A 188,403-nucleotide genomic window follows, 5' to 3' on the forward strand; every position below is an offset into this window, starting at 1 on the left:
CCAAGGTAGATGTCGCGAGTTCGAATCTCGTCTCCCGCTCCACCCCCCCACCCCACCTCGGATGAGGTGGGGTCTTCTGCTGTCAGGGTGCTGTGTGCTGTGGCTGCTCCTCCACGCAGATACGGCACAATGCCCTGATGTTTGAATTTCAAGTCCAACACAGAGATGGGCGGGCCCGCGTCGGTCGGTTTCACACCCCGCGCGGCACCGTGTCCACGCCGATGTTCATGCCGGTCGGCACGCAGGGCACCGTGAAGGGGATCAGCCCTCAGGAACTGCAGGACATTCAGTCGCAGATGATCCTGGCCAACACGTACCATCTGATGCTGCGCCCGGGCGAGGCGCTGGTAGAAGCACACGGGGGCCTGCCCGGCTTCACGGCATATCCAGGGCCATTCCTGACGGATTCTGGCGGCTTCCAGGTCATGAGTCTGGGTCACATGCGGAAGATCACGGAGGCTGGTGTGACCTTCAAGAGCCATGTGGATGGCCGTCTGGTCGACCTGTCCCCCGAGCGGAGCATCGAGGTGCAGCAGGCTCTGGGGGCCGACGTGATCATGGCCTTCGACGAATGCCCCCCGTTCCCGGCGGAGCGTGACTACATTGAGCGCAGCCTGGAGCGCACGGTGCGCTGGCTGGAGCGCTGCCTGGTCGTGAAGTCACGTTCCGAGCAGGCCCTCTTCGCGATCGTGCAGGGGGGCATTCACCTGGACTTGCGTCAGCGGAGTCTGGAGCTGACCCTGCCCTTCGAGACGCCAGGATTTGCTATTGGCGGGCTGGCCGTGGGGGAAAGCAAGGCGGAGATGTACCCCGCGGTGGCCTTCACTGCGGAGCATCTGCCGGAGGAACGTCCCAGGTACCTGATGGGCGTGGGTCATCCAGAGGATCTGGTCGCGGGCATTGCCCTGGGTGTGGATATGTTCGACTGTGTGTATCCCACCCGCACGGGCCGCTTTGGCTATGCCCTGACCGATGACGGCCGTCTGAACATGAATTCCAGCGCTCCCCGTACCGAGCTTGGCCCCCTAGATCCGGAATGCGACTGCTATGCCTGTGCGCACTACAGCCGCGCTTACCTGTCGCATCTCGTCCGGGCCGAGGAGATGCTCGCGCCACGCATGCTGTCCTTGCACAACCTCCGCTACCTGCACCGGCTTGTGGAACGGGCGCGACGAGCGATTAAGGCAGGAACGCTGCATGAATGGGCGACGTCCTGGGGTCGGCGGTACTTTAAAGGAAACATTCCAGACTGGTTCGCGCAGGCGCTGGACACCGGAACTCGTGCGCCTGAGGAAAGCGGCTCCTGAGACGGATTTGGTTCCTCGACCGTGTCTGTACCGCGTCGCAGCGCTGAAGGATTCCTTCATCGATTCGTCAGGTAAAGACCATGTGGCGAAAAAGAGCGAATTTATGGGCATCTCAGGGTTGACCATCCTATGCTCATATGAGTATCATCCGTCTGATCTGACTTTTTCGAGACCACCAGGGATCGAGGGTCAGGTTGCGCGAGCGGAGCACCACGTGACACAGGTCGTGACCGGGAGAGGAAACCCGGCAACTCGCCCCACCGTCATGCTCAGGGTCACCGAACTGTTCCCCGCGCGCGACACTTTTTGGGGGTTCCATATGAAGAAAAGCCTGCTCATTCTCACCGCTGCACTGTCGTTCGGCATGGCGTCCGCCCAGACGGAAGCGCCTGCCAGCGCGCCCCAAGTGCCCAACCTGACCGACGTTCCCGCCGGTCACTGGGCCAAGGACGCGATCGACAAGCTCGTCAGCCGCGGCATCATCCTGGGCTACCCCGACGGTACGTACCGCGGCACCCAGAACCTGACGCGCTACGAAGCGGCCGTCATCATCGCCCGCCTGTTGGATCAGATCCGCACGGGCGAAACCCCGGCCAGCAGCATCGACGCCGACACCCTGGCCGCGCTGCAGAACGCCATCCAGGAACTCGCCGCCGACCTCGCCGCCCTGGGCGTGCGTGTCAGCGACCTGGAAGACAACGCCGTCAGCAAGGACGACTTCACCCGCCTGGAAAACCGCGTCGAGGAAGTCGCCGCGAGCCAGGGCGACGCCGAAGCCCTCGCCAACCTGCAGTCCCAGATCGACGAGCTGACCTCCCGCGCCGACGACTACGACACCCTGCGTGCCGACGTCGACGACAACGCCAGCTCCATCGCCGCCCTGAACGACCTCACCGTGCTGCTGAACCAGGACATCCTGAACCTGCAGGATCGCGTGAGCGCCGTTGAAGCCGCCCAGGCCGACCTAGTGCAGCGCGCCGACTTCGACGCCCTGTCCGGCCGCGTGGGCACCGTGGAAACCAAGGTCACGAGCCTTGACAACCGCGTCACGCAGCTCGAGAAGTACGCCTTCTCCATCAAGCCCAGCCTGAGTGCCACGTACTATGTGGCCCGCAGCAGCCGCGACATGGACTTCGACCGTCTGCTCCCCGGCACCGTGTTCAGCACGGGTGACGACGGCGACGCCGACACCAGCGACGCGCCCCGCGACTACGCCGACATGACCGGCAGCGCCGTGGCCGTGGGCGACACCACCGCCAACCACGCGCCCGCCGCGAGCAACTTCTACGGCTTCAGTACTGAAGCGATCGTCGACACCAACGGTGACGGCGTGCCCGACACCATCACCGGCCCCGCCGTGAACGTCGAAGGCTCCACCAGCATCGACTTCAGCATCGACTTCACCAACAGCGGGAAGCTCAACAGCACCAAGAGCGGCGTGACCGGGGCCTACGTGCCCAGCGCCGGTGCCCTGAACGTGAACGCGGTGGACATCAGCTTCGGCATCAAGGCCGGTCTGCCCAGCAACGATTACATCAGCGCGGCCGACTACGCCAACTACCCGGATGTCTACGACTCCAACAGCGGCATCACCTACCGCCCCCTGTTCTTCTACTTCAACAACGCGACCGCCTACTTCACTATCGGCAACGCGCCCGTCACGGTCCGCTTTGGCCAGGCCCTGAAGTTCCACTTCTCCGATTACATCGGTGACAACGACACTACCGGTCGCGGCGACGGCTTCATCGTCGACGTCGACGGCAGCACCGTGCCCGTGATCGGCGCCTTCAAGCCCACGCTGGAGTTCGTGTACGGCAGCAAGGGCGGGGCGAACGGCGATTACCAGTACTACCGCGGTGTGCGTGCCACCATCACCCCCTTCGGTAACCTGAAGGCTGGCATCAATGTGCTCAACGAGGGCCTCGACTACTCTGGCTTCGCCCTGGGTGCTGCTGGCCCCACCGACATCACAGACTTCGGCGCTGACCTGCACGGCACGCTCGGCGGCTTCCAGCTCGACAGCGAATACGCCCAGAGCCGCATCACCGACGCGGGTGTGACCAGCAATGAGCGCGCCTTCTATGCTAAGACCTCAGGCAGCCTCGGCCCGATCAAGATCTACGGCCTGAACTACCGCACCATCAGCGCGGGCTACGACAAGACCGCCGGCATCATGGAAGCGGATCCCACCGATACCGACAACGGCAGCACTGCGCCCTACGCGGCGGATCAGGCTGGCTTCGGCATCAAGGTTGGTGCGACCCTGGGCCCCGTGTCGGTCGGCGTCTACAACGACAACCAGACTGCCTACGGCGTCAGCCCCTTCGCGACCGCCAATGGTGAACCCACGGCCATCGTGGAACGTGGTGCGGGTGCTAAGGTCAGCCTGTTCAACCTGGTGACTGTGCGCGCCGCCTACGGCGAGTACCTGGCGGGCAGCAATGCTGGCCTGGGCGCTCCTTACGACGGTGAACAGGGCGCACGTTACTCCGTCCGTGCGGACGTCACGCCTGGCCTGGGGATCGGCATCGGCGTGTACTACCGCAACTTGACCATCAATGGTGCCAAGGCTCAGGACGATGCTGGCCTGTTCTCCAACGGCAAGTACAACAGCTACTTCCCCCTGACCAGCAACGACTTCACGGATCAGAGCGGCTGTGGCGACCAGCACCCCGGTATCAAGAGCACCGATACCGACGGCGTAGGACGCGCCCTGACCTTCACGCAGAATAGCTTCGCGGACTCGTACTGCTACAGCGAGTACGGTGTGGATCTGACCCACAACGGCAAGGACGCCAATGCCCTGGTCAAGGATCTGTCCTTCCGCGTCGGTTACGCGGGCCGTTACCGTAATTACACTGGTACCTACTCCAACAGCTTCATCTTTGGTGACGTGCTGTACGGCAAGAAGCTCGGTGCCTTCCAGGTCGACGTTAAGGGTGCCTTCGGTGTAAGCCGCTACACCGACGATGAACGAAACGGTACTGGTGCTGCCGGGATTGATGTCACTGCAGCCAACGGCGCAGCGAACAGCACATCTTTCGCTGCCGGCCTGAAGGTCGCGTCCGATCCGCTGGACATCATCTTTAAGCCCAGCTTCGAAGGTCAGCTCGGCTACTACAGCCGGAGCTATGACTACGGCGCTGCTGCTGATGCCGCGCATACCGACTACACGGCGACCGGCCTGAAGTACGTGGTGGGCGTCAAGCTCAACGACTTCCTGATGCCCAACACCAAGCTGGCCGTGTACTACGCCGGCTACCGTGGCCAGAACCGCGTGTACCAGCCCTACGCCTACACGACCAACGTCGTCAACGGGGGCAGTGACCTCGCGGGCCGTTTCGCCGATGCCAACACCGGCGCGATTGTCAGCCAGTCGCTGCTGTACGTGGAAGGCAACTACTACGACCTGTCCGTCGGCTACGGTGCGGGCAAGCTGTCGCTGCGCGACGCCGCTGGCACGCCCATCGTTCCGGACGCTGCGGGCTCCGTCTTCAAGATCAACTACAAGGTCACCTTCTAACCGAAGTCCTGACCGTGTACAGAGCCCCCGCTTCGGCGGGGGTTTTTGCTGTCTATGCGTGCCTGTGGCTATGTATGGGCAGGGACGGGCGGTACCCAGCGGCTACACTTGAAGCATGTTGCCTGTCTTCGGCCACCTGAATCCCGATACGGACGCGATCACGTCCGCGCTCGTCTACGCCCGCTTGCTGACCCGCCAGGGGACGGAGGCCCGCGCGTACCGACTGGGCGACCTGAACTTCGAGACGCCCTTCGTGTTGCGGGAAGCGGGTATAGATGCCCCCGAACTGCTCACGCTACTGCCTGCCGGCGCGGCGGTGGCGCTGGTCGATCACAACGAGTCCTCACAGTCCCTGCCGAATCTGGCTGAGCTGATGGTCACGCACGTCGTCGATCACCACAAGCTGGGCAACCTCAGCACGTCCCAGCCGCCCTACCTGCGATTCGAGCCGGTCGGCTGCACGGCCACCCTCCTGCTGAAGCTGCACCGAGAGGCGAACCTCACGGTGGAACCGCTCGACGCGAAGCTGATGCTGAGTGCGATCCTGAGCGACACCCTGCACTTCCGCAGTCCCACGACCACCCAGGACGACCGGGAGGCCGTGGCGTTCCTCGCGCCCATCGCGGGTGTGAACGACGTGGAGGCGTATGCGCTGGCGATGTTCGCCGCCAAGAGCGACCTGGGCGACACGCCCGCCGAGCAGCTCCTGAAGATGGATTACAAGGTCTTCCCGTTCGGCGAGCCCGCACAGCACTGGGGGCTGGGCGTGATCGAGACGACCAATCCCGCCTATGTGTTCGGGCGACAGGCCGAACTGCTGGCCGCCATGACCGCCGCCAAGGCGCAGGACGGTCTGGACGGAGTCCTGCTGAGCGTGGTGGACATCCTGAACGAGACCAACCGCATGCTGGTGCCCGACGATGCCGAGGCCGCCGTGGTGCGCGCGGCCTTTGGGGCACAGACGCAGGATCATGTGGCGGATCTGGGCAGCCGGATCAGCCGCAAGAAGCAGATCGTGCCCGCGCTGGAGAAGCACTTCGCGTCGTAAGCGAGCGGAGCAGGCCGGGGCCGGAATGCGGGTGTTCCGGCCCCGGCCTCTATCCTGGCGGGCATGACCCTTGGCGATGACCTGTCCTGGCTGTTCGCGCAGCAACGCTTTGGTGTGCGGCCCGGCCTGGAGCGTGTACGTGCCCTGCTGGCCCGGCTGGGTGAGCCGCAGGACGCGTACCGCGTCATTCTTGTGGGTGGAACGAACGGCAAGGGCAGCACCGCCGCGACCCTGGCCGCCATGCTGCGGGCCAGCGGCCTGTACGTGGGCCTGTTCACCAGTCCGCACCTGACGCGCTTCACCGAGCGCTTCCTGGTCGACGGCGCGGAGCTTCCGGAAGCGGTCGTGCAGGAGGCCCTGGCCCGGCTGCGTCCGGTGGCTGTGGAGCTGGAGGCGACCTTCTTCGAGATCGTGACGGCCCTGGGGGTGCTGCTGTTCGCGGAGGCTGGGGTGCAGGTGGCCGTCATGGAGGTCGGCCTGGGCGGTCGCCTGGACGCCACGAACGCCCTGAATCCTGAACTGAGCGTGGTCACAAACGTCGCCCTCGACCATACCGAGATCCTGGGGAAGACCCGCGAGGCCATCGCGACCGAGAAGGCCGGCATCCTGCGTGCCGGGCGGCCCGCCGTGACGGGAGTAGACATGACCCTGCTGCCGACCCTGCTGCAACGCGGCGCGGACGTCTGGGCGTTCGGCTGGCACTTCGGCGCGCAGGTGCAGCCTCTGGGCTGGGCGGGCTCCGACGTGACCGTCAGCACGCCCCGACAGACGCTGGTGTTCCGCACGCCGCTGCTGGGCGAGCATGGAGCGCGGAATGCGGCGCTGGCCGCTGTGGCGGCCTTTCGCCTGGGTGTGAGTCCGGACGCGATCCGCCAGGGCGCGGCGGCGACGGTCTGGCCGGGCCGCCTGGAGGTCGTGTCCTGGCGTGGTGGGCGCGTGCTGCTCGACGGCGCGCACAACCCGGCCGGCGCCGAGGCCCTGGCCGCTGCCCTGCGGGCGCTGGGCGTGGATCGACTGCCCATCGTCTTCGGTGCAGCGGGCGACAAGGACGTGAGCGGCGTGGCGGCGGCCCTGCATCCTCTGGCCGCGCAGGTCATCCTGACGCGCGCGGTGCTCAGCCCACGCGCGGCCGATCCGGCGACGCTGGCGCCGCTGTTCCCCGGCGTGTCAGTCACGCTGACCGACTCGCCGCAGCAGGCTCTGGCTGTCCTGGCCGAGCTGCACGCCCCCCTGGCCCTGGTGTGCGGCAGCCTGTATCTGATCGGCGAGGTGCGGCCCCTGCTCCTCAATGAGGCGGGCGAGGCGCGGGAGCGCTGGCAGTAGCGGACGGGTCGGTAAGCCGAATGGCGGAGCGCGGAAGGCCGGGCGGTAGCCTCTGGGGCATGACCGACACGTCCATGCAGGGCCTGCGCCGCCGCCTGGCCCAGATCAGCGACCTCCACTCGGCCGCCAGCCTGCTGTCCTGGGAACAGGAAACGATGATGCCTCCCGAAGCGGCCCGCGTGCGGGGGCTGCAACTCTCCACGCTGGCGGGCCTCGCGCACGAACAGTTCACCGACGCGCAGACCGGCGAGCTGCTGACGGCGGCGCAGCCGTCCGGTGAGGTCGAGGAGGCCATCGTCCGGGTGGCCCGCCGCGACCACGCCAAGGCCACACGGTTGCCGACCGCGTTCATCGAGGAAAAGACCCGCGCCCAGAACGAGGCGCACCATGCCTGGCTGGAGGCGCGGCAGCACAGCGACTTCAAGACCTTCGCCCCGCACCTGCGCACCATGATCGACCTTGCCCGCCGCGAGGCAGACCTGCTGGGCTTCGAGGAACACCCGTACGACGCGCTGCTGGATGCCTACGAGCCCGGCATGCGGGCTGCGCAGGTTCGCGCCGTGTTCGACGACCTGCGCGACCGGACGCTGCCCCTGGTGCGGCGCATCACGGCGGCCGGGGACGCGGCGGATTACACGGTGCTCACGCGGCCCTTCCCGCACGAGGCGCAGAAAGCCTTCGCATGGGACATCGCCGGCCGTGCCTTTGGCCTGAGCAGCAAGTTCGCCCGGCAGGACGAGAGCGCGCACCCGTTCCAGTCGAACTTCAGCCGCAGCGACCTGCGCATCACGACCCGCGTGCAGGACTACTGGCCCACCTGCTGTTTCGGCACGTGGCATGAAACCGGGCACGCCATGTACGAGCGCGGTGTGTCCGAGCGCTGGGAGCGCACGCCCGTGTCGCGCGGCGCGAGCCTGGGCGTCCACGAGAGCCAGTCGCGGATGTTCGAGAACCTGCTGGGTCGCAGCCTGCCCTTCTGGGAACGCTACTTTCCTGACCTGGAAAAAGCTGCGCCGCAGGTCACCGCCGGTCTGGACGCCCGGAGCCTGTACCGCGCGGTGAACCGCGTGCAGCCCAGCCTGATCCGTGTGGAGGCCGACGAGGTCACGTACAACTTCCACACGCTGCTGCGCTTCGAGCTGGAACTCGCGCTGCTGGAAGGCACGCTGGCCGTGAACGACCTGCCCGGAGCGTGGAACGCGAAGATGCAGGAGTACCTGGGCCTGACGCCGCCGGACGACGCGCAGGGTGTCTTACAGGACATCCACTGGTCGGCGGGTCTGATCGGGTACTTCCCCACCTACACGCTGGGCAACCTCCTGAGCGTGCAACTGCTGGAGGCCGCGCAAGGTGACCCGGCGGTCGCGGCGGGCGTCGCACAGGCCGAATACGGCCCCCTGCTGGCGTGGCTCACCGAGCATGTCCACCAGTACGGCCGCAGCCTGACTCCCGGCGAACTGACCGAGCGGGCCACCGGCCGTCCCCTCAGCGCCGATCCCTACGTGGCGTACCTGCATGCGAAATACGAGGACATCTACGGCCTGACGTCGGCGAAGGAGTAAGGACAGCGTCACAGGGCCGAGGCACTTCAAGCCCTCGGCCATGTGACGCTCGATGTAGCGCTGCGCTCACGGCAGCCGGATCACTGGTTCCCGCACAGGCGGGCGGCACTGGCCGGGGCCGGTGGGGCGTGGCGGGGGCGTGGTCTGTGGCGTCGAGGGGCATGCCGGTGGGATGGGGGTGGCGTGGTTCATCGGGCCCTCCGTCAGGGGCAGAGACGGGCGCAGGACGTCCGTGGGCGGGACGTCCTGCGGGCGTGACGACGGGGAGTTGGGCTTAGACCGCCTGTTTGCGTTCGGCCTGCGTGATCAGGTAGGCGCGGGTGGAGTTCAGCCACTGCTGCGCGATCCCGATATTGGGGTGCTGGCGGTCACGCAGCGCCGCGCTGCCCAGCGACAGGTGGCGTTCGATGCGGCGCACGGCCCCCAGGCCGCCGTCGTTCTCGACCTCAATCAGGGTGTTGATGATCTTGGTGGGGTGGGCGTAACCGAGCCGGATGCTTTCAGCGATGGTATCCAGGGCGCGCATGGTGGGACTCCTTCCAGCCGGGGCGGGCTGCGAGGTGAATGAAATCGGATCGGGAGTAAATTCCTCTGCTGATTACGATCATAGCAGAGCGGTGGGGGACATGCAAGAATTCACACCCCCTTATTCTGTCTTGACCGTACTGAAAAGCAGTGTTACACTCCGACCAAGGCTGCCCGATTCTGCCCACAGGCAAACGCCACCAGAACAGGGAAGCCCAGGCGGCACGCCACCCCAAACCCGCGCCCAGCGCGGATAAGCGGGCGGTGAGGCCACGCCGCAGCCAAGGAGGTGACACATGAAATTGCACGAACGACTCCGCGAACTCCGTAGCGAACGCGGGCTGCGGCTCAAAGACGTCGCCGAGACCGCCGGGATCAGCGTCCCGTACCTCAGCGACCTCGAACGTGGCCGCACCAACCCCAGCCTGGAAACCCTCCAGACCCTCGCCGGGGCCTACGTCATCACGGTGCACGACCTGCTCGAAGGCGTCGAGTTCTACGGCGCGAGCACCGAGGGCGCCCTGCCCAAGGGACTGGCCGACCTGGTGGCCGACGCCACGCTCGGGCCGCAGATCACGCCCGACTGGGTTCGCACCCTGTCGCGCATTGAACTGCGCGGCAAGCGCCCTCGCGACAAGCAGGACTGGTACGAGATCTACCTGCATCTGAAACGCATCCTGAACTGAGCTGATCCTTCCTGTCCCCCTGCCGCGCTGGTGGGGGGATTTGACGTGTTCAGGCACCCCTCTGCCGGGCGCGGAGCTGACCCCCGCCCAGCGCACGTCGCGGCGAGGACGTGCGCGGATGGCCAAAACACTCTATGATGCTGGGCGGCATGTCGCGCGCCCGCTCCCTGGATGGAGGGGCTGCGCCCGACACGGCACAGTGAAGAAACAAGCGCGGCCCTCCGACCCAGCCCACCTGCGGTGGAACATGGGCGGACACCGGGGCGCAGACGGGAGAAGAACGTGGCAGAGCTGATGAGCAGGGATGGCAATAAGGTGGAATTCAAGGTTTCGGTGCCGGCCGCCGAAGTGAACCGGGCCTACGATCAGGTGTGGGCGGGCCTCTCGCGTGACGTGCGCGTGCCCGGCTTCCGCCCCGGCAAGGCTCCCCGCAAGGTCATCGAGGGCCGCGTCGGGAAGGGCTACGTCGAGCAGGAAGTCCGTGACCGCCTGCTGCAGACCCACTACACCCAGGCGGCACGCGAGCTGAAGCTCAGCCTGGTGGACGCCACCATCGACCCGCAGCCCCTCGCGAGCGGTCAGGCCTTCGAGTTCAAGGTCAGTGGCGAAACCTACCCCGAGGTCAAACTCAGTGACTGGAGCGCGGCCGAGCTGACCTCGACCTCGCCCGAGATCACCGACGAGGTGCTGGAACGCACCCTCAGCGACCTTCAGGAACGCAACGCCACCTTCGACAGCGTCGACCGGCCCATCGAGGCCACCGACCAGGTCACCATCGAGGAACAGGGCGAGGATGGCGGCACGTACCCCGTGTACCTCGACGTCGCGGAACCCCATGTCCGTGAGGCTCTGCTGGGCAAGGCCAAGGGCGACACCGTGGAGATCACCGTGCCCGCGCACCAGCACGGCGACCACGAGCACCCCGAGCACACCGTGACCGTGAAGATCATGGATGTCAAGACCAAGCAGCTTCAGGAACTCGGCGACGACTTTGCCAAGAGCCTGAACTTCGAGTCCATGGATCGCCTGCGCACCGACCTGCGGGACGAACTGCAGCGCCGCGCCGCGCAGGAAGGCGACAGCGCCCGCCGCGAGGAATTCATCAACCACCTCGTCGACGGCATGCAGGTCACCATTCCGCAGGCGCTGCTCGACCGCCGCCGCGAGGCCATGCTGGAGGAAATCCAGGACGACCTGGGTCGCCAGGGCGTGAAGTGGGGCGAGTACGAGGCCTTCATGAAGGAGCAGAACAAGCTCGACGACTTCATGGCGGATCTCGCCAAGAACGCCGAATCCCGCGTGAAGCGCGATCTGGCCCTGGAACAGCTGGCCGAGGATCTGAAAGTGCAGGTCAGTGACAGTGAGTTCAACCAGACCATGACCCTGCTGGCCCAGTCGAACAACCTGACGCCGCAGGCCCTGCAAAAGCAGCTCGGGCCGAACGGCATCAACTCTTACTACACCAGCCTGGTGCGCGAGAAGGGCCTCCAGCAGGCGCTGGGGCAGCTCGGCAAGGGCGCCCGGGACGCGGCGGCGCCCGCCGCCGATGAAGCCAAGCCAGCCGAAGCTGAGGAAACCCCGGCCGAAGACACCAAGACCGAAGAGTAAGCGCGAGAGCGCAGTGTGGGGGCGCGTCCTGCGGGACAGCGCCCCCGCTCGTTTGCGGAAATCCTGTCCGGAATGGAGCCGAACCGCTGTCGCTCGACAGGGACAGCCCTATGGCCGGGCGACCCGGCCTCGGTCGAGCGCCCGGGCGTTCCGTGGTCTCCTGTGCTGGGCCATCATGTGGGCGAGGCCGGTGGAAGCGGCGCTGTCGATCCCTCTTCCCACAGGCCCTGACCAGCCGCCTTTCGTTCACCCGCACCCGTCGAGTCGAGGAGACACCATGGCCCGTGACATCGTCTTCACCACCAGAGCGGCGCTGCCGCCGCCGACCTACAGCCAGGCGGTCAGGGCGGCCGGCCTGGTGTTCGTTTCCGGCACCGCGCCCACGGATCCTGGAACCGGTGCTCTTAAGGGCACCACCATCCAGGAGCAGACCCGGCAGTGTCTGACCAACATCCAGGCCATCCTGAAGGAGGCCGGCAGTTCCCTGGACAAGGTCGTCAGTGTGACGGTCGTCCTTGCGGACGAGGACGATTTTGCCGGCATGAACGAGGAGTGGCTGCGGTGGTTCCCCGTGGATCCGCCGGCCCGGCAGGGGGCCAAGTTGCCAGTGCGTGTTCCTGGCCTGAAGGTCTCCATTGCGGCCATTGCTGAAGCTTGATCCGGCCTGTGGGCGACGCTCATGTGCGTGGATGAGGGTGCAGAAGTCATCCGCCACCGCGTGAACTGAATTCATTGAACGGCCGTTCAATGAATGTTAGGGTGCAGGACATGACCGCCGCCCCGACTCCCAGCCCCAGTCCTCTGCGCTCCGGCATCGGCATCACGGCGCTGGGCGCGTACGTGCCCGAACGCATGGTGCCGAACACCTACTTTGAGGCGCACCTGGACACCACCGCCGAGTGGATCGAGTCGCGCAGCGGCATCCGGGAACGTCGCTTCGCCGCGCCGGACCAGACGACCAGCACCCTGGGCCTCCTGGCCGTGCGGGACCTGCTCGCCCACCGACCCGGCGCCCTGAAGGACGTGGACAGCGTGATCTGCGCGACCAGCAGCCCAGACGCAATGTTCCCCAGCACCGCTGCCCTGATCGCCCGCGAGGTCGGTCTGGGGGGCGCGGCGGCCATGGACCTGAGTGTGGCCTGCTCGGGCTTCGTGTACGCCCTGAGCGTCGCGTACGGTCTGGTCGCGGGCGGCGTGGCGCGGAACGTGCTGGTGGTCGGCGCAGAGGTCATGAGCCGCGTGGTCGATCCGGACGACCGCTCGACCGCGATCCTGTTCGGCGATGGAGCGGGCGCGGTCGTGGTCGGCCCCGTCCCCGACGGCTACGGCTTCCAGGCCTTCGAGCTCGGGGCGGACGCGGCGGGCGGCCCGAGCCTGTTCCTGCGGGGCGTGGCGCCGCAGCTGCCGGGCGGGACGCCCATGGGCGCTTACCTCACACAGAATGGCCGCGAGGTCTTCAAGTTCGCGGTGCGCATGCTGGGCGACTGTGCCGACGCCGCCATGCGCCGCGCGGGCCTGCCGGACAGCGCCATCGACTGGCTGATTCCGCACCAGGCGAACGTGCGGATCATCGAGGCGGCCGTGCAGAGGCTCGGCCTGCCGCTCTCACGCACGGTCGTGAATCTCGACCGGTACGGGAACACCAGTTCCGCCAGCGTGCCCCTGGCCCTGGCCGAGGGCGTGCGCGACGGTCGCGTGCAGGACGGACAGCAGCTCGTGCTGGCGGGCTTCGGCGGTGGCCTGAGCTGGGGCGCGGCGGCCATGAAGTGGTGGGGTGGCGCGTCAGAATAAGGTGACGCTGGCCTCGCTGGCATTCTTCAGTGCCCGGCAAGTGCGGGCCACCAGTCGCACGTCGGGCGCCCGAACGGTGACGTCTTTTCCTCGCCTGTGTGGGCGGCACCGATGCGGCCGTCCAGTGTGGTCATGGTGGGCCTCAATTCCTGGTACGGATCGCGCGCATCCACGGGTTCCCCTTGCATACGGCCATTCGTTGAACGCCTGTTCAGGCAATGTTACGGTGGGGGTATGGACGCACCCACCGAACGCGCGGCGACCCGGCCCAGTCTGGGCATCACCGCGCTGGGCAGCTACGCGCCGCCCCGTATCGTCACGAACGCCGATTTCGAGGCGCGCATGGACACCACCGCCGAGTGGATCGAGTCGCGTACCGGTATCCGCGAGCGCCGCCACTCCGCGCCTGACGAGTTCACGTCGCACATGGGCGTGGGCGCCGTGCGCGATCTGCTGGCCCGCGATCCGGACGCCCTGCAAGACGTGGACGTGGTCATCTGCGCGACCGCCAGTCCCGACGCGCTGTTTCCCAGCACCGCCGCGTTGATCGCCGGGCAGGTGGGCCTCGCGGGTACCGGAGCCTTCGACCTCTCCACCGCGTGCTCGGGGTTCGTGTATGGGCTGAGCATGGCGCAGGGCCTGATCCTGGCCGGCACCGCCCGCCGCGTGCTCGTCATCGGCGGCGAGGTGCTCAGCAAGATCGTGGATCAGGACGACCGCGCGACCGCGATCCTGTTCGGGGACGGGGCAGGCGCGGCCGTGGTCGGCCCTGTGCCCGACGGCTACGGCTTCCAGGAGTTCATTCTGGGGGCCGACAGCGCGGGCGGCCCGGCCCTGTTCAAGGGCTGTATCGCAGATCGCCTGCCCGACGGCACCCGCATGGGCCCGAAGGCCGACATGAACGGCCGCGAGGTCTTCAAGTTCGCGGTGCGCGTCCTGGGCAACAGCGGTACCGAGGTGCTGAAAAAGACTGGCCTCACCAGCCGCGATGTGGACTGGGTGATTCCGCACCAGGCGAATATCCGGATCATTGAGGCGGCCATGGAACGCTTCGGGATTCCCATGGAGAAAACGGTGGTGAACCTCGACCGCTATGGCAACACGTCCAGCGCCACCATTCCCCTGGTGCTGCGTGAGGCGGTGGACGATGGCCGCGTGCGGGACGGCCAGCAACTCCTGCTCGTGGCCTTCGGTGGAGGGCTCTCGTGGGCGGCGGGCACCATGAAATGGTGGGGCGGCGCGCCGTCGCTCAGCGCCGTCGCCCAGGCGGAGGCCGTCGCATGACCGGTCAGCCGCGCATCGCCGCGTTGTTCCCTGGTCAGGGCTCGCACGCCATCGGGATGGGTGTGGACATCGCTGCCGCGTTCCCGGCCGCAGGGGAGACGTACGCCACGGCCGACGCCACCCTGCCCGGCCTGCGCGCCCTGATCGAGTCCGGCCCGATGGAGGATCTGACCCTGACGGCCAACCAGCAGCCCGCCCTGGTCGCCGCCAGCGTGGCCGCGTACCGTGCGTGGGCCGCGCAGACGGGCCTGCGCCCCGCCTTCGCGGCCGGGCACTCGCTAGGCGAGTATTCCGCGCTGGTCGCCAGCGGCGCGCTTGATCTGGCGGCCGCGCTCAAGCTCACACGCAGGCGTGGAGAACTCATGCAGGCGGCGGTGCCAGTGGGCGTGGGGGCCATGAGCGCCATCATGGGCGACCCCGCCGTGGTGCAGGACGTCTGCGCGGCCCAGAGTGGCGTCGTCCAGCCCGCGAACTTCAACGCGCCCACCCAGACCGTGATCTCCGGCGAGAAGGCCGCCGTGGAAGCCGCCGGGGCCGAACTGAAAACGCGCGGCCTGAAGGCCATTCCCCTGAAGGTCAGCGCCCCCTTCCACTGCGCCCTGATGCAACCCGCGCAGGACGGCCTGACGCCGGAGCTGAACGCCACCACCTTTCACGAACCCGCGTATCCCGTCTTCGCGAACGTGACGGCTCAGCCGAACATGGACGCCGCCGCCCTGCCCGGCCTGCTCGCGCGGCAGATCACGGGCGCGGTGCGCTGGGTGGAGATCATCCAGGCGTTGCACGCCGCTGGGGCTGACGTGTTCGTCGAATTCGGCCCCGGTACGGTGCTCAGCGGCCTCGTGAAGCGCATCCTGCCAGACGCCCGCACCATCAACGTCGGCACGGCTGTGCAGGTACAGGACTTCACACTGTGAACCGCGCGCCTGCCGCCACCTGACCGCTGAACCGCCGGGCTTCTCCGCATCACGACCTTTGACCTCTCACCGGCACGACCAGCGATGGCCCGAGTGGCCAGCCTCAAGGAACTCCATGACCGATACTCCCCAACGTAAAGTCGCCCTGGTGACCGGCAGCAGCCGGGGCCTGGGGCGCGCCATGGCCCTCGCACTCGCCCACGCCGGCTTCGATATTGCCGTTCACTACGGCCGCAATGCCGACGAGGCCGCGAAGGTGGCCGACGAGATCCGCGCTCACGGCGTGAATGCCGAGGTGTTCGGGGCTGACCTGACCACGCCCGCGAATGCCGGCACGCTGGTCGAGGACGTCATCAAGGGCATGGGCCGCCTGGACGTGCTCGTGAACAACGCCGGTATCACCCGCGACGGCCTGGCGATCCGCATGAAGGACGAGGACTGGGACGCCGTGATCCAGACCAACCTGTCGAGCGCCTTCATGGCCTGCCGCGCCGCCCTGAAGCACATGATGCGGGCGCGTTCCGGGCGGATCGTCAACATCGCGTCCGTGGTGGGCCTGAGCGGCAATCCCGGTCAGGCGAACTACGTGGCCAGCAAGGCCGGGCTGATTGGCCTGACCAGGGCTCTGGCCAAGGAGTACGGCGGGCGGGGTATCACCGTGAACGCCATCGCGCCCGGATTTATTCAGAGCGACATGACGGCCGAACTCTCGGAGGACGTGCGGAGCGGGTACCTGAAGGACATCCCGCTGGGCCGCTTCGGGCAGCCGGACGAGGTGGCCGCCGTGGTCGCCTTCCTCGCGTCGGATGCCGCCGGGTACGTCACTGGGCAGACCATCGGCGTGGACGGCGGACTGCACCCCAGCTGAGCGCCCGGGCGCCTTTGCACCCCGTTCAGAAGCGGTGACTGTGGCGCGGAACACGTGTAGACTGGCGCAGACTTCAAGGACAGGAGGTACGAAACAATGGCGACTTTTGATGATGTGAAGGACGTGATCGTCGAGAAACTCGGCGTGGACGCGGATAAGGTGGTGCCCGAGGCCCGCTTCGTGGAGGATCTGGGTGCCGACAGCCTGGAGACCGTCGAGCTGATCATGGGTCTGGAAGACAAGTTCGGCGTGACCATCAGCGACGAGGATGCCGAGAGCATCCGCACCGTGCAGGCCGCTGTCGATTACATCGAGAACAAGCAGTAAACGCGCGTCCCGCCGCTTTGTACGGGTGGGAATGACAGTCGGGGCGGGGCGCGGTGCAAGCCGTGTCCTGCCCTGATGCGCTGCGCCTGATTGACAGGGGAGGCATGCCTTGAGCGTGACGGGATTGAAACGGGTGGTCATCACGGGGCTGGGCCCGGTGACCCCCATCGGGATCGGAGCCCAGGCGTTCGCGCAGGCACAACGGGCCGGGAAGAGCGGAGTGGTGGCCATCACGCGCTTCGACGCGAGCGACACGGCCAGCAAGATCGCCGGTGAGGTGCAGGGTAGCCTGGACGAGTGGATCGATCCGCGCGAGGCCCGCAAACTCGACCGCTACGTGCAGCTGGCCCTGGTCGGCGCGGAACTGGCCGTGAAGGACAGCGGCCTGACCGAGGAGGAGCTGCGCGGCGAGCGCACCGGCACGGTGATCGGCAGCGGGATCGGCGGCATGAAGACCTTCGAGGATCAGGCGCGCGTGAACGTGGAACGCGGTCCGGGGCGCATCAGCCCCATGTTCATTCCGATGCAGATCGCGAACATGGGCGCCGGGCACGTCGCCATGCGCTTCGGCGCGACCGGCCCGAGCAGCACGGTCGTGACCGCCTGCGCGACCGGTACCGGGGCCATCGGCGACGCCGCCCGCTGGATCCAGCTGGGGCTGGCGGACGTCATGCTGGCCGGCGGGGCGGAGGCGAGCATCACGCAGATGGCGGTGGGCGGCTTCTCGAACATGAAGGCGCTCTCGACCCGCAACGACGACCCGCAGCATGCCAGCCGACCCTTTTCCGCCACCCGTGACGGCTTCGTGCTGGGCGAGGGCGCGGGCGTCGTGGTGCTCGAGGAATACGAGCACGCGGTCAAGCGGGGTGCGAGGATCTACGCGGAGGTGGTCGGGTACGGCACCAGCGCGGACGCTCACCACATCACCATGCCCGCTCCCGAGGGACGCGGCGCGCAGGTGGCCATGCGCATGGCCCTGGCGACCGGGGGCGTGAACCCCGAGCAGGTCGGGTATATCAACGCGCACGGCACGAGCACGTACTACAACGACCTGCACGAAACGCAGGGCATCAAGCACGTGTTCGGCGACCACGCCGCGAAGCTGGCGATCAGCTCCACCAAGTCCATGACCGGGCACCTGCTCGGCGCGGCCGGGGCCATCGAGGCCATCGCGTCCGCGCAGGCCCTCGCGGACGGCGTCCTGCCGCCGACCATCAACCTCACGGATCCCGATCCGGAACTCGGCCTGGATTACATCCCGGAAGGGGCGCGCGAGCAGCAGGTGGAGTACGCGCTCTCGAACTCCTTCGCGTTCGGCGGCCAGAACGCCGCGCTGCTGTTCAAGCGCGTCTGATGCGCGGCGGGCGGCGGGGTCGGGATGCGCACGGGGCATCCGGCCCCGCTGCCCCGTTTCAGCCCTGGTTTAATAGGACATCGAAGGCTGAAGCGGTGGCCCCGCCACCCCTCAACCACTGACCTCGCCCTGACCACCCGCTGCTCTTCTTCCAAGGAGTCATGACTGTGCCCCGCCAGACCACCGCTGCCCCCACCTCCACCACCGACCTGCCCCGCTCGGAGCCCCGCAAAGGGAAGGGACGCCGGCCTGGCAATGGCGTGCGGGACGCGGCAGACACGGCGGGCAGCACACACAGCACGGTCGCGAACGCGGACAGCCGCTACCTGAACCGTGAACTGTCGTGGCTGGCCTTCAACGAGCGGGTGCTGGCCGAGGCGCGCGATTCCCGGAACCCGCCGCTGGAACGCCTGAAGTACGCCGCGATCTGCGGCAGCAACCTGGACGAGTTCTTCATGGTGCGCGTGGCGGGCGTGCACCGTCAGATCGCGGCGGGCGTCAGTACGCCCGGGCCGGACGGCCTGAGCCCCCTGGAGACGCTGAACCTGGTGCGGCGGCGCACGCACGAGATGTTGCGCGAGATCGAGAAGGCCGCCCGCAAGACCCTGAAGGAACTGGCCGTGGACGGCGTGAAGCTCATGCGCGTGCAGGATCTGGGCAAGCGCGCCCGCGCGGCCCTGCGCGAGCAGTACCTGTCGCAGATCCAGCCGGTACTCACGCCACTGATCGTGGATCCCAGCCACCCGTTTCCGTACCTCAGCAACCTCAGCCTGAACCTCGCGGTGCTGCTGGAGGCCGGGGATGAGGAACCGGATTTCGCGCGCGTGAAGATCCCGGTGGGCGTGCTGCCGCGCATCGTGATGGTGGGCGACACGCTGCTGCTGCTCGAGGACGTGATCGCCACGCACATCGGGGAGCTGTTCAAGGGCCGCCAGGTGCTGGCCGCACACGTGTTCCGCGTGACCCGCAACACCGACTACGAGTTCGAGGAGGAGGAGGCCGAGGACCTGCTCGCCACCATCGAGGACGGCCTGCGCCGCCGCCGTTTTGGCGCGGCCGTGCGGCTGGAGGTCGTGCAGGGCACGCCGCCCAGCATCGTGACCTTCCTCAAGGACCGGTTGCACCTCGCTGCCGACGACATCTTCCTGCTGGACGGCCCGCTCGGCACCGCCGACCTGATGGGCCTGCCCGTGACCCGCCCCGAACTGGCCTACCCGCCCTACGTGCCTGCGGTGCCCGACCTCGACCAGGATGAGGAGGGCGGCATGTTCACGACCCTCCGGCGCGGGGACGTGCTGCTGCACCATCCGTACGACGGGTTCACGAACGTCCTGAACTTTCTGGAGGAGGCTGCCCGCGATCCGCAGGTGCTGGCCATCAAGCAGACGCTGTACCGCACCGGCGACGATCCCCGGTTGCTGGGCGCGCTGCGCGAGGCGGCCGAGAACGGCAAGCAGGTCGTGGCCATGATCGAACTTAAGGCGAGGTTCGACGAGCAGCGCAACATCTCCTGGGCGCGCAAGCTGGAGCACGCGGGCGCGCACGTCGTGTACGGCATGGCGGGCCTCAAGACGCACGCCAAGGTGGCGCTGGTCGTCCGGCGTGAGGAGGGCGGCCTGCGGCGGTACATGCACATCGGCAGCGGGAACTACAACCCGAAGACTGCCCGCCTGTACACGGACTTCAGCCTGCTCTCGGCCGACCCGGAACTCGGCGCGGACATCGCGGAACTGTTCAACCACCTGACCGGGTACGCGGAGGCCGAGTACCTGCACCTGCTGGTCGCGCCGGACACCGCCCGCGCGGGCTTCGAGGCCCTGTTGGAACGCGAATCCCGTCACGCCGACGACGGCCACGACGCCTGGGTGCGCGTGAAGGTGAACCAGCTGACCGATCCGGCCATGATCGAGGCGCTGTACCGCGCGTCGGCGGCGGGCGTGCGCGTGGAACTGATCATCCGGGGCGTGTGCTGCCTGCGCCCCGGCCTGGAGGGCCTGTCGGCGAACATCCGCGTGCGCTCGCTGCTGGGCCGCTACCTGGAGCACGCCCGCCTGTATGCCTTCGGGAACGCCGGGCAGCCAGAGGTGTACTTCGGCAGCGCCGACTGGATGAGCCGCAACCTCGACCGCCGCGTCGAGGTGATCGCGCCGGTGCTGGACGACACCCACCGCGACCACCTGCTGCGGATCATGGACACCGAATGGTCGGATCAGCGCGGCTCGTGGGAACTGTGTACGGGCGGCGAGTACGAGAAACTGGGCGGCGAGTTCAGCGCCCAGCAGACCTTCGCCCGCGCCCGCCACCCGGAACTGCCCGAAAGCTGAGCGGCCGATGACCGATGCCATCACCATCCGGCGCGTAATGGAACCCGGCGATCCGGCGATTGCCGCCTTCGGGGTGTTGCAGAACCGCACGTACTTCGAGCCTGACATGCTGATCCCCGCCGGGTTCATCGAGCGGCTGCTCAGGTGGCAAACGCCGCAGCGTCAGAACCTGCTGCTGGTGGCGGAGCGCTCCGGCCAAGTGGTGGGCGGCACGCTGTTCCACGCCTTCCGTGGGCCGGGCACGGGCTTCTCCAGCTACATGGCCACCGCCCAGGAGGTACGCGGCCAGGGCGTGGCCCGGCGGCTGCACGACGCGCGCATGGCGGCGCTGGACGGAGCCGTCGGCGGGCGCGTGGCCGGCGTGTTCATCGATGTGGTCGCTCCGGATCGTCTGACTCCCCAGGAACTGGAGGAGGAACGCGCCGTGGACTCCGATCCGGTTCGGCGGCGCGCGGTCTTCGGGCACCTGGGCTTCCGGCAGGTGGACGTGGCCTACCAGCAGCCCACCGGTGGCGAGCAGGGCGGCCCCGTCACGAACATGGATCTGCTGTACTGCCCGCACGACCCCGCCACCACCGTTCCGGTTCACCTGGTGCTGGACACCATGCGCGCCTACTGGCAGGACTGGTTGGGCGAGCACCGGACACAGAGGGCGCTGAATGCCCTGGCCGCACAGGCCCAGCCGGACGGCACCTTCCGGCTGACCGATCCGACAGGGGCCTGAGCTCAGCTCAGGGTGCTGGGCCGGGTGACGTAGGGGGCTTCCAGGGTGTTCGCCTCTTCAGCCGTCAGGGGCAGGTTCACGGCAGCGACCGCCTGCTCCAAGTGGTGCGGCTTCGTCGCGCCGATGATGGGCGCGGTCACGCCCGGCTGGTGCAGCACCCACGCGAGTGCCACCTGCGAGGCGGTCACGTCCTTCTCGCGGGCCAGCGCGTCCACCCGCCGCACGATCTCCAGATCGGTGTCGCTGCCGAAGAGGTTGCGGCTCATCACGTCGCTGTCGCCGCGCGTTGTCTGTCCCTCGCTCCCCTTGCGGTTCCCGGCCAGGAACCCGCGCGCCAGCGGACTCCACGGCAGGAAGCCGATGCCCTCCTCGCGGGACAGGGGCAGCATTTCGCGCTCCTCCTCGCGGTACAGCAGGCTGTACTGATCCTGGACGCTCACGAACCGCGACCACCCCTTCAGGTCGGCGAGGTACTGCGCGCGGGCCACCTGGTACGCGAAGTGGTTCGACACGCCGATATACCGCACCATGCCCAGCCGCACGAGGTCGTGCAGCGCTCCCAGCGTTTCTTCCATGGGCGTGTCCGCGTCCCGCCCGTGGATCTGGTAGAGGTCGATGTAGTCGGTGCCCAGCCGTTTCAGGCTGGCGTGCGCGCCGTCCATGATGTGCTTGCGTGACAGCCCGCGCTGGTTCACGCCGTCGCCCATCGGGGCGTGAACCTTGGTGGCCAGGACGATCTCGTCCCGCCGTGCCAGCTCGCGCAGGGCCTTCCCGGTGATCTCCTCGCTGCGTCCGATGGAGTACATGTCGGCGGTGTCGAAGAAGTTGATCCCCAGGTCCAGCGCCTTCTCGAAGAAGGGCCGCGCTTGGGCCTCCGGCAGCACCCAGTCCCGCCACGCAGGATCGCCGTACGACATACACCCCAGCGCGATGCGCGAGACCTTCACGCCGCTGCGGCCCAAGTTGACGTACTGCATCAGTTCTTCCTCCAAGAGTGGCTCGGGGTGAAGCCCAGCATCGTCCTCGCCTTGCTGGTGTCGTAGAAGGACTGCGTGCCCGGCACATCCCGCGTGTAGGGCACGCCGGGGAAGGCCTCGTCCAGCAGCTCGCGGCTGGGGCGGCGCATGACGCTGTCCTCGTTCGCGATGATGAACGCCTCCATGCCGGTCAGCTTGGACTCCACGCCCAGCCGCACGGCCTGCGCCGCGTCCCGCACGTCGATGTACGTCCACAGGTTCCATTGCCGTACCTGTGGGTCGTCCTGCCAGGCCTCCAGCCCGTCGTAATCCCCGGCGTCCGGGTCGAGGACGTTCGAGAAGCGCAGGCAGATCAGCTTCATGGCCGGATGCTCGCGCGCATACTGCTCGGCCAGCACCTCGCCCAGCAGTTTCGAGTGCGCGTACGACACGCGGCTCTCGCGCACCGCCTCGGTGATCGGCACGCTCGCGGGCGGCCCGTCGAAGGGGTAGCCGAGCAGCGTCTCGCTGGATGCCCACACCACGTTCGTGATGCCCAGGCGCACGCACGCCTCAAACACGTTGTACGTGCTGACGATGTTCTCCGCGAAGGTGACGTGATCCGGCCGCTGCGTCGGGCCCGGAATGGCCGCCAGGTGGATCACGGCGTCGATGGTGCCCTGCCGGTACTGCTGGTCGATGCCGGAGAGGGCGCCCATGACCTCGCCGAAGTCGGTCAGGTCAACGCGGGTGTACGGCCCCTGCGCGCTTCTGGGTGGCGCGGCGTCCAGGTTCAGCACCCAGTGCCCGTGCGCCTGCAGGTCGCGGATGGTGGCCCGGCCGAGTTTGCCGCTGCCGCCGGTGACGATGATGTTCATGGCATTCCTCCTGGAAAGCGTTCTGGATGGACTGGATCGATTCAGACCTCCAGACTCTACCGCCCCTGGCCCCCGTGGCAGTCCACCATCAAGAAACTCCCCGGACGCACGTGGCGTCCGGGGAGTTTCAGAAGAATCCGGGCTCAGGCCTGGGTGTCTTCGGTCTTGGTCTCGGTGGGGGTGCTGTCTGCACTGGTGTCCGCAGCGGTGTCGGCCGTGTCGGCCTTCTTGTCGCCGCCCAGGCCGAACTGCGCGAACAGATCCGCGTACACGTCGCCCAGCTTGGTGCTGATCTTGCCGCCCTGCTGCGCGTCCTTGGCGTTGTAGGCGTAGTCGGCGTCGCGACCACGGCCACCACGGCCGCCACCACCGGGGCGTGAGCCGCCACCGGCGCTGTAACGGTCGCTGCGGGCACCGCCGCCCTGCGACACGTAGTCACGGCTGCCACCGCCGGCACCACCCTGCGTGGGGGCCGGGCCACCGCCCAGGAAGCGGCGACGGCTGAGGCTGGCGCGCTGCTCAACGGGGTCGATGTTCAGGATCATGGCTTCGATCTCGTCGCCCTTCTTGAACAGGTCGGCCGGGTTGTTCACGCGGTTCAGGTCGAGTTCGCTGATGTGGATCAGGCCCTCGATGCCTTCCTCGATTTCCATGAACACGCCGAAATCGGTCATACCGGTGATCTTGCCCTTGACGGGCGTGCCGGGCGGGTACCGGTCGGGCAGCGCACTCCAGGGATCGTCGGTGGTCTGACGGATCCCGAGCGAGATGCGGCGCTCCTTGGGATCGATCCGCAGGATGACGGCCTCGACCTCGTCGCCTTCCTTCATCACTTCGTTGGGGTGACGAACGCGCTTGGTCCAGCTCATCTCGCTGACGTGCACCAGCCCTTCCAGGCCGGATTCCAGTTCCACGAACGCACCGAAGTTAGTAAGGTTCGTGACCTTGCCCTTGACCTTCTGGCCGATGTGGTACCGCTCGGTGGCGCCTTCCCAGGGATCCTGGGTGAGGGCCTTCATGCTCAGGTTGATGCGCTCGCGGCCTTCATCGACGTCGATGACCTGAACCTGAACCTTGTCGCCCACCTTGACCACGTCGCGCGGGTGGTTGAAGCGGCCGTAGGTCAGCTCGCTGCGGTGAACGAGGCCGTCGATGCCGCCCAGGTTCACAAACACGCCGAAGTCGGTGATCTCCACGACTTCACCCTCGAACTGCGCGCCGGGGGTCAGCTGGTGTACGGTCGCTTCGCGGGCCTTGGCCTTCTCGGCTTCCATGATGGCGCGGTGCGAGATGATCACGCGGTTGCGCTTGCGGTTCAGCTCGATCAGCTTGACCATCAGGGGCTTGTCGACGTAGGGGTCGAGGTCGTTCACGCGGCGGGTGTCCACCTGGCTGGCGGGCAGGAACGCGCGGATCCCTTCGACCTGGGCCACCAGACCGCCACGCACCTTCTCCAGCACCTCGACTTCAAAGGCTTCGTCGGCTTCCTGCATCTTTTCAAGCACGCGCCAGCCCTTGTCCTGATCGGCCCGCTTCTTGCTCAGCACGATCTGGCTGTTGGGCAGGTCGACGCGCACCACGTACGCCTCGATCTTCTCGCCCTGCTTGTACATCTCCTGCGCCTGCTCGAGCGTGACGGGTTCATCGCCGAGCTGGTTGAGGGGAATGATGCCTTCGACCTTCGCGCCGATGTCGACGGCGATGCCTTCCTGGCCGATGAACACGATGGTGCCGTCCACGATGTCGCCGCGCGTGACGCTCTGGGGTTCCTGCGCCTCACTGGCGAGGATGTCCTCCATGGTCATGGCGGGGTACTCGCGCTCCTCCGGGGCCACGGGGGCCGGGGTGGGGGCGGGAGCAGCGGTGGGTGCGGTGCCCGTCGCGGGCTGAGTCCCGCCGTTCTCGGCGGGGGTCTGGGTGTTGTCTTCCATGAACTCTTGTCCTCCTGGGCGCCCGGCCATCTGGCCGCGTGCCCTGCCTGATACCTGCCCGCGCGAGCCTTGGGACTCGACAACGGCGCGGCAACACCTCAGTGTAACAGACTGCAAGTCCCCTCACAAGCGCGATCTATACGCAGTGCAGCGATTTCTGACGGCTTTCTTTCGCGGCCCGCAGCGCAGGACACCCCCATCACGTGCCTTGACGCCCCGTGGGACACCCGATATACTCCCTGTCGCTCCGGTCATAGGCGTGAGCACGGCTGATGGGGCATCGTCCAATGGCAGGACACCAGTCTCTGACACTGTCGATCTAGGTTCGAGTCCTAGTGCCCCAGCCAGACTGAACAGGAGGCCACTTCGGTGGCCTCCTGTTCGTTGTGCCCTCCGGTGCTCAGCTGCGCGCCAGTTCCCGCTGCACCTGTTCCAGCGCGTCCGGGTTGTCCAGGGAGGTCAGGTCGCCCGTGACCTGACCCTGGGTGATCAGGTCGCGCAGCAGTCGGCGCATGATCTTGCCCGACCGCGTGCGTGGCAGCGTGGGCGTGATCACGACCCGCTGCGGCCGGGCGTAGCTGCCGACACTGGTGGCGATCTGCGCGGCCAGTTCGCCCTCCAGTGCAGGGCTGGCGGTATGCCCGGCCCGCAGGATCACGAACGCGAGCGGCACCGCCCCCTTCACAGCATCCGGCACGCCGATCACGGCCGCCTCCGAGACGGCCGGGTGGGTGATCAGGGCCGATTCGAGTTCCATGGTGCCGATGCGGTGCCCGGCGACGTTGATCACGTCGTCGACCCGGCTGGTCACCCACACCTGCCCGTCGGGGTCGATGGCGGCGGCGTCCGCCGTGAAGTAGCGGCCGGGAAAGCGGCGCAAGTACGTCTCCAGGTAGCGGTCGTGGTCGCCCCAGATGGTGCGGGCCAGGCACGGGAACGGCTGCGTGAGCGTCAGGTACCCGAGCGTTCCGGCCGTCACCGGCGTGCCCTCCTCGTCCACGACCTCCGGCGCGTAGCCGGGCAGGGCGTGGCCGCACGAGCCGGCCTTGGTGGGCGTCAGGCCGACCATGCTGGACGCCCACGCGCTCCCGGTCTCGGTCTGGCCGTAGGTATTGTTCACGAACACGTGGCCGCCGCCCAGCACGTCCCGCGTCCAGTGGAAGGTGTCCGGGTCGAGCGGCTCGCCCACCAGCGAGACGAGCTCCAGGCGGTCTGTGTTCCGGACGGCCCCGTCGCCCGCGCGGCGCAGCATCCGCAGCAGGGTGGGCGCCGTGAAGAGCTTGTTCACGCCGTAGCGGCCCAGCACCTCGTAGAAGTGATCCGGCGTGGGGAAGTCCGGCGCGCCCTCGTACACCACCAGGGTCGCCGCCTGCGCCAGCCCACCCACCGCGCCGAAGATCGGCATGACCAGCCAGCCGATGTCGGCGGTGCACCAGTACACGTCGTCCGGGCGGATGTTCAGCGCCCATTTCGTGTTCGCATACGCGCCCACCAGGAAGCCGATCCCCGAATGCACCAGTCCCTTGGGTTTGGACGTGGTGCCCGACGTGTAGATGATGAAGCCCGGCGCGTTCGCCTCCAGCGGGGTCGGCGGGAACTCGTCCGGCATCCCGGCGGTGAAGTCCGCGTAGAGCACGTCCCGGCCCGGCGTCATGGGCACGTCCAGGCCCAGGCGCGGAATGACCACCACGCGCTCGACCGAGTCCACGCCCTCCAGCGCCTCGTCCAGCGTGGCCTTCAGCGGCACCACCTTGCCGCGCCGCAGACTGCCGTCCGTCACGAACACCACGCGCGGCCGGCTGTCCAGCAGGCGATCCCGCACCGCGCCCGCCGAGAATCCCGCGAAGCTCACCGAGTACACCAGCCCCAGCCGGTAGCACGCCTGCACGGCCGCGAAGGCCTCCGGGACGTTCGACAGGTACAGCGTCACCCGGTCGCCCGGCACCAGGCCCAGGCCGTGCAGCGCGGCGGCCACGCGGTTCATCTGCGTGGACAGCTGCCGGTACGTCCACGTGTCCCGCGCGCCGTCCTCGCGTTCGTAGTGCAGGGCGGCGCGGTCGCCGTGATCGGCGAGGTGACGGTCCACGCAGTTCACGGACACGTTGCCCATGCCGCCCGGAAAGTACCGGAAGTCCCCGAACTCGCCCTCCAGCACTCCCTGCCAGCGCGTGAACCACGTCAGTTCCTCGGCCACGCCCTCCCAGTACGCGTGCGGATCGGTGGCGCGGAGCGTCGCGGCCCCCTCCGGCGTGACCGGGGCCGTGCGGCTCAGGGCGTCGGTCGGCTCGACCAGGGGCTGTCCGTCGAAGATCGCCAGTCCTTCCATGAATGACTCCTCCAGGGGGTGATGTTCCCGGAGGATACGCCCGAGCGTCAGTCCCGCAGGGCGGTCAGCACGTCCGGTGCCTGCACCGTGCCCGGCACGATCAGCAGCCGGTTCCCGGACGGATCATTCACCTGCACGCCCCGGCCCAGTGGGGTGACCGCGTGCCCGGCCGCCCGCAGACGCTCCGAGACGCTGGCCAGTTCCGGTTCATCCGGGACCTGCAACGTCCAGTGGTGAAGGCCGCGCGAACCGGGTTCCGGCGTGGTGCCGCCCGCACTGCGCCAGCTGTTGTTCCCGACGTGGTGGTGGTAGTCGCCGGCGGCCGCGAACACCATGTCCGGACTGGAGGCCGTGACGTTCAGGCCCAGCCCGCGGGCCATGAAGTCGTGCGTGGCCTGGGCATCGGCCATTTTCAGGTGCACATGGCCCATGCGCGTGCCTGCGGGGGCGCCGGTCCACGCCTGCGCGGTGTCCTGGGTGTTCAGCAGTTCCCGGATGCGGATGTCCTCGCGCCGCGCGGCCCCCTCCGTCATACGGCGGGTTTCGCGGTCGAAGGGCCACTGTGCCTGCGGCCAGTCCTGGTAGACCTCGATGCCGTTGCCTTCCGGATCGTGCAGGTAGAAGGCCTCATGCGTGTAGTGATCTGACTGTCCCAGGCGGATGCCCACCGTGAAGACGTGCGCGAACCAGCGGGCCAGGTCCTGCCGGGTGGGCAGCACGACCGCCAGGTGGTATAGGCCCGTGGCGCCCTGCGGGGGCAGCGGCGCGTCCGGGCGGCCCAGCAGCGCCAGCAGCGGCGTGCCCTCCGGCGTGCCGAGCACCACGGCGTCGCCCTCGCGCGCGAGTTCGTTCAGGCCCAGCACCCTGCGGTAGAAGGCGGTCATGCCCTCCAGGTCGTGCACAGTCAGGGCAACGGGGCCGGGCGTGGAATCCGGGTGAAGTTCAGGGACAGTGGTCATGGGTCTCCTCGCAAGGGGTGGCAGGGTCAGGCTGGCATGGGGGGCTCGGGCACCGCCAGGACGTCCTGCCCGATTCGCACGACCTCGCGGGCCAGCACGTCGAAATCGTCCTGGATGCTGCGGTGGTTGGCAATGGCGATCCGCAGGCAGTAGCGGCCGTGCAGGGTCGTGTACGACGGTACGGCGATGCCCTCCTCGTGCAGACGCATCAGGATCTCCTTGTTCAGCGTGTCCAGCGCGCCGTCTGCGAGCCTGCCCGGATTGAAGCGGAAGCACACGATGTCCAGGCCGATGGGAGCCATGAGTTCCAGCTGCGGATCGGCCCGAACCAGCTCGCCGAAGTAGTGCGCCTGCGCGACGTTCCGGTCGATCATCCGCCCGAAGCGCTTCAGGCCGTGTTCCTTGATCGACATCCAGACCTTCAACGCCCGGAACTGCCGGGAGAGCTGCAGGCCGTAATCGCTGAACCACACCCCGCCAGCCGCCACGCCCCGCGTCTCGTGCGTCAGGTACTCCGGCGTCAGCGAGAAGGTGCCCCGGTGGGCGGGTTCGGAGCGCACGATCACGCACCCGGCCTCGAAGGGAATGTGCAGCCACTTGTGCAGGTCGAGCGCCACCGAGTCGGCGAGCTCGATGCCGCGCAGCAGCGGGCGCACCGTGTCCGACAGCACCGCCACCGCGCCGATTGCGCCGTCCACGTGGAACCACAGGCCCTCACGGGCGCACAGGTCGGCCAGGGCCGTGAGGTCGTCGATGGCCCCCGTGTTGATGGTGCCCGCATTGCCGATCACACAGATGGGACGCTGGCCCGCCGCGCGATCCGCCCGGATCATGGCGTCCAGCGCCGCAAGGTCGATGGTGTAGTCGGCGTTCACCCGCACCTTCCGCAGGCCCACGCTGCCCAGCCCCAGCGCCTCCAGGGCCTTCTGCGCGCAGCTGTGCACCTCGCCGGACGCGTAGACCGTTAGCGGCTGCGGCGCGGCCTGCATGCCCAGGGCGCGCACGTCGAAGCCCGCGTTCACGTTGCGGGCAATCGCCAGCGCCACAAAGTTCGCCATCGACCCGCCGCTGACCAGCAGCCCGCTCGCCGTGTCCGGGAACCCGACCATCTCCTTGACCCAGGAGATCACCTGTTCCTCGACCAGCGGGGCCACGTGGTTCCCGCCGCCCACGTTCGGGTTCATGGTCGCCGCCAGGAAGTCCGCCAGCGCGCCCAGCACCGTGCCGTTCCCCATGTACCAGCCCCAGAAGCGCGGGTGGAGGTTGCCCATCGGGTACGGCTGCACCGACGTCACGAACTCCTCGTACGCTGCCTCGGCCCCCTGCGGCTCCCAGGGGGCGGGCACCTTGAACCGCACCGCGACCTCCGCCGGAATGGGCTGCCACACGGGCCGCTCCCGCAGCGTTTCCAGGCTGCCCAGGGCGTCGTCCACCATGCGGTGCGCCAGGGCACGCATGGCCTCCCAGTCCTGCGGGTCGAGGGTCTCGAAGGGTGCCGCCTGCGGATCGTCGGTCATGTCTGTTCCCCACCGTGAATGGGCCGCCCCGTCCGGGCCGCCTGCGGGGAACGCCGCGTGGCTCCCCCGAGCCCGCGTTCCCTCCATCGCCAGGCTCCAGCCTACGTCTTGAACTCGGTCAGGATCAGGTGGATGTCCTGCGTGCCCACGTTCCGCAGCGCGTGCGGCGGGATCGGCGCGGCCGCGATCGCCGTGCCCGGCGCAGGTGAGACCCCGTCCCGGACGGAATCCATCATGACCGTGCCGTGCTCGTCCGTGCGGATGCACGCGCTCCAGCCGATCACATACAGCACTCCGCTCCACACGTGCGTGTGTACGGCCGTCTCCTCGCCCGGCCGGATCAGCGTTTCCAGCACCCGCACCCGATCATCCTCGAAGAGGACGATGTGGTGATCGGGCGCGGCCGCCACGGCATCGAGTTCATCCAGCATCCGTCACATCCCGGCGGGCGGCGATCCAGTCCTCGCGCGGCGGGGCGAAGACGTCGAAGACCCGCGCGGCCTCCAGCACCGTGATCTGATGGGGCACCCCTCCTGGGATGACCACCGTGTCGCCCCCGGAAGACTCCACGACCTCCGGCGCGTCCGGCGACCCGAACTCGAAGCGCGTCCGGCCCGACAGAATCACGCTGATCTGCTCGTTCGGGTGCTCATGCCACGGCACGACCGCCCCGGCGGCCAGTTCGAACTGCGCGACCATCGCCTGCTCGCCATGCACGAACTGCCGGCTCACGCCCGGCACGGGTACCTCGGCCTGCACGTCCCTCCATGCCCGCTTGATTGCCCTCATGCTGCCCTCCTGTCGCCCACCCATGATGCGTCCGCTTGCCGGCAGACGGTCCGGGCGCTCAGAAGAAGCCCACGATGGTCTGAAGTTTCCCCGCCGCGTTCACCTGCGCGTAGTCCATGCCGCGAATCTCCACCCCGGGCCGCAGGGTCAGCCGCCAGAAGAACCGCAGGTGCCCGTGGTGGTGGTCGAAGTCGCCGTCCCGCGTGAAGCTCGCTCCGGGACTGCCCGTGTGGAACGCGCCGATGATGGCGTCCAGGCCCGCGAGATCCGTGGCATGCGAGCCCGGATCGGTGTAGTGGCCGTCCGGAGCCCAGACCCGCTCCAGCAGCGCCCGGCGAGTCCCGGCGTCCGGCTCGTTCCACGCGGCGAGGTACCCGGCCAGCACGACGCCCAGCTCGTTGCGCCGCATGAGGCCGGTGGCCGCCTTCCGGTCGATCTGGTACGGTTGCCCATCCGGGCCGAAGGCGTGCTTGAAGTCGAAGGCCTGAGCGCTCGGCCCGGCATGACACAGTCGGTCGAAGCGCGCGTGCGCGTCCGGCCAGGTGGGCACATGGTCATCCGGCACCCACCACGCGGCGTAGCCCGGCCGTTCGCTGTGCTCGAACCACTCCTGGCGCCTGCCCAGCGCCTCGGCGTGTACCCCGGCATACGCGAACGCGAACACGGATTCCAGATCCCGCCACACCGACAGCGTGTTCGCCGTCCGGCCCGCCTGATCCCCGCTGCGGTAGATGAGGGGCGTGCTGTCGCCCGGCGGCCAGGGAAGACCCAGGAACCCCTGGCAGGACTCCGCCCCCCCAAACACTCCGGCGACCCGCTGCTCGAATTCCCGCACCCGTGGGTGGCCCCAGGGTTCGTGCAGCAGTCCGGTGGTCATGAACACGACTTTGGCCATGTGCGTCTCCTTCGGGGAGTGGAACCGGGAATGACGTGAGCCCTGGCCGGCTCCACCGGAACAGCACCGACCATCATCTTCTACCAGGGCGGCGGTATGTGCGGCCCGGTGGTGGTCGGCGCCACAAGGGCAGCGCTCAACTCTCGGTCTGTTCGAGGTCCTCGGTGAGCCAGAACTCTGGTGGGCCGCTCACGCCGGCGCGGCCCATGGCGGCCCTTAATTCCTCAGAGTCCTCGAAGTCGCGGGCCTGCGCCAGGGTGCCGAACGTCAGCGTGACGACAATCATGTTCGGGTTGCTGCTGTCGCGGTGAACGCTGGCCCCAACGGTTCCCGACCGCCGGCGCAGGTCGAGGGTGGAATCGTAGACGGGTTTCCACGCGGCGTAGTCGCTGACGGGGTGCCGGATGAACAGGGTGGCGGACATATGGGCTCCTCTGGAGCGCTGCGGGCGCTCCGCGCCGGGATGGGGAGTGGTGGACGAACGGCCAGGAGATCGGAGCAGGGCGTGGTGCGGCGCGCCCCTCGACACACGGCTCACCCGCCGGCGACCCTGGGATCACTCACGCGAGGAAAGCGAGCGGGCGAACGCGCAGGAGAGGGTGAAAACCAGGTCATCATAATGTGAAGAACTCCACAGAAGTCAAGCGGAATTGAGGGCCCTCGCGTGCCGACCGAGCATCACAGCCCGGAGGACCGCTCCTAGCCGTGGATGGACGTTTCCACGCGGCTGGGCACGTTTTAAGCTCCTGATCTCTCCAACTGCGCGACCATGTCCACCCGGTCGAGCCCTGGCCCGTAACCGTCCGGAACGCGCCCCATTTCCAGGAAGCCGAAGCGGGCGTAGTACGGCGCGGTGTGCTGGGTGGTGTCCAGGTGAACCTCGGCCACGCCCAGCTCGCGCAGGCGCTCCAGGCGGGCCAGGACGAGCCGGGTGCCGTACCCGCGCCGCTGGAGGTCGCGCGCCACCATGCCCCACGCAAAGCCCGCTGGGCGCTGTGGATCGCCGCCCCACCAGATGCCCCCACACGCGACGGCCTGCCCGGCGTCCTCGACCACGCTGTATTCACACGCCTCGGAGGAGCTGCCGTCCAGGCCGTCCAGCCACTCGATGAATTCCGCGCGTTCATGTGGCAGGAACGACGAGGGCATGTTGGAGTCGAACAGGGCCAGACACGCGGCCCGGTCGGCGGGGCGGTAGGGGCGCAAGGTGGGATCGGGCACGGTTCCAGGGTGCCACGGGACAGTGGTTCCAACGGCCGCTCCGCTACACTTCCCCCATGACCCAGGTTTCCACGCCGGAGTGGTACAAGAGCGCCGTCTTCTACGAACTGTCGGTGCGGACGTTTGCCGACGGAAATGGCGACGGCAAGGGCGACTTCCCTGGCCTGACCGGGAAACTCGATTACCTCAAGACGCTGGGCGTGGACATCATCTGGATTCTGCCGTGCTACCCCAGCCCGCTGCGCGACGACGGCTACGACGTGGCCGACTACACCGACATCCACCCGGATCTGGGAACCCTGGACGACTTCAAGGTGTTCCTGCGCGAGGCGCACTCGCGCGGCCTGAAGGTGGTCACGGACTTCGTGACGAACCACACCAGCAGCGAGCACGCGTGGTTCCAGGCAGCCCGGCGCGGCCCGGTGCTGCCCGACGGCACGCCGAACGAGTACCACGACTACTACGTGTGGAGCGACACCGGCACCGAGTACCCGGGCGCGCGGATCATCTTCACGGACACCGAGGTCAGCAACTGGACGAAGGATGAGCAGTGCGGCAAGTTCTACTGGCACCGCTTCTTCGGGCACCAGCCTGACCTGAACTACGACAACCCGAAGGTGCTGGAGGAAATCCTGAATGCCGCGCGCTTCTGGCTGGACCTGGGCGTGGACGGCTACCGGGTGGATGCCGTGCCGTATCTGATCGAGCGCGAGGGCACCAACTGCGAGAACCTGCCGGAAACGCACGACATCCTCAAGGCTATCCGGCAGATGGTGGATCAGGAGTACCCGGGCAAGCTGCTGCTGGCCGAGGCGAACCAGTGGCCGGAAGAGGTGGTGGAGTATTTCGGCACCGACGCCGACCCGGAATTCCACATGTGCTTCAACTTCCCGGTCATGCCCCGGCTGTACATGAGCCTGAAGAAAGAGGACACGTCCTCGATCCGCGAGATCATGGATCGCCTGCCGGCCATTCCCGCGTTCGGGCAGTGGGTGACGTTCCTGCGCAACCACGACGAACTGACGCTGGAGATGGTCACCGACGAGGAGCGGGCCTTCATGTACGCGGCCTACGCGCCGGACACGCGCATGAAGATCAACGTGGGCATCCGCCGCCGGCTGGCCCCACTGCTCGACAACGACCGCCGCCGCATCGAGCTGCTCAATACCGTGCTGCTGGCCCTGCCGGGCAGCCCGATCCTGTACTACGGCGACGAGATCGGCATGGGCGACGACCTGAGCCTCGCCGACCGCAACGGCGTGCGCACGCCCATGCAGTGGAACGCCGGCATGAGCGGCGGGTTTTCCACCGCCACGCCGGATCAGTGTTTCTTCCCGCCCATCGGCGACACGGTGTACGGCTACTCGCGCGTGAACGTGCAGAGCCAGGAGCAGGATCCGAGCAGCCTGCTGAAATGGACGGCGCGGCAGCTGGAACTGCGCAAACGCCACCCGGCCTTCGCGGTGGGGGAGCTGGCCTTCGTCGACACGGACAACCCCGCCATCCTGGCCTTCACCCGCACCACGCCGGACGAGACCCTGCTGATCGTGAGCAACTTCGCCGGGAACGCCCAGGCCGCGCACCTGAACCTGGGTGGCTACGAGGGCCGCGTGCCCGTCACGCTGTCCGGCGCCAGTCCCTTCCCGGCGGTGGGCACGGAGCCGTACCCGATGATCCTCGGGAAGTACGACTACTACTGGCTGCGGCTGAACTGAGATGGGGGCGGGTTCCCTGATCGTCGTGGCCACGGCGGGAGAGGCCGCGCGCCTGGACGGCCTGGGCGCGCGGCTGGTCGTGAGTGGCGTCGGGCCGGTCGCAGCTGCGTTGGCCACGCAACGCGCGCTGCTGGACAGGACAGCCGGTCTGGTCATCAGCGCTGGGATCGGCGGAGCGTACCCTGGCAGCGGTCTGGAGCCCGGCGACCTCGCCCTCTCCAGCGTGATTATTCAGGCGGATCTGGGAGCGTGGGACGGGGACGCGTGGCTGGAACTGGACGCGCTGCGCCTCTCGGTACGGCCCGATGCCGTTCAGGGCGCGCAATTCCCCGTGTGGGACGGAGCAGAGCAAGCGGCACGGCGGGCCGGTGCGGCGTTCGGCCCCCTGCTCACCGTGAGTGGCGTGACCGGCTCGGTCGCCACCGCCCGTGCCCTCGCGCAGCGGTATCCCGGCGCCCTGTCCGAGGGCATGGAGGGGGCCGGCATCGCCCATGCCGCGCTGCTGGCAGGCGTTCCGGTCGTGGAGGTGCGCGGCGTCAGCAACGAGGTCGGCCCGCGCGACCGCGCCGCGTGGCGGATCGCGGAGGCGCTGGCCGCCACGCGGCGCGGCGTGGCCGCGGTGCTCGAATTCGCTGGCTGAACTTTCACGTCCCTACAGGGGGCGTGGTGCCGTATTCGGTCAGGGATTGAGCAGGGTGCGCGCCTGGTTCACGGGGCCGGGGAAGTCCACCTTCACGTGCACGGTCGTGCCGGGCGGCGTCTGTGGATCCACGTTGATCCAGTGGCTGGCCAGCACCGGCGGGTTCGGTTCCGGATCGATGGCGCGCACCATCACCCGGCCCTGCGCGGGCACGAACACGCACCAGCCCTCGGGCACGGTCGGGATGGCTCGAACCGGCAGCAGGCTCTGGAGGGTCATGTCGTCCGGCGTGGCCCAGTATTCGACCAGCAGGCTCGCCTGGGCGCGTTTCAGATCGGTGGGCCCCACGTCGAGCTGGATTTCAATGGTGTCGGGCTTGCCGGGCACCAGGTTCGTCCAGCCGGGAATCACGTACCGGTTACTTCCGGCACTCCTGAACTGTTCGGGCTGTGGGGTGGGGGCAGTCATTCGTACAGCCTACCCCGCTGCTCCGCAGCTCTGCGAGTCCGGCCTGGCGATCCGCACACAGTCCTTCAGCGGGACTGCACAGTGCGGATCAGGGCGCGCACGGCCAGGAAGCCCACGATGAAGAACAGGAAGGGAATGAGGTTCACGCTGATCTCGGCGTCCTTCTCGGGCTCCAGGGCATTCTGACGGCGGTATTTGATCATGCGCCCAGCGTACCCCCACCGGGGAGCGCCGGGACAGGCCGGGGCTTATGAGAGCGTTCGGGTTCAGTTCCGGCCGGGCCCGCGTCCGGCCCTGCGGAGCGCCCCCATTGCGGCCTGTCCACGCGAAGTGTAGAACGCGCGATGTGACTGCCGCCGACCCGTCCGCTGCCGACTCGTCCCCCACCATGCGCGCCCTGAGCAAACTGTGGCCGCAGGAGGGCATCTGGATGGTCGAGACGGCCGTGCCGACGCCCGGCCCGAACGACCTGCTGATCCGCGTCCGGAAAAGCTCGATCTGCGGCACCGACGTGCACATCTACAAGTGGGACGCGTGGGCGCAGAAGACCATTCCCGTGCCCATGGTGGTGGGCCACGAGTACGTGGGCGTGGTGGCGGGCATGGGCAGCGAGGTGCGCGGCTTCGAGATCGGTGACCGTGTGAGCGGCGAGGGGCACGTCACCTGCGGGCACTGCCGCAACTGCCGCGCGGGCCGCCGGCATCTGTGCCGCAACACCCTGGGCGTGGGCGTGAACCGCCCCGGCTCCTTCGCGGAGTACCTGGTGTTGCCGGCCTTCAATGCCTTCAAACTGCCGGACGACATCCCGGACGACATCGCCGCCATCTTCGATCCCTTCGGGAATGCCGTGCACACCGCCCTGAGCTTCGATCTGGTCGGCGAGGATGTCCTGATCACCGGGGCCGGCCCGATCGGGGTGATGGCGGCCGCCGTGGCCAAACACGTCGGGGCGCGGAACGTGGTGATTACCGATGTGAACGACTACCGCCTGGACCTCGCCCGCAGGGTGGGCGTCACGCGGGCCGTGAACGTGGCCCGCGAGAACCTGTGGGACGTCGCCACCCAGGAACTCGGCATGCACGAGGGGTTCGACGTCGGTATGGAGATGAGCGGCAACGGCGCGGCCTTCGCGCAGATGGTGGATGTCATGAACAACGGTGGTAAGGTCGCGCTGCTCGGCATTCCTGCCGGGCAGGTGGACATCGACTGGAACGCCGTGATCTTCAAGATGCTGACCATCAAGGGCATCTATGGCCGCGAGATGTTCGAGACGTGGTACAAGATGGCCGCGCTGATCCAGTCCGGCCTCGACCTGACCCCCATCATCACGCATCACTACGGCATTGCCGACTTTCAGCGGGGCTTCGACGACATGCTCGGCGGGCACAGCGGCAAGGTCATCCTGAACTGGGAGGCGTAGGCCGCCATCCAGCCTCGACTACGGCGGGGCGGGGTGACCGCTGGCAGGGGGGCTCGACCGGATCACGCGGTTGCGTCCTGCCTGTTTGGCCTCGTACATGGCGTCGTCGGCGTGCAGGAAGGCGTGGTGCAGGGTGTCACGGGTGCGCCACGCGGCCACGCCGCTACTGATGGTCATCCTCACGCGGCCCAGGGTGGCGTCCTGCACGGCGGCGCGCAGGTCGTCCGCGAAGGCGTGGGCGGCGTCCACGTCCTGCCCGTGGAGGTACAGCACGAACTCCTCTCCACCCCAGCGGGCGGCGAGGCCGTCCGGGGGGACGAGGTTCTTCATGAGCTGTCCCAGACCCACCAGGATGCGGTCGCCTTCGGTGTGGCCGTGCGTATCGTTCACGGGTTTGAAGTGGTCGATGTCCAGCACGATCAGGCTGCCGTCCGTGCCGTCCAGCCGCAGGGCGGCGGCCTGTTGTTCGAAGCCCCGGCGGTTCAGCAGGCCGGTCAGGGTGTCGCGCGCCGAGAGTTCTTCCAGCAGGTGCAGGCGTTCCGTCAGGCCGGCGAGGGTCTGGCGCATGGTCACGCCCACCATCAGCAGCGCGAACATGCCGGTGTTCACCCACTGGGACAGCAGCAATTTCTCGCGGTCGACGCCGCTGAGCATGTTCACCTCGAAGCGGTACGCGATGAGCAGTGCCACGGACAGCGGCAGCGACAACTGTGGGGGCAGGATCAGTAGCAGGCCCGCGACGATGAAGAGCAGCACGCTGCCGATCAGGTCGTAGCCCAGCACGGCTTCCGGGTGCTGGCCGTACAGCACCAGAAAGCCCACGGCGCTCAGCGTGAGCAGGGCCGCGAAGATCCGCTCGGCCATGCCGAGCCGTTCCGGGTGCCGCCATGTCCAGGGCAGCAGCAGCGCCGCCCCCACCATGACGGCCCCGTGCGTCACGGCATACGGCCACGCATGATGAATGAGCAGTTCGCGCAGCAGCAGCAGCAGCCCAGGTATGGCCACCAGCATGGCGAACACGTACCCGGACATCTTCACGCGGCTGACCTCGGGCGCGTCGGGGAGGGGCCGGGCCACGTCCTGCCACCACGCGCGCAGCCACAGCGGCATCCGGCCCACCGGACGGACGGGCGGGGCGTGCCGGGTACGGACAGCAGGGAACGGGGAGCGGGACAACGCGGGCAGGTCTCCTTCGGGGGAAGTCAGTCCGACTCCCGGTGCTCCTCATTGTGAAGAGCCGGTCTGACGTGACCCTTTACGACGCGGCATGTAAAGCCCACCCGCCAGGGGTGAAGCCGGGGAAGCGCCGATCCCGACCTCCGCAGATCGCGCCTACTTTTCCTGAGTGTGGTCGTGTTAACCTGTGCGGCGGAGGCCCGGCTCCCGCGCACCAGGGGAGAGAGGCGACGAACACGACATGGACTATTACGAACTGCTGGGCGTGGCGAACAGCGCGAGCGCCGACGAGATCAAGAGTGCCTACCGCAAACTCGCCCTGAAGTACCACCCGGATCGCAACAAGGAACCTGGCGCGGCCGAGAAGTTCACGCAGATCAACGAGGCCTACGCTGTCCTCTCCGATCCGGAGAAACGCGCGCATTTCGACCGGTACGGCAGCGCCCCCAGCGCGGGCATGCCCGGCGGCGACCCGTTCGGTGGCATGGGCGGCGCGGGCTTCGACCCCATGGACATCTTCGAGCAGCTGTTCGGCGGCGCCATGGGTGGCCGGGGACGGCGCGGCCCGGCGCGCGGCGACGACTTGGAAACCGAAACCTTCGTGACCCTGCTCCAGGCCCGTGCGGGTGAGGAAATCGAGGTGCAGGTCGACCGCCTGACGACCTGCGAGCACTGCCACGGCAGCCGCACCGAACCCGGCGGGCAGCCGCCCAAGACCTGCACGACCTGCGGCGGGGCGGGCGCGGTGCGGGCACAGGCCCGCACGATCTTCGGCGTGGTCGAGACGCAGCAGCCCTGTCCCACCTGCCGGGGTGAGGGCCAGATCATCCAGGATCCCTGCACGGTCTGTAAGGGCCGGGGACGCACCCTGAAAGCCGAGCCGGTGAAGGTCAAGCTGCCGCGTGGCATCGACGAGGGCTACCGCATCCGCGTGGCCGGGAAGGGCAACGAGGGACCGGGCGGCAACGGGGACCTGTACGTGCACATCGAAATGGAAAAGCACCCCCAGCTGCGCCGCGAGGCCGAGCACCTGATCCACACGGCCAAGATCGGCTTCGCGAAGGCCGCGCTGGGCGGGAAGATCGAGGTGCCCACGCTGGACGGCCCGGTGAACGTGGAGGTCAAGGCTGGCACGCAGCACGGCGAACTGCACCGCCTGCACGAGAAGGGCATGCCGCGCCTCCAGGGCCGGGGCAACGGTGACCTGATCGTCGAGTACGACGTGGTGGTGCCCAAGCCCGCGCAGCTGACCCCCGAGGCCCGCGAGGCCCTGCTCGCCTACGCCCGTGCGGTCGGCGACGAGGTGAACGAGAAGCAGGAAGGCTTTCTCGGGAAGGTCGGGAAGATCTTCCGGGGCGACTGAGCAGCAGACCCACTGCAGACGGGACAATCGCCTCCCTGTGCGGCTGTGCTCTGCTCCTGGCGAACCGGGCCACCTCCCGCGAGCGTGGAGGGTGCGGTAGGCCTGAATCGGCCAGTCTGGTGGCGCCGTCTCCCATCAGGGGACGACGCCCGTCCATGACATGCCCGGCGTGGGCAGGTATGCTGCTCACGATCCCGGTTCCGCTCCCCGACCCCACCCCGCCTTGGAGGCTCTGCCTGTGTCCGTCCCTCACCGCGCCCCGACCGCCGTCCTCGAGAGCCGCCGCTCCCCGCTGCTGGTGTTCGCCGGGCAGAGCAACCGCCCGCTGGCCCAGGCCATCTGCGACAACCTGGGTATTCCGCTGGGCCGAAGCAAGACCGAGAAGTTCACGAACGACAACCTGATCGTGCATTACGAGGAATCCCTGCGCGAGGGCGACATCTTCATCGTGCAGACCTTCAGCAATCCCGTCAGCGACTCGATTATGGAACTCCTGCTGATGATCGACGCCGCCAAGAGTGCGAGCGCCGGGCGCGTCACGGCCGTCATCCCGTACTACTCGTACGCCCGCAGCGACAAGAAGGATTCCCCGCGCATCTCCATTGCCGGGCGGCTGGTCGCGGACCTCCTGCAGGAGGCCGGGGCCGACCGGTTCCTGACCATGACGCTGCACTCGCCGCAGGTGCACGGGTTCTTCAAGATTCCCGGCGACCACCTCTCGGCGGATCTGGTGCTCAGCCAGCACTTCAAGTCGATCGTGCCCGACGCGCACAACGGCGTGGTGCTCGCCCCGGACGCCGGGAGCATCAAGCGCGCCAGCCAGATCGCCCGACGCCTGGACTCGGGCCTCGCCATGATCGACAAGGAACGCCTCTCAGACACAGAGGTGCGCCCGCGCGCCCTGATCGGGGACGTCGAGGGCCGCACGGTGTTCATCGTGGACGACGAGATCAGCACCGCCGGATCACTGGTCGAGACGGTGAACATCGCCCGCAGCCTGGGGGCCAAGGACGTGTACGTGGCCGTCACGCACGGCGTGTACTCCGGCCCGGCCATCCAGCGCATCGCGGGCCTGGACGTGACGCAGGTCGCGAGCTGCAACACGGTGCTCGTCTCGCCGGAGAAGATCGCGGCGGCGAACGGCAAACTGGCAGTGCTGGATGTGGCGCCCCTCTTCGCGAACGCCATCTCGAACATCCATACGGGCGCGAGCGTCAGTACGCTGTTCACCTGACGGAGGAGAACCGGCCTCACAGCGGTGTGCCGTCGCGCGCAAGGGGAAAATCACTCTGCGCGCGACGTTCATTCCAGACCTGTTTCGTGCGCGTTCCCATCGCTGGCCGTGCCTACGCTGCGGCGTGCCCGGTTCTGCCGACCTCTTTACCCAGTCGACTTCTGAAGTCTGCCCAGGGGGGAGGTTGGGCGGGCATGAGCGACCTGTCCGGGGCGGAACAGCATCAGCGTCAGCGCAGCGAGCCCGGTCAGCAGCAGCCCGGCGTGACCGCCGCTCAAGAACACCAGCGGCACCACGCTTCCCAGCGCCAGCGGGGCCAGGAACGGGCGGCCCAGCGTGGACAGGGCCAGGCCGAGTCCGGCCAGCGCGCCCAGTCCCTGCGCGGCGGTCACGGGCAGGTACGCGGTGAGCACGCCGCCCAGCGTGAAGCCTAGCGCCAGGCCGAGCGCGGCCGTGGCCAGCGGCACCGGCGTGATCGTCAGGCGGCGCGTCCTGGCCCAGCCGAGGCACAGCGCCGTGGCCAGCAGCAGCGCGGGCCACTGCAGCAGCCCGATCTTTCCGAGGGTTTCCCTCAGACTGCCCTGCGCGAACACCAGCGCGATGTCCTGCGCGGTGATCACGTCCTGCAAGATCCATTCGAGGTGGGTGGCGCTGCCCAGCGCCGTGCGGGACTGCCGGGTGGGGAACAGCGTGTACCGCTGGAATTTGGCCGGCCGATCCGTGTTGACGCTCAGGCTGAAGGCCCGGATCGCCTCGCGCCGCTGGGCCAGTTCGTAGTGCCACGACCGCGCTCCCTGGTTGCGGTAGGTCGCGCTGACCCGAACCACGCCGCCGGCGGGCACCTGTCCCTGCCACACGGAGCCGTCCGTGAGATCCGTCGCGTGAAGCACCTGTCCGTTCACGGTCAGGCGGAAGTTGCTGAGGGTGCCGCTCCCGCTGGGCAGCGGAAAGGCGAAGCGCATGGTGGCCGGGGCCGCGTTCGGGTTGGTGAAGGTGTAATCGCCGGTGAAGGTCGCGTTGTAGTACAGGCCGCGCCCGCCGGCCGGTTCGGTGAACTTCAGGTCCGTCACGACCTTCGAGGAGTCCAGGTTCACGGGCTGTTCCGTTTGCAGGGTCATCACGCGCGTGTATTCCAGGCGGGTGCCACGTTGCCGGAAGCCCTCGCGCAGCGCGCCGACGTTCGTGCCGTCCGGCTGCCCCAGGTAGGGCAGCAGGGCCTCCCAGTTCCCCTGTTTCTGGAGGCGCCTGTAGATGTCCTGGGGCAGCAGCAGCGTGCGGGTGTAGGTGTGAGTGCCGATCACGCTGGCGCGCGGGGCGCTCTGCACGGTCTGTCCGCCGGCTGGGTCGGCAGCGTTGGCGTACCGGGCGGACTGCTGCGCGCTCAGGCGGGCATCCATGGCGTGACGGGTGATCTGCACGAGGACGCTGCCCGCCCCTATGGCCAGCAGGACGAGCGCCCACTGGCCGGTGATCCGGCTGCGGCGCGAGAGCCAGCGCAGGGCGGCGCGTGACCGCGAGCGGTCGAACAGGCCCAGCAGCAGCAGGGCCAGCACGCCGACGAGCAGCAGGGGCACGGCGGAGCGGGCCAGCGACAGGAGGCCGGCGAGGGAATGCTGAAGCGAGGCGAGGGCCACCTGAACCATACGGAACCTCCAGGACGCGGGTCTTGAGTGCTGTACTCAGGTGAGTACACTCTCTGAACCCTGCCGTGGCGTCCGTCTTTCGGTGCAGCCCGGTCGGACGGCCGCAGCGATCTGCCAGCATGGAGCGTGCCCGACGCCCTGCCTGCTGCCCTGCGACCCCAGATCGAGATGCTGCTGGGTGGCGCGGTCATGCGCGCCGCCCGGCTTGCTGGCGGAGACACCAGCGACGTGTGGCGGCTGAGCACCGCGCGCGGTACCTGCATCCTGAAGGCGTCCCGGCGCGGCCGCCCACACCAGTACGCGGCCGAGGCCGCCGGGCTGGAACAGTTGCGCGCGGCCGGGCCGCTGACCGTGCCCGGCGTGGTCGCGCACGGCGACGCGCCGGGAGGGTGGGCCTTTCTGCTGCTGGACGACCTCCCGCCCGTCCCAGAGACGCCCGCCGCCCAGGAGGCGCTGGGGCGCGGGCTGGCGCTTCTTCACCGCGCGCCCGCTCCGGGCTTCGGGGGCACGGCACCGAACGCGTTCGGGCGACTGGAGCAGGTGAACGGAGTGGGGGAGAGCGCCGCCGACTTCTTCTGGCACCAGCGCCTGGCCCCACAACTGCGGCTGGCGGCTCCTCATCTGAGTCGGGCCGATCACGCCGACTTCGAGGCCCTGCAGGCCCGGCTGGCGGCCCTCATTCCGCTGGAGCCGCCCGCGCTGGTGCACGGGGATCTGTGGCACGGGAATGTGCTGTACACGGCCCGCGGCCCGGCCCTGATCGACCCGGCCACGGCGTTCAGCCACCGGGAAGTGGATATTGCCCTGCTGCACCTGTTCGGCACGGTGCCGGAGCGGGTCATGGCGGCCTACCAGGAGGGCTATGCGCTGGCGCCCGGCTGGCAGGAGCGGCGGGCGCTGTGGAACCTGTACCCGCTGCTGGCCCACCTGAACATGTTCGGCCACGGGTATCTGGCCCGCGTGCGGACGGTGCTGACCGCCGTGCTGATCATGACCTGATTTTCAAACCGGTTGACTTTTTAAAGTATAGGGTGCACACTGGGGGTATGACGACCCTTTCCGTGCTGCCCGCCACCACCCACGTCGGCCCGGTCACGCTGCTCACCCGCGACCTGCCCGGTCTCAGCGCCTTTTACACGCGGTTGCTGAGCCTCACACCCACCACGCAGACCGCGCAGGAGGTCACGCTGGCAGCCCAGGGCACGCCACTGCTGCACCTGAAAGCCGCGCCGAACCTGCCCGCCGCGTCCGTCAGCCGCCCCGGCCTGTATCACACCGCCTTCCTGCTCCCCACCCGCGCGGATCTGGGCCGCTGGCTCGCGCACGCCGCTCAGTCCGGCCTACGGATCGGCAGTGGCGACCACCTCGTCAGCGAGGCCTTCTACCTGGACGATCCCGAAGGCAACGGCATCGAGATCTACGCGGATCGCCCGCGCAGCACCTGGACGTGGGAGAACGGGCAGATCAAGATGGCCACCCTGGCCGTGAACGCCGCCGCCGTGCTCCAGGCCGCCGGAATCGACATCCAGCACCTCGACCAGGCCCCTCCCTACGCGGGCGCGCCCGCCGGAACCAGCGTCGGCCACATCCACCTGAAAGTCGGCAGCGCCGCGCAGGCCGCCCGCTGGTACACCCAGGCGCTCGGCCTGGACGTGGTCGCCGATATGGGCAGCGCCGCCTTCCTCTCGTGGGGCGGATATCACCATCACATCGGCCTGAACGAATGGCACTCGGCCGGACAGGGCCGGCCCGCCGCGCCGGCGGCCGGTCTGGGCGGCGTGGACTTCGTCACGGACGACCTGAGCGGCCTGCGCGCCCATCTGCGCGACCGGAAGGACGTGCAGGACACCCCGGACGGCCTGATCCTGACCGATCCCTGGGGCAACCGCCTGACCGTGCGTCAGCAGGCCTGACGCGCCGGATACGCTGGGGCATGACGTTCCACGCCCCCGCCGTCCTGCGTTCCGCGCTGGCGTGCCTGAGCCTCGTCGCCACTCCCCCGGTGGTCGCCCAGGCTGCCGGGCCGCTGAATCCCGTGCTGGTGCGCGCTCCGGGCGGGCAGTCGCCGTACCTGCTGGGCGCGTGGCAGGGAGGCCGCTGGGTGCCGGCCAGCGCCGGCCTCGCCCATGAGGTGAGGAGCGGGGCCTACCGGCGGCATATGCTCGGGGGCCGGCCCGCCACCGCGCAGGGCGGCCCCGCCGAGTCCATGGGCGATCCGTGCGCGGACGCGTACCAGGTCCCCCTGACACCGGAGTCCCCGGCCAGCGCCTTCGAGGTGTTCACGACCTCCGCGCAGGTGCTCCAGCCCCGCCCGGTCACCCTGCTCCCCACCTCGAACACGACCTACCGCGAGATCGTGCGGCAGGAACTCGTGCGGCGCGGCGTCCGGTCACCGGTCGTGACCATCACCACCCTCCTGCGTACCGACCTCGACGGGAATGGCACGCAGGAGGTCGTCATCGAGGCCAGCCGCTTTCAGGAACGCAGCGGGAACTTTCCCCCACCGACCGGGCAGCCCGGCGATTACAGCCTGCTGCTGCTGCGCCATGTGGCCGGCGGGAAGGCCGTGACCACCGTGCTCGGCGAGTACGTCGCCCCGCCCACTCCGTATGACCCGGCCAGCACAGCGCCCATGCCGCTGGCCACCACCTACCGCCTAGCGGGTCTGGCCGACCTGAACGGCGACGGCCGCGTGGAACTGATCACCTACGGAGCCTATTACGAGGGCGACAGCTTCGCCGCTCAGGAATGGACGCCCGCAAGCGGCCTGAAGGTACGCCTGGAAACCGGCTGCGGCGTGTAATAAGGCCACCACCGTCGGCACGCTTGCGCCGGGCAGGGGAATCGCCCGCTGGGAGGTGGATGGCCTGGAACCAGGTGGCTGAATGGTCGCTGTTCCCGCTTCACTCAAGGGTCGCAACGCACGGAGGCCGCTCTGACCTGTTCACGCGTGGCCCGTGCTCTACACTCCTGGGCGATGAGCGAGCAGGTCGAGATCGAGCGCACCCCCGTGGGACGGGTGGAGGACATGCCCGAAGGCTGGCAGGGCACCGTGGACGTGGCCGGCGTGACCGTCCTGGTCGTGAACTACGAGGGCCGGTTTTACGCCCTGCGGAACAACTGCACGCACAACGACTACCCGCTGCTGGGCGGCGACATCGCCATGGGCCGGATCACCTGCGAGAAACACGGCGCGAAATTCGAACTCGCGACGGGCAAGGCCAAGACCCTGCCCGCCGTGAAGCCTGTGAAGATCTACGCCACTGAGGTTGAGGGCGGCATGGTGTATATCCGGCCCCTGTGACCGGCCCCTCGCTTCAGCGCTGGTTCGAGCCGGTTCCGTTCACCTCGTTCTGAAGTTCCGACGGTTCACCTTCCGGTAGGTCGCCGGGCCGCTGGCTGACGTGCGGGGGGGCCTTGTCGCTCGGCGGGGTGTAATTGGGGTTCGGGTCGATGTCCTCAGCGCGCTCCCGTACAGCCGCGCCGACCGCCGCCGGAATGCCCAGACCGGCCGAGGGTGCGACCTCGTCGAGCAGGTCGCCGCCCAGTCCATCGACCGTGTCCGAGCCTGCGAACTCCGGTTCCTGGGCAGCGTGAACCATCGCCTCGACATCCCGCGTGGCGAGATGATCGAAGGCTCCGGTCACGGCCTTCGCGCTGGGCAGTTCCACCGGCGTGTACTTTTCCGTGTCGGAAGCGCCCACGTGATCGTCGCTCGGCGTGGTGGTGTAGGCGTCCTGGTGGGCGTCCTTGGGATCATGCGCCTCGAAGCCGGTCTTCGCGCCGTCGGCGCCGGTCACGGGCGGGTTGGTGCGGTCATCGTCGCTGCGGGTCATGCTCCAGTGTCGGTCATGATGGCGCGGCGCGCATTTCCGTTCCCTTGAGACCCGCCCCAGCAAGCTCATCCGGGCGTCATGTCAGCAGGGCCATGACCTCCGTGTGGCCCTCCTCGCGCGCCAGACTCCCGGCCGTGCGGCCATCCGAGGTGACGGCGCCCGCAGCGGCCCCGGCGGCGAGCAGGAAGACCACCAGCGCCGCGTTTCCGTTCTGCGCCGCGGCCATCAGGGGTGTGAAGTCGTCCTGCTGCACGGCGTTCACCTCCGCCCCCGCCGCGACCAGGAGCCGGGCCAGGGCCTCGTGGTTGCCCGCCACCGCCGAGTGGAGGGGCTGCACGCGCATGGGGTTCCGGCTGACCGCATTCACGTCCGCGCCGCGCTCCAGCAGGTGCTGCGCCACCTCCGCCCGCCCGAAGAAGGCCGCGAGGCCCAGCGGCGTGAAGCCGTCAGCGCTGACGGCGCTCACGAGTCCGGCCTCCCTAGCGGTCAGGGCCTGCACGCGCGCCGCGTCGCCCACAGCCGCCGCCTCGAAGATGTCCAGCGTGGCCCCCTCGTCGATCAACACGTGCGCCATGTCGTGTTTGCGGTAGTACGTGGCGAACAGCACCGGCGACACGCCCATGGGGCTCACCGCCCGCAGCAGCGCCGGATCGCCCCGCACCAGGGCGCGCACCTGCACGCCGTCGTTCGCCTGGATGGCCAGGAACAGTTCCCTCTCCGCGTCGGTGGTCATGAACATATGCTACGGAACCGCGCGCCGCCCGCACTGAATGGCCTGCGCAGGTGGCGGGATAGCATTGGGCCATTCACAGGAGGCGCTATGGCGTGGTGGCACAACAGCGTGGTGTACCAGATCTACCCCCGCAGCTTCATGGACAGCGACGGTGACGGCGTGGGCGACCTGCGCGGCATCACCGGGAAGCTCGATTACCTGCACGCGCTCGGCGTGGACGTGGTCTGGCTGTGCCCCATCTACCCAAACGGCGGTGTGGACGGCGGCTACGACATCACCGACTACCGCGGGATCGCCACGGAGTTCGGCACGCTGCCCGACTGGCAAGAGCTGCTGGCCGGAATGCACGCGCGTGGGATGCGCCTGGTGATGGATCTGGTCGTGAACCACACCTCGGATCAGCACCCGTGGTTCCTGGAGTCGCGCCGCTCGAAGGACAATCCGTACCGCGACTACTACCTGTGGCAGCCCGGCAGGGACGGGGGGCCGCCCAGCAACTGGGGCTCGCACTTCGGCGGCAGTGCGTGGCAGCTCGACCCTGCCACGGACGAGTACTACCTGCATCTCTTCGCCACCGAGCAGCCCGATCTGAACTGGGAGAATCCCCGCGTGCGGCGCGAGGTGTACGACCTGATGACCTTCTGGCTGGAGTTGGGCATCGACGGCTTCCGGATGGACACCATCAACATGCTCAGCAAGGTGCCGGGCTTCCCGGACACCGCGCCCGGCGCGGATTACGCGTACCCGCTGGCCGAGGAGCACTTCCTGAACGGCCCTCAACTCCTGGCCTACCTGCGCGAGATGAAGGCCGAGGTGCTGTCGAAGTACGATGTGATGACCGTGGGCGAGACGCCGGGCGTCGATCCTGACGGCGCGGCCGTGCTGACCGATCCGCAGACCGGGCCGCTGAGCATGATCTTCCAGTTCGACCACATGGCGCTGGACAAGGACACGGCCAGCGCCCGCCCCCGCTGGACGACCGTGCCTTACAGCGTGCCCGAGCTGAAGAAGGTGCTGGGCCGCTGGCAGACCCAGCTGCACGGACGCGGCTGGAACAGCCTGTACCTCTCGAACCATGACGTGCCCCGCATCGTCTCCCGATATGGCGACGAAGGCATTCATCGCGTGGCGTCCGCGAAACTGCTCGCCACGCTGCTGTTCACCCTGCAGGGCACTCCGTACGTGTACCAGGGCGACGAACTCGGCATGCCCAACGCGAAGTTCACGAGCATCGACGACTACCGCGACGTGGATACCCTGAACCTCTACCGCGAGGACGTGACCGAGGGCGGCCGCGACCCGGAGGGCGTGCTGGCCATGATCTACAACAAGGGCCGCGACAACGCCCGCACCCCCATGCCCTGGACCGCCGGCGTGAACGCGGGCTTCACGACCGGCACCCCCTGGATTCCGCTGAACCCCACGTACCCGCAGATCAACGTGGAGGCTGTCCTGGCCGATCCGGAGTCGGTGTACTGGTACTACCGCGACCTGATCCGCCTGCGCCGCGAGCACCCGGCCATCGTGGAGGGCCGCTACGACGACCTGCGCCCCGAGCACGAGACGCTCTACGCCTACCTGCGCACGCACGCGCAGGAGCAACTGCTAATCCTGCTGAATTTCGGCGGTCAGGCGCTGGATCTGGATGGCGTGTTCGAGCTGCCCGCGAACGCGGAACTGCTGATCGGCAACGCCGCTTCGTCCGGTGAGGTGCCGCCCGCCACCCTCCAGCCGTGGGAAGCGCGCGTGTACCTCACGCGAAGTGTGGCCGAGACGGGCACGCCCGGCTGACGCTCAGCTTCGGGCCCGCACGACCATGGCGATGCCCATGCCGCCGCCGATGCACAGGCTGGCCACGCCGGTCTCCTTCCCCGTCCGGCGCAGCGCGTGAATCAACGTGACGAGCACGCGCGCGCCCGACGCCCCGATGGGGTGGCCCAGGGCGACCGCGCCTCCGGTGACGTTCACGCGCGCGGGATCGGCCTTCAGGTCGCGAATCACGGCCAGCGACTGGGCGGCAAAGGCCTCGTTCAGCTCGAACAGATCGACGTCCGCCACGCCCATTCCGGCGCGTTCCAGGGCGATGGGCACGGCCCTGGCAGGCCCGATGCCCATGATCGCCGGATCGACCCCGATGGCCGCGTAACTGGCGATCTCGGCCAGCACCGGCAGGCCGTGCGCCCGCGCGTACTCGGGCGTGGCGACCAGCAGCATGGCCGCGCCGTCGTTCAGGCCGCTGGCGTTCCCGGCGGTCACCGTGCCGCCCGGCTTGAACGCGGGCTTCAGCTTGGCCAGGGCCTCCAGGGACGTCGCGCGTGGATACTCGTCGGTGTCGACCACCGTCGGCCCCTTGCGGCCCGGCACGTCCACGCTCACGAGTTCATCCGCGAAGAATCCCCCTGCGAGCGCGGCCGCCGCCCGCTGCTGGCTCTCCAGCGCGAAGGCGTCCTGCTCCTCGCGCGTGATGCCCCACTGCGCCGCGATGTTCTCCGCCGTGAGGCCCATGTGGTACCCGCCGAACACGTCCGTCAGCCCCTCGGACAGGATCGAGTCGAGCGCCTCCGCGTGTCCCAGGCGGTAGCCCTCGCGGGCGCGCGGCAGCAGGTACGGAGCGCGGCTCATGCTCTCCGTGCCGCCCGCGAGATACAGCTGTCCATCCCCGGCCCGGATGGCCTGCACGGCGCTGATCACGGCCTGGAGTCCGCTGCCGCACACGCGGTTCACCGTCAGGCCCGGCACCTCCTGCGGCAGGCCCGCGCCGATGCCGACCTGACGGCCCACGTTCATGCCCTGCCCCGCCTGGAGGACGTTCCCCACGACCACGTCGGCCACGTCGACGCCATTCACGCCGTCCAGCACGGCCCTTGCGGCGCTCACGCCGAGCTGTACTGCCGACACGTCCTTCAGACCGCCCATGAAGCTCCCGATCGGCGTGCGCTTCGCCGCCACGATCACCAGATTGTCCATGCGTGAAGTGTAACGGCGGAGCGTGACGGGACGGAGACCCGCTGCGCAGCAGGATCGCCGGAGCTGGGCAGGCGTTCACGCGGCCGTAATGCCGCCGTAATGGTACGGGGAGACAGTCAGGGCACAGACGGAGTTCCACCAGGAGGAACGCACATGACGACCAGCACCGACCGAGTCCGCACCGATCACCTCGTTCACACCGTGCACGAACCGCAGCTGTCCCGCACCCTGTTTGCCGACACGCGCCTGTCGCCCCTGTGGGCCCTGCTGCGCGTGTACGTCGGCTACGAGTGGCTGTCGGCGGGCATCGAGAAGGCCGGGAGTCCGGTCTGGGTGGGCGCGCAGGCCGGCACTGCCGTGGGCGGGTTCCTGAAGGGCGCCCTGGCGAAAACCGGAGGGGATCACCCGAGCGTACAGGGCTGGTACGCGTGGTTCATCGAGCACGTCGCGCTGCCCAACGCCGCGCTGTTCTCGTACCTGGTGACCTTCGGGGAGATCGCCGTGGGGATCGCCCTGATCCTGGGCCTGTTCACCGGGATCGCCGCGTTCTTCGGCGGTCTGATGAACGCCAATTACCTGCTGGCCGGCACCGTGAGCACCAATCCGCTGCTGTTCATCCTGGCGACGTGGTTGGTGCTGGGCTGGCGCGTGGCAGGGTGGTTGGGAGTGGATCGCTGGCTGCTTCCCAGACTCGGGGTGACGAGTTCCAGCACGGTCGTGAAGTCAGGCTGACCACTTGAACCGAACGGACGCCGCTCCAGCAGTGTGGAGCGGCGTCCGTTCCGTCCTGGGTGGGGGGCCTTTGGCGTTCAGTCGCCGGTCACGGCCACCAGCTCGGGTTCCGGTCGGGAGGCGGGCGCGGGCAGACCCAGCATGGCGTACACGCTGGCGCCGAAGCTGGCGTCGTCGAGCACCCTGTGGTGGTGCGCCCACTGCCAGCGGCGGTAGGCGTCGGCCGCCAGCTGCATGTGGTGGTCGTCCAGCGTGGCGTCGGCCAGCGGGTTGGGGGGCGGCGCGGTCAGGTGGTGGCGGGTCAGGGCGCCCTCCAGTTCCGCGAGGGTCTTGGGGCCGAACGCGAAGGCCACGCGGCCCTGTGTCAGCCAGCGGCGCAGGTCGTCCTCGCCGGGCAGGGCGTACAGGATCAGTTCCCCGCCTGGGTGGGGGTCGCCGGGGGCGGCCAGGGTCAGGCCGGGCACGTTGTCCTGCAGGTACGCGGCGACCGGGCCCAGCGCGTAGGCGCTCGCGCCGGCGGTCAGGTGGTGCATGGCCTCTCTGGGGTTCAGGCGGGGCACGTCGGGGCCGTCCGTGGGGCCGTCCAGGCGGATCGTGGCCGGGGGCCGCAGCGCCTGGGCATGCAATTCCAGGCGGGTCTGCCCGCGCCACTCGCTGCTCACGAGGTGGGTGGCGAGGTCGCGTTCGCCGGGCGTGGCGGCCGTCTCGCTGTACTTCATGCCACGCAGCGGGCCGACCTTGAACTGAAGGGTGTCGCCGCGTTTGCCGACCAGCCGCGTGTCGGTCAGCCCGTCACGGATGTGCCACAGCGGGGGCGCGTGCCCCTCCCCGAAGGGTTCGAAGGCGGCGGTCTCGGTCACGAGATCGAGGGTGGCGCCCAGCACCGGCAGGGCCGCGTCCAGCCGTACCCGTGGGGCCGGGGTGGGGAACTGCCGGGCGTAGGTGTGAATCCGGTCGCGGAAGGCGTCCAGGTTCTCGTCGGCAATGGCGAAACCGGCCGCGCCGGGGTGCCCACCGTAGCGTTTCAGGAGGTCGCGGCTGTACTCCAGGCCGCCGTGCGCGCTGATGCCGGGGGTGCTGCGGACGCTGCCCTTGCCCTGCGCGATGATGAACACCGGCTTGTGGTACGTCTCCAGCAGCTTGCTCGCCACGATCCCCATCACGCCCGCGTGCCAGTCGGGGTGCGTGACGACCAGGGCAGGTTCGCTGGGATCGGCCAGGCCGAGCGCCTGCTGGAACATGTCGTCCTGGAGTTTCCGGCGTTCCAGGTTGCGGGTCTCCAGATACGCCGCGAGCCGCCCGGCCTCGTGCGCGCTGGGCGTGGTCAGCAGCGTCAGGGCGATGTCGGCCTCGCCCAGCCGCCCGGCGGCATTGATGCGTGGCGCGAGGATGAAGGCCACGTCCCGCGCGTTCGGGCGCTTCACGCGCCCGCCGTCCATCAGGGCCCGCAGGCCCGGCAGCTCCGTGGTCGTCAGGGCGTCCAGCCCGGCGCGCACCAGGGCGCGGTTCTCGCCGATCAGCGGGGCCACGTCGGCCACGGTGCCCAGGGTCGCCAGGGCACTCAGGGCGCGCGGTTCGGGCAGGCCGAGTTCCTCGTGCACGGCCCACAGCAGGTGGTACGCCACGCCCGCCCCGGTCAGGTTGTGCAGGTCGGGATCGAAGCTGTCGGTCAGGTGCGGGTGCACGACCAGGGCCGCCGGGAAGTCTGGGCCGGGCGCGTGGTGATCCGTGACGATCACTTCCACACCGCGCGCGACCAGGGCGGCGACCTCCTCCACGTTCGTGACGCCACAGTCCACGGTCACGAACAGGTCGCTGGCGGCGGCATGTTCCTCGACTCTGTCCGGATGGACGCCGTAGCCCTCGTTCAGACGGTGTGGAATGAAGCCGTGCACGTTGGCGTTCAGGGCGCGCAGGCCCAGCACCAGCACGGCGGTGGCGCTCACGCCGTCGGCGTCGTAGTCCCCGTGGATCCGGAGGCGTTTGCCGGCCCGGATGGCCGTCACCAGCCGCCGGGCCGCCTCGCGCAGCGCCGGGTTGGGCGTGAGCGTCAGAGGCGGGTCGAGTAGCGCCGGGGTCAGGTGCCGGCCCGACAGCACCTGCGCCACGGGCGGCGAGACCCGCCACGCGCGCATGGTGTCCAGCAGCGCCTCCCGGCTGGCCGGGGGTGCGAGCAGCCAGGTGGTGTCCGGGCGGATGGTCACGGGGTCTCCGCCGGGGCCACGGACGGGAGCGCTTCGTTGGTCACGGTCGGCGGGCTGGCGGGGGGCAGCGCTCCCAGCCGGGCCTGCAGGGTGGCGGTCAGGCGCTGCTCGACCCGCTCGCGTTCACGGCCCTCGCGGCGGCGGCGCAGGCGTTCGCGCCACACGGGCGGCAGCAGCAGCAGCGAGGCGTACGCGGCCCCCATCAGCAGGAACAGCGTGACGGCCATTCCGACCGAGAGGGTCAGTTCCCCCCCGCCCAGCGGCAGGGGCAGGCGCACGGTCGCCGGATTCTCCAGCGTGACCAGCAGCAGGTACGCCGCGAGGCCCAGCAGCAGCAGCACCTGCACGAACGAAACGAGCCGCATGGAGGCAGTCTAGCGCCGCGTGGTGGGCCGGAACAGCAAAAGGCCGCTCCCCGTATGCGGGGAGCGGCCTTCAGGCGTGCTGGTTTAGAAGTAGAACTTCAGGCCGGCCTTGACGGCCACGCCGAAGCCCTTGGCGCCCGTGTTGTTCACGGCACCGCTGCTGTCGTACGTACTGCCCAGGCCCGAGCCGAGGCCCTTGTTGCTCAGGTAGTAGCGTCCGTCGCCTTCCACGTACGCGGCGATGGAGGAGGTGATGTGGTAGTCCACGCCCACCAGCGCGCTGGCGTACAGGTCTGTGGCGTTGCCGGTGGCGGCGCGCGCAGTGCTGCTCGTCAGTCCCAGACCCACGCCCGCGTAGGGGCTCAAGGTGCCGCCCGCGTTCAGGTGGTACATGGCGTTCACGTCGGCGCTCACGGCGTTCCCGCCGGGCTGGTACTCGGCGGCCACGCGGGCACCGACCGGGCCGATCACGCTGGTGCTGCCGATCATGGCGCCGGCCGTCACACAGTAGCTGGCGAAGGTACCGCGCACCTGGCACTGATCCTGGCTGCCACGCGCGCCGACGCTCACGCCGGCGTACAGGCTACTGGTGTTCATGGCGGGTTCTGTCATGGTATCACCGATCACGACGGTGGTGCTGGGTGTCGTGGTGGTGTCGGGGGCGGGCGTGGTGACGGTCGCTGCGGTGCCGGCGGGGCCAGCGGGGCCTGCAGGGCCGGCCGGGCCCGCAGGACCGGTGGGGCCCGCAGGGCCAGCCGGGCCAGCGGGGATGTTCTTGATGGCCGCTTCCAGGGCGTCCACGCGGGCCTGCAGGGCCGTCACGTCGGCACCGGCCGTGTTGTCGCCCATCGCGTTGATCTTGTCTTCCAGGGCCGTGATCCGGGCCTGCTGGTCGGCGGTCAGCTTCTCGAGATCCGTCACGCGGTTGGCCACGGCGGCCAGCTCGGTGCTGACTTCCTGCATGCCGTTGGTGATGGTGGTCATGTCGCTGGCGCTGAAGCCACAGTTGGCCAACTGGCCGGACTGGAGCAGGCGATAGAAAATCAGCGCCGCCTGGTACCGGGTCAGGTTGTCATTGCCACGGAAGGTGCCGTCCGGGAAACCCTGGATCAGCCCGCAGGAGACGATCTTGTCGACGGCGTCCTTGGCCCAGTGCCCGGCCGGAATATCGCTCAGGGTCACCGTGGTGGCGGGGGTGGCCGTGGTGGTGGCGGGGGTCGTGGTGTCCTGGGCGCTGGCGACGCCGAGGCTGAGGGCCAGGGTGGACATAAGGATCAGTGATTTGCGCATGGGATCTCCTTGGGGGCGGCTGACGACAGACCCTGGGGCGCTGCGTCGTCCTGCGCTCACCGTAGGCATGCGCAGTGAGCCCTGCGTGAACGCGGCTGGGCGGAACTTCACGTTCATTTAGAGCTGAACGTTTCAGAGGTCACAATGAGTGGATCGTGATGATCACGCCATATTCAATGAGTACACTTCGCTCCTACCACAGGGCGTTGCGGCGGAATTGATGAGAAAGCTGACGCAGGACACGGAACTCGTTCCTCATGAGAGACCGGCACTGCGTCGGCCCACGGTGTTCCGCTGAGGGTCGCGCCACCCTGTCAGGGGGCCACGTACGGAACGGTCTGGTTGGGCCGAAGGGAGTCACGGCCCCTTGACGTCCCTGCCTATACTCCCGGCATGACCCAGATCCACGTGCAGGCCCAGCCGGGCGACGTCGCGCCGTACGTCCTGCTGCCCGGCGACCCCAACCGCGCCCAGCACATCGCGCAGACGTACCTCGACGGGGCGCGCGAGTACACCCGGCACCGACAGCTGTTGGGCTTCACGGGCACGTACCGGGGCGTGCCCGTATCCGTGCAGACGACCGGCATGGGCTGCCCCAGCGCCGCCATCGTGACCGAGGAACTCGCCCGCCTGGGCGCGACCACCCTGATCCGAGTGGGCACCCTGGGCGGCGCCACGCCCCGCGTCGCGCCCGCCGATCTGGTGATCGCCACCGCCGCCGTGCCCAACGACGGCACCACGAGACAGCTGCTCGGCGGCGCTCCCTATGCGCCCGCTGCCAGCTTCGAGGTCGTCCAGGCGGCCGTGAACGCGGCCCGGCGGCTGGAGGTGCCGCACCATGTGGGGCTGGTCATGACCGAGGATGCCTTCTACGCCAGCACGCCGGAGCACGCGCGCCTGTGGGCGTCGCGCGGCGTGCTGGGCTTCGAGATGGAGGCCAGCGCGATCTTCCTGGTGGCGGCCCTGCACGGTCTCCGCGCCGCGTGCCTCACCGCGTGCAGCAACGACATCGGCGACCCGCAGCTTGTGCCCGCCGAGGTGCTGGCCGGTGGGGTCGACCGCATGGTGCGCGTCGCGCTGGAGGCCATTGTCGCGCTCCACGCCACGGACAGCGCCGCCGGGCGCGTGTCAGGATGAAGCCATGACGCACCTCGACGAGCTGGACTTCAACACAGTGCAGATCGACCAGCACGGCCCCATCGCCGTGCTGACCATCAGCCGCCCGCAGGCGCTGAATGCCCTGAACGCCGAGACGCTCGGCGAGATCGCGCAGGCCGTGGACCTGATCATCGAGGACGCCGAGGTGGGCGTGCTGATCATCACGGGCGCGGGCGACCGGGCCTTCGTGGCGGGCGCGGACATCAGCGAGTTCAAGCAGGTGCAGTCGGTGTACGACGGCCGCGAACTCGCTCTGTCCGGCCAGGACGTCATGTCCCGGATTGCCACGCTGCCCATTCCGGTGATCGCCGCTGTGAACGGCTACGCGCTGGGCGGTGGGCTGGAACTCGCGCTCGCGTGTGACCTCCGCGTGGCCGCGACCGGCGCGCGGCTGGGGCTGCCGGAAGTCACGCTGGGCCTGATTCCCGGCTTCGGCGGCACGCAGCGCCTGTCGCGCCTGATCGGGGCGGGCCGCGCCCTGGACTTGATGCTCACCGCGCGGCAGATCCAGGCCGACGAGGCGCTCGGCATGGGCCTCGTGAACTACGTCGCCGACGACGCCCTCCAGAAAGCCCGCGAGGTCGCCGAATTGATCCTGAAGAACGCCCCGATCGCGTTGTCGCTGGTCAAGGAAGCGGTGCGGCGCGGCCTGGACACCGGCCTCGACGCCAGCCTGGAGATCGAGGCGGACATGTTCGGCCTCGCCACCGCCACCAAGGACTTCCAGGAGGGTGTGGACGCCTTCCTGACCAAGCGCCGCCCCGCGTTCCAGGGCGAGTAGCGCCAGAGGAACTGCCCATGGACGACTCCACCCCACCCGCCGGCGAGATCCCGCAGCGCCGCGCCACGGATCAGAAATTCAAGTTGAGCGTGCAGGGCGGCACCGTGCAGGACGTCGAAGGCCGCCACTCCGACGCGCCGGACGCGCCCAGCAACGGCCGCCGGGTGGTGGAATTCACCACGCCCCGCGCCAAGCTGATCGAGGAGGCGAACCTGGCCATCCGCGCGGACCTTGCCGCGTACCCCCGCGCCCTGGCCGCGTACGACGCGCTGCGCGGCGACCCGGAGGCCCTGGCCTGCTGGGACATGGCGAATTACGTGACCATGCGCAAGCTCGGGTACAACGACCACGGGCGCGTCCACGCCTTCATCACGGGGGCGGCCAGTATGGCCATCACGGAACTGCTGCTCGACGCCGGCGTGAGACCGGACCTGATGGACTCCGGCGTGGGCGACGCCGACGACGTGTACCTGACCGTGATCCTGGGCACCATGCTGCACGACATCGGCAACCAGATCCACCGCGTGGGGCACGAGGCGCACGGCGTCATGCTGGCCCTCCCGATCCTCGACCGCATCATGGGGCCGCTGTACGAGGATCCGTTCAAGCGCACCAAGGTCCGGTCGTTCATCCTGGGAGCCATCAACTGCCACGACCTGAATCCGCCCCCCCTGACGCTGGAGGCCGGCATCACCGCCGTGGCGGACGGCACCGACATCACCAAGGGCCGCGGGCGCAAGGCCTTCTCGCTGGGCAGCGTGGACATCCATTCCATCAGCGCCCTGGCCGTCGATGAGGTCGTGATCGAGAAGGGCAGCCAGATGCCGGTGCTGATCAACGTTACCATGAACAACTCCGGCGGCATCTTCCAGGTCGAGGAGATCCTGGCCCCCAAGGTGATCCGCACGCCCATGCGCCGCTTCGTGGAACTGCGCGCCTCCACCCGGCCGCAGGGCGACGAGCAGATCCTGTCGCGCGTGCGCCTGGACGGCGACCACTTCGTGATGGATCTGGAGGGTGGCGGCCGGGTCGAGGTCGAGGTGAAGGACACGCAGAAGCGCGCCCAGGAGGCCATCGTGGCGCAACTGGGCGTGCCCTCCGACAGCCGCTGAGCGGCGACGGCCTTACTTCTTCGGCGTCGAGCCGGGCAGTGGCGTGGTGCGCGCCGGGCCGCCGTCTACGCCGCCTGCCCGCGTGACGCCCGCCCCACCGTGCGCCGAGCCGCCCAGGTCGCTGTCGCCGTCGTTGTTCGGTTCCCCCTGCCGGTCCTCGCCGTCGCTGCCGCCGAGCGTGCCATCACCGAAGCCCGGCTGGTCGTTGGGGTTGCGTTCGTCCACGTCGGCCGCGTCGCGCAGGATTCCCTCGGCCGTCATCTTGTCCTGCACCAGTTCCTGGGTCGTGCCCTCGTCCACCACTGCGCCGTCCCGTTCGTCAGCTCCTGTCATGCGCGCAGCGTAGGCGTCCGCTTCCGGCAGCGGCTTAGGCGGCCTTCACGAAACCTGATCCGGCGCCGCCTGCACCTCCCGGTTCTCACGCCGCCAGCGTGCGGCTCCGTGGCCTATACTTGACTGTCTATGAGCAACAAGAGCATTCCCATGACCCAGCGCGGGTATGACAAACTGGCCGACACCCTGCACCACCTGAAGACCACCCGCCGCGAGCAGATCAGCGAGAACATGGGCCGGGCCATTGCCGACGGCGACCTGCGCGAGAGCGCCGCCTACGACGAGGCGCGCATGGAGCAGAGCGAGAACGAGGCGCGCATCTCCGAACTGGAGGAGCAGCTGCACCGTGCCGTGGTCGTGCCCGAGGACGCCAGCGGCGGGGCCGGACTGGGCGCGAAGATCACCGTGAAAGACGAGAAGGGCCAGCAGCGCCAGTTCGAACTGGTCGGCACCTACGAGGTCGATGTCCTGAAGGGCAAGGTGAGCGACGCCAGCCCCATCGGCAAGGCCCTGAGTGGCAAACGCGCCGGAGACACCGTGGAAGTGCCGCTGCCCAAGGGCACCGCGAAATTCGAGGTGCTGGCCGTCGAATACAGCTGAGGCCCGGACGGGTGTGCTGGCGGTCACGCGGTGTGGCCGCCGGTTCTGTTTCCTCCCGCCCCGATTCATCTGAACGTGAGCCCGCTGGACTCAAGTGAAGGCGGAGGTTCCACCCATGCGCACCATCACCCTGATGGCCCTGACCACCCTGACCCTGCTCGGCGCCGCGTTCGCCGCGAGCGGCACCACGACCCCCGCCACCCCGGCGTCCACGCCCGCCACAACGGTGGCTGGCCCCATGCTCACGGCCGGGCAGACCGTCAACGTGAACACCGCCCCCCTGGCCGACCTGGAGAAGGTGCCGGGCCTGGGCGTGAAACTCGCCACCGCCATCCTGCAGGCTCGCCCCTACAAGAACCAGGCGGATCTGGTCAAGAAGGTCAAGGGCATCGGGAAGATGAACATCAAGAAATTCGGCCCCTTCCTCACGTACTGAGCGGCAGCCTTATCTCCAGGTCGCCCTGATGGTGGCCTGGCTCTTCACTTCAGCACGAGGTCGAGGGTCGCCACGCGCAGCGACCCCTCGCCCGTGTGGTGGATGCCGCGTGGGCCAGGCACCAGATCGAGCGGGTGGGTGAAGTCCGGGCCGTCCACCAGAACCGTGTGGTACTCGCCGTTCTCCCCGCAGGCGTCCGCGCCGTGCGCCTCGATCTCGCCCACCAGCGCGGCGTCCAGCTCTCGCCCGAGGAACGCCGTGGGCAGCGCGTCCTCCCGCACCGCGACAATCCGCGCGCGGAAGCCCAGGCCGAGCAGCTCATCCACCAGCGTGCGGCGCGGCTCCAGCCACAGGGGCAACGCTGCCGTGATGCCCGCCGCCGCGCAGACCTGTTCCTCCCAGTCGCGGTGCGCCTGCAGGTCGATGTCGCCGAACACCGCGCGGGTGGCGCCCGCTCCGGCCGCCCGCGCGAGCAGCGCCGTGAACTTCGGCTCGTACGCGGCCCAGCTGGCGTTCGCCGTCCACAGGGGTACGCCCAGCGCAGCCGCTTGGGCCTGCACGACCTCGGGCCGCAGGCCGTGCGAGCGGGTGCGCTCGCCCGTCTCGTCGAGCACGTTCAGGATCGCCGTGGGCCGCCCACCTGCGCGCCGGATCCGGTGAAAGGCCAGGGCGCTGTCCTTCCCGCCACTCCACGACGTGATGAACGGCGTGTCCAGCCCGGTCATTTCAGGCCCGGAATCCGCAGGCCGCCCCGCCCATCCCAGCCCTTGAAGGCGTAGAAGCGGCCCGGCTCGCCGGTGGTCAGGTAGTCGCTCAGCGGCTCGCGCATGGGCGGGGATTCCAGCTTCACGAGCGCTTCCTCGGGGGTGCAGAAGCGCGCCTCCACGATGAACCCGTCCGGATCCGCCGGGTTCAGCAGGCCGTCCCACGTCGCCTCGAAGGCCACCGCGATCGCCCGCTCGCCCCGGCGCTCGTCCTCGATGTGCACCGTGTACGCCATGTGCTTGATCCCGGTCAGTTTCAGGCCGGTCTCCTCGAAGATCTCGCGGTACAGCGCCTCGGGCAGCGTCTCGCCCGGCTCGACCACGCCGCCCGGCAGGGTGTGGCGTACCCGCCCGTGCCCCTGCCAGTCGTTCCCGACCAGCAGCACCCGCCCGAAGCGGTCGCGCAGGATCCCGGCCGCGACCAGCAGGTCACGCCGCGCCATGCTCGCCCTCCTGGTTCACGGCCAGCAGCTGCCGCTCGCGCTCCGCACGGCTCAGCGCCGCCACGATGGGGGAGAGGGCCCCGCCCATCACCACGTCCAGCGGGTGGTTCTTGTCGTCACCCTCCAGCCGGTGATCGGTCACGCGGTTCTGCGGATAGTTGTAGGTGCGGATCTTCTCGCTGCGGTCGCCGCTGCCCACCTGGGCCGCGCGCTCGTTCCGTTCCAGAGCGTCCCGCGCCGCCCGCTCCCGCTCTGCGAGCCGCGACGCCAGCACCTGCAGGGCCTTCTCACGGTTCTTGATCTGCGAGCGGCCGTCCTGGCAGATCACCACGATCTCGTCGGGCGTCCCGGCACGGTATACGGCGCGCACCGCGCTGTCCGTGGTGTTCACGCCCTGGCCGCCCGCTCCCTGCGAGCGGTACACGTCGATCCGCACCTCCGAGAGGTTCAGGTGAACCTCGTCCGGCTCGGCCTCGGGCAGCACCGCCACGGTCGCCGTGCTGGTGTGGATGCGGCCCTGGGATTCGGTGGCGGGAATGCGCTGCACGCGGTGGACGCCACGCTCCCACTTGAACGCCCGGAAGGCCCCGTCGCCCGCGACCTCGGCCACCACCTTGCTCGCGCCGCCCAGATCGGACTCGTTCGCGTCCAGCACACTCAGCTTCAGGCCCGTGCCCTCGGCGTAGCGGGTGTACAAACGCAGCAGATCCGTCACAAACAGCCCGGCCTCCGCGCCGCCCGCCCCGGCCCGCAACTCCAGCACCACGTCCTTCGCATCGTCCGGATCGGTCGGGAGCAGCAGCACCTCCAGCTCCGAGTCGATCTGCGCGAGCCGCGCCGTGAGACCCGCCACCTCGCCTGCCGCCAGCTCCCGCATGTCCGGATCGGCCAGCAGCTCGCGCGCGCCCGCCAGATCCACGCGCAGAGCGCCTTGCTCACGCAGCAGCGTCGCCAGGGGCAGCAGCTCCCGGTGCCGGCGCGTCAGGCGCGCGTACTCCCGCCCATCGGCCAGCGCCGCCGGATCACCCAGCCGCCGCTCGACCAGCCCGAATTCGGCAGCGAGCTCGTCCAGGCGGGAGCTCATACACGCACCGGCCGGCCGGGGTGCTCAGCCGTCCACCCAGAACGGTGCCGCCCGCCGTGCAAGCACAGGTACAGGCACAGGACACCGGGATGGACTCCCGGAGTGGACGCGCGCGGCGTCACGTGACATACGCCGTCCGCCCGGGCCACCGCCGCGGCGAACTCACAGCCGACCCCCACGCGCGGGCCAGCAGACAGACACTTGACACTGGAAACATGGAGGCAGTCTACCGCCCACACCTAACCCGCCCTACCGGCCGTTCCCTCACCTCGCGTTACAGTCCACTGCATGAGAACCGTCACCGTCGGCGTCCTCGGCAGCGGCACCGTGGGCCAGGACGTCCTGAACCTGATTGCCCGGCGCAAAAGCGTCTTCGATGACATCGGCGTGACCATCGACATCGCCGGCGTCCTCGTGCGCGACATGAACAAAGCCAGAAACGTTCCGGAAGGCACACGCGTCACCGACACCTGCGACTTCCTCCAGGAATGCAACGTCGTCATCGAATGCATGGGCGGCATCGACCGGCCCCTGGGGCTCCTGCGCACCTACCTCAGAAGCGGACGGCCCCTCATCACGGCGAACAAGGCCCTGCTCGCCGAACGCTGGGACGAACTGCGCCCCTACGCCCAGGACGGCCACCTGTACTACGAGGCCAGCGTCATGGCCGGCACGCCCGTCATCGGTCCCATGAGCACCGTCCTGCGCGCCAGCACCTTCGTGCAACTCCACGCCATCCTGAACGGCACCTGCAACTACATCCTGGGCCAGATGGAAGCCGGCAAGGACTACGCCCAGGCCCTGGCCGAAGCGCAGGCCATGGGGTACGCTGAAGATCCCCCCACCCTCGACGTCGGCGGTTTCGACACCGCCCACAAGCTCGCCGTCATGGCCCGCTTCTGCGCCGACGGGAACTTCGATTACGCCGATGTCCAGATCCAGGGCATCGAACACGTCACCCCGCAGGACATCGCCGAGGCCCGCGCCGCCGGGGAACGGATCAAGCTCGTCGCCTCGCTGGAACGGGACGGCGACGGCTGGGCGGCCCGCGTCGCCCCGCAGCGCCTTCCCAACGACCACCCGCTGTGCACCGCTGGTGAGAGCCGCAACGCCCTGGTGTACGAGGCCGAGGAAAGCGGCACGTTGATCTTTGCGGGCGGCGGGGCCGGGGGCATGGTCACGGCGTCCGCGATGGTCGGAGACTTGTTGGATTACCTGCTGGGGTTTCCGGGGCACGTGCCGTTGCACTGAGCGGAGATGTGCAGGGATTTCCCACATCCAGCCCCTCCGGGGTAGGGGAGCCGGCATTGCGCTGGGCATGTGGTCGCTGCTGCGTCCTGGCCGGCGTTGATGCGTTTTGCGGTGGCGAGGGGCGGCCTATCTGTCCTGGGCGATCACGCCGTCAGCGCCCGCGCGCTTCACGCACGGTGGCATTCGGTGAGGGGCAGGGTGGGACGCTTTGGCCAAATATTCTTCCTCACGGGCACTCGGGAAACTGGGGAGCGGAGGACTGGGAGGAGGGCGGCCAGCCGTCCGTGTCTCATTTCGTTTGCCGTTCCAGTTCCGTCTGTACGGCGGCGGTCTGTTCCAGAAAGGTCAGATTCTGGAGCGCGGGAATGGTTTCAACCAGATAGGTTTCAACTTTCCTGTCCACGCCGTAGACCATGCCGATGGCGAACAGCACGAGGATCACGCCGAATGCTCGCTGGACGGCGCCCAGGCGGGGCATCAGCGCGGGCCGGTGCAGCAGCCTGCGGCCTCCCCACATGACCCCCAGCATGGGCATGGCCACGCCGAGGGAGTAGGCCAGGGTCACTAGGGCGGCGAAGGCGGTGACCTGTCCACTCAGGGCGAGGGTGGTGACGCTGGCGAGGATCGGGCCGACGCAAGGTGTCCAGACGACGCCCAGGGTCGCGCCGACGACCAGGCCGCCCAGAAAGCCGTCGCCGTCCGGTCGGCGCTGCGGCAGGACGCGGCTTACGGCGACCTCGAAGCGGGTCTGAAGGCTGGGGATGGCGAGGGTCAGGCCGAAGAGCAGCAGCAGGGCCACGGCGACCCAGCGGACAGAATCCGGGCTGAGATCGAGCGCGCTGACCACGCTCGCGAAGAACAGGGTGAGCAGCACGAACGCGCCGATGAAACCCGCGATGATCCCCAGGGGCCGGCCGCGCCCGCCGACGGTGCCCGAGAGCAGCACCGGGAGCACCGGCAGCACGCACGGCGACAGAACCGTGAGCACGCCGCCCAGGAAGGCCACGACGATCAGCAGCACGCTCTGCCCCGGCTCACATCTTTCTGGCGCTGGCGGCGGTGGCGAGGATCTGTTTCAGGCCGCCGCCTCTCAGGCCGCTGCCCGCCCATTTCTTGATGGCTGTGCCCCCGGCATCGACCAGGACGAAGGTGTCCTGCACGGGAATGCCGTACTGCCGCTTCAGGGCGGTTTCCTTGTCGAAATCGGCCTTGAAGATGACCAGATCCCTGGGAATCTGCGCGAGGTTCTTCAGGATGTCGGCCTCGTCGGCGCGGCAGTTGGGGCACCATGTGGCGTGGAAGAACAGGATGCGCCGCCCGGTCTTCGCGGCGTCGAAAGCGGCCTTGGTGTAGGGCTGATAGCCCTGGCCCAGGGGCTTGTCCGGGGTAGACGTGGAAGGCGTGGTCATGCTGGCGGCGGCCGTGGCGATCAGGGCGGCGACCGCCAGGGTAGGAAGGGTCAGGCGGTGCATGGGGGAACCTCCAGGGGGTGAAAGGGGACGGGCAGGTCAGTGCTTCGGTTCCCCATGCTCGATGGTACTGGTGGTCTGCAACTGACCGTCCAGCAGGCGCAGGCCGCGCCCACCCTCGGCGACGGCGAAGGTGCCGTCCGGCAGGCTGATCACATCCATGGGGTGCGTGACCTTCAGCTGCTGAACCTGCCCACTGCTGAGGCTCACGCGGGTCACCATGCCGCCCCGGTCGCTGAGTAGCGCCGCGTTTCCGTTCACCGTGAGTTTGTCCGGGTGCCCGGCCACCGCCCAGCTCTGCACGACCCGGCCACTCGGGTCGAGTTTCAGCAATCGGCCCGTGACATCCAGGGCCAGCAGGCCGCCGGGCAGCGCCGAGAGGGCCACCGGCCGGCCGCCCAGCTGCACACGGGAGCGCATGGCCAGCGTGTCCGGGTCGAGCAGCCACAGCTCGCCGCTCAGGTGATGGGTCACGTACAGCGTGCCGCCCTGGAGCAGGACGCCGTCCATGACGTCCGCGAGGGGCAGGCCGGGCGCCGTGGCGATGGTGACCTGCATACCGCCCAGCGTGCCGACCTGCCCGCGCACACTCTTGAAGTACACGCGGCCGCCCGCCATGCCGGAGCTGGCCATCAGGCCCGCCACGCCGTCCGGCACGGAGTAGCTGCGGAGGATCTTCAGCGGTTCCGTCTGCACGTCCAGCACGCGGTCGTTCGCGGCGTCCGCCAGGAACACATGGTCGCCCAGGCGCACACCCTCGGTGAACCACGCGGTCTGTGCGCCGTCCGTGTGCAGGCTGGCGCTCACCCGACCGTCCCGGATCACGCTGATGGTGCCCGCATGGTCGTTGCTGGCGACCACCAGTGTCCGGCCTGCACTCACCACGACCGCCGGATCCGGCAGGGCCGAGGCCACGCTCTGCGAGGGCGTGAGCAGGGTGCCCAGGGCCAGCAGGCCGCTGATCGTGGCGGCCACCCCGAGGGCGGCGGGCCACCAGCGCCGGGCTGGAGCGGGTCGAGGTGAGGGGGCGCGGTGCGCGGCCGCGAGCACCTTGGCCCGCAATGCCGGGGGTGGGGCAACCTGCGGCGCGTCCTCCAGCAGCGCGAGTTCCAGGTCGCCCAGCAGGGCCCGGTGGGCCTGGCAGGCAGGGCACGTCGCCAGGTGGGCGCGCGCTGCCGGACTCAGGGCCGCGCCGGTCATGGCTTGGAGTTCCAGCTGTTCCTGCACGTCCGGGCAGCGGATGTCCGAGGATGCGCCCTGCCCATTCAGTCCAGCCATGCGCCCACCTCCTCTCCCAGCACGCGTTTCAGGTGCTTCAGGGCATAACTGATGCGGCTTTTCACGGTGCCCACCGGCGTGCCCATGCTCCCGGCGATCTCCTCGCGCGTCTGGCCACGCAGGAACGCACGTTCTACCGTTTCCCGATGTGCGGGCGACAGTTCCTGCAGGGCGGCGCGGATGCGTTCGCGGCGCTGGGTGGTCTCCGCGCCGTCTGACGGGCCGGGCCGGAAGTCGGGCAGCGGCAGTTCCGCTCCGTCCTCGCTGTACAGCGGCGTGCTCTGGCGCACGGCCCGCAGGCGGTCGAGCCCGCGCGAGCGGGCCATGACCAGCAGGTAGGTCCGCAGGCCCGCGCGGGCCGGATCGAAGGCCCTGGGGTGCTCCCACAGGTTCAGGAACACGTCCTGCGTGACCTCCTGCGCCGTGCCCTGATCCAGCATGCGCGTCAGCACCCCGTACACCGCGCCGACATGGGCGTCGTAGACCTCGGCCAGCGCGGCCTCATCACGGCGGTGCAGGCGGGCGACCAGGGCCACGTCGTCCGCATGGGTCGCCCGGCCCTCCCTGGGGGCAGCGCTGAACATCCGGGCGTCAGCCATGAGCATCCACGTCACACCCAGAGTACGGGCTGTGGTGCGCCGTTGGTTCAATGCCCTTCGCACCCACGCAAAACCCCCGCGCGGGGCGGGGGCTTCCAGGGGAGGAGAGAGTCCGGCTCAGGCGGTGGTCTGTGGCATCGGGGTGGGCGTGCCGCCCACGCGGGCCACGGCCTCGCGCACCACGTCGCCCGTAATCAGCTCCTGCGAGAGCAGGGCCTCGGCCACTTCCTGCATGGCCACGCGGTACTCGCCGACGATATCGCGGGCACGCTCGAAAGCGCGGTTCAGGATGCGCTTGATGTCCTCGTCGACCAGCTGCGAGGTGTGCTCGCTGAAGGCCTTGGGCTTGGTCATGTCCTCGCCCAGGAACACCGGGCCGCTGTCGGTGACCAGCGCCATGTTCTTGAAGTTCTCGCCCATGCCCCATTCCAGCACCATCTTCCGGGCGATGTTGGTGGCCTTGCGGAAGTCGTCGGCCGCCCCGCTGGTCACGCTGCCCATGAAGACCTCCTCGGCGGCGCGGCCGCCCAGCGCCACGACCAGCTGGTTCTCTAGGCGTTCCTTGCTCATCAGCACCTGCTCTTCGGGCAGGTAGAACGCGGCGCCCAGCGCCCGGCCACGCGGGATGATCGACACCTTCTGGAGCTTGTCGCTGCCGGGGATCACGGCGGCGGTCACGGCGTGTCCGGCCTCGTGGTACGCGATGGCCTTCTTCTCGGCGTCGCTGATGGTCAGCGAGCCGTTCTCCAGGCCCAGGGTGATCTTGTCCAGGGCGCGGTAGAAGTCGCTCATGTCGATCACGGTCTTGCTCAGGCGCGCGGCTTCCAGCGCGGCCTCGTTGGTCACGTTCTTGAGGTCGGCGCCCGAGAAGTACGGGGTGCTCTTGGCGATCTCGTTGACGTCCACGCCGCCGCCGATGGGCTTGTTGCGCAGGTGCACCTTGAGGATCGCCTCGCGCTCCTTGAGGTTCGGCAGGTCGATGGTCACCTGACGGTCGAAGCGGCCGGGGCGCAGCAGGGCCGGGTCGAGCACGTCCGGGCGGTTGGTGGCGCCCAGCACGATCACGCTGCTGGTCTTGTCGAAGCCGTCCATCTCCGAGAGGATCTGGTTGAGGGTCTGCTCGCGCTCGTCGTGGCCGCCGCCGATCCCGGCTCCACGCTTACGGCCGATCGAGTCGATCTCGTCGATGAACATGATCGCCGGGGCGCTCTTGCGGGCGTCCTCGAAGAGGGTGCGCACGCGGCTGGCGCCGACGCCCACGAACATCTCCATGAACTCGCTGGCGCTCACGCTGAAGAAGGGCACGTCGGCCTCGCCAGCAATGGCGCGGGCCAGCAGCGTTTTCCCGGTGCCGGGAGGGCCGACCAGCAGCACGCCCTTGGGAATCTCGGCCCCGATCTGGTGGTACTTGCCCGGGTTCTTCAGGAAGTCCACGACCTCCACGAGTTCCCGCTTGGCTTCCTCGTGGCCGGCCACGTCGGTGAACTTGGTCGGCACGCGGTTTTCCTTGCCGTACTTCTTGGCGCGCGACTGCCCGAACTGCATGACGCCGTTCTGGCCGCCCTGGGCGCGCATGAAGAAGAAGTACATCATGCCGAACAGCAGGATGATCGGCAGGAAGTTCAGCAGGATGCCCAGCCACTGACTGGGCTGCTCGAAGCGCAGATCCACGTTCTTCGCCTGGAGCTGCTGGATCAGGCTGGAGTCGGGCGTGGCCTGCGAACTGGGAAGCCGCACGGTGAAGGACGTCAGGTCTGCGGTGGAGGTGCCCCGTGAGGTGTTCACCGTGACCGGCGTCTTGTCCTTCAGGGTGACGGACGCGTCGCTCTCGCGCACGATGACGCGGTCAATCTTGCCCTGGTCGAGCAGGGACTTGAATTCGTTGTAATTCACACTGACGCGCGTCAGGTTCGACGACTGCGAGAACATCAGGAACAGTGCCAGTACGAACAGCACGATCAGCCAGGGATTAAGCCGCCTCAAGAACAGTCCTCCGGGAAGGTGAAAGGGTGAAGGGAGCGTCATTCGCCCCGTGAAGTTGAGTGTACCAGACTCAAGGCTGGGCGGATTGTCCGCTTTGCCACCCCCACTTCACCAACCGGCAATCTTCGGCCCGTTCCACCCCGCGCCGCGCCCACGCAGCCGCTTTTCACGCCCGGTTAACCGCGCCCCCTACACTGAGATCCGTGAGACTGCTGCTCGTCGAGGACGATCCCCGTATCGCCGAACCCACCATCCTCGCGCTGCGCGAGGCCGGGTACGCCGTCACCTGGGAACAGACCGGCACCGGCGGCCTGGAGGCCGGGATGCTCGGCGACTACCCGCTGGTGGTGCTGGACGTCATGCTCCCCGGTCTGGACGGCTTCGAGATCGCCCGCCAGCTGCGGGAGGGGGGCGTGGAATCCGCCATCCTGTTCCTCACCGCGCGCGGCGACCTGGGCGACCGCGTGCAGGGCCTGGACCTCGGCGGCGACGCTTACCTCGTCAAACCCTTCGCGGTGCCCGAACTGCTCGCCACGCTGCGGGCCCTCTCGCGCCGCGAGCGCGGACAGAGCGCCCCGAACGCCACTTTTGCCGAGGGGCGCGGCACCCTCGACACGGTCGCCCGGACGGTCACCTGGGACGGCCAGGAGGTCGCCGTGACCGGCCGCGAGTACGGTCTGGTCGAGGCCCTGGCCCTCTCGCCGGAACGCTGGTTCACCCGCGAGGACCTGCTCGACCGTGTGTGGGGCCCGGAATTCGAGGGCGAACCGCGCATCGTGGACGTGTACATCCGTTACCTGCGCCGCAAACTGGCCCCGGAGGCCGTGACCAGCGAACGCGGGCGCGGGTATCGCGTGGAGAAGTGAGGGCGTGACCCTGACCCTGCGCGCCCGGCTGGCCCTGTGGGCGGCGCTGGCCACCGCCCTGGCCGTCGCGCTGGTCGCGGGCGGGCTGTACTACGCCGTGAACGGCCTGCTGGAACGCAGCCAGCTCGACCGCACCCTGAGTGCCGCCAGCGCCGCGCAGGAACGCGTCGAGAGCCTGCTGGGCATCCACCGGGACGATCCTTTCGACCTGGGAAGCCTGGGCAGCGTGGACAGCGCGCTCAGCTTCACCCTGCCCACCCAGGCCGACCTGGAACGCATCGCGGACGCCGACGGGCAGCGCACCGGTGTGGAACTGCGCCTGGTGGGTCTGGTCGGCGGCAGTCTCAGCAGCGTCGCCACGCCGCGCTTCCCACAGCAGGGCGTGCCGGTGAACCTGCGTCCCGGTCAGTACCGCCTGGTGGAACAGCTGATCGTCGTGCGCCCCCTGCGCGGCTCCCAGGCCCTCCTGACGGTCGCCTCGGACGCCCGCGCGCTGGGAGCCGCCCGGCAGGCTTTCACGCAGGTGCTGGTGTGGCTGCTGCCGTTGACGCTGCTCCTGACCCTGGCCATCGGCTGGACCGTGGCGGGCCGGCTGCTGCGCCCGGTGCGCGCCCTGGAACACGCCGCGCAGGAGATCGGCAGCGGCGGCGACCTGCGCCGCCCGCTGCCCGGCGCGGGCGACCGCGACGAACTCGCCCGGCTGGCCGGCACCCTCCAGGCCAGTTTCCATCGCCTCGCCGATGCCCGCGACCGCGAGCAGGCGTTCCTGCGGGCCGCCGCGCACGACCTGCGCAGCCCTCTGGCCGCCCTGACGGTTCGCGTGGACGGCGCGCTGGCCCGCGACCGCGACGCGGAACGCTACCGCGCGGACCTGCGCGAGATCGGCACGGACATCACGCGGCTCTCGCAGCTCGCCAACCACCTGCTGCTGCTGGCCCGCGATCCCGCCGCACTGGGCCGCGCGCCCGTCCCGCTGCGCGACCTGGCCGCCGACGCAGTGGACCGCGCCCGGGAACTCGCGCCCGAAGCCGATGTCGACCTGGATGCTCCGCACGCCGTGACCGTGCCCGGCGACCGGGTGCTGCTGGGTCAGGCCATCTGGAACCTCACCATGAACGCCGTGCGGCATGCGCCGGGCGCGACCGTGACCGTCACCGTGGACGGCCATCCGGGCGGCGCGCGCATCACCGTGCACGACGACGGCCCCGGCGTGAGCGCGGACGTCCTGGCGCGGCTGGGCGAGGCCTTCTACCGCCCCAGCGAGAGCCGCAGCGGCGACGGCCACGGCCTGGGTCTCGCCCTGGCCCGCCGCGCCGCCGAGCTGCACGGCGGCACCCTGACGCTGGCCAGCGCCCCCGGACAGGGGTTCACGGCCACGCTGGACGTGCCCGTCACGGCGCCATCACCCACCGTGACCGCACCGCTGCGCGCCTGATAGCCACGCCAGGGAACGCTCTGCTACGCTGATCGGCAATGCCTGAAACGGACACCCGCTGGAGCGCCGTCGTGCTGGGCGGCGGCGACCCCGGCGACCCCTTCGCCGCCGCGCACGGCGTGAAGGTCAAACCCCTGATTCCCGTCGCGGGGCAGCCCATGGCCGTGCATGTCCTGCGCGCCCTGCGCGGCAGCGGGCGGGTGGAGCGCATTGCCTATGTGGGGCCAACCACACCCGAGATCGACGCCATGATCGACGTGCGCGTCACCGATGTGGGGACGCTGCTCGGCAACCTGGAGGCGGGCGTGGAGGCGCTCTCGCAGGATGGTCTGAAGCCCGCAGAGCGTGTGCTGATTGCCACGGCGGACATTCCCATGCTCACGGCCGCGCAGGTGCGCGACGTGCTGGACGGCGCGCCGCCCGACGCCGGCCTGGTGTACCCGGTGGTGCGCCGCGAGGTGTGCGAGGCCACGTACCCCGGCGTGAAACGCACCTACGCCCGCCTGAAGGACGGCAGCTTCACCGGCGGGAACCTGTTCCTGCTCGATCCTGGCCTGCTCGGTCAGTTCCTGCCCCGCCTGCGCGAGGTGCTCGCCGCGCGCAAGGCCCCGATCCGGCTGGCCGCCCTGATCGGCCCCGGGATCCTGCTGCGGCTCGTCACGGGCCGCCTGACCATCGTGGCGCTGGAAGCGAAGGTCTCGGCCTTGCTGGGCGTGTCGGCCCGCGCCCTGATCACGCCCCACGCCGCCGTGGGCACGGACGTGGACAAGGACGAGGATCTCGTCCTGGCCGCCGCGCACCTCGGCGCCGCCCCCTGAGCGGCCCGGCCCTGTCCACCCAATCGGGCCGCCACAGCACGCGAAAACCTGTCTGCCTTCGCCCTTGCGCCCCTCCGGCGGGGTGTGCATACTGTCCCCCATGCCGCACATCATCACCAGCCCCTGCATTGGCACCAAGGATCAGGCCTGCACCGAAGTGTGCCCTGTGGAGTGCATCTACGACGCGGGCGACATGTTCCTGATCCACCCGGACGAATGCATCGACTGCGGCGCGTGCGTGCCCGCCTGCCCCGTCAGCGCCATTTTCCCCGAGGAAGATACGCCCGCCGGCGAGGAAAGCTACATCGAGAAGAACCGCGCCTTCTTCGGTCTGTAAGACCCTGCTGCCCGCCTGACGCGCGCTTTCCAGCCCCCGGTGTTCCCGCCGGGGGCCTTTCTCGGCCTGCCCAGGGGGCCGCTTGCCTGCGCCCGCGCCTTCCCGCTAGCATGACCGCGCCCATGCGGGCCTCGCCCGCCACCTGCCGCCCCGCCCCGGACGCGCGTCCGGCCCTCCTCCGGAAAGTGAGGTGACGACCGTGAACCCTGAACCCGAACCGCCCAGTTTGCCCTCCGGCCACCGGATCACGCCACCTTGCCCCCGGAGGACGCGCCATGTCCCACACTGATCCACGCCAGCCGGACTGCCGATGCTGACGTACTACCGCTCCATCGGCGGAAAACTCACCACCCTCGACGCCTACACCGACGGCTGCTGGGTGAACGCTGCCGACCCCAGCCCCGAGGAACTCGCCCGCGTGTCCCGCGAGACCGGCCTGGAACTCGATTACCTGTCGTACCCCCTCGACCCGGATGAACGTTCCCGCTTCGAGCGAGAGGACGGACAACTCCTGATCATCATGCAGACCAGCTACCGCCTGCCCGAGGAGAGCGACATTCCCTACGACACGGTGCCGCTCGGGATTCTGCACACGGATCACTGCGTGGTGACGGTGTGCAGCCTGCCGGAGAACCCGGTCATCAAGGACGTCCTGAGCGGCTTGGTGCGGCGCGTGAGCACCGTCAAGAAGAACCGCCTGACTCTGCAACTGTTCCTGCGCAACGCCCAGCGCTTCCTGATCGACGTCCGCCAGATCAACAAGCGTGTGGACGCCATCGAGGACAAGCTGGAGAACAGCCAGCAGAACCGCGAGCTGCTGAACCTGCTGAAGCTGGAAAAGAGCCTGGTGTACTTCATGACCGGCCTGAAGGCCAACGAGGCCATGATGGAACGCGTCAAACGCGACCGGATCTTCGAGATGTACGAGGAAGACAGCGACCTGCTCGACGACGTCCTGATCGAGAACCTCCAGGCCATCGAAATGGCGAGTATCGCCAGCAACATCCTGACCTCGATGGCCGGGGCCTTTGCCAGCGTGATCAGCAACAACGTCAACCAGGTCGTGAAGGTGCTCACCGTGACCACCATCCTGGTGGCCATTCCCACGCTGGTCAGCGGGTTCTTCGGCATGAACGTGCCCGGCCTGCCCTTCCACAACAGTCCCTACGGCTTCTGGCTGGTCATGATCGTCGCCATGGGCATCGCCACCCTGATCGCCGTGCTGTTCTACCGCCTGCGCGTGCTCTAGGGCAGGTCAACTGGGCGCGTCGGCACCCGTCCGGATCATCCCCGCGGGTCGATGAACACCACGTCGGTCTGCCCGGCGTCTGCGGCTGCCAGGGCCAGCAGGCGGTCGGCCTCGGCGGTCAGGGCCGACCGGGCCGCGTCGGAAAGCTCCCCGAAGGGCTCGATGGTCAGCTGGGCGGCCTCGCGCCGCTGATCCAGCGTCCAGGTGCCGGCCACGAAGCCGTCAAGCAGGAAGGTATGCGGGAAGATGCCGTTCTTGACGGAAAAGAGCCGCTGGTGGGCGGGCGCAGTCATGAACCGACGGCGATCCGCGTGGGACAGCAGCAGGTTGTCGAAGGCGGCCAGCAACCGGGCTGGCGCGGGCGTGGTCTCGGGCGGGCGTGGAGCCTCCGGCAGATCGAACAGCTCGGTACCCGCCTCGTCCCGGAAGGTCAAGAGGTGTGGACGGAGCCGTTCCAGCACCCCACGCAGGTGGGTCAAGCCGCACCACACCTGAAGATCCTTCACGCTGGCCGGGCCGAAGGCCCCGAGGTACCGGCGGACGAGCGTCTCCAGGGTGGAGGTCGGGTTCCCTTCTGCAGGGTTCAGGGTCGGGCCCAGCCAGCCGGTGGCAGTCATCAGGGTGGGCTGTCCACCCTGGCCCCGGACGCCCCTGGGCGGCACCTGCACCAGAGGCAGCAGGTTCCGCAGCGCCTGCACCAGCGCCTGCGGATCACGATCCGGATACAGTCCGGCCAGCAGGGGGCGCAGCTCGGTCGAGGTCAATGCCCGCGTGCCCAACAGCTCCTGGCCCCTTTCCGCCAGGTCGGTCAGGTCGAGTCCGGCGAGGGCCGCCGCGTACGACGCGTTGTTCCGCAGGGCCCGGTCGAAGACGGGCTGCAGCAGCGTCCGCAGCGGCAGGGCGTCGCGGGCACTCACCAGATGCACGGTGTTGCGCAGCAGCGCCATCCGGACGGCCCGCCGTTCCAGCAGCGCCGCCGAGAGTTCTCCCGCCGCAAAACGTTCTAGCCGGCACCACAACCCGAAATAGGGCGGAATCGGGGCCTGGGCCTGCAGGCCGACCAGGTGCTCGATCGCTTGGAGCGCCGTCCCGTCGTGGCGGTACAGCAACCTCTGGCGGGCCAGGGTCGCCCGGTTCAGGGCGCGCGTGGAGAGGATCGGAGGCACGGAGCCAGCCTAGCCCTGCGGTTCCCGCCGGCTCACGGTGCCTGTGAACAGCGCGATCAGCTCGCCATCCTCCCCATTGCGTACTTCCACGCGGTAGGTGGCCAGCGTCCGGCCCACGCGTTCCGGGTTGGCGGTGGCCACCAGCCGGTCACCTTGGCGGGTGGCGCGGAAGAAGCTCAGGTGCGTCTCGATGGCCACCGCCTGGGCGTGCTGGTTGCTGATGATCGCGAAGGCCTCGTCGGCCACGCTGAAGATCACGCCGCCGTGGGTGGTGCCGTGCATGTTCAGGCCCGCGTCGTCCACCGTCAGGGCGACGCGGGTACGTTCAGGGGTGGCCTCCAGCACGGTCATGCCCAGGGCCTCGGCGTAGGTCATGCTCCAGGGTAGGTCAGGAACGCCCGCGCTGGATCAGGATTCGGAAGGGCGTGGGGTGTACGGCCACGCGACCTCGCCGGCCGGATCGTCCGGGCCGGCCCCGTCCCAGTCGTAGGGGTAGACCTCGCGGCAGATCAGGGGGCCACGCGTGCCGTGGGCGTCGGCGTAGGCGGCCGTGGTGTCGAAGGCTTCGAGGATGGTGGGGAACTCGAACTGCTGTTTTGTGACGGTCACGTAGGCTTCGTGGTGCGCGCCTTCTTCCCGCAGGGTGATGTCCCCGGTGGGCGTCATGGCACCGGTGTATGGCACGCAGACCTCGACCGGGCCGTCGCTGTCGGCGGTCACGGCCCCGTGATAGATCACGAAGGGCGGCCCGGCAATGACGGCGCCCTGGGAGGGGATCTCCTGGATCAGCCGGGTGATACTGGGGGGCAGGAAGCCGCTCAGTTCCGGCTGGTACACGCGTTTCTGGATGGTGGCGATCTGGCGGGTGGGGAGGTCGCGGGTCTGCACCGTAAAGGTCTGGGTCATGGTGGAGGCTCCTTCGAGGGTGTTCAGGATGTACCGGGCCAGGGCGCGGCTCTGGTCATGCTGCCGCTCGGCACCTTCCCAGTAGCCCCGGATCAGGCCACTGCGGGCGCCACGGGGCGCGTCGAGCACGGTGCGGATGGTGGTGAGCGGCATGTCCAGTTGCCGCAGCAGGCCGATCAAACGGGCGGTGTCGAGCTGCTCAGGCGCGTAGTGGCGGTAGCCGGTCTGGGCGTCCACGCGATCCGGGGGCAGCAGGCCCAGGTCGTCGTAGAGCCGCAGGGCCTTGAGACTCAGGCGGGTCGCCTGCGCGAAGGCCCCGATGGTCATGTGGGCGCTGGTCGGCGGGTGCGGGCTGGGGGACTGCGGGCTGGGGGACTGCGGGCTGGGCGGCTGGGTCATGGGCGGGCCTCCGGAGGTGCCTTCAGCTTGAGGGCTGCCCCTTGGGCAGAGTCAAGGGAGTGGGGAAGAGGAGCCGAGTCAACTGGAGGAGGACGACAGCGTCACCCTGGCCCGCTACTCTGCAGCCATGAGTCCGATGCTGCTCGGCCACCGTGGCACCCCCCGCCTGCACCGCGAGAACACCCTGGCCGGGTTCCAGGCGGCCCTGGACGCTGGCCTGGACGGCGTGGAGCTGGACGTTCGCCGGCTGGCCGACGGCACGCTGGCCATCCACCACGACGAGGCGCTGCAGGATGGAAGACTGCTGCCGTTCCTGACCCTGGACGAACTGCCTACCGAAGTGCCCACCCTGGACGCCGTGCTGGCCTGGGCCGCCGATACGGGCGCGTACGTGAACGTGGAACTCAAGTACGAGCGGGCCCGCCCGGATGACCGGGTACCCCGTGCCCTGAACGCCATCCGCGCGCACGGGCTGGGATCGCGTGTGATCGTCAGTTCCTTCAACCCGCTGCTGCTGTTCGCGGCCCGTCAGAATGCCCCGGAGATCGAGCGCGGCCTGTTGATCCACAAATTGTACCGGGCCGGGCCGCTGGACAGCGTGCCGCTCGCGATGCGCTGGACGGGCAGCGTGGCCCTGCACCCGCACCACACCCTGATCGACCAAGGGCTCATGGCGCAGGCCCGGCAGTCCGGCTGGCGCGTGAACACCTGGACGGTGAACGAGGCGGCGGACGTGCAACGCCTGACGCAGCTGGGCGTGGACGCCCTGATCGGCGACCTGCCTGACGTGCTGCTGACATCGCGCTGACGGTGGCGTGGCAAGCCCACAAAAGCCCCTGGATGCCCTCCCAGACGCTTGACAAGCCCATGATGATGGGTGCTTACTGTGATTCCCATGAAAAGAATACTGCTGACGCTGACCATGCTGGGCACCGCTTCCGCGCAGACCACCGTGGAGTTCTGGCACTCGTTCGGCGACGCCAAGCGCTCCGGCTGGATTCAGGCGCGGGCTGACGAGTACAACAAGGCCCATCCCGACGTGAAGATCGCCCCCACCTACAAAGGCAGTTACAACGACTCGCTGCAGGCGACCATCCTGGCCGCGCGGCAGGGCAAGGCCCCGGCGCTGGTGCAGATCTTCGAGGTGGGCAGCCAGCTCGCGCTGGACAGCGGCGCGTTCCAGCCGGTCAGTTCGGTCAAGAACGTGGACTTCAGCGACTACATCAAGCCGGTCATCAACTACTACACCATCGGCGGGAAGGTGAACTCGCTGCCGTTCAACTCGTCCAGCCCGGTGCTGTACTTCAACCAGGACCTGATGACGAAGGCGGGCCTGAATCCCAAGACGCCGCCCACCACCTTCGGCGGCCTGCTGAAGGCCTGCGCGAAGATCAAGGCGGCGGGCCTGGAGGCCAAGTGCGCGGCGGTGCCGGTGTACGGCTGGCTGTTCGAGCAGTGGATGGCCGAGCAGGGTGCGCCGCTGGTCAACAACGGCAACGGCCGCGACAGCCGCGCCACGGCCAGCAACCTCGACAGCGCCGCCGCCAAGAAGATCTTCCAGTTCTTCAAGGACATGCAGGACGGCGGCTATGAGACCTACTCCGGCAAGCTGGCCGACACCGACGGCACGAACGCCATCTTCTCGAACCAGAAGGCCGTGTTCACCATCAACTCGACCGCCGACCTGGGCAACCAGATGGACTCGGCCAAGAAGGCTGGCTTCAAGCTGGGCGTGGGCGTGCTGCCCATCGCGGACGGCACCAAGCGGAACGGCGTGGTGATCGGCGGCGCGAGCCTGTGGATCTCCAAGAGCGTCAGCAAGCCCCAGGCGGAAGCCGCGCTGGACTTCGCGCTGTTCATGACGAGCACCAAGAACATGGCCGACTGGCACAAGCTGACCGGCTACTACCCCGTGCGCCAGAGCAGCATCAATTCGCTGCGCTCGCAGGGCTGGTTCACGCAGACCCCGCTGCAGCTCGTGGCCTTCAACCAGCTGCTCAAGACCGTGCCGAGCAGCGCCACGGCCGGCGGCCTGAACGGCGCAGCCATTCAGACCCGCACCATCATCGAGGAGGGCCTGCAGAAGGTGCTGGGCGGCCAGAGCGTGGACGCTGCGCAGGCCGAGGCCAAGACCCGCGTGGACGCCGCCCTGAGCGAGTACAGCGCGAACTTCAAGTAAGCCACCCGTCGTCGCGGCTCGCCCTTCCCGTCCGGGGGGCGGGCCGCACCTGAATTCCCCGCCCGCCCTGGAGAACCCATGAGGATGTCCGCATGTTGAAACCCGCCGCCGCCCGCGCCGCGCCGTCCGAGGAGCGCGCCGTCTTTCGGGGCCGGTGGCTGCCGTGGGTGTTCCTGCTGCCCACGCTGCTGATCCTGGCGGTGTTCATCTACCTGCCGGCGCTGCGCACCCTGCGCCTGGCGGCCTTCCGCGCCAACGTGATCCTGGGCACCGAGAAGTTCGTGGGCCTGGGCAACTTCGCCGACCTGCTCTCCAGCCCCGCGTACCAGCAGGTGGCCCTCCAGACCCTGGTGTTCACGGTGCTGACCGTCTCGGGCGGACTGCTGTGCTCGCTGGGCCTGGCGTGGCTGGCCAGCCGGCCCATCCGGGGCGCGAAGACCTACCGTCTGCTGCTGATCTACCCGTACGCCCTGAGCCCCGCGATTGCCGGAACGCTGTGGCTGTTCCTGTTCAACCCAGAGATCGGCGTGGTGAACCAGGTGCTGCGGGCGTCCTTCCACGTGGCACCGCGCTGGCTGGACACGCCCATCCTGGCGTTCGGGCTGGTCACGCTGGCGTCCATCTGGAAGGGCCTGGCGTACAACATCGTGTTCTACCTGGCGAGCATCCAGAACCTGCCGGGCGACGTGATGGAGGCCGCGCAGATCGACGGGGCCACGCCACGGCAGGTGTTCTGGCGGGTGGCCTTCCCGCTGCTCAGCCCGATCACGTTCTTCCTGGTGTTCACGAATATCATCGCGGCGCTGTTCGATTCCTTCGCGCTGACGGACATCCTCACGCGCGGCGGGCCGTATGTCGGGCACGCGGGGATCACGACCTTCCTGGTGTACCAGCTGTACCAGGACGGCTTCGTGAACTTCAAGACCGGGGCCGCCGCCGCGCAGGCCGCGCTGATGCTCGCGCTGGTGGCGTTCATCACGGTCATGCAGTTCCGGGTGGGCGAACGGCGGGTGCACTATGGCGCTTAAGACGGTGGCGTCCCGCACCGCTGCTCCGGCCCACGCCCCGGCGCACCGCCGCACGTGGCCCACGCACCTCGCGCTGACCCTCGCGGTGCTGATTATCAGCGCGCCGCTGATCTTCGCGCTGATCAAGGCCACGCAGGAGTCGAGCGCGGTTCTCAGCCCCAGCCTGATTCCGGGCGGCGCGTTCTTTCACAACCTGGGATCGGTGTGGAGCGGCGCGCACCTGGGCCGCTACATGATGAACTCGCTGATCGTGGCCCTGAGCGTCACGGTCGGTAAGACCATCTTGGCGCTGCTGGCCGCGCTGGCCTTCGTGTACTTCCGCTTTCCCCTCAAGGGCCTGGCCTTTGGGCTGGTGCTGCTGTCGCTCATGCTCCCGACCGAGGTGCTGATCATCGCCCTGTTCGATCTGGTCAGCCGCGACCTGAAATGGGCGAACACCTACGCGGCGATCATCGTGCCCTTCCTGGCGAGCGCCACCGGCACCTTCCTGTTCCGGCAGCACTTCATGAACATCCCCACGTCGCTGGCCGACGCCGCGCGCATCGACGGCTGCGGCCCGCTGACCTTCCTGACGCGCATCCTGGTGCCCATGAGCTGGAACACGGTGGGCGCGCTGGCCGTGATCCAGTTCGTGTACGGCTGGGATCAGTACATCTGGCCGCTGGTGATCATGCAGCAGGACGACAAGCAGGTCGTGCAGGTGGGGCTGCGCAAGCTGATCGAGGTGGGCGGCCAGACCGACTGGGGCGCGGTGATGGCCGGCGCGATCATCACGGCCGTGCCGCCCCTGCTGGTCTTCACGGCGCTTCAGGAGCAGTTCAGCCGGGGCTTTGCGCTGACCGAGGACAAGTAGCAAGTAGTCAGAGTCCCGTCACGCTGGGCTGACATGCTCGGGCTCTCCTCACAGGCGAGCACTCAGGATGCAGGGCTCGTTCCCACCCTTCAGAGGCCGCGCTGCCCGGTGTTCCCCCGGATGGCGCGGCTTCTCTTTGAAGGGCGCTCAGGCGGGTACGGCTTGACCAACGGCCGGGGGCTGGACGGCCGGTGCCGTGACGGGCGGCCGGAAGCGGCGCAGCCGCAGGGCGTTGCCCAGCACGAACACGCTGCTCAGGCCCATGGCCGCCGCCGCCAATACCGGGTTCAGGGTCACGCCCACGGGCGAGAGCACGCCCGCCGCGACCGGGATCAGGATGATGTTGTACGCGAAGGCCCAGAACAGGTTCAGGCGGATGTTCCGCAGCGTGGCGCGGCTCAAGGCGATGGCGTTCGGAACGCCGCGCAGGTCGCCTGCCATCAGGATTACGTCCGCCGTCTCGACCGCCACATCGGTGCCCGTGCCGATGGCGACGCCCACGTCCGCGCTCGCCAGGGCCGGCGCGTCATTGATGCCGTCCCCGACGAAGGCGACCCGCTGCCCGCCCGATTGCAGGGTCGTGACCACGTCGCTCTTGCCGCTGGGCAGCACGCCTGCGTGCACAGTGTCGATCCCCAGCGTCCGCGCGACGGCGTGTGCGGTGCGTTCGTGGTCGCCCGTGACCATGGCGACCGTCAGGCCCAGCGCGTGCAGGGCTTTCACGGCGTCTGCGCTGTCGGGCTTCACGGGGTCGGCCACAGCGATCACGGCGGCCAGCCGGCCGTCGATGGCCGCGTACAGCGGGCTCTTGCCCTCGTCGGCCAGCCGGCCGGCCTGCTGCGTGAAGGGCGTGATGTCCAGGCCCAGCTCGGTCATGTAGCGGTCGGCGCCGATCTGCACGCGGTGGCCGTCCACGGTCGCCTCCAGGCCCAGGCCGGGCCGCGCGCGGAAGTCTGTGGCGTCCGGCAGCCTCAGGCCTTCGCGCGCGGCCGCCCCGACGATGGCGCGGGCGATGGGGTGCTCGGAGGCCTGCTCGGCCCCGGCGATCACGCGCAGCACCTCGGAGCGTTCGAAGCCCGGCTGACTGTTCTGATTCAAGACGTGAAGATCGGTCAGCTCCGGGTGGCCCACGGTCAGGGTGCCGGTCTTGTCCAGCGCCACCACGTCCACCCGGCCCAGGGCCTCCAGCGCCGTGCCGCTGCGGAACAGCACGCCCAGCCCCGCCGCCCGGCCGCTGCCCACCATGACGCTGGTGGGCGTGGCGAGGCCCATGGCGCACGGGCACGCGATGATCAGCACGGCGACTGTGTGGATCAGCGCCTGCCCCAGCGCGCCGGGGCCGCCGATCAGCAGCCACGTCAGGAAGGTCAGCGCGGCGATCACCAGCACGGCCGGCACGAACACGGCGACTACGCGATCCGCGAGGCCCTGGATGGGCGGTTTGCTGCCCTGCGCGGTCTCGACCAGCCGGATGATCTGCGCTAGGGCGGTGTCGTTGCCCACGCGGGTGGCGCGGATCGTCAGGGTGCCGGTACCGTTCAGCGTGCCGCCGGTGACCGCTGCCCCGGCACGCTTGGCGACCGGGACGCTCTCGCCGGTGAGCATGCTCTCGTCCACCCACGACTCGCCGGTCATGACCTCGCCGTCCACCGGCAGCTTCCCGCCGGGCCGCACGCGGATCAGGTCACCGGACAGCACGTCGTCCACGGGCACCTCGACCTCCGCGCCGTTCCGGATCACGGTGGCGGTGGCTGGCTGGAGGGCCAGCAGGGTCTTCATGGCCTCGCTGGTGCGGCCCTTGGCCACCGCCTCGAAATACTTGCCGAGCAGGATCAACGTGATCACCACGGCGGACGCCTCGAAGTACACGTGGGCGCTGCCCGGCGGGAACAGATCCGGCAGGACGGTCACGGCGAGGCTGTAGACGAAGGCGGCCAGCGTGCCGATCATGACCAGCGAGTTCATGTCCGGACTGCGGTGGCGCAGCGCCGCCCAGCCCGAGCGCAGGAAGCGTCGGCCGGGGCCGAATTGCACCGGTACGGCGAGCAGCAGCATGATCACATTCAGTGTGCGCATCCCGACCGTGTCCATCAGCCACATCTCGAGCGCGGGCCACAGCATGGGCAGCATCGCCAGCAGCAGCAGCGGCACGGAAAAGGCAGCGCTGACGGTCACGGCGCGGCGCAGGGCACGCACGTCCCGCTCGCGCGCCTCCCGTTCCACATCTACGCGGGACGGCCCGGCTCCGGTGTCCAGCACGTCGTATCCGGCCTCGCGGATCGCGGCTTTCAGCTGGCCCGGACTCACGCTGCTCAGGGCGTCCACGCTGGCCCGCTCGGTGGCCAGATTCACCGACGCGTCCAGCACGCCGTCGATCTTTTGTAGCGCACGCTCCACGCGGCCCACGCACGCGGCGCAGGTCATGCCGGTCACGCTCAGCTCGGTGTGGGTGGTGCGAGCTTCGTAGCCGGTGTCCTGCACGGTCTGGATCAGGACGGGCGCGGCGACCTGCGCGGGGTCGTAGGTCACGGTCGCCCGCTCGGTGGCGAGGTTCACGCTGGCGTCCTGCACCCCCTCCACCTTCTTCAGGCCGCGTTCCACCCGCCCCACGCAGGCCGCGCAGGTCATGCCCTGGATATCAAGTTCGATGGTCGTGCTCATGGCCCTCCTGATCCCCCTGGGGGGGATACGAGTTCAGCGTAGCGCTATATGGCTGTCTAGAGCAAGTTGAAGACTCATTATTCGTCCATAACTGTTGACAACCCCCGGGGGAGGGTCTAGCCTTTGGGCATGACGACCCAGATTCCCACCACTGAACTGACCATTACCGGCATGAGCTGCGGCCACTGCGTCAAGGCTGTCGAGGGTGCCCTGAGGGCCGTACCCGGCGTACAGGCCGTGACCGTTGATCTCGCAGGCGGCCGGGCTACCGTGCAGGGCGATGCCGACACCCAGACCATGCTGGCCGCAGTAAGCGAGGAAGGCTACACGGCGCAGGTCGCCGGGGCGTGATCCGCACCGTGACGCTGGTTCTGCTGCTAAACGGCGCGGCCCTCGCCGGCGGGGGCGGCGCGTCCATGCCGGGCATGCAGCACGCCGCGCACGGAATGCCGGAAGGATCGATGCCGGCGGAGATGGCTGCCATGGGCGAGCGCATGACGGCCGAACTCCGGCCCCTGAGAGGCCGCGCCTTCGATATCCGGTTCGCGCAGCTCATGGCCGACCATCACCAGATGGCCATCGACATGGCCCGTGTGGAGGTTCTGCGCGGCACCGACGTCCGCGTGAAGGCTGCCGCTGCGAAGGTCATCGCCGCGCAGCAGCAAGAAATCGCCGTGATGCAGGGCTGGCTGCAGGCCTGGATCAGGCAGGACTACGCTCCCAGGGGCATGGGCAAGCCGATGGAGCTCACGGGCAGCGCTGACCGCTGGTTCCTGACTGGCATGGTTCCGCACCACCGGGGCGCGGTCGAGATGGCGGCGCTCGTGCCCACCCACTCGCAGGACGCGCGTGTGCGGACGCTGGCGGCCGACATCATCCGCGCCCAGACGGCCGAGATCGCCCAGTACACGGCGTGGCTGGGGAGCATGAAGTGACCACACCCGCCGCGCCGCACTGCCACGTCGAGGGCAAGCTGTGCATGCCGGAGGACGCCCGCAAGCGCGCCAGCCGCCGCCTGAGCATCGCGCGCGGTCATCTGGAGAGCATCGTCCGTATGCTGGACGACGAGGGCGTGTACTGCGTGGATGTGCTGCGGCAGATCAAGGCGGTGCAGGGGGCCCTGAGCGGGGCGACCGAGGTGGTCCTGCGCGGGCACCTCGAAGCGCATGTCGCCACAGCGCACGAACGTGGGGATACCGTCGAGATCGTCGAGGAACTCATGGAGGCGCTGAAGTACGCGTGATGGTGCTGGGGCGCGCGCGTTGCCCGATCTCGGTCAGGCAGGCCACCGCGCAGAGCAGCAGGAGCACCGCGATCTGAATCCTGGAGGGACGTATGAGTGACATCCTGACCTGCGCCCAGTGTGGCGCGAAGAACCGCGTGCAGGCGGTGCCAGGCGGTCAGGTGCCGGTGTGCGCCCGCTGCGGCGCGAACCTGCCGTGGCTGCACAGCGGCACGGACGCCTCGTTCGCGGCCGACATCCGGGCGGGCGTGCCGGTCATCGTGGACTTCTGGGCGCCGTGGTGCGGGCCGTGCCGCGTGATCGGCCCTGTGCTGGAGGACATCGCTCGTGAGCAGGCGGGCCGCGTTCGCGTGGTGAAGGTGAACGTGGACGAGAACCCCCGCACGCCCGGCTCGTTCCAGGTGCAGGGCATTCCGACCATGATCGTGTTCAAGGACGGTGAACCCGTCGACCGCATCGTGGGCGCCGTGCCGAAGGGCGAGATCCTGCGGAAACTGGCGGCCGTGCAGGCCAGCTGATCCGTCAGCGAGGACGCCGAGAGGAGTGCTTCCCTCTCGGCGTCCTCGCTGCTGTGCCGCCCTACCCGCGCAGGAGTTTCACAGCCCGAACCACGTCCTGCGGCGTGACCGTCTCGCCGGGGTGGGCGCGGCAGCCGGACGCGTACTGTTCGAGGATCTGCTCCCCGGCGGCGTCCAGGGCACTGCGCACGCCGGACAGCTGGGTCAGGATGTCGTGGCAGTCGCGGCCTTCCTCGATCATGCGGTGCAGGCCTCGCACCTGGCCCTCGATGCGGCGCAGGCGCTTCAGGACTTTCTCGTCCGTTTCGCTCAGGGGTGGTGGGGTGGGTGGCGTGGTCATGGTGTTCCTTTTGGCGGTGTCCGGTGGGGCACCCGACGCTTCAGTATCGCTCACACCGGCGGCGGTGACAGTGGGTGCGATTGAGTGGCTGGCCGTCACGTCCGGCGGATGCGGCCGATCCAGAGCAGCCTGGGGCGTTCGATCATCGTGTTGACAGTATACCCCCTGGGGGTTTAGGGTCAAGTCGACCATGCCCGGCATGTCCCGCTGGCCTGGTTCTCCCAGGAGGGCGCCCATGTACTTCGAACGCTTCTACGACCCGGATCTGGCCCAGGCGTCCTACCTGCTCGGCTGCCAGAAGACCGGCGAGAGCCTTGTCATCGACCCCGTCCGGGACATCGGCCCTTACCTGAACGCCGCAGCCGCACAGGGCCTGAACATCACCCATGTCACCGAAACGCACGTCCACGCCGACTACCTCAGCGGCAGCCGCGAACTTGCCGCCGCCACCGGCGCGACCCTGCTGCTCTCCGGTGAGGGCGGCCCCGCCTGGGCCTACGCGTTTGCCCACACCGGTCTGCACCACGGCGACACCTTTATGGTCGGCAACCTGCGCATCGACGTGCTGCACACGCCCGGCCACACGCCCGAGAGCGTGTCGTTCCTGCTCACCGATACCCCCCGTGGAGACCAGCCCGTCATGCTGTTCACGGGCGACTTCGTGTTCGTCGGCGATCTGGGCCGTCCAGACCTGCTCGACGAGGCGGCCGGCGGCGTCGAGACCCGCTTTGTCGGGGCGCACCAGATGTACGCCTCGCTGCGGGACGTCTTCCTGACCCTGCCGGACTTCGTGCAGGTCTGGCCCGGCCACGGCGCGGGCAGCGCCTGCGGCAAGGCCCTCGGGGCCGTGCCCGCCACCACCGTCGGCTACGAACGCGCCCTGAGCTGGTGGGCACCACTGGTACAGGCCGGGCACGAGCAGGCGTTCACCGACGAACTGCTGTCCGGGCAGCCGGACGCGCCGCTCTACTACGGCCGTATGAAACACCAGAACAGGGACGGCCCGGCCCTCCTGGGCACCGTAAGTGCGCTGCCTGAGCTCGACCCGGCTACGGTGCTGGCGCGCGTGCAGGCCGGCGCGCGCCTGATCGACACCCGCCCCCGCGCCGAGTACCAGCAGGCTGCGCCCACCGGCAGCGTGAACCTCCCCGACGGACTGACCCTGGAGACCTGGGCCGGATGGCTGCTCGACCCGGCCCGTGAGTACGTACTGCTCGCCCGCGACGGGCAGGCCGAGGCGCTGCGCCGCCGGCTGTGGATGGTCGGCATCGACTCCGTGGTGGGCTGGATCGAAAGCCCGGCTGGACTGGGAACGCGCGCCGTCCCGCCCCTTCCCGTCACCGCCCTGCCGGAGCATCCGGGGGCCCTGCTGCTCGACGTTCGCCGGCAAACGGAGTACCAGGCGGGGCATCTGCCGGACGCGCGCCACCTGCACGCGGGGCGTCTACCCTGGGCGCTGGACAGCCTGCCCCATGAGCGCGAGATCATCGTGTACTGCCAGGGCGGGGCCCGCAGCGCTGCCGCCGCCAGCCTTCTGCGCGCCGAGGGGTTCCAGGTCAGCGAGCTTGCAGGCGGGTATGACGCCTGGGCAGTCGCCCGCTGACCTTTTAGGCTCCATTGGCGAGAAGCCAAAGGCGGCCTGAGAGGCGGCCAGCACATCGAATATGCTCCCTGTTCCTGGCGGTGATAGGAGCGTTCGGCGTGCTTCCCGTGGCCGGGCGTCCTTCCCTCAGGACGGGCTGCCGATACACAGCCATCGGCGGCCCCTGCCCGATGCCTTACCCGGCTTCCTTCGGCCCCTTCAGGCCCGTCCTGCCCTCACGGCCCTGCAACACGGCGGCCACGTCGCCGGGCGACACGCCCACCTCGGCCAGGGCGAACAGCAGGTGGAACATCAGATCCGCAGCTTCGGTCGCCAGTTCCTCGCGGTCGGCATTCTTCGCGGCCAGGAGCACTTCACCGGCCTCCTCGCTAATCTTCTTGAGCACGCGGTCAATGCCGCCGGCATGCAGGCGGGCCACGTAACTGTTCTCCGGCAGCGTGGCGAGGCGCTCGGCAATCGTGCCGTAGACGCGCTCCAGCGTGCCGTCCAGCCCGGCGGCGGGTGGGTCGGTGTCCAGCAGGGGCCGGTGGAAGCAGGAATACTCGCCGGTATGACACGCCGAGCCAGTCTGCTCCACGCGGTACAGCACCGAGTCGCCGTCGCAGTCGAGCTGCACGTCGACCACGTGTTGCGTATGCCCGCTGGTTGCGCCCTTCACCCACTGCTCGGCGCGGGAGCGCGACCAGTACGTGGCCTCGCGGGTGCTCAGGGTGCGTTCGATGGCCGCGCGATCCGCGTAGGCCTGCATCAGCACGGCCCCGGTCCGGGCGTCCTGCGTGACGACCGGGATCAGTCCGTCCGCGCCGAAGTTCAGGTCATCCACGCCGGTCATGCGTCCCTCCATTCGGGCCGCACGGGGATGCCCTGGGTGTGCAGGTAGGTCTTGACCTGCGGCACGGTCAGTTCCCCAAAGTGGAACACGCTGGCGGCCAGGGCAGCGTCTGCGTGCCCGCCGGCGTCGCCTCCCCTCAGCACGTCCCGGAAGTCCTCCAGTTTTCCGGCCCCGCCTGAGGCAATCACGGGAAGATCCACCGCCTGCGAGACGGCGCGGGTGGCCTGAAGGTCGAAGCCGGCGCGCGTGCCGTCGGCGTCCATGACGTTCAGGCAGATCTCGCCCGCGCCCAGCGTCTGCCCCAGAACCGCCCATTCGATCAGGTCGAGCCCCGTGTCGACCCGGCCGCCCGCTCGGTGGACGTTCCAGCCCGATCCGTCCGGGCGGCGTTTGGCATCGATGGACAGCATGACGCACTGGGCGCCGTGATGATCCGAGGCCTCGCGGATCAGTTCCGGCCGGGACAGGGCTCCGGAGTTCACGCTGATCTTGTCGGCGCCGCTCATCAGAAGCTGCCGGAAGTCCGAGAGGGAATTGATCCCGCCGCCGATGGTCAGGGGCATCATGACCTGTTCGGCGACCTGCGCGGCCACGTCCAGCATGAGCTTGCGGCCCTCATGCGTGGCCGTGATGTCGTAGAACACCAGTTCGTCGGCCTGCTGCGCCTCGTACGCCTGGGCGAGGGCCAGGGGGTCGCCGGCGTCCCGGTGGTTCTCGAAGAACCGGACGTTCTTCACCACCCGGCCGCTCTGCACGTCCAGACAGGGAATGATGCGCTTCGTGAGCATGCCGGGCAGTCTACGCGCGTGGTGGACGCCCGCCGTGATCCTGCCCAGCTCACTGCACTGCGTCCAGTGTGCTCCCAACTGTGCCAAATCTTTAATAAATCTTCACACACTTTGGTAGACTGACGGCAGTCGGGTAAGCCCGGCCGCCGGCGGCCCCCATTCCTCTGACCTTCATCGGCCGCCTGCCTTTTCCTCTCGGGGAGTCACGTGAAAACTCGTAGGATCCTGCTCGTAGACGACAACCCCAACGACCTGGAGCTGGCCCTGAACGCCTTTGGCGAAATCGGCAGCGACGGCGTCGAGTTTGAGGTGAGTGTCGCCGGGAGCGGAGAGGAAGCCATCGCCATGATCCGCGCCGCGCTCCGGCAGGGCCAGGAGCACCTGCCGGATCTGGTGCTGCTCGACCTGAAAATGCCGCAGATGGACGGCCTGGCCGTCCTGGACGCCATCCGTGCCCAGCCCGACTTGCGCGATATCCCGGTCGTGATGCTCACCACCAGCGGCGAGGATCGCGACATCCGCGACTCGTACGCGCACGGTGCCAGCGCCTACGTGATCAAACCCATGGACTTCGCGCAGTTCCGTGAGGCGATGCACACCATCCGTTCGTTCTGGACGACCCTGAACCGGCACCCCCGCCTGAACTGAACCGTCCGGGCTGAGCAGGCCCTTGCGCGGCCCTTCATGCCTCCGGGCACGGGGGGCCGCCTCCCGTAAGCTGTGGGCATGCGCGTGTACATCGGCTGCGGTGGCTACAGCAACGAGGACTGGGCCGCGCCCAGCCTGATCTACGAGGGCGTGAAGTCTGGCGAGTACCTCGACACCTACGCCCGGCACTTCGACGCCGTGGAACTCAACAGCTCCTTCTACGCCATCCCCGGTCTGAAGGCCTTCGAGGGCATGGCCCGCAAGAGCGCGGGGCGCACCCGCTTTGCGGTGAAGCTGAACAAGGCCTTCACGCACGATCGCGCCCCCACCGACGCGGATTTCGACCGCATGCTCCAGAGCCCCGAGCCCCTGCGCGAGGCCGGTCTGATGGGCCCCTACCTGGCGCAGTTCCCGTATTCGTTCCACCGGACCGCCGAGAACCGCAAGTACCTGCTGACCCTCGCTGAACGCTTCGCCGGGCATGAACTGGCGGTGGAACTGCGGCACGCCGGCTGGGACAAGCCCGAAGTCCGGGACGGCATGGGCGAGTACGGCCTGATCTGGGTCAGCCCCGATTACCCGCCCGTGGGCGGCATGCCCGAACCGCAGGTGCATGTGACCGGCGACGTGGGGTACTTGAGACTCCACGGCCGCAACGCCGGCAGCTGGTGGGAGGGCACGAGCGCCGCCGAACGCCACGACTACCGCTACACCCGCGCCGAGATGGACGAGTGGGCCGAGAAGATCGCAGTCGTGAACGACGACCTGAGCGAGCTGTACGTGTTCTTCGAGAACACCACCAAGGGCCACGCGCTGAAGAACATCCCCATGCTCCGCGACGCCCTGAACGCGCGTGGCGTGCCGGTACAGACCCCCGATCCCGGCGACGACGGGCGCCTGCTGTAGCGGGGCGGGAGCCTATGTGCTCCGGAGGCCGGTGCGCTCAGGCAGGCGGCAGGAAACACCGGCCGCGCCTGGGGGTTCAGGCGGCGCGGCCGGTTGTGGCGTCACGGGGAGGAGCGGTGCATCCCGGCAGCCGCTCCGATCCCGATCAGGATGGACTCAGCCGGTCTTGCGCAGCGTTCGCTCGGCAATGATGCCCGGCGCGTGCTCGGCGGCCGTGCGCACCAGGATGCCCATCTTGTGCGGATTGGCCTCCAGGTCGATGCGCAGGCCCAGGTCGGCGGCGGCCTCCGAACAGGCCGGGCCGATGCTCACCAGCACCAGGCGGTTCAGGGCGGCGCGCGTCTCGTCGAGGAGGTTCATCTTCTCGGCGTACTTCAGGAAGTGCAGGATCTGGGTGCCGCTGGAGAGCAGTAGGACGTCGGGGCCGCCCAGCACCACGTCGCGCACGGCCTGGGCCAGGGGCGCGGTGTCCAGCGGGAAGGCGCAGCGGTACACGGGCACCGAGGTCACGCGGATGCCCACGTAGCCGAGTTCCCGCAGCATGGCGACCGGGGTGGCCTCCCCGTACTCCAGGATCACGGCATGCTGCCCGCGCTCGAGGCGTGCGCTCAGGGCCTCCATGACCTCCTGCCAGGTGTGCGGGCGGGGCACATTCAGGCCGGTCAGCCCGAATTCCTTGAGCGCCGTCAGGGGTTTGCTGCCGCGCGCAACCAGCGGCACGTCCTTCAGGAGTTCCAGCAGGGCGGGATCGCGGGCGGCGAGTTCCCGCAGGAACAGCCGCGTGCCCACGCCGGTCATGCATGCCAGCGCGTGGATCAGGCCGCCGCGCAGGTCACGCTCGAACGCGGCCAGGGCCTGCGTCAGATCGAGCTTCTGCTCGCGCATGCTGGGCGCGACGACCGCGCGGCCGCCGTACTTCTCGATCAGGGTGGCCATCTCCTCGGAGCGGCGGGATTCCAGACTCAGGACTTTCAGACCGCCGAACCAATCCATACCTCACCTCCTTCCACCCGCACGGGGTAGGTGGGGAGCGACGTGCCCGCGTCGTCCAGGGACTCGCCGGTTTCGAGGTCGAAGGCGTTTTTCAGCAGGGGGGAGGCGACCTTCAGCCGCGTCTGGCCCCCTCGGCTGTAACTGCCGGTCAGGCCGCGCGAGATCACGTTCGCGCCGGTGAAGGGATCGCGGTTGCCAACGGCGTACACCTGGCCGGCCACGTGGAATAGGGCCACCTGCTGGCCGTCGATCAGGGCGCAGACGCCTAGGCCGGGCAGGATGTCGCGCAGGGCGCACACCTGCACCCAGTGCAGGGGCGTGGCGGTGGGGGGAGGAGTCAGGGACAGGGTCATGCGGAGCTCCTTGAGGCAGGAATGGGCGGAAAGAGCGGGCCGGGATCGCGGCAGGGACGTTGTCGCTCGGCCAGCCGGCCGTGGGTGCAGGCCCTCACGGCGTTCAGTCGTCGCCGCCCGCCATGGGCAGCGGCACGAGTTCGTGCAGGAAAGCGGGACGGATCTGGCCACGTTCGTCCACCCACTGGATGCCGTCGTCGCGGGCATCGGAGTTCACGAAGGTTCGGAAGCGCGCGCGGATGCTGGGGTCATTGACGGCGGCCGCCCACTCGTCCTGGTAGCTGCCGATGTGACGTGCCATCTCGGCCTCCAGTTCTGCACACAGGCCCAGGCGGTCGTCGATGATCACGGACTTCAGGTACTCCAGGCCGCCGTCCAGGTTCTCCAGCCAGGTGCTGGTGCGCTGGAGGCGGTCAGCGGTGCGGACATAGAACATCAGGTACCGGTCGAGCAGCGTGATGACGTCGTCCTCGCTCACGCCCTCGGCCAGCAGCACGGCGTGCTTGGGGGTCACGCCGCCATTCCCGCCGACGTACACGTTCCAGCCCTTCTCGGTGGCGATGATGCCGAAGTCCTTGCTGCGCGCCTCGGCGCACTCGCGGGTGCAGCCCGAGACGCCGCTCTTGAGCTTGTGCGGGCTGCGCAGGCCCCGGTACCGCAGTTCCAGCCGCACGGCCAGGCTGGTGCTGTCCTGCACGCCGTAGCGGCACCACGTACTGCCCACACAGCTCTTGACCGTGCGCAGGCTCTTGCCGTAGGCATGTCCGCTCTCGAAGCCCGCCGCGATCAGGTCTTCCCAGATGGCGGGCAGGTCGTCGCGGTGCGCGCCGAGCAGGTCGATGCGCTGCCCGCCGGTGATCTTGCAGTACAGCCCGAACTTCCGGGCGACTTCCCCGATGGCGATCAGGCCGTCGGCCGTGATCTCGCCGCCGGGCACGCGCGGCATGACCGAGTACGTGCCGTTCTTCTGGATGTTCGCCAGGAACGCGTCGTTGGTGTCCTGCAGGGGCGCGTGCGTGGGCTTCACGATCAGTTCGTTGTGCAGGCTTGCCAGGATCGAGGCCACGGCGGGCTTACAGATCTCGCAGCCCAGACCGGCGCCGTGTGCCGACAGCACGTCGTCCCAGGTCGTGTGCCCCTTCACGCGGATCAGGTCGAACAGCTCCTGGCGGGAGTATGCGTAGTGCTCGCACAGATGGTTGGTGACCACCTCGCCCAGGCGGCGCAGTTCGGTCTGGAGCAGGCCATGCAGGCTGGGCACGCAGCCGCCGCAGCCGGTACCGGCCCCGGTGCATTTCTTGAGGCTCGCCACGTCCCGCGATCCGTCCTCGATGGCCGCGCAGATCGCGCTGGAGCGGACGTTCTCACACGAGCAGATCAGCGAGTCGGCGCTGGCACCCAGGGCCGCGCCGCCCGGCACCGGGGGCACGATCAGCGTCTCGGGGGGCACGGTCAGGGTCGTGCCGGACAGCGTCAGGTCGAGCAGGTCGCCGTAGCGGGCGGCGGTGTCGCCCACCAGCAGGCCGCCCAGCACCGTCGTGCCATCGGCCGAGAGCACCAGTTTGCTGTAAGTGCCGCGCACGTTGTCGCTGAGGCTGACGGTGCGGGAGTCCGGCGTCACGCCCTTCGCGTCGCCGAAGGAACCGACCTCCACGCCCAGGAGCTTGAGCTTGGTGCTCAGGTCGGCGCCCCTGAAATGCAGAGGCTCGCCTGCCAGCACGCCCAGATCCCGCAGGACGTTCACGGCCGTGACCTTGGCCATCTGGTAGCCGGGGGCCACGAGTCCATAGATGCGGCCCCCATGCAGCGCGCATTCGCCCACCGCGTACACGTGCGGGTCGCTGGTGCGGCCGGTGTCGTCAATGGCGATCCCGCCGCGCTCACCCACCGTCAGGCCGCTCGCGCGGGCCAGATCGTCGCGCGGGCGGATCCCCGCCGAAAAGACCAGCAAGTCTGTTTCCAAACGCGTGCCATCCGCAAAATTCAGGCCGGAGAGGCGTCCGGCCGCGTCCGCCGTCAGTTCCGTGGTGGACTTGCCGAGGTGCACGCTGATCCCCATGCCCTCGATGGTGCGTTTCAGGGTCGCGCCGCCCTCCGGGTCGAGCTGCGCGGGCATCAGGTGCGGGGCAAATTCCACGACGTGCGTGCTCAGGCCGAGCTTCTGGAGGGCTCCGGCGGCTTCCAGGCCGAGCAGGCCCCCGCCGATGACCACGCCGGTCTGTGACTGCGTGGCGGCCGCCCGGATGGCGTCCAGGTCGTCCAGGGTGCGGTACACGAACACGCCGCGTGCATCCCGGCCGGGCACGGGCGGCACGAAGGGAAAGGAGCCGGTGGCGAACACCAGCGCGTCGTAGTCCAGGGTGCGCGTTCCGACGGTCACGGTCCGGCCGGTCAGGTCGACGCGTTCGGCCCGGCCGTACACGACCGTCACGCCCTGCTCGGCGTAGCTGTCCTCGGTGGCGAGGGACAGATCGGGGCGGGGATCATCGAAGTGGCTGCTGAGGTGCACGCGGTCGTAGGCGAGACGGGATTCCTCGCTGATCACGGTGATCTGAAGCTCGGGGGCGTCGGCCTGGGCACGCAACTGGTCGACCAGCCGGTGGCCGACCATGCCGTTGCCGATGATGACCACGTGGGGGGCCGTAGGAATGCGGGGGTAAGTCATGCCGTTCTCCTGGTGCCGCTGGAGTGGGTGTGCAGGTGTGGCCTGCCCCTGCCGCCCATTGAGAACGATTTCGTGCAATTTGTCAAGGAAAAATGAACATGTGGGGGGAAAAATGCTCTCAAAATTGCCTAGCCTAGACCTGTGACGCAGGTCGTGAACTAAAATCATGACAATCCGCAGATTTGACCTTGACTTTGTCGGCGGCCCCCGGCAAGGTGGCCCCATGACTGCGCCCACTTCTCCCGACGCGCGCATCGTCCGCACCACCTGCCCCTACTGCGCCGTCCAGTGCACCTTCGACCTGCACGTCGAACGCGGCCTGCCCGTCAAGCTCATGCCCACCAAGGACTGTCCCGTCGCCCACGGCACCGTCTGCAAGAAGGGACTGGCCGCGCTCAGCGACGTGCGCCACCCGGATCGCCTGACCCAGCCGCTGCTGCGCAAGAACGGCGACCTGGTGCCCGTGGGCTGGCCAGAAGCCCTGGCCTACGTCCGTGACGCCCTGACCCCGCTGCTCGCCACGCGCCCGGACGCAGTGGGCGTCTTCGGCAGCGGCAGCCTCACCAACGAGAAGACCTACCTGCTGGGCAAGTTCGCCCGCGTGGCCCTGAAGACCGCGAACATCGACTACAACGGCCGGTACTGCATGGCCAGCGCCTCGGCGGCACTGAACCGCACAGTGGGCTACGACCGGGGCCTGGGCTTTCCGCTGGCGGACATGGGCAGCAGTGACCTGATCCTGCTGGTCGGCGCGAACATCGCCGAGACGCTGCCGCCGATCATGCAGTATCTCAAGGCCGCCAAGGATCGCGGCGGGATCATCTACGCCATCGACCCGCGCGCCACCACCACGGCCAAGGTGGCCGGTCAGCACCTCGCGCCGCGCGTGGGCACCGACGGCGTGCTCGCCCTGGGCCTGCTCCACCTGATGAAACTGTGGGGCAAGGTTCGCCCCACCGCGCCCGCCCACGGCCTGCCCGAAGTGCTCGCCCAGGCCGACGACTACCCGCCTGCCCGCGTGGCCCACGAGTGCGGCCTTCCAGAGGCCGACCTGCTCACCCTGGCCCGCCGTTACGCCGACGCGACCAAACCCCTGATCCTGACCGGCCGCGGCGCGGAGCAGCACGCACACGGCACCGACACCGTGCAGGCATGGTTGAACCTCGCCTACCTGACCGGGCACTTCGGAAAACCCGGCGGTGGCTACGGCACCCTGACTGGCCAGGGCAACGGCCAGGGTGGCCGCGAACACGGTCAGAAGAACGACCAGCTGCCCGGTGCGCGTAGCCTGCGTGACCCCCGCCACCGCGCCGAGATGGCGGCCCTGTGGGATGTCGAGGAGGCCGACCTGCCGCAGCCCGGACACTCCGCTCAGAACCTGCTGAACGCCTGCGGGCGGGAGATCGAGGCGCTGATCGTCCTGGGCAGCAACCCCGTGGTGAGCGCCGCCGGGGCCGGACAGGTCACGGAGAACCTGCGGGCGCTGAAGCACCTGATCGTGATCGACTTCCTGCCCAGCGAGACCGCTCGACTTGCCACGCTGGTGCTGCCCGGCAGCATGTGGTGCGAGGAAGAGGGCACCACCACCAACCTGGAAGGCCGGGTGCAGCGCCGCCGCAAGGCGATCGTCGCGCCTGGCGCGGCCCGCGAGGACTGGCGCATCCTGTGCGACCTGGCCGCCGCCGTGGGGCGCCCCCAGGGGTTCACGTACGCCACCTTCCGCGACCTTCAGGATGAATTCTTCCGCGCCACGAAGGGGGGCAAGGCCGACTACAGCGGTCTGAGCGCCGAACGCCTCGACCGCGCGACCGCCCAGTGGCCGGTTCGCAGCGCGACGGGCCCCGACACGCCGCACGCCTACGCGCCGACACACCCCACGGCCGATGGCCTGGCCACCCTGCACGTGCCCGTGTTCCCGCTCCCCGCTCCGCCCAGACAGCTCACGCTGACCACCGGACGGCTCGGCAACCAGTACCAGAGCGGCACCCAGACCCGCCGGAACCCTGCTCTGAAGGCCGAGAACACGGCGCAGATCCACCCGGACACGGCCCGCGACCACGGCCTGCGCCCCGGCGACCACGTGACCCTGCGCACCCTGCACGGCGCGGCCACGCTCCCCGTCACGATCAGTCCTGCCATCCGTCCGGACACCGTGTTCCTGCCCTTCCACTGGCCGTTGGCGGCGAACCTGCTGACCGACCCGTACACACTCGACCCACACTCGCACATGCCCGCGTTCAAGGGCACGGCCGTGACGCTGCTGCCCGCCCACTCGGTCGCGGGTGTTCCGCTCCACACCGTCCGGCCCGGTGAGGTGGCCGCCACATGACTCCTCGCGCGCTCCGACCTGTCTCGCCCTGCCCCACCGCTGAATGCAGAACCTCATGCCGCCCCAAGTCCGCTCCCATCAGGAGGAATCCATGACCACTGCCCCCTCGTCCTTCGCGCCCGCCACGCCCCTGAGCCCCGACGCCCGCCGGGTCGTGACCCTCGCCACGCTGGGCTTCACGCTGATGTTCGCCGTGTGGGTCATGTTCGCCATCGTGGGCCTGCCCATCCGCAAGGAACTCGGCCTGAACGACGCGCAGTTCACGCTCCTGACCGCCATTCCCGTGTTGACCGGGTCGCTGCTGCGCCTCCCGGCCGGGATCTGGGCCGACCGTTACGGCGGCAGGAAGGTCTTCATCGTCAACCTCCTGCTCACGGCCGCCTTCGCCCTGGCCCTGTCGTTCGCCAGCGGGTACACCATGCTGCTCGCCCTGGCCCTCGGCGTCGGCCTCGCGGGCGTGAGCTTCGCCATCGGGAACGCCTGGATCGCGCAGTGGGTGCCCACCGCCCGCCTGGGCCTCGCCCTGGGCACCTTCGGGGCGGGGAATGCGGGCGCGAGCATCACCAAACTGCTGGCCCCGCTGCTGATCACACTGGTACCCGTCGGCCTGCTCATTCCCGGTGGCTGGCACTTCGTGCCCTTCGTGTTCACCGTGCTCCTGCTGCTGTGCGCCGCCGCCGTCGCCCGCTTCACGCCCGCCGACCAGGCCCAGCCGAGTGGCCGCACCCTGGCCGACTGGCTGCGCCCGCTGGGCGGAGCGCAGGTGTGGCGCTTCGGGCTGTACTACGTGGTGTTCTTCGGCGCGTACGTCGCCTACAGCCTCTTCCTGCCCAAGTACTACGTCGACCACTACGACATCACCCTGGCCCGCGCCGGCCTCATGACGGCGCTGTTCATCTTCCCCGCCAGCCTGCTGCGTCCCCTGGGCGGCTACCTCAGTGACCGCTTCGGGCCGCGCTCGGTGACCATCGCCGCCTTCGCGGTCATGCTGGTGGGTCTGCTCCCGCTGATGCGCGACCTGCCCCTCACGACCTTCATGCTGCTCACCACCGTCGTCGGCGTGGGAATGGGCGTCGGCAAGGCCAGCACCTACACCCTGGTCGCCCGCTGGAACCCTGGCCAGATGGGCGTCGTCGGCGGCCTCGTCGGTCTGCTCGGCGGCCTGGGCGGCTTCTTCCTCCCGCTGATCTTCGCAGCCCTGAAGCCCACCCTGGGCGCGCAGTCGGCGTTCATCACCCTGTTCATCCTGACCCTGGGCACCGGCGTGATCTTCGTCGCCAACATGCTGCGGCTGAAGGTGCTCGGACGGCAGCCGACCTTCGCCACACCCGCCTGATCCAGCGTCATCCGGCCACCGGGGAGAGCGCGTGACAGCTCTTCCCGGCTCGTGCTGGGTTGAGCGGCGCTGTTTCCCAATGCCTGCTAGAACGGAGCGAGATGAAGCGTCTCCTCGCCCTGACCGCGCTGATCCTCGGCATTGCCTCCGCCCAGACCACGGCCACGTCCACCTGGGCCGACCTGCTCCAGCCCACCCTGGACGCCAAGCAGCAGGCCTGCGACGCCGCCACCGCATACGAGAAAGCGCACCCCACCCCCGCCGGGCAGAAGTATGTCGGTGGCGATCAGAGCGATGCCGCCCGCCTGGGCCGCCGCCTGATCGACGACCGCAACAGCCCGCCAGAGGTGAAGGTGCCCGCCGGAGTGGTCAGCCGCATCATCATTCAGTTGCCGCTCGCATCGGTGGCCAACATGTGCGGGAATGCCGCCCACGACGGCACGACGGTCAAGGTCGGCCGGTATCTGGCCGTGACGCTGGTGTACATCCAGGGCGAACTCGTGGCCCTGAAAGACGCCCTGACACGGACGGCTGCGCTGCGCCTGCTCGACCGGGACGGCAAGGAATTGACCCGCATCGAGAGCCTGCGTGACGCTGCCGCGAAGGTGGATCAGGCGCTGTGGACACGCGAGTGCCAGGACAATGTGTGCCGCTGGCGGGGCTTCAGCGTGTTCCGCTTCAATGAGCCTCTGAAACCGGAGACCTACGCGGCCACCCAGACCGTACAGCTCGTGTATGACCGGGGCTATGGCCCGGAGGTGCGCGACTACACCGCCGCCGACTTCACGAAACTGACGCTGGGCGGCAAGTAGATTCCCGTCACACGCTGACGGCAATGCGCCGTACCCTCGACCCATGCAGACCGACGCGTTCTACGCCTATCTGACCCGGGCCCGCCGCTTGCTGTGGACGACCCTGAGAGAGCTGCCCGACGAGGCCCTGTCGAAACCTGTCGTGCCGACCGAAGGGGCGCGCTGCATCAAGGATCTCGTTGCGCACATCGCGGTGGTCGAGGACGGCTGGTTCCGGGGTGACATGCTCGGCCAGCCGTTCATCATGCCAGGGTTCCTGACCGACCCCAGGTCGGCCGATGAGTACTGGCACCGCGAAAACGAGACCCTAGAACATCTCCTGGCCTACTGGGAGGCGGTGGAGGCCGACACGCTGCGGCGTTGGCCCGACCTGATGGCCGTGGTGGCCGAGAACCGCCGGATTCCGGCGCTGGACGACCGCCCGGAGACCGTCTCGGCGGATGAGGTGATGTGGCACGTCATGCAGCACGAGGTGCGGCACACCGCCCAGATCGTGCAGATGATCCGCATGCTGGGCTACGAGCCGCCCTCATTGGATCTGGTGTTCCTGACCATGCGCTGAGGCGGCAGGTTCAGGCTCGATAGTGGCGGAACCGTCCAGGCCCTATCTTCCACGTATGAACGTGAACGGCACCGACATCCACGTGGAGGAGCACGGTCAGGGGCGACCCCTGCTCATGCTGCACGGCCTGAGCGCAAACATCGAGTCCATGCGGCCCGAGATCGAGCGCCTGAGCACCCTCCGGCGCGTGATCGCCGTGGACAGCCGGGGCCATGGCCGCTCCGCCCGACCCCCGGCGTACACGCTGGCCGACCATGTCTCGGACGTGCTGGGCGTGTTGGACGCGCTGGGCCTGGACACGGCCGATCTGATGGGCACGTCCATGGGCAGCTACATCGCCCAGGGGGTGGCGACCCGCGCGCCGCAGCGCATCTTGAAGCTGGTGCTGGTCGTCCCGAAGGCCAGTGGCACGACGTCCTCGGTCGCCCGCCTGATCGGGCAGCACGCCGCCGAGCTGGAAGGCAAGTCGAACGACGAGGTGCTGGCGTTCATCGGTGACCGGATGTTCGCGCCGACCACGCCGCCCGACATCCGCGCCCTGCGTGAACAGGGGGCCCAGCGCGATCTCGCCCTGGGCCTGACCCTCACGCCCGAGCAGTTCCAAGCGGCGAACCGAGCCCTGGAGGGCTTCGACTTCCGGCCGGCCCTACCGAACGTCACGGCCGACACGCTGGTCATCAGCGGCAGGCACGATCCCCTGAATGCGCCGGAGGAAGGCGATGTGATCGCCCGCCTGGTTCCGCACGCGCGGATGGTGGTGCTGGAACGCAGCGGCCACCTGCCCGGCCTGGAGGAACCCGAGCGGCTGTTTGAGGTGATCCGCGACTTTCTGCAACAGGAACCGGCCCCCACCGCCTAAGGGCAAGGGCCGGAGCCGGGGAGAGGGTCAGTCCCGCCGGTACGCGACCTTCCCGTCCACGACCGTCAGCACCGGCCAGCCCGTCAGGGTCTCCCCGGCCCAGGGGGTGAACTTCGCCTTGCTTTTGAACTCGGCGGGCCTGACCTCGCGCTCCGTCTTCAGATCGAACACGACGAGGTCGGCGGGGGCACCGGCCTCCAGCGTCGGCTCGGGCCAGCCCATCACGCGGGCGGGCGCAGCGGTCAGCAGCTCCACGATCTTCTCCAGCCCCAGCGTGCCGCCGAAGCGCGTGTACATCAGCGGAAACGCCAGTTCGATGTAGGCGATGCCGCTCGGCGCGTCCAGCAGGTCGCGTTCCTTCTCCGCGCGGGTGTGCGGCGCGTGATCCGTGGCGAGGCAGTCCACGGAGCCGTCCCGCAGCCCTTCCAGCAGAAAGTCCGCGTCGGCCTGCGTGCGCAGGGGCGGCGCGACCTTGTAGATCGCGTCGAAGCCGCGCAGCGCCTCGTCGGTCAGGGTCAGGTGGTGCGGGCAGACCTCGCAGCTTACCCCCAGGCCACGCTTCTTCGCGTCGCGCACCAGATCGAGCGCGCGGGCCGTGCTGAGGTGCTGTACGTGCAGACGCACCGGGCGACCCTGCGCGGCGAGGCCCGCCACGATCTCGATGTCCCGCGCCACGCGCGCCGCCTCGGCCGCCGCCGGGTTGCCGGGCACGCCGAGCGCCTCGGACACTGCGCCCTCGTTCATCACGCCGTCTGCGCGCAGCGAGGCGTCCTCCGCGTGCACCGACACGACCATTCCCAGGCTCGCGGCCGTCTCCAGGCCCAATCGCAGCACGCGGGCGTTCTCATTGGTGCGGCCGTCGTCCGTGAACATGACCGCGCCCGCCTGCTTCAGATACGTCAGTTCGGCCAGCGCCTCGCCCTGCTGCCCGCGCGTCAGGGCCGCCGCCGGTTTCAACCTCGCGAAGCCCAGCGTGCCCGCCTTCTCCAGCAGGCTGCGCACGATGGCCGGATCGTCGATCACCGGGGACGTGTTCGGCATGCACACGACCGTGCCGTACCCGCCCGCCGCCGCCGCCGCGAGGCCCGACGCGAGATCCTCCTTCTGCGTCTGCCCCGGCTCGCGCAGGTGCGCGTGGAGTTCGATCAGGGCAGGCGCGACCGTGCCGCCCTGGCCGTCGATGACCTCGCCTTCTTCCGCGAGGTTCCAGCCCTTGATCAGTCCGTTCTCGACGGTCACGGAGGTCAACTCCTCCGAGCCGATGCGCTTCATGTTCGTGATGGTGATGGTCATGGAAGTCCTTTAGTCTCGGCCCACCAGCAGGTGGTACAGGACGCTCATGCGGATGGCCTGGCCGTTCTCGACCTGCTTCAGGATGCGGCTGCGCGGGCCGTCGGCAGCGTCCGCGCTGATCTCCACGTCGCGGTTCATGGGGCCGGGGTGCAGGACGATCGCGCCGCTCTCGGCGTGCTGCATCAGCGCCTCGTTCACCTGATAGGTGTCGGCGTACTCCTGCAGACTGCCCAGGTAGCCGCCGCTCATGCGTTCCTGCTGGAGCCGCAGCGCCATGACGGCGTGGGCGCCCCGCACCGCCTGCACGGGGTCCGTGGTCAGCGTGACGCCCGGCAATCCCGCCAGATCGGCGGGCAGCAGGGTGGCGGGGCCGCACAGGACGACCTTCGCGCCCAGTTTGGGCAGCAGTTCGGCGTTGCTGCGCGCGACCCGGCTGTGCCGGATGTCCCCGATGATGGCGACGGTCTTGCCGTCCAGCGAGTCGAATTCCTGCCGGACGGTGTACGCGTCGAGCAGGGCCTGGGTGGGGTGGGCGCGGCGGCCGTCGCCGGCGTTGATGACGGGCTTGCCGCTGTACTGGTGCACCAGATGCGCGGCGCCCGAAGCGTGGTGCCGGACGATGTAGGCATCCACCCGGTACTGCGTCAGCACCTCGATGGTGTCGCGCAGGCTCTCGCCCTTGCTGACACTGCTGGCCCCGGCGGCGAAGGTCATCACGTCGGCGCTCATGCGGCGCGCGGCCAGTTCGAAGCTGGTGCGCGTGCGTGTGCTGTTCTCGAAGAACGCGGTGCAGATGGTCAGGCCCTGGAGCGCCGGCACCTTCTTCACGGGCCGGTCGAGCACCTGGAGCATGGTGTCGGCATTGTCGAGAATGGCGGTCAGGCGCTCCGGGCTCCAGTCCTGGAAGTCGAGCAGGTGGCGGGGCCGAACCTGTTTCGTCGCGGTGGCCGTCACTTCACGTCCTCCAGATCCCAGAGTTCCACGATGTCCACGCCGTCGGTTTCCTGCAACTTGACCTTCACCAGTTCACTTTTCGCGGTCGGCAGATTCTTGCCCACGTAGTCCGCGCGGATGGGCAGTTCGCGGTGGCCCCGGTCGATCAGCACGGCCAGTTGAATGCCCAGGGGCCGCCCGAGGTCGATCAGGGCGTCGAGCGCGGCACGCACGGTGCGGCCGGTGTACAGCACGTCGTCCACCAGCACCACGCGCCGCCGGGCGATGTCGAAGGGCACGTGGGTCTCGCGGATGATCGGCTGGTGGGCCACCTCCGAGAGGTCGTCTCGGTACAGGGTGATGTCGAGCATCCCGGTGGGAATCTCGACGCCTTCCAGTTCGCTCAGCTTGGAGGCGAGCCGCGCGGCGAGAGGAATGCCGCGTGTGTGCACGCCGATGATGGCCAGGTCCTCTGCGCCCCTGTTGCGCTCGACGATCTCGTGCGCGATGCGCGTCAGGCCGCGCCGGATCTCGTCGGCGCTGAGAATGGTGGCCTTAGCGGGCACCGCGGCCTCCGGCAACAGAAAAAACGCCGCTCAGCGCAGGCTGACGGCACATGGGTAGATTCCACATTCTTGACTCCTTCTCCGGCCTCACGGGGCGGGTGCGACCTCACGGGATCGCTGGGAAAAAGGCAGGGCAAGCTTGCCCCAGACCTCCGGGAGTGTAGCAGAGGCCGGGCTGGGCCAGGACGCGTGGTTAAAGGCGCACTAAACTTGACACGATGGCACTCAGGTTTTAGGATGTCGGACGTTGAGCGCGGGGCACTCAGATCCCCACTCTGAATGACCTGCGCTCCTTCACCCCACCCGCCAGGAGGTACTTCAATGATGCGTTTTGATCCCTTCCGTGAAATCGAGGAACTCACCCAGCGCATGGATCGCGCCATTGGCCAGGGCAGCGGCAGCGTCCGTCTCGCCCCACCCGTCGACGTGCACGAGGACGAGTCCGGCCTGGAATTGACCCTCGACCTGCCCGGTGTCCAGCCGGACGCCATCCAGATCGAGGCCGAGAACAACACCCTGACCGTGCAGGCGGAACGCAAGTACGCCCGCACCGAGGGCCGCACCGCGCACCGTGTGGAGCGCGCCTACGGCACCCTGGCCCGCACCTTCAGCGTGCCCGCCAAGTACGACCTGACCAAGGTGGAGGCCGATTTCGACCACGGAACCCTGACCATCAAGGTGCCCCGCAGCGAGGCCTCGCAGAAGCGCGCCGTCACAGTCCGCAGCGGCGGTCAGCTCACCGCGCCCAAGACCGTGGACGCCAGCGCGAACACGACCTCCGGTTCATCCCAGCAGGCGTAAACAATCTTCAGGACGGCCGGGGTATACGTGCCCCGGCCGTTTTTGTGGTCTGGGTGTAGGCATCCGTGAGAAAGACCAGGGTTCCGCCCCATCGTGTCAGCTGCCGTCGCGTACCGCATCCAGCAGCTCCCCGGCCAGTTCCAGCGCGGCCGGGCCGAGGGGCGCGCGGCTCACGCCCAGAAGCGTGCCCAGCTTCTCGCGCCGGGCGCTGGTCAGGTGCGTCCAGGCGTGCAAGTCCGCCCGGTGTGTCCGGGCCGTCTCGTCGCGCAGGTACCGCACCGCGCCGTCGTAATACCCGGCCTGGAAGGCGGTGCGGGCCCGGCGTTCCTGCTCCAGCAGCCCCAGGCCGCGAGTGGCCAGCAGCACGCGGCGGGCTTCGGTCTCGCCGCCGAACGCGTACAGCGCTTCCAGGCGGTACACGGCCTTCGGGAACGTCAGGCCCGCCGAGGCGCGCCACGCGTGCGGCAGGCGGATCTCGAACTCCGGCCATAGGTGCAGCCGCGTGAGCAGCGCCGGGTACAGCAGCGTCAGCGCGATCTCGCGCGCGTCGGCCAACGCCAGGAGCTGCTCCTGCACACCGTGACCGGGACCGGTGTACGCCCGCCGGGCGGCGTCCAGGCGCGAGCCCGCCGTGCTCAGCAGTTCCTCCCGGTGCGCGGCCAGTTGCGATCCACTCAGCGTCCACAGCATCCGCTGGATCCGGCCATAGTGTCCGGTCGGATCGTAGGCCACGCGACTGGTCGCCAGCGTGGCCAGGGGTGCCTCGGCTCTCGCGGCGTCCCAGTCGCGCCACTCCTCCAGCTTCGGGTACGGGTAGCGTTCTACGGTGATACCGGCCCGCGTCTCGCTGCGGGGGGACAGGATGTCGCGCTCGAAGACCACGAAGGTCGGTTGCGACCCCACCCACGCGAAGTCTGTGCCGTAACTGCCGGCCTGCGCCACCGCCCGTACCTTCCGGTCGGCGCTCAGGCGTTCAAGGCTGCGCTCGGGCGTGTGTTCCCGGTGCGGGTGGGGTTCGGTCACGGCAGGGCTCCTCGGGTAGGCACCATAGCGCGCCGCCCGGAACGGAAGTGTCGTGCCGGACGGGTTGGGTGGGCCGGAGGTGCGCCGGGTGTCAGGGTCGGGAGTCGGGGCGCGCGATCACGGTCTGCATGCCCGTCACGTGATCCCCGACGGCGGCCAGTGGCGTCAGGGACGCCGGCAGGTGCACCACCACCAGCCCGCCATGAGGCAGGAACGCCAGCTTGTACCCGGCGCGGGCCCGGTCACCTTCCTTCACGTACGGCATGGCGTCCAGCGCCCGGCCAGCCGCGATCACGGTTACCGTCACGGGGCCCGCCTCTGCCTGCATGCTGATGCTCAGGCGCTCGTTCGTCAGGATGCCCGGATGGGCCAGCAGGTCGGCCGGGCGACTGGCCAGCAGACCTGCCCTCGCCAGCGGATTCAGGAGCCGGACATTCCTGTCCGAGCCCTGGTGGGTCACGGCCATGATCGTGCCCGACACCGGCTGGTACGTGTAATGCACGTCCAGCGGGCCGAGGGCGATGCCCAGGAGCCAGCCGTCCGCGCTGTCCATGCCGAGGAGCGCGTCCACCTGCATCGACCGGCCGTCCGGGCCAGCCTCGACGGCCCCACCGGTCACGCGCCGCACGAAGCACACGACGCCGTCGGCCGGGCTGACCACGTCATGCGCCGGAGCGCTCAGAACCCGCACGGGGTCGCGGAAGCGGTGCACCTTGCGGAGGTACACGGCGGCCAGTCCGGCCGCGGCCACGGGAAGAAGACGGCGCAAGCGCATGGGCGCAGTCTAGGGCGCGCTCATGTCCCTCATCCGCCAGAACGCCACACGCCCGCACCGGAACGCGGGTTCATGGACGAACCATTAAGCGCCGCCCCGCCGGTGATCAGGGGGAAACGAGGATCTGCACGGCCCTGAGCATGTCCGGGACTGCGCCCGGAATGGGTGTCTCGCCCGCCGTGCCATTCCTTGCCGTGCGCGTCAGCTTCGCCAGAATGTCCTGCCCGTCCACGACCCGCCCGAACACCGTGTACTTCCCGCTCAGGAAGTCGGCAGGGGCCAGCGTGATGAAGAACTGGCTGCCCTGCGAGTACAGGCTCTGCGAGCGGGCCATGGCCAGCATTCCGGCGGCACTGAAAGTCAGCCCCTGGTCAAACTCCACGTAGAAGCCGTATCCGGGGCCGCCCGTGCCCCAGCGGGACTTCAGGGCGGGATCGGCGCTCAGGGGATCGCCGCCCTGCGCCATGAAGCCGTCGATCACGCGGTGGAAGCGCGTGCCGTCGTAGAAATGGTTCAGCGCCAGGAACACGAAATTGTTCACGGCCTTCGGTGCCGCCCTGGCCGCCAGTTCGACCGTCACGTCGCCCTCGCCGGTAATGAGCACTGCGCGGTAGGTCTTCGCCGGGTCGATCACCCAGGCGGGTTCCTTGAAGCTCCGCACGGGCGTGGGCGACATGGCGGGCACTGGCGTGAAGGCCGGGGCTGGAGCGGGAGTGGCAGGAGTGGTCTGTGCGGTGGCGGAGCTGCTGAGCACGGCCATCAGGAGCAGGGAGCGCTTCATCGGCCGCAGTATTGCCCGACCAGATGAGGGCCGGGCGGACTACTCCAGCGGCAGGCTGGTCGTGTACTTCTCCTGCTTGACCACGATGGTGCTCGCCGTGTTGCGCACGCCGGGAATGGCCGCCAGGGTGTTCACCAGGAAATGCTGGTAGGCGTCCAGATCCGGCACGCAGACCTTGAGCAGGTAGTCGATGTCGCCCAGGCACAGGAAACATTCCAGTACCTCGGGCCGGGCCTGCATCTGACCGGCGAAGTCCTCGAAGCCTGCCTTGGTCTGCTTGTCCAGCGTCACGCGCACCAGCACCATCAGTTCTCGGCCCACCTTCTTCGGGTCGAGCAGCGCCACGTAGCGCTGGATGATGCCCTCCTCCTCCAGCCGCCGCACGCGCCGCAGCGTGGGGGCGGGCGTCAGGCCAATCTCGTCGGCGAGTTCGGTGTTGGGCTTGCGGGCGTCCTGCTGGAGGATGCCCAGGATCTGGCGGTCAATGGCATCGAGGGCTTCCTGAGACATGATTGCAACCATGATGGCATAAGGACGCAACGGCATTGCCCGGATGCCCTCGTGGTGGGCACCTCACGGCAATCGCAGGCGATCCTGATCCTGCTAGCATTGCGCCACATTCAGCACCATCGGCCGCCCCGGACGGGTCACGGCCCCGCGAGGTCAGAGTATGCAGATCGGACTCCCGAAGGAAATCAAGGTCAAGGAAAACCGCGTCGCCCTCACGCCCGGCGGCGTCGGGACGCTCGTCCGACGCGGGCACAGCGTCACCGTGGAGCAGGGGGCGGGTGTGGGCAGCGGCATCGCCGACAGCGAGTACGTGCAGGCCGGCGCCACGCTCGGCAGCGCCGCCGACGCCTGGGCCGCCGACATGGTGGTGAAGGTCAAGGAACCCATCGCGAGCGAGTACCCCTACCTGCGGGACGACCTCCTGCTGTTCACGTACCTGCACCTGGCCGCCGACCGCTCGCTGACCGACGCGCTGCTGGCTTCCGGCACGACCGGGGTCGCCTACGAGACCGTGCAGGTCGAGGACGGCAGCCTCCCGCTGCTGACTCCCATGAGCGAGGTCGCGGGCCGCCTGAGCGTGCAGGCCGGTGCGTACCACCTGCAGAAGCCCGTCGGCGGGCGCGGCGTGCTGCTCGGCGGGGTTCCCGGCGTGCAGCCCGGGCACATCACCATCATCGGGGGCGGCGTGGTGGGCACGAACGCCGCGAAGATCGCCATGGGCCTGGGCGCCAAGGTCACCATCCTCGACGTGTCGCAGCGCCGCCTGGCGTACCTGGACGACGTGTTCTTCGGCCGGCTGACGACCATGATGAGCAGCGAGGCGAACATCCGTGCCCTGCTGCCGGACACCGACCTGCTGATCGGCGCGGTGCTGATCCCCGGTGCGAAGGCCCCCCATCTCGTCACGCGCGACATGCTGCCCCTGATGCCCGAGGGCAGCGTGATCGTGGACGTTGCCGTGGATCAGGGCGGCTGCGTGGAAACCATCCACCCCACCACCCACGACGATCCCACGTACCTCGTGGACGGCGTCATCCACTACGGCGTGGCGAACATGCCCGGCGCCGTGCCGCGCACCAGCACCTTCGCGCTGACCAACCAGACCCTACCGTATGCCCTGCTGCTCGCCGACCACGGCCGCAAGGCGCTCGGGAAGAACGCCGCGCTCAAGCTGGGGCTCAACACCCACCACGGCAAGCTCACCTACCAGGGCGTCGCCGACGCCTTCGGCCTGGACTACGTGGAGCCGTTGGCCGCGCTGGCGTAAGGCCACCCCCGGTCGACAGTCCGGACCCCTGCCCGGTTCCGCGCGGCGTACCCTCGGAGCATGTTCTCCCGTCCACGTCCCCTCGGCGGTTCCTCCAGGCAGGGCGGGGCGCCCGTGAAGCGCGATCCGCGGCAACTGGCGCGGCTCCTGGCCTACGCGCGCCCGTACCGCCTGCTGTTCGTGCTGGGCGTGGCCGCCACGCTGCTGTCGAGCGGCCTGAACCTGATCTTCCCGAAACTGTTCGGCACGCTCATTGACGCGTCGTTCCTGAAAGTCGGCGGCGGGGACACCGGGCCGCTCGACCGCACAGTGCTGCTGCTGCTGGGCGTGTTCGCGCTGTCCTCCCTGTTCGGGGCCGCCCAGTCGTACCTGCTCGCGCGGGTCGGGGCGGGCGTGGTCGCGGACCTGCGCCGGGCGGTGTTCTCGCATCTGCTCACGCTCTCGCCGCGCTTCTTCGGGGAGCACAAGACCGGTGACCTGACCAGCCGCCTGACCGCCGACGTGGGCACCGTGCAGGGCGTGACGAGCAACGCCCTGGCCCAGCTCGCGGCGCAGAGCGTGACGCTGGTGGGAGCGCTGATCCTGCTGGTCACGACCAGTCCGCGCCTGAGCCTGCTCACGCTGGTCATCATTCCGCTGGTGATCGGCACGGCCGTGACCGTCGGGCGGCGCATCCGAACCGTCAGCCGCACCGTGCAGGACGCCGTGGCCCAGGCGAACGCCAGCGCCGAGGAGGCCATCAGCGGCGTGCGCGTCGTGCAGAGCTTCACCGCCGAGAACGTCGAACGCGGCCGCTATGGCGAGGGGGTTCGGGCCAGCTTCCTCGCGGCCCTGAAACGCGCCCGGCTCCAGGCGTTCATGTCCGGCATCATGAGCTTCCTGACCTTCTCGTCGCTGGCCCTGGTGCTGTGGTACGGCGGGCGGCAGGTCATGGCGGGCCTGCTCTCGCCGGGCAACCTCGTCACGTTCCTGTTCTACGCCCTGCAGGTGGGCGGCACGGTCGCGCAGCTGACCGGCATCTTCAACCAGTTCCAGGAGGCGCTGGGCGCGTCCAGCCGCATTTTCGAACTGCTCGACGAACGCAGTGACCTGCCCGAAGTCGCCGTTCCTGTCCCGCTGTCCCGCGCCGAGGGCCACGTGACCTTCCAGGCCGTGACCTTCGAGTACGGCACGGCCGCCGTGCTGCGCGGCATCGACCTGGAGGTGCCCGCCGGACAGGTCGTGGCGCTGGTCGGCCCCAGCGGGGCAGGGAAGACCACGCTGGTCAACCTGATCCCACGCTTCTGGGACGTGACCGGGGGCACGCTGCTGATCGACGGCCAGGACGTGCGCACTTACGCCCTGCACGACCTGCGCGCCCAGGTGGGGCTGGTACCGCAGGAAACGCTGCTGTTCTCCGGCACGGTGCGCGAGAACATCCTGTACGGCCGCCCCGAAGCCACTCCCGCCGAGGTCGAGGCGGCCGCCCGCGCCGCGAACGTCCACGAGTTCGTGACCGCGCTCCAGGCCGGCTACGACACGGTGGTCGGCGAGCGCGGCGTGAAGTTGTCGGGGGGGCAGCGCCAGCGGGTCGCCATCGCCCGCGCGATCCTGAAAGACCCCCGCATCCTGATCCTCGACGAGGCGACCAGCGCCCTGGACAATGAATCCGAGGCGCTGGTGCAGACCGCGCTGGATCGCCTGATGCAGGGCCGCACGACCTTCGTCATCGCGCACCGGCTCAGCACCATCCGGAACGCCGACCGGATCATCGTGCTCGATGCTGGGAAGATCGTCGAGGACGGCCCGCACGCGCAGCTGATCGCCGCCGGTGGCCTGTACCGCGACCTGTACGAGTTGCAGTTCCGCGCGCAGCAGGAAGGCCGCACGGAACTGGTCTGAGTCCTTCCCCCGGCCGGAGACAGCGCCGGATGTCGAGAGAGAACGCGGACTGGCCTTGCCCAGACTTGCCGGAAAGCCGATGAATCCGGCCTGACGCCATGCGGCACAATGCCAGCATGGAGCAACGCGAGTTTGGAAGCACGGGACTGAAGGTCAGCATTCTCGGGCTGGGTGCCGGGCAGATCGGGGACGCCCGGCACAGCGAGGACCTGGCCGGCACCCTGATGAACCGGGCGCTGGACTCCGGCGTGACCCTGGTCGATACGGCGCGCGGCTACGGTCTCAGCGAGGAGCGGATCGGCCGGCACCTCTCGTGGCGGCGCGACGATTTCATCCTCAGCAGCAAGGGCGGGTACGGAGCCGACGGAGCCACCGACTGGACGCCCGCCGCCATCCGCCTGGGCATCGAACAGGCCCTGAAGCGCCTGCGCGTGGACTGGATCGACATCTTCCACCTGCACTCCTGCCCGCTGGAGGTGCTGCACCAGGGCGAGTTGCTGGCCGCGCTGGACGATGCCCGCGAGGGCGGCCTGATCCGCGTGGCCGCCTACAGCGGCGAGAACGAGGCGCTGAAGTACGCCGTCACGTCCGGCCGGTTCGGCAGTGTCGAGACCAGCGTGAACCTGGCCGATCAGTGGAGCGCGCAGTACATCCTGCCGCTGGCCCGCGAAGCCGGTCTGGGGGTGATCGCCAAGCGGCCCATCGCCAACGCGGCGTGGCAGTACGCCCAGCGCCCCACCGGTCAGTACGCCGAGACCTACTGGGAACGCCTGGGTCGCCTCGATCTGGATGCCGTCCGCCAGGGTGCCGGCCTCGACTGGGACGAGTTCGCGCTGCGGTTCAGCGCCTACACGCCCGGCGTGCACAGCGCCATCGTCGGCACGGCCAGCGTGGACAACCTCGAACGCAACATCGAACTCGTGCAACGCGGCCCGCTGCCGCTCGATGTCCTCACGCACATCCAGGCCGCGTGGGACGAGCACGGCAAGGGCTGGGCCGGGGAAGTGTAGGCAGGCCGCACAGCAGGCGCCCGCCTCCAGTCCGGGGCGGGCGCTCAGCAAGCTGTCTGTTCAGTCCATCGCGAGTGCTAACTCGGGCTGCTGGACATCCACGCCAAGGCCGCGCAGGCGCTCACTGAGGCGCTCGTAGCCCCGGTTCAGGTACTGCACACCGTCGATGACGGTCTCGCCGTCGGCGGTCAGCGCGCCGATGATCAGGGCGGCACCGGCGCGCAGGTCTGCGGCCTTCACGGGCGCGGAGTGCAGTTTTGCGCCCTGGATCACCTGCGTGTAGCCGCTCACGGTGATGTTCGCGCCCATGCGGTGCAGTTCGGCCACGTGCGTCAGACGATCCGGGTACACGGGATCCTGCACCACGCTGGTGCCGGGCACCGTGGTGAGCAGGGCGCTCATCTGGGGTTGCAGGTCCGTGGGAAAGCCGGGAAAGCTCTGCGTGGTGATGTTCACCGGATGCAGGTCGCGGTCGCGGGCATCGACGACGATGCTGGAGTCGTGCTCCTGCACGTCCACGCCCATCTCCTGCAGTTTGGCGCTCACGGCGCGCAGGTGATCCGGGCGGATGTTCGTGAGGGTCACGCGGCTGCGGGTAGCGGCGGCCATGATCATGAACGTGCCGGCCTCGATGCGATCCGGGATGACCCTGTACGACCCGCCGCGCAGGGCGCTGACACCCCGGATGACCAGGGTGTTCGTCCCGGCGCCCTGGATGTCGGCGCCCAGGCTGTTCAGGAACTCGATCATGTCCACGACGTCCGTGTCGATGCTGGCGTTCTCCAGCGTGACCACGCCGTCGCCCAGCACGCTCGCCAGGATGGCATTGTGGGTACCGCCCACGGTGAGCAGCTCGAAGGCGAAGGTGCCGCTCAGGGCGGCGCTGCGGCGCGCGTCGAAGTTGCCGCCGTCCTCGGTGATCTCGGCGCCCAGGGCGCGCAGGGCCTTGACGTGCTGATCCACGGGACGGGGACCCCACGCGCAGCCGCCGGGCATGGACACGGTGGCCTGCCCGGCGCGGGCCAGGATGGCCCCCAGCACGATGAAGGAGGCCCGCATCTTGCTGACCAGCGCGTAGGGCGCGTCGGTGTTCAGGATCTCGGGGGTGTACAGTTCCAGGCTGTTGTCGCCCACCCAGACGTGCTGCGTGCCCAGATGCTGCATCAGATCCAGGATGGTGTAGACGTCCGACAGACGGGGGATGCCGTGAAGAACGACCTTCTCACTGCTCAGGAGGCTGGCGACGATGACCGGCAGGGCCGCGTTCTTGCTGTGTTGCGCGGCGACCGTTCCCGTGAGCGGGCGGCCTCCCTTGATGTGCAGTGGGGTCAGTTGCATGGATGTCCTTTGGTCAGCGGCCAGCGGGCCGCAGGGAAGCTGGGGGAAGACACGCACCAGAGTGCAGGTGCATGTTACACATGATGCTCACTGTACGTCTAGGCGGGCCGCTTTGCCAGCCGGTCTGGGCAGGAGCTGTCCAGACTTCGGGGCGCCTCACCTGAGTGCTGTACTGATGGTCGCCAACCCAGGAGATGCAACGTGGAGGACGATGTTGAGGACACTCAGGTGACGTGCTACGCTACCCCCGAGTCCCCGGGAACCCGCCGGTGGCCCGCTCAGGAGAGGTATGCCCAAGAAGGAACGCAAACGCCTGCAGGTGGTTATCAGCGATGAGCAGGACGCCCTCCTGACCCGCACGGCCTACGAACTGTCCAGCCCCGAGCGCCTGATCAGCAAGAGCGAGGTCGTGCGTCTGGCCATCGAGAAGATCGCCCGCGAACTGGGCGAGGGCGCGCACCTCGAGGAATACCGCGCGATCCTCGAGGCCGACGACATCAGCGACGAATCCTGAACCTCGACGTCTCATTGTGCGCCCAGCTCCGGCCCGGGCGCGCTTTTCTATGGCGGTAGAGGTTCAGCACAGCCCGGCGCGCTGCCGTGTTCAGGGGCGCATGGCCAGCGGTACCGGCAACACCCGCCGAGCGCCCATGTACCGGGCCGCCCAGTAGCGGTCGCCCAGCAGGTGATCCACGACCACCTTTCCCTGGTAGGTGTTCGCGTCCACGAAGGCGTCATCTCCCAGGTAGATGCCCACGTGCGACACGTGACCCTGGCCGTCCGTGTCGAAGAACACCAGGTCGCCCGGCTGCCACTGACCGCTCTCGACCGGATCGCCCACCAGGGCCTGCGCGGCGCTGGTGCGCGGCAGGTTCATTCCGAGCGGTGTGAAGACCTGCACGACCAGGCCGCTGCAATCCGTGCCGCTGCGGCTGGCCCCGCCGTACACGTACGGGGTGCCCAGCAGCGAGAGCGCCGCCGAGAGCCAGTCCGTGGGCTGGCCGCTAGCGACCGGAAGGGTGCTGGCCGTGGCGTCCGGCACCAGCGGTGGTAGTAGGGCGGCCGGCAACGTGGGCAGCTTGCTGGGTGGACTCAGGTTCGGCCGATCCGGCGCGGGCAGGGCCGGCAGGAAGGGTGACCCGAGCACTCCACCTGATGTGGCCGAGCTGGAGGTGGGGGAAGTGGGCGGGCTGGCCGGAGCCGAAGGTGGAGCGGGGACGCTGGCCGTGGTCGCGCCCGGACGCGCGGGAATCCGCAGGGCCTGACCGGCCTTCAGGGTCGCTCCGGGGGGCAGGGCATTCTCGTACAGCAGGGCCTCCACGCTCACGCCATAGCGGCGTGACAGGGCGTACAGGGTCTCGCCGGGCTGCACGGTGTAGACCAGCACCTCTCGCACGCGCAGCGTCTGCCCGACTTTCAGGGTAGGGGCGCTCAGGCCGTTCAGGCCCAGCAGGGTGTCCACGCTGATGCCGGCCCGGCGGGCAATCGAGTACGCGGTATCGCCGGGCTGCACCGTGACTGTCGACGCCGGGTCGGGCAGTACCGGCCCCGGCGCGGTGGCCGCAGCGGCTCCCAGGCTCAGGGCCAGGAGCAGCAGGGAACGGATCACGACAGGGTGTGGTCTGGGCATCCGGGGCAGGCTCGCAGGGACGACGTGAGGAAACGCTCTGAACTTGGTGAATGGTGCTGACCTTGGCACCGTAACATGCCTTTCCCCAGAACGCAACGTCCAGCACGGGCTTTCCAGCCGACTCGACCAATAGCATGCGTCTGGCAGGCAGTCTGGCGACATCCTGTGGCCAAGGGCAGTGCCACACACCCCTGCCGGTCGACCCCACGTTCAGTTCTTCAGGCTCGCTCAAGGCGGCCGACCGTTCCCCCTGGGCGTATGGTAGGGGGCGTGCTAGCGCGTGCCGACGCGTGGCGAGTCCGGACGTTCAGCGCCCTGCGCCACCCCAACTACCGCCGTTTCTGGATGTCCCAGCTGCTGTCGCTGGTGGGCACGTGGATGCAGGCGACCGCCCAGCAGTACTTGGTGCTGGAACTGTCCGGGGGCAGCAGCGCGGCGCTGGGCTGGGTGACGGTCGCGCAGTTCACGCCCAGCCTGCTGCTCTCACTGTTCGCGGGGGCCGTGATCGACCGCCTGCCCCGGCGCCGCGTGCTGCTGACCACCCAAGGCGTGCTGCTGCTCACGGCCGTGGCGCTGGCGGTGACCACGCACCTGGGGGTCGTGACCTTGCCGCTGGTCATGCTGATCGCGTTCGTGTCGGGCTGCGCGAACGCCTTCGACATGCCCGCCCGGCAGAGCATGGTCGTGGATTTCGTGCCGCGCAGCGACGTCAGCAATGCCGTCGCGCTGAACAGCCTGTCGTTCAACGTGAGCCGCACGCTGGGGCAGGCGCTGTTCGGAGTAGTCGCCGCGCTGGGCGTGTCCCTCTTGGCGGGCGGGGACGGCAGCCGGCTCGCGCACCTCGCGCTGCCGTTCTACCTGAATGTCGCGTCGTTCTTCGTGGTGCTCTACGTCCTGGCGACCCTGCCCTTCCCACCCCGCGAGGCTGCGCCCCACGGCAGCATGCTCGACGACGTCCGCGAGGGCCTGCGCTACGTGCGCCGCACGCCGGGAGTCCGCAACGTCATGTTGCTGGTCGGCCTGATGAGCCTGACGATCATCAATTTCAACGTGATCATTCCCTACTACGCCCGCGTGGTGTTCGGCGCCCGCGAGGCGACCTTCGGGCTCCTCTCGGCGGCCTTCGGGGCCGGGGCCATGGCGGGCGCGCTGTGGCAGGCCAGCCGTCCGAACCCGCTGCGGAACCTGCGGATCGGGGCGCTGATCCTGATCGGGTCAGCCACGGCGCTGGCCCTCACGCCCGGCGCGACGCTCGCGGTGCCGGTGCTGGCCGTGTGCGGCTTCGGCATGCTGAGCCTGCTGGTCAGTGCGAACAGCAGCGTGCAGCTGACCATTCCCGACCACCTGCGCGGCCGGGTCATGAGCCTGTATTCCTTCGTGCTGGTCGGCATGGGCCCGCCCGGCGCGCTGATCTCCAGTTACCTGATCGGCAAGACCGGACCGCTCGGGCCGCGCGTGGGCCTGATCGCCCTGGCTGCCCTGGGCGCCCTGGCCCTGCTGTTCCTATGGACACGCCTGCCCCGCCAGCTGGTGACGCCCGAGGCTCAAGCTGCCCCGGCCGACTGAGGGGACGACGGAGAGGCACCGCCGGGCAGCCGGACGGCAACCGTGGACAGGCCGTGGGCATGTCGGCTGGAAGCCGAGGTGCGCGGTAGGCCCGTGACCCCTATAATGCGCGGGTTATGCGTACGGTGACGGTAGGAACGCGCGGCTCCACGCTTGCGCTCGCGCAGACCCGCTGGGTGGTCGCCCGGCTGAAAGAGGAGTGGCCCGACACGGACTTCCGCATTCAGACGATCAGCACCAAAGGCGACCAGCAGCGGGGCAGCCTCGTGGCAATGGCCCAGCGGGGCGACAAGGGCTTCTGGGTCAAGGAGATCGAGGACGCCCTGCTGCAGAACCGCATCGATATCGCGGTGCACAGCCTCAAGGATCTGCCCACCGAACAGCCGGCGGAACTGGAAGTGTCGAGCATTCCCAAGCGCGTCGATGCGCGGGACATCCTGGTCGGCAAGGAAGGTATGAAGCAGCTCGCCAGCCTGCCGCAGGGCGCCCGCGTGGGCACCAGTTCCGTGCGCCGCAAGGCCTTCCTGAAGGCGTACCGGCCGGATCTGCAGGTCATCGAGTTGCGCGGCAACATCGACACGCGCCTCGCCGCGCTGGCGGGCGACGAGTACGACGCGATCATCCTGGCGGCCGCCGGTCTGATCCGCACCGAGATGCGCCACCGCATCGACGAGTTCATCGAGCCGGACATCCTGCTGCCTGCGCCGGGGCAGGGCGCGCTGGCGCTCGAGACCCGCGCGGACGACGACCTGAACATCGAGGTGGCCTACGCCATCCACGACCACACCACCGACGACCGCATCACGGCCGAACGCGAGTTCCTGGCGGGCCTGGGTGCCGGGTGTATGGCCCCGGTCGGCGCGCACGCGACCATCAAGGGAGGCCTGCTCACGCTGGAGGGCTGGGTCGGCGCGCTGGACGGCCGCGAGGTGATCCGGGGCACCACCCAGGGCGACGCGGCCGAATGCGCGGATCTGGGCGCAGAACTCGCGCAGGACATGCTGGGACAGGGCGCGCGCGACCTCGTGGACGCCGCGCACGTCTGACCTTCCATTGACAGGCCTGCAGCGGCTGGCGGTCATTCATACCGGCGGAACCATCTCCAGCCGGCCCGCTCCGGACGGGCGCGGCGTCACCCCGCAGCAGGCCCCCAGCGTGCCGGGCCTGGAGGGCGTGGTGGTCACGGATTACCAGCCGTTCACGCTGCCCAGCCCGCACGTCACGCCGCAGCACATGCTGGTGCTGGCGCGGCTGGTCGAGCAGGTTGCGCCGCAGCACGACGGTGTGGTCATCACGCACGGCACGGACACGCTGGAAGAAACGGCCTTTGCGCTGCACCTGCTGCTGCCGCCCAGCATTCCGGTGGTGCTCACCGGCAGCATGCGGCACATGGAGGAAGCCTCCTGGGACGGGCCCGGCAACCTGCTGGACGCCGCGCAGGTCGCCCTGCACCCCCGCACGCGCGGGCGCGGCGCGCTGGTCGTGTTCGGCGGCGACATCTTCGACGCGCGCACCGTCACGAAGATCCACACGACGGCCGTGGACGCGTTCGGCGGGTATCCCGGTCCGATCGGGCGGATCGATCGGGTCGGTCATGTGGCGCATGTCGAGTACTTCGCCACCCCGGATGCCCGTACGCCTCTGGCCCCACCCCACCTGGACGCCCACGTGGAGGTGCTGTACGCCTACGCCGGCTGGCAGGGCGAGGGCTACGCTGAGGCGGCCCGGCGTGCCGATGGGCTGGTCATCGCCGCGCTTGGTACCGGGAACCTGCCCGCCGAACTGCTGCCGCTAATCCGCGACACGCCGAAACCCGTGGTGATTGCCACGCGCACGCACGCCGGGCCGGTGCTGCCCGTGTACGGCTACCCCGGTGGCGGGGCCACGCTGGTAGAGGCGGGCGCGATTCCCGCGAGTTTCCTCAATGCCCACAAGGCGCGGCTGCTGCTGCTGACGCTGCTGAGTTGTGGTCTGGACACGCCGGGCATCCGCCACGTGTTCGCGGACGACGCGTACTGATTCACGGTCCGCTGGGGTTCACTGGGAGGAGCGCAGAAGAAGCGCCAGACTAAACGGAAGCGTCCGGCTGCGCCCTCGGCATGAATTCCGTGGCCGACCATCGAAACGCCCGCCATGTCGACTGGCGGGCGTTTCAGTGCGGGCGGATTACTGCAGGTCGAGGCGGATCAGGAAGCGTCCGCAGGACGGGCATTTGACAGGTGGCAATTTGCCCTGTGCGGCTTTCTGCTGGATGCTGACGGGCAGCACCACATTGCACCCCGAGCAGCGCCCACCCTTGATCTCCACGACGCCGAGGCCCTTTTTCGCCTTGCGGATCATGTCGTACTCGCGCATGGTGCGCCCGTCGAGGTTCTCGGCCAGGGCCGCGCGCTCCTGCCGGTCGGCCTCGCCCTGCTGACGCAGATCCTGGACGCGCTGGTCGTCACGGTCTTCCAGGGCAGACAGAGCCGGGCGCAGTTCGCGCATTTGCGCGCGCAGGCCGCTGGCCTTCTCGTTCAGTTCCCGCTGGCGCTCGCGCAGGGGCACCAGATCCTCTTCCATCTCGTCGGCCCGCTCACCGAGCTGCTGGATGCGGCTGCCGTACTGCGACTGCGCGCGGGCGTCGTAGGCGTTCTTGTCCTGCTCCTCTTTGGCCCGCTCGATCTGCTCGCGGGTTCCGGCCAGATCCTGCTCCTGGCCGCGTACGCGCCGGTCGACGTCTTCCAGGGTGATCTCGGTGTCTTCGAGGTCATTGTTCAGGCTTTCCTGCTGGCTGCGGGCAGCCCGCAGGTCATCGGGGATATTCAGTTCCTCATCGCGCAGGCGGTCGAGGTTCAGGTCGAGTTCCTGAACGCGTTGCAGGCGGTGAAGGGGGGTCGTGTCACTCATTCTTTGCAGTCTACCCCCATGTTCCCCGAAGCGGCCGGAGCGTACATGACACATGAACGACCGCCGGGGCGGCGGCGCGTCCGGTCAGCTGTGGGCGGTCACGCCCACCTGCGGGCAGAAACCCTGCATGGCGCAGCCACCGCAGTCCGGCGTGCGGGCGTGGCACACCCGGCGGCCGTGCAGGATCAGGGCGTGGTGCAGGAATACCCAGCGCTCCCGCGGGAACAGTTTTTGCAGGTCGGCCTCCACCTTGTCCGGGTTGGCGTGCGTGCTCAGGCCGAGCCGCCGGGCGAGGCGGCCCACGTGCGTATCCACGGCGATGGCCGGGTAGCCGTAGGCGTTGCTAAGCACCACGTTCGCCGTCTTGCGCCCCGCGCCGGGCAGGGCCACGACGGCGTCAAAGTCATTCGGAACCTCGCCGCCGTGGCGCTGAACCAGGAGTCGGGCCAGCGCGGCCAGATTCCTGGCCTTGCCCCGGTACAGGCCGATCGAGCGGATCAGCGGTTCGAGATCCTCGGGCAGGGCGGTACCCATGGCGTGGGCGTCGGGGTAGCGGGCGAAGAGGGCGGGTGTGGCCGCATTTACGCTGACGTCCGTGGCCTGCGCGCTGAGCACGGTGGCGACCAGCAGCTCAAAGGGCGTGCTGAAGTTCAGTTCGGTGCGGGCGTCGGGGTAGGTGCCTTCCAGGGTGGCCAGCACCTGCGGCGCTCGCTGCCGGGCACCGGCAGGCAGACGGGTGGGCGCGGCAGGGCGGCTGGAACGGGTCACGTGGTCAGGCTACAGCGGCTGGGAGGTACGCGTGGATGTGGAACAGGACGGGCCAGTCGGCCTCCCACGGCCTATGAAACAAGTTGCAATCGTTTGCAATCAGTCTAGACAACCGAATTGTAAGGAATTGCGCTAAGTTAAGGAAAGTGTAAAACTCCACGCATGCTCCAGGGATTCCGGAATTTCGTCCTTCGCGGGAACGTGGTCGATCTGGCCGTCGGTGTGGTCATCGGTGCCGCGTTCGGCGCCGTGGTCACCGCCTTCACCAAATTCCTGCTCGACCCTCTGGTGAAACTCGTGACCGGCGGGGCCAAGGTCGGCGGGGCCTTCACGGTCTCCGGTGTGGTCTTCGACTACGGCACGTTTATCACGGCGCTGATTCAGTTCGTGCTCACCGCCCTGGTGATCTACCTGTTTGTGGTCGTCCCCATGAACCACATCAACGAACGCCTCAAGCGCGAGGAGAAACCCCCGGTCGCCGAGCCCAGCAACGAGGAAAAGCTGCTGGCCGAAATCCGCGACGCCCTGCGCGCCCGCCCCTGAACCCAGGTTCACCGGAACGCGGCTTCCGTTCGTCGGGGCCGCGTCTTTTCTGTCGCCATCCGGACAGCCCCGCCACCCCCAGTCGCCTGGGCGGGTAGCTTGAGCGCATGACGGATCACGCCGACCCCACCGCTGCCCCCTGGACGTACGAGACGGCCGCCGTCCAGACCGCCATTCCCCGCGGCCTGGGGGAGACCATCGGCTTTCCCATCCACGCGGCGGCCGCCTTCCAGTTCGACACGCTGGAGCAGGCGCAGGAGGAATTCCAGGTCAACGACGGCCTGAGCTACGCCCGGCTGCAGAATCCGACCGTCCGCGCCCTGGAAGCCCGACTGACGGCGCTCGAAGGGGGCGCGGCCACCGTCGCCGTCTCGACCGGGCAGGCGGCCACCCTCACCAGCATCCTCAGCGTGTGCCGCGCCGGGGATCACGTCGTGTCCGCCGCGAGCCTGTTCGGCGGCTCGACCGGCATGCTCACCAACATCCTCCCGCTGATGGGCATCACCGCCACGCTGGTGGACGGTACCCCCGAGGCCATCCAGGCCGCCATGCAGCCGAACACCCGCGTGATCTGGGCGGAGATGATCAGCAATCCCTCCGGGGACGTGCCGGACATCGCCGCGCTGGCCGACATCGCGCACGCGCAGGGTGCCGTGCTGGCCATCGACAACACCTGCGGCAGCGTGGGTTACCTGTGTCGACCGCTGGAGCACGGAGCGGACATCGTCTCGCAGTCGCTGACCAAGTGGGCGGGCGGGCACGGCAGCGTCATGGGCGGCAGCGTCACCGTCGGTACCCGGCATGACGTCAGCCGCAACCCGATCTTCGCGGATGGGGGTGCCAGCAGCATCCTGAACGTGCGCGGGGAGGCGGCCCTGGCGTGGCGGCAGCGCTGGCTGGGCGCGCACCAGATCGGTATGACCCTCGCCCCGCACTCCGCGTTCCTGATCGCCCAGGGTCTCGAAACCCTCGGCCTGCGCGTCCAGCGGGAAAGTGTGACCGCCCTGGCCCTCGCGCAGTGGCTCCAGGCACACCCGAAGGTCGGGAAGGTCAGCTACGTCGGCCTGCCGGATCACCGCTTCCACGCGAACGCCATGAAACAACTCCCGCGCGGGCAGGGGGCCGTCCTGACCTTCGAGGTGCCCGATCCTTCGGCCTTCCTTTCCCGTATCCGCGTCCTGCGGATCGCTCCGAACCTCGGTGACGTCCGGACGCTGGTCGTGCACCCCTGGACCACCACCCACGGCCGCGTGCCCGAAGCGGCCCGGTACGCGGCCGGCGTCACCCCCACCACCATCCGCATGAGCGTGGGCGTGGAAGACCTGGGCGACCTCCAGGCCGACATCGAACAGGCGTTGTAAGCAGAACAGGGGAGAGCAGCGGGCCGGCTGGCCCGCTGCTCTCCTCGCTGCAGGCCTAGAGCCAGGCCTTCTTGCCGATCACGTAGTCGCGCTCAAAGTCCGGATCGGACTTGGTCAGGTAGATGATGCCCTCCACCAGCCCCAGCAGGCCGATCGCGCCGCTCACCAGGCTCGCCAGCGGAATGGTCACGATCAGGCCCACGCCCAGCGTGACCAGTCCGAGCAGCAGGGCCAGGATCCACACGCCCACATTCACGCCCAGCATGATCAGGCCCGGCGTCGTCATGCCCAGATAGAACTTGTGCACGCCCAGGCTGCCCAGGATGATGCCCAGCAGGCCCGCGATCACCTTCTTCTGCCCCACGTCGCTCGACGAGATCGCTGAACTGACCTGCTGCATCGCCTGCCGCGCACTGTCACCCAGCGAATCCAGCTCGCTGCGGGCCGATGCTGGAGCCGCGTACGGCCCCTGCGGCATGACCGGATCCTTCGCCTGGGCGCCCGTGGCCCGCGAGACCCAGTCGCCGTCCGCGGTCACCGTGGGTGCAGCTGGCGCGGCGCGCGGGGCAGGCTCGGGAATCCGCAGATCCTCCGGCCACGTGGGGGCCGCCGACACCGCCGGAGCAGCGGGCGGCGCCGGCTGGCTCGGGAAAGCGGCCGGGGCGGCCTGTGGGCCGGTCACCACGTCATCCACCCACGAGGGGGCAGGGGCGGCCGGCGCCGCGGGTGGGGCCGCCGGTCTGGGCGCGGCGGCGGGCGCGTTCAGCACCTCGTCCACCCAGGACGGCGCGTTTCCCTGGGGAGTCCGGTCGGTGCCCGCTTTATCGTCAGGGTTCGTCATGCCCCACAGTACGCCGCCAACCTGCCCGGAGTTTCATCCGCCGAAAGTCAGTGCTGGCGGACGCCGCGCGCCACGATCACCGGCAGCGGTACCGTGACCCGCCCGTCCGCGAAGAGGGGCGCGAGGTCCGCCCTGTGCTCCGCCTCGATCTGCGACCGCACCTCCGGCGTGAAGCCCGCCAGCGGCCCTCCCTCCAAGCCCGCCACGATGTCCGTCCAGCGCGTGTCCACGTCGGGCAGGACGTAGGGCACGTCGGTCTGTTCCACGGTCACCTCTGCAAGCCCCGCCGCCACGAACAGGTCGCAGGCGGCATCCTGGTTGGGAATGCGCCCCAGCGGCGGAAAGCCCGGCGTGACCCCGTGCGCGCCCAGCCGCGCCCGCCAGCGGCCCGGCAGGTCGCCCATCAGGCCCTGTCCGTACGACGACACCACCACCGTGCCCCCAGGCCGCACCACGCGCCGCCACTCCCGCAGCGCGGCGACCATGTCCGGCACGAAGAACAACCCCGAGGCACACACGACCACGTCGAAGGACGCGTCACCGAACGGCAGGGCGGTCGCGTCCGCCTGCACGAAGGAGACGTTCTGAAGGCCGCCCGCCCGCGAGCGCGCCACGCTCAGCATGCCGTCCGACAGGTCCGCCCCCACCACCCGGCCCCCCGGTTCGGTCTTTGCCGCGAGCGCTAGGGCCACGCTGCCCGTGCCCGTCATCACGTCCAGCACCTCCTGCCCGACGCGGACATCCAATTGATCGGCGACGAACTGCGCGGTCAGCGTCAGGAACCCCATCCGGTCGTAAGACGCCGCGAGGTTGTCGAACTGCCGCTGGTTGCGTTCCTCCCACCCCTCTGAAGTTGTCATGAATCACTGTACGCTGGGCCGCCCCGCCCGGTGGCCGGACTTCACCGGGAGGCTGGGCTTACAGTCCGGGAATCGGGGCGGCCACGTCCCTGATTGGATGCCCCCCGGCTGCCGAATCGCTGCCGATCTGTGTGGTCGCGTCGGTGAGCGACTGGATGTCGCTGTCGTTGAGCTGCCCGGCCTTGGCCCTGTTGCCGATGGCCGTGAACGACGCCTTGAGCTTGACCAGTTCCCCATCGAGCTTCTGCAACACCGGGTCGTGACTGGTATGCGCGACCTTCTCGGCCACGTTCACTTCGTGCGCCGCGAACAGCAGGGCCAGTCCGCCCTTCGCGAAGGCCGCGGTTCGCCCGGCCGCGCCACTGGCAAACCGTCCGGCCCGGTACGGCGCGAGCACCCAGTGATGGAACGCGTAGTACGCCACACCCAGGTGCGCGACAAAACGCGTCTTGTCCAGGATGGCGTGCGACGTGCTCAGCGGCCCGGCCACGACAGCAATGGAGGCGAGCACGGTCAGGCGGCGAACGGCAGAGGTGGTCATGCAGGAAGCGTGACCCTGGCCGCTCATCGACACATGAAACGGACGGTCAGGTCTCCAGCACGGCCCGCACCTGCGCCACCCGCTCCGCGACACTGCCGCGCAGCAGCGTGAACGGCACCCCGCGCGACGTCAGATCCTGCCGGATAAAGGCCTGCTGCACGCCGCGCACCTCGGTATTCGCCCGCCAGCCGTCCTGCTCGTGCGGCAGGTCGGTGCCACACAGGAAGGCGTGGGCGTACCGGAACCGGCACTCTGCGGCCAGGGCGTGCAGTTCCGGGCGGGCCGTGCCCGTCAGCAGGTACGACCACATCAGCGTCGTGGCGGCGTCGGTATCGCTGAACACCCAGCGGTGGACGCCGGGCGACGTGGCCGCCTCGTCCTCCAGCGCCCGGTGGCCCCGCGCGATTTCGAGGAAATGCTCCGGCGAGAGCGCCCCGTTCTCGCGCTCGTACACGTCCCGGCCGTACTCGCGCACCCAGGCGGTGCCAACGGCCTCCCCCAGCGCCCGCGTCAGGGTGCTCTTGCCGGTGCTCTCGGCGCCCAGGATCACCACCCGCCGCACGAAGTGGGCGTACACCAGGGGATCGAGGAAGTGCCGCAGGGTGTGAACGTCCGCCCGGAGGGCCGTGCCGCTGACCGGCACCGTTGCCCGAGCCTGATCTACACACACGTGCGCTGCACCCAGCGACGCCGCGAAGGCCTCGCCATAACTCTCGGACGTGTACACCACGTCCGGCTGCACACCCCAGCCGTCCAGCACCCCCCGCACGTACTCGCGGTGAACGTTGTCCGGCTCGTCATTGAGCGGCGGATTCGGCGCGTCCGGCAGCAGCTCCAGCCCCGGAACCAGCCGCGCCGGGTACAGCCTGCGAATCCACGTGCGCCGCAGCGGAGACGGCATGTCCGGGAAGTCGGGCCGCGAGTACACCCACACGCTGACCCGGTCGCATTCGGCCAGCGCCCGGTCGAGCACCCTCATGTGGCCCACGTGCAGCGGCGCGAACTTCCCGACGATCAGGCCATGCCGGTACCGCTGAACCACTATGGGTTCGCCTTGAAGACTTCGCGGATCAGGGTGTTGATCGCGTCGGTCAGGGCGGCCGTGGCCCGGTCGGCGGTGTTCTTCTCGTCGTTTCCGACATTCGTGGCCACCAGCACCGCCGCATTGCGGCCCGGCACGACCCACATGTAGGCGTAGTTGAAGGTGTTCGACCCCGTGTGCCACAGCAGCGGCCCCTTCGCCCACGGCACCGCCGGATTGATCGACCAGCCCTGCGCGTACACCGGCCTGTCCGGGCTGAAACTGTCGGTGTGCAGGCGCTTCCACGTCTCCGCTTTCAGGAACGCCGAGCCGCCCGCCTCGCCGGTCAGGTGCGCGATCAGGAACGGCGCCATGCCCATGACCGGACAGCGCACCCGATCCGACCCCTCGACCACCGCCGAGTTTCCGCTGTCCATGGGGAAGACCTGCACGCCCGTCGCCGTGAACCGGTGGGGCAGGGGATCGCCCGCCTCGCCCGGCCCGAAGGTGCAGCCGGTCATGCCCAGCGGCCCGAACAGTTCCTCACGCATCAGCGTCTGCCAGTCCTTGCCCGTGACCTTCTCGGCCATCATGGTGGCGGTCACGTAGCCCACGTTCGAGTACGAGTACCCGGCTGGCAGATGCGGCTGCGCGTACCCCTGCTCAATGAACGCCTTGCGGGCCGCCCACCGGTCACCCGCCATGGCGGGCGGCGGCAGGTGTGGCGTGCCCGCGCGGTGGGCCAGCAGCGTGCGCAGGGTCACGTCCCGGTACTCGTCGCGCATCTTCACGTCGGGCAGCACGTCCACCACCTTGCTGTCCCAGCTCAGCAGGCCCTTCTCGACCAGCCGCGCGATCATGGTGGCCGTCATGGTCTTGCTGGTCGAGCCCAGCTGGAACACGCTGCTGGCGGTCACCGCCGCCCCGCCCGGCGTGACGTTCCCCGACACGCCCGCCCCGAACATGCCGGAGCCGGTCACGGCCACCCCCATCAGGGCCGGCAGGCCGTACTTGGCGCGCAGCCCGTCCAGCAGGCCTGAGAAGTCCTGGATCGGGGCTGTCTGGGCCAGGGAAGTGCTGCCCAGCAGGGCCGCCGCCAGAATGACGTTACGCATGCTCAAGTGTACCCGCGGTCAGCCGGGCTTCATCCCGCCTCCAGGTGCGCCAGCCGTACACGCTCATGCCCGCCAGGATGAACTGCAGGGTGAACAGCATCCAGTAGCTCGCATGCCAGAAGTACACGGCCTGCACCGCATTCACCACGATCCACACCGGCCACGACCACGCCCAGCGGCGCGTGGTGCCGAAGTTCGCCACCAGCGACAACGTGACCGCCACGAACTGCACCCAGTTCCACGCGGCAGTGAAATCCGTGACCGCCACCGTGTACGCGAAGATCGCCAGGCTCGCCACCCACGTCACGCCGTACCACACCGGCTCGTTGAAGTGGATCTCGCCCCGTGCCCGGCGGGCTTCCAGGTGCCACAGGTATAGCCCGTGAATGCCGAAGAGCAGGTACGTGACCTGCAAGCCCGCCAGCATCCACTGCCCGCCCGCCAGGAAGAGCAGGAAGTACGGCAGCAGCGACAGGTTGCTCCAGTGCCAGTACGCGCTGGATTTGCCGAACAGGAAGTACAGGCTGACCAGCACGCACAGCCCGCCCGACAGGTCGAGGGCCAGCGGGGGAATGTTCACGCCAAACACGTTCATGACGCCACCGCCAGCAGCCGGGCAAAGGCGGTCTCCCAGGGCCGCGTGGGCACGACCGGCCACGCGCGTTCCCGCGACCGCGCGGCCAGCCACTGTCCGAAAGCCACGCTGACGGCGGCCCGGAGGTGCTGCGGCCCGGCCTCCGGCTCACGGCTCAGGAAGTTGGCGAGGAGCTGGACTTGCTCCGGCTCGTCGATCAGGGCGCCGCGCACCCGCCCGGCTTCGATGAACGGCGCGAGGGCCGGTTCGTCCCACAGTTCCGGCGTCAGGTCATCGCCCTCCAGCACGGCGGGCCGCTCGGCCTCCAGACGATCCACGACGACCGCCGCGAACGCGGGCCGCAGCACCCGCGTGACCTCGGCGGTGCGCGCCGCGATCTCACCCGCGCCCAGCGAGAAGGGATCGGGGTGCGTGCTCCACCAGTGCAGCGTGGGCTGTCCTTCAGGGGTGGTCAGGTGCTCCCAGAGCACGTTGAAATCGTCCGCCTCGGCCAGGGCCACGCCGAAATGCTGCGCCAGCGCCCCAGCGACCGACGACTTTCCCACGCCGGACGCCCCGCCGATCACGAACACGTCCCAGGAGCGCGGTGCGGTCATGCCCCGCCCCGCAACTGTCCGCGCAGTTCCATCAACAGTTCGCCCAGGCGGTTGCGGCCCGAACCGTCGCCGCCATCGGCCCAGTAGGCATCGTTGCGTGTGTGCTCGACCAGCACCGCCTCCCCCGTACCCAGCAGCAGCGCCCGTAAGTCCGCGTGCTGCGTGAACTTCGCGTGCAGCGCCACGCGCATCACGTCGTCCTTCGCTGCCTCCCAGTCGGTGCGGAACGGCAGGTCGCGCCGCCGGCCCAGCTGCGCCGCCAGCATCGGCGTCGGCTGGGCGCGCACCTCCTCGACATGGGGTGTGCCCACGAATTTCTGTGCCTGGAAGTAATGCTCGGACGTGGGCCAGACCAAACCATCCAGCTCGATGGGATGCCGGCTAAAGTTGCTGAACTCCCCGTACGGCTTATCAGTCGCGTAAAACAGAATCGGTTCCATCTTCAGACCTCCACATCTGTCCTGCCGCCCGCCAACCCGCAGGAGTACAGTTTTCCCAGGAACCCGCCCACAGGCTGGAAGCCCTCACTCAGGTCGCGTCGTACGTGAGCACTTCAACCGCCGTTTCCCGGCACTGGAGGAACGATGACCGCCCACCACCGAAGGCCCCGCCCGCCCGGCTTGGCGTTCCTGACGCTCGCCATCACCGCCTGCGGCGGCGGCCTGCCCACGCCCAGCTCGCTCGTCCCCACCGCCACGATCTTCTCCGGCCAGGTCGAGAACGGTACCAACGCCAATCCCCTCCCTACCACCGTCACCATCGTCGGCACCAACCTGCAAGGCGCCACCCTCGACTTCGGCGGCGAAGGCCCCGGCACGGCTCTGAACATCAATGCTGCGGGCACCGTCTTGACTGTCGTCGCCCCACCCAACCTGCCCGGACGTCGCCCCGTGATCGTCCGCACCCCATACGGCAAGGTGAACGCCGGCGTGTACACCTTCCGGCAACCCACGCCCAGACCCATCGTGTACCTGCTGACCGCCTACCCCACCAGCGGCCCCGCCACCGGCGGCACCACCGTCACCCTGGCCTTCGACGGCAACCTCACGTACAACCCCGCCGACCCACCCGGCTTCACCCTGCCCGACGTGTACTTCGGTGCCGTCCAGGCTACCGGCGTCACCGCGCCCGTCCAGATGCCCGGCGGCCTGGAACGTTACACCATCACCGCCGTCGCTCCGCCCGGCACCGGCTTCGTCGATATCACCCTGAAATGCCCGGTGGCGAGCTGCTACACCTTCAGTACCACCGATTCCGTGCCCTACCAATACGTGCCTTGAGCGGTGCGACCATGCTGGTCTGACACGCGGGCCATTGCCTTGCCGGGCCGTACGAACGAGATCGAGACCACTCACCATTCATCTCCTCAAATCCGTGTGAGCACAGCCACCTGCCTGGCCAGGGCCGTTAGATTCCAGACTTCGCCTTCCCGCACCAGAAACCCCTGTTGCGCCAGCCCCAGCAGCGCCGCCGCGAACTCCTGCCGGGACAGGCCCGCCACCGTCGCCGTGCCGTTCACGGGCACGCTGTCCCCAAACGGGTCAATCGGGTCGAGCAGGTCGAACATTCCTACAAACACCCGCAGTTCCCGATCCGACATTCCCTCTATGATCCGCATGGTCTGGAACTTGTCCGGCGCGGGCGGCGGGAAGCTCAGCACGCACCCGGCCAGCGCCCGGGCAATGAAGCGCAGCTTGTCTTCCGATTCAGCCATTTCGGCGGCGCGGACGGCCTGGACGACGTTAGCCTGGAAGGCATCGGAACGAAGGTAGGTGTGATCTACCGCCCCTGCAAAAGCAACCAGCAGAGCGTGGAATTCGGTCTGAACGTGCGTGGCGAGACGCGCCGCCTGCCGCTGGTTAGCGTAAGCGAACCACTCCGAGAGGGAAGAAGCGGGGAGACCAAGCGGCTCCAGCGACTGGAGAGCGGGGAAGAGGGGGAGGAGAGCGTTCATAAATGCTTCAACTCGCGCGTTAAACCCCCTAATGCTGCGGCGATTCCGTTTTTGGGGAACGGAATGTATACAACCCCTTGAATATTTGTTGGTATGTTTACTTCATTCTCGTGGAGCAGACACACCCTATCCGCGCCGTACTTACCCTGAAAATAGCCGATTTCATGAATGACATTCTCTCTAGCTCTAACTTGCTCGTCTAAAGTAAAGTCGTCGCCCGTCATAACAATTACCGCATATCCGCAGTTATCCGATTCATCGATTAGCTTTTGGAAGATGGTTCTACCCCTATTGGCCTCTTGAGCTAGTTCAAGAGTGGGAATTTCCAAAGTGCGTTCGACAAATTCTTGAATCTCTCGCCAAGCAGCATCCCGTCCATGCGATAGAAAAACTCTTCTAGGCCTCGGTGACAACCTTGAGCCCCGAGAATTTTTGCTGCTCCATACCGATAAGAGGATACCAATTTCGTCCGAAATCGCGTGTAGATCATCTGAATGGTAGTATTCTTCACTAGAACCTGAGCCAGACTGGTAGATCTCTGGAGGTCTAGAGGAAGTCAACAACCCTTCTGGCGGAGAAATTTCAGAGATGAATTCATTCTTTATACGAAAATATGACTCTACTAGCTGCTTTATTCGCTTTGCCGGCGTTCCGTAAGAAGGAGCTATACCCGTGTCAATAGCATTTTTTATAGCAGCAGCAGAATCGACGATCGAACTCACGCCCGGCCCCTTACCTCGTCCAGCGTGTCCCTCACCAGCAACTCCCCGTCCCGGTACACGGTTCGCATGAGGCTGCCGGGAAAGTCTGTATCGAAGGTCTTGTACGCCTTCGTGACCATGCGGCCGTTTTCCTGCACCAGATCGAGGACGCCGTCCTTGCTGCGTTTGCCCGGATCGGTCACGGGGTCTTTGTAGATGCCCCGGTACTCGCCGTCGATTAGGCCCGCGCTGGCCTTGTAAGCGAAACGCTGGGTGTCCCGGTCGACTTTCTGCAACAGCGCTCCGCCCATGCCGAAGGCGACGTTCTCGGCGCTGTAGCCGTCCACGTCGAGGTTCCCCAGGATCTGCCGGATGGTCTGTTCGTCGATGCCGTCGCCCTGGATCACGCGGACGTGGTTCAGGACTTTGTAGCCCTTGCTGTTGGTGGTGGTGCCGTAGCGGGCAGCGAGGGCGTTCACGGCGAGGCGCACCATGGCGGGCGGTTCGCCGCTGTCGGGCCTCACGACCAGCGTGCCGCCCGCGTCGATCACCTGTTGTTTGAGTGTGTCGCCCCACAGGTTGTTGATGGCGTTCTTGAGGTCGTAGCTGTCGCTGACGACGGCGTAGACGCTGCCGGGTTTGCTGAAGCGGGCGATCATGTTGCGGTACGCGTCGACTTCGTGTTCCTTGCCCCAGCTGGTGATAGTGCTGTGTTCGGCGGCGGGAATGCTGAACGCGGCGATATCGGCGTCGTAGTGGTTGCGGCCCACGCGCAGGGCTTCGAGCGTGTCGCTGCCCTGGAAGTTGATGAGGTGCGCCAGGCCGCCGATGCCTGCGCTCTCGCGGCTGGAGACGCCCCGGCTGCCGAAGTCGTGGAGTTTGAAGGGCAGTTCCTCGGCGGCGCGGTCGCTGCTGTGTTCCAGGGCGGCGCGGATGATCTCGCGGATGGCGTAGGACTGCGTGGCGACAGTGGTGGGGTACCACACGCGCATCAGCATGGTTTCGAACCAGCCGGGCAGCCACGGCAGTTCGGGGTCGGTGTTCGTGACGCTCATCAGGATGTTGTGGATGGGCACGACCGTGCCTTCCGGAACGGCGCGGATTTCCAGGGGAAGCTTGCCGCCGTGGACGGTGACGATTCGCATCCAGCCTTCAAAGGGGAAGGGTTCGCCGTGCGCCTCGATCAGGGTGCGGGCTTCCTCGACCATCTCGGCGGTGATGCGCCGGGTGAGGTATTTGTCCAGGAGGTACTGGAGGCCGAAGAAGCGCGTGGCGGGGTACTTGCCGCCCCGGCTTTCCAGGTAGCTGAACAGGCGGGTGGTGCCCGCTGGGTACTGGAGGAAGTGGCTGCTCTTGTAGCTGTCGGTGTCGAGGATCAGGTTGTCGTCGGACAGGTGGGTGCGGTTCAGTGTGGTGGTCATGGTGTGCCTCCCAGGATGGGGTCTGCTGCTGACTCATAATCCGATTTACTATTATGACAAATATGAGAACTAGTTTCGGAAAGGGTGCTGCATGGCAGACTCGTGCCACGCTGACGGGGGTATCCGTCGGGGGAGCGCTGCGAAGTCCTTCACGCCACCCGACCGGGCGTTCATTTACGATTTCTTCATGCGTGTGCCCCGCCTGACCGTTGCCCTGGCTCTCTGCACCCTGCTGCTCAGTTGCGGAGGGACGAGTGCAGAGACGGGCGCCCAGACGGGCTCCACGCCACCCAGCACCACACCTCCTGGCACCCCTCCCACCGCGAACCTGCCCAGCGCCGCGTGGAGCGATCCCGCCACCTGGGGCGGCACCCTGCCAGCCGCCGGCGCGAACGTGACCCTGCCCGCCGGGAAACGCGTGATCCTCGACGTGTCGCCACCTGCCCTGGCGGGCCTTACGGTTCCCGCCGGCAGCGCCCTGGAATTCGCGGAGAAGGATCTGACCCTGCAATCCGAGTGGCTCATGGTTCACGGCGAACTGCGGATCGGCAGCGAGGCCGCACCCTTCACGCACGACGCGGACATCATCCTGACGAACACCACGCCCGACGAGAACGTCATGAATATGGGCGACCGCGTACTGGGGATCATGGACGGCACGCTGGAACTGCACGGCCAGACCCGGCTCCCGTGGACGCGCCTGAATGCCACGGCAAATGCGGGCAGCAGCACCCTGACGCTGGAACGCGCGCCCGACTGGACACCGGGCAGCACCCTCACCCTGGCCAGCACGGATTTCGACCCAGGACAGACCGAGCAGGTGGTCGTGCAGCGCGTCTCGGGCACCCAGGTCACGCTGGCCACGCCGCTCCGGTTCACGCACTGGGCGCAGACCACCACCCTGGGCGGCCACACGCTGGTGGAACGCGCCGAGGTCGGTCTGCTCACCCGCAACATCCGCGTGGCGGCCAGCGAGGACGCCATGCAGTCGCAGCTCGGCGCGCACGTCATGATCATGGGCGCGGCCACCGCCCACATCGAGGGCACCGAGTTCACGCGCGTCGGGCAGGTGAACACCCTGCGGCGCTACCCGGTGCATTTCCACCGCCTGGGCAGCGCCGCGGGGTCGTACTTCCGCGACAACTCCATTCACCAGTCCTTCAACCGCTGCCTCGTCGTGCACGGCACCAGCGACCTGCGCGTGCAGGACAACGTCACGTACGACAACGTCGGCCATTGCATCTTCCTGGAGGACGGCGACGAGACCGGCACCCAGATCACCGGGAACCTCGTGACCCTGGTGCGCCGCCCCGACAAGGAGAAGGGCCAGACACCGTTGCTGGACAGCGACAACGACCCGGCCGGGTACTGGGTCAGCCACCCGGCGAACACTGTGAAAAACAACGTTGCGGCGGGCGTGGAGGGCAGCGGCTTCTGGCTGGCCTTCCCCGAACACCCGACCGGCCTGGGCGCGGCGGGCGGCGCGGCCATCTGGAACCGCCGCACGCCGCTCGGGGCCTTCGACGGCAACGTGGCGCACAGCGGCGACCGGGGCCTGAACGTGGACAACGGCCCTCAGGCCGACGGCACCCACACCGAGACCACGTATTACATGCCGCGGGTGAACCCCGCCGACGAGAAGTCCGCGCCCGCCCCGGCCGCCTTCACGAACTTCACCGCGTACAAGCAGCGGGATCAGGGCGCGTGGCTGCGCGGCGAGCACCTCACCCTGAATGGCGCGGCCCTCGCCGACAATGCCGTGGGCGCCACCTTCGCCGCCGACCAGACCGCCCTGACCGGCTCTCTGCTGGTTGGCGAGACCGCCAATGTCGGCACCCCCCAGCCCTGGGAGAAGACCGGGGCGAGGGGCCGCAGCCTGCCCCGCCCGTGGGACGCGACCTTCCCCATTCGCGGCTACCAGTTCTACGACGGTCACGTCAGCATCCGCGACACCGCGCTGGCCGCCTTCCACCCGGACAGCGTGCGGCAGGCGAGCGGTCTGGGTTACCTGACGCAGAACGCCTTCTCCATCGACCCGGCGAACGCGGCGCAGGGTGTGACGTGGCTCGACGACAGCCTGCCGGTCTACCTGCCCCCCGCCGAGCCCGACAAGGACGGCGACAAGGCCGCGACCTTCCTGGATGCCGATGGCAGCGTGACTGGAACCGCGGGCAAGACCGTGACGGCCAGTGCCCTGCTGCGGGACGCACCCGACTGCGTCGCGCGACCCGCGTGGGGGGCCAGCGTGTGCGGCGGCACCTACGCCCGGCTGTGGCTGAACGACGTGACCGGCAGCAAGCTCGCGCCGCTGCACGCCTCGAACGCCCGGGGCAGCGGCATTGACCTGACCGGGACGCCGGACGACTTCACCTCCTTCTCGACCAGCGTGCGCCTGGGCGAGGCGTACGCCCTGGTCCCGAGCGCGGCCTCTACGCACCTGCGCCTGGGCTTCGACGGCCGCGCCCCCGGCGACACGCTGCGCCTGACCCTGCCCGTGACAGGCACGCCGATCCTCTACCGCGACTGGTGGATTGACGAGCGCAACCGCCTCAAGCAGGTGCCCCTGGCCAGCCTGGATGCCACGACCGGCGACAGTTATGCCTTGAACGGCGGCACCCTGTACCTGAAACTCGTCGTGCGACCGGGGACTGACTTCGCCGTGCTGGACGTCTGCAAGGCCGCCCTGTGCCAGTGATGGGCCGCGCCCTGGCCCGGTCATGACCTGATCATGCCCACCTGCCTACCCTGAACTGACCGGAGGAGACCGGCCAGCACGGGGGGAGGACAGGACATGACGAGCACGCCGAGCGTCATCTGGAACGAGGCGGCACTGGACGCCATCCGCCGGACGCGCCCCTGGGCGCCGGTGGCCGCGCGGGCGCTCTTCCTGCTGCATGCCGCCATGTTCGACGCCTGGGCCGCCTACGACCGCACGGCCACCGGCCTGCACTGGCACCTCCAGGCGCGCCGTCCAGAGCACGAACGCACCGAGGCTCACCAGCGCACGGCCATGGCCTACGCCGCCATCCGCGTGCTGAGCGACGTGTTCCCTACCGAGACCGCTCTGTTCGGTGCCGTGCTGAGTGGCCTGGGGCTCGATGCGGGCGACACCGGCACGAATCCCGCCACGCCCTGCGGTGTCGGGAACCTCGCGGCGGCCGAACTGCTCGCCGCTCGGCACGACGACGGCAGCAACCAGGCGCACGGGTACGCCGACACCAGCGGCTACGTGCCCGTAAACACCGCAGACGTCGTGACGGACGGCGGGCGCTGGCAACCGCTGCGCGTCAGCGACGGCCACGGCACCGCCGTCCAGCACTTCATCACGCCCCACTGGGGCGGCGTGACCCCCTTCGCGCTGGGCCGCCCGGATCAGTTCCAGCCCCCGCCACCCGCCAGATGGGGCACCCCGGACTTCCTGGAGCAGGTGCGCGAGGTGCTCTCGTACTCCGCCACCCTCACGCCTCTTCAGAAGGCCGTAGCAGAGTACTGGGCCGACGGCCCCGGCAACGAACGGCCCCCCGGCCACTGGACGCTGTTCGCGACCTTCATCTCGCAGCGCGACGGCCACGACACGGGCCAGGACGCCCGCATGTTCCTCGCCCTGACCGGCGCGGTCATGGACGCCAGCGTGTCGTGCTGGGACGCCAAGCGCCACTACGATGCCGTGCGGCCCGCCAGCGCCGTGCGCTTCCTGCTGCGCGGCAAGACCGTACACGCCTGGGGCGGCCCCGGCCACGACGACGCGGTTCTGCCCGCCAACACCTGGACACCCTACCAGCCGGTCACGGTCGTCACGCCGCCCTGCGCGGAGTACACCAGCGGGCACAGCACCGTCAGCGCCGCCGCCGCCACCGTCCTGCGCCTGATCACGGGCAGTGACGTCTTCGGCGCGGGCGTCACCCTCCCGGCGGGCAGTTCCCGCGTGGAGCCGGGCGAGCCCACCATCCCGGTTCGGCTCACCTGGGCGACCTTCACCGACGCGGCCGACGAGGCCGGAATGTCGGGCCGCTACGGCGGCGTGCACTTCCGGGACGCGGACCTGGCCGGACGTGCTGCGGGCCGCCAGGTCGGTCACCTCGCCTTCCTGCGTGCCCAGCACCACTTCAATCCCAGGCTGAATCCGAAATCCTGATCCCGGACGGCGACGGGAGAATGGCAGGTCGATAGGTGTCCAACACGACCTGAAGGTCAAGCAGGCTGGGCTGGCTTCCACCGAGATCAGATAGCCCCACGCGGCCAGCCCACCGAAGGCGTCGGGAAGCGCGTCCGGCGAGTTCCAGCGCAGGCCGAGTGTCCATCCCTGAGATGCCTGGGCCGGCGCCTCGGGCCGATGACTCCGCTGCCCGCCCGATCCGTCCGTGAGGGCCAGCAGGGCCGTGTGCGTCGGCGTATTGCTCCACCCTACGCACACTGGCGAGGCTCAGTCCTTTTTCGGCAGGGCGAAGCCCATCTGCTGGTACATCTGGTATTGGGGAGCGCCGCCGAGCATGTTCTGGCCGCCGTCCACGGGAAGGATCACGCCGGTCACGTAGCTGGCGGCGTCCGAGACGAGGAACAGTGCGGCGTTGGCGATGTCCTGCGGAATGCCGAAGCGGCCCAGGGGCACGGTGCCCATGAAGCGCTGGCGGGTCTGTTCGTCGGGGGCGAGGCGGGCCATGCCCTCGGTGCCGTCGATGGGGCCGGGAATGATCGCGTTCACGCGGATGCCGCGCAGGCCCCACTCGACGGCCAGGGTGCGGGTGAGCATGTCCACGCCAGCCTTCGCGGCCACGACGTGCGCCTGCATGGGCACCGGTATGCCGTAGGCGCTGATGCTCAGGACGTTACCGCCGGGGGTTTTCAGGTGGGGGCTGGCCGCCTTGATGGTGTGGTACGTGCCGATCAGGTCGATCTCCACGACCGTCTTGAAACCGTTGGGACTGATGCCGTCCACCGGAGCGGGGAAGTTCCCGGCCGCGCCCGCCAGGACGATGTCGAAGGTTCCGAGCGCCTCGACCGCCTGCGCCACGGCGGCCTGCATGGCGGGGAAGTCGCGCACGTCGGCACTCACGCCCAGCGCCCGGCCCCCGGCCTCCACGATGCCCTGGGCAGCGGCCTGGGCTTTCTCCAGGTTGCGGCCCAGGATGGTCACGGCGCAGCCGTGCGCGGCGAAGCTCTGCGCGATGCCCAGGTTGATGCCGCTGCCGCCCCCGGTGATCAGGGCGTGTTTCCCGGCGAGCAGGTCTGGGCGGAAGGTGCTGTCAGGCGTGCCGGGAAGAAGGGTGCCGGGCTGGGTCATGGGGTCTCCTTGGGGGTGGTGCTGGACTGGGGCGAACTGGGGTTCAGGGGCGGAGGGCGGCGCTCAGGCCCTCGGCGGTCATGTGCTGGGCGTTCCACTGCACGGCGTCTGCGAGGCTCTGGTGGTGTGGCAGGTCAGTGTTCAGGATGCGTTTGGTGCCCTCCAGCGCTTTCTGGGGAAGTCCGGCCAGGTGGCCGGCGAGGGCGTCGGCGCGGGCGAACAGGGCCTCCGGGGTGTCGAGCACCTCGGTCACGAGGCCCCAGCGTTCAGCTGTGGCCGCGTCGATCGGATCGGCGGTGAGGGCCAGGTGGGCGGCGCGCCCGTGGCCGATCAGGCGGGGCAGGCGTTGCAGGCCGCCCAGGTCGGCCGTGATGCCCAGCAGGACTTCCGGTAGCCGGAAGCGGGCGCCTTGGCTGCACACCCGCAGGTCGCACGCGGCGATCAGCTCCAGGCCAGCACCGATGCACCACCCGTGCACCGCCGCGATCACCGGGATGGGCAGCGCGGCGAGGCCCTCGATGGCGGCGTGCATCTCGTCCACCACGGCCTTGAACGCGGCCGGATTTCCCAGCGCCGGGCCGATGCTCGCCGCGCTGGCCTTCACGTCCAGCCCGGCGCTGAACAGCTCCTCGCCGCGCACGATCAGCACACGGGCGCCGTCCAGGGCGGCCAGGGCACGCGGCACCTCCTGCCAGAAGGCGGGCCCCATGCTGCCCATTTTCGACGTGATGGTCAGGGTGGCGACCTCACCCGCGTAGGTGAGCTTCACGCTCTGGAATGTCATGAGGGAATTGTACCCGGTTCAATCCATGCTCCGGCGCTAGGGCCTCCGGCCCCTGCCGATGCGAGGAATCCGGCGGCCAGCCCTACAGAAACATCATTACAATGACCGGGATGTTCCCACCCTCGCCGTCCTCGCCCGAACCGTCGTCCTGGCCAGTTCCAGGGTCGACGTCCGGAACGCGGCAAGAACGTATGGGGACACCGCTCCACGTGCTGCTACTGCGTCCCCTGCTGCTGCCGTGTGTGCTCATGCTGGGCGTCGGGCTGGCGGTGTTGGTGGGCGTGAACCGCGCGGCGCAGGCGAGGGCGCTCGTCACGGACTCGCAGACCCGCCTGATCCTGATCAGTTCCCTGAGCGGCGACATCTCCGCCATGGAGAATGGCGAACGGGGGTACGTGATCACCGGTAAACCGGACTTCCTGGATCCGTATACCGAGGGCCGCCAGAGGTTCGCGGCCCACAGCTACGCCCTGCACGACCTGAGCCCCGCCCCTCAGCAGGGCCGGCTTGTCCGGGTGCAGTCCCTGGTGACCCGCTGGTTCCAGCAAGCGGCTGAGCCCGAGATCCGCGCGCGTCAAACCTCCCTGGGCGGGGCGATTGCCCTTGTGGGCACCGGGGGCGGCAAGGGCATCCTGGACGAGGCCCGCAAAGAGCTCGACGTCATGCAGATGGAGGAGAACACCAACCTGAGCGGCGCGACCGCCTCCAGTCTGGCCACCCTGAACCGGGTGCGGCTGGTCACGGTGGGCGGCCTGCTGCTGGGGGTGCTGCTGATTCTCGTGACCGCGTGGCAGGTGGCCCGCTCCGTGGCCGCCCTGCTGAACCACCTGACGGACAATACGCGGCAGATCGCCGCCGGGCAGTACCACCTGCGGCTGCCGGACAGCGAGGTGCGGGAACTGGCCGGACTGGGCCGCCAGGTGGATCTCATGGCGGCGGCAGTGCAGCAGCGCGAGCAGGCGCTGCGCGTCTCGAACGAGAAACTGGAGCGCAGCAACCGTGAACTCGAACAGTTCGCCTACGTGGCCAGCCACGACTTGCAAGAGCCGCTGCGCACCATCACGAGTTACACGGAACTGCTGGCCCGGCGTTACGCGGGCCGCCTCGACGAGCGGGCTGACCAGTACATCGCGTTCACGACCGCCGCGACAACACGCCTGAAGACCCTCATCCAGGATCTGCTGGCGTACTCCCGCGTGCGGCAGGGCGGGCGGCCCATGACGGAAGTTGACACGCACGGCCTCGTCGCGGGCGTCGTGGATGACCTGGCGGCGCAGCTGGATACCTCGGGCGGGCGTGTGGTGCTCGGCGAGCTGCCCACCGTACAGGGCAACGCCGAACTGCTGCGGCACGTGTTCCTGAACCTGATCGGGAATGCCCTGAAATTCCGCGCCAGCGACCGCCCACCTACCGTTCAGGTCAGCGCGGCACGTGATCAGGACGCGTGGGTGTTCGCCGTGCAGGACAACGGCATCGGCATCGAGGCGCAGTACCACGAGCGGATCTTCGGTGTCTTCCAGCGCCTGCACGGCATGGACGAGTACGACGGCAGCGGCATCGGCCTGGCCGTCACCCGCAGCGCCGTGGAACAGCTCGGGGGCCGCCTGTGGCTCGACAGCCAGCCCGGGCAGGGCAGCACGTTCCGGTTCAGCCTGCCGGATCCGCCCGCCAATGCAGTGTCTCCGGCCTCCGATTTCCCCGCCTTTTCTGTTTCCGGCGCGCCCAGTGGGGTCGCGGCCGCGGCCAAGGAGCCTGCATGAGTGGTATCGATATCCTGCTTGTCGAGGACAACCCCGCGGACGTCATGCTGACCCGTGAGGCCTTCGAGGAAGCGGACTTTCCCCACCAGCTGCACCATGCGCGCGACGGCGTGGACGCCCTGGCGTTCCTGCGGCGTGAGGGGAAATACGCGCAGGCGGTGCGGCCCGACGTGATCCTGATGGATCTGAACATGCCGCGCATGAGCGGCCTGGAGGTGCTGGATGTCCTGAAGGTCGACGCGGCGCTGCGGAGCATTCCGGTGATCGTCCTGACCACCTCGCGTTCCGAGACGGACATCTGGCGCAGTTACGACCTGCATGCCAACGCCTATATCCCCAAACCGGTCAGCATCGCCGAGTTCGTGGACGTGGTGCGCACCCTGGGAAACTTCTGGTTCCAGAAGGCCGCGCTGCCCCCCAGACGCCCCTGACGGGCAACCCCGCCGGAATCGGGAATTGCTCACCGGCTGCGCTGGGCACGCATGCTACGCTGCCCCCGTGAGCCTGAGCACCCTGCCGGAACCCACCCTGTCCGCCCCCGCCGTGCGGGCGAACCGGCCGGTGCTGAGCGCGCAGGGGCTGGGCAAGCAGTACGGGCGACGTACCGTCGTGCGGAACGTGAACTTCACCGTGCAGCCCGGCGAGATCGTCGCGCTGTTCGGGCCGAATGGCGCCGGCAAGACCACGACGTTCTACATGGTGGTGGGGTTCGTCCGGCCCGGCGCGGGGCGTATCACGCTCGGCGACCGGGATCTGACCCACCTGCCCATGCACGAACGCGCCCGGCTGGGCCTGGGCTACCTCCCGCAGGAGGCCAGCGCGTTTCGCAAGCTCACGGCGCGCGACAACCTGCTGGCCATCCTGGAGTACCAGAAGCTGTCGCGCGGCGAGCAGGAGGCCCGGGCTGACGCCCTGCTGGCCGAGTTCGGCCTGAGCCACCTGGCGGGCAGCTATGCCTACCAGCTGTCCGGCGGGGAGCGCCGCCGCCTGGAACTCGCCCGCGCCCTCACCACCGATCCCGACTACCTGCTGCTGGACGAGCCCTTCACGGGCGTGGATCCCAAGAGCATCCGCGACATCCAGCGCCTGATCCGGGATCTGCGGGATCGCCGGGGCATCGGGGTGTTCATCACGGATCACAACGTCCGCGAGACCATCGCCCTGACCGACCGGGTGTACCTGATGTTCGACGGGGACGTGAAGTTCGAGGGCACCCCCGAGAGCTTCGCGCAGGACGAGGACGTCCGCCGCCATTACCTCGGCGACGACTTCGAGCTGTAAGGGGGGACTGAAGCCGTGCTGTGGGTATTCCTGGCCTTCGTGGTGCTGCTGTCCGGCGTGGTCGCCTACGCCGCCGACACCATTGCCCGCAAGGCCGGGCGCAAGCACATCCGCCTGTTCGGCCTGCGGCCCAAGACCACGGCGCTGGTCGTCGCGGTGCTCTCCGGCATGGCGATCTCGGCCGCCAGCCTCACGGCCTTCCTGCTGCTGAACAAGAACGCCGTGGACATCATTGCCGCCGCCGACCAGCTGCGCCCGCAACTGGAATCGCTGCGCCAGGAATACAAGACCGCGCAGAGCGACCTGCAGGCCGCGAACACGGAACGCGACGCCGCCCAGACGGAAGCGCGGCGCCTGGGGCAGTTGCAGGACGCCGCCCAGCGTGACCTGCGCGCCACCCGCACCGACCTGGACGTCGCCCGGCAGGCCGAGCAGCGCCTGAAGACCGAGACGGCCGCGCTCCAGGGCCGCGTGAAGACCCTGGGCACCACCATCACGTCGCTGGAGAGCCTGGCGAAAGACAACCGCGCCAAACTCCAGACCTCCGAGGCCGCCCTGAAAGCCAGCAAGGAACGCGCCCAGGCCCTGGACGCCCAGGTGCTGGACTTCCGCGCCCGCACCGCGCTGGCCCAGCAGGAAGCGCAGAACGCGCAGGATCGCGCCACGCAGGTGCAGGCCAGCGCGGATCAGGCACAGCAGCGCGCCGCGAAGGCCGAGGCCGATGCCAAGGCGGCCCAGGCGCGCGCCGTGCAGGCCCAGACCCGCTCCACGCTGGCGCAGGCGACCGCCCAGCAGGCCGTCGTGACCGCGCAGGCAGCGGCCCGCCAGTCGATTGCGCAGGCGCAGGCCACCGCGCAGCAGGCCGTGGCCCAGGCCCAGGCCAGCGCGAAGGCGGCCCTGATACAGGCGCAGGGGCAGGTCGCGACCGCCCAGGCGCAGGCCGCCGCCCTGGGCAGCCAGGTGGGGCAGCTCCAGGCCTCCCGGCAGGCCGCCCAGCGCGATCTCCAGACCGCCCGCACCGCCCTCGTGGCCGCCCAGGCCGCCCGCACCCAGGCCGACAAGCAGCGGCAGGCCGCGCAGGTCGCCCGTGACCAGATCACCACGCAGCGGGATCAGGCCCAGGGCGACCTGCTCGCCCTCCAGCAGCAGCAGATCCAGCTCAAGAACAGCAACGACGGCCTCGCGCGCGACCTGGCGACCGCCCGCGCCACGCTCGGCAAGTTGCAGGACGAGTACTCCAGCAGCCGCGCGGAACTGAACGCCAGCCGCAACACGGACCTGGCGTATCCGAAGAACGAACTGGTGTACGCCGCCGTGGTGCCCAGCGTCCGCAACTTGGACGGTTTCCTGAAGGACGCCGACAAGGTCGCGCAGAACCGTGGGGCCAAGGGCACGCCCGCCGTGCGGCTGGCTTCCAGCGCGCGCGCGGCCCTGGAAACCAAGTTGCGCGGCCTGAACGCCAGCACCTTCGTGCAGTGCCGCGCCGCGCAGAACACCGCGCTGGGCTTCCCGGTGGATCTCAGCTGTGACGCGAAGGCCAACAGCGTCCTGTTTCACGGGGGCGACATCATCCGCCGGGTCAGCGTGAACCTGAAGGCCGATCCACGCGTCATCCAGGATCAGATCAACGAACTGGTCAAGGACACGGTCGTGGACATCACCACGCGGGGCGTGCCCGGCGAGTACATCATGAACCAGGGTCTGGACGTCACGGAGTTCATCCAGCTGCTCACGCGCCTGAATGCCCGCAACGACACGACCGCCGTGGTCGGTATGGCCGCCCGCGACGACGTGAAACCCAGCACCCGCGTCGACCTGTATCCCATCTTGCCCTGAGGGTGAAGCCTGTCCCGGGTGCCGCGCCCGGTTCCAGAAGCGGATCAGGCCCGCCCGCTACACTCCGGGGCATGCGCCTGCGTTCCCTCGTTTCCCTGACCCTGCTCCTCGTCCCCGCCGCGCAGGCTGCCCCGGTGCGCGTGGAGTTCTGGCACGCCATGGGCGGCGTGAAGGACACCGTCGCCCGCTACGCCCGTGACTTCAACGCCTCGCAGACGACCTACGAGGTCGTGCCCGTCGCGTACGGCAATTACCGTGACCTGCTCCCGAAGGTGCAGGACGCACTGAAAACCGGCTCGGCACCCGCGCTGGCCCAGCTGGAATTCACTCAGTTTCCCGCCCTGGCCGCGCAGGGGGAGCTGACGGATCTGAGCCGCGCCGTGGCGGCCCTGCCCGACAACCTGAGCGGCGACGTCTATCCGGCCGTGTGGAAGGCCGGACAGCTGGGAGGCAAAACCTACGGCCTGCCGTGGAACGTCTCGGTGCCGGTGCTGCTGTACAACGCGGGGGCCCTGAAAAAGGCCGGGGTGAGCTTCCAGGACACCTGGACAGGACTGGAGGCGGCCAGCCGCACCCTGGCCAGCGGGGGCCGCCGTCCGCTGATCGCGGCGGCCGACGCCTGGACTTTCGAGGCGAACGTCCTGTCGCGCGGCGGCGCGCTGGTCGACGGAAGTAAACCCACCCTGAACAGCCCGGACGCCGTGGAGGCCCTGACGCAGCTGGCCCGCATGAGCGCCGCTGGGCTGGCGCAACCCCGCACGCTGGGCGAGGCGACCCGTGGGGCCTTCGATTTCGCGCGCGGGCAGAACCTGTTCGTGCCGGCCAGCGTCGCCAACTGGATCGACGCCCGCAAACTGCCCTTCTTCAACCTAGGTATCGCGCCCTTTCCCTGCGAGAAGACCGGCTGCACGGTGCCGCTGGGGGGCGCGGTGCTGACCATTCCGCGCGGCACGCCCGCCGCCGAGCAGGCCGGCGCCGTGGCCTTCTGGCAGTACCTGATGGATCCCGCCCGGCTGGCCGACTGGGTGCAGACCACCGCCTACGCCCCCCCACGCCGCGCGGTGACCCCCCTGCTGGACGGCTGGTACGCCAAAAACCCGCAACTGCGCGGCGCACACGCCCAGATGACCCGCGCCGTGCCCCGGCCCACCCTGCCTGCCTACGGCAGCTGGACCGGGCTGATCGAACAGGCCATCACGCGGGCCACCACCGGCCAGGCCAGCGCGCGGGCCGCGCTCGACGACGCGCAGCGTGACGCCTTGAAGTGATTGTGAACGCGGGGGAGACCCGATCACGCCCTGATCACGGCCTCCCGCGTACGCTGGGGGAGCACGGGCAGGGAACCTCTGTAGAGCACTTCCAGCGCGTGCGGCTCCCGGGGGGGAGCGGATGCAGAACACCAGCGGAAGCGGTCGGGGGGCCGCTTCCGCTGGTTACGCTGGCGGCCCACCCGCGCCCGGTACAATGACCGCCGATGCCCGCCCTGTACTTGCTGTTCGTCCTGTTGGCCAGCGGCGCCCTCGTGTTCGTGCTCCTGCGCCCCGGTGTGGCCCGGGCGGGCACCGTCTGGGTGCTGGCCGCCCTGCTGCCGGTGCTGGCCGCCCTGAGCGCCGCCCTCGGAGCCCAGGGCCGCGCCGCCCGCGTTTTGGAGGCCACCCCACTGCGGGCCACGCAGGTGACGGTCACCACTGCCGGGCAGCCCCGCACGCTGAGCCTCTCCGCGCTGGACGCCGCCTGCCTGGAACGGGCCGTGCGGCTCAGCGCCCGCGTGATCGTGGACACCAGAGCAGACCGCGTGCCCATCCAGCCCGGAATGCGCGTGACCGGTGCCCTGCCCCCGGCCGCCGCCGTGGAGGCGCTCACCATTCGCGGCGAGCTGAACTGCCCGCACGTCCACGCCCAGCGGACGCGCTGAGCACGGCCCGCAAGCCGTGGCGCCGCCTATTCGCCCAGGAAGCGGCGCAGTTCGTCGAGGTGGTGGCTGGTGCCGATCACGACCAGCCGGTCATGCGGCTTCACGATGTCCCCTGCGCCCGGCGTCACCTCGATCTTGCCCGCGTGGCTGATCGCGATGACCTGCACGCCGAAGCGCCCGGTGAGGTTCAGGTCGCGCAACGTGCCCTTCATGCGCTCGTTCGCCTCGAGTTCCACGATGGCGTAATCGCCGCCCAGATCGAGCGTGTCCACGATGTTCGGCGTGGCGATCTGCCGCGCGAGCCGCACGCCCATGTCGTGCTCCGGGCGGATGACCAGATCCGCGCCGATGCGCTCCAGCACGCGCCGGGCCATCTCGTCGATGGCCTTGCTCACCACGTAGGTGGCGCCCAGGCTCTTGGCGTTCATGGTCGCCAGGATGTTCGCCTGCACGTCCGTGCCGATGGCGACCACGACCACATCGAAGTCCGCGATGCCCATGGCCCGCAGGGCGCGCTCGTCGCCGGCGTCCACGATCGCGGCGTGCGTCACGAGGTTCATGACCCGCTCGACGTTCTCCTCGTTGTGGTCGATGGCCACGACCTCGTGCCCCATCTCGTAGAGGGTGGTGGCCACGGCCGTTCCGAAGCGGCCCAGGCCGATCACGAGGCATTGTTTGGTCTTCATCTCAGGGGTGTCCTTTCGTGTGGTCCAGCGTAGCGCGCACGGCCATCACCCGATCAGGATGTCCCGGTCGGCGGGATAGCGCACGAGTTCCTTGCCCTGCGGCCGACTGAACGCCACCGCGAAGGTCAGCGGTCCGATCCGGCCCAGGAACATCAGCAGGATCAGGATGACGTGCTGGTCCGGATTCAGTAGTGGCGTGGTGTTCATGCTCAGGCCCACCGTCCCGAAGGCGCTGACCGCCTCGAAGAACAGCTGGATGAACAGCACGTCCGGGCGGGTGTTCAGGAGCAGCAGCAGGATCAGCATGCCGTTCACCAGCCCGATGCTCAGCAGCCCCACTGTCATGGCGCGCAGCACGGTTTCGGTGTCGACGCGCCGCTTGAACAGCACGATGTCGCGCCGGCCACGCACCATGCTCCACGCCGAGGCCATCATCACGTAGAAGGTGCTGGTCTTGATGCCGCCCCCCGTGCCGCCCGGATTCGCGCCGATGAACATCAGCAGGATCGAGATGAAGATGACCGGCACCCCCATCGCGCCGTAGTCCAGCGTGTTGAACCCCGCCGTGCGCGTCGTGACGCTCTGGAAGAACGAGGCCAGCAGCTTGTCCCCGAAGACCAGCGGCCCCAGGGTCCTGGGGTTGCTCCACTCCAGGCCCAGGTACGCCAGCGTGCCGAACACCAGCAGGCCCGTCATCATGGTCAGCACCAGTTTGCTGTGCACCATCAGCCGGTGGCGGCGGCGGTGCAGGAGGTGCGCCACCACATTGAGCTGCACCAGAAAGCCCATGCCGCCCAGAATAATCAGCAGCGCCACGACCCCACTGACCAGCGGGTCGCGCGTGAAGCCCATCAGGTTGTCGCTGTACAGCGCGAAGCCCGCATTGTTGAACGCACTCACCGAATGGAAGACGGCATAGAAGGTGCCGCGCGCCCAGCCCTCGCGCGCCACGAAGTCCGGCAACATCAGCACGGCGCCCGCCAGTTCGATCACGAAGGTGTACAGGAAGATGTTGCGGATCAGCGGCAGCACGTCCCCGGCACTCAGGGCACTCACCTGCTGCGCCAGCCGGACGCGTTCCGAGTAGTTCACGCGCCGCCGCGACAGCAGTGCGAACGACGTGCCGAAGGTGATGATCCCCAGGCCGCCCAGCTGGATGAGCAGCATGATCACCACCTGCCCCAGCCGGCTGAAGTCGCGGGCGGGATCGAGGACGTTCAGGCCCGTCACGCACAGCGCGCTGGTGGAGGTGAACAGTGCCTGCAGGAAGGTCACGCCGCGCCGCGTGCCGTCCGCATTCACGCCGTGCATGACCGGCAACCACAGCAGCAGCCCCCCCAGCAGGATCGCCACCGCGAAGGACAGCGCGATGAGTTGTGGCGGACTGCGCCGCGCCAGCCAGCGCTTACGCGATCGACGTCCGCCGGGCGTCGGCTGGCTGGGCGGCGGAGCGGCGGGCGGGCGGGTCATAGGAACTCGCGGATTGTACGCCCGGTGGCGCCGACGCGGCTATACTCATCTGTCATGCCCAGAAGCGCCCGCCCAGACCGAACCCACGCCACCGGGCGCAAGACCAGCCGACCCAAAGTCGATTACCGCACCCGCCAGAAGGCCCACGAGTACGAACTCGACGCCCTGAGCGGCCTGGAACGCGTGGCCGAGACGGAACTCGCGGGCGTGCTCCTGGCCCGCGACGTGCGCGGCCCGCGCTTCTGGTACCCCGGCGACCCGGAACGCCTGACCCGCCTGAAATCGGTCGTGGCCGTGTACCGCATCCAGACCTGGGATGTGCCCCGCCCGCGTGGCCTGCTCGGCAACCAGCAGCTCGGGGAACTCACCGAGTACCTGCGCGAGGTCATCGCCGTGGGCGGGCACACGTCCTTCCGCCTGGGCGCCGCCGGCAAGGAATCCAGCGTCATGCAGCGCCTCGCCGAGGAACTCCAGGCCAGCCTGACCCTCCCGCACGACCCGGAAAATGGCGAACTCCTGATCCGCCTGCGTCCCGAACTGGACGGCCCCGGCTGGGACGTCCTGGCGCGCATCACCCCCAAACCGCTGTCCGCCCGCGCGTGGCGGGTGTGCAACATGCACGGCGGCCTGAACGCGACCATCGCCTACGCCGTGCACAAACTCGCCGGGCAGCGCGACGAGGACCGCATCTTCAATCCCATGAGCGGCAGCGGCACCCTCCTGATCGAACGCGCCCTGATGGGCCCCAGCGACGTCCTCGTCGGCGTGGACAGCGCCCAGGCCGCCGTGGACTGCGCCCAGCAGAACATCCAGGCGGCGAAGAAAGACATCGAGGTCGCGTGCATCGACGCCCTCCATACCGGCCTTCCCGCCCGCAGCTTCGACCTGATCGTGGGCGACCTCCCCTGGGGTGACGCGATCGGCAGCCACGTGGACAACGAGGTGCTGTACCCGGCGTTCCTGACCGAGATGCACCGTCTGACCAGCAAGCAGGGCCGCCTGGCCGTCATCACGCACGAGATCAAGCTGTTCGAGCGCGTCATGCAGGATCAGCAGAAGTGGCACGGCCAGGAACTGCTTCAGGTGTCCAGCGGCGGTCACCACCCGAAGGTGTACCTGCTGCACAAGCGATAGAGGATGGCGCGGGCACGTGTCGTGCGAGCGTTTTACTTGGAGTCCCGTAATGCCTGGGCTGTCGAGATCGACGACCTGGAAGGCATCGTTCGAGCTGGTCAGCAGGCGACGTTCACGGTGGCGGCCGACAATATAGGCCCCTACCTGATCCTAGGCGTTGAGTTCTCCGATCATCTGCCGGAACGCACCTCGACGGTGGCCCTGATGGTTCAGGCATCCCGCAAGCGCGGTCTGGATCGCTTCATCGGTGGCACCGTCGAGACCACCGATCCGCTCTAAGCTGCCGGCATGACCACATTTCGTTGGGGCATCCTGGGCGCGGCCCGGATCGCAAGTCGTCTCGTTCCTGCCATGCGCGAGGCGGGGGCGGAGGTCGTGGCCGTGGGCGTCCGGAACCCGTCATCCGAACACGCCCGCGCGTTCTCGGAGAAATGGGGCATTCCCATCGTGGGCGGGTATCAGGACGTTCTGAACAGTGCTGTGGACGGCGTGTACATCCCGCTGCCGAACGACCAGCACCAGCCGTGGACGCTGGCGGCGCTGCGGGCCGGGAAGCACGTGCTGACCGAGAAGCCCTACACCCTGAACGCCGCGCAGGCGCAGGAGGTCGTGACGGTGGCCGCGCAGACCGGAAAAACGGCGATGGAGGCCTTCGCGCCGCGCTTCCACCCGTACCTGCTCCGCGTGCGCGACCTGGTGCAGCGCGGCGACCTGGGCGAGGTGCGCGTGGTTCGCAGCGCCTTCGGCTTCGGCCTGGGCAGCCCCGACGATATCCGCTGGGATGCCACGAAGGGCGGCGGCGCGCTGTACGACGTGGGGACGTACTGTGTGAACGCCACGCGCCTGCTCCTCGGGGAACCGCAGGCCGTGACCGCGCAGGCGCTGTGGACGGCCGGCGGCGTGGACGCCTCGCTGAGCGGCACGCTGGAGTATGGGAGCGCACTGGTCACGTTCGACTGCGGGTTCAACTGGGGCATTCCGGACACGCAGCGCCTGACCGTGATCGGCACGCGCGGCACGCTGGACGTGACCTACGTGTCCAGTCCGGCCGCCGATATGCCGGTGATCCTGAAGATCACCACGTCGGGTGGCGTGCAGGAGGAACATATCGGAGCGTCGAACGCCTACGCGCAGATGCTCGCGCACTTCCAGAACGCAGCGCGCGGCGCGGACGTCCACCTGTACCCACCCGCCGACGCCGTGGCCCAGATGCGCGTGCTGGACGCCCTGTATGAATCGGCACGGACAGGGAAGCGGGTGGAGATCATGGAATCGGCCACGTGATCGTGCCCATCTGATCCGTTCGCCAGACCTTCACCCCAGCGGCGGCAAGGCGGTTCAGCACGTCCGGGTTGGGATGGCCGTAGGTGTTGTGGCTGCCGACGCTGATGATCGCGTCCTTCGGCGTGGTCTGGGCCAGGAACGCGGCGCCCGTGCTGAAGCGGCTGCCGTGGTGCGCGGTCTTCAGCACGTCCAGGTGCCCCATGCCGAGCTGGCCCTCGGCGGGATCGGGCAGGTCACCCAGGATGGCCGTGCTCCAGCTGTGCGACTGTAATTTCAGGACGACGGAGTTGTCGTTGTCGGCAGTCGACCACACGTTGCCAGGCGGCCACAGCACCGTCAGGGTGGTTCCGGCGGGCGTGATCTGGTCGCCGCGCCGCACCTCGCGCACGGGCACGTGGCGTTCCTGGGCGGCGCTGAGCACGGCGTCCAGTACCGGGTCGCCGACCTTGCGCTGCCCGATCCATAGCTCCCCGACTGGCACAGCGCGCAGGACACTGCTGAGGCCCTCGATATGGTCAGTGTCGGCGTGGGTGGCCACCAGAATGTCAATCGACCGGACGCCCAGCGCCCGCAGGGCTGGAACCACGGTTCGCCCCCCGACATCGAAATCGGAGCCGACGGAACCGCCCGCATCGACCAGCATGGTCAGTCCGGGCAGGCGGATCAGGGTGCTGTCGCCCTGGCCGACGTCGAGGTACGTGATGGTGCGCGGGGGATGCAGGCGGCCAGGCAGCAGGGTCAGCAGCGCGCAGGCCAGCACCGTTCCCAGGGCGGCGGGGGCACGCACCCGGCCCAGCAGCCACAGCACGCCAGCGAAGGCGCTCACGCCATAGGCGATCACGCCCGCCGTGGACACCTGTCCCCACGTGAGCACCGGGAACTGCCCGGCCGTCTGCGCGATCCACAGCAGGGCGTGGGCCAGCAGGCCATTGATGAGGTTGAGCGGCGCGGCCAGCGGCCCCAGCAGGCCTGCGAGGAATCCGGCGGGCACCAGCGCGGCCATGATTGGCGCGGCCAGCAGGTTGGCGGGCAGGCCCACCAGCGGCAGTTGCCCGAAGGCCCCGGCAATGACGGGCAGGGTCGCCAGTTCCGCAAGTACGGTGGCCGCCAGGGCCGAGCGGAGCCACAGCGGCCAGGTGTCCGGCAGGCGTTCCGCGGCGCGTCCGGCCAGCGTGAGGGCCAGCACCGCCAGGAACGACAGCTGGAAGCCGATGTCCAGCAACCACAGCGGGAACAGCAGCAGGCACACCAGCGCGGCCAGGGCGCTCAGGCCGTAGGGATCGACCCGGCCGCGCCCGACCGCCAGGGCGATCAGCACCACGCCGCCCATGATGACCGCGCGGGTGATGCTCGGCGACAGCCCGACCAGCGCCAGGTAGCCGATCAGCAGCGCGGCCGGAACGCCATACCGGAGGGCGGGGGGCCAGCCCAGGAACCCGAACAGCCAGATCAGCACGCCCGTGATCAGGGCCACGTTCTGACCCGACAGGGCCATCAGGTGGGCCAGCCCCGCGCGGTTGAAGCCGTCACGCACGGCGTACCCCTGGGCGAAGTCCTCGCGGCCGATGTCGCTGCGGTCGCCGAGTTCCACTGCCTGCATCAGCGCCGCCTCGCGTTCGCCTAACCCGGTTGTCAGGCCCCGGCGAAACCAGCTCCGGAAGCCGCCCTCTTGGCCGCTGCCCAGCACGCGGGCTCCCACCAGCACCGCCGTCGGGGTGGGCAGGAACACGCCGCCCTGCGCCCGCAGCCACGCGGCCTGATCGAAGCCGCCGGGCGTGCGCTGGTCGTCGGATGCGATCAGTCGCCCGCTGACCCGCACCTTCCCCGGCCTGGCCACGGGTTTCGGCGCGACGGCCAGCCGGGCACGCGGAGCTTGCAGGGTCAGGAACTGCCCGTCCCACTGGCCGTTTAGCGTGACTTGCGCGCCCAGCCACGGCTGCAGCGGATCGGGCCTGGACGTGACCAGATGCGCCGAGGCGTACCCGGCCAGCCCGCCGGCCAGCGCCAGAACCGCCAGGGTGGGCCGGGCGTCCCACATGGCCAGCGCCGCGCCCGCCGCGATCAGCAGCACGCCCCACCAGACACCCTGGTCAAGCAGGATGCCGCCCATCACGCCCAGCACGGCATAGACCGGCCACGCCACCCGGCCGGCGGTACCCTGGAGGCGGGTCATCAGTACGTGACCAGCGGCGAGAGTGTCTTCAATGTGGCCACCCCCACGCCCTTCACCCGATCCAGGTCGGCCAGCGAGCGGTAGGGGCGTCCGGCGATGATCTTCTGCGCGAGGCTCGGGCCGACCTTCGGCAGCGCTTCGAGCTGGGCCTCGCTGGCCGTATTCAGATTCACCCGCCCGGAGATCAGCGGGGTGATGCTGGCCGTGGTCGGGTACTCGGGCGGCTCGGTGGTCGTGGCCTCCGCCACGGGCGGCAGGGCGGTGCGTGTGACGGTCGGCACCGCCGGGTGGGACAGGAGGGCCGGGCCTAACGTGAGTCCGCCGACCAGCAGCACGCCGGCGGTCAGGGCCACCGTCCAGGAGCGTTCTGAACTGCTCATCCAGTCATTCTAGAAGTCCGTGCCGCCTTCCTGAGACGCACATGAGCACTCTATGGGGGGGATGTGCCGGCGCTTCATGTGCCCTGGGGGTTCGCCGCCTGCCCTGACAGGGGACTGTTATGCTGCGGGCATGGTTCCGGATGCCCATGACCCCATGCATGACCGCCTCACCTGGGCGTTGGTGGTGATTGCCGTCGGCGCGATCATAGGGATCGGTACGGCCGCCGCCCTGCTCGCCCGCAAAGGCCGCCCGCTCCCGGACGACCCGGACGCACCGCTGTTCATCTGAAGATCACGCTGGGCGCTGAAGGAAGACGCGCCTCAGCGGGCCGACCAGGGTCAGCAGGAACAGCGCGAAGTAATTGACCTGCGGAAATGCCACGGCCAGCAGCAGGGCAGCGGCATACAGCGTCGTCGTGGCCAGCGAGGTCGCCACCTGTCCCCACAGCAGGGGATTCTGCGGTTCCTGGATGGCCGTGTGGTGGTGGTGCACATGCCAGACCATCGCGCTCAGCAGCGCCGAACTGAGCGTCATGGTGCCGATGTACAGCGCGATCATCACCCGGTCCGTGGACAGGGCGTACATCAGCGCGGACGGCAGTTGCAGGAACACGATGGTGAACATCCACGCGAAGTTCAGACCCATCAACGCTGGGGAGTACGACCGCACGTGCTCGTACAGCCGGTGATGGATGTGCCAGAAGGTCGTGACCACCGCGAAACTCACGCAGAAGCCGATCAGTTGCCCGCCGAAATGATCGAGCCACCCGGCCGCCGTCAGGTGGTCGCGCGCGGCCTCCGGCACGCTTTCCAGCAGCGGCAGCACCAGCAGGGTCAGGGCGATGGCGACCACGGCGTCCGTGAAGAACTTCAGCCGCTCGGCGTTCTTGAATTCCGGGAGGGCGGTGTCCGGCATGGAGCGAGTGTACCGGTGCCACGTCCGGGATCAGGGCGTCGGTTCGTCGGTCACCTCGCCGTGCGCGTCCCTCAACTTCCGCCAGCGTTCCGCGATGCGCGCTTCCCAGCCCTCGCCGGTGGGGGCGTACAGGCCGAGCGCCGCGCCGTCCGGCAGGTAGTCCTGCGCGAAGGATCCCTCAGGGTCGTCGAAGTAGTACGCGTAGCCGGTGCCGTAGCCCTGCTGGCGCATGAGCTGGGTCGGGGCGTTGCGCAGGTGCAGTGGCACCGGCAGCATCTCGCTGTCCCGCACGGTATCCAGCGCGCGTTTCCAGGCCACGTACACGCTGTTGCTCTTGGGGGCCAGCGCCAGGTACACGACCGCCTGCGCCAGGGCCAGGTCGCCCTCGGGGCTGCCCAGGAACTCCACGGTGTCGCGCGCGGCGATGCACAGCCGCAGGGCCTGCGGGTCGGCCAGCCCGATGTCCTCGGCGGCCATGCGCACCACGCGCCGCGCCACGTACAGCGGGTCGGCGCCGCCCTCGACCATGCGGGCCAGCCAGTACAGGGCGCCGTCCACGTGGCTGCCGCGCACGCTCTTGTGCAGCGCGGAGATGAGGTTGTAGAAATCCTCGCCGTTCTTGTCCATGGCAGGCAGGTGCTTGCCGAAGGCCTCCGTGACGGCCTCGGGCGTGACGGGGTTGGCCAGCGTGCTGGCGACCTCCAGCGTGCTCAGGGCGCGGCGGGCGTCGCCCTCAGAGAGCCGCGCGAGGAGTTCCAGGGCGTCGTCCTGCGCGCTCACGCCGGGCAGGCCACGCTCGTCGCTGAGGGCCCGGTTCAACAGCTCACGGACTTCCTCGTGCGTCAGCGCCTGCAAGACCAGGGTGCGGGCGCGGCTTCTCAGGGCCGGATTCACCTCGAAGCTGGGATTCTCGGTGGTCGCGCCGATCAGGGTCAGCAGGCCGGATTCCACGTGCGGCAGCAGGGCGTCCTGCTGGGCCTTGTTGAAGCGGTGGATCTCGTCGAGAAACAGGATCGTCTTCTGGCCACGCGCCCGCAGGCGTTCGGCCTCGGCGGTCGCCTCGCGCACGTCCTTCACGCCCGCGCTCACGGCCGACAGGGGAATGAAGTGCGCGCCGACCTCGCCCGCCAGCAGCCGCGCCAGGGTCGTCTTGCCCACGCCCGGCGGGCCCCACAGGATCAAGCTGCCCAGCCGGCCGGAGTGCAGCACCCGCGTCAGGGGCTTGCCCGGCCCCAGCAGGTGCGACTGCCCCACGACCTCGGCCACCGTGCGTGGGCGCAGGCGTTCGGCCAGGGGAGCGGGCGGATCGAACAGGGTCACGTCCGGGAGTGTAGCGACGGCGGCGAGCGTCGGCCGCTCAACACGGCACAATGCCCCCATGGACTTCGAGACCTTCGACCATCAGGTGGCACTTGCGGACTTCCCGCCGGGCGTGCGGGTCACGGCACACCCGCAGGGCGCCGGGTGGACGCTGCGTGCCGCGAATGCCGACGGCACGTCCGGACTGGATCTTCTGCTCACGGACGGCGCGGCCGACATGTACGGCGAGGGTCCGGCCTTCAGCGCGGCGCTCGCGCGGCTGCGGCGGGCGGCGGTCGAGGGCCTGCCCGCCGTTCAGCCGGACGGGACGCTGCGGAGTCTGGTGTTCGTCCGGGACTGACCCCCGGCGTTCCGGCGACTATCCTGCCCGGATGACCCCTGCCGATCCGGCTGAAGCGTACGTCCGCCTCGCCCACGCCATTGACGCCCACGAGGAAGGCTTCATCGACGGGTACGGCGGCCCGGCCGCCTGGGCCGACCGGACGCTGGTGCCCCCCGCGGACCTGCGCGACCGGGCGCGCCGCCTGCTGGACGACCTCCAGGCCGTGGAACCGCCGGAACGCCGGGCCTTCCTCGACGTGCAGGTGCGGGCCATGCTGGTCACCATCGGGCGGCTGTGCGGCGATCCGCTGGCCTACCGGGACGAGGTGCGTGGGCTGTTCGATCTCGAACCTCGCGGCCTGACACAGCCGGAACTGGACGCCGCGCTGGCACTGGTGGAGGACCGTCTGCAGGGCACGGGGCCGCTGCCCGCGCGGTTGGACGCCCTGCGCGCCCGGGTGATCGTGCCACGCGACCGCGTTCTGGAGCTGGCCGAGCCGATCCTGGCCGAATTGCGTTCCCGCACGCGCGATCGCCTGGGCCTGCCCGACGGCGAGGCATTCACCATCGGACTGGTAACGGACCGGCCGTGGAGCGGGTACAACTGGCCGCTGGGGAACCTGCAGAGCCGCATCGACATCAACACGGATCTGCCCGTGCTGCTCACGAACCTGCCGGACCTGATGGCACACGAGGGTTACCCCGGCCACCACACCGAGCACGCCAGCAAGGAAGCGCGGCTGGCGCGGGAACTCGGCTGGCGCGAGCACAGCCTGCAACTGCTGAACACGCCCGAGTGCGCGGTCTCGGAAGGCCTTGCCATGAACGCTCTGCGTGCCGTGATGGACGCCGAGGAGGAACTGGAGTGGCTGGCGGGCGACCTGGCCGCCTACGCCGGCCTGAATCCGGACGACGTGCGCGCCTACGTCCAGGCCAGCCAGGCAATGGAGCCGCTGCGATCTGTGAATGCCAGCGCCGCGCTGCTGCTGCACGATGAACAGCGTCCGGCGGCCGAGGTGCTGGCGTTCCTGGAAACGTACGGCGTGCTCACGCCCGAGCGGGCCCGGCAGTCGCTGCGCTTCATCTCGACCCCCATGTTCCGGGCGTACACCTTCACGTACTCGGCCGGAAAGGAACTCGTGGGCGACTTCCTAAAGACGGGTGGCCCCGGCGCGTTCCGTCGGCTGCTGACCGAGCCGCTCACGCCGGGGCGGTTGCGGGCCGAGGCGCACCGGGCCTAGTCACGCACGACCGTCGGCCCGATCTAGTGGTGGCCGACGATGCGGTGCGGCACGTACGGCGCCTCCAGCGCGGCGATCTCGTCCGCGGTCAGGGTCAGGGTCAGCGCCCCGACGGCGTCGTCGAGATGCCGGCCACTCGTGGCCCCGATGATCGGCGCGGTCACCGGCGACTTCTGGAGCAGCCACGCCAGCGCGACCTGCGCGCGGAGCACTCCCCGGCTCTGCGCGATACGTGCCACCTCCGCGATCACCAGCGCGTCCGCGTCGGCTGTGGCGTCGTACTTGCTGCGCGCGATCTGGTCGGTCTCGGAGCGCAGGGTGGATTCGGAGGAACCCTCCCGTGTGAGTCGGCCGGAGGCCAGCGGGCTGTAGGGAATCATGCCGATGCCCTCGGCGCGGCACAGCGGCAGCATCTCCCGCTCCTCCTCGCGGTAGAGCAGGTTCAGGTGATCCTGCATGGACACGAAGCGTGTCCAGCCGCGCTGCTCGGCGACATGCAGGGCCCGCTGGAACTGCCACGCCCACATGGCGGACGCCCCGATGTAGCGGGCCTTTCCGGCCTTTACTACATCGTGCAGCGCCTCCATGGTCTCCTCGATGGGCGTGTCGTCGTCCCAGCGGTGGATCTGATACAGGTCGACGTAGTCGGTGCCCAGGCGCTTGAGGCTGTGGTCGATCTCGCTCAGGATGGCCTTGCGGGACAGGCCAGCGCCGTTTGAACCGTCGCGCATCCGGCCATGCACTTTCGTGGCGATCACGACCTCGTCGCGGTTCGCGAAGTCCTTCAGGGCGCGGCCCAGGATCTCCTCGCTGGCACCCAGTGAGTACACGTTGGCGGTATCGAAGAAGGTGATGCCCAGCTCCAGGGCCTTCTGAATGACCGGACGACTGTGCTCCTCGTCCAGCACCCACTTGTGAATCCAGCGGTTCGGATCACCAAACCCCATGCAGCCCAGACAGAGCCGCGAGACCTGCAGACCGGTGGTGCCCAGGCGAACGTACTCCATGCTGCCTCCTCGAACCCCGCGCGCCGCTGTGGCCCAGGGTTCCACTCTCGTCGGATCAGATCCGGCGAGTCTACGCCGGGTCGGCGCGGCATATCGCGTCGGCGTGCCGGACGGGCGGCGCTACACTCCGGGCGTATGCCACTGGACGTGGGCTCGCAGCTCGCCGGGCGTTATGACCTGCACGCCCTGCTGGGTGAGGGCGGCAGCGCCCGCGTGTTCCGCGCCCAGGACATCCTGATCGGCCGTGAGGTCGCCGTGAAGCTCCAGCACGCGCACGTGCCCGACAGTGACCGCGAACGTTTCCTGCGCGAAGTCCGCACCCTGGCCCGCCTGACGCACCCCGGCATCGTGCCGGTGCTCGACCTGGGCAGCGACCCGGATACAGGACGGCCCTTCTTCACCATGCCCCTCATGACGGGCGGCCCGGTCACGGCGCTGGGACCGCTGGAGGACGCGCCGCTGCCGCTGGCCCAGTACCTGACGGCGGCGGCCTTCTCGGCGCGGGCGCTGCACTTCATTCACGCGCAGGGCATCACGCACCGCGACCTGACGCCCGGCAACGTGCTGCTGGACGACGCGGGCCTGCCACGCATCATGGATTTCGGGCTGGTGGCCCTCACCGAGCATACCCGGCACCTGACGCGAAGTGGCGTCACGCTGGGCACGCCCACCTACATGGCCCCCGAACAGGCGCGCGGGGTGGGCGTCGGGCCGCGCAGCGACCTGTACGCGCTGGGCGCCGTGCTGTACCGCGTGGCCTGCGGCGTGCCGCCGTTCGTGGGCGACAGCGACCAGAGCGTCATGTACCAGCACGTCTACGAGCGCGTGCCCGACCCCCGCGACCTGAACCCGGCCGTGCCGGACGCCATCGCGCGCGTGCTGCTGGCCCTGCTCGCCAAACGCCCGGAAGATCGCCCGGAGAGCGGCGAGGCGCTGGCGCACCTGTGGGCGCTGGCCCGGCGGGATGTGTGGACGAACCACGCGCGCGGCCAGTACCGGGGCGGCCGCACCCGCACGGGCGAGCACCCGGACGGCCCGGCCCGCGTGGGCAGCCTGCGCGAGGTCTGGAGCGTGCCCCTGCCCGGCGAGGTCACCTGGCCAGCCGCCGTGGTCGGCGAGGGCGACCTGGTCGCGGTCGGCACGCGCGGCGGACAGCTGGTGCTCACACACGCGTCGGGACGGCCCTTCGCGACCTTCGCGGCCAAGGACGAGGTCACCGCGCCCGCCACCTTCCACGGCGGGCACATCCTGTTCGGCGCGTGGGACGGCACGCTCAGGCGCGTCGACCTGAACACGGGCGCGGAACTGTGGCGGCACCAGGCGCGCGCCGAGCTGACCGGCGCGCCTACCCTGTGGCGCGGGCGGGTGCTGGCCAGCAGCCGCGACGGGCACCTGCATGCCCTGGACGCCCTGACGGGCGAACTCGCGTGGGCGTACCGCACGGGCGGCCCGGTGGCCGCGAGCCCCCTGGTGTGGGGCAGCGCGGCCCTGCTGTGCGACGAGAACGGCTGGCTGCACGCCCTGGACGCCGAGGACGGCCGCCCACTGTGGCGTGTGGAGGTGGGTACGGTACACGGCACGCCCGCGCTGCTGCCCACCGGCAGTGGTGAGGCGACCCTGGTCGTCGCCACCTGGGAAGGCGAGGTGCACGCCCTGGCCCTGGGTGTGGATCGCGGGCGGGCGGTGCTGCGCGGGGCCGAACCGAATTTGTGGACGTACGACCTCGAGGACGAGGTGTGGGCGGCCCCGGCCCTCACGCGCGGAGACGGCCCGCACGGTCTGGCGATCCTGGCCGGCTGGGGCGGCACGGTGCGCGCCCTGCGCCTCTCGGACGGCGAGGACGTCTGGTCGCACACCCTGGAGGGCCGCGTGACGGCCAGTCCCGTGATCAGCGCCGGGCTGGTCTTCCTCGCCTCCGAGGCGGGGGAACTGGTCGCGCTGGACATCCGGACGGGCGCGCCCCGCTGGCTGCAGCGGGAACGTACGGGCGTTCAGGCCACCCCGCTCGCCGCCGACGGCACCCTGTACGTGGCGTTCATGAACGGCACCCTGCGCGCCTACCGCAGTCCCGCCCTCGATCCGCCCACCTGAGAGAGCCTCCCTGATCCATGGACGCTTCATCAGGGGGGTTTCAACCTCCACTTAACCGCGCGCCGTACACTTCGGACATCACCGGCGCCGTCCGGCCACCTTTTCCTCTTCCCGCAAGGAGTCCCACATGCCCAATATCGGTGCCCCGGAACTGATCGTGATCCTGATCGTCGCCCTGATCGTCTTCGGGCCGCGCAAGCTGCCGGAACTCGGCAAGAGCCTCGGCGCGGGCCTGCGCGAGTTCCGCAAGAGCACGCAGGGCCTCAAGGATGAACTGGAAGGCACCATGCGGGACGCGCCCACGCCTCCCGGCCCGGCCGCCGTCCAGACCATCCACGTGCCCCTGGTACAGCCCGAGGGAACGGTTCCGGCCCAGCCGGTGGTAGCCGCCTCGGTCACGCCCGTCGCCGTGGCCCCCCAGGCTGTGACGCCCCAGGCGGTCACGCCGCCCACCGAACCGGCCGAACGCGTCGGCTGAGATCACTGTTCGAGCGGCCCACCCGGCGACGGTGTGGGCCGCCCGTGGTGTGGGGGCAGCAGACAGAGTGGCTAGAGTGGGGACATGGGTATCCGCTGGAAAGCCGTCCTGGGCACCGCCGTGCTGGCGGGCGCGCTCGCCGCGTGCCGCAGCACCCCGCCCACCAATCCGTTCATCACGGGCCGCACGTGGAACATCGCGCACCAGGGTGGGGAACTGCTGTGGCCCAGCAACACCCTGACCGCGTACCGGAACGCCTCGGCGCTGGGTGTGGACATGCTCGACATGGACATGCACGTCACGCAGGACGGCGCGCTGGTGCTCTCGCACGACGACACCCTGGATCGGCTGACCGACCGCCACGGCACGATCACGCAGATGACGCTCGCGCAGGTGCTGGAAACCGACGCCGGGTATGCCCTGTCGCTGGACGGCGGGAAGACCTATCCCTTCCGGGGGCAAGGTGTGCGCGTGGGCCAGCTGTCCGAGGTGCTCGCCGCGTTCCCGACGTCGCCCATGACCATCGAGATCAAGGAGGCGCAGCCCAGCGTGGCCGCGCCCTTCTGCAAGGCGCTGCGGGAGGCGGGCGTGACCTCCCGCGTGATCGTCGCCAGTTTCAGCGATCGAGCCATGCACGACTTCCGTGCGGCGTGTCCTGAAGTGATGACCAGCATGACCGAGAAGGAACTGCGGCCCCTGGTGCTGCTCAGCAAGGTCGGCCTCGCGCGGCTGTCCCCGCTGCCGGGTCGCGCCGCGCAGGTGCCCGTGAAAGGGGGCGGGATCACGGTCGTCACACCGGGCTTCGTGCGGGCCATGCATGCGCGCGGCGTGGCCGTGCAGGTCTGGACGATTAACGACCCGGACGAGATGCGCCGCCTGGTGGGCATGGGCGTGGACGGCATCTTCACCGATCGCCCGGACGAGCTCAAACAGGTGCTGTCGGGCCGCTGAGTTGCGCCCCGGCCCGTAGACTCGGCAGGTGAAGCCCCTTGCCCGACTCCTCGCCGCCGCTGCCCTCCTCACTCCCGCGACGGCCCACGCCCAGCTGTGGCAGACCCCGCAGACCACCGCCGCACAGGCGATCCTGAAGGACTACGCGGCCCAGGGAAATGTCCTGAAGCGCGGAGAGACGACCGTCACGCTCGATGTCGCCGGGAATGCCGTGGTCGGTGTGTTCATAGAGGCCGGTACCGTGGCGGATCTGGCACGCGGCATTGGCGTGGGCTGGGGGCTCACGGAGGCGGAGCTGCCGAAACTCCAGGCGAATCTCGCCGCGCCCAGAGTGCTGACCGCCGCCAAGAAGGGTGTCATTGAACTGACGGATGACGGCGCGACCGATCTGATCGCCCTGAAATCCACTGGCGACGGCGCGCAGACCCGCTTCTCGGCGTACGTGGCCGTGAAGGTCTGGCCGGACTCGGCGTTCCCTGCCACGAGGAACGTGATGGGCAGCGCGGCGGCCCCCGACACCCTGCGGATCTTCAGTGACTTCCAGTGCCCGTACTGCAAGCAGATGTGGGACCGTTCCGCGAAGGCGTGGGAGGCCGCGCCGGAGGCGTACCGCACGTACCATTATCAGTTCCCGCTCACCATGCACCGCAACGCCTTCGCCGCCGCCGAGGCCAGCGAGTGCGCCAGTGCCCAGGGTCAGTTCTGGCCGTACGCGAACGCGCTGTTCGCCGCCTATGAACAGTGGACGCCGCTGGAACCTAAGGACATTCCCGCCACGTTGACCACCTACGCGAAGGCCGCCGGACTCGACCCGGCCACCTTCACGGCCTGCCTCAGCTCACACGCCTTCAAGAGCAGCATCGACGCGCAGATCAAAGCCGGGATCGCCGTGGGCGTGCAGGGCACCCCAACCGTCTACCTGAACGGCGTGAAACTGCAGAACTATTCGGACGCAGCCGAACTGGCCCGCGTCCACGCGGCCACGACGGCCACGCCCAGTGCCGCCGCCTTGATCGACGCGCGGCTGAAGCTGTTCAGGTAAACAGAGGAACTGGCTGCCCCCGTGGATGGGGGCAGCCAGTCTGGCTTCTTCTTACGCCCGACTCTTGTACCGTTCTAGGAGCTCCGTTTTCAGTTCGTCAAAGCCCACGCCCTTGCGCTCCTTCAGACCCTCAGGCGTGCGTTCGCGGACGCTGACCTGCCGCCCGGCCTCCTCCTGATCACCGACGATCAGCATGACCGGAATCTTGCTCAGTTCGGCGGTGCGGACTTTGGCCTGCATGCGGTTGGAACTGTCGTCTACCTCGGCGCGCAGGCCCCTGTCGTGCAGTTCGGCGCGTAGCGTTTCGGCGTAGGCGTTGTGCCGGTCGGCGATGGGGATGATCATGACCTGCCTGGGCGCGAGCCACAGCGGGAAGTCCCCGGCATAATGCTCGATCAGGATGCCCGTGAAGCGCTCGATGCTCCCGAACGGCGCGCGGTGGATCATCACGGGACGGTGCTCCTGGCCGTCCTCGCCGACGTAGGAAATGTCGAAGCGTTCAGGCAGGTTGTAATCGACCTGGATGGTGCCCAGCTGCCACTCGCGGCCCAGGACGTCCTTAACCACGAAGTCCAGTTTCGGGCCGTAGAAGGCGGCATCACCGGGTTCGATGGTGTAGGGCAGGCCGACTTCCTCGACCGCCTCGATGATCTGCTGCTCGGCCAGCGCCCAGTTCGCCTCGTCGCCCACGTACTTGTCGCTGCCCTGCTCGCGCACGCCCACACGGAAGCGCACGTCCGTCATGCCGAAGGTGCCGAGCACCAGTACCGTCAGGTCGAGGACGTCCAGGAACTCCTTTTTCAGCTGATCCGGGCGGCAGAAGATGTGCGCGTCGTCCTGCGTGAAGCCGCGCACCCGGGTCAGGCCGTTCAGTTCGCCGGACTGCTCGTAGCGGTACACCGTGCCGAACTCGGCCAGCCTGACCGGCAGGTCACGGTAGCTGCGCGGTTTGCTGTCGTAGATCCGGACGTGGTGCGGGCAGTTCATGGGCTTGAGCATGTACTGCTCGTCATCGACCTCGATCGGGTTGAACTGCGACTCGCTGTAGTACGGGTAGTGCCCGCTGGTGCGGTACAGGTCGAGGTTTCCGATGTTCGGCGTGATCACGCCCTGGTACCCGCGTTTGAACTGCTGCTCCTTGAGGAAGCCCGCCAGTTCCTCGCGCAGCACCGTGCCGTTCGGCAGCCACAGCGGCAGGCCCTTGCCCACGAGGGGATCGATGGTGAACAGTTCGAGTTCCTTGCCCAGCTTGCGGTGGTCGCGCCGTTTGGCTTCCTCCAGCGCGTGCAGGTACCCGTCGAGTTCCTTCTGCGTGGCGAAGGCCACGCCATACACGCGCTGGAGGATCGGGTTCTTCTCGTTGCCGCGCCAGTACGCGCCGGACGTGCTCATCAGCTTGAAGCTCATGGGTAGCTTGCCCGTGTTCGGGAAGTGCGGCCCGCGGCACAGATCCACGTAGTCGCCCTGCTGGTAGAAGGTGATCGGTTCGCCCTCGGGCAGGCCCTCGATGAGTTCCTGCTTGTACGGATCGTGCGGGAACTGCGCCAGGCCCTCGGCCTTGCTGACCTCACGACGTGAGAAGTCCAGGTTCCGCCCGATGATCTCGCGCATGAGCTTCTCGATCTCGGGCAGTTCCTCTTCCTTGAGGGGTTCGGGCAGGTCGAAGTCCTGGTACCAGCCGTTCTCGATGCTGGGGCCGACGCCGCGCTTGACGGCGTCCGCCGGGTACCCCTTCGCTCGATAGAACTCGCCGACCGCCTGACTCATTACGTGGCCCAGCGAGTGCCGGAACAGGGGTGCGGCTGCCTCCGGATTCTTCTTCGTGATCAGTGAGATGTGTGCGCCGTCGGGCAGCGGACTCATCAGATCGACCAGGTCACCGCCCACGGTGGCGGCCAGCGCGTCCTGCGCGAGCCGGGGGCCGATTGCCTTGGCGGCGTCCAGGGCCGTGGCGCCCTGCGCAAGTTCCAGTTGTTTCCCATCGGGAAGAATGACGTGCATGTGTACCTCGGTGTTTGAACATGAGTGACCCGGTCTGGCCGCAAACCCAGCAGAACGCCTGAAAACCGCTGACGGGGGTTCTCAGGCGCTCAGAGTTCGCGTGACCAGACCGGAAAAGGCAGGCATTCGTTGCAAGCACACGTGCCGCATCACCAGACCGGAGTGATGGGCGGGGCGCTTCATGGCCGCAGGATAGCGGGTGCGGTGGGGGAGGGGCAACCTGCCGAATGGCGCATCTGGCCAAGCGGAGCACCCGGTATGCTCGCCGCATGTCCTTCGCCGCTCTGTCCCAGCGGGCGCAGGTCGTCCGGCTGCGGCCCACCGCTCTGGCGGCCCTGCCCGCCTACCCGTTTACGGTGCGCCGCCTGCGCCTGCTGAACCACGCCTACAACACGACCTTCCGGGTCGATACGCAGGAAGGGCAGACCTTCGCGCTGCGGATCAACGTGAATTCCCGCCGGACTCCGCAGCAGATCGGGGCCGAGATGGCGTGGCTGGCCGCCCTGGCCCACGACACGGAGCTGCCGGTGCCGGTGCCGCAGCCCACGCGCGACGGCCATCTGCTACAGGAACTGTGGAACCCGGCACTGGGACGGGCGTTGCCGGTCACCGTGTTCTCGTGGCTGCCCGGCCCGAACCTGGGCCGACACGCCACGCCCGCCCAGATGCGTGAGGTCGGCCGCGCCGCCGCGACCCTGCACGCCCACGCGCTGGGCTGGACGCTGCCCTCTGGCACGGCCCTGAGCAGTCTGCGCGACCCGCTGATGGACACCCCCAACCGGCTGATCCGGGAACACGCCCTCCTGACCCCGGAGCGCCGCGACATCGTCCTGGCGGCTCTGGCACGCGTCGAGGCCGCCCTGGGTCGCGTGTTCGTGCAGGACACCCCCAGAGTGCTGCACGCCGACCTGCACAACTGGAATCTCAAATGGAACCGGGGCCGGCTGTCCGTGTTCGACTTCGACGACAGCGGTGTGGGCGTGCCCATGCAGGATCTGGCGATCAGCGCGTACTACCTGCGCCCCAGGGTCGACCTGGAGGCGGCGCTGCTGGAGGGCTACGCGTTCGCAGCGCCCTTGCCCACCTACGCCCAGGCCGACTATGAGGCCGTCGTCGCGGGCCGCAGCCTGGTGCTGCTCAACGACCTGCTGGAGAACACGACGGCCAACCTCCGCGACCTGCTTCCGCGTTACGTGCCGAACGCGGTCATCAAGCTGCGCCACTACCTGGAGACCGGCGTGTTCCGGCACGATGTGGAGGGACTCATCCAGGCGTGACCGGCCCGAAGGTCTGCCCGAACGTGAAGGCGTGCGTCGTCGGCCCGTGCCGGCGCAGGTGCATCAGGCGTTCCCACGCCTCGGTCGTGGTGGGACGGTGCCCGGCAGGCACCCACCACAGGGCGGTGAACGCCTCACGCATGTGCTGGAAGTACTGCCTGCGTTCCCGCAGGAGTTGCAGGTGGTCGCTGCGGTACACGTAGTCCCGCAGGGCCTCCACATCCCCCCACACGGACATGTTCACCAGGATCGTGTCGTCCTTGAAGGGCCGCAGATCGGTCGCGCTGTCCCCGTCGCCCTGCAGCCGCCACACGAAGCCCGGCCAGCCGTCCGCCAGCGCATTGATCTCATCCAGGCGGGACGTGAAGCCATGGAGCTGCTCGCTGTCCAGCGGGGCGACCAGCCGGCCGATATTGACCTGGGCGAGATGCATTCCGGCGGCTGTCATGGGAACAGGGTACCGGGTCGTGTGCCTGGCCTCTTATTACGGATCGGGAAGCATAGCTATAGAAGAACTGGGCAGACCGAGCCCGTGTGGCTCGGTCTGCCGCAGAGAGGGTCGCGCTTCGCCGACCTACCAGGAGTTCGCCGTGACGGCTGCCGTCTCGCCTTTCGGATTGGGGCCCCACGGGTTGCTGCCGGGTTCGCTGTCCAGCACCATCAGCACGAGCACGGCCAGACTGCCGATGAACGGAACGAAGGAGATCAGGTACCACCATCCGCTCTTCCCGGTGTCGTGCAGGCGCCGCACGCTGACGGCCAGGGAGGGGAGCAGGATGAACAGGCTGTACAGCAGGATCAGGAGACCGCTGATGATCATCAGCCACATCAGTGGGGAAGAGGTCTGGCCGTTACCGTCCGTAGAGGCGGAGAGGGCGGGCAGGCTGACCAGTACCGGAATCTCCAGCACCGTCAGGATGATGAAGTTGATCAGTGAGAACATCCAGAATTCGCGGCGGCGGGCGCGGCCCTGGAAGTTCGCGTAGTTGTTTCGGATCACATTCAGGTAGTCGTTCATGATCGCACCTCCGACAGAAGTGAGAAAAGTTTAAGAGATGAAGGCCAGTTCATTGGTCGGATTCGCCGCATCACTGGGGGTAGGGTGGGGGGATCATGCGCGCCCTTCTGCTGCTCTCCCTGCTGCTGGCGGCCTGCGCGCCAGCCACGTCGCCTGCTCGGACACTGCCGGATACCGTGGCGGCCTTGCCCTTCGCGGCCGATACTTCGCACCTACGGGTGGTGGTCATGGGCGACCAGGGCACGGGAACCGACGTGCAGTGGAAGGTAGCGGCGGCCATGCAGACCGTCTGCGCGAGGGCTGGCTGCGACCTGGGGGTCGCGCTGGGTGACAACTTCTACCCGGCCAGCCCGAAGGAGGTGACCTCGTCGGTCTTCCATGACCGTTTCGAGGTGCCGTACGGGCCGCTGAAGATTCCCTTCCTGGTGGTGCCCGGCAACCACGACGAGTCCTGGCTGGCGGGTGGGGACGGCGCGGACTCGCGCGGTGCCGAGGTGGAGGTCGCGTACGGGAAGCTCAACCCGCAGTGGGTGATGCCCGCCCGCGATTACCGCGCGCCCGTGGGCCAGCTCGTGGAGTTCTTCGCCGTGGACACCGCGCCGCTGGCCGCGTACCTGCCGCCCCGGCAGGCGGACGAGCGGGCGGGCGGCGCGTGGGAGGTCGCTCAGCGCCAGTGGCTGTCCGGGGTGCTCGCGCGCAGCTCGGCCCGCTGGAAGCTGGTGCTGGGGCACCACCCGCTGTTCAGCAACTCCGTTCACGGTGACGCCGGACACTATGACGGCCTGGGACTGTCCTTCCAGCGTGGGGACGGTGTGCGGCAGCTGTACACCCTGGCGTGTGGGCAGGCCAACGTGCTGCTCAGCGGCCACGATCACGCGCTGGAGGTGTTTTCGCCGCAGCCGGAATGCCCGGATACCTGGACGCTGGTGTCGGGCGCGGCGGGCAATCCGTCCTCGCCGGGCGGCGGGGCGCGTCCGGCGGCCTTCGAGGCGTACCGGCAGCCGGGGTTCATGGTACTCGACCTCACACCCGAGGCGCTCACCGTGCAGGTGTATGTGCTGGACAATGCGGGCGCGGCCACGCTGGCGCACACGCAGGTGATCGCGCCGCGTCCGTGAACGCCGCTGTGAGCTAGTTCGCATGGCGTGGGGGTGTCCGGGGGGGATCGCTGTGGGCCCTCGACGGCGCATCCCGCGTGCAGGACGGCAGAACGCTGAACTTACGGGTTTCTGACCTCTGGGTCACGCTTTTTTGATGAGCACGCTGCATGAAGTGCGTAAGAGTTGGCCTGACACCATGCCCTCCAAGAGCCCGCCCCAGAGATCCTGAGGCGTCCGCTTTCCCCGAGGTGCTTTCGAGTGATGCCAGTTCCCACATCCACCACCGCCCTGCAATCCGCCCTGAGCGACCTGCTGCGCATGCACGCTCCCCAGGCCACCCTTCTCGCGTCCATCGGAGAGGAGGTTCTGCGGGTACGGGCGGACGCCACGGCCAACGTGATCGGCGCCGACCTGGTGCCGCCGGACGACTGGTTCGAGCGTGGCGAGATGACCTGGCTCACCCGCGACGGGGCGCTGCTGGGCCTGCTGTGGAGCGAGGACGGGCAGGTGCCGGTCACGGCGGTGCAGGTGTTGACCATGCTGCTCGCGGCGGCGCGTGTGGACGGCGCGAACCGCGAGGCGGAGGTGCTCGTCACGCAACTCCCGATGGCGACCGCGTGGCTCAGCGCCGACCTGATGTTCCGCCGGGTCAGCCGGCCCTTCCTGGAACTGTTCGGCCTGACCGACGCGCAGCTCGTGGGCCGCCACCTCGCACAGGTCTTCCCGGATCGGCCCGGGCTGCACTCAGGGCTGACGCAGGCGGCGGCCGGGCGCTCGGTGCGGCTCACGGACGAGCGGCTGGAACGCGGGGGCACGGTCACCTGGGTGCGCGGCGAGGCCCGCTCGTACTTCGGCGGCGCGTCGGCGGGCGTCATGTTGACCCTGCAGGACGTGACCGGCGAGTACGACCGCGCCTCGCGCGTGGCGGCACTGCTCGACACGGACCTGCCGTCGGCGCTGCTCACCGACACGGGCATCGTCCTCAACGCCAGCCAGGGCCTGCTGGAACTGTGTCTGCCCTCGGCCTCGGCCGCGCCGGGCGCTCCGCTGTGGGCGTGGCCGTGCTTCGCGGATCTGCCGTCGGAAGCCGTGCGCGATCTGGTGAAACTCGCCGCGACGGGCGGCTCCGCGCGGGCCGACGTGATCCTGGCCAACGGGGAACGCCTGCCCCTCTCGGTTCGCCGCACGTCCGAACCGGGCCTGCTGGTCGCCGAGGGCCACTCGGCCCGCCGGGACGGGCAGGTGCCGTCCGGCATGATCGGGCAGGTGCTCGCGCAGTCCGAGGACGCCACCGTCCTGATCGACGCTTCCGGCCGCGCGCAGCTCGTCAGCGACCGGGCCGCGCAACTGCTGGGTGTGGAGGCCTCGCGCCTGGTGGGCCTGGGCCTCACGCGGGTGCTGGGGGAACTGGGCGTGCGAACCTTCACCACCGAGGGTGATCCGCTGGTGCTGCCCGACTGGCGCGACCTGACCCTGCCCATGAAACGCGAACTGCTGCTGACGCTGCCCGACGGTGGTCTGCGGCACATGGAAGTGCGGGCCGCCGCGCTCGACGCCGAGGCGGGCAGTGTCCTGCTCACCCTGCGCGACCTGACGGCGCTGCGCCGCGCCCAGGCGAAGGTGCGGCACAACGCCCGCCACGACTCGCTGACCGGCCTGCTCAACCGCGTGGGCCTGCGCGAGGCCATGACCACGCACGCCAGCGTGAAGGGCGGCCTGGGCACCGTCGCCTGCCTGGACATCGACGGGTTCGGCAGTCTGAACGCGGCCCTGGGCCGCACGGCGGGCGACCGCCTGCTGATCCAGGCCGCCGCCCGGCTGCACGACCTGGCCACCGCGCAGGGAGGCAGCGCCGCGCGCCTCACGGACGACACCTTCGTGCTGGTGCTGCCCGGCCTGGACGCTGCCGGAGCCACGCTGGCCGTGCAGGACACCCTGAGCGCCCCCCTGCGTGCCGGTCAGCGCGACGTGCCCCTCACCTACGCGCTGGGCCTGGTCACGCCGCGTGCCACGCCCGCTCCGGACGCCGCCCTGGGCGACGCCGAGATCGCCATGCAGCACGCCAAACGGCAGGGCCGCGCGCAGGTGCGTGCCTACGATCCCGGCATGCGTGCCCAGGTGGCCCGCGCCTTTGAACTCGAGGAGGCCCTGCGCGGCGCGGTTGCGGGCGAGCAGTTCACGCTGCTCTACCAGCCGGTCACCGACCTGAAGACCAGCCGGGCGCTGGGTGCGGAATCCCTGCTGCGCTGGAACCATCCGGCCCTGGGTGTCCTGCCCCCCAGCCAGTTCCTGCCCCTGGCGGGGCACAGCGACCTGATCACGCAGGTCAGCGAGTGGGTCGTCGAGCACGCCCTCAGCGGCCGGCAGACCATCCGCACCGCCCTGCCCGAGCGCTTCGGCGCGTGGCAGGTGAGCGTGAACCTGGGCCTGGAGGAACTGCGCCGCAGCGCTGGCCTGGGCCGTCTGCAGGCGCTGCTGCGGGAGCACGGCTCCCCGGACATCGAGGTGGCCGCCGGCAGCCTGATCGACCACAGCCAGGAGACGCTGGGCCTGCTCGAGCAGCTGCGCACGCTGGGCGCGCACCTGAGCGTGGATGACTTCGGCGACGGCGCGAGCAGCCTCTCGGCCCTCACGCGCTTCCCACTGAGCGCCGTGAAACTCCACCCCACCCTGACCGCCCGTCTGCCCGGCGACCAGCGGTCCGTCGCGCTCGTGCAGGGCACCATCGACCTCGCCCACCGGCTGGGCTTGCGCGTGGTCGCCGTCGGCGTAGAGACCAGCGAGCAGCTGGAGATCCTGGCCGCCATGGGCTGTGACGCCGCCCAGGGCTACGCCATCTGCCCCCCGCTGGCGCTGCCGGATCTGCTCAAGTGGTTGCAGGCCCACTGAGCGCGGGCCGCTTACGTCAGCCGATCACCCCTGATCATCGACGTCCCTCAGACCCATTCGGGGACCGGCTGGGCCGTCGGGAAGAACCCGAGCATCCGCAGCGGGAGCGGCCCCGGATTCCGAACTCCGTGTACTGTTCCCGCTGGAACGATGGCCGTGTCGCCCGCCCGGAAGGCCAGGGTCTCCTCGCCCAGCTGAACGTGGCCACTGCCCTCCAGGCACACCAGCAGTTCCTCGACCTCATGGACATGCAGTGGAATAGCGCCGCCGGGATCGATGACATTCTCCAGCAGAGCGGTCGCCACAGCGCCGCTCTGGGCGTGGGCCAGCCACTGGAGGGTGCGACCGTCCAGACGCTGAACCGGCTGCTCCGCTCTGGTCACGATCCCCATGCGTTCAGCGTACTCCCACCGCATTCCACGGCCCTGGGGAGTGCCGGCCTAGAACGGCCAAATGCGCGGGATGACCAGCATGGACACGAGGAAGGTCACGAAGGTCAGGCCCGCGCCCACGCGCACGAAATCCATGAAGGTGTAGCGGCCGGGGCCGTACACCAGCATGCAGGACGGCTCCAGCGGGGTGATGAACGAGTTGCTGGCGGCCAGCGTGATTCCGATCACGAAAGGCCGGGGGTCGTACCCGAGGGATTTGGCCGTGCCGATCGCCAGCGGCAGCATGACCAGCGCCGCCGCCTGGTTGCTCATGGGCTGGGTCAACCCCACGGTGACCACGAACAGCGCGCCCAGCAGGCCGTAAGGCCCGAGCGGTTCCAGCACGCCCGACAGCGCGCCCGTGAGGACTTTCGCGGCGCCGCTGCTCTCGAAGGCGCTGCCGAAGGCCAGCATGCAGGCGATCAGCACGATTACCGGCCACTCGACTGAGCGGTACGCCTCTTCCGGGCTGATCAGGCGCAGCGCGAGGCTCAGGGACGCAGCGATCAGCACGGCGACGGACAGTGGCACCAGGCCCAGCCCGCCCAGCACGATGGCTCCGGCGAACAGCAGCAGCGCCATCGGGGCGCGGCGCAGATCGCGCTGGTGCTCGGTCAGGTCGCCCATCACGACCAGGTGGTCGCCCAGCGAGTCCAGCCGCGCCGCGCCGCCCTGCACCAGCAGCACGTCCCCGACCTGAATCCGCAGCCCCCCCAGCCGCTCGATGTTCTTGTCGCGGCGGTGCAGGGCCAGCACGGACGCCCCGTACCGTTCCCGGACGCGCCCTTCTTTCAGGGTACGGCCCAGCAGGGGCGAGCCGGGCATGACGACGGCCTCGACCAGCCGCACATCGCCGTCCTCTGGGGTGGGTTGGAGTTTCAGCTCGCTCTTGCTCACAATCCCCAGCGTGCTCTTGCCCGCCAGGATGCGCTCGGTGGGGCCTTCTACGGTCAGCGTGTCGCCTTCCAGCACCCGGAAGGCGGCGCCCGGCCCGGAGATGGTCTCCTCACCCCTCCGCACCGCCACGACCGTCAGACCGTGGTCGCGGCCCAGCCCAGTTTGCGCGAGGGTCTGTCCAGCCAGCGGACTGCCGGGCACCACGGTCAGGTCGGCCAGGTAGGCGCGCAGGGAGTCCGCCAGCGCGGCGTCCCGGGCGGGCAGCAGTTTCGGGGCGATGAAGAACAGGTACAGCAGGCCCGCCAGCGCGGTCGGCAGGCCCACCCAGGCCAGCTCGAAGAACCCGAGGGGCGCCTCGCCTGAGGCCGGCAGTGCGCCCGACACGACGATGTTGGTGCTGGTACCGATGATCGTGATGGTGCCGCCCAGGATGCTCGCGAAGGCCAGCGGCATCAGCGCCAGGCTGGCTGGAATGCCCGCCCTGCGCGACAGTCCCGCCACGACCGGTAGGAATACGGCGGTGGTGGCGGTGTTGCTGGTGAATGCGCTCACGCCGGCCACGGTGCCCAACATGGCGCGCAGCATGCCCGTGGGATTCTTGGCGCGGCGGGCCAGGGTGGTTCCCAGCCACTCGATCACCCCGGCGCGCAGCAGCACCCGCGTCAGGATGAACAGCCCGGCCAGAGTGATCACGGTGTCGCTCCCGAAGCCCGCGAAGGCCTCTTTGGGCGTCACCAGCCCGAACACCAGCAGCGCCGAGAGCAGGCCCAGGGCGGTCACATCGACCGGCAGCCACTCGGTCGCAAACAGAACGAGCGCGGCCACGAACAGCACCAGGATCAGCGTGACGGGTTCCATAACCCTCCTGAACGCATACAGAGCTGGCGTAAGTTCAGGGGTGGCCTGTCGTCGCAAGGCGCGTCAGGGCGGCCGTCAGGATCACCACGGCCCGGTCGTACTCGGCCAGATCCAGACGCTCCTCGGGCGTGTGATCCAGCGCGCTGTCGCCCGGCCCATACGCGAGGGTCGGCACCGGCCACAGTTCCGACACGACGTTCATGTCACTCGTGCCGGTCTTGACCTTGAAGACCGGCGTGCCCCCCTGCGCGCGGATGGCGACACGCATGGCGCGCGTCAGGGCGTTGTCTTTCGGGGAGCGCACCGCAGATTCGTGCCCCGTAAAGGTCACGTGCGCGTCTGGCAGATCCTGCAGCAGGTCGCGCACGGTGTCCTCGGCCTCTTGCGGCGAGATGCGCGGTGGCAGGCGCAGCCCGACGGTGCCGGTGGCGCGCTGGGTCACGCCGTCGTTCGTCGCCTGGAGATCCTGGATCGTCGCCTGGACGGCGTCGAAGATCCCGCTGCCGTCAGCGGTGCGCGCGGCCCACGCCCGCACGCGGAACCACGCCTCGGTCAGGTCGTCGGCCGCGCTCTGGCCCTCGCCGGCCGTGTGGAAATTCCCACGTTCCACCGTGATGCGCGCCACCAGCCGGCCCTTGTACCCCAGGGTCAGTCCTTCCCAGCCGCTCGGCTCGCCGATCAGCACCATGTCCGGCTGGAGCGTCTGCATCACGTGCCGCGCGCCCCGGCTGCTCGGCGCCTCCTCCTCGGTCGCGCCGATCACCACGAAGCGCGCCGCGTCCAGCGCGGCGTCCGGCAGGGCGGCCACGGCGGCCATGAAGGCGCACAGCGGCCCCTTGGCGTCCACGCTGCCCCGGCCGTGCAGGACACCCTGGTCGTCAACATGCACCGGAATGTCACCCGGCACGGTGTCCATGTGCCCCAGCAGCGCCACTGTCAGCGGCCCACGGCCACGCTCGCCGACCGCATTTCCGGCTTCGTCCACGTGGGCCGTGAAGCCGTGGGCGGCCATCCACCCGGTGAGGAAGGCCGCCACGGCAGCCTCCTGCCCGGACAGCGACGGAATCCTGACTGCCTCGACCACCAGGGTGTGCGCGTCTTCAGGTGTCATCGTCGGTTGAAGCGGGCTGTCGTTGCGCGTGGGCGCTCAGGGCCAGCAGCCGGGCCATGTCCGCCAGGGCCAGCAGCGCAATGGTGCCCACGCCCCCCGACAGCAGCGTCCACAGGCCGTCCAGCCGCGCGCCCGATGTGTACTGCACGGCCGCCAGGCCCAGCGCCGCCACGAACAGTACGCCGCCCAGGAAGCGCAGGCGGCCCGTGAGGCCCTCGACCACGGCGGCCTGCCGAACCAGCGTGTCCAGGGCCGACCTGGGTGGCGTCGGACTGACCGCCGAGGGTGCGACAGGAACCGGTGCGGCAACGGGCGGCTCGACCTGTGCCGGTGCACGTTCCGGTCCGCGCGCCGGTTCGGTGATCATGGTCGGTGTCCGCGCGGTGCTGGGCGTGAACGCCGAGGAGGAGATCACCACCGGCCGCACGCTGGGCGCCTCCGATGAGGGCCGCGACACACCCGGCAGGGTCGCCCGGCCGTCCGCTGCCGGAGCTGGGGTCGGTGTGGGAGTGGATCTGAGGCGCTCGGGCGGGACGACATCCTGACCGCCACGCTCGGTTAATGGTGTGGAAACCGGGGCAGGCGTGGCAACGGCCTCTGGACGAACGGCCGGGCGCGGTGGGGGAGCCGCCGATTCCGCCCGTGCAGCGGGTGTCGGTGTGGCTGGAACAGAAGCGACCGGAGGGGCGGGCGGTCTGGCCGGAGCAGGGCCGTCCGCCGGGGGCGTCACGGCCGGTGGGATCTTCGCCGTCCCTGGCGTTTCCGGAGCGGGTACAGCGGGGGCGGTTCCAAAGGTCTTCTGGCCGCCCGCGGTGGGCAATGGCGAGACCGGCTGCTCCTTGGCCCGCGCGGTCGTATCCCTGACCTGGACGAAGAACGCCTGCACCTGGGCCACGTCGAAGCCCAGCAGGGTCGCGGTCAGGGCCGTGCCTGCCGGGGTCTCGACCCGCAGCACGCCCTGCTCGTCACTGTGGATACGGGTCAGGTCACGCAACGTGACCCGGCGGGTTCCCCCGCCATCCTGGTACACCAGGGTCTTCGGCGTCAGGATGAACAGCGCGTCCTCGCGCTCCAGGACGCTGACCGGGGGTTCGTCCATTCCGATGGCTTTCAGGGCACCCTGTGCCCGCCCACTTGCAGTTCGCTCCGTCATGTCACTCCCTTCCCTGCGTTTGCTGCGCGTCACGGGCTGCGCCCAGCATACCGACTTGCCATGAGGAGCCTGCGCCCGCGCCCCAGCCGGACCGGCGGCGTGAAGGCGTGTGTAGCCCACCCTCACCCGCCCTGCCATACGGGCGCCGCACACTGCGGGCATGACTGACACTTCGAACCGCTACGGCAGCGAACCCCTTGGCAAGAGCGTCGAGGAGGTCGAGCAGGAATCCGGCAATGTGGTCAACCCACCCGTGGCTGGCGAGGCCGTGCGCCGTGCCGAGGACGAGACCCTGGTGGTGCCGGCCATCGTGAACGGCAACACGACCGGCGTGCCCGCGCTGATCAACCGGGACGCCCTCGTCGATCGCAGCGGTACGGCAAACGACGGCACCGCCCGCGAGAACCGCGACAGCAGCGAAGAATAATTCGGTCATTCCGACGTCGGCCGCGCGCCTCAACTGAGGTTGCGCGGCCGATAACTGACGGCCTCGGCCAGATGCGTCTCGTGGATGTCGGCGCTGCCGGACAGGTCGGCCACCGTCCGGGCCACCCGCACCACGCGGTCAAAGCCGCGTCCCGTCAGGCCCAGTTGCCGCGCGGCCGCCCGGATGAAGGCCTCCGGGCCCGCCGCCAGCGGCGCGTGCCGCCGCAGCGCCTGCCCCGCCAGATCCGCGTTGCGCACCTGTTGTCGCCGGAGCATGCCATCCCGGGCGAGCGTGATGCGCTCCCGAACCGATGCCGAGCCCTCCGACTCCGGCGCGCGGGTCAATTCCTCCACCGTGAGTCTCGGCACCCGCACCACGACATCAATTCGGTCGAGCAGCGGGCCGCTGATCCGCGCCGCGTACCGGAGCCGCTCGGCAGGCGTACATGTGCAGGCTTTCTCCGGATCGCCCTGATGGCCACACGGGCAGGGATTCATGGCGGCGATCAGCTGGAAACGCGCCGGGTACTGCACGGTCGCCCGCGCGCGGCTGATGGTCACCGTACCGTCCTCCAGCGGCTGGCGAAGGGTTTCCAGCGCCTTGCGGCTGAATTCCGGGAATTCGTCCATGAACAGCACGCCCCGGTGCGCCAGGCTGACCTCACCCGGCCGCGGAACACTGCCGCCCCCGATCAGCCCGGCATCCGAGACCGTGTGGTGCGGTGACCGGAAGGGGGCGCCCAGATTCAGGCCGCCCCGAATGGCCAGCAGGCCCGCCGCCGAGTGGATGCGCGTGACCTCCAGCGCCTCCGGCCGGGACAGCGGGGGCAGAAGGCCGGGCGCGCGGCGGGCCAGCACGGTCTTTCCACTGCCCGGCGAACCCACCAGGAGCAGGTTGTGCCCACCGGCCAGGGCCACTTCCAGCGCGCGGCGGGCCGCCACCTGCCCCTTCAGGTCCGCGAGGTCGAGGAACGCGCCCGGATCGTGCTCGGCGGCTGGCGGCTCACTGGCGCGGAGCGGAGCCTGACCGCTCAGGTGCCGGACGGCGTCGGTCAGGGTGGCCGCGCCGTACACGGTCACGCCGTCGATCAGGGCCGCCTCGGGCGCATTGCCTGCGGGCAGCAGGGCAGGCAACGTCAGGGCGGAGGCCAGCAGGGCCAGGTTCACGGCTCCCGCGATGGGCCGCAGAGTACCGTCCAGGGCGAGTTCCCCGGCTGCCAGCACGCCATCCAGCACCTGGGCAGGCAGCAGTTCCTGCGCGGCCAGGACTCCCAGCGCAATCGGCAGGTCGTACAGCGGGCCTTCCTTGCGCAAATCTGCCGGAGCCAGATTCACCGTGATGCGCGCGGCCGGGAAAGGCAGGCCCGCATTGCGGATCGCGGCCCGCACCCGCTCGCGCGCCTCGCTGACCGCCTGGTCCGGCAGACCGACCACGGTAAATGCAGGCAGACCTGGGCTGACATCGACCTCAACCTCGACTGGTACGGCGTCTACGCCGATTAGCGCCACACTGCGCGCCCTGGCGAGCATCAGGCACGACCTGCGGTCGGTTGGGGAATCACGCGCCGCAGCGTAGCAAAAGCGCACGCCGCGCCCCGCCTCAAGTGCGGGTGCGCGGCGCGGTGAACCCGGCTCAGGGCGCGCCAGTCAGGCCGAGGGTGACGGCGGTCGTGCCATACCACCCGCGACGGTACCCGGCAAAATCGCCCACACCCACGGCGTAATGCAGGTTGGTCATCACCCCGGCGGGTGGCAGGGCGTCCTGCGGCAGGTTCATGGTGAACTGCTGGCTCATCGTGCTGCCATTCCCGGTGGTCGGGCCCACGGGAGTCGCCGCGAATCCACAGCCTTCGACGGGGCAGCCGTCCAGCGTGACCGGCAGCGGGCCTTCCAGCGCGGGCGTGACCCGGACGACCACCGTGAACGACACCTGATCCCCGGACGTCCCACTCACGCTTCCAGGTACCACGGAGGTCTGGATGTCGAGGAGACGCTCCTCGATGGTCACGGGCGCGCGGGCCAGATCATGGCCGTCCTGGCTGACCACCAGCGTGTAGGTCGCGCTCAACGACTGATCCGGCGTGTAGAACTCCGGCAGGCCCGGCGCGGAGATCACGAGATCGCGCGTGTTGGCGGCCCCGTCGGCCGTGACGGTCGCCGTGTCCAGGATCAAGCCACTCACATAGCCGTCTGGCGGAACCAGGCGCAGGGTCAGCGGGCCGCTCATGCCGCTGAACGTTACCGGGAGCGTCGCCGTGTGCTTGTGGAAGATAGCCAGCGCAGCCACGCCCGGCTGTACCGCAGCCTGGGACACTCGCCCTCCACTCACTGCAGTGTTCGGTGGCGTCGCTCCACTGCACGCGGTCAGGCTGGCGGCAGCAACCAGCGACAACACCATGCTGTGCAAAGAGTAGTGAAGTGTGCGCATGCGGCCCCCAGGAGCGTCCAGTCGGCGGGACAGCCCCGGTGGCCCGTCCTCTGACAGAAACCTTACCGGCGCCGGCGCTACGTCAACGTTACCCGACCGGGCCCAGCACACCCCCCGAGCGGTGGCATGCGCAACCCCCGTTTACAGTCCACAGAGGCCGTGCTAACATGCCACGCGCTGGAGAGGAACGGCCCAAGCGCCCCGCCCGCAAGGGACAGCACCAGCCGGAGCAGAATCGGCGCTGTAGCCAAGTGGTAAGGCAGAGGTCTGCAAAACCTCCACCACCGGTTCGAGTCCGGTCAGCGCCTCCAAAGTCCCGCCCTGCACGGCACCCGCAGACTCGTAGCTCAGGGGTAGAGCACTACATTGACACTGTAGGGGTCAGGAGTTCAAATCTCCTCGAGTCTACCAACGAACGCCCTCTAGGAGGGCGTTTTTCGTTTTTCCCCTACGTCCATCCAATAGAGAAAGCAACCTGTTTTAAGGGGATCGGCTGACCACTGAAATTACGAATCCACTCACACGTTCTTGCTTAGAGGCGCCCGCTCGCTGATACTTATGCGTTCGTCCAGTCCTGTGAGATGTGATTGACCGTGACAACTCACTCTGCGCTTTCGGCCTCGGGTAAGGTGGAAAAGCCTGCCCTGACAAGCGTTGATCCCCTGATGCACCACCGTAGAAACCGCCAGATCCGTGTCATGGGTCGAGCATGCTCCTCCGGGCGTGACCAGCCCATGACCGGCATGCGGTGCGAAGGCTGAACGGAGAGGGCTGCTCTCGGCGTTAACCCAGGCCGCCATGCATGGCACGAGATTCTAGGCGGCACGCGGCTGATGGCCAGCCTGACCAGTCCCTCCTTCGCGCTTCAGGCTGTCGTGTGGAAGTAATGTCCTTCATCGAGATCTGCAATAAGGCCCTGGTGGGTAGGCGTCCAGTGCAACCGTTCGCGGGTCAGGGCGCTGGATGCCGGGGCGTCGGCTGAGAGGAACCGTCCCAGCCAGCCGAAGTGCTCCATGGCCTGGTCGGCGGGAATCGACACGACGGGCAGGTTCAGGTGCTGTCCGATCACTTCGGCCACCTCGCGAATCGGGATGCCTTCTTCGGCCACGGCATGCAGGGTCGTTCCGGCGGGCGCGTGTTCCAGGGCCAGGCGGAACAGGGTCGCGGCGTCCCGGTGGTGCACGGCGGTCCAGCGGTTCTCGCCAGAGTCGATATACCCGGAGACGCCCTGCTGGCGGGCGATGCCGATCAGGGTGTGTATAAAGCCGTGATCCCCCTCGCCGTGCACGGTGGGCGGCAGCCGCATGACCGATGAGCGGACGCTGCGCGAGGCGAGTTCGAGGGTGGCCAGTGCCGACGCGATCCGGGGATGCATGGCCGGATCTGGCGTGTCCAGCTCCGTGGCGACGCGTCCGGGCGCCACGCCGAGGATGCCGGAGGCGATGACCAGGGGCCGGTTCGATCCGGCGAGGACGGCGCCGAGGGTGGCGATGGCATCCCGGTCGGCCTGGGCGGCGGCGGCCATCTGGGAGAAGTCATGGATGTAGGCGAGATGAATGACCCCATCGGCGGCGTCTGCCCCTACGCGCAGGCTGCCCAGGTCGTCAAGGGAACCCCGGTGGACATCGGCTCCGGCCGCCGTGAGGGCGGCCGCAGCGGCGTCTGAGCGGGCCAGGCCGGTGACCTGATGGCCTGCGCTGATGAGTTCGGGAACCACGGCAGAGCCGATGAAGCCGGATGCACCGGTAACGAAGACACGCATGTTGCTCCTCCTGTGAGTGGGCTGTTCTGGCCACACCGCTTGCGGCTGAACAGACCGATGTCAGTCACTGACATGGCGACTATACGCCTCATGTCACCGGCTGTCATCAGATAGACTCGGCGCATGGGTCGCTGGGGGCCAGACGCACGCGGCCGCCTTGAGCATGCAGCCATGCAGCTGTACGTCGAGCGCGGCTACGAACAGACCACTGTCGCCGATATCGCCGAACGGGCGGGTCTGACCGAACGCACCTTCTTCCGCCACTTCGCCGACAAACGCGAGGTGCTGTTCAGAGGCGCGGGCGACCTGCAGGCCCTGATCGTCGCGGCCGTCCTCGGGGCTCCCCAGGCCGCCACACCAATCGAGGCCGTCACCGCCGGTCTCCAGGCCGCCGGAACGGTCTTTGGCGCGCACCGCGAACGCTCCCGGTGGCGCCAGACCATCATCGACGCGAACGCGGAACTCCAGGCGCGGGAACTGAGCAAGATGGCCGCCCTGGCCGCCGCCATCACCGCCGCCCTGCACCAGCGCGGACTGACCGGCCCCAGCGCCGCCCTGACGGCCAACGTCGGCATTGTGGTGTTCAGAACCGCGTTCGCCCGCTGGGTTGGAGAGGACAGCGACCACGACTGGCCGCAGTTCATCCGGGAATCGCTGGAGGAACTGAAAATGGCCGTCGCTGGGGAATAACCTGTCCCATCAGCCGACGTGGCGACTTCATCATCCCAGCGGTGAAGCCACAGAAAGCCCCCGCTCCAGCTTTCCCGTGAAGCTGGAGCGGGGGCGTCCGACGTCCGAGTGCGTGGCGGACTTATTCCACGGTCACGGATTTGGCGAGGTTCCTGGGTTTGTCCACGTCCTTGCCCAGCGCCGTGGCCGTGAAGTAGGCCAGGAGCTGCATGGCCACGGCATTCACGACGGGGGAGACCATCTCGTGCGCACGGGGCAGGTAGATCACGTCGTCGCCGTGGCGGGCGTTCTCGGTGTCGCCGTCGCTGAGGAACAGGATGACCTTCCCGGCCCGTGCGCGGACTTCCTGCACGTTGCTGATGGTCTTTTCCAGCAGGCGGCTCTCGGTGGCGATCACGGCGACCGGCAGGTTCGCGTCGATCAGGGCGATCGGACCGTGCTTCATCTCACCGGCCGCGTACGCCTCGGCGTGGATGTAACTGATCTCCTTGAGCTTCAACGCGCCCTCGTAGGCCGTCGGGGAGTTCACGCCGCGCCCCAGGAACAGGTAATCGCGGGCGTGCGCGTACTTCTCGGCCACGGCCTTGATGCGCTCGACCCGTTCCGGGCTCAGGGCCTCCTCAACCAGGCGGGGCAGGGCGCGGGCGGCGTGCAGCAGCTCGGCGCCCTGCTCCTCCGACAGCGTGCCGCGCGCCCGGCCCAGCCACAGGGCCAGCATCACGAAGGCGCTGACCATGCTGGTGTAGGCCTTGGTGCTCGCCACCCCGATCTCCGGCCCGGCGTGGATATACAGCGTGTCGTCCAGTTCGCGGGTCATGCTGCTGCCCTTGGCATTGATCACGCCCAGGGTCTTCGCACCGAACTTCTTCGCTTCCCTCAGCGCTTCCAGGGTGTCGATGGTCTCGCCGGACTGCGAGACCACGATGGCCAGGGTGTGCTCGTTGACCAGCGGATCGCGGTAGCGGTACTCGCTGGCCACATCGACCTCGACGGGAATGCGGGCAAGCTGTTCGATCAGGTACTCGCCCACCAGCCCGGCATAGAAGGCCGTGCCGCAGGCGATGATCGAGATGCGCTTGAAGCTGGCCGGGTCGAGGTTGATGTCGAGATTCACCTCGCCGGTGTCGTCGTGCAGGCGACCGATCAGGGTGTTGGTGAGGGCCTGGGGCTGCTCGTAGATCTCCTTGAGCATGTACGTGTCGTAGCCACCCTTCTCGGCGGCCTCGGCGTCCCATTCGATGTGTTCAATCTGCCGCTGCTGCGGATGGCCGGCCAGGTCCGTGACCCTGAAGCCGTCGTCGTGCAGCACGACCATGTCGCCGTCGTGCAGGAACACCATGTTGCGGGTGTAGGCCAGCAGCGCGGGCACGTCGGACGCGAGGAACATCTCGCCCTCGCCGACGCCCATGACCAGCGGGCTGACCGTGCGCGCCGCGACGATCTCGCGGTGATCCACGTGCGTGACCACGATCCCGTACGCGCCGCGCACCTGCGCCAGGGCGTCCCGCACGGCCTGCTCCAGGTCGCCGGCGTAGGCTTCCTCGATCAGGTGGGCCAGCACCTCACTGTCGGTCTCACTCTTGAACTCGTGGCCGCGGGATTGCAGGCCCTCTTTGAGGTGCAGGTAGTTCTCGATGATGCCGTTGTGGATGATCACGATCCGCCCGTCCTCGGTGGCGTGCGGGTGGGCGTTCGTGTCGTTCGGCAGACCGTGCGTGGCCCAGCGCGTGTGCCCGATGCCCAGCGTGCCCGCCAGCGGGTGAGTGTCCAGTTCGCCGCTGAGGTTGGCGAGTTTGCCGGCCTTCTTCATGACCGTGATCTGCCCGGCGTCCCGCACCGCCACCCCGGCACTGTCGTAGCCCCGGTATTCCAGTTTCGCGAGACCCGAGATGAGGACGTCCTGCGCCTGCCTGCTGCCGATATACCCGACGATTCCGCACATAGGGACTCCAGCCCGCGCGTCCACATGGATCCGGGCGGGCTGGCATCAGAGGCCAGCGGCGCCGTCCACGGGGAAGGTCACGGGGGTGTCGTTGGATTTGGAGTGCGTTCTGTCCGGCCTTATGCCCGTGTTACCACGGGAGTTATCGCTGGACTTCTCCTTCCGCAGAAGGACGGGTAGGCGCGGAACGCGCGCCTGGAGGCATCCGCAGAATGCTCGCTGACCTCCACCTCGTATCCCCCGGTCACGTCCTGCCGAACGGTCGGGGGCCTTGCGCTGCCCTGTTTGTGTGAACCGGACACCAACGGTTCATCGTCAGCATACCATTCCGCATGGGCACTCCGGTGAGTACGATACTCAGGGCGCAGGGTCGGCGGCTGATACCGGAACCGTTGCCCGGTGGCCTGCTTGCTAGGATGGCTCCCGGATACGCCGACCTCCACGCAGACCGAACGCTATCCCCAAGGATCACACCATGCCCACGTACCTGTACAAGAACATCGAAACCGGCGAAATCTACGAACTCGTGCAGAGCATGCGCGACGACGCGTACCGTACCCACCCCGTCTCCGGCGTGCCCGTCAAGCGCATCCTGGCCCGCCCCGGGATCGCCTTCAAGGGCAGCGGCTTCTACGCCAACGATTCCCGCAAGGGGAGCAGCGAGAGCGGCAGTTCCAGTGGTACGTCGAGCAGTACGTCCAGCGGCAGTTCGTCGGGCGACAGCAGCAGTTCGGGTTCCAAAGGCGGCGAGTGAAGGCGGGCCGCGCCCTGGGGGCAGCCCTGCTGATCGCCGGCGCGGGCGCGGGTGCGTACTTCACGGGCCGCGTGAGTGCCGAGCGGGCGCTGGTCACCACCGACGAGATCAATACCGTCGAGGTGTCGCAGAACGCCGTGCAGGCCGTCGTGCGGATCGACAACCGGCTGCGCAAGGATGTCCTGCAGACTGGCGATGACCCGATCGACACCGGCACCGGCTTCTTCTACAAGAAAGACCTGATCGTCACGAACTACCACGTCATCAAGGACGCCGAGTCGCTGACCGTCACGCTGTTCAACGGGCGCAAGGTGCCAGCCAAGATCGAGGGCATCGACCCCGGCATCGACATCGCCGTGCTGCGCGTCACGGGGGTCACGGCGCCCAAGACCCTGGCCTTCGGGCAGAGCGCCCGCCTGATTCCGGGACAGAAGCTGATCACCATCGGCACGCCGCTGAAGATCCAGAACTTCGTGGCCAGTGGGGTGTTCTCGGTACTCGCCAGCGCGCAGGACGTGCCGCGCAACGACAACCTGGGCCAGGAGATCGGGCAGTACCTGATCACCACCGCGACCATCCAGCAGGGCAACTCGGGCGGCCCGCTGCTCGACTCGCGCGGCGCGGTCGTGGGGGTGGCCGACGCGAACGCGGCGCCCAACCTGTTCGTGCCCGGCCTGATCGGCATCGCCATTCCCGGCGATCTGGTCAAGGAAAGCCTGGATGACCTGGAGAAGATCGGCGTGCCGCAGCGCGGCACCCTGGGCGCGACCCTGCGGGATCTGGACACGCTGGAGCCGGCGCTGAGGCAGCTGGCGGGCCTCACGAGTTCCGAGGGCGCGCTGGTCATGGACGTCGCGGCGGGCGGGGCGGCGGCGCGCGCGGGTCTGCGCGGCAGCATCCGCAACAACACGGATCAGCTGGTCGCGCCGCTGGGCGACGTGATCGTGGCTGTGGATGGCGTGCGCGTGCAGAACTCCTTCGATGTGACCCGGCTGGTGGCGGCCAAGCGGCCGGGCCAGACAGTGACCGTGCGCGTGTGGCGCAGCAAGAAGAGCGTGGACGTGAAGGTCACGCTGCTCAAACGCACCCTGCAATAGCCCGGGCAGGGTTGCCGAGGGGGCCGGGCCATGCGCGCCCGGTCTCCTTTTTTCTGGGGCGGCCGGAGTTGAGCCGGTGGGAACTCCCGTCTGGTCTTCCGCGTAATGAAGTCAAAGTGATATCATTCTGATAGATATCTCTTTGACAGGAGCGTGACGTATGAGTGAACTCGACCAGATCCCCCCCTCCACCGGCCCCCAGGGCGGCATCTCCACCCGCAGCGGCGTGGCCAGCAACGAACGCGCCGCCTTCGGGCTGCCCGGCGTGCCGATCTTCTTCGCGTGGCTGGTGCTGGACGCCCTGACCATCCTGGCCTTCGCGCGCGAGCAGCTGATCCTCAGCGGCCTGCTGCTGCTGGTTGTCATCGCCGTCGTGGTCGGGTTCTATATCGTGCAGCCCAACCAGAGCAAGGTGCTCACGCTGTTCGGCCGCTACGTGGGCACCGAGCGGCGCAACGGCGTGTACTGGACAAACCCGCTGACCGTCCGCAAGACCATCAGCCTGCGCATCCGGAACTTCAACTCCGAGCGGCTCAAGGTGAACGACGCCAGCGGCAACCCCATCGAGATCGCCGCCGTGATCGTGTGGCGGGTCGTGGACACCGCGCGGGCCGTCTTCGACGTCGAGGACTACACCGGCTTCGTCGCCATCCAGGCCGAGACGGCCCTGCGGCACCTCGCCAGCCAGTACCCCTACGACGACTACGCCGAAGGCAGTATGAGCCTGCGCGGCAACGCCGACGAGGTCAGCGAGGCGCTGCGCCGTGAACTGGGCGTGCGGCTCCAGCACGCCGGCGTGGACGTCCTCGAAGCGCGGCTCTCGCACCTCGCGTACTCCCCGGAGATCGCGGGGGCCATGCTCCAGCGCCAGCAGGCCAGCGCCATCATCGCCGCGCGCAGCCAGATCGTGCAGGGCGCCGTGGGCATGGTGCAGATGGCCCTGCAGGAACTGTCCGAGCAGAACATCGTGCAGCTCGACGAGGAACGCAAGGCGCAGATGGTCAGCAACCTGCTTGTCGTCCTGACCAGCGAACGCGGCACACAGCCCGTCGTGAACGCCGGCAGCCTGTACTGAGCGGCGCGTGGCCCCCCGCAAGAACTTCCCCCTGCGCATCAGTCCCGAGCTGTACGCCGCACTGGAGCGCTGGGCGGCCGACGACCTGCGCAGCGTGAACGCCCAGATCGAGTACCTGCTCACGCACGCCGCGCGGCAGGCGGGAAGGTTGAAGGCCACTCCCCCCCCGAGCGGAAAGCCTGAGGACGACGACCCCGACAGCCCATGACCCACACGCGAACGGACGGTGCTAGCTATGGCCGTCCGTTCGTCGTCACGCTGAAGCGAGTCGGGGTCAGACTCCCGTGCAGTGTCGCTCCCTCCGGGCAGGTGATGGATTGCGGAGGGTGGAAGTGAGCCCGGCCCGGAGCGGTGCATCTGGAGTGTTCTTTCCCGAGTCGTCAAGCCCTTCATCTCTCGTTCACCCGGCGGGCATGGCGCTACACTTCGGCCCGTCATGTACATCGTGGTCGAAGGCCCTATCGGGGTGGGAAAAACGAGCCTCGCGGGCCGACTGGCCGCGCGCTACGGCGCCGAACTGAACTTGGAAGTCGTCGAGGAGAATCCGTTCCTGGCGCGGTTCTATGAGCACCCGGACACATACGCGTTCCAAGTACAGGTGTTCTTTCTGCTGTCCCGCTTCAAGCAGCTCTCTGCGCTGGCCCAGCCGGGCCTGTTCGCGGGGAACGTGGTCAGCGATTATCTGTTCGACAAGGACTTCATCTTCGCGGCCATGAACCTCCGGGACGCCGAGTTCGGTCTGTACGAGGATCTGTACTCGCACCTCTCGCCCCGCCTGCCCACCCCCGATTTGGTGGTGTACCTGCGCGCCGATCCACAGGAACTGCTGCGGCGCATCGACAAGCGCGGGCGGCCCTTCGAACAGGACATGCAGGCCTCGTATCTGGCGGAACTGACCCGCCGCTACGACGAGTATTTCCGCACGTATCCGCACCCGCTGCTGACCATCCACGCGGCAGATCTGGACTTCGTGGGCCGCGCCGAGGACGAACAGAAGGTGCTCCAGCAGGTGCACGACGCCCTGCACGCTGGCCGGGCCGCCGACTGATGGCTTTCCTCGATGCCTCAGCTCCCGACCCAGTGCAGGTTACTTAATGTACCTGGCGGTCTCGGGCAACATCGGCAGCGGCAAGAGCACCCTGACGCGCATGCTCTCCGGGCGGTACGGCTTGCGCCCGGTGTACGAACCCTACGCGGACAACCCCTACCTGGAGGACTTCTACCAGGACATGCGGCGGTACTCGTTTCACTCGCAGGTGTACTTCCTGTCCAGACGCCTCGAACAGCACCTGAACCTCGTGACCGGCGCCCGCTACGTCATTCAGGATCGCACGGTCTTTGAGGATGCGAACATCTTCGCGCGGAACCTGTACCTGGGCGGCAACATGGAGCAGCGCGACTGGGACACCTACTGGGGCCTGTACCAGGGCATATTGCCGGCCCTGCGCGTGCCGGATCTACTGATCCACATCGACGCGGCCCTGCCGACCCTGAAGTCCAGGATCGCCATGCGTGGCCGGGCGTACGAACAGGACATCCCCGACGCGTACCTGGGCGGCCTGAATGCCCTGTACGACCAGTGGGTGGCGGCGTTCGACGCCTGCCCGGTCATCCGTGTGAACGGCGACCAGCTGGATTTCGTGGCCGATCCATCGGCCTTCGACTGGGTGTGTGACCGCGTGCAGGCGCATGGCTTCGGGTTGCCGCTGCTGCGCTGAGGTTTATCGAGCGACCGCGCGTCCTGCCTGAAGAATGTGAAGAATCCCCCATCGGGGAGGTGCGTGCGGCCATGGACAGCGCTTACACTGCCTCCATCATCTCCGTCTCATGCTCGTGAATACGGCGGCTGGGCGGGCTGAACGTGCGCTCCCGCCGGGTTCGGGGGCAGGAGGACTCCGGATGCTGAGCGTACAGGACCATCACACGGCGGCCGAGCGGACGGCGCAGGATGTGGACCACCGCAGCAACCTGAGCTGGATGGTGGCGTCCGGGCCGGTCATGCGGGTTCTGTTCGCCACGACCACCGTGTTCCTGAGCGTGAGCCTGCTGGGGCAGTGGCTGCTGCATGACCACCCGGCCTCCGACCTGGCGGACAAGGTCATGCGGGCCACCAACGTCGGCCTGGAGGGCAACGTGCCGTCGCTGTACAACGCCGCGCTGCTGCTGGTGTGCGCGCTGCTCCTGGGCCTGCTGGCGCGCCTCACCCGTTCCCACGCGCTGCCGGAAGGCCGGGGCTGGCGCACCCTGACCTGGGTGTTCGCATACTTGACCGCCGACGAGTACCTGCACCTCCACGAGATGCTGACCGCGCCCATGCGCCGGCTCCTGCACGTGGACGGCCTGCTGCACTACGCCTGGGTGGTGCCTTACGCCTTCATCGGGATCGTCTTGCTGTTCACCCTGTGGTCCTTCCTGCGCCGCCTGCCCAGGCGGGTCGTCCGGAACATGCTGATCGCCGGCGCCGTGTATATCGGCGGGGCCATGGGCCTGGAGATGGTCGGCGGCAAGGTCGACACGCTGTTCGGGGAGCACAGTCTGGCGCTCGTGCTCCTGAGCACTGTGGAAGAAGGCCTGGAGATGGTCGCCCTGACCCTCTTCATCGGCGTGCTGATCGACTACCTTCGGGGTCACCGTCCGGACACGACCCTGACCGTGACGTTCGCGCCGGACGCCCGCGCCTGAAGCCGTGACCGGTCAGCCGCGCTCCCCCCGCAGTGTCCGCCCGCCCGCGCGGCTGCGCCCAACCCGCGCCACACTGAACCGCGCCGTGACCACCGGATCGCTTTCCTATACTGGACGCTCCGTGTCGCCCACGTTCACCGTGTTCACCGCCACCTATAACCGGGCCCATACGCTGTCCCGCGTGTACGAGAGCCTGCAGGCCCAGACGCTGCGGGACTTCGAATGGCTGGTCGTGGACGACGGCAGCACTGACGGCAGCCGCGCACTGGTGGCAGGCTGGGCCGCGCAGGCCGCCTTCCCGATCCGGTACGTGTACCAGCCGAATGCCGGGAAACCGGCGGCCTTCAACCGGGGGGTGCTGGAGGCCCGGGGAGACCTGTTCCTGAACCTCGACTCCGACGACGCGTGCATGCCCACGGCGTTGGAGCGCCTGCTGCACCACTGGACGGCCATTCCGGAACAGCAGCGCACCGGGTTTACCGGCGTCACGGCGCTGTGTGTGGACGAACGCGGCCACCTGCACGGTCAGCCCTACCCGCGCGACGTGATGGATTCCGACTCGCTGGAAATGCACTTCCGGTACCGGGACCGCTGGGAACGCTGGGGCTTTCACCGCACGGAGGTGCTGCGCGCCTTTCCATTCCCGGTCGATCAGACCGCGCGCTTTGTCAGCGAGAGTGTCGTGTGGTTCCGCATCGCGCGGCATTACCGCACGCGCTTCGTGAACGAGCCACTGCGGTCTTACTACGTCGCCCGGCGCCGCGAGGATCAGCTGACGAACCTCACGAGGGGCGCCATGCGCGGTCGGTTGCCGTACCACCTGATGGTGCTGGTCGAACTGGGCGAGTGGTGGCGGTACGCGCCGCTGGAATTCGTGCGCAGCGCACTGGCGTACAGCCGCTACTCGTTCACGCTGGGCACTGGCCGCACCGACCAGTTGCGGGACATGCAGGGGCCGATGTGGGTGCTCGTGGCCCTGGCCCAGCCGGTCGGCTGGCTGGTCTCCCGCATCGATCGCCGCCGGCTGCGCTGACCGGGCCAGGAATCGGGAACGTCCGGCGGCTCTGCTAGCCTCGCCGCATGCGTCTGCCCGAGCTTGCTGCCGCCCTGCACCTCACCCTGCCCGCCACCGATCTGCCGGACGTGGCCGTCAGGGGCGTTACCCACAATGCCGCCTGGGTGCAGCCCGGCGACGTGTTCGTGGCCATCCGGGGAGCGCGGTTCGACGGGCACAGCTTCATGGATCAGGTGAGGGCGGCGGGCGCGGTGGCGGTGCTGGGCGAGGGCCTGCCGGAAGGAACTCCCTCGCCGCTGCCCTACCTGACCGTGCCGCATGCCCGCGCCGCGCTGGCCGACGCGGCCGCCGCCCTGAACGGCCACCCCAGCCACGCGCTGAAGGTGATCGGCGTGACCGGCACGGACGGCAAGACCACGACCAGCTGGCTGGCCCGGCACCTGCTGCGCGCCGCGGGCATTCCCACTGGCCTGCTCAGTACCGTGGGGTACGAACTGCCGGACGGCGTGCTGCGGCACTTCCCGGCCCACTTCACGACCCCCGAGGCGCCGCAGGTGCAGGCCACTCTGCGGGACATGGTGCAGGCGGGCGCGGGCGCCGTTGTGCTGGAGGCCAGCTCGCACGCCCTGTCCCTGGAGCGTGTGCGGGGCGTGGCGTGGGACGTGGCCGTGTGGACGCACCTGTCCAGCGAGCATCTGGACTTTCACGGCAGCGTGGAGCATTACTTCGCCGCCAAGCGCCAGCTGATCGAACGCAGTCCCTTCGCGGTGCTGAACGCCGACGATCCCTGGATCGCCCGGCTGCGCGGCGTGGCTCCCACCGAGGTCACGTACAGCGCCGAGGGTGGCCCCGCCGACTGGCAGGCCCGCGAAATCGAAGAACGGGCCACCGGGCTGCACTTCCGCGTCTCGTCGCCGTTCGGGGTGTTCGAGGCGGCGCTGCCGATGATCGGACGGTTCAACGTGGCGAACGCGCTGGCCGCCATGGCGGCGGTGGCCCGGCTGGGCGCGACCCCCGCCCAGCTCACCGCGGGCCTCGCGTCCTTCCGGGGTGTGCCGGGCCGCATGGAACTCGTGCCGGGCGGGCTGGACGACCCCAGGGTGATCGTGGACTTCGCGCACACGCCCCCCAGCCTGGAGAAAGCGCTCTCGACCTTGCGGGCCACCACGGACGGACAGCTGTGGGTGCTGCTCGGGTCCGCCGGCGGCCCGCGCGATCCGCTCAAACGCGCTCCGCTGGGCGAGGTCGCCACCCGCCTGGCCGATCACGCCATCTTCACCGAAGAGGATCACCGCGACACGCCGCTCTCCGACATCCTGAGCGAGATGGCACGGGGTGCGGCCGGGCGACCGAACTTCACGGCCATCCCGGATCGACGCGAGGCCATCGCGCACGTCATCCAGGCAGCGCGGCCCGGCGATACCGTCCTGCTGGCTGGAAAGGGGCCGGAGGACACCCTGGAGCGGGACGGCCACACCCTGCCGTGGAACGAAGTCCAGGAGGCGAGAAACGCGCTGGCGGCGCGCGCCCACCGCTGACAGGCGGGCGCCTAGGGGATCGGCCCTGCCAGTCAGCGGGCTCGCCAGCAGTCTGTCCCCGATTCCAGCCCTGAGCCGGATGGTACAGACCGGCTGCGCCATTGTGGCTATAGGCAGCCGTGGGCAAACCTGACACAGTCAGGTCGACCCCCGCTCCGACCCTGTGGACGTGCGAACCCGTGAAGGCGCGGTGGGCGGAACGAGGGACGGACATGAACGGAAAGCACATCACAAAACTGGGCTTCGAACGGGCGGGCATCGGCCTGGCGCTCGCCGCTGCCACCGAACGCGAACGTGCGGGCGCGACCCGCGACGACATCCTCGCGGAACTGCGCGCCGTTCAGGCGAACCCCGCCGCGCATGTCACGGGCGTCTACGCCGCCCTGGCCGCAGATCTGCTGGCCCGAGCGGCCGAGCAGGGCGCGAAAGCGGGCGTGGCGCTGCGCGAGCAGCCGCTGCCCTACCCCGTCTGGGGAGCCGACCTGATCGACGCCGGGGCCCGGACGCAGATGGACGTCGCCATGCGCCTCCCGGTCAGCCGGGCGGGCGCGCTGATGCCCGACGCGCACGTGGGCTACGGCCTGCCAATCGGTGGGGTGCTCGCCACCGAGAACGCCGTCATTCCTTATGGCGTGGGAGTGGACATCGGCTGCTCCATGATGCTCAGCGTGTTGCCGGTGGCGTCCACGGCGCTCTCGACCGACGAGGCCCGGCGGTTGCTGCTGAAGCACACCCGCTTCGGGGCGGGCGTGGGCTTTGAGAAGCGTGACCGCGAGGATCATGGCGTGCTGCACGAGAGCACCTGGGAGGATCAGCCGCTGCTGCGTCACCTGCATGACAAGGCCACCGCTCAGGTGGGCAGCAGTGGGAGCGGCAACCACTTCGTGGAGTTCGGTTCCCTCACCCTGGAGCGGCCCGACCTGGGACTGGAAGCGGGCCATTACCTGGCCGTCCTGTCCCACAGCGGCTCGCGCGGGTTCGGGGCGCAGGTCGCGAACCACTTCACGGCGCTGGCGCAGAAGCGGCACGAGGGCCTCGACCCGGCTGCGAAGAAGCTCGCGTGGCTGCCGCTGGATTCCGAGGACGGTCAGGCGTACTGGCAGGCCATGAACCTCGCCGGACGCTACGCCCTGGCGAACCATGAACTGATCCACGCCCGGCTGGCCCGCGCGCTGAACGTGCGTCCGCTCACGCAGGTCAGCAACAGCCACAACCTCGCCTGGACACAGGTCGTGGACGGCCAGGAACTTATCGTTCACCGCAAGGGGGCCACGCCCGCCCGAGCGGGCCAGCTGGGACTGATTCCCGGTTCCATGGCCGATCCCGGCTTCGTGGTGCGAGGCCGGGGTCACGCGGGCGCCCTCGACAGCGCCAGCCACGGCGCGGGCCGCGCGCTGGGCCGCAAGGCGGCGGCAAGCACCCTGGTGAAGAAGGAGGTTCAGGCGTATCTGGCAGACCGTGGCGTGACCCTGATCGGCGGCGGGATCGACGAGGCGCCGCAGGCATACAAGCGCATTGAGGACGTCCTGGAGAGGCAAAACGAGCTGGTCGAGGTGATCGCCCGCTTCACGCCACGGGTCGTGCGGATGGACACAGGAAGCGAGGATGTCTGAGTCCCGGTTGTGCCGACGTTCGACCACGGCGCGTGGGGTGTTGACAGATCGCGCGCCCCGGCTTATAGTTCTCTTCGCCCGAGAAATCGGGCGGAGCGGAAAAGCTGAAAAGCTCCGCTGGGATGCATGAAAATCTGGTGTTGATGACGATGACAGGATTCCCCGACAGGGGAATGCACCCGGCCCTCCTCCCCGGAAGGCCCCAGAGGTGTAAAAGGTCGCGAGACCAATCAAGAGGTATGGCCACTGGTCATATCAGCCAAGCGCAAGCTTGGATCGAACGATACTGACATCGACCCCTTGGGGTTGTG

The 188,403-nt window shown here is 68.8% G+C and carries 181 protein-coding genes and 3 tRNA genes; 101 read left to right on the plus strand and 83 right to left on the minus strand.

The features are described 5' to 3' along the window. Window positions 1–137 precede the first annotated feature (137 nt). The 5 genes from tgt (at window position 138) to E7T09_RS19065 (ending at window position 8,763) form a co-directional block, all read left to right on the plus strand. The gene (gene tgt / locus E7T09_RS19045) at window positions 138–1,307 is read left to right on the plus strand and encodes a tRNA guanosine(34) transglycosylase Tgt (RefSeq protein ID WP_136390794.1); all 1,170 of its coding nucleotides are present in this window, start codon (window positions 138–140) and stop codon (window positions 1,305–1,307) included. 319 nt (window positions 1,308–1,626) lie between these two features. Then, the gene (locus E7T09_RS19050) at window positions 1,627–4,830 is read left to right on the plus strand and encodes an S-layer homology domain-containing protein (protein WP_136390795.1); all 3,204 of its coding nucleotides are present in this window, start codon (window positions 1,627–1,629) and stop codon (window positions 4,828–4,830) included. A gap of 115 nt (window positions 4,831–4,945) precedes the next feature. After that, window positions 4,946–5,878, plus strand: a complete 933-nt coding sequence (locus tag E7T09_RS19055; RefSeq protein ID WP_136390796.1) for a manganese-dependent inorganic pyrophosphatase — start codon at window positions 4,946–4,948, stop codon at window positions 5,876–5,878. Window positions 5,879–5,941: 63 nt separating this feature from the next. After that, a complete protein-coding gene (locus E7T09_RS19060) occupies window positions 5,942–7,201 on the plus strand; it encodes a folylpolyglutamate synthase/dihydrofolate synthase family protein (RefSeq protein ID WP_136390797.1) in 1,260 nt (419 codons plus the stop codon). Between the two features lie 59 nt (window positions 7,202–7,260). Further along, window positions 7,261–8,763 (plus strand): carboxypeptidase M32, encoded by a 1,503-nt coding sequence (locus E7T09_RS19065; RefSeq protein ID WP_136390798.1) that lies wholly within the window; start codon window positions 7,261–7,263, stop codon window positions 8,761–8,763. 274 nt (window positions 8,764–9,037) lie between these two features. Here E7T09_RS19065 and E7T09_RS19070 read toward each other — a convergent pair whose 3' ends face one another. After that, window positions 9,038–9,289 carry a hypothetical protein gene (locus tag E7T09_RS19070; RefSeq protein WP_136390799.1) on the minus strand — a complete coding sequence of 84 codons (252 nt, stop codon included), beginning with the start codon at window positions 9,287–9,289 and terminating at the stop codon, window positions 9,038–9,040. A gap of 295 nt (window positions 9,290–9,584) precedes the next feature. Between E7T09_RS19070 and E7T09_RS19075 the strand changes: the two genes are divergently transcribed. From E7T09_RS19075 to E7T09_RS19125, 11 genes are all read left to right on the plus strand, one after another. Further along, window positions 9,585–9,974, plus strand: a complete 390-nt coding sequence (locus E7T09_RS19075) for a helix-turn-helix domain-containing protein (RefSeq protein WP_103312249.1) — start codon at window positions 9,585–9,587, stop codon at window positions 9,972–9,974. Window positions 9,975–10,256: 282 nt separating this feature from the next. Then, the gene (gene tig / locus E7T09_RS19080) at window positions 10,257–11,582 is read left to right on the plus strand and encodes a trigger factor (RefSeq protein WP_136390800.1); all 1,326 of its coding nucleotides are present in this window, start codon (window positions 10,257–10,259) and stop codon (window positions 11,580–11,582) included. Window positions 11,583–11,859: 277 nt separating this feature from the next. After that, a complete protein-coding gene (locus E7T09_RS19085; protein ID WP_136390801.1) occupies window positions 11,860–12,240 on the plus strand; it encodes a RidA family protein in 381 nt (126 codons plus the stop codon). Window positions 12,241–12,350: 110 nt separating this feature from the next. Next, window positions 12,351–13,373: a beta-ketoacyl-ACP synthase III gene (locus E7T09_RS19090; RefSeq protein ID WP_136390802.1), complete on the plus strand. Its 1,023-nt coding sequence runs from the start codon at window positions 12,351–12,353 to the stop codon at window positions 13,371–13,373. 234 nt (window positions 13,374–13,607) lie between these two features. After that, window positions 13,608–14,657, plus strand: coding sequence for a beta-ketoacyl-ACP synthase III (locus tag E7T09_RS19095; RefSeq protein ID WP_136390803.1), 1,050 nt, complete (start codon window positions 13,608–13,610; stop codon window positions 14,655–14,657). Continuing rightward, complete coding sequence (gene fabD, locus E7T09_RS19100; RefSeq protein WP_136390804.1) at window positions 14,654–15,574, plus strand: ACP S-malonyltransferase; 921 nt, start codon at window positions 14,654–14,656, stop codon at window positions 15,572–15,574. The genes E7T09_RS19095 and fabD overlap by 4 nt, the downstream gene beginning before the upstream one ends. A gap of 115 nt (window positions 15,575–15,689) precedes the next feature. After that, complete coding sequence (fabG, locus tag E7T09_RS19105; RefSeq protein WP_136390805.1) at window positions 15,690–16,442, plus strand: 3-oxoacyl-[acyl-carrier-protein] reductase; 753 nt, start codon at window positions 15,690–15,692, stop codon at window positions 16,440–16,442. Between the two features lie 96 nt (window positions 16,443–16,538). Further along, window positions 16,539–16,769 (plus strand): acyl carrier protein, encoded by a 231-nt coding sequence (acpP, locus tag E7T09_RS19110; protein WP_136390806.1) that lies wholly within the window; start codon window positions 16,539–16,541, stop codon window positions 16,767–16,769. A 109-nt stretch (window positions 16,770–16,878) separates the two neighbouring features. Beyond that, window positions 16,879–18,123: a beta-ketoacyl-ACP synthase II gene (fabF, locus tag E7T09_RS19115; protein ID WP_136390807.1), complete on the plus strand. Its 1,245-nt coding sequence runs from the start codon at window positions 16,879–16,881 to the stop codon at window positions 18,121–18,123. Between the two features lie 161 nt (window positions 18,124–18,284). Continuing rightward, complete coding sequence (ppk1, locus tag E7T09_RS19120) at window positions 18,285–20,447, plus strand: polyphosphate kinase 1 (RefSeq protein WP_136390808.1); 2,163 nt, start codon at window positions 18,285–18,287, stop codon at window positions 20,445–20,447. A gap of 7 nt (window positions 20,448–20,454) precedes the next feature. Beyond that, window positions 20,455–21,171, plus strand: a complete 717-nt coding sequence (locus tag E7T09_RS19125) for a GNAT family N-acetyltransferase (RefSeq protein WP_136390809.1) — start codon at window positions 20,455–20,457, stop codon at window positions 21,169–21,171. A gap of 2 nt (window positions 21,172–21,173) precedes the next feature. Here the strand turns inward: E7T09_RS19125 and E7T09_RS19130 are convergent, their stop codons facing one another. From E7T09_RS19130 to E7T09_RS19140, 3 genes are all read right to left on the minus strand, one after another. Next, window positions 21,174–22,148 carry an aldo/keto reductase gene (locus tag E7T09_RS19130; protein WP_136390810.1) on the minus strand — a complete coding sequence of 325 codons (975 nt, stop codon included), beginning with the start codon at window positions 22,146–22,148 and terminating at the stop codon, window positions 21,174–21,176. Continuing rightward, window positions 22,148–23,005, minus strand: a complete 858-nt coding sequence (locus E7T09_RS19135; protein WP_136390811.1) for an NAD(P)-dependent oxidoreductase — start codon at window positions 23,003–23,005, stop codon at window positions 22,148–22,150. The genes E7T09_RS19130 and E7T09_RS19135 overlap by 1 nt, the downstream gene beginning before the upstream one ends. Window positions 23,006–23,148: 143 nt before the next feature. Continuing rightward, window positions 23,149–24,936: a 30S ribosomal protein S1 gene (locus tag E7T09_RS19140; protein WP_136390812.1), complete on the minus strand. Its 1,788-nt coding sequence runs from the start codon at window positions 24,934–24,936 to the stop codon at window positions 23,149–23,151. Between the two features lie 273 nt (window positions 24,937–25,209). Between E7T09_RS19140 and E7T09_RS19145 the strand changes: the two genes are divergently transcribed. Then, window positions 25,210–25,283: transfer RNA gene (locus tag E7T09_RS19145), tRNA-Gln, on the plus strand. A 53-nt stretch (window positions 25,284–25,336) separates the two neighbouring features. On the opposite strand, the gene E7T09_RS19150 is transcribed toward E7T09_RS19145, so the two are convergent. From E7T09_RS19150 to E7T09_RS19185, 8 genes are all read right to left on the minus strand, one after another. Further along, entirely contained in the window at window positions 25,337–27,262 is a 1,926-nt protein-coding gene (locus tag E7T09_RS19150; protein ID WP_136390813.1) for an acetate--CoA ligase, read from the minus strand. Window positions 27,263–27,309: 47 nt separating this feature from the next. Beyond that, window positions 27,310–28,221, minus strand: a complete 912-nt coding sequence (locus tag E7T09_RS19155; protein WP_136390814.1) for a VOC family protein — start codon at window positions 28,219–28,221, stop codon at window positions 27,310–27,312. A 26-nt stretch (window positions 28,222–28,247) separates the two neighbouring features. Beyond that, window positions 28,248–29,738, minus strand: coding sequence for a pyridoxal-dependent decarboxylase (locus E7T09_RS19160; protein WP_136390815.1), 1,491 nt, complete (start codon window positions 29,736–29,738; stop codon window positions 28,248–28,250). A gap of 101 nt (window positions 29,739–29,839) precedes the next feature. Then, complete coding sequence (locus tag E7T09_RS19165) at window positions 29,840–30,169, minus strand: hypothetical protein (RefSeq protein ID WP_136390816.1); 330 nt, start codon at window positions 30,167–30,169, stop codon at window positions 29,840–29,842. Further along, window positions 30,159–30,527, minus strand: a complete 369-nt coding sequence (locus E7T09_RS19170; RefSeq protein ID WP_136390817.1) for a cupin domain-containing protein — start codon at window positions 30,525–30,527, stop codon at window positions 30,159–30,161. Before E7T09_RS19170 ends, E7T09_RS19165 begins: the two co-directional genes overlap by 11 nt. A gap of 58 nt (window positions 30,528–30,585) precedes the next feature. After that, complete coding sequence (locus E7T09_RS19175) at window positions 30,586–31,422, minus strand: DUF3291 domain-containing protein (protein WP_136390818.1); 837 nt, start codon at window positions 31,420–31,422, stop codon at window positions 30,586–30,588. 136 nt (window positions 31,423–31,558) lie between these two features. Further along, window positions 31,559–31,846 (minus strand): cyclase, encoded by a 288-nt coding sequence (locus E7T09_RS19180; protein WP_136390819.1) that lies wholly within the window; start codon window positions 31,844–31,846, stop codon window positions 31,559–31,561. 314 nt (window positions 31,847–32,160) lie between these two features. Then, window positions 32,161–32,643: a GNAT family N-acetyltransferase gene (locus E7T09_RS19185; protein ID WP_136390820.1), complete on the minus strand. Its 483-nt coding sequence runs from the start codon at window positions 32,641–32,643 to the stop codon at window positions 32,161–32,163. 56 nt (window positions 32,644–32,699) lie between these two features. Here E7T09_RS19185 and treS point away from each other — a divergent pair, with 56 nt between their 5' ends. Then, window positions 32,700–34,358: a maltose alpha-D-glucosyltransferase gene (gene treS / locus E7T09_RS19190; protein WP_136390821.1), complete on the plus strand. Its 1,659-nt coding sequence runs from the start codon at window positions 32,700–32,702 to the stop codon at window positions 34,356–34,358. A gap of 1 nt (window position 34,359) precedes the next feature. Further along, a complete protein-coding gene (mqnB, locus tag E7T09_RS19195; RefSeq protein WP_136390822.1) occupies window positions 34,360–34,998 on the plus strand; it encodes a futalosine hydrolase in 639 nt (212 codons plus the stop codon). A 39-nt stretch (window positions 34,999–35,037) separates the two neighbouring features. On the opposite strand, the gene E7T09_RS19200 is transcribed toward mqnB, so the two are convergent. Next, on the minus strand, window positions 35,038–35,466 hold the full coding sequence (locus tag E7T09_RS19200) for a uracil-DNA glycosylase (protein WP_136390823.1): 429 nt from the start codon (window positions 35,464–35,466) through the stop codon (window positions 35,038–35,040). A gap of 65 nt (window positions 35,467–35,531) precedes the next feature. Continuing rightward, a complete protein-coding gene (locus E7T09_RS22020; RefSeq protein WP_168734949.1) occupies window positions 35,532–35,669 on the minus strand; it encodes a hypothetical protein in 138 nt (45 codons plus the stop codon). Window positions 35,670–35,854: 185 nt separating this feature from the next. On the opposite strand from E7T09_RS22020, the gene tdh reads away from it, so the two are divergent. Next, window positions 35,855–36,886 (plus strand): L-threonine 3-dehydrogenase, encoded by a 1,032-nt coding sequence (gene tdh, locus E7T09_RS19205; RefSeq protein WP_136390966.1) that lies wholly within the window; start codon window positions 35,855–35,857, stop codon window positions 36,884–36,886. Between the two features lie 18 nt (window positions 36,887–36,904). Here tdh and E7T09_RS19210 read toward each other — a convergent pair whose 3' ends face one another. Continuing rightward, window positions 36,905–37,996: a GGDEF domain-containing protein gene (locus tag E7T09_RS19210; RefSeq protein ID WP_136390824.1), complete on the minus strand. Its 1,092-nt coding sequence runs from the start codon at window positions 37,994–37,996 to the stop codon at window positions 36,905–36,907. 307 nt (window positions 37,997–38,303) lie between these two features. Between E7T09_RS19210 and dnaJ the strand changes: the two genes are divergently transcribed. Next, window positions 38,304–39,425, plus strand: a complete 1,122-nt coding sequence (dnaJ, locus tag E7T09_RS19215; RefSeq protein ID WP_136390825.1) for a molecular chaperone DnaJ — start codon at window positions 38,304–38,306, stop codon at window positions 39,423–39,425. A 238-nt stretch (window positions 39,426–39,663) separates the two neighbouring features. After that, entirely contained in the window at window positions 39,664–40,659 is a 996-nt protein-coding gene (locus tag E7T09_RS19220) for a ribose-phosphate pyrophosphokinase (RefSeq protein ID WP_136390826.1), read from the plus strand. Window positions 40,660–40,805: 146 nt separating this feature from the next. On the opposite strand, the gene E7T09_RS19225 is transcribed toward E7T09_RS19220, so the two are convergent. Then, window positions 40,806–42,302 carry a hypothetical protein gene (locus E7T09_RS19225; RefSeq protein WP_205747055.1) on the minus strand — a complete coding sequence of 499 codons (1,497 nt, stop codon included), beginning with the start codon at window positions 42,300–42,302 and terminating at the stop codon, window positions 40,806–40,808. 126 nt (window positions 42,303–42,428) lie between these two features. Here E7T09_RS19225 and E7T09_RS19230 point away from each other — a divergent pair, with 126 nt between their 5' ends. From E7T09_RS19230 to E7T09_RS19245, 4 genes are all read left to right on the plus strand, one after another. Beyond that, window positions 42,429–43,301, plus strand: a complete 873-nt coding sequence (locus E7T09_RS19230; protein ID WP_136390827.1) for a fructosamine kinase family protein — start codon at window positions 42,429–42,431, stop codon at window positions 43,299–43,301. 47 nt (window positions 43,302–43,348) lie between these two features. After that, window positions 43,349–44,215: a VOC family protein gene (locus E7T09_RS19235; RefSeq protein WP_136390828.1), complete on the plus strand. Its 867-nt coding sequence runs from the start codon at window positions 43,349–43,351 to the stop codon at window positions 44,213–44,215. 20 nt (window positions 44,216–44,235) lie between these two features. Further along, window positions 44,236–45,105 carry a hypothetical protein gene (locus E7T09_RS19240; protein WP_136390829.1) on the plus strand — a complete coding sequence of 290 codons (870 nt, stop codon included), beginning with the start codon at window positions 44,236–44,238 and terminating at the stop codon, window positions 45,103–45,105. A 174-nt stretch (window positions 45,106–45,279) separates the two neighbouring features. Beyond that, the gene (locus E7T09_RS19245; RefSeq protein ID WP_136390830.1) at window positions 45,280–45,606 is read left to right on the plus strand and encodes a non-heme iron oxygenase ferredoxin subunit; all 327 of its coding nucleotides are present in this window, start codon (window positions 45,280–45,282) and stop codon (window positions 45,604–45,606) included. 13 nt (window positions 45,607–45,619) lie between these two features. On the opposite strand, the gene E7T09_RS19250 is transcribed toward E7T09_RS19245, so the two are convergent. Together E7T09_RS19250 and E7T09_RS19255 are read right to left on the minus strand one after the other, a co-directional pair. Next, window positions 45,620–46,138, minus strand: a complete 519-nt coding sequence (locus tag E7T09_RS19250; protein ID WP_136390831.1) for a hypothetical protein — start codon at window positions 46,136–46,138, stop codon at window positions 45,620–45,622. A 76-nt stretch (window positions 46,139–46,214) separates the two neighbouring features. After that, complete coding sequence (locus tag E7T09_RS19255; RefSeq protein WP_136390832.1) at window positions 46,215–46,871, minus strand: ankyrin repeat domain-containing protein; 657 nt, start codon at window positions 46,869–46,871, stop codon at window positions 46,215–46,217. Window positions 46,872–46,958: 87 nt separating this feature from the next. On the opposite strand from E7T09_RS19255, the gene E7T09_RS19260 reads away from it, so the two are divergent. Continuing rightward, a complete protein-coding gene (locus E7T09_RS19260) occupies window positions 46,959–48,662 on the plus strand; it encodes an alpha-glucosidase (RefSeq protein WP_136390833.1) in 1,704 nt (567 codons plus the stop codon). A 3-nt stretch (window positions 48,663–48,665) separates the two neighbouring features. On the opposite strand, the gene E7T09_RS19265 is transcribed toward E7T09_RS19260, so the two are convergent. Further along, the gene (locus tag E7T09_RS19265) at window positions 48,666–49,838 is read right to left on the minus strand and encodes an acetyl-CoA C-acetyltransferase (protein ID WP_136390834.1); all 1,173 of its coding nucleotides are present in this window, start codon (window positions 49,836–49,838) and stop codon (window positions 48,666–48,668) included. Window positions 49,839–49,991: 153 nt separating this feature from the next. Here E7T09_RS19265 and E7T09_RS19270 point away from each other — a divergent pair, with 153 nt between their 5' ends. Continuing rightward, window positions 49,992–50,570 carry a DoxX family membrane protein gene (locus tag E7T09_RS19270; RefSeq protein ID WP_136390835.1) on the plus strand — a complete coding sequence of 193 codons (579 nt, stop codon included), beginning with the start codon at window positions 49,992–49,994 and terminating at the stop codon, window positions 50,568–50,570. A gap of 77 nt (window positions 50,571–50,647) precedes the next feature. On the opposite strand, the gene E7T09_RS19275 is transcribed toward E7T09_RS19270, so the two are convergent. From E7T09_RS19275 to E7T09_RS19285, 3 genes are all read right to left on the minus strand, one after another. Further along, the gene (locus E7T09_RS19275) at window positions 50,648–52,705 is read right to left on the minus strand and encodes a DHH family phosphoesterase (protein WP_136390967.1); all 2,058 of its coding nucleotides are present in this window, start codon (window positions 52,703–52,705) and stop codon (window positions 50,648–50,650) included. A gap of 65 nt (window positions 52,706–52,770) precedes the next feature. Then, complete coding sequence (locus tag E7T09_RS19280) at window positions 52,771–53,139, minus strand: lipopolysaccharide assembly protein LapA domain-containing protein (RefSeq protein WP_136390836.1); 369 nt, start codon at window positions 53,137–53,139, stop codon at window positions 52,771–52,773. A gap of 84 nt (window positions 53,140–53,223) precedes the next feature. After that, window positions 53,224–54,429 carry an S-layer homology domain-containing protein gene (locus E7T09_RS19285; RefSeq protein WP_136390837.1) on the minus strand — a complete coding sequence of 402 codons (1,206 nt, stop codon included), beginning with the start codon at window positions 54,427–54,429 and terminating at the stop codon, window positions 53,224–53,226. 393 nt (window positions 54,430–54,822) lie between these two features. Between E7T09_RS19285 and E7T09_RS19290 the strand changes: the two genes are divergently transcribed. Genes E7T09_RS19290 through E7T09_RS19300 form a run of 3 tightly spaced genes read left to right on the plus strand, consistent with a single transcriptional unit; the run spans window position 54,823 to window position 57,480 of the window. Continuing rightward, the gene (locus E7T09_RS19290; RefSeq protein ID WP_136390838.1) at window positions 54,823–55,566 is read left to right on the plus strand and encodes a purine-nucleoside phosphorylase; all 744 of its coding nucleotides are present in this window, start codon (window positions 54,823–54,825) and stop codon (window positions 55,564–55,566) included. Window positions 55,567–55,570: 4 nt separating this feature from the next. Further along, window positions 55,571–56,368: an enoyl-CoA hydratase/isomerase family protein gene (locus E7T09_RS19295; protein WP_136390839.1), complete on the plus strand. Its 798-nt coding sequence runs from the start codon at window positions 55,571–55,573 to the stop codon at window positions 56,366–56,368. A 17-nt stretch (window positions 56,369–56,385) separates the two neighbouring features. Next, window positions 56,386–57,480, plus strand: a complete 1,095-nt coding sequence (locus E7T09_RS19300) for a phosphohydrolase (RefSeq protein ID WP_136390840.1) — start codon at window positions 56,386–56,388, stop codon at window positions 57,478–57,480. A gap of 12 nt (window positions 57,481–57,492) precedes the next feature. Here the strand turns inward: E7T09_RS19300 and E7T09_RS19305 are convergent, their stop codons facing one another. Further along, window positions 57,493–57,813 carry a hypothetical protein gene (locus E7T09_RS19305; protein WP_136390841.1) on the minus strand — a complete coding sequence of 107 codons (321 nt, stop codon included), beginning with the start codon at window positions 57,811–57,813 and terminating at the stop codon, window positions 57,493–57,495. 129 nt (window positions 57,814–57,942) lie between these two features. Between E7T09_RS19305 and greA the strand changes: the two genes are divergently transcribed. Continuing rightward, window positions 57,943–58,413: a transcription elongation factor GreA gene (gene greA, locus E7T09_RS19310; protein ID WP_136390842.1), complete on the plus strand. Its 471-nt coding sequence runs from the start codon at window positions 57,943–57,945 to the stop codon at window positions 58,411–58,413. 115 nt (window positions 58,414–58,528) lie between these two features. Then, entirely contained in the window at window positions 58,529–58,849 is a 321-nt protein-coding gene (locus E7T09_RS19315) for a helix-hairpin-helix domain-containing protein (protein WP_136390843.1), read from the plus strand. 44 nt (window positions 58,850–58,893) lie between these two features. Here E7T09_RS19315 and E7T09_RS19320 read toward each other — a convergent pair whose 3' ends face one another. From E7T09_RS19320 to prfA, 3 genes are read right to left on the minus strand one after another with little or no spacing between them, the layout of a single operon-like run. Then, entirely contained in the window at window positions 58,894–59,574 is a 681-nt protein-coding gene (locus tag E7T09_RS19320) for an adenosine nucleotide hydrolase (RefSeq protein WP_136390844.1), read from the minus strand. Beyond that, window positions 59,571–60,056 carry an NUDIX hydrolase gene (locus E7T09_RS19325; RefSeq protein WP_136390845.1) on the minus strand — a complete coding sequence of 162 codons (486 nt, stop codon included), beginning with the start codon at window positions 60,054–60,056 and terminating at the stop codon, window positions 59,571–59,573. The genes E7T09_RS19320 and E7T09_RS19325 overlap by 4 nt, the downstream gene beginning before the upstream one ends. Then, entirely contained in the window at window positions 60,043–61,140 is a 1,098-nt protein-coding gene (gene prfA / locus E7T09_RS19330; protein ID WP_136390846.1) for a peptide chain release factor 1, read from the minus strand. The genes E7T09_RS19325 and prfA overlap by 14 nt, the downstream gene beginning before the upstream one ends. Before the next feature lie 288 nt (window positions 61,141–61,428). Here prfA and E7T09_RS19335 point away from each other — a divergent pair, with 288 nt between their 5' ends. Further along, window positions 61,429–62,391: a homoserine dehydrogenase gene (locus E7T09_RS19335; protein WP_136390847.1), complete on the plus strand. Its 963-nt coding sequence runs from the start codon at window positions 61,429–61,431 to the stop codon at window positions 62,389–62,391. Between the two features lie 289 nt (window positions 62,392–62,680). Here E7T09_RS19335 and E7T09_RS19340 read toward each other — a convergent pair whose 3' ends face one another. The 5 genes from E7T09_RS19340 to ftsH all read right to left on the minus strand — a co-directional run bounded on the left by E7T09_RS19340 (window position 62,681) and on the right by ftsH (window position 67,720). Further along, window positions 62,681–63,412, minus strand: a complete 732-nt coding sequence (locus E7T09_RS19340) for a cytochrome c biogenesis CcdA family protein (RefSeq protein ID WP_136390848.1) — start codon at window positions 63,410–63,412, stop codon at window positions 62,681–62,683. A gap of 13 nt (window positions 63,413–63,425) precedes the next feature. Next, window positions 63,426–63,863, minus strand: coding sequence for a thioredoxin family protein (locus E7T09_RS19345; protein WP_136390849.1), 438 nt, complete (start codon window positions 63,861–63,863; stop codon window positions 63,426–63,428). A gap of 36 nt (window positions 63,864–63,899) precedes the next feature. Further along, the gene (locus tag E7T09_RS19350) at window positions 63,900–65,138 is read right to left on the minus strand and encodes a hypothetical protein (protein ID WP_136390850.1); all 1,239 of its coding nucleotides are present in this window, start codon (window positions 65,136–65,138) and stop codon (window positions 63,900–63,902) included. Continuing rightward, window positions 65,126–65,737 carry a sigma-70 family RNA polymerase sigma factor gene (locus E7T09_RS19355; RefSeq protein WP_168734950.1) on the minus strand — a complete coding sequence of 204 codons (612 nt, stop codon included), beginning with the start codon at window positions 65,735–65,737 and terminating at the stop codon, window positions 65,126–65,128. Before E7T09_RS19355 ends, E7T09_RS19350 begins: the two co-directional genes overlap by 13 nt. Window positions 65,738–65,854: 117 nt before the next feature. Then, window positions 65,855–67,720, minus strand: a complete 1,866-nt coding sequence (ftsH, locus tag E7T09_RS19360; protein ID WP_168734951.1) for an ATP-dependent zinc metalloprotease FtsH — start codon at window positions 67,718–67,720, stop codon at window positions 65,855–65,857. 203 nt (window positions 67,721–67,923) lie between these two features. Between ftsH and E7T09_RS19365 the strand changes: the two genes are divergently transcribed. The 5 genes from E7T09_RS19365 (at window position 67,924) to E7T09_RS19385 (ending at window position 72,425) form a co-directional block, all read left to right on the plus strand. Beyond that, complete coding sequence (locus E7T09_RS19365; RefSeq protein ID WP_136390853.1) at window positions 67,924–68,586, plus strand: response regulator transcription factor; 663 nt, start codon at window positions 67,924–67,926, stop codon at window positions 68,584–68,586. 4 nt (window positions 68,587–68,590) lie between these two features. Then, window positions 68,591–70,021 carry a HAMP domain-containing sensor histidine kinase gene (locus E7T09_RS19370; protein ID WP_136390854.1) on the plus strand — a complete coding sequence of 477 codons (1,431 nt, stop codon included), beginning with the start codon at window positions 68,591–68,593 and terminating at the stop codon, window positions 70,019–70,021. Between the two features lie 38 nt (window positions 70,022–70,059). Beyond that, complete coding sequence (locus tag E7T09_RS19375; protein ID WP_136390855.1) at window positions 70,060–70,839, plus strand: NTP transferase domain-containing protein; 780 nt, start codon at window positions 70,060–70,062, stop codon at window positions 70,837–70,839. Between the two features lie 100 nt (window positions 70,840–70,939). Beyond that, window positions 70,940–71,176 carry a ferredoxin gene (locus E7T09_RS19380; RefSeq protein ID WP_136390856.1) on the plus strand — a complete coding sequence of 79 codons (237 nt, stop codon included), beginning with the start codon at window positions 70,940–70,942 and terminating at the stop codon, window positions 71,174–71,176. Between the two features lie 310 nt (window positions 71,177–71,486). After that, window positions 71,487–72,425, plus strand: coding sequence for a magnesium transporter CorA family protein (locus E7T09_RS19385; RefSeq protein WP_136390857.1), 939 nt, complete (start codon window positions 71,487–71,489; stop codon window positions 72,423–72,425). A 35-nt stretch (window positions 72,426–72,460) separates the two neighbouring features. On the opposite strand, the gene E7T09_RS19390 is transcribed toward E7T09_RS19385, so the two are convergent. The 3 genes from E7T09_RS19390 to E7T09_RS19400 are packed head-to-tail and all read right to left on the minus strand — an operon-like array spanning window position 72,461 to window position 74,896. After that, complete coding sequence (locus tag E7T09_RS19390; RefSeq protein ID WP_136390858.1) at window positions 72,461–73,591, minus strand: winged helix DNA-binding domain-containing protein; 1,131 nt, start codon at window positions 73,589–73,591, stop codon at window positions 72,461–72,463. A 9-nt stretch (window positions 73,592–73,600) separates the two neighbouring features. After that, window positions 73,601–73,966 (minus strand): hydroxyphenylacetyl-CoA thioesterase PaaI, encoded by a 366-nt coding sequence (paaI, locus tag E7T09_RS19395; protein WP_136390859.1) that lies wholly within the window; start codon window positions 73,964–73,966, stop codon window positions 73,601–73,603. 33 nt (window positions 73,967–73,999) lie between these two features. Then, window positions 74,000–74,896, minus strand: coding sequence for a MerR family transcriptional regulator (locus E7T09_RS19400; RefSeq protein ID WP_136390860.1), 897 nt, complete (start codon window positions 74,894–74,896; stop codon window positions 74,000–74,002). 127 nt (window positions 74,897–75,023) lie between these two features. Between E7T09_RS19400 and E7T09_RS19405 the strand changes: the two genes are divergently transcribed. The 4 genes from E7T09_RS19405 to E7T09_RS19420 all read left to right on the plus strand — a co-directional run bounded on the left by E7T09_RS19405 (window position 75,024) and on the right by E7T09_RS19420 (window position 78,956). Then, window positions 75,024–75,704, plus strand: coding sequence for a glycerophosphodiester phosphodiesterase (locus E7T09_RS19405; RefSeq protein WP_136390861.1), 681 nt, complete (start codon window positions 75,024–75,026; stop codon window positions 75,702–75,704). An 87-nt stretch (window positions 75,705–75,791) separates the two neighbouring features. Then, on the plus strand, window positions 75,792–77,075 hold the full coding sequence (locus E7T09_RS19410) for an ABC transporter substrate-binding protein (protein ID WP_136390862.1): 1,284 nt from the start codon (window positions 75,792–75,794) through the stop codon (window positions 77,073–77,075). Between the two features lie 92 nt (window positions 77,076–77,167). Beyond that, on the plus strand, window positions 77,168–78,103 hold the full coding sequence (locus E7T09_RS19415; protein WP_136390863.1) for a carbohydrate ABC transporter permease: 936 nt from the start codon (window positions 77,168–77,170) through the stop codon (window positions 78,101–78,103). Continuing rightward, on the plus strand, window positions 78,093–78,956 hold the full coding sequence (locus tag E7T09_RS19420) for a carbohydrate ABC transporter permease (RefSeq protein ID WP_136390864.1): 864 nt from the start codon (window positions 78,093–78,095) through the stop codon (window positions 78,954–78,956). The genes E7T09_RS19415 and E7T09_RS19420 overlap by 11 nt, the downstream gene beginning before the upstream one ends. A 147-nt stretch (window positions 78,957–79,103) precedes the next feature. Here the strand turns inward: E7T09_RS19420 and E7T09_RS19425 are convergent, their stop codons facing one another. Next, the gene (locus tag E7T09_RS19425) at window positions 79,104–81,617 is read right to left on the minus strand and encodes a heavy metal translocating P-type ATPase (protein WP_136390865.1); all 2,514 of its coding nucleotides are present in this window, start codon (window positions 81,615–81,617) and stop codon (window positions 79,104–79,106) included. 129 nt (window positions 81,618–81,746) lie between these two features. Here E7T09_RS19425 and E7T09_RS19430 point away from each other — a divergent pair, with 129 nt between their 5' ends. The 4 genes from E7T09_RS19430 to trxA all read left to right on the plus strand — a co-directional run bounded on the left by E7T09_RS19430 (window position 81,747) and on the right by trxA (window position 83,378). Beyond that, window positions 81,747–81,968, plus strand: a complete 222-nt coding sequence (locus E7T09_RS19430; protein WP_136390866.1) for a heavy-metal-associated domain-containing protein — start codon at window positions 81,747–81,749, stop codon at window positions 81,966–81,968. Continuing rightward, on the plus strand, window positions 81,965–82,552 hold the full coding sequence (locus E7T09_RS19435) for a DUF305 domain-containing protein (protein ID WP_136390867.1): 588 nt from the start codon (window positions 81,965–81,967) through the stop codon (window positions 82,550–82,552). Before E7T09_RS19430 ends, E7T09_RS19435 begins: the two co-directional genes overlap by 4 nt. 44 nt (window positions 82,553–82,596) lie before the next feature. Continuing rightward, window positions 82,597–82,860, plus strand: a complete 264-nt coding sequence (locus tag E7T09_RS19440) for a metal-sensitive transcriptional regulator (protein ID WP_136390968.1) — start codon at window positions 82,597–82,599, stop codon at window positions 82,858–82,860. Between the two features lie 92 nt (window positions 82,861–82,952). Beyond that, window positions 82,953–83,378: a thioredoxin gene (gene trxA, locus E7T09_RS19445; protein ID WP_136390868.1), complete on the plus strand. Its 426-nt coding sequence runs from the start codon at window positions 82,953–82,955 to the stop codon at window positions 83,376–83,378. A 61-nt stretch (window positions 83,379–83,439) separates the two neighbouring features. Here the strand turns inward: trxA and E7T09_RS19450 are convergent, their stop codons facing one another. Then, the gene (locus tag E7T09_RS19450; protein ID WP_136390869.1) at window positions 83,440–83,718 is read right to left on the minus strand and encodes a metal-sensitive transcriptional regulator; all 279 of its coding nucleotides are present in this window, start codon (window positions 83,716–83,718) and stop codon (window positions 83,440–83,442) included. 235 nt (window positions 83,719–83,953) lie between these two features. Here E7T09_RS19450 and E7T09_RS19455 point away from each other — a divergent pair, with 235 nt between their 5' ends. After that, window positions 83,954–85,321 carry a rhodanese-like domain-containing protein gene (locus E7T09_RS19455; RefSeq protein WP_136390870.1) on the plus strand — a complete coding sequence of 456 codons (1,368 nt, stop codon included), beginning with the start codon at window positions 83,954–83,956 and terminating at the stop codon, window positions 85,319–85,321. Window positions 85,322–85,496: 175 nt separating this feature from the next. On the opposite strand, the gene hisIE is transcribed toward E7T09_RS19455, so the two are convergent. Then, a complete protein-coding gene (gene hisIE / locus E7T09_RS19460; RefSeq protein ID WP_136390871.1) occupies window positions 85,497–86,153 on the minus strand; it encodes a bifunctional phosphoribosyl-AMP cyclohydrolase/phosphoribosyl-ATP diphosphatase HisIE in 657 nt (218 codons plus the stop codon). Continuing rightward, entirely contained in the window at window positions 86,150–86,941 is a 792-nt protein-coding gene (gene hisF, locus E7T09_RS19465) for an imidazole glycerol phosphate synthase subunit HisF (RefSeq protein ID WP_136390872.1), read from the minus strand. The genes hisIE and hisF overlap by 4 nt, the downstream gene beginning before the upstream one ends. A 207-nt stretch (window positions 86,942–87,148) precedes the next feature. On the opposite strand from hisF, the gene E7T09_RS19470 reads away from it, so the two are divergent. Together E7T09_RS19470 and E7T09_RS19475 are read left to right on the plus strand one after the other, a co-directional pair. Further along, a complete protein-coding gene (locus E7T09_RS19470; protein ID WP_136390873.1) occupies window positions 87,149–87,589 on the plus strand; it encodes a response regulator in 441 nt (146 codons plus the stop codon). Between the two features lie 78 nt (window positions 87,590–87,667). Next, window positions 87,668–88,495, plus strand: coding sequence for a DUF72 domain-containing protein (locus E7T09_RS19475; RefSeq protein WP_136390874.1), 828 nt, complete (start codon window positions 87,668–87,670; stop codon window positions 88,493–88,495). A 156-nt stretch (window positions 88,496–88,651) separates the two neighbouring features. On the opposite strand, the gene E7T09_RS19480 is transcribed toward E7T09_RS19475, so the two are convergent. The 3 genes from E7T09_RS19480 to nirB all read right to left on the minus strand — a co-directional run bounded on the left by E7T09_RS19480 (window position 88,652) and on the right by nirB (window position 92,506). Next, window positions 88,652–89,488 (minus strand): uroporphyrinogen-III synthase, encoded by an 837-nt coding sequence (locus tag E7T09_RS19480; protein WP_136390875.1) that lies wholly within the window; start codon window positions 89,486–89,488, stop codon window positions 88,652–88,654. Next, on the minus strand, window positions 89,467–89,841 hold the full coding sequence (nirD, locus tag E7T09_RS19485) for a nitrite reductase small subunit NirD (RefSeq protein WP_136390876.1): 375 nt from the start codon (window positions 89,839–89,841) through the stop codon (window positions 89,467–89,469). Before nirD ends, E7T09_RS19480 begins: the two co-directional genes overlap by 22 nt. A 103-nt stretch (window positions 89,842–89,944) precedes the next feature. Next, window positions 89,945–92,506 carry a nitrite reductase large subunit NirB gene (gene nirB / locus E7T09_RS19490; RefSeq protein WP_136390877.1) on the minus strand — a complete coding sequence of 854 codons (2,562 nt, stop codon included), beginning with the start codon at window positions 92,504–92,506 and terminating at the stop codon, window positions 89,945–89,947. A 223-nt stretch (window positions 92,507–92,729) separates the two neighbouring features. Between nirB and E7T09_RS19495 the strand changes: the two genes are divergently transcribed. From E7T09_RS19495 to E7T09_RS19515, 5 genes are all read left to right on the plus strand, one after another. Further along, window positions 92,730–94,835 (plus strand): molybdopterin oxidoreductase family protein, encoded by a 2,106-nt coding sequence (locus E7T09_RS19495; RefSeq protein ID WP_136390878.1) that lies wholly within the window; start codon window positions 92,730–92,732, stop codon window positions 94,833–94,835. Window positions 94,836–94,926: 91 nt separating this feature from the next. Further along, the gene (locus E7T09_RS19500; RefSeq protein WP_136390879.1) at window positions 94,927–96,171 is read left to right on the plus strand and encodes a nitrate/nitrite transporter; all 1,245 of its coding nucleotides are present in this window, start codon (window positions 94,927–94,929) and stop codon (window positions 96,169–96,171) included. A 101-nt stretch (window positions 96,172–96,272) separates the two neighbouring features. Continuing rightward, window positions 96,273–96,983 carry a hypothetical protein gene (locus tag E7T09_RS19505; protein ID WP_136390880.1) on the plus strand — a complete coding sequence of 237 codons (711 nt, stop codon included), beginning with the start codon at window positions 96,273–96,275 and terminating at the stop codon, window positions 96,981–96,983. A gap of 43 nt (window positions 96,984–97,026) precedes the next feature. Continuing rightward, complete coding sequence (locus E7T09_RS19510) at window positions 97,027–97,545, plus strand: DinB family protein (RefSeq protein WP_136390881.1); 519 nt, start codon at window positions 97,027–97,029, stop codon at window positions 97,543–97,545. 55 nt (window positions 97,546–97,600) lie between these two features. Then, window positions 97,601–98,404 (plus strand): alpha/beta fold hydrolase, encoded by an 804-nt coding sequence (locus E7T09_RS19515; protein ID WP_136390882.1) that lies wholly within the window; start codon window positions 97,601–97,603, stop codon window positions 98,402–98,404. A gap of 27 nt (window positions 98,405–98,431) precedes the next feature. On the opposite strand, the gene E7T09_RS19520 is transcribed toward E7T09_RS19515, so the two are convergent. Genes E7T09_RS19520 through pyrR form a run of 3 tightly spaced genes read right to left on the minus strand, consistent with a single transcriptional unit; the run spans window position 98,432 to window position 101,196 of the window. Further along, window positions 98,432–99,697 carry a dihydroorotase gene (locus E7T09_RS19520; RefSeq protein WP_136390883.1) on the minus strand — a complete coding sequence of 422 codons (1,266 nt, stop codon included), beginning with the start codon at window positions 99,695–99,697 and terminating at the stop codon, window positions 98,432–98,434. Window positions 99,698–99,706: 9 nt separating this feature from the next. Continuing rightward, the gene (locus E7T09_RS19525; RefSeq protein WP_136390884.1) at window positions 99,707–100,651 is read right to left on the minus strand and encodes an aspartate carbamoyltransferase catalytic subunit; all 945 of its coding nucleotides are present in this window, start codon (window positions 100,649–100,651) and stop codon (window positions 99,707–99,709) included. Beyond that, window positions 100,648–101,196, minus strand: a complete 549-nt coding sequence (gene pyrR, locus E7T09_RS19530; RefSeq protein ID WP_136390885.1) for a bifunctional pyr operon transcriptional regulator/uracil phosphoribosyltransferase PyrR — start codon at window positions 101,194–101,196, stop codon at window positions 100,648–100,650. Before pyrR ends, E7T09_RS19525 begins: the two co-directional genes overlap by 4 nt. A 321-nt stretch (window positions 101,197–101,517) precedes the next feature. Here pyrR and E7T09_RS19535 point away from each other — a divergent pair, with 321 nt between their 5' ends. Then, entirely contained in the window at window positions 101,518–101,997 is a 480-nt protein-coding gene (locus E7T09_RS19535; RefSeq protein WP_168734952.1) for an Hsp20/alpha crystallin family protein, read from the plus strand. Window positions 101,998–102,093: 96 nt separating this feature from the next. On the opposite strand, the gene E7T09_RS19540 is transcribed toward E7T09_RS19535, so the two are convergent. The 4 genes from E7T09_RS19540 to E7T09_RS19555 all read right to left on the minus strand — a co-directional run bounded on the left by E7T09_RS19540 (window position 102,094) and on the right by E7T09_RS19555 (window position 105,086). Continuing rightward, window positions 102,094–103,020, minus strand: a complete 927-nt coding sequence (locus E7T09_RS19540) for a hypothetical protein (protein ID WP_136390887.1) — start codon at window positions 103,018–103,020, stop codon at window positions 102,094–102,096. A gap of 91 nt (window positions 103,021–103,111) precedes the next feature. Beyond that, on the minus strand, window positions 103,112–103,795 hold the full coding sequence (locus tag E7T09_RS19545; protein WP_136390888.1) for a phosphatidylserine decarboxylase: 684 nt from the start codon (window positions 103,793–103,795) through the stop codon (window positions 103,112–103,114). Between the two features lie 106 nt (window positions 103,796–103,901). Further along, entirely contained in the window at window positions 103,902–104,576 is a 675-nt protein-coding gene (locus E7T09_RS19550; protein WP_136390889.1) for a peptidylprolyl isomerase, read from the minus strand. Between the two features lie 39 nt (window positions 104,577–104,615). Continuing rightward, window positions 104,616–105,086: an Lrp/AsnC family transcriptional regulator gene (locus tag E7T09_RS19555; protein ID WP_136390890.1), complete on the minus strand. Its 471-nt coding sequence runs from the start codon at window positions 105,084–105,086 to the stop codon at window positions 104,616–104,618. Between the two features lie 160 nt (window positions 105,087–105,246). On the opposite strand from E7T09_RS19555, the gene ald reads away from it, so the two are divergent. From ald to E7T09_RS19570, 3 genes are all read left to right on the plus strand, one after another. Continuing rightward, window positions 105,247–106,353, plus strand: a complete 1,107-nt coding sequence (ald, locus tag E7T09_RS19560; RefSeq protein WP_136390891.1) for an alanine dehydrogenase — start codon at window positions 105,247–105,249, stop codon at window positions 106,351–106,353. Between the two features lie 60 nt (window positions 106,354–106,413). After that, the gene (locus E7T09_RS19565; protein WP_136390892.1) at window positions 106,414–108,234 is read left to right on the plus strand and encodes an ABC transporter ATP-binding protein; all 1,821 of its coding nucleotides are present in this window, start codon (window positions 106,414–106,416) and stop codon (window positions 108,232–108,234) included. A 116-nt stretch (window positions 108,235–108,350) separates the two neighbouring features. After that, window positions 108,351–109,244, plus strand: coding sequence for an aldo/keto reductase (locus E7T09_RS19570; RefSeq protein WP_136390893.1), 894 nt, complete (start codon window positions 108,351–108,353; stop codon window positions 109,242–109,244). A 60-nt stretch (window positions 109,245–109,304) separates the two neighbouring features. On the opposite strand, the gene murA is transcribed toward E7T09_RS19570, so the two are convergent. Next, window positions 109,305–110,582 carry a UDP-N-acetylglucosamine 1-carboxyvinyltransferase gene (gene murA / locus E7T09_RS19575; RefSeq protein ID WP_136390894.1) on the minus strand — a complete coding sequence of 426 codons (1,278 nt, stop codon included), beginning with the start codon at window positions 110,580–110,582 and terminating at the stop codon, window positions 109,305–109,307. A 289-nt stretch (window positions 110,583–110,871) separates the two neighbouring features. On the opposite strand from murA, the gene E7T09_RS19580 reads away from it, so the two are divergent. Beyond that, window positions 110,872–111,096: a transcriptional regulator gene (locus E7T09_RS19580; RefSeq protein ID WP_136390895.1), complete on the plus strand. Its 225-nt coding sequence runs from the start codon at window positions 110,872–110,874 to the stop codon at window positions 111,094–111,096. Between the two features lie 90 nt (window positions 111,097–111,186). Here the strand turns inward: E7T09_RS19580 and E7T09_RS19585 are convergent, their stop codons facing one another. Continuing rightward, complete coding sequence (locus E7T09_RS19585; RefSeq protein ID WP_136390896.1) at window positions 111,187–112,212, minus strand: C40 family peptidase; 1,026 nt, start codon at window positions 112,210–112,212, stop codon at window positions 111,187–111,189. Window positions 112,213–112,482: 270 nt separating this feature from the next. Between E7T09_RS19585 and E7T09_RS19590 the strand changes: the two genes are divergently transcribed. From E7T09_RS19590 to E7T09_RS19600, 3 genes are all read left to right on the plus strand, one after another. Next, a complete protein-coding gene (locus E7T09_RS19590; RefSeq protein WP_136390897.1) occupies window positions 112,483–113,778 on the plus strand; it encodes an MFS transporter in 1,296 nt (431 codons plus the stop codon). 116 nt (window positions 113,779–113,894) lie between these two features. Further along, window positions 113,895–114,824, plus strand: a complete 930-nt coding sequence (hemC, locus tag E7T09_RS19595) for a hydroxymethylbilane synthase (RefSeq protein WP_136390898.1) — start codon at window positions 113,895–113,897, stop codon at window positions 114,822–114,824. 16 nt (window positions 114,825–114,840) lie between these two features. Further along, the gene (locus E7T09_RS19600) at window positions 114,841–115,797 is read left to right on the plus strand and encodes an asparaginase (protein WP_136390969.1); all 957 of its coding nucleotides are present in this window, start codon (window positions 114,841–114,843) and stop codon (window positions 115,795–115,797) included. Between the two features lie 147 nt (window positions 115,798–115,944). On the opposite strand, the gene E7T09_RS19605 is transcribed toward E7T09_RS19600, so the two are convergent. Together E7T09_RS19605 and nth are read right to left on the minus strand one after the other, a co-directional pair. Continuing rightward, window positions 115,945–116,667 (minus strand): zinc ribbon domain-containing protein, encoded by a 723-nt coding sequence (locus E7T09_RS19605; RefSeq protein ID WP_136390899.1) that lies wholly within the window; start codon window positions 116,665–116,667, stop codon window positions 115,945–115,947. An 84-nt stretch (window positions 116,668–116,751) separates the two neighbouring features. Then, window positions 116,752–117,435 (minus strand): endonuclease III, encoded by a 684-nt coding sequence (gene nth / locus E7T09_RS19610; protein WP_136390900.1) that lies wholly within the window; start codon window positions 117,433–117,435, stop codon window positions 116,752–116,754. 162 nt (window positions 117,436–117,597) lie between these two features. Here nth and mscL point away from each other — a divergent pair, with 162 nt between their 5' ends. Beyond that, window positions 117,598–117,978: a large conductance mechanosensitive channel protein MscL gene (gene mscL, locus E7T09_RS19615; RefSeq protein ID WP_136390901.1), complete on the plus strand. Its 381-nt coding sequence runs from the start codon at window positions 117,598–117,600 to the stop codon at window positions 117,976–117,978. A 107-nt stretch (window positions 117,979–118,085) separates the two neighbouring features. After that, a complete protein-coding gene (locus E7T09_RS19620) occupies window positions 118,086–119,339 on the plus strand; it encodes an aminotransferase class V-fold PLP-dependent enzyme (protein ID WP_136390902.1) in 1,254 nt (417 codons plus the stop codon). A 55-nt stretch (window positions 119,340–119,394) separates the two neighbouring features. Here the strand turns inward: E7T09_RS19620 and E7T09_RS19625 are convergent, their stop codons facing one another. The 8 genes from E7T09_RS19625 to E7T09_RS19660 are packed head-to-tail and all read right to left on the minus strand — an operon-like array spanning window position 119,395 to window position 125,348. Next, a complete protein-coding gene (locus E7T09_RS19625) occupies window positions 119,395–120,180 on the minus strand; it encodes a TM2 domain-containing protein (RefSeq protein ID WP_136390903.1) in 786 nt (261 codons plus the stop codon). Between the two features lie 47 nt (window positions 120,181–120,227). Further along, window positions 120,228–121,040, minus strand: coding sequence for a class I SAM-dependent methyltransferase (locus tag E7T09_RS19630; protein ID WP_136390904.1), 813 nt, complete (start codon window positions 121,038–121,040; stop codon window positions 120,228–120,230). A 58-nt stretch (window positions 121,041–121,098) separates the two neighbouring features. Beyond that, entirely contained in the window at window positions 121,099–121,581 is a 483-nt protein-coding gene (locus E7T09_RS19635; RefSeq protein ID WP_136390905.1) for a hypothetical protein, read from the minus strand. 46 nt (window positions 121,582–121,627) lie between these two features. Next, window positions 121,628–122,623 carry an AAA family ATPase gene (locus tag E7T09_RS19640; protein ID WP_136390906.1) on the minus strand — a complete coding sequence of 332 codons (996 nt, stop codon included), beginning with the start codon at window positions 122,621–122,623 and terminating at the stop codon, window positions 121,628–121,630. Next, window positions 122,623–123,717, minus strand: a complete 1,095-nt coding sequence (locus tag E7T09_RS19645; protein ID WP_136390907.1) for a serine hydrolase — start codon at window positions 123,715–123,717, stop codon at window positions 122,623–122,625. The genes E7T09_RS19640 and E7T09_RS19645 overlap by 1 nt, the downstream gene beginning before the upstream one ends. Continuing rightward, window positions 123,710–124,312 carry a nicotinamide mononucleotide transporter family protein gene (locus E7T09_RS19650; RefSeq protein ID WP_136390908.1) on the minus strand — a complete coding sequence of 201 codons (603 nt, stop codon included), beginning with the start codon at window positions 124,310–124,312 and terminating at the stop codon, window positions 123,710–123,712. The genes E7T09_RS19645 and E7T09_RS19650 overlap by 8 nt, the downstream gene beginning before the upstream one ends. Continuing rightward, window positions 124,309–124,908 carry a hypothetical protein gene (locus E7T09_RS19655; RefSeq protein WP_136390909.1) on the minus strand — a complete coding sequence of 200 codons (600 nt, stop codon included), beginning with the start codon at window positions 124,906–124,908 and terminating at the stop codon, window positions 124,309–124,311. Before E7T09_RS19655 ends, E7T09_RS19650 begins: the two co-directional genes overlap by 4 nt. Then, the gene (locus E7T09_RS19660) at window positions 124,905–125,348 is read right to left on the minus strand and encodes an NADAR family protein (protein WP_136390910.1); all 444 of its coding nucleotides are present in this window, start codon (window positions 125,346–125,348) and stop codon (window positions 124,905–124,907) included. The genes E7T09_RS19655 and E7T09_RS19660 overlap by 4 nt, the downstream gene beginning before the upstream one ends. Before the next feature lie 144 nt (window positions 125,349–125,492). Here E7T09_RS19660 and E7T09_RS19665 point away from each other — a divergent pair, with 144 nt between their 5' ends. Next, window positions 125,493–126,188, plus strand: a complete 696-nt coding sequence (locus E7T09_RS19665; RefSeq protein WP_136390911.1) for a hypothetical protein — start codon at window positions 125,493–125,495, stop codon at window positions 126,186–126,188. A gap of 86 nt (window positions 126,189–126,274) precedes the next feature. Here the strand turns inward: E7T09_RS19665 and E7T09_RS19670 are convergent, their stop codons facing one another. Genes E7T09_RS19670 through E7T09_RS19680 form a run of 3 tightly spaced genes read right to left on the minus strand, consistent with a single transcriptional unit; the run spans window position 126,275 to window position 128,984 of the window. Continuing rightward, window positions 126,275–126,862, minus strand: coding sequence for a hypothetical protein (locus tag E7T09_RS19670; RefSeq protein WP_136390912.1), 588 nt, complete (start codon window positions 126,860–126,862; stop codon window positions 126,275–126,277). Next, on the minus strand, window positions 126,859–127,584 hold the full coding sequence (locus E7T09_RS19675; protein WP_136390913.1) for a TIR domain-containing protein: 726 nt from the start codon (window positions 127,582–127,584) through the stop codon (window positions 126,859–126,861). Before E7T09_RS19675 ends, E7T09_RS19670 begins: the two co-directional genes overlap by 4 nt. Then, window positions 127,581–128,984 carry a nicotinate phosphoribosyltransferase gene (locus E7T09_RS19680; RefSeq protein ID WP_136390914.1) on the minus strand — a complete coding sequence of 468 codons (1,404 nt, stop codon included), beginning with the start codon at window positions 128,982–128,984 and terminating at the stop codon, window positions 127,581–127,583. Before E7T09_RS19680 ends, E7T09_RS19675 begins: the two co-directional genes overlap by 4 nt. 187 nt (window positions 128,985–129,171) lie before the next feature. On the opposite strand from E7T09_RS19680, the gene E7T09_RS19685 reads away from it, so the two are divergent. Next, window positions 129,172–131,679 (plus strand): G8 domain-containing protein, encoded by a 2,508-nt coding sequence (locus E7T09_RS19685; protein ID WP_136390915.1) that lies wholly within the window; start codon window positions 129,172–129,174, stop codon window positions 131,677–131,679. A gap of 96 nt (window positions 131,680–131,775) precedes the next feature. Further along, on the plus strand, window positions 131,776–133,119 hold the full coding sequence (locus tag E7T09_RS19690) for a vanadium-dependent haloperoxidase (RefSeq protein WP_136390916.1): 1,344 nt from the start codon (window positions 131,776–131,778) through the stop codon (window positions 133,117–133,119). A gap of 288 nt (window positions 133,120–133,407) precedes the next feature. Here E7T09_RS19690 and E7T09_RS19695 read toward each other — a convergent pair whose 3' ends face one another. Then, a complete protein-coding gene (locus E7T09_RS19695) occupies window positions 133,408–134,265 on the minus strand; it encodes an SDR family oxidoreductase (RefSeq protein WP_136390917.1) in 858 nt (285 codons plus the stop codon). Window positions 134,266–134,308: 43 nt separating this feature from the next. Then, entirely contained in the window at window positions 134,309–135,049 is a 741-nt protein-coding gene (locus E7T09_RS19700; protein ID WP_136390918.1) for an enoyl-CoA hydratase-related protein, read from the minus strand. A 191-nt stretch (window positions 135,050–135,240) separates the two neighbouring features. Between E7T09_RS19700 and E7T09_RS19705 the strand changes: the two genes are divergently transcribed. The 6 genes from E7T09_RS19705 to E7T09_RS19730 all read left to right on the plus strand — a co-directional run bounded on the left by E7T09_RS19705 (window position 135,241) and on the right by E7T09_RS19730 (window position 141,841). Continuing rightward, window positions 135,241–136,809, plus strand: coding sequence for an ATP-binding protein (locus E7T09_RS19705; RefSeq protein WP_240741908.1), 1,569 nt, complete (start codon window positions 135,241–135,243; stop codon window positions 136,807–136,809). After that, window positions 136,806–137,240, plus strand: coding sequence for a response regulator (locus E7T09_RS19710; protein ID WP_136390920.1), 435 nt, complete (start codon window positions 136,806–136,808; stop codon window positions 137,238–137,240). The genes E7T09_RS19705 and E7T09_RS19710 overlap by 4 nt, the downstream gene beginning before the upstream one ends. Before the next feature lie 73 nt (window positions 137,241–137,313). Beyond that, window positions 137,314–138,090: an LPS export ABC transporter ATP-binding protein gene (gene lptB / locus E7T09_RS19715; protein ID WP_136390970.1), complete on the plus strand. Its 777-nt coding sequence runs from the start codon at window positions 137,314–137,316 to the stop codon at window positions 138,088–138,090. A gap of 15 nt (window positions 138,091–138,105) precedes the next feature. After that, on the plus strand, window positions 138,106–139,926 hold the full coding sequence (locus E7T09_RS19720; protein ID WP_136390921.1) for a DUF3084 domain-containing protein: 1,821 nt from the start codon (window positions 138,106–138,108) through the stop codon (window positions 139,924–139,926). Window positions 139,927–139,997: 71 nt separating this feature from the next. Continuing rightward, the gene (locus E7T09_RS19725; RefSeq protein ID WP_136390922.1) at window positions 139,998–141,194 is read left to right on the plus strand and encodes an ABC transporter substrate-binding protein; all 1,197 of its coding nucleotides are present in this window, start codon (window positions 139,998–140,000) and stop codon (window positions 141,192–141,194) included. 206 nt (window positions 141,195–141,400) lie between these two features. Continuing rightward, entirely contained in the window at window positions 141,401–141,841 is a 441-nt protein-coding gene (locus E7T09_RS19730; protein ID WP_136390923.1) for a hypothetical protein, read from the plus strand. Window positions 141,842–141,867: 26 nt separating this feature from the next. Here E7T09_RS19730 and E7T09_RS19735 read toward each other — a convergent pair whose 3' ends face one another. Beyond that, window positions 141,868–142,527: a TrkA family potassium uptake protein gene (locus tag E7T09_RS19735; protein WP_136390924.1), complete on the minus strand. Its 660-nt coding sequence runs from the start codon at window positions 142,525–142,527 to the stop codon at window positions 141,868–141,870. Window positions 142,528–142,572: 45 nt separating this feature from the next. Beyond that, complete coding sequence (locus E7T09_RS19740; protein WP_136390925.1) at window positions 142,573–143,997, minus strand: TrkH family potassium uptake protein; 1,425 nt, start codon at window positions 143,995–143,997, stop codon at window positions 142,573–142,575. A gap of 54 nt (window positions 143,998–144,051) precedes the next feature. Between E7T09_RS19740 and E7T09_RS19745 the strand changes: the two genes are divergently transcribed. Genes E7T09_RS19745 through E7T09_RS19755 form a run of 3 tightly spaced genes read left to right on the plus strand, consistent with a single transcriptional unit; the run spans window position 144,052 to window position 146,415 of the window. Beyond that, complete coding sequence (locus E7T09_RS19745; protein ID WP_136390926.1) at window positions 144,052–145,131, plus strand: methyltransferase domain-containing protein; 1,080 nt, start codon at window positions 144,052–144,054, stop codon at window positions 145,129–145,131. A 36-nt stretch (window positions 145,132–145,167) separates the two neighbouring features. Beyond that, complete coding sequence (locus tag E7T09_RS19750) at window positions 145,168–145,410, plus strand: hypothetical protein (protein WP_168734953.1); 243 nt, start codon at window positions 145,168–145,170, stop codon at window positions 145,408–145,410. A 9-nt stretch (window positions 145,411–145,419) separates the two neighbouring features. Next, window positions 145,420–146,415 (plus strand): Gfo/Idh/MocA family protein, encoded by a 996-nt coding sequence (locus E7T09_RS19755; protein ID WP_136390928.1) that lies wholly within the window; start codon window positions 145,420–145,422, stop codon window positions 146,413–146,415. On the opposite strand, the gene E7T09_RS19760 is transcribed toward E7T09_RS19755, so the two are convergent. After that, window positions 146,396–148,588 (minus strand): DNA internalization-related competence protein ComEC/Rec2, encoded by a 2,193-nt coding sequence (locus E7T09_RS19760; RefSeq protein WP_136390929.1) that lies wholly within the window; start codon window positions 148,586–148,588, stop codon window positions 146,396–146,398. The genes E7T09_RS19755 and E7T09_RS19760 overlap by 20 nt on opposite strands. Then, on the minus strand, window positions 148,588–148,968 hold the full coding sequence (locus E7T09_RS19765; protein ID WP_136390930.1) for a ComEA family DNA-binding protein: 381 nt from the start codon (window positions 148,966–148,968) through the stop codon (window positions 148,588–148,590). Before E7T09_RS19765 ends, E7T09_RS19760 begins: the two co-directional genes overlap by 1 nt. A 130-nt stretch (window positions 148,969–149,098) precedes the next feature. Here E7T09_RS19765 and E7T09_RS22025 point away from each other — a divergent pair, with 130 nt between their 5' ends. Beyond that, window positions 149,099–149,257 carry a hypothetical protein gene (locus E7T09_RS22025; protein WP_168734948.1) on the plus strand — a complete coding sequence of 53 codons (159 nt, stop codon included), beginning with the start codon at window positions 149,099–149,101 and terminating at the stop codon, window positions 149,255–149,257. Between the two features lie 3 nt (window positions 149,258–149,260). On the opposite strand, the gene E7T09_RS19770 is transcribed toward E7T09_RS22025, so the two are convergent. Together E7T09_RS19770 and E7T09_RS19775 are read right to left on the minus strand one after the other, a co-directional pair. Then, window positions 149,261–149,884 carry a TMEM175 family protein gene (locus E7T09_RS19770; RefSeq protein WP_136390931.1) on the minus strand — a complete coding sequence of 208 codons (624 nt, stop codon included), beginning with the start codon at window positions 149,882–149,884 and terminating at the stop codon, window positions 149,261–149,263. A 30-nt stretch (window positions 149,885–149,914) separates the two neighbouring features. Then, window positions 149,915–151,204, minus strand: a complete 1,290-nt coding sequence (locus E7T09_RS19775; protein ID WP_136390932.1) for a replication-associated recombination protein A — start codon at window positions 151,202–151,204, stop codon at window positions 149,915–149,917. Between the two features lie 58 nt (window positions 151,205–151,262). Here E7T09_RS19775 and E7T09_RS19780 point away from each other — a divergent pair, with 58 nt between their 5' ends. Both E7T09_RS19780 and E7T09_RS19785 read left to right on the plus strand, forming a co-directional pair. After that, a complete protein-coding gene (locus tag E7T09_RS19780) occupies window positions 151,263–151,544 on the plus strand; it encodes a hypothetical protein (RefSeq protein WP_136390933.1) in 282 nt (93 codons plus the stop codon). A gap of 31 nt (window positions 151,545–151,575) precedes the next feature. Beyond that, the gene (locus tag E7T09_RS19785; RefSeq protein WP_136390934.1) at window positions 151,576–152,766 is read left to right on the plus strand and encodes a hypothetical protein; all 1,191 of its coding nucleotides are present in this window, start codon (window positions 151,576–151,578) and stop codon (window positions 152,764–152,766) included. Window positions 152,767–152,789: 23 nt separating this feature from the next. Here E7T09_RS19785 and E7T09_RS19790 read toward each other — a convergent pair whose 3' ends face one another. Further along, window positions 152,790–153,773: an aldo/keto reductase gene (locus E7T09_RS19790; protein WP_136390935.1), complete on the minus strand. Its 984-nt coding sequence runs from the start codon at window positions 153,771–153,773 to the stop codon at window positions 152,790–152,792. A 135-nt stretch (window positions 153,774–153,908) separates the two neighbouring features. On the opposite strand from E7T09_RS19790, the gene E7T09_RS19795 reads away from it, so the two are divergent. The 4 genes from E7T09_RS19795 (at window position 153,909) to E7T09_RS19810 (ending at window position 158,335) form a co-directional block, all read left to right on the plus strand. Then, window positions 153,909–155,864 carry a serine/threonine-protein kinase gene (locus tag E7T09_RS19795; RefSeq protein WP_136390936.1) on the plus strand — a complete coding sequence of 652 codons (1,956 nt, stop codon included), beginning with the start codon at window positions 153,909–153,911 and terminating at the stop codon, window positions 155,862–155,864. Window positions 155,865–155,991: 127 nt separating this feature from the next. After that, complete coding sequence (gene tatA / locus E7T09_RS19800; protein WP_136390937.1) at window positions 155,992–156,342, plus strand: twin-arginine translocase TatA/TatE family subunit; 351 nt, start codon at window positions 155,992–155,994, stop codon at window positions 156,340–156,342. An 84-nt stretch (window positions 156,343–156,426) separates the two neighbouring features. Further along, window positions 156,427–157,293 carry a glycerophosphodiester phosphodiesterase gene (locus E7T09_RS19805; RefSeq protein WP_136390938.1) on the plus strand — a complete coding sequence of 289 codons (867 nt, stop codon included), beginning with the start codon at window positions 156,427–156,429 and terminating at the stop codon, window positions 157,291–157,293. Window positions 157,294–157,321: 28 nt separating this feature from the next. After that, the gene (locus tag E7T09_RS19810) at window positions 157,322–158,335 is read left to right on the plus strand and encodes a thioredoxin domain-containing protein (protein WP_136390939.1); all 1,014 of its coding nucleotides are present in this window, start codon (window positions 157,322–157,324) and stop codon (window positions 158,333–158,335) included. Between the two features lie 51 nt (window positions 158,336–158,386). On the opposite strand, the gene thrS is transcribed toward E7T09_RS19810, so the two are convergent. Next, window positions 158,387–160,336, minus strand: a complete 1,950-nt coding sequence (gene thrS / locus E7T09_RS19815) for a threonine--tRNA ligase (RefSeq protein ID WP_136390940.1) — start codon at window positions 160,334–160,336, stop codon at window positions 158,387–158,389. Between the two features lie 269 nt (window positions 160,337–160,605). Between thrS and E7T09_RS19820 the strand changes: the two genes are divergently transcribed. Continuing rightward, a complete protein-coding gene (locus tag E7T09_RS19820) occupies window positions 160,606–161,613 on the plus strand; it encodes a phosphotransferase enzyme family protein (RefSeq protein WP_168734954.1) in 1,008 nt (335 codons plus the stop codon). On the opposite strand, the gene E7T09_RS19825 is transcribed toward E7T09_RS19820, so the two are convergent. Together E7T09_RS19825 and E7T09_RS19830 are read right to left on the minus strand one after the other, a co-directional pair. After that, window positions 161,600–162,061: a DUF3291 domain-containing protein gene (locus E7T09_RS19825; protein WP_136390942.1), complete on the minus strand. Its 462-nt coding sequence runs from the start codon at window positions 162,059–162,061 to the stop codon at window positions 161,600–161,602. The genes E7T09_RS19820 and E7T09_RS19825 overlap by 14 nt on opposite strands. A 126-nt stretch (window positions 162,062–162,187) precedes the next feature. Beyond that, window positions 162,188–162,631 (minus strand): DUF805 domain-containing protein, encoded by a 444-nt coding sequence (locus E7T09_RS19830; protein WP_136390943.1) that lies wholly within the window; start codon window positions 162,629–162,631, stop codon window positions 162,188–162,190. Window positions 162,632–162,726: 95 nt separating this feature from the next. Here E7T09_RS19830 and E7T09_RS19835 point away from each other — a divergent pair, with 95 nt between their 5' ends. After that, complete coding sequence (locus E7T09_RS19835; RefSeq protein WP_136390944.1) at window positions 162,727–163,749, plus strand: metallophosphoesterase; 1,023 nt, start codon at window positions 162,727–162,729, stop codon at window positions 163,747–163,749. Window positions 163,750–163,992: 243 nt separating this feature from the next. Then, window positions 163,993–166,620, plus strand: coding sequence for an EAL domain-containing protein (locus E7T09_RS19840; protein ID WP_136390945.1), 2,628 nt, complete (start codon window positions 163,993–163,995; stop codon window positions 166,618–166,620). A gap of 47 nt (window positions 166,621–166,667) precedes the next feature. Here E7T09_RS19840 and E7T09_RS19845 read toward each other — a convergent pair whose 3' ends face one another. The 4 genes from E7T09_RS19845 to E7T09_RS22550 are packed head-to-tail and all read right to left on the minus strand — an operon-like array spanning window position 166,668 to window position 171,070. Beyond that, window positions 166,668–167,012 carry a cupin domain-containing protein gene (locus E7T09_RS19845; RefSeq protein WP_168734955.1) on the minus strand — a complete coding sequence of 115 codons (345 nt, stop codon included), beginning with the start codon at window positions 167,010–167,012 and terminating at the stop codon, window positions 166,668–166,670. 48 nt (window positions 167,013–167,060) lie between these two features. Next, complete coding sequence (locus tag E7T09_RS19850; RefSeq protein WP_136390947.1) at window positions 167,061–168,806, minus strand: SLC13 family permease; 1,746 nt, start codon at window positions 168,804–168,806, stop codon at window positions 167,061–167,063. A 34-nt stretch (window positions 168,807–168,840) separates the two neighbouring features. After that, on the minus strand, window positions 168,841–169,917 hold the full coding sequence (locus tag E7T09_RS19855) for a [LysW]-lysine hydrolase (RefSeq protein WP_136390948.1): 1,077 nt from the start codon (window positions 169,915–169,917) through the stop codon (window positions 168,841–168,843). After that, window positions 169,907–171,070 carry a hypothetical protein gene (locus E7T09_RS22550; RefSeq protein WP_136390949.1) on the minus strand — a complete coding sequence of 388 codons (1,164 nt, stop codon included), beginning with the start codon at window positions 171,068–171,070 and terminating at the stop codon, window positions 169,907–169,909. Before E7T09_RS22550 ends, E7T09_RS19855 begins: the two co-directional genes overlap by 11 nt. Before the next feature lie 160 nt (window positions 171,071–171,230). On the opposite strand from E7T09_RS22550, the gene E7T09_RS19865 reads away from it, so the two are divergent. Next, on the plus strand, window positions 171,231–171,497 hold the full coding sequence (locus E7T09_RS19865; RefSeq protein WP_136390950.1) for a hypothetical protein: 267 nt from the start codon (window positions 171,231–171,233) through the stop codon (window positions 171,495–171,497). Window positions 171,498–171,526: 29 nt separating this feature from the next. Here E7T09_RS19865 and E7T09_RS19870 read toward each other — a convergent pair whose 3' ends face one another. Continuing rightward, window positions 171,527–173,026: a YifB family Mg chelatase-like AAA ATPase gene (locus tag E7T09_RS19870; protein WP_136390951.1), complete on the minus strand. Its 1,500-nt coding sequence runs from the start codon at window positions 173,024–173,026 to the stop codon at window positions 171,527–171,529. A 103-nt stretch (window positions 173,027–173,129) separates the two neighbouring features. Further along, complete coding sequence (locus E7T09_RS19875) at window positions 173,130–173,810, minus strand: hypothetical protein (RefSeq protein ID WP_136390952.1); 681 nt, start codon at window positions 173,808–173,810, stop codon at window positions 173,130–173,132. Window positions 173,811–174,161: 351 nt separating this feature from the next. Here E7T09_RS19875 and E7T09_RS19880 point away from each other — a divergent pair. Together E7T09_RS19880 and E7T09_RS19885 are read left to right on the plus strand one after the other, a co-directional pair. Beyond that, a tRNA-Cys gene (locus E7T09_RS19880) sits at window positions 174,162–174,235 on the plus strand. Window positions 174,236–174,260: 25 nt separating this feature from the next. Further along, window positions 174,261–174,335 (plus strand) — tRNA-Val (locus tag E7T09_RS19885). 454 nt (window positions 174,336–174,789) lie between these two features. On the opposite strand, the gene E7T09_RS19890 is transcribed toward E7T09_RS19885, so the two are convergent. Continuing rightward, window positions 174,790–175,686, minus strand: a complete 897-nt coding sequence (locus E7T09_RS19890; RefSeq protein ID WP_136390953.1) for an SDR family oxidoreductase — start codon at window positions 175,684–175,686, stop codon at window positions 174,790–174,792. Window positions 175,687–175,857: 171 nt separating this feature from the next. Here E7T09_RS19890 and E7T09_RS19895 point away from each other — a divergent pair, with 171 nt between their 5' ends. Further along, entirely contained in the window at window positions 175,858–176,376 is a 519-nt protein-coding gene (locus tag E7T09_RS19895) for a TetR/AcrR family transcriptional regulator (protein WP_240741910.1), read from the plus strand. A 121-nt stretch (window positions 176,377–176,497) separates the two neighbouring features. Here E7T09_RS19895 and glmS read toward each other — a convergent pair whose 3' ends face one another. Continuing rightward, window positions 176,498–178,318: a glutamine--fructose-6-phosphate transaminase (isomerizing) gene (glmS, locus tag E7T09_RS19900; RefSeq protein ID WP_136390955.1), complete on the minus strand. Its 1,821-nt coding sequence runs from the start codon at window positions 178,316–178,318 to the stop codon at window positions 176,498–176,500. Window positions 178,319–178,793: 475 nt separating this feature from the next. On the opposite strand from glmS, the gene E7T09_RS22605 reads away from it, so the two are divergent. The 10 genes from E7T09_RS22605 (at window position 178,794) to E7T09_RS19950 (ending at window position 188,092) form a co-directional block, all read left to right on the plus strand. After that, on the plus strand, window positions 178,794–179,072 hold the full coding sequence (locus E7T09_RS22605) for an FmdB family transcriptional regulator (protein ID WP_136390956.1): 279 nt from the start codon (window positions 178,794–178,796) through the stop codon (window positions 179,070–179,072). Next, the gene (locus tag E7T09_RS19910) at window positions 179,069–180,169 is read left to right on the plus strand and encodes a S1C family serine protease (protein WP_136390957.1); all 1,101 of its coding nucleotides are present in this window, start codon (window positions 179,069–179,071) and stop codon (window positions 180,167–180,169) included. The genes E7T09_RS22605 and E7T09_RS19910 overlap by 4 nt, the downstream gene beginning before the upstream one ends. Before the next feature lie 160 nt (window positions 180,170–180,329). After that, entirely contained in the window at window positions 180,330–181,244 is a 915-nt protein-coding gene (locus tag E7T09_RS19915) for an SPFH domain-containing protein (RefSeq protein WP_136390958.1), read from the plus strand. Between the two features lie 7 nt (window positions 181,245–181,251). After that, window positions 181,252–181,452 carry a hypothetical protein gene (locus E7T09_RS19920; RefSeq protein WP_136390959.1) on the plus strand — a complete coding sequence of 67 codons (201 nt, stop codon included), beginning with the start codon at window positions 181,252–181,254 and terminating at the stop codon, window positions 181,450–181,452. A 228-nt stretch (window positions 181,453–181,680) separates the two neighbouring features. Then, window positions 181,681–182,292 (plus strand): deoxynucleoside kinase, encoded by a 612-nt coding sequence (locus E7T09_RS19925; RefSeq protein ID WP_136390960.1) that lies wholly within the window; start codon window positions 181,681–181,683, stop codon window positions 182,290–182,292. A gap of 46 nt (window positions 182,293–182,338) precedes the next feature. Beyond that, window positions 182,339–182,962 carry a deoxynucleoside kinase gene (locus E7T09_RS19930; protein ID WP_136390961.1) on the plus strand — a complete coding sequence of 208 codons (624 nt, stop codon included), beginning with the start codon at window positions 182,339–182,341 and terminating at the stop codon, window positions 182,960–182,962. 181 nt (window positions 182,963–183,143) lie between these two features. Then, the gene (locus E7T09_RS19935; RefSeq protein ID WP_136390962.1) at window positions 183,144–183,926 is read left to right on the plus strand and encodes a hypothetical protein; all 783 of its coding nucleotides are present in this window, start codon (window positions 183,144–183,146) and stop codon (window positions 183,924–183,926) included. Between the two features lie 121 nt (window positions 183,927–184,047). Next, window positions 184,048–184,959 carry a glycosyltransferase family A protein gene (locus tag E7T09_RS19940; RefSeq protein WP_136390963.1) on the plus strand — a complete coding sequence of 304 codons (912 nt, stop codon included), beginning with the start codon at window positions 184,048–184,050 and terminating at the stop codon, window positions 184,957–184,959. Between the two features lie 47 nt (window positions 184,960–185,006). Continuing rightward, window positions 185,007–186,479: a UDP-N-acetylmuramoyl-L-alanyl-D-glutamate--2,6-diaminopimelate ligase gene (locus E7T09_RS19945; protein ID WP_136390964.1), complete on the plus strand. Its 1,473-nt coding sequence runs from the start codon at window positions 185,007–185,009 to the stop codon at window positions 186,477–186,479. Window positions 186,480–186,691: 212 nt separating this feature from the next. Then, window positions 186,692–188,092: an RtcB family protein gene (locus E7T09_RS19950; protein WP_136390965.1), complete on the plus strand. Its 1,401-nt coding sequence runs from the start codon at window positions 186,692–186,694 to the stop codon at window positions 188,090–188,092. The last annotated feature ends 311 nt before the right edge of the window (window positions 188,093–188,403 follow it).

The organism is Deinococcus sp. KSM4-11 (genome assembly GCF_004801415.1).
Lineage (GTDB): Bacteria > Deinococcota > Deinococci > Deinococcales > Deinococcaceae > Deinococcus.

What these genes read in the sequence shown, in the direction of transcription:
- E7T09_RS19260 (WP_136390833.1), top strand. Translation starts at nt 46,959, where the DNA reads ATGGCGTGGTGGCACAACAGCGTGGTGTACCAGATCTACCCCCGCAGC.
- E7T09_RS19765 (WP_136390930.1), bottom strand. Translation starts at nt 148,968, where the DNA reads ATGAGCAGTTCAGAACGCTCCTGGACGGTGGCCCTGACCGCCGGCGTG.
- E7T09_RS19375 (WP_136390855.1), top strand. Translation starts at nt 70,060, where the DNA reads ATGCCTGAAACGGACACCCGCTGGAGCGCCGTCGTGCTGGGCGGCGGC.
- ald (WP_136390891.1), top strand. Translation starts at nt 105,247, where the DNA reads ATGCAGATCGGACTCCCGAAGGAAATCAAGGTCAAGGAAAACCGCGTC.
- E7T09_RS19355 (WP_168734950.1), bottom strand. Translation starts at nt 65,737, where the DNA reads ATGGCTGACGCCCGGATGTTCAGCGCTGCCCCCAGGGAGGGCCGGGCG.
- E7T09_RS19425 (WP_136390865.1), bottom strand. Translation starts at nt 81,617, where the DNA reads ATGAGCACGACCATCGAACTTGATATCCAGGGCATGACCTGCGCGGCC.
- E7T09_RS19225 (WP_205747055.1), bottom strand. Translation starts at nt 42,302, where the DNA reads ATGGTTCAGGTGGCCCTCGCCTCGCTTCAGCATTCCCTCGCCGGCCTC.
- E7T09_RS19790 (WP_136390935.1), bottom strand. Translation starts at nt 153,773, where the DNA reads ATGGAGTACGTTCGCCTGGGCACCACCGGTCTGCAGGTCTCGCGGCTC.
- fabD (WP_136390804.1), top strand. Translation starts at nt 14,654, where the DNA reads ATGACCGGTCAGCCGCGCATCGCCGCGTTGTTCCCTGGTCAGGGCTCG.
- E7T09_RS19410 (WP_136390862.1), top strand. Translation starts at nt 75,792, where the DNA reads ATGAAAAGAATACTGCTGACGCTGACCATGCTGGGCACCGCTTCCGCG.
- E7T09_RS19870 (WP_136390951.1), bottom strand. Translation starts at nt 173,026, where the DNA reads ATGCTCGCCAGGGCGCGCAGTGTGGCGCTAATCGGCGTAGACGCCGTA.
- E7T09_RS19580 (WP_136390895.1), top strand. Translation starts at nt 110,872, where the DNA reads ATGCCCAAGAAGGAACGCAAACGCCTGCAGGTGGTTATCAGCGATGAG.
- E7T09_RS19950 (WP_136390965.1), top strand. Translation starts at nt 186,692, where the DNA reads ATGAACGGAAAGCACATCACAAAACTGGGCTTCGAACGGGCGGGCATC.
- E7T09_RS19895 (WP_240741910.1), top strand. Translation starts at nt 175,858, where the DNA reads ATGCAGCTGTACGTCGAGCGCGGCTACGAACAGACCACTGTCGCCGAT.
- E7T09_RS19605 (WP_136390899.1), bottom strand. Translation starts at nt 116,667, where the DNA reads ATGAGTGACACGACCCCCCTTCACCGCCTGCAACGCGTTCAGGAACTC.
- E7T09_RS19820 (WP_168734954.1), top strand. Translation starts at nt 160,606, where the DNA reads ATGTCCTTCGCCGCTCTGTCCCAGCGGGCGCAGGTCGTCCGGCTGCGG.
- E7T09_RS19170 (WP_136390817.1), bottom strand. Translation starts at nt 30,527, where the DNA reads ATGAGGGCAATCAAGCGGGCATGGAGGGACGTGCAGGCCGAGGTACCC.
- E7T09_RS19670 (WP_136390912.1), bottom strand. Translation starts at nt 126,862, where the DNA reads ATGAACGCTCTCCTCCCCCTCTTCCCCGCTCTCCAGTCGCTGGAGCCG.
- E7T09_RS19265 (WP_136390834.1), bottom strand. Translation starts at nt 49,838, where the DNA reads ATGGACAATCTGGTGATCGTGGCGGCGAAGCGCACGCCGATCGGGAGC.
- E7T09_RS19865 (WP_136390950.1), top strand. Translation starts at nt 171,231, where the DNA reads ATGACTGACACTTCGAACCGCTACGGCAGCGAACCCCTTGGCAAGAGC.
- E7T09_RS22025 (WP_168734948.1), top strand. Translation starts at nt 149,099, where the DNA reads ATGGTTCCGGATGCCCATGACCCCATGCATGACCGCCTCACCTGGGCG.
- E7T09_RS19520 (WP_136390883.1), bottom strand. Translation starts at nt 99,697, where the DNA reads ATGACCATCACCATCACGAACATGAAGCGCATCGGCTCGGAGGAGTTG.
- E7T09_RS19095 (WP_136390803.1), top strand. Translation starts at nt 13,608, where the DNA reads ATGGACGCACCCACCGAACGCGCGGCGACCCGGCCCAGTCTGGGCATC.
- tdh (WP_136390966.1), top strand. Translation starts at nt 35,855, where the DNA reads ATGCGCGCCCTGAGCAAACTGTGGCCGCAGGAGGGCATCTGGATGGTC.
- E7T09_RS19180 (WP_136390819.1), bottom strand. Translation starts at nt 31,846, where the DNA reads ATGTCCGCCACCCTGTTCATCCGGCACCCCGTCAGCGACTACGCCGCG.
- acpP (WP_136390806.1), top strand. Translation starts at nt 16,539, where the DNA reads ATGGCGACTTTTGATGATGTGAAGGACGTGATCGTCGAGAAACTCGGC.
- E7T09_RS19315 (WP_136390843.1), top strand. Translation starts at nt 58,529, where the DNA reads ATGCGCACCATCACCCTGATGGCCCTGACCACCCTGACCCTGCTCGGC.
- E7T09_RS19305 (WP_136390841.1), bottom strand. Translation starts at nt 57,813, where the DNA reads ATGACAGGAGCTGACGAACGGGACGGCGCAGTGGTGGACGAGGGCACG.
- E7T09_RS19630 (WP_136390904.1), bottom strand. Translation starts at nt 121,040, where the DNA reads ATGACAACTTCAGAGGGGTGGGAGGAACGCAACCAGCGGCAGTTCGAC.
- E7T09_RS22020 (WP_168734949.1), bottom strand. Translation starts at nt 35,669, where the DNA reads ATGATCAAATACCGCCGTCAGAATGCCCTGGAGCCCGAGAAGGACGCC.
- E7T09_RS19135 (WP_136390811.1), bottom strand. Translation starts at nt 23,005, where the DNA reads ATGAACATCATCGTCACCGGCGGCAGCGGCAAACTCGGCCGGGCCACC.
- E7T09_RS19385 (WP_136390857.1), top strand. Translation starts at nt 71,487, where the DNA reads ATGCTGACGTACTACCGCTCCATCGGCGGAAAACTCACCACCCTCGAC.
- E7T09_RS19495 (WP_136390878.1), top strand. Translation starts at nt 92,730, where the DNA reads ATGACTGCGCCCACTTCTCCCGACGCGCGCATCGTCCGCACCACCTGC.
- hisF (WP_136390872.1), bottom strand. Translation starts at nt 86,941, where the DNA reads ATGCTCACGAAGCGCATCATTCCCTGTCTGGACGTGCAGAGCGGCCGG.
- E7T09_RS19740 (WP_136390925.1), bottom strand. Translation starts at nt 143,997, where the DNA reads ATGACCCGCCCGCCCGCCGCTCCGCCGCCCAGCCAGCCGACGCCCGGC.
- nirD (WP_136390876.1), bottom strand. Translation starts at nt 89,841, where the DNA reads ATGACCCTGTCCCTGACTCCTCCCCCCACCGCCACGCCCCTGCACTGG.
- E7T09_RS19275 (WP_136390967.1), bottom strand. Translation starts at nt 52,705, where the DNA reads ATGCGCGCGTGGCGGGTCTCGCCGCCCGTGGCGCAGGTGCTGTCGGGC.
- E7T09_RS19405 (WP_136390861.1), top strand. Translation starts at nt 75,024, where the DNA reads ATGAGTCCGATGCTGCTCGGCCACCGTGGCACCCCCCGCCTGCACCGC.
- E7T09_RS19695 (WP_136390917.1), bottom strand. Translation starts at nt 134,265, where the DNA reads ATGACCCAGCCCGGCACCCTTCTTCCCGGCACGCCTGACAGCACCTTC.
- E7T09_RS19480 (WP_136390875.1), bottom strand. Translation starts at nt 89,488, where the DNA reads ATGGATTGGTTCGGCGGTCTGAAAGTCCTGAGTCTGGAATCCCGCCGC.
- E7T09_RS22605 (WP_136390956.1), top strand. Translation starts at nt 178,794, where the DNA reads ATGCCCACGTACCTGTACAAGAACATCGAAACCGGCGAAATCTACGAA.
- paaI (WP_136390859.1), bottom strand. Translation starts at nt 73,966, where the DNA reads ATGACCTACGCCGAGGCCCTGGGCATGACCGTGCTGGAGGCCACCCCT.
- E7T09_RS19705 (WP_240741908.1), top strand. Translation starts at nt 135,241, where the DNA reads ATGGGGACACCGCTCCACGTGCTGCTACTGCGTCCCCTGCTGCTGCCG.
- E7T09_RS19345 (WP_136390849.1), bottom strand. Translation starts at nt 63,863, where the DNA reads ATGCACCGCCTGACCCTTCCTACCCTGGCGGTCGCCGCCCTGATCGCC.
- ppk1 (WP_136390808.1), top strand. Translation starts at nt 18,285, where the DNA reads ATGACTGTGCCCCGCCAGACCACCGCTGCCCCCACCTCCACCACCGAC.
- E7T09_RS19140 (WP_136390812.1), bottom strand. Translation starts at nt 24,936, where the DNA reads ATGGAAGACAACACCCAGACCCCCGCCGAGAACGGCGGGACTCAGCCC.
- E7T09_RS19785 (WP_136390934.1), top strand. Translation starts at nt 151,576, where the DNA reads ATGACCCCTGCCGATCCGGCTGAAGCGTACGTCCGCCTCGCCCACGCC.
- E7T09_RS19665 (WP_136390911.1), top strand. Translation starts at nt 125,493, where the DNA reads ATGACCGCCCACCACCGAAGGCCCCGCCCGCCCGGCTTGGCGTTCCTG.
- E7T09_RS19890 (WP_136390953.1), bottom strand. Translation starts at nt 175,686, where the DNA reads ATGCGTGTCTTCGTTACCGGTGCATCCGGCTTCATCGGCTCTGCCGTG.
- E7T09_RS19515 (WP_136390882.1), top strand. Translation starts at nt 97,601, where the DNA reads ATGAACGTGAACGGCACCGACATCCACGTGGAGGAGCACGGTCAGGGG.
- E7T09_RS19925 (WP_136390960.1), top strand. Translation starts at nt 181,681, where the DNA reads ATGTACATCGTGGTCGAAGGCCCTATCGGGGTGGGAAAAACGAGCCTC.
- E7T09_RS19795 (WP_136390936.1), top strand. Translation starts at nt 153,909, where the DNA reads ATGCCACTGGACGTGGGCTCGCAGCTCGCCGGGCGTTATGACCTGCAC.
- murA (WP_136390894.1), bottom strand. Translation starts at nt 110,582, where the DNA reads ATGCAACTGACCCCACTGCACATCAAGGGAGGCCGCCCGCTCACGGGA.
- E7T09_RS19805 (WP_136390938.1), top strand. Translation starts at nt 156,427, where the DNA reads ATGGGTATCCGCTGGAAAGCCGTCCTGGGCACCGCCGTGCTGGCGGGC.
- E7T09_RS19415 (WP_136390863.1), top strand. Translation starts at nt 77,168, where the DNA reads ATGTTGAAACCCGCCGCCGCCCGCGCCGCGCCGTCCGAGGAGCGCGCC.
- dnaJ (WP_136390825.1), top strand. Translation starts at nt 38,304, where the DNA reads ATGGACTATTACGAACTGCTGGGCGTGGCGAACAGCGCGAGCGCCGAC.
- E7T09_RS19245 (WP_136390830.1), top strand. Translation starts at nt 45,280, where the DNA reads ATGAGCGAGCAGGTCGAGATCGAGCGCACCCCCGTGGGACGGGTGGAG.
- E7T09_RS19270 (WP_136390835.1), top strand. Translation starts at nt 49,992, where the DNA reads ATGACGACCAGCACCGACCGAGTCCGCACCGATCACCTCGTTCACACC.
- E7T09_RS19555 (WP_136390890.1), bottom strand. Translation starts at nt 105,086, where the DNA reads ATGTCTCAGGAAGCCCTCGATGCCATTGACCGCCAGATCCTGGGCATC.
- E7T09_RS19280 (WP_136390836.1), bottom strand. Translation starts at nt 53,139, where the DNA reads ATGCGGCTCGTTTCGTTCGTGCAGGTGCTGCTGCTGCTGGGCCTCGCG.
- E7T09_RS19550 (WP_136390889.1), bottom strand. Translation starts at nt 104,576, where the DNA reads ATGAAGCGCTCCCTGCTCCTGATGGCCGTGCTCAGCAGCTCCGCCACC.
- E7T09_RS19545 (WP_136390888.1), bottom strand. Translation starts at nt 103,795, where the DNA reads ATGCGCTTGCGCCGTCTTCTTCCCGTGGCCGCGGCCGGACTGGCCGCC.
- E7T09_RS19710 (WP_136390920.1), top strand. Translation starts at nt 136,806, where the DNA reads ATGAGTGGTATCGATATCCTGCTTGTCGAGGACAACCCCGCGGACGTC.
- E7T09_RS19475 (WP_136390874.1), top strand. Translation starts at nt 87,668, where the DNA reads ATGCGCGTGTACATCGGCTGCGGTGGCTACAGCAACGAGGACTGGGCC.
- E7T09_RS19070 (WP_136390799.1), bottom strand. Translation starts at nt 9,289, where the DNA reads ATGCGCGCCCTGGATACCATCGCTGAAAGCATCCGGCTCGGTTACGCC.
- E7T09_RS19160 (WP_136390815.1), bottom strand. Translation starts at nt 29,738, where the DNA reads ATGACCGACGATCCGCAGGCGGCACCCTTCGAGACCCTCGACCCGCAG.
- E7T09_RS19690 (WP_136390916.1), top strand. Translation starts at nt 131,776, where the DNA reads ATGACGAGCACGCCGAGCGTCATCTGGAACGAGGCGGCACTGGACGCC.
- E7T09_RS19645 (WP_136390907.1), bottom strand. Translation starts at nt 123,717, where the DNA reads ATGCGTAACGTCATTCTGGCGGCGGCCCTGCTGGGCAGCACTTCCCTG.
- E7T09_RS22550 (WP_136390949.1), bottom strand. Translation starts at nt 171,070, where the DNA reads ATGACGGAGCGAACTGCAAGTGGGCGGGCACAGGGTGCCCTGAAAGCC.
- thrS (WP_136390940.1), bottom strand. Translation starts at nt 160,336, where the DNA reads ATGCACGTCATTCTTCCCGATGGGAAACAACTGGAACTTGCGCAGGGC.
- fabG (WP_136390805.1), top strand. Translation starts at nt 15,690, where the DNA reads ATGACCGATACTCCCCAACGTAAAGTCGCCCTGGTGACCGGCAGCAGC.
- E7T09_RS19840 (WP_136390945.1), top strand. Translation starts at nt 163,993, where the DNA reads ATGCCAGTTCCCACATCCACCACCGCCCTGCAATCCGCCCTGAGCGAC.
- E7T09_RS19060 (WP_136390797.1), top strand. Translation starts at nt 5,942, where the DNA reads ATGACCCTTGGCGATGACCTGTCCTGGCTGTTCGCGCAGCAACGCTTT.
- E7T09_RS19760 (WP_136390929.1), bottom strand. Translation starts at nt 148,588, where the DNA reads ATGACCCGCCTCCAGGGTACCGCCGGCCGGGTGGCGTGGCCGGTCTAT.
- E7T09_RS19210 (WP_136390824.1), bottom strand. Translation starts at nt 37,996, where the DNA reads ATGCCGCTGTGGCTGCGCGCGTGGTGGCAGGACGTGGCCCGGCCCCTC.
- E7T09_RS19915 (WP_136390958.1), top strand. Translation starts at nt 180,330, where the DNA reads ATGAGTGAACTCGACCAGATCCCCCCCTCCACCGGCCCCCAGGGCGGC.
- hemC (WP_136390898.1), top strand. Translation starts at nt 113,895, where the DNA reads ATGCGTACGGTGACGGTAGGAACGCGCGGCTCCACGCTTGCGCTCGCG.
- E7T09_RS19420 (WP_136390864.1), top strand. Translation starts at nt 78,093, where the DNA reads ATGGCGCTTAAGACGGTGGCGTCCCGCACCGCTGCTCCGGCCCACGCC.
- E7T09_RS19585 (WP_136390896.1), bottom strand. Translation starts at nt 112,212, where the DNA reads ATGCCCAGACCACACCCTGTCGTGATCCGTTCCCTGCTGCTCCTGGCC.
- treS (WP_136390821.1), top strand. Translation starts at nt 32,700, where the DNA reads ATGACCCAGGTTTCCACGCCGGAGTGGTACAAGAGCGCCGTCTTCTAC.
- mqnB (WP_136390822.1), top strand. Translation starts at nt 34,360, where the DNA reads ATGGGGGCGGGTTCCCTGATCGTCGTGGCCACGGCGGGAGAGGCCGCG.
- E7T09_RS19830 (WP_136390943.1), bottom strand. Translation starts at nt 162,631, where the DNA reads ATGAACGACTACCTGAATGTGATCCGAAACAACTACGCGAACTTCCAG.
- E7T09_RS19455 (WP_136390870.1), top strand. Translation starts at nt 83,954, where the DNA reads ATGTACTTCGAACGCTTCTACGACCCGGATCTGGCCCAGGCGTCCTAC.
- E7T09_RS19620 (WP_136390902.1), top strand. Translation starts at nt 118,086, where the DNA reads ATGACGGATCACGCCGACCCCACCGCTGCCCCCTGGACGTACGAGACG.
- E7T09_RS19935 (WP_136390962.1), top strand. Translation starts at nt 183,144, where the DNA reads ATGCTGAGCGTACAGGACCATCACACGGCGGCCGAGCGGACGGCGCAG.
- E7T09_RS19685 (WP_136390915.1), top strand. Translation starts at nt 129,172, where the DNA reads ATGCGTGTGCCCCGCCTGACCGTTGCCCTGGCTCTCTGCACCCTGCTG.
- E7T09_RS19400 (WP_136390860.1), bottom strand. Translation starts at nt 74,896, where the DNA reads ATGACCCAGCCGCCCAGCCCGCAGTCCCCCAGCCCGCAGTCCCCCAGC.
- E7T09_RS19850 (WP_136390947.1), bottom strand. Translation starts at nt 168,806, where the DNA reads ATGGAACCCGTCACGCTGATCCTGGTGCTGTTCGTGGCCGCGCTCGTT.
- E7T09_RS19450 (WP_136390869.1), bottom strand. Translation starts at nt 83,718, where the DNA reads ATGACCACGCCACCCACCCCACCACCCCTGAGCGAAACGGACGAGAAA.
- E7T09_RS19320 (WP_136390844.1), bottom strand. Translation starts at nt 59,574, where the DNA reads ATGACCGGGCTGGACACGCCGTTCATCACGTCGTGGAGTGGCGGGAAG.
- prfA (WP_136390846.1), bottom strand. Translation starts at nt 61,140, where the DNA reads ATGAGCTCCCGCCTGGACGAGCTCGCTGCCGAATTCGGGCTGGTCGAG.
- E7T09_RS19290 (WP_136390838.1), top strand. Translation starts at nt 54,823, where the DNA reads ATGACCCAGATCCACGTGCAGGCCCAGCCGGGCGACGTCGCGCCGTAC.
- E7T09_RS19200 (WP_136390823.1), bottom strand. Translation starts at nt 35,466, where the DNA reads ATGACTGCCCCCACCCCACAGCCCGAACAGTTCAGGAGTGCCGGAAGT.
- E7T09_RS19175 (WP_136390818.1), bottom strand. Translation starts at nt 31,422, where the DNA reads ATGGCCAAAGTCGTGTTCATGACCACCGGACTGCTGCACGAACCCTGG.
- E7T09_RS19770 (WP_136390931.1), bottom strand. Translation starts at nt 149,884, where the DNA reads ATGCCGGACACCGCCCTCCCGGAATTCAAGAACGCCGAGCGGCTGAAG.
- E7T09_RS19065 (WP_136390798.1), top strand. Translation starts at nt 7,261, where the DNA reads ATGACCGACACGTCCATGCAGGGCCTGCGCCGCCGCCTGGCCCAGATC.
- E7T09_RS19505 (WP_136390880.1), top strand. Translation starts at nt 96,273, where the DNA reads ATGAAGCGTCTCCTCGCCCTGACCGCGCTGATCCTCGGCATTGCCTCC.
- E7T09_RS19130 (WP_136390810.1), bottom strand. Translation starts at nt 22,148, where the DNA reads ATGCAGTACGTCAACTTGGGCCGCAGCGGCGTGAAGGTCTCGCGCATC.
- E7T09_RS19700 (WP_136390918.1), bottom strand. Translation starts at nt 135,049, where the DNA reads ATGACATTCCAGAGCGTGAAGCTCACCTACGCGGGTGAGGTCGCCACC.
- E7T09_RS19650 (WP_136390908.1), bottom strand. Translation starts at nt 124,312, where the DNA reads ATGAACGTGTTTGGCGTGAACATTCCCCCGCTGGCCCTCGACCTGTCG.
- E7T09_RS19090 (WP_136390802.1), top strand. Translation starts at nt 12,351, where the DNA reads ATGACCGCCGCCCCGACTCCCAGCCCCAGTCCTCTGCGCTCCGGCATC.
- E7T09_RS19295 (WP_136390839.1), top strand. Translation starts at nt 55,571, where the DNA reads ATGACGCACCTCGACGAGCTGGACTTCAACACAGTGCAGATCGACCAG.
- E7T09_RS19845 (WP_168734955.1), bottom strand. Translation starts at nt 167,012, where the DNA reads ATGGGGATCGTGACCAGAGCGGAGCAGCCGGTTCAGCGTCTGGACGGT.
- E7T09_RS19660 (WP_136390910.1), bottom strand. Translation starts at nt 125,348, where the DNA reads ATGGAACCGATTCTGTTTTACGCGACTGATAAGCCGTACGGGGAGTTC.
- E7T09_RS19075 (WP_103312249.1), top strand. Translation starts at nt 9,585, where the DNA reads ATGAAATTGCACGAACGACTCCGCGAACTCCGTAGCGAACGCGGGCTG.
- E7T09_RS19725 (WP_136390922.1), top strand. Translation starts at nt 139,998, where the DNA reads ATGCGCCTGCGTTCCCTCGTTTCCCTGACCCTGCTCCTCGTCCCCGCC.
- E7T09_RS19050 (WP_136390795.1), top strand. Translation starts at nt 1,627, where the DNA reads ATGAAGAAAAGCCTGCTCATTCTCACCGCTGCACTGTCGTTCGGCATG.
- tgt (WP_136390794.1), top strand. Translation starts at nt 138, where the DNA reads ATGTTTGAATTTCAAGTCCAACACAGAGATGGGCGGGCCCGCGTCGGT.
- E7T09_RS19235 (WP_136390828.1), top strand. Translation starts at nt 43,349, where the DNA reads ATGACGACCCTTTCCGTGCTGCCCGCCACCACCCACGTCGGCCCGGTC.
- glmS (WP_136390955.1), bottom strand. Translation starts at nt 178,318, where the DNA reads ATGTGCGGAATCGTCGGGTATATCGGCAGCAGGCAGGCGCAGGACGTC.
- E7T09_RS19780 (WP_136390933.1), top strand. Translation starts at nt 151,263, where the DNA reads ATGGACTTCGAGACCTTCGACCATCAGGTGGCACTTGCGGACTTCCCG.
- E7T09_RS19735 (WP_136390924.1), bottom strand. Translation starts at nt 142,527, where the DNA reads ATGAAGACCAAACAATGCCTCGTGATCGGCCTGGGCCGCTTCGGAACG.
- E7T09_RS19825 (WP_136390942.1), bottom strand. Translation starts at nt 162,061, where the DNA reads ATGACAGCCGCCGGAATGCATCTCGCCCAGGTCAATATCGGCCGGCTG.
- E7T09_RS19430 (WP_136390866.1), top strand. Translation starts at nt 81,747, where the DNA reads ATGACGACCCAGATTCCCACCACTGAACTGACCATTACCGGCATGAGC.
- E7T09_RS19570 (WP_136390893.1), top strand. Translation starts at nt 108,351, where the DNA reads ATGGAGCAACGCGAGTTTGGAAGCACGGGACTGAAGGTCAGCATTCTC.
- E7T09_RS19255 (WP_136390832.1), bottom strand. Translation starts at nt 46,871, where the DNA reads ATGACCACCGACGCGGAGAGGGAACTGTTCCTGGCCATCCAGGCGAAC.
- E7T09_RS19835 (WP_136390944.1), top strand. Translation starts at nt 162,727, where the DNA reads ATGCGCGCCCTTCTGCTGCTCTCCCTGCTGCTGGCGGCCTGCGCGCCA.
- E7T09_RS19440 (WP_136390968.1), top strand. Translation starts at nt 82,597, where the DNA reads ATGCCGGAGGACGCCCGCAAGCGCGCCAGCCGCCGCCTGAGCATCGCG.
- trxA (WP_136390868.1), top strand. Translation starts at nt 82,953, where the DNA reads ATGAGTGACATCCTGACCTGCGCCCAGTGTGGCGCGAAGAACCGCGTG.
- E7T09_RS19500 (WP_136390879.1), top strand. Translation starts at nt 94,927, where the DNA reads ATGACCACTGCCCCCTCGTCCTTCGCGCCCGCCACGCCCCTGAGCCCC.
- E7T09_RS19325 (WP_136390845.1), bottom strand. Translation starts at nt 60,056, where the DNA reads ATGGCGCGGCGTGACCTGCTGGTCGCGGCCGGGATCCTGCGCGACCGC.
- nirB (WP_136390877.1), bottom strand. Translation starts at nt 92,506, where the DNA reads ATGACTTACCCCCGCATTCCTACGGCCCCCCACGTGGTCATCATCGGC.
- E7T09_RS19635 (WP_136390905.1), bottom strand. Translation starts at nt 121,581, where the DNA reads ATGACCACCTCTGCCGTTCGCCGCCTGACCGTGCTCGCCTCCATTGCT.
- E7T09_RS19085 (WP_136390801.1), top strand. Translation starts at nt 11,860, where the DNA reads ATGGCCCGTGACATCGTCTTCACCACCAGAGCGGCGCTGCCGCCGCCG.
- E7T09_RS19380 (WP_136390856.1), top strand. Translation starts at nt 70,940, where the DNA reads ATGCCGCACATCATCACCAGCCCCTGCATTGGCACCAAGGATCAGGCC.
- E7T09_RS19565 (WP_136390892.1), top strand. Translation starts at nt 106,414, where the DNA reads ATGTTCTCCCGTCCACGTCCCCTCGGCGGTTCCTCCAGGCAGGGCGGG.
- E7T09_RS19655 (WP_136390909.1), bottom strand. Translation starts at nt 124,908, where the DNA reads ATGACCGCACCGCGCTCCTGGGACGTGTTCGTGATCGGCGGGGCGTCC.
- E7T09_RS19730 (WP_136390923.1), top strand. Translation starts at nt 141,401, where the DNA reads ATGCCCGCCCTGTACTTGCTGTTCGTCCTGTTGGCCAGCGGCGCCCTC.
- E7T09_RS19930 (WP_136390961.1), top strand. Translation starts at nt 182,339, where the DNA reads ATGTACCTGGCGGTCTCGGGCAACATCGGCAGCGGCAAGAGCACCCTG.
- E7T09_RS19945 (WP_136390964.1), top strand. Translation starts at nt 185,007, where the DNA reads ATGCGTCTGCCCGAGCTTGCTGCCGCCCTGCACCTCACCCTGCCCGCC.
- E7T09_RS19625 (WP_136390903.1), bottom strand. Translation starts at nt 120,180, where the DNA reads ATGACGAACCCTGACGATAAAGCGGGCACCGACCGGACTCCCCAGGGA.
- E7T09_RS19055 (WP_136390796.1), top strand. Translation starts at nt 4,946, where the DNA reads ATGTTGCCTGTCTTCGGCCACCTGAATCCCGATACGGACGCGATCACG.
- E7T09_RS19855 (WP_136390948.1), bottom strand. Translation starts at nt 169,917, where the DNA reads ATGACACCTGAAGACGCGCACACCCTGGTGGTCGAGGCAGTCAGGATT.
- E7T09_RS19755 (WP_136390928.1), top strand. Translation starts at nt 145,420, where the DNA reads ATGACCACATTTCGTTGGGGCATCCTGGGCGCGGCCCGGATCGCAAGT.
- E7T09_RS19165 (WP_136390816.1), bottom strand. Translation starts at nt 30,169, where the DNA reads ATGCTGGATGAACTCGATGCCGTGGCGGCCGCGCCCGATCACCACATC.
- tatA (WP_136390937.1), top strand. Translation starts at nt 155,992, where the DNA reads ATGCCCAATATCGGTGCCCCGGAACTGATCGTGATCCTGATCGTCGCC.
- greA (WP_136390842.1), top strand. Translation starts at nt 57,943, where the DNA reads ATGAGCAACAAGAGCATTCCCATGACCCAGCGCGGGTATGACAAACTG.
- E7T09_RS19680 (WP_136390914.1), bottom strand. Translation starts at nt 128,984, where the DNA reads ATGACCACCACACTGAACCGCACCCACCTGTCCGACGACAACCTGATC.
- E7T09_RS19250 (WP_136390831.1), bottom strand. Translation starts at nt 46,138, where the DNA reads ATGACCCGCAGCGACGATGACCGCACCAACCCGCCCGTGACCGGCGCC.
- mscL (WP_136390901.1), top strand. Translation starts at nt 117,598, where the DNA reads ATGCTCCAGGGATTCCGGAATTTCGTCCTTCGCGGGAACGTGGTCGAT.
- E7T09_RS19350 (WP_136390850.1), bottom strand. Translation starts at nt 65,138, where the DNA reads ATGGCTGGACTGAATGGGCAGGGCGCATCCTCGGACATCCGCTGCCCG.
- E7T09_RS19240 (WP_136390829.1), top strand. Translation starts at nt 44,236, where the DNA reads ATGACGTTCCACGCCCCCGCCGTCCTGCGTTCCGCGCTGGCGTGCCTG.
- E7T09_RS19125 (WP_136390809.1), top strand. Translation starts at nt 20,455, where the DNA reads ATGACCGATGCCATCACCATCCGGCGCGTAATGGAACCCGGCGATCCG.
- E7T09_RS19335 (WP_136390847.1), top strand. Translation starts at nt 61,429, where the DNA reads ATGAGAACCGTCACCGTCGGCGTCCTCGGCAGCGGCACCGTGGGCCAG.
- E7T09_RS19535 (WP_168734952.1), top strand. Translation starts at nt 101,518, where the DNA reads ATGATGCGTTTTGATCCCTTCCGTGAAATCGAGGAACTCACCCAGCGC.
- E7T09_RS19285 (WP_136390837.1), bottom strand. Translation starts at nt 54,429, where the DNA reads ATGCGCAAATCACTGATCCTTATGTCCACCCTGGCCCTCAGCCTCGGC.
- E7T09_RS19510 (WP_136390881.1), top strand. Translation starts at nt 97,027, where the DNA reads ATGCAGACCGACGCGTTCTACGCCTATCTGACCCGGGCCCGCCGCTTG.
- E7T09_RS19150 (WP_136390813.1), bottom strand. Translation starts at nt 27,262, where the DNA reads ATGGAAGGACTGGCGATCTTCGACGGACAGCCCCTGGTCGAGCCGACC.
- E7T09_RS19745 (WP_136390926.1), top strand. Translation starts at nt 144,052, where the DNA reads ATGCCCAGAAGCGCCCGCCCAGACCGAACCCACGCCACCGGGCGCAAG.
- E7T09_RS19300 (WP_136390840.1), top strand. Translation starts at nt 56,386, where the DNA reads ATGGACGACTCCACCCCACCCGCCGGCGAGATCCCGCAGCGCCGCGCC.
- E7T09_RS19155 (WP_136390814.1), bottom strand. Translation starts at nt 28,221, where the DNA reads ATGACCACTGTCCCTGAACTTCACCCGGATTCCACGCCCGGCCCCGTT.
- hisIE (WP_136390871.1), bottom strand. Translation starts at nt 86,153, where the DNA reads ATGACCGGCGTGGATGACCTGAACTTCGGCGCGGACGGACTGATCCCG.